Here is a 173,299-nt window from a genome sequence, read left to right as displayed (position 1 = left end):
TATATTCCTTGACTTACCTAATGTTTTTAATATTAATCAATGAAAATTAGAGAAAAACAGCGATATTTTAAGAAAATGAAAGTATATTGAGGGAGGGACGAATTCAGTCTATCACCTCTTGACTTAAAGTGTTTACATATCATAGAATGTTTTTTTATGACTGAATGCAACATATTCGTGTTTGATGTGGAGAAAAATAATGTTACCATCCATTTCGAACAAATTTTTATAGATCTGAACACACGCCATCAATATGTGCATGTGTTCAGAGGTATGGCCCCTCTTTTCATAAAAAAATTTACTCTCCTTCTACCATAACATTAATCTCTATTTTCTAATTATTTCCTAAAGCCTTTTTATCATCATCAAACATCCGTAGACAAATTAAAAACAGAGCTAGTAATTCAATGATCGTATGCACTTAATAAAAAGAGTGTCACCCCCCAACCAAGAAAGGGTTTGGAGCTGTTTTTTACTGGCTGTCATACTGTATTTTCCTACAACAAATGAAACAATTATCATAGCGATAATCAGAGCAAAGGGGGCAAATACTAGCACTCCTAACACGGGAAAGAACTGTGTCTTATTTTTTACTGTGTCCAGAGTCGCTTTTTACTTGTGTGGTCATTTCATCATTTTTAATTTTCACACTTCTCCCTCCAAATCAGGGCTGGTTATTGGTTGATTAATTACTCTTTTGATCGATTAGTAAAACATTATCATAAAAATAGTCAATTATTATTCTATCTATGTGTTATGTTACAAAAATCTTATTCTATGAGTGGTTAAATTCATACAAGCTGTGAATAATAGAATTCTTCTTTACTCTTTACGGAGCTAGACGTTGCTATTCGCTTGCAAATAGGGATCCACAAGCGAATATTTTATAATTTACGCTAGACTACAAAAAAATAAAAGATCCCATTTTAAGCTTTTTCAAAATGGGATCTTTTCTATGTGAAGCATTTTATAATTTTTATAAAAATAACTTGTTGTACTTAAATGGATACATCCAATGATAAAAACTCAGGTAGTTGTTGTTTGTGCTTGTCGAGCATAATCTGTTCTGGCTTAATGCCCTGCTCACGAAGTACTTCAATGTTCTGCACGAGGAACTCATCACTGCCGACAACATAGAAAAGTCCTTCCTTGTCTGCCGCAAGATTTTTCACTTCTTCATAGTAGTCGTTACGGTTATCGACGAACTGTGATGTGAACTTCTTGTCAGCTGCGGATTCAAAAATAGTAGTGAATAAGAAATCTCTTGATGAATCGATGTTCAAGGAATGGATTTGACTAACATGATCAGAACGTTCGAAATAATCCAGTACAAGCGGTCTGAAAGTTGCCAGGCCGACACCTGATGACAGCAGATAAATATTTTTGCCTTCCCTTTTAAGTGGTACATTCGAATGCGTTTTAAAAATTGCCACTTCATTGCCCACTTTAAGATTTCTTAACAACGCTTTAAACTGAGAGCACTGTTCTTTAATACGCGTTGTAATACCAATTGAGTTTTCGTGTGGTAAAGTAGAGATGGACATATGACGAATCAGGCTGCGGTTTGGTTTATCTCCAGCATTAAAACCTTCCAGTGCAAAGTGAGTGTGGGAACCTTCTTCCCATGTAAAGCCTTCCGGACAGTCAAGCATGTATGTTTTAATCTCAGGGGTTTCTTCAATAATCTTATTTATTTTAGTCCAGTATATTTGCATTACACCTTCTCCTTACTCCATGATATTTATCTTTACTATCTATTATACAATAAGTGATAACAATTCTCAATTAAAAAGATTGGTTAAATCTGATAAATTACTGACGATCTTGGCTTCGTTTTTGGGGATGTTTTTGCTAGATGTAGTAACACCGAATTCTATCAAATCTGTTTTTATGTTCACGCTTATTTGAACCACAGCTTGTATTAGTCTAATTTATCTAACTTTTATAAAGTTTGACTATTCAAGCTAATTTTTGTTATATTCGATTATATAATCAAACTTTGCTTTTTTGGTTCAGGAAGGGGCTGGTGAGGCATGCTAAATGAAGTTTCTGTCTTCATTATGGATGTAAGGAATTCATCTAAAGAAAACATCGGGAATGAATTGAGTGAATATCTGCAGCAATTAAAAGACAGGATTGCTGAGTGGACAGAAAATATCGTTGTAACCAAGATTAGTCATCGGGCTGGTGATGAGTTAGCCGTTATCTGCAGCGGATATGCCTCGGCATATACACTTGCTTTCTATATCAGTCAGATTTGGAGGTTCGCAGATCATAAACCTTATTTCGGTCTATCATTTGGCCATATCCAAGAGGATTTAAGCGCAATAAATTTAGAAACTTGGATTCATCCTTTAATGAAACAAGCGAGAAATGCCAATGATTATCTAAAAAGACAACCGAACAACACGCTATTCCGTTTTGAATTACCTAGTCTGTCAACTAAACAAGGCTTCACCGTTTTTAACAAACAATTTGAAACATTAATAAATACGAGTTTAACTCTAAAACAGGAACAGATTAACGAACAAACCGACATACAATCACTCGTCTGTTCTTTGTATTTAATAGTCGGCCAACAAAATAAAGTAAGTCAATATCTTGGCAGAACAACAGCCACTATATCAACTCATATTAAAAAAGGTAAAACACCCGTTATCTTACACGCTTTTTATGATATTGTTAAAACACTGGATTCATTAGAGTCGCAAGAAAAGCCTCCTCTAACTGATAAATTGCAAACAAATATTAGACAACATGTAAGGAACCATCTTAACGATTATTTGCCTAAGGAAGGGAGATTATCATGACTGAATTGTTGCTACTTCTTGCCCATTTAATCGCTGACTTTTGGCTGCAATCTGACCAAATGGTGAAAAATAAAACGAAGTATTTGAAAAAACACTTCCTCCATCATCTGCTGACAACAGGAATCGCCCTTGCGATTATATGGGCTTATCTATACGAGTTTCGAAACATCATCACCTATTTTATTCTACCTTTAGTTTTTATTAGTATCACGCATCTTCTAATTGATGTATTAAAAATAAAATTAATAGACTCCATTCCAAAAGGCTCAGCGGATAATTTGAAAGGTCTCGGCTACTTTCTATTAGACCAAGTATTGCATTTAATGATAATACTGACAGCCTGTATCCTTTTCTTCCATATGACCGTTACAGATATAGCAGCGAGTTTTTTAGACTTGTATGGAATACAAGGTTTAAGCCTATTTCATACATTATTATTTATGATCATCATTTATATTTTGGCAACAAGTGTCAGCGGCCATATTGTAAAGTATATCATCGGTTCATTGCCATCAGAACTGGCAAACTTTGAAGGCGAACTGACATTAAAAAATCAGCTGAACGGTGGAAAAGAAAAAAACCAACCTAAGACAAAGGTTAGTTTTACGGAGGAATATCATTATTTTACCTATTCCACCCCACTTCGTTCACGCGGAAAACTCATCGGATATATTGAGAGATTGCTTGTTATTATATTAACAGTGATTGGCGCCTACCCTTCTATTGCTTTTATTATCGCAGCCAAGTCAATTGCACGCTTTAAACAGTTAGATGATCGAAATTGGGCAGAATATTTTTTACTAGGCACACTGTCATCTATTTTTCTAGGACTAGTACTTGGTCTAGTTGTACAAGGAATAATTAAGTAAAAGAAAGGAGCCATTCACGAAGTTGGCTCCTTATTACTTATAGAGGTTGTTCAAAAAGTCCAATAAAAATGACACGGCGAATTTCTGCGTTGGCTTGCTTTTCCGCTACTCACGTATTAAAAGCATACGCTCCGTTGCTCAAAGGCTGCGCCGCCTTGAACTTCTTGGTCCTTTTGATCGAACTTTTTGAACACGCACTTATAGATTTAAAATCACTTTCTATTTATCCCATTCGTCCTCTGCTTTTTCAGATAATTCCTGTTTAGCCTGTTCTATGGTGGAATGAATGAACTCCATTGCGGAAAACCTCTGTTCACATCCGGTTTTATAATGGTTGGAGGGGTATCAGTAAAGCTTAGTGAAATCGTTGTATGTGTTATTTGTCCTTCCTGACTCATTGTTTCTGAGCGAGAGGCATTATTTGGTATAATGATAGACAGCCATTCAATCCTATCATGCTCATCACACATTACTTCACAGGAAAGTGTTTGTGTAGATAAGCCAGCCATGCTGTTTTCTAACGTTTGTGCTGCTTGATCACGTGCAGAAACGGTTGGTTGTCTGGCCATAAATTGTTGCATATCAATTGATAGTGTAGTGAGAATTCCCCAATGGTGTCACCTGTTCAACACCTTGCAACCAAAACAAAGGTGCTAATATCGTAGCACCACAGCCAGAATCGTCTGATTCAAGTGCTGTCCATTCTTTCTCTCGGCCCATCTACCTCTTGAGAATTCCTTCTGCTTCTGTTTCCACTTGAAAGAGTGGTCCTGGCTGGTTTAATGTTACAGCAATCTATTCATTTAATTTTCATTACATACGAATCAGACATTACCTATTCCTCCTTTTTATTCCAAGGGGTAATTATATTATATCTATACATACAACTACAAACTACTCCGACGAAATTGTTCCTAAAAAAAGAGTGTAGGATAGCTTGTACATAAACAAGTCGTTTCTGGCATTTGTTTATATCCTATCTGAAAAAGAGTTCAGTTACATCATGTAACTTAAACTCTTTTTTCTGTATCGTTTAGCTTTGCTTCTCATCCTTTTCATCATCATCTACAACAACATAAGGGCGCATCATATCATAATCTTCATGCTCTAAAATATGACAGTGCCATACAAACTCACCACTGTATGGGGCAAATTTGGCAATCACTCTGGTAATATTAGCGGCAGGTACTTCAATTGTGTCTTTCCAGCCGCGATGATTTGCTGGCGGTGCCTTAGGTGGTCCTGTATATACGATTTTTCCATCTATATTATATTGTTCAAGATCGAATGGCTGATGATCCAAGACCTGGAATTGTATAAGGTGTATGTGAATTGGATGAGAGAAGTTGGTCGTATTTGTCAAAGCCCAAATCTCTGTTGCTCCAAGCCGTGGATTTTCTGTAACTGGATCATGCCAATGTTTATTGTTGAGAAGTAATAATGGACGGTCAAATTCATCAGCTGTTCCAACTAACTTTAAATAGCGAATCGCAGAAATTTTATTTTGTTTTAAGGAAGGAATAACAGATAAAGCTGAAGGCAAAAGGCTTCGATCTTTATTTTTTAATGGCTTTGTAACACGGAATTGCATCATATTTCCGGTATCTTCATTTGTTCCTATCTCATTTTTTAGTACGATAGATTGACCAGCTGCTTTGGAAAAATCAATAATCAGATCGACTCGTTCTGCTGGTTGCAAACTAATTCTCTCCATTTTGACGGTATTTCTGAGCAGTCCCCCATCAGAACCGATTTGCTGGAATAATAGGTGGGAGTCAAGCTGTAATTGATAGGATCTTGTATTCGAAGCATTCAAAATCCGGAAGCGATATTTTCTCGGCTCAACCTCCAAAAATGGCCATGCCTTCCCATTAACTAAAATTGTATCACCATTGAATGCGGGCAGAACAGAAGGATTGGGCAGATTTGCGGCGGCATCAGCAGGTTGTGATGGATAAAATAATGATCCATCTGCCTGAAAGCTTCGATCTGCGATCATAAGTGGAATCTCATAATCACCAGCTGGCAGATTTAATGATTTCTCCTGCTTATCTCGAAGAATATACATACCTGCAAGCCCTGCATACACATTTAAGCGCGTAATTCCCATCGCATGGTCATGATACCAAAGCAGACTTCCACGCTGATAATTTGGATACGTATACGTTTCTCTTGAGAAAAAAGGTCCCGTTTCTTGAAAGTTTCTTGTGTACCATGCTTCTGGATGACCATCACTTTCAGGTTTCGTTTCTATACCGTGTAAATGTACAACGGTGCGTACAGCAGGAAGCTGTTCGAGCCCATGAATGGATAAATCAACAGGAAGCAGATGCCTATCAGGCAGTTGATTAAGCCATGTCACGTGAACGGGCTCATCACGATTTGCTTCAATTATTGGCCCAGGAAACTGGCCATTATATCCCCATAAAGTGGTAGCTGGTAAATCACGATGTAGTTTACTCCTGAATTGCCTCATCGTGATTTCATAATGAGCTCCGTCCTTTGTCTTTTTGTTAGGCTTTAGAACCTCCATTCTTGGAAGTGGATCAACAAATTTTTCTAGCTTAGGACTCATTTCGTATTCACCCCATTTCTTTCCTTAGAATTAGTAAATGTAACTACTAACAAAAAGGAGCAGGCTAATGTACGGTCTACACTAAATTACTGATGATAAGACCAGTCACGAGTTTTCTCGCTAGAATGCATAATGAATGTCGTCTTATCATTGTAACAGAGTGAATGGATTCTTTTTGGCTAAGATCACAAGCAAGATGTGCTGCTGTCATTTCTCCTCCTATTAACATATCTTTTGTCTCGTTTTTATGCCATGGAATTATATTTTATCGAAGCTTTATCCAGACTTTATCCAAACTTTATTTTACTTTGCTACAATTTCGTTTATCAATACAAAGGAGCTGAGCAAATGACACAAGCTAATAATGAAAAGCCCATTTTAGAAATTAAAAATTTAAACAAAAAAATTGACGGACAAACCGTAATCGATAATATTCATTTTTCGATTCAAAAAGGTGATATCTATGGCTTCGTTGGCTCGAATGGAGCTGGAAAAACAACAACATTACGAATGATTACCCGTTTGATTTTCGCTAACTCTGGCGACATATTCATCGATGGACATTCGATAAAGAATGATTCCATTTTAGCCCTTTCCAGAGTAGGCAGTATTATAGAAAACCCTGCTTTTTATCTTCATCTCACTGCCAAACAGAATTTAATCCTGAGTGCTAAATTAGCTGCGGTCAAAGTGCCAAAACCTAGAATCAATGAAGTTTTATCGATTGTTGACCTGAAGGAGGCAAAGGATAGCAAGGTAAAGACATTTTCGTTGGGGATGAAACAACGTTTAGGAATTGCAAATGCCTTATTGTGCTATCCTAGCTTAATTATATTGGATGAGCCAACGAATGGCGTTGATCCATGCAGGTTAAGGATGAATATCAGACATTTTTACTGATTTTAGTTGTCTGCTTTATAACTATATTACTTGTCCTGACTATTCGGTATTTAAGGAAACGAGTGCTGACACCTATCACCATATTAGTGAATGAGACAAAACGAATCTCCAAAGGGAATTTAGCACAGCCGATTCATTACGACAGAAATGATGAAGTGGGCCAGCTGATTTCTGCATTTGACAATATGAGAAATGAATTATATGTACAGCAACTGGAACACCAACAATTTGAAATAGAGCGTAAACAGTTCATTGACAGTATTTCTCATGATTTAAAAACCCCGATTTCGTCTATTTCTGCTTATATCGAAGCGTTACAAGATGGAATTGCACAAACAAAGTCTGAAGAAAAAGAGTATTTTCGCGTGATCCAAAGTAAAATCGATCTCTTGAATGAAGTGTCCCAACAATTAAGTTTAAGCTATCAATCGACTGATTCCGTTCCTATTCACTTGGAAAAAGTTAATTGTCAGGAATGGTCACAAAGTTTTATTCAGGACGTTGCTATGGACTGCCAGACAAAGGGTATTGAAATAGAAACCACTTGTGACAACTTTTCTACTAATCATATTTATATGAACATTGATAGCCATCAGTTAGAACGCGCTTTACAAAACATGTTAGATAATGCTTATCGCTATACAAAAAAAGTCTTAGCATTGTCTATTACTAGCCGAGACCGTTTTTTGTTTATCACGATTAGAAATGATGGTGCTGAAATAAACGAAAGTTCTTTGGAACAAATCTTTCATCGATTTTATACGAATAATCATTTCAACGCAGAAGGTCACTTAGGTTTGGGTTTATTTATTGCCAAAACATTGATTACTGCAATGAAAGGACAGCTGGAAGTCAGCCTTGAAAAAGATATCATTACGTTTACAGTCTCTATTCCTTTAATACAACATTCGCCACAAATAAAATGTGGCATATGACTCCCACCCCGACCATTTCAAAGCTAAATTTCTAATTTCCTTTTTTGTTGGTTTTCGGTCCATTCCTTTTACATGTTTAATCGCATTGATTAATCCTACATCATCGATAGGAAAAGCGGCTGGATATCGAAGGCAGCGCATCAACACATAGTTGGCTGTCCATGGACCGATCCCACGAATACGGATTAACTCTTGTTCGGCTTGTTTAAAATCAGCCATATGCAGCAACTTTTCTTTTGTTAGATCCCCACTTTTCATTAACTTAGCTACATCGATAATATATTCACTTTTTCTCTTTGTCATTTTAATGTCAGCTAAATCTTCGACAGTTAAGGCTGAAATTTTCTCAAATGAAGGGAAGATCCAATATGTTTGTCCTTTATGCTGGATAAACTCACCGAATTGTTCCACAAATTGACGTTTTAATGTGTAGGCAAATGTTAAATTAATCTGTTGCCCTAAAATTCCCCAGCATAAAGCTTCAAACAAATCAGGTAAGCCAATAATTCTCAACCCATCGCATTTTTCAATTGACTGCTCTAGCAACGGGTCGCGACAGCCTATTTCATAAAAGGGTCTAAGATCTTTGTCCAGATCAAACCATTCCTTAATATAACGGACGACCTCCTCTCTGTCTTCTACTAATTCAGGCCTTGTATTGGCTAAAAACTCGACAGCCAGATCGTTATTATCGACAGCCTTTATCCGTACTAATGTGCGGATGTGATTTATTTCAATGACACGTGTAATCATTTCGTTTTCTACTACATACATGCATTCATTGCTATCTCTCTGTAAATAATCCAAATTCACCTGGAAATCAAATATATCTGGTCCTTCTATTAACAAATGGTGCTTATCTTCTTTCCACGTTCCCATTTTATCTTAACCACCGATCTTTTTTGAGTTTTCAAGTGTGAGCAGCGTTTTTTTCATTTCTAAACCGCCGCGAAATCCTGTTAACTTCCCACTTTTAGAAACGACTCGATGACATGGAACAACAATCATTACCGGATTTGCTCCGTTAGCTGCACCTACGGCTCGTACTGCTTTCGGATGACCGATTTTATCAGCTATATCCGTATAAGAAATAACTTCGCCATAAGGAATATGTTGCAGTTCCCTCCATACCGATTCTTGAAAAGGTGTGCCGTTCAAATCAATAGGAAGATCAAATACTGTTCTCTGTCCATGTAAATACTCTTTCATCTGCTGAACATATTGGCCGGTCTTTTCTTCATTTTTTATAAGTATAGTATCGGGGCGATTTTTATTGAGCCAATTTTTTATTTCGTTAATGCTTTTATTTGGAGAACCAACAAAACATAAGCCTTTGTCAGTAACAGCAATATAAAATGACCAATCTTGCTGATTTACTTTCCCATAGTATACGGATTGATATTGTTCATTTTTCATTCTCTAACACCTTCTTTTGCTTATTTTTTCGAAAATTACTTGGTGTCTGCTTATTTTTGTCTTTGAATACTGTTGCAAAACGGGCAGCATTTGCAATCCCGACTAACTTAGCAATTTCTTGTATAGATAAGTTTGTATGAATTAAATACTCTTTTGCTTTTTTCATCCTTATTTGCTGTACATATTCTAATGGAGTTGTTCCTGTTACACGCTTAAATACACGGTGCAGATGATAAGAACTGCCATGACAATGTTCAGCTATCTGTTTTAAAGTCAACGTTTTGGAGTAATTTTCCATTATATATTGTTCCACGTGTGACACCCATTCTTCATCAGGTAAACGACTGCCACCTGATTTACACCGTTTACAAGGACGATATCCTGCTTCTAGGGCATCTTCTGCTTCTGTAAAAATAGTGACATGATCGAAATGGGGTACCCTTGATTGACAAGAAGGTCTGCAAAATATTTTAGTTGTCTTTACGGCATAAAAGAATTGACCATCATACTTTTTATCGTTTGTTATAATCGCCTTTTGGTGCTCTAGTGTCAGTTTAATCTTCATAATGGCCTCACCTCTACCCTATTGTACACCCATTGCAGCCGATAAAAAATAGATCCCAAGTTAAATAGCAAGATATGCAAACTTTTATGATAAGAATGGTTACCATAAAAAAAGAAACCAACTGCTAAAAGAAGACAGTTGGCTGTGAATATTGGAACATCAATATAGACTAATAAAAGATTCCCTGTCATGCAGCAATGTTCCTATCTAAATGATCCACTACGATTTAGTCAGATGATATGTTGCTAATCATGTCGCTTCATTTGAATGCATAAACAATCCATTACTATTAGATGATATGTTGAAAAATTTTCATACAACAATATTGTCATGTTCAACGGCAAAAGTTCAAAATTCTCCGCAAACCCAAATGTTTGAGAATCGATATGGAACAAAATCAGTAATTTTATCTATCGGCATTTGTGGCTGAATTCATTTTTTCTGTCTATCTGGAGATAGGAGTTTGACAGACGATTCCATGATAGAGTTGCAGCTCCTATTCATGCTTTAAAACTTCTTATCTAATAAATTAGAAGGAAATGTATATTAGTAAAATTTATTGGAAAACCTGTCAATATCACAAACTATTAATTGGAGGTTTACCAATATGAAATACAATATAATCATAGGCATTGTTTTTCTTGTTTGCCTATTTGTTTTTTTACCAACCGTTCAGGCGGAAAGCGGGAAAATGTTCAAAGTAGAATCTGCCGCTACGGAATTACGGGAGGCACCAGCGCAAGAAGCAGCTGTTGTTACTGAATTAACTAAGGATGATAAGATTACTGTTTTCCAAGATTCAGATGGCTGGGGGGCAACATTCTACAATGGTGATAAGGTTTGGGTCGCATTAGACCAACTTGCAGAAGTGAATGATATCAAAGAAGAAAAAAAGGAAGCCGCCGAACAGGACGTTCAACCTGCTGTTTCGGAAATAGATACAGAATCCAGCGCCTTGGCCAAAAATGGACAACTGTATCATGTGAAAGCACCTGTTGTAAATGTACGCAATGCTCCTAATCAGAATGCCGAGATCATAGCACAATTGAATAAGGATGACAAGGTTACTATTTTTCAAGATTCTTATGGTTGGGGAAAAACCTATTATAATGGAAAAGAAGTATGGATCGCTTTATATCTTCTTGATAAAGACAGTGAATCAGCAGATAGCAAGAAATCTGAAGAAATCGAAACAACCGTTGCTGCGCCAGAAACGGTGGAAGAGAATAAACAAGAAGAGACGGAGACAACAGCCGATCCGAAAAATGACGAAAAAACAGAGACAGATGTCGAATCTAAGCATAAAGAAGAAAAACAAACAGCTACAACAAAACAAAACAGTGAAAAACCATTCGCTGGCTATCATTTTGTCATTGACCCTGGTCACGGCGGAAAAGATCCGGGTGCGATCGGTTCAGAGACAAATGAAAAAACATTAACACTCTCTACAGCGAAAAAATTAAGTGAACAGCTGAAAAATAAAGGAGCTTCTGTTACCTTAACTCGTACGGACGATACGTATATTTCATTGGAAAAACGGGCTAATATCAGTAATTCCGCTGATACAGATGCTTTTATCAGCTTGCATTATAACTCGTCGGCACAAAAAGAGGCACGCGGGATCGAAACCTATTACTATGATGGCGGAGAGAGCAAGCAACTTGCTGATTCTGTTCAAGCATCACTGATCGATCACACGGATCTTCATAACCGTGGAGCAAAGCAGGCAGATTTTCATGTATTAAAAGGTAATAAACAGCTGGCTCTATTAGTTGAGCTTGGTTTTATCAGCAATCCAGAGGAACAAAAACTGGTTCAGTCTGAAAGTTATCAAGAAAAAGCAATCACAGGTATTGTTGCTGGGTTGGAGGATTACTTTACTTGATAATTGCCCTTACACGAAGTCAGGTGTTATATTTGTGAACGCGCGGAAATATTAATTGTGCAAAGTATAAGGGGTACTTGCGATCCCTTACTTTGCATAAGTTATTTGGTTTGACGGATAATTTATAGTCGTCAATCTTCTTTATCAATCATTTCTTTTTGTATTATTGTAAGTTCATTAGCTGAGAGACTGGTATTTTCTATGATAATAGAAACATCTAATCCTTGTTTTAGTAATTGCCGAGCTATATTTCTGGCAGTAGCTTGCTTGTTTAACTCTAGTTTTGTATTTTTTAGCTTTTCTTCCTCCTCTATTAATTCTTGTCTATTTTTTTCTAATTCTATTTTTGCTTGTTCTAGTTCTGTTTTTCCTTGCGCTAATTCTGCTTTCCCATTATTACTTATAAAAGTTCTTTGTGTAACATTATGGCACAACAAAATGTTAGCCAACCATTTATACGGGTTTTATGTCGGCAACAAAAGGAAACTAAGCTAGGATTACTCTCAATCCCTATTTACAAAGGACTAATCGAACAACAATAACTATATGTATAAGTTATTTAAACATACCAAGAACTTTACTCAGATAGCCTGGGTAAAGTTCTTGATACGTTAAGTAATTGCTTGTCTGCGAATAGTAGCTTGTGCTGCAGCTAGTCTTGCTAATGGTACACGGAATGGCGAACAGCTTACATAATCAAGTCCAGCATGTAAACAAAATGCAATCGAACTTGCTTCCCCGCCATGTTCCCCGCAAATACCTGTTTTTAGCTCTGGCTTAACAGATCTGCCCTTGTTAACCCCTATTTCAACCAATTGGCCAACCCCTTCCTTGTCCAAAACTCGGAATGGATTTTCAGTTAAGATGTTCTGTTCTAAATACGTTTGCAAGAATTTCCCTTCCGCATCATCACGGCTGTAACCAAAAGTAGTTTGTGTCAAATCATTGGTGCCAAAGGAGAAAAAGTCGGCTTCGGCTGCAATTTGTTCAGCTGTCAGAGCAGCCCGCGGTATTTCGATCATAGTTCCAATGGTGTACTCCATGTTAATGCTGGCTTTTGCCAACACCGCTTCGGCTGTATCGATCACTAATTTCCGCATAATTTTTAATTCATTAGAATGACCAACTAAAGGAATCATTATCTCCGGTTTTACATGAATACCTTTTTGGTGCATCGTTATCGCTGCTAGAAAAATCGCCTCTGCCTGCATCGCATAAATTTCAGGGTGGATCAGTCCTAATCGACAGCCGCGATGACCTAACATCGGATTCATCTCCGATAATTCTTGCACCTTTTTCAGCAGTAATTCTTTTTCTTTTAACAGCGTTGAATCAGGTTCTGTTATTCGCATAGCAGTGACTTCGATAAGTAACTCTTCTTTATCAGGTAAGAATTCATGTAAAGGTGGGTCAAGTAAGCGAATCGTCACAGGTAGATCTTGCATGACTTCAAAAATTTCTTCAAAATCACCTTGTTGAATCGGCAACAATTGAGCTAAACAGATCTTCCGCTCCTGAGTAGAAGAAGATAAAATCATCTCTTTTACTACCTTCTGCCGATCCGCCTGCATAAACATATGTTCTGTGCGGCATAACCCTATCCCTTCGGCTCCTAATTCTAAAGCCTTTAAGGAATCTTCCTTATTATCTGCATTGGCACGTACATCTATCCCTTTCTCTTGATCAGCCCATGCTAACAGTTGATGAAAGTGTGAAGAGTTTTTCGGTTCGATCATTGGCACTTCACCAACTATAATCGAGCCTGTATCACCATCAATGGTAATGATATCAAGATGATTTACTGTCGTTTCCCTTACCACAAACCGCTTGGATTGAGTATCTATTTTTAATGATTCTACTCCGCATATACAAGGCTTTCCCATTCCGCGAGCTACTACAGCGGCATGTGATGTCATACCCCCACGAGATGTTACGACAGCCTCAGCAGCAATAATTCCTTGAATATCATCAGGGGTTGTCTCTGGCCGAACTAGAATGACTTTTTCCCCTTTATCATGATAAGCTTGGGCTTCATCTGAATTAAACACCACTTTGCCAGTTGCTGCGCCTGGAGAGGCAGGTAAGCCTTTTGTTAATATGATCATATCTGCTTTATTGTCAATCCTGCGGTGCAATAATTGATTGAGCTGTTCTGCCTCCACACTTAAAAGCGCTTCCTCTTTTGATATAATGCCCGCCTCTGCCATTTCTACTGCAATTCGAACGGCAGATGCTGCGGTTCTTTTCCCATTTCGAGTTTGTAAGATATATAGTTTCCCTTGTTCGACAGTGAATTCAATATCTTGCATATCACGATAATGCTTCTCTAATAAAAGGGAAGCGTTGACAAATTGCTGATAAACATCTGGCAAGATTTGCTCTAGTTGTGCAATTGGCTGGGGCGTGCGAATCCCTGCTACAACATCTTCCCCTTGTGCATTAAGTAAGAATTCCCCATATAATAAGTTTTCGCCTGTTGAGGGGTTTCTAGTAAAAGCTACTCCAGTGCCTGAGTCATTACCTGTATTACCAAATACCATACTCTGAATATTAACAGCTGTTCCATAGGAGTCTGGTATTCTATTCAGCTGCCTGTAGATGATGGCCCGCTGATTATTCCAGGAATCAAAGACGGCATGGATGGCGAACATCAGCTGTTCAATCGGATCCTGAGGAAAAGGTTGATTCGTATGTTTGACTACAAGATCTTTATAGGATAGAATCAGTTCGATCCAATCTTCCTCTGTCATTTCAGGATCACTTATATAACCTTTGGCTTCTTTAAGTTGATCCAGACGATTTTCAAAAAAATATAAATCAATTCCCAATACGACATTGGAGAACATTTGGATAAAACGACGGTAAGAATCATAAGCAAATCGGCCATTACCCGTTAATTTTTTTTGGGCTTCCACCGTGAGGTCATTCATGCCCAAATTCAGAACGGTATCCATCATGCCTGGCATCGAAACAACTGAGCCAGATCGAACAGATACAAATAATGGTGTCTCTTTATCACCTAGTTTTTTATTTGTAGCAGCCTCTAATTGGTGAAGTGCCTGGATAATTTCGTCTTTTAGTGCTGTGTTTACAAGTTTACCGTCTTGGTAGTAACTATGGCAGGCATCGGTTGTAATTGTGAAGCCATATGGAACAGGTAAGCCGATTTGTGTCATTTCGGCCAGATTAGCTCCTTTTCCTCCTAATTGATTCTTCATGTCTTTATGTCCCTCATCAAACATATACACTTGTTTTGCCATCTTAGATCCCCCGTTCTATATTTAGGACTTTGATAATATAATCTGCTGTTTCTTCCACTGCTTTATTGGAAACATCAATAACCGGACAGCCAATTTTTTTCATAATACCTTCCGCATAGTCCAGCTCCTCAAGAATTCTTTCGAGGTTTACATAAGAACTGTCTGTCGTCATCCCTAACGACTTAAGCCGTTCTTTTCTGATTTCATTTAAAATATCCGGCCTGGTAATTAACCCGACACACTTTCTTTTAGGAATTTTCATCAATTGTTCTGGTACAGGAACTTCAGGAATCAATGGAATATTAGCAACTTTATACCCTTTGTTAGCTAGATACATAGATAGTGGTGTCTTTGATGTTCGAGATACCCCAATTAGTACTAAGTCAGCATATAGTATGCCTTCCACATCCTTTGCATCATCATATTGAACGGCAAACTCAATCGCTTCTATGCGTCTAAAATAACTGCTGTCCAATCTTTGCATGTTCATTGGTTCATGGAGCGGTTTTTTCGTTGTTGTCTCTTCCAGTACCTTCATCAAAGGTCCTAGTAAATCTACAGCAGTCACTTGATACTCCCTTGCAATGGTGTCAATCGAACCTTTTAAGCCGGGAATAACTAATGTGTAAGCCACAATTGCCTTCTGTTCCTTCGCTAATTGAATCGCCTTTTCGATATCTTCGCTTGATTTAATAAATGGAAACCGCTTCATTTCAAAGGGATGTCTGAATTGGGCGATAACTGCCTTTGTTACATATTCTGCTGTTTCTCCAACAGAATCGGACAATAAATAGACCCGAGTTGGGCTGTTCATAGCAAACACCTACTTCACTCAAGATATTCAGGTGATCTTACATAACGAGTTATTTACCTGATAATCATCACTGTCCCTCCTTTGCTTTATTTGGTTGATTTAATATATCATATTAAATATAAAATGTACACTATATTTTTAAATGAGTTGCATTTTATCAAAATTATTCAACATATAAAATTATTTAACACATATTTTAACGGGAATAATACAAACTATATCGTGTTTAAACAGACAATCAGTCATCATGAAAAGATATAAGGGAACTGACTTATATGCAAGTATAAAAAGAGCCTAAACTAATGCTTAACTAGTTTAGACTCTTTTTATAGTTATATAAGCTTTTCTCGTTTTAACACAGAAAGCATGTTTTCTGCCTCTCGACTTAATTCCATTTGGAAACTTGTAATGTGGATGAGTAACTCTATTTCTTCCAGTATTTCCGCTTCTGACTGCTGTTCAGCCTTTGCCATTAGTTTTATAAGTTTTGGTACCTCCCATGCAGATCGAATCGCTAGAGAAGCATAAAATCCGTATTTAGGTAGTGTGATATCCTCATCCCACCCTGCTTCTTTAAGACCTTCTATATAACTTGCAAACAATATTTTCTTATATCTGTTCACTTTTTCAATTGGAATATCTTGTTGACTTAATGCGACACCAAACAGTTTTCCTAAATCCTCGCCAAGTCCAGAAATACTTAAAAACTGCCAGTCAATTAATGTAAACGGTTGATCAGCAGCAGGGTCTAAATTAACGTACATATTCTGTTTACTTAAATCTTGATGAGCTAAGACACGTGGTAACTTACCCATAGCATTAAAATATTTATCCAGATGGTTATGTAAATAAAGGTAATCATGATATATACTACATAGATCGGCTGGATTTTGAATGGTTGGATAATAAACAGCCGGATCAGCTGCATATTTTCTACAACCATCCACCCAGGACCTAAGCCAGCTTCGGCAAATCCACTCCTCTTCTGGTATATCACTTTCTGTCACGTACACCCCATTAAAGATACCAAGTTGTCGAGCAGCAAAAGCAAATTCTTCCTCCGACCATAACTGCCTGTTATCTTCTTCCATTTCTTCCATCCATATCCATATTGTGCCATCCCTTTTTTCTTCCACCTGATAACATTGTGGAACATAAATAGCAGCAGGAAGATCCCTTAATATACCGGATTGGTTTACCAATGCTTCCCTTTTCCAATAGTTATGATGTTGAGGATTATTTTTTTCGTTGTTTTCTGATTGGATAATCTTTAGTATAAGCGACCAAGGAATCTCTCTTTGCTCATTGACAGCCATTCCATCAATGCGGAAAATTCCAGCAGTTGTGAAATTTAGTACAGGACTCGAAATAGATTCTATGCTCCACTTTTTTATGATCATGTTCTCAGTATGTACTATTTTAGAAACACATTCATGTAATGTATTTATCTGTATAGAAGTTTGAATGTTTGATAACATTTATCCACCTCATGGATAATAGATTATTTTCGCTTTGTCATTCTTGTACTACTCCTCCTTGAATAACTCTACAATATGTTCATGTAGTTTCCAAACGTCTGAACCGAAATTACTGACTAAGGTTATTCGTACATCCTGTTGTTTGTCATAAGAACTATAGAAACTTATTCCTGGATCACAACCCTCAATATGATAGCGAAAAGTACCGTCATCCTTTTTATCCAGCCAGATGCCATAACCATAACACTCTTCCTTCACTTGTGGTGCTAACATTTTGCTCAGCATTTCCTCTGATAACAATTGACCATTTATTAGAGCATTCCAGAATTTTACCACATCGATAACGGTTGTAAATACGCCCCCTGCACCTGTCCCTTTTACGTCCACACTGTAAATATTCGTGTAAAACTCTTTTTTGTTATCATCATACAAATACGCATTTGCGCATTGCGCAGGCAATCTGTCCAGTTCGAAATATCCAGTATCCAGCATCCCGCACGGATTAAATATATGTTTATGAAGGTAGTCATCAAATGGAGCATCTGTAATCGCTTCAATAATAAGCCCAAGCACGACAAATCCGGTATTATTATATTGGAATCTTTCCCCTGGAGGATACATCATCGGTTTATCAATAAATAATGGAATAATATCTGAGGAAGTACGGATGTTATAATTAGGGTAATCTTTCCATAAATCCTCATAATTCTCCATCACCGATTCATCAAAATAATCTGGTATCCCTGAAGTATGATTCAACAGCTGGCTAATCGTAATATGTGGATCAATAGCCTTTAAATCAAAACTTAAGATATCCCCGATACAACTATCAAAATCAATCTGATTCTGTTCTATTAGCTGTAAAATGGCTGTGGCTACAAATACTTTTCCAGCTGAAGCCGTTGCAAACTTGGTCTCCGTCGTATTAGCTATTTTATTTGCTAAGTCAGCATAACCAAAAGCTCTTTGATACATCGTTTCTTCATCTCTAGTAATCGATACGACACCGCTAAATTCTTTAAAAATAGACTCTTCTAATTTCATTCTTTCTTCCTCCTTAACTACAGTGAATAGGTATGTACATTATACACTACGAATATAAATCTTGAAATGTTGACAGGATTCGTTTAGAATTAATTTTGGTTCAAATGTAAATAATAAAAATCAATTAACGTGTGGACTTTTCGAGGGGAGACCCTATTTTCGCCACACTGCTGTTCATCAACAGCAGTGTGGTTTTTTACGTAAAAAGGAGGAAATACAATTGAAAAATTGGCATTATGCATTATTAGTATTCCTAGGAGGATGTTGCTATGGGATACTCTCTACTTTTGTAAAACTGGCTTATGCAGCTGGTTTTACCGTAACAGAGGTAACCGGCGGTCAATATTTGTTAGGGGCGTTGATGGCTTGGATACTGGTCATGTTTACGAAAAAGAAAAACATAACCCGTCAGCTAGCTGTTAAATTATTATTGTCAGGACTGCCATTTGGGTTAACAGGAATCTTTTATTACCAAGCACTCCAGACACTGCACGCTTCGTTTGCAATTATTCTGCTTTTCCAATTTGTTTGGATCGGCTCACTGTTTGAATGGATATTCTACAAGAAAAAGCCAACACAGGTTAAGCTTATTTCATTGGTTATCCTAATTACTGGGTCTATTCTAGCGGCGGGTGTGATGACTGAGCATCATCTTCAAGTCACTTGGCAGGGATTAGTATGGGGGATTTTAGCTGCCTTTACATTCTCTACTTTTATTTTTCTAAGCGGCTCTGTAGGGAAAGATACACCACCTTTGTTAAAAAGTGCGCTGTTGTCTACCGGTGGATTGGCTGTGGTGTTTATCGTCTTCCCTCCCCTCTATTTATTTGATTTGCCAGTATTAATGGGTGTTGCACCATATGGCTTACTATTGGGCTTCTTTGGCGTCGTTCTGCCGCCGCTATTATTTGCTATTGGTATGCCGCACGTAGGATCAGGACTTGGCACGATACTAACAGCCTCAGAATTGCCAGTAGCTGTCTCAATGGCAGCACTGGTCTTAGGGGAACAAGTTGGTGTGTTGCGCTGGTTAGGGGTTCTTTTGATATTGGCAGGAATTGCAGTGGGAAATATAAAACAGCCAAGGGTCAAGTTAAATGCAGTCTCTTCACGGGAGAATTCTCCCTCTGCTCATTCTTGATATTATCCCGGCGGCAAACCTTTCGTAAGGAATTATCTTGCGAAGGGTTTTGTTTTATTTGCAGGTAATATCCATTAGAGAAAAGATGAAAATATGACATGGCTGCCCTATATCTCATAATGATTCCTATCATAACAGTGAATGGTATAATAAAGATAACAATACATGATAGAAGGAGGATGAAAAAATGGACTGGATAACAATAAGTAAAGCGAAAGATATTTCTCAAGTCCGTGAATCTTTGAGTAAACTGGATATTCATGAACGTGATGAACGGGGACGCACTCCTTTACATATCTTCCTTACCAATCGAGCACCTATTGAAGCAATCCAACTCTTGTTGGACCATGGGGCAGATTTGGAGGCAGTAGATCGGCTTGGGGATACCCCTTTGAAGAAAGCAGTTAAATTTCAACTGACAGAAGCGGTTCAATTGTTACTTGCGTATGGTGCAAAACTCGATTCAGTCAATGGGATATTGGAATCAGCTTGGAATATTGCCCGTCACAAGAATGTTGTACTGGCGGACCTATTGATGGAAACGACAGGAGCTATACGACTGACATTAACAGAGGATGAAGATCAAACAGTGGATGATCTTCTGAACCAGGACTTAACAGCCATATGTCAAGATATCCCACAACTGGCTTCTGCCGAACTGCTCCATGCCGTTGTCCAGCGATACAACTGGGACAATGGTCCAGAAGCTATGCTGACTGTCTTGGAACATCCTGCCTGTGCAGAAATTACTTTGCTCGATATGTATGAGTTGCTGGAGGGCGATTATTGGCTGGAATTAGAAAAACCAGATAATCCTGTGGCACAAGCCTGTAAGATGCTGGCCGTAAAGCTGAAACCAATTATGGACAACTATGCTGCGCGTTTTGAAGTATAAACCTTTATTCAGCAGGAGGAGTAATCTTGCTCCTGCTGATAACCTACCCCTTCTTTGCAAATAATACTTTATCCAATTTTTTCATTATAATTCTAACCGTACTTGATACATCCGCATCGCCTGCAGTTTCCCTTTATAACTAAATACCCCAGCTTGAATCAATGTTCGAAGTCTATATTCAATCCACGAATCGGATAAAGCCTGATTTGCTTCCCCAAGAACCGCACCAATAAGTCTGGTAGCGCGCATATACCCCGCCTCAGATGTCTCTTGCTGTAATCTAAATAAATCATCTCTTGTTTTGGGTTCATCCACCAGTTGGCCTTCTTCCCAAGAAAAAGCGATCGACCGCATTTGCAGCAGTTTTTTTGCACACTCGATAATCAATACATCATCTCTTGTTTCGGGCTCATCCGTCAGTTGACCTTGTTCCCAAGAACGAACAACACTTGAAGACTGCAGCAGTTCCTCTCCTTCTTGTGCCAGGCTCTCTCTTTTGTCCGACGAAAGTGTATCACGAAAATGATCATAAAAATAGGCTAACTCCTCAGCGCTGCATTCGTCTGTGGAACGAATATATACATCTATTTCTCTATCTTTGTATATTGCCTGTGTGGCAGTATATGTATTGATACATGATAGGTTAATCTCTTTCGCTTGTAATAAATAACAAGCAAACCGCAGCCCCATTTGTTCAGAAGCATTTTCGCAAGTCCAAATCGTCACTTCTGCTCCATCTTGTATTTGCCTAAGCTGTTGTAACGCTTGCTCGTAATCAGATTGATCTGTTTTACAATTATTCCACTCAAAGCGTAAGCGATTTTCTAACCAAGCAAAATAAGCGGCTATGCCATTTGGTTGATCAACATCTTTTATCGGTCCGATCGAAAAATCGACCGGAAAACCAATGACTTGATGACTTTGTTTGTGAAATGCATGTGTTAAATTCCCCTTCGAACTAGCTCCGAAAACTAAATGAATCATCTACTTATCTCCTCTCTTCCCATCCTCTGTCCAAATACTGTTCGGTTACCTGCTGCAGCCATCTTTCTTCTTTTTTCGTTAAAGGTGTCGGCACCAATCGTTCTATTTCCTCGATATACAGCGCAATCTCTTCTTGATTAGAGGACTCATCCAGAGAAATCAGCTCCGATAGTTCTCTGAAAGAATCGATGCCAAATACCTCAAAGGCTGTTTGATAAAAATCATCAACCATTTGTTTCACTTTTGGATCATCTGCTGGCTTGCCATAAAGATTTTTTACTTGTTTAAAAAACGTAAGTAAACCAAGTTCCCACTTTATTTTATCTTGTGGATCAGCTGGAAACAATTGTTGGATGGCCGTATTTTTTATAATATTTTCGGACAATTCTTTTTGTCTTCATTCATTCTGCATATTTGCCATTAAACTGACCAGCAACGCATGGTCGATCTCTTTTTCGTTTTCTAGTATTTGAACCGTAAATTGGATTGTTTCTAAGGCAGTCTCAATCTTATCTTTATCAGTCAAAAGTTTTGCTTCTTGTAATCTTAATGTTTCGATAAAACGAGAGTCAAATGTGGTATCGTCCTTTTCATAGACGCGATGGCCAGTGCTTGCATCTCTTTTCGGCTTTAGTATATTTGTCTCATCATAATAGTGTAATGTCCGTACAGAAACATCTGTATATTTGGCAAATTCACTTACAGAAAAAGTGGTATTTTTCATTGAATTCTCCTTTTAATTTGTTTATACCATCATATCATCTAGCGCTGCGTCAGAGGCAACTAATTTTGCTGTAATTAGACATGATAAAGCGAGGGGCTGTTGCAAAATGTACATGCTGCATTTTGCGGCAGCTTTTTTTGTATGTTGGCTGATTCATTTTAATGATTGCTAATGATGGGAAAGAGCATGCACATAAGAACATTCTTTTTTCAACGTTCTAAGTCGGCTTCACCGGATAGAATCATAGCATGGAAAGGTTAAAATGATCTTGGTATCTGATTAAAAGCCAGCTCTGCAGGGCTTAAACAGATAAGATAACCCCTGTATCCTATCAAATGGCAACTCCCTAGAGCTTAAACAGATAAGATATAATCTCAACACTTGATGAAAAGCCCGCTTCTTGGGACTTGAAGAGATCAAGTAGCCATAGAGGGGACAACAGAAATGGATTTCTTGACGGCATCCCTTTTCAACCATTTGAAAAGAATAAGTCATGCACTTAAAAAGAGGAACTGTCGCACCATGTAGTTTCCATTGTGCAACAGCCCCCTGCTTTATCCTATCCAAAATCCGCTTGAACATTCCCACAAATCTACTTACTGCTTTCTTACTTTTCAAACACAAACACTGTAGGGTGCAGCCCCTTCAAACTTACAGGATAAGATGCCAAACTGCTAAGACCTAATCGTCTGGCTTCCGTAAATAATTGATCAACACTTTCAGACAAAAGAACGGCCCTCCCACTTGGCTTCAATACTCTGTATATTTCCTTCATTATATGATAGTTGAAGCATGCTAAATTCTCAGCAGCAATCTGTCTCCCAAATGGAAGATTAGTTACCACTTTATCCACACTACTATCAGAGAAGGGCAACTCTCGTGCATCCCAGACATGTAGCTGCACCTTCGAGTTATCAAGATTACTTTTAGCAACCTCCGTGACTGCCTCAGATCTATCACCGCCCGCTATCTGATCTGCAGGATAAACAGCCCGTTCTGATAAGATCGTACCTGAACCGCAACAAGGATCTGCAAAAACATCGATTGATGTAGGATCTGACAACCATACCATCGCATGAGCTACTGTTGGCAGCAATGCTGCACGAGAAAATTGGCGTGTCTGGTTACGAAAACGAAAGGAGGCATCCGTTAATCGAAGCGAAAACATCACATGTTGATGTTCCATATCAAGCCTGAATTCTATTTGGTGATGTTGAGATGTACCAAGATTCCAATCAGGGTAATGCTGTTGAATACCTTCCATTGCTTTTTCTGCTAGTTCAAAACGACTATAGGTTTGTTTGCCTTTACGGCTCGCATTTACCCAAAATAAATTTTGGTGATTTACAAAAGCCAAATCCAGCTGGGATATTCGCTCACTTACTTGAGATAAATGTTTTTTATGCGGACCGATTTGAAATTGATCGATGATTTGAAACAAATTATCTGCCGATCGTAACGAACATAAGCAGGTAAATGAGGCGGCTGTGGTGAAGAATACCTTTCCTCTATTTATTTGAATGATTTCCGAATCATTGATCTTTGTACTGATTTCATTTGCTAAAACAGACTCTAATCCAGGCAATACGCTCGCAAAATAAAGAGTCATTTTAACGCCTCCCATTTTTTGAACGCCGTTTTTGGGAACACAAAAAACCGTGCATGAACCACTCCAGTATTCATCACGGCCTTGTGTAAACCATATCGATAAACTGTTTTACACATAAGTGCAGACAGTATATATTACGGCATTATGATGATTTAGTTCATTGACTTCTGATACTTAAAAAGAGCACAGCAAAACGACCCTGCCTATCAGGGCTTTTTTCAAGTATCACTACTATTCGATTAGTGCTTATCGAATAACTGCCAAGAACACTGCCATTTTCATCATAATAATACCTCCAGATATTTCATATTACTACTTTAAAACAACGGATTCTAAAAATCAACTATAATCATTTGTTCTCAAATGCAACCAAAACCTTTTAAAGAAAGATTGTTATTGCTGCAATTATTTACCTATTTCCTTGATACATGTATTCGATGCAACTAAGATTAACATAATTAGTTACCTCAAATTGGTTGTTTAATAACGAGTAACTTGTAGAATAAAGATATAACATACGAAAGGAATGCCGCCACATGAAAAAAATTACTTTATCCAGAAACCTCGCTTTCTTAAGAAGAGAACATCATTACTCGCAAGAAGAAATAGCTGAAAAAATTGGTGTAACTAGACAGTCGATTGCTAAGTGGGAAAATGGTGAATCTTTGCCAGATATCATTAACTGTGATGCCATTGCCAACTTATTTGACGTTTCACTAGATAACCTGATCCATTACGATCAGCAAGAGAATGCACTGCCTATCCCGCCAAAGGGAAAGCATATGTTTGGCACGGTAGCCCTCGGCAAAGATGGCACTGTCCGTTTGCCGGAAAAGGCGATAAATATGGTCAATATGAAGAAAGGTGATATGTTTCTGATTTTAGGGGATGAGAATCCGGAAAGTATTGGGATTGCACTGGTACCGGTTGAGTTTTTTACAGCCATCACACAAAATATTTTAGATGGTGGTAAGGAGTTGAAAAAATGACGGCTCCTGTTCTTGAAACAAGGAAGATCACCAAGACATATCAAGATGTTCATGCATTAGAAGATGTATCGATTTCCTTAGAACGCGGGAAAATTTATGGGCTGATTGGTCAAAATGGTGCTGGAAAAACTACCTTAATGCGCCTTATTGCCGGCCTATCGTTCCCAACATCAGGGGAACTGCTTTTATTTGATGAATCCAGCCAACAAGCACTGCAGAAAAACCGCCAACGGATGGGATGTATGATTGAAAATCCAAGTATTCTGGGAAATATGAATGCAAAAGATAACCTTCATGTCCATAAGCAGATGAAAGGATTGAAGGAAAGAAATCTGGAGCAAAAGGTGTTGGAAATCGTTGGTCTGAGTCATACCGGTAAGAAAAAGGCAAAAGATTTTTCATTAGGGATGCGGCAACGATTAGGAATCGCCATAACCTTATTAGGTAATCCCGAAATACTCTTGCTGGATGAACCAATCAATGGATTAGATCCCAGTGGAATTGCGGAAATCCGCCAATTAATCAGACAATTAGCAGATGAACACCAAATGACGATTCTGCTGTCCAGTCACCATTTGGCAGAACTGCATCAAACAGCAGATCAATTTATTATTGTCAATAAAGGCAAAGTTCTAAAAACGCTTCGTCATTCAGAGTTAGAGGCACAAATAGATAAACATATTATCTTGGATTGTGCCGAACCAGAACGGCTTCAAACGGTATTAAAAGAAGCTTTGCACACGGATAATTTTATTGTACAGCCTGACAAAAGCATTAAATTATATGACTTTATTGATCAGAAAGAGGTCTTATCCAAAGCCTTAATTGACCATGGGATTGTTATCACAACTTTTGCCACACAAGAGGATACACTAGAGAACTATTATCTCCGCTTAATAGGAGGCAGCCAATGATAAATATATGGAAAGCCGATACCTTCAAATTATATAAATCTACATCACCATGGGTGTTTATTATTCTATCCCTTGTCAGTACTGTTATATTTGTTTCCTGTTCTCACTTGGTTGCTGCTGGTGAGTTATCGATTGAGACGGCTACCGGTGCCTTATCACTATTTTCGGAAACACAAATGATGGCCTTATTAGGCAGTATGGCGATTGGGATTTGTATCAGCACTGATTTTGAAAATAAAATTATCGAGAATGCTATTTCTGGTGGACACAGTAGACATATGATTATTATCAACAAAATCATTACTTTTTTACTGTTAATTACCTTGCTGTATCTGCCTTATATCTTGTCCATCCTCATCTTGACCTTTACCGACATAGAGTTCAGCAGCTTTCTGCCAACTCCTGTTTTAACTATTTTGTCGGCATCTACGCAGACTGAAATCAGCGCTGGGTTAATTGGCAAGTTATTGTTGCTCAGTGTGCTATCATTGGTTATCTTTATCAGTCAGCTGATGGTTGGCATTTTCTATATGTTTCTGTTTAAAAAATCTGTTTTAGTCATTGCAGCAACTTACTTGACCATCTTAATCCTAGGGCCTATCTCCAGCTTAAATGATGCTGTGCACTCTGTAATGGCCTACACCCCTTATGGCATTGACTTATCACAATTAACACTGGACATCAGCAGTACATTTGTTGGAGAGAGCTTGTTAATCAGCGGGTGCTTTATCTTGCTGCTTTACCTGCTTACTTATGCGATTTTCCGTAAAGCAGAGGTAAAATAAACTAAGGAGGAAAGGAAACTCCTCTCCTCCTCCCTGCTATTTCTCTTTTGATGTGTCTATTTTTTCAAGCAGAATATTATTCAAGTAATCTACGACCAGCCTCCTGCTTGCTTCTCTATCTATCTTGTCTGGTTCGATATATAAATTAACCGCCAGTCCATTGATAAAGGCATACAGTTTCTCTTGTTCGATCGATTCTTCTATATCTTTCAGCTGACCCTCCTGTTTTAAAAATATGATCGTGTCCTTAATGGCTTTCTGCAATCCTTCATAATCCGTATTAAACCCTGTTTGCGTTTTTCCAAATGTGACAAATGCAAACCACACCTCCGTTTCTATCAGGGTTTGTTGATTCGTTGGAAGGAATTCTAATAAGAATTCAATTGCTTTTTCCACAGGTGGGAGGTTTTTCTCGTCTAATTGCTTTAATCTTGCGATCAGCTTCTGTTTGACCAGATCCATTGCAAACAGTAACAAGTCTTCCTGCTTTGAAAAATAATGTCTTAAGGCCCCCTGTGACAGCCCTGCTTCTTTGGCAATCGTTCGTGATGAGGCCAGATGAATGCCTTGTTTACTAATCACACTCCATGTTGCCTCAGCAATTAATTGTTTTCGTTTCTCATGATCTACTATTTTTGGCATATGCATAGTATATCACTTTTTTTAATTCAAGTGAATGAAAATAGTTGCCCTTTATCGCTCAGTTATGTTATTGTTTATTTAATTCATTTGAGTTAAAAAAGAGGTGGCGTCTTATTAATCACACTATTCTCGATTATCAGTGGGAAATTTTTATTGGTCTGGAAATCTTGGGATTCTCAGCCCTTATCTTGTTCGGTGTGTTCAGGTATCTATTCAAAAAAATAAACCTGTCCAAAGCCTTTATTCTGAGTTTTGTCCTATTCATAGCCATTGAAGCCGTGCTGGCATGGTATGTTTTCAACCAAACTGGCGAAATATCTTCGTTTCAAATCATCGTGTGTATCTTTGTCTTATATGCGATAACATTTGGATGGAATGATTTTAAAAAGTTAGATCGTTGGATGCGAAAGAAAATCGACGCAGATAACTTATTGACAGAGGCAGATTATGAAGCAATTGAAAAACAAAAGGACCCGCGTTATCAAGCAAAATATTACTTGGCAACATGGTTTATTCATGTCCTTGTCTTTTTAGCTGTCCAAGGATTATTTTTCTATTTAAGCGGACTTACCTGGGAACAGGCACAGACCTATCTAACCAATTTTGATTGGATTGAAAGTGAAAGCTATCATACTACCCCCTACAGCAATTCATCCTTTCATTCTATTTCCATGATATGGGGAATTGTACTGGTTGTAGACACTATTGTTGCTGCTACTTACGTATTTCAAAAGAAAGATAAATAGAAACAATCCCAAAAGAACTTGTGCTAAACCTAAGTCAGAACTTTAAATTAAGGATAATAGTGTGTTGTCTAATTTGTTGTCTAATCTCTTTCCATAGAATAGGAGGACATAATGGATATTGATATTTGGATTTGGTCCTTTTTAATGATATTTATGCTCCACAACTTAGAAGAGATCATCACCATTGAAAGATGGTTTACGCATACCTATCCCCGAATTAAAGAACGTATTCCTTTATTTGCACAAAAAGAAATAGGGAATAGGAAGAGTACGACCGCCACCCAATTTGCTGTTGCAGTTATGGCAGTTTCTATTGTTGCTTGTTTGATTATTGTCCTAACTGCGGCTAGCCAGCACTATTTCTTATTTTTAGGATTCAATATGTTCTTTGCCCTTAATATGTTTACGCACCCTTTACAATCTGTTTTGTTAAGATGCTACACACCTGGAGTTTACACCAGTTTGTTTTTGATTATTCCTTATAATCTGTTTCTTTTCCCAAACCTCTATAAATCGGGGATGTTAACAGCCCCGTCTTTGGCAGCTGGCTTTGGCGTGATGCTATTATGTATACCATTATTTTTGCTGGGACATAAATTAGCTGAGAAATGGAAGGATTAGCTGTATTGCATAACCAAACCTGCTTTGACAGACTTACCCAATAAGTAATACTGTGTTATCTTATAAACAAGGCCAGCTATTGAGTAAAAACTTTAGGAGGTCGGAAAATGAAGGTTAAACGCATTGTTGCCAATATTGAAACATCTGATATTTCTAAAGCCAAGGATTTTTACGGGGACATACTTGAAATGGATTTATTAATGGATATGGGGTTTATTGCAACATACGGTTCAGATGAGAAAATGGAAACACAAATCAGCTTTCTTTCACAGGGAGGATCTGAAACTCCTGTACCTGATCTATCTATTGAAGTGGATGATCTTGAAGAAATATTAGCCCGTATCCAAAAAGCCGGAATTGCCATTGAATATGGGCCGGCTGAAGAACCATGGGGAGTTCGGCGCTTCTATGTCAGGGATCCATTTGGCAAGCTTGTCAATATTCTTATGCATCTATAGATGACCTATATTGGATATGTTGGATTATGCACAAAAGGAATCCATTTTGATCATTTTTTTCAAAGTGGATTCTTCTGATTATCTTTTTTTGTTGGGACTGGCATAAATTCCACCACCAACCAAAAAAAGAACTCCCTGAACTGCTATCCCTATTTCTTAAACCAAACCTTTACCTGAAACTCATTTCCTTGCAGAGCGGCAGCTACTTTGCCTCCTTGTCTATCAATCAGTTTCTGCACAATATGCAGCCCTAAACCAAGATGATCTCCTGTTCGACTCCGATCTATTCTAAAGCTTCGATCAAAAATTCGATCCAGATCACCCTGGTCAAATCCGCTAATATCATTTACTGCCTTTAATTGGACATACTCCCCATCCTCTGTTAATTGGATGGAAAAATAGCTTTCAGCATAATGTAAGGCATTTTGAATGATATTATTGATAATACGATCTGCTGCTTTTTTATCGGCCAAAACGGGAGGTACAACTTCCTCTTCCATCTCTATCTTTAACTGACGTTTCTCAAAATCACTGTAGAACATCAGCATCGTATCAACGACAGCTTGATCCAATAATACCTGTTCAATATGTAAAGGCAGATCAGCAGAGTCAATTTGCGACATTTCATAGAATAGATCCACTGTCATGGTCAGATTATCAATCTTCTTCTGAATAATCTCCAAAAATTCCTTCTTCTCTGTTTCTGATAAAGCTGGATCAGTTAATAGTTCAGAGAAACCCTTAATAGAGGTTAATGGTGTTCGCAAATCATGCGAAATATTGGTGATTTCTTGTTTTAGTTCTTTTTCCCTTTTTTGTGCCTGCTGCTGATCTTGCTTAAACATACGAATCAGCTGGTTGATTTTAGAAAGGAAGAGAAGCAGACTTTTACTATGTGTGTTGGTGCGAATCAACTCATTGGTACCAAAATTTTCAATAATATTCTCTAATTGGTTGGTCATTCTTCTCACATTCCAATGAAGAAACAGCAATATTCCAACACTGATCACTAGCAGTGAAGCAAGAATAAGGATAATCAACCAGCTGCTCATTGCTATTCACCCCTTCCTTATCAATCGATGTTTTGTTTAGTGAATTTCCTCGTTCCTATGAGTAAAGCAATGAAAGCAAGCACGATACCGGTAATCCAACAGCGATAATCAACGTATGCGGCTTGATCCATAAAATGATTTAAGTTATTCCTTAACAGAATATCTGGTCCGTACTTGTAAAGTTCATTCAGCCCGTTAATCGACCGGAAGATCATCCAAAACAATTCGCCAGAATAAGTAAATAGAACAAGCAGGAAAATGATGATGTACATCGTAGCAACCTTGAGCATTCTCATCATATGAATGATAGAAAAACCAGCAAATACAAGCGGAATCATATTGGACAGAGCGATCAAGAAATTCGCGATCGAGTTTTCCTCTTGGCTTAAAAGATTTTCTCCTAGACCAATGATTAAGAACAGACTGGCGATACATAGCAATAAAAAATAACTTAGAGTCAACATAAATTTAGTCCAAAAAATCGTCGTTCGTGAGATGCCAAAAGATATGGCTTGTTTAATCAGAGACATATCCTTGCCAGTCAGCATCAAATTAAACAGCATGGCGATGATAACAAGGAGTGTCCCGCTGCTAACCACATTCGAATACAAGAAACGGCTGGTTGCATAAGGAAAATCTGTTTCAAACTGATTAAAAAAATACAAGAGCAGTGCTGCCATTACTTGAAACAAAAGACAAATACCACTTGTCACATAGAGACTTGGTTTACGCAATAATCGATAGTGTTCACTTTTGATATAATTCATCATTGGATATCCTCCCCTACTAACCCTAAGAAAAATTCTTCCAGGTTAAGAGCTTCGAGACGAAACTCCATTACCACCAGTCCATTCTCGATAAAGAGGCGGTTAATATCACCAGCTTCTTCAATATGGTTCTGGATGGTTATGGTTTGATCCGGGAGAGCCTTATATCGAATATCGGCATATTTTCGTTCTAAAATTTGAGCTGCTTTGGCCGTATCATCCACTTTAATCTGAATTTGTTTTCTGCTTTTTTCATCTAATGCTGCTTTACTTAAATCCTCTACAATTTCACCATTTTTAATAAAAACAAATCGCGTTGCTAGTAATTGCAATTCTGTTAAAATATGACTGGAAATTAAAATTGTAATTTGTTTTTCTTGATTTAATTTCAGCAGAAGCCGGCGCATTTCTCTAATGCCTTCTGCATCTAAACCATTTATTGGCTCATCCAGTACTAAACAGTCTGGGCTGCTTAACAGGGAAAGAGCAATACCTAATCGCTGCTTCATACCCATCGAATAGTCTCGAAATCGTTTTTTCTTTTGCTTGGCCAATTCAACTGTTTGCAGTACTTCCTGCACACGCTGCTTTTCAACAACACCTCGCTGGATTCGAAAGTATTCTAAGTTTTGTACAGCTGTAAAATCCGGAAAAAAAGCTGGTGTTTCAATCATAAAGCCCATTCTTTTCTTGGCATCGGTCAAATCATTGCCTGAAATACCAAATAAGTGAATATCACCTGCAGTTGGTATTAGCTGCCCGGCCAGCATTTTAAAGATAGTTGATTTACCAGCCCCATTTTTTCCAATTAAGGCACAGATTTCTCCTTTTTCCACCACGAAATCCAGGGGTTTGATCACTTCCTCCTTTTTAAATGTCTTTGTCAATTGATTGGTTTGAATAACCGTATCCATCTTATGGACTCCTTCACTAAATATTTTTGATATCTTTAGTTTAGCTCAGGGGTCTTTAAAATCCTTTAAGCAAAATATAAAGAAATCGTAAAGAAAAACTTCATTCAATGGGGCTTTTTCAGCACTGAATGTTGGTCAGTTAGATTCCTATACTATGATAAAGAAACGAATTATACCAGCATAAACCCAATTCCCCAAACCGTTTTTATATATTCAGACGGAGTGATTTGGGCTATTTTTCTGCGCAGGTTTGAGATATGTACACTAATGGTATTATCGTCACCTACATACGTCCCCTTCCAAATTTTCTCATAAATCTCTCGTTTGGAAAAAGCTCGTTCTGGATGAGTTACCAATAAGTATAAGATGTCAAACTCGGCATTTGTCAGCTGCAATGCCTTGTTTTCTAGTATTACGGATAACTTATCTGGATTAATGGTCAAACCGCGCCACTGTTTTTCTGCCGTTTGTTTCATCTGTGTCACTGATTTTCGCAATTGCACTTCCACACGGGCTTCTACCTCTTTTTGATGAAAAGGTTTGGTGATATAGTCATCTGCCCCCATTTTCAACACTTGTACCTTATCCTCTATATCGACTTTGGCTGAAATCACTATAATAGGGACACTGCTTTCTTCTCGAACCTGTGTGATAAATTCTTCGCCACTTATACCCGGCAGCATCAAATCCAACAGGATTAAATCAAATGAATGGTTTTGCAGCTGCAGCAAGCCTTCTGTACCTGAATAAGCTGCAATTGGTATCATACCTGCCTTTGTCAAAATGACATGCAGCAGTTTGCTAATTTCTTGATCATCTTCAACGATTAAAATGTTTTTTCCTGCTTCCAATCTTACCGCTCCTCTTTTTAATATGGTATACACCTGCTAGCAGTCTAAAAATAAAGATTTAGTATGACAGCTAGCTTGTTGCGTATGATACGTATACTTATGTATAAAGGACAAAGCCTGTTAACTGATCTGTAAATTTTTTAAAAAGTATAATATCAAGTCATCATCGTTGACACATGGTGCATAAGGATCCAGCGGTTTCCCTTTATACCAAGCTCCCGTCCCATCCGGGATATAGCCGCGTTTAATACATTCTTTGCGCAGAACCATATCCACTATGCAGCCCCACTGCTAAAGAAACAAAATTACTTTGTGCTTGGGCAAGTCCTTCTGTCACATCCATCAATTTACTGCCAATCCCTCTATTTTGATATTTCATTAATACATTGAAATCTACTATTTCAGGAATGTTTTTTCCAGAAAATGGCCCTTCCACTGCCTTATCCAGTAACGTCACATATCCAGCTGGCTGATGATTTACTTCTGCCACAACAACTGTTCGAGTCTTGTTCTTTTGTTCGATATAGTAGCTATGAAATAACTCGTATGGCTTATGCCATTGCTGTTGAGCAAAAGCTTCGACAAATTTTTCTATATCCGTTTCCATCATCGAACGAATCAATAACTGATTATCTCCGCTGAAATAATTCATTTATTACATCCCCTTCTTCTTATCTCAGTGCAAACGTTTCTTATGCCTGGATATATCACTTGATTGATAACATGATACGAACAATAAGCTTAGTCATCATTATTCCAGATTTCCGTCTTTTTCACAATAGCCTACTATAACCTCTACACACTTCCTCTTACACAGCATATTTCTTTGGATCGAATCAAGATTATTTTCTTTTATCTTGAAAAAAACATAAAATACCGCTACAATTAGTACCAAGTATTAATACTAGGTTCCAAAAAGGAGTGAAGTACATGTTGGGTGCAAGAATAACCGCTATCGGGACATATGTACCTGAAAAACGGTTAACCAATTTTGATTTAGAGCAGATGGTGGATACAAGTAACGAGTGGATTATCCAACGAACAGGAATTCAAGAACGTCGAATAACCCGTGAAGATGAATTTACCAGTGATTTGTGCGTAGCAGCAGTAGAAGATTTGATGCGCAGATATAATAAGACAGTAAGTGATGTTGATATGATTATCGTGGCAACAAGTACACCGGATTTTCCATTTCCTTCTGTCTCGAGTATTATACAGAACCGATTAAACATACCTCAAAAAGGTGCAATTGATCTAAGTGCAACATGTGCAGGCTTTGTCTATGCCATACATTCCGCTCATAGTTTCATTGCTTCTGGTCTTCATCACAAGGTACTTGTTATTGGAGCAGAAAGTTTATCAAAAATAACAGATTATACCGACCGAAGCACCTGTGTTTTATTCGGTGATGGTGCAGGAGCAGTGTTAGTGGAACGAGATGATACATCTGACAGCTTTATCGGCTTTCATCTGGGGAGTGATGGCAGCGGAGCACAGCATGTTTATCGTACTGGTTTATCTAAGCAGGTCAATGAAATCGAATTGATAGACACACAGTACCTCGTACAAAATGGCAGGGAGGTTTTCAAATGGGTGGTAAGAAATATTCCTGATAGTATAGAAAATCTCTTAGAAAAAACACAAACAAATTTGGATCAAGTGGATTGGTTTATTCCACACAGTGCAAACCTGCGGTTAATTGAGCCAATTTGCGAAAAAATAGGCTACCCAATTGAGAAAACACTGTATAGTTTGGTTCATTTTGGTAACACCTCTGCCGCCTCCATTCCTTTAGCACTTGACTTGGGAATCCGTGATGGAAAAGTAAAAAATAATGATCGTTTACTGATGTATGGATTTGGCTCAGGCTTGGTACACGCAGGACAGCTCCTGCAATTAAATCTTGACTCGCAAGTTGAAGCACCTACCCCGCTGTAGTGTGCCCACAAATAATAACAAGTGTGAACTGTGTTCGTGGTAATAAGCAACACTGCTCGTAGATTAAGTTATAACCTTAGAGGATCTGGGGATCTATACTAACAATTGTTTATGAAGATCATCCCCATGTCCTCTCTCATTTAGTTTTTCACGCAATAAGAACTTCTTTTTCTAACTTAGAACAAGAATTTAAGATGATTGAATCCATAATAATCTCTACCTTATGTCATTCAAGTTCACTATTCTTCAAACTTTACATAAACAATATCTGCTTCTCCCCTCTAGTGAGGATCACATTTGCTTCTTGATCATTTTTATCCATTCTACAGAAATATCGTGAGGGATTTTTGTTTTTGTAATTGTTTGATTGCCGTAGTTTATTTTCAGAATCGGGGCGGGAATTTCCTCTACCCTAACCACCTCTATTTCATTTTTTCCATAGGGAGAATGGCTGATCATTAACTGCGTTTCTTCTATAGAAGCTAAGGAAAATTTCACTGGATACCAAGCCAATACTACAATAACTAGCAGCCCTAACATAACAACCCAAAGAAAACAGCCAATTTGAGTTTTGTGTTTCGTCCTTTGCTGTTCTTGTTCTGCCCAATGATCCTCGTTTCATTCCATTTTAAGCTCCTTTCTATCCTTACAGTTGTTAGTATGTTGTGATTTCCAGATGCAGTTATATGCAAGCATTCCATGGAAAGCAGTCTGATTTATCGCTTGTTATACTTTTGGTTTATTCGCTTAGAGAAAGTCTCCATCACTTCTTCCATCATTGAAATCATAAATCTCGTATATCATACGGAATTCCTTTCCACTATACAGTAAGGTATTTTCACTTTTTCTTTCGATTTTTTAATCACGAGGTTAAAGGCTTGTTCACCGATTTTCGTTAACTGGTGATCCACTGTTGATAGTCCCAGACCAATTCCGGCTGGTTGATTTTCTTGGCCAATAATGGCTAGATCATCAGGAACTTTTATTTGTTGTGACTTTGCATATACATATATTCCGCCACCCACTTCATCTCCATTAGCATAGATAGCAGTTGGTCTTTCTTGTAATTGTAAAAATAATTTTGCAGCTGCATAACCGTCTTCTAAGGATTGACAATCTGAGATATGATAGCCAGATGGTATTTCACCGAACACTTCCTGATAAGCAAGAATGATTTGCTGTGTGCTGTTGCTTGTCAGTCGAGCTGTTGTGAAAGCTACTGCGCGGTGTCCTCTGCTTTTTAATAATTGCAGTGCCTCTACAAAAGAGGCATACCGGTCGGTATAGGAACAGCCTATTTCCAAGTGTGGTGTATATTCGCAAGATATAATCGGACCAAAATCACTGTACGGAATAATTGTCTCCCAGTCGTTTGCTCTGGAGGTGATAATGATGCCATCAAACTGTCTGCTTTTCAATTTTTGTAAATAGGCTATTTCTCTCTCTTTATGATATTGTGAAGGAAGTACAGTTATCAAATAATCATTTTCTGAAGCCTTCGTTAAAATCCCATTTAATAGCTGATCAAATGCCGTATTGTTATTATAAGGAAGAATCACACCTATGTTTCTGGTTTCACCTCGAATTAAATCAATTGCATGCTTATTAGGCGTATAGTTTAATTCTTCAATAACTCTTAATACTGCTTCTCTTTTGTCACTAGCCACATACTTATAGTTGTTAAGTACTCTGGAAACAGTAGAAACAGATACACCAGCATGCTTAGCAATATCACTTATATTCGTCATAACACCGCTCCTCTATCTGGACATCAGGGAAATCAAGCATTGAATGTTTGAAATTTTTTTATAAAATCAGGCAGATTGCCATTATACGTCCATTTTACCGTAATTTTATGTTCTCCGACAATGAATGTAGATTGATCTACAGCTTGCACTTCTTCTCCAAACCACAGCGATTCTTCCGTATTTATAAATCGATTGCATTTTACATACAATCGTTTATTAGTCAACAATAAATCTCCAAAATAGAACGTTTGCATGCCATCAAAGCTTTCGAATAACCCTGTTAATGTCGACAGTACTTTTTCACCTTGATAAAGATTCATTCTTCCATTCATTTGTTTTCCTCCTTGTATTGGAATGTAGCTTATTTTTACTCTAATGGATGAAATGGATTTCAAGTCAAGGAGAAAATTAAAACGAATATCGCTGCCTCTCAATGGGAGGTTATAGACAATTACAGCGAAAAAAAAATATAAGAGCGGCCCTCACACTAATCAGTGAAGATCGCTCTTGTCTAAAGTATTAAAATGATTACATTATTCCCTTACTGTACCATCTATATCTCGCTAAGCTGTTGATATGCATGGTGTGATATAAGTTTGTTTAAGTAGCTCTCTTACTCGAAAGACTCTCGTTTTAACGGCCGCCTTGCTAATCTGCAGACGTTGCGCAATTTGCTGATCATTGCAACCTAACCTGAATTTCAATTGAAACACCCGCAGCAATTTCGGATATTTGCTCATAGACTGTTCCAGTTCCTCCAACAGCAAGGAGTAATTCAAGCACTCTTCCACAAAATTATTGGCATAAAGTGCCATCTCTTCTATCCAGCTGGCTTCTTGAAACAAATACACATAAGACCGCTTCTCTTTGCGGAGTTGATCAATAGCTGTTCTTGTGGTAATGGTTTTTAGCCATGGGCCAAGCTTTTCCACCTGGGCAATTGCTTCTTCCCCTTGTTTTAAGACCTTGATCCATGTCTCTTGGACAATGTCCTCTGCAATCTGTTTATCCTTCACCATTTGAAACGCAGTAATATACATCATCGTTTGAAATTTATCTACTATTCGTTCAAATTTAGTTCTATCTGCCACAGTTCTTCTCCTCCCTGATATTTTTTCATTTGGATGAGTGCCTTTTCATTTATATCTATAGTCTATCTCTTATGTCTTACATTTATCTTTCCACGACCTTACATTTTTCTTAATTTTTCACACATCCCATTAAAAATCATGTGGCAGCTACAGTAGTTACTTACGTTTAACTTTCAAACGTTGTATTATGGGTTAAAGTTTAAATGCGATTGCAGCAGTGCTTTTTTCTCTTCTACATCTGCTGGATCCAGTTGATAGTAATAAGATTCACCCCAGACATCTGTTCCTTCCAACGTATAAGTTTCGATATTTATATCACCAGTAATACCATATGAAACAAAGCTCTTCATCTCATCAAAAGTCATATTGGTAGTCATATTCTCACCAACAGCTGTCATCAGTCCATCCACTTTTAATACGGTCTGAAAGGAAGCTGCCTTATCCATCATTGCCTTCATTATTTCCTGCTGTCTTTTCCCGCGTTCAATATCATTATCTTGTTTTCTTGTTCTGGCCAGTGCCAGTGCTTCTTCCCCATTTAGGACTTGCTTGCCAGGCATTAAATGAATAGCATCTGCTTTATCACGGGAATCTTGTTCACTGATTTCATAAGGTACTTCCACTTCTATTCCGCCTAAGGTGTCGACGACTCCTACAAAGGCATCAAAGTTGATTTTTACAAAGTAATCAACCGGAATATCCAATAAGTTCTCTACTGTTTCCATCGTGGCCTTTGGTCCACCCCAAGCATGGGCATGGTTAATCTTGGATTCATAACCCACTTCAGGGATAAATACATAGGTATCGCGCGGGATGCTTAATAATTTCACACTTTTTTCATCTTTATTCAATGTAGCAAGGATCAGTGCATCGGAACGTCCGTTTGATTCATTATTTCTCTTCTCACTTTCATCCACTCCAATAAACAAGATCGACACATCATCTATATTGGGATCTACTTTGTCACTTCTTAGTGCAGATTGATCCCGGCCATCATCTTCATAAGAGGAAGATACAATATCTTCTGCCTTATGAACAAGAAAAAATACATAAGAACCTATCCCGCCCACTATGATAAACAACAACAAGAACCATATAGTCCATTTGTTTCTTTTTTTGGTCTTTCGCTTAGCTACTCGTGATTTTGTGTCTGCCATACTGAACTCCCCTTAAACATCTAGATAGTTAGTAGTTAGTATACACATAGTAGCCTATTTCAGCCAGTCATTCTACTTCTATCTGTACTTCGCCGGTCAATTCTGTTCCCTTTATATAAAGATACTCCCAGCCGCCTTTTAGTTCCAGGTTTATCACATGAATAACATCAACAGCTTATTAACGACTTACAGAATTGTATCATTGCATGTAATCACTGCTATGATGCATGCTTAAAAGAAGATGATATACAATAAAGGCAAGTTGCGCCGATCGGACAGGGAGTGTACAGAAATCTGCTCCTATCTAGCACAACCTCTATGCCAAGATACACCTTTTACTTCTGATCTAGCTTCTGTTTGTGCTCTTACATTGCTTAATTTGGGTAAACTCTGTTGCGTTAAACAAAATATATGTAGCCTGGCACCTTTGGAACTACGGTGCCAGGCTATTTTAAGCTGTTGCTGTGAGACTTCCATCAATAGAAATGTTTTTTATATTCTCTATTACAGCAGACTAAATGACCTGCTCTCCATTTTGTTAATCAGATACGTAAACAATACTATGCTGTGATTCGGGATTGTCTAATTGATCCATCGCACATGCAGCCAGATCAGCATGTGATACTCGCCCTTTACTTTTAGGTATTGGCTGATTTATGCCTATTCTGTATTTGTCTGTTTTTACACCTTTTGTTAATCTGGGCGGCCGGATAATGGTCCAATCGACTTCTGATTGATAAACTTTCTGCTCCATACGCTGCATATCATCATATAGGTTGAAAAATATTTTCCATAGTATCGACAGAATGAGTCGGTCTTTAAACGATGCTTCTTGTTTCGATTTAAGGGTTTCTGCAGATAAACAAATAAGTCGGTTAACTCCGCTTGTTTGCATTTCATGAATAATGTTTTCTATTCCTTGCGAATAGACGGTTGTTGGTTCCTGGTGACTGGCACCCAACATAGAAAACACCGCATCTGACTCCGTCATGGTGTTTTGAATGACAGCCGGATTGAGCACATCTCCTTTTCTAATCTCAAGCTGTGTACCAGATAGCTTTAATTTCCCCTTTAATTTTTCCGGGCTGCGTACGACAGCAACTACTTTATGTCCATCAAGGAGCAGCTGTTCTACTAATTGAATTCCTGTATCACCGCTAGCACCAAAAACGGTTAGTTTCATCATCAACACCTCTATTTGTTAGTTATTGATAACTAACATTTATTTCAAGAATTTTTCAAGCGCAGAACTTCAGAGAAGCTATTGAACAATTAGGGTGGCTGTCATATCGTTATGACCTTCCCCACAAGGGATAGAACATCTAATCACATACTCACCAGCTTCTAGTGTAGTAATCATGGAACCATCTCCATCTATTGAGATATCTGTACCTTCCACCTCAATACCATGATAGCCTTCTTCATTAGAGAGATGAACGGCTATTTCTCCAGCTGAGACAGTATATGCTTCTTGGTCAAATTCCCAATTAGAAGCTTGAATATTTACGATTTCTGTCTCTTCATTTATTTCCTCTTCGGCTGCATTATTCCCGCTTCCACAGGAGGCTATTAGCATCAATGCAAGCAATAATAGCGTAACCAGTATCTTATGCATCTTCATTCCCTCCCTCCATTTTTTTATGATGACTTTGCAAACCTGCTATACATTCTTGTTTAACCTGCTCACTTTTTGTATGATGATCACTATCAACCAAAAGAGAACCAACGCAATAACCGGGTGTATAGCACCTATACCTGGAACATGAACACTGACATACTGAAGTGGAACAATAAGGAGAAATAACCCTGTAACCTGCCATTGTATACGCTTGGACAACTGTCCCATAAAGGCCAGCACTAACATGAGGATAGGGATAAACTGAAACCAAATAGCGAATGTGGTGTGATATGCCCAATAGGAATGGTTTGTAAAAATAGCCAAACCAGCAAGAAAGGTTTGCACTGTGATACATACTGCAAATATCCATGCTAAAATAAGAAAAAAACGTCTGGAATACTGAATTTTGTCAGCTTGATTTGACAATTTCTCACCTCCTTTCACTGTTTTTTAATTCCATGGCAAAATGTTCTCACACTATTTGCTATAAACTCTTCCTTGGCCATATTGATAAACCTCTTTTCCCATAAAGCGGTGGACATAAAAAAACTAAACAGCATCGCTAAGAACATGGAAGCTTGCGTATAGGAATCTAACGTCATCATTTTTCCCTTGGCCTGCATTTGATCAAAATATTCTGTAATGGCTACTTTTAATTGTTCTGTGTGATCAGAAATTAAATCCGCTAATTCCGGCAGTGTAAAACGTTCTTGAATGGCAATTAAACAAATAGACTCATTTCCTTCCATTACATCCAGATAGGCATGAGCGATCAGTGACAAATCCTGTTCCAGTTCCCATGTGATATGTTTCGTAAAGGTATGTTTAAAGCTAGGAACCACTTTATTTTTTTCAATCGCTGCTTCTAGCACCCCTTTTTTTGTTTCAAAGTGACGAAATACGGTCATTTCACTTACATTGGCTGCATCAGCTATTTCCTTTATAGTAACTAAATTAAAGCCCTTATCCTTCATCAACTGAAGAGCTGCTTGAAGAATCCGGTCGGCTGTGCTTATTTTCTGTTCATGCATTACATCTGCCCCCTAAATGATTGTTAGTGGTAACTAACATTTGTTATATGTTATTTTATCTGTTTACCACTCCTATGTCAATCAAATCTAATTTCCTCGAAAAATAAGCACCATACCAAGTAAGTGGCATAGAGATTATTTAGTCTCGAATTGTAAAATCCCTGATAGAATACGGAATGAATTAGAGTTATATCAACACCATATCTTGGTCCGGTCAACTTTCGGGAAGTGATCTTTTTCTTAAATGGCTTTCCCCTATTTCATGGACTATACCTCTCCATTTGCTGATGAAAATATTCTTGGGTTCATTCCCCTTGTTTGTAATTTCTCTATTTCCTCTTATTCTGACTTATTTCTTTTCTACTAAAAGAGATATCGGTGGAGCTATTTTCATGGGTCAGGCCGGTCCAGCAGAAGCTGCCCCTGCATTTAAAAATCCATTTGCCTTAGCTTGGAAAACCCATCGAGGCATGCTTATCGGATGGGCTGTCACTGTCATTCTTTACATTGGAGCATTTGCAGCTGTATCTCCCAGCATATCTGGAGAAATCAGTTCACTGCTTGCAGAAATCACGGGAGATAATTGGATGGTTGAGATACCGTTAGGCTTACTTTTTGTCAGCATTGGCATTTACATCATGTCTCTTTTTATTGGTCTATATTCATTAATTGCTTTAAATGGCTTGAAGAAAGAGGAAATGGATGGCCGTAACGAAATTATTCTAGATAAACAAGTGAATAGAAAATCTTATATGATGAGCTTTACCCTTGTTGGATTGTGTGGTTCAGCCCTTTTGCTTACTCTGATGGGAGTCATCGGAGGCCTTATTTATAGTGCTGTATCTTGGAACTGGGGAAGTGAATTTTGGCAGATTTTGATCATGGGTGTTATTAAAATTTCAGCTGTATGGACCCGTATTGGAGTATTCAGCCTGCTATATGGTTTCATACCAAAAATATCAGCCCTGTCCTGGGGGCTGTGAGGATTGTTTAGTTTGTTAGAGGTGGTATGGGAAAGCGGTCTTATCGATTGGTCGATCATGCAATTCTCTCCTTTTGCATTTTCACATTATACGATACCAGTCGAGAATCTGTCTGTAGCAGCATTCGTTATTATTGATTATTTTTATTTCTTTCCAAAAGATAGATAGACTGATTCCCTGACATCTGCAACCTTTTCCCTTTTTTCGCTATCTTTTGGAATAGAACATACACTTCCTTATGGCTAGCGGAAGAAATAGGCGGAGACTCTCCTAGATGATCGCAGACTAAAAACCTCGACGTTCTGTCGCAACGCCTGCACTTGCACGTCCTGAGCATCGAAGCGCAGTGGGAAGACCCCGCAAGAAAAGGGCTCTTCTTTTCTGAGGAGGCTGAGCGCAAGCCCATGGAACGCGGAGCCTATTTCTGGAGCGATTACACGCCCATTTTTTATGCTTTCTTATATATTTAAAAACTCAACTTATCGCCAATGTTGGCGATAAGTCGGTATAGGCCACTAATATAAATGCTGATACTACGAAAATATGTGCTGAGTTTTCTTACGTTTAGACTATTTATATTTAGGTTTCCTTTTTTAACTTATGATTCATTCAACACAGAAGATTCTGCTGAAGGAAGTCTTGTTGTCTTTTTTGATTACTCCGCCATATTTCCTGCCGCAATAGAAAGTCGATTCCAGCTGTTAATTTGATTAATCAGTACAATTAAATCCAGATACTCTTTCTCGGTATAATATTGACGCACATGTTGGTATAAATGATCAGAGACATGGCTTTCTGAGATAAGCGTAATTTGTTCGGCTAATTCCAAAGCAGCCTTTTCTTTGTCAGAATAAAACATACAATCTCTCCACGCACTAATACAATAAAGACGTTGTTCGGTTACGCCGATCTGTCTTGCCTCTGCCGTGTGCATATTGATGCAAAATGCACAGCCATTTATTTGTGAGGCACGGATTTTCACTAATTCTTGAACTGTTCTGTCGATACTGCTTTTTCTCGTATACTTTTCTATCTCCCTCATCATTCTCACTGCTTCAGGTGCAAGTTCAAAATAATTCATTCGCTGTGTCATATACGTTTCTTCCTCCTTTATTTAGATCAACTTTTTGTTTTCAAAAAAGCTGGCAGATTTCACTCCGCACATTAAAGATCGAATTAATCATGGATTAATTTAATCGACGATTAATATTATCTATAATATAGACTTATTTTTAGCTTTTGTCAAATTAATTTTGCTTACTTTTTTCAGAAATATGTTACTATACAGGTATATGCAACACGCTTAAGCAATCTCTCAGTTTTAGAAGTAGGTGAAATGATGAAATATAGTGTTATGGTGGAGTATGCACTGCATAGTCTTGTTTATCTTATAGATGTGCCTGAAGAGGACAGTATTGGCATAAAAAAGCTAGCTGAGTTTCAAGGACTGTCCGAAACATATCTATCGAAAGTATTTGGCAAATTGGCGAAAGCAGGAATTGTCAGTTCGGTACCTGGGGTAAAAGGGGGATATCGGCTTCAAAAAAATCCAAAAGATATTTCCTTTTGGGATGTGATCCAAGCGATTGAGGGACACAAGCCAATATTTCAATGTAAGAATATCAGAGAGAATTTTGCCTACCGGCGTGATAAGACATGTGATTCCTGTGATGTACATTCGATCTGTACAATTAATAAGGTCATGCTTGAGGCAGAACAGCAGATGCGTGATTATTTAAGCAGTAAAACGCTGGCTTGGTTAAATGAAGATTTGAAAGATCACTTGCCAAGCGAACGAATAGAAGCAGCAAAGGCCTTCTTTACGTAAAATTATTTAAAGAAGGCCTAGACACGGTTTATATCTATGCTTCCTTTTTCAACTTATGATTCATTGCGGTCTGTACCTTGCTGCGTTTATCAGTTATACCGTACCAGTAGGCAGCTCCAATAAAGACAGCACCTCCTACAATATTACCAAGTGATACAGGTATTAAATTAGCGAATAAACCAGCAAAGGTCACTGTTTCTGGATGAGGGACCATTAAAGCAAGAGATAACAAAGTCATATTGGCAACACTGTGTTCAAAACCAGTTGTAATAAAGGCAAATAAACACCAGAAGATCATGATTAGTTTCGCCGTCTCATCTTTCAGCTTAAAGGAACACCATACGGCTAAACAGACTAGAATATTACAAAGAATACCTCGAACAAACAATTCCATAAATGGGGCATTCATCTTAGTACTTGCTGCAGAAGTGATGTAATTAGCTGTTTCACCTGCAGCCAGACCAGAATAAAAGAATAGTGCAGCTACCAAAACAGAACCGGCAAAATTACCAAGATAACTATACATCCAAATGTTCCCCGCGTCTAAAGCAGTCGTCTTTTTCGTTAAAAAACCGATGGTCATCGTCATATTATTACCTGTAAAAAGATCAGCACCAGCCATGATCACCAGACTCAAGGCGATACCGAAGGAAATTCCCATAATAATTTTAGTTCCAGGAAAATTATATGGCTCTAACAAACCGCCGATGGTAAAGATTAATACAATACCAAGCCCGACAAATAAACCGGCAAGCATTGCCAAGATAAAATATTTGCTTTTACTAGTCTTTAGTTGATTTACTTTGGAAACGGCAGTGTTGCTTAATGTTGTTATTGTTTCCATCACTGTGAATTCCTCCTATACTCGATGTGTCAGGCATTCCACATCTTCCCCTTGTTGATGTTGCATCACTTACACCGTTATATATACATAGCCATTGTCAACTTCTGCTGTATAGGTTGGTACAGCACCATCATCCGGCTTTTGCACCTCGCCAGTGTTTAAAGAAATTTTCCAGTTTTGCAAAGGGCAAAAGACAAATTCTCCAGAGACAATCCCTTCGGCTAATGGCCCATTTGTATGCGGACACCTGCTGCCAATTGCTCGAACTTCTCCGTTACTTAGCTGAAAAAGAGCGATAGATTTGCCATTCACATGCACTTCTTTGCCAATTTGCTTTGGCAGATCTTCTAATTTCATAATCTTCACTTTTTCTTTGGTAGCTCCCATATGATAACCTCCTACCTTAAATGAACCAAAGCACAGTGTCAGATAAAGAGCTTGTTGTGCTTATTTTTTAATAATTTCAAACAGCTCTTTTTGTTTTTGATCTTGAAGAGCACTTGCCCAAGCTTCTTCATATGTGGCTTTTGCTTGATTAAAACGCTCTACCAGTTCAGCATGTTGTACTTTATCCAATAACGCAATCTTAATGTTGTCTAAGCCGATTCTCTCTACCCATGGTGCTGTTCTTTCGTTATAAATACCTGTTTCACGATAATATTGTGTAAAGGCTTTTGCCATCATTATCACTTCCTCTTCCGTTGCCACAGTGATAAACGTGTCACCTTCACGAACTTCTGTCCCGCCATTTCCTCCTAGATACAGCTGATAACCATTTTCCACACATACTACTCCAAAGTCTTTCGTTAACACTTCTGCACAATTACGCGGACAACCAGATACACCCATCTTCATCTTATGCGGCGTATCGACCATTTCGATTTCCTGTTCCAGTCTAATACCTAATCCTAGGGAATCTTGCGTACCAAAGCGGCAAAAACGGGAGCCGACACAAGATTTAACATTACGGAGTGATTTAGAGTAAGCATAGCCAGAGCGCATGCCAAGATCCTCCCACACACGTGGTACATCTTCCTTCTTCACTCCATATAAACCAACACGACTGGCACCTGTGATTTTAACTAATGGCACATTGTATTTGTTGGCTACTTCGCCTAATCGAATAAGGTCATCACCTGTAGTAGTACCGCCATACATCCGTGGAACAACCGAGAAGGTACCATTATTCTGGATATTTCCATTCATCCGCTCATTGACAAAACGAGAGGCTTTATCATCCTCATATTGCTCTGGCATAAGCATTCTCATATAGTAGTTAAGAGCAGGACGACAAGTTGGACACCCTTCTTCATTCTTAAATTTGAGCACATGGCGCACCTCTTTTGGAGATTGCAGCCCTTTTTCTTTGATTTCAGCCACTACTTCATCACGTGTTAACGGTGTACATGGGCACATACCTGGTTTCTCCGCTTCTGGATCAAAGCCATCACCTAATGTATGGGCAAGGATGGCTTCCACAACTCCCCGGCATTTCCCGCAAGAAGAACCAGCTTTAGTACAGGTCTTTACTTCTTCGTATGTCTTTAAATCTTGTTCTAAAATGCTCTGTACAATCGCACCTTTGGTAACACCATTACAGCCACAGACTGTTTCTTCTGCGCTCATATCGGTAATCATTTCATCCAATGTATCTTCTCCAGCCTTTTGAAGAACTGCGGCACTAGTAAATCCGCTTATATCTGTACCTTTTTTCAACATACTAAACAATCTGGTTCCGTCAGACGCATCGCCGTACAGTACGACACCAACCACCTTGTTATCAGTGACAAGTATCTTTTTATAAACACCTGCAAACTGATCGTGAACAATAATAGCTTCCGTCTGGTCATCTTCCGCAATTTTGCCTCCTGAGAACAAATCACAGCCTGCTACTTTTAATTGTGTAGACAGGATACTTCCTTGATATCCATTTGTCTCGCTATTGGTTATATGTTCAGCAAGGGTAATTCCTTGTTCATATAACGGAGCAACTAAACCGTAAGTAATGCCATTGTGTTCCGCACATTCACCTACTGCATAAATAGCAGGGGCAGATGTTTGCATATACTCATTAACGACAATACCTCGATTGACTTGCAGTCCGGCGTGTTTTGCCAATTGGATATTAGGTTTAATTCCAACAGCCATCACAACTAGGTCACACTCGACAGAAGTTCCGTCAGAAAAATGAATTCCTTCTACTCGCTCGTTACCATAAATCTCGGTTGTTTGCTTTTCCATTAAAAACTGCATCCCCTGAGCTTCTAGATCCTTTTTTAACATCTTGGCTGCAGAAGGATCTAATTGCTGTTCCATTAAACTGGATAGTAAGTGGACTACTTGCACATCCATTCCCTGATCCATTAAACCTCGAGCAGCTTCTAATCCAAGTAAACCACCACCAATGACTATAGCCTTTTTATATTGTCTGGCAGCTTCCAGCATCAATTCCGTATCTTCGATATTTCGAAAACCAATAACACCTTCCAAACCGCTTCCAGGCACCGGGAGAATAAAGGCACTAGAACCGGTAGCAATAATTAATTCATCGTAAGAAACGTGTTTTCCCTGATCGGTGATTACTTCTTTTTCTGTCGGATTAATTTCGGTAACTCTCTCCCCGGTAAATAGTGTAATATTATGATCGTCATACCATTGCCAATCATTAATATGGATATCAGAAATCTCTGTCTTTCCTTGTAAAACATGTGAGAGCATGATTCTGTTATAGTTTGGATAATGTTCATCACCTATAATTGTTATCTTAAACATTTCACTATTTCTCTTCAAAATTTCTTCGATGCACCTAACTCCAGCCATCCCATTACCAATCATTACCAAATTCCGTTTCATGTTATCTCCCTCCATTTAATGTGATCTATTTCACAAATATATGTGAAATTATTCACAATATAAGATAAAAAAATAAGGTCTTCTTTATATAGTTATATAATAGCATATCACCTTTGTGCATGTTGTGGAAATTTATAAACATTTTGTGTCAAAATTAACAGCTTCTTTATCATGGTGTTGTCGCCCGTAAGACCTCATTTCCAGACTTAGAGAGGTTGCTAAGCAGAAGTATAACGGACGCAAACACCCTGACAAGGCTCATCCATTATTATGGGATGAAGATAACAGTCTTGCTTTTTCTATTTTGTTCTCTACTTGTCTAACCAAGGTTTCCATTAGTTTCCCTGCAGGTTGTTGTTTACATAAACGCGGATTTTGGCCGCACCATAATGACATCCATTCTGGCCGGTGTTGCTTAGCTGCTTCACTTCGGATACCTTGAGTCAGCGTATGCTGAATCGGATAAGGCGGCAGGTCCTTTTGATATTTTTCCATTTGTTGAATAAATTCGTTCCGGATGCCTCTTGCTGGTTTTCCACTAAAGACAGAAGTAACCGTCAATTCATCTTCTTTACTGTGTAAAACCATTTCTTTGTGCTGCTTATTTACCCCACTTTCTATGCTGGTCAGGAATGCTGTACCGATTTGAACTCCTTGCGCTCCCAAAACTAATGCTGCGAGGACACCTCTTCCATCCGAAATACCTCCTGCTGCGATCACGGGAATATTCACTTGATCAACAGTTTGCGGAATAAGTGCCATCGTTCCAATCATGGCCTCTTCAAACGCACCCGTGAATGTACCGCGATGTCCTCCTGCTTCACTTCCTTGCATAACTACCATATCCATGCCATTTTCTTGGTTGATTTTTGCCTCTTCCACTGTTGTGGCCGTTCCGATCATCACGATATTTTTCTCCTTCAATTGTTGGATAAACTTTTTGGGCAGGATTCCAAATGTAAAACTACAGCTGGGAACATGCTCTTCCACCAGAACGTTGATTTGCTTTTCAAAAACTGCTGTACTTATTTTTTCTACAGTTGGGATTTCCGATATAGCTAAAGCTTCTCGAAAAGAACGAAGCCTGTCATTTGCTCTGTCTACTTCTGTATCAACTATATCCGGTGTTTCTGGTATGAAAAGATTTACCCCAAACGGTTTATCTGTTAGTTGTCTGATCTGTCGGATTGCCTCGCGAATTTGTGACGGGCTCATATATCCAGCACCAAGCGTTCCAAGCCCCCCTGCCTCGGAAACAGCTGCCACTAATTCAGGTGTTGTGACTCCTCCGGCCATTCCAGCTTGAATAATTGGATAGGTAATACCCAATTTTTGTGTTAGTTCATTTTCATTCCACATTATGATTCCTCCAATTTTCCCTTGATATATTATCGCTCTCCTCTATGGTATCACATTTGTACAAACTGGAATTGTTATTAACTATAATCATAATGTGAGACTGACATGAGCGCAGCCTTGTGAAGGGGCACACCGGGATAAAAGCTAAAATAATTATCAAATGTTAATGACAACTTTTCTTGCTTCTATTTATACTAAGGACGGGAGGGATGTTAATGGGCAAGTCAACAAGGTTAGCTTTAGAAAAGTTATTTACCACCTATATTCATGATTTACCAGCAGAAGAATTAACCAAGATAGAGGGATCGGTCACCTATAAATACATAGGCAAGCATGAAAATATCCATCTTTTAGGTGATGCGATCGACCATATTTATGCTATTGCTTCCGGCTTAGTCCGCTGTTTTTATTTGGATCACGACGGCAATGATATTACTCATATGTTTTTACGAGAACAACAATTTTGCTATGGAGAGGAGCTTATTGGCAATCTGCCTGTTTATCTCTGTTATGAAACTTTAACAGATTGCATACAGCTTTTTAGTCCAGAATGCCGCCGAACGATATTTCGCTTTCCAACAAATGTACAGTGATTTAGAAGGACAGATTCAACAGTCTTATATCGCTTCTTATTTAGGCATAACCCCAGTCTCCCTCAGCCGGATTCGCAAAATAATAAAGGAGAGGATTTAGCATGTACGATGAAACGAACAAACCACAACTGCCGCTCGTTGCACTTGGAACATGGGCATGGGGCACGGGAATCAGCGGCAGTAAGCTTATATTTGGGAAAAATACATCGGAGAACAATTGTATCAAGTCTATCAAGAAGCAGTACAGCAGGGATTCACCTTATGGGACACGGCCCCTGTTTACGGAAATGGAAGCAGTGAAGCACTGCTTGGAGAGTTAGCAGCAGATGATGAAACTATTATGTTATCTACTAAATTCTTACCTACCATCCTTCATACACGCAACGCCTTAGCTAAATCATTTCAAAAAAGCTGTCATCGGTTAAAAAGAAAACAGATTGATATTTTTTGGATTCATACTGCTAACAATGTTGAAAAATGGACAAATGAATTAATTCCAATTCTGGAAAAGAAACAGATACATATGGTAGGTGTTTCTAATCATAATTTAGACCAAATTAAAGCAGCTAAAGATATTTTAGACCAAGCTGGATTTCGGTTGGGAGAGGTTCAAAATCATTTTAGTTTGATTTATAAGCAGGATGAACAAAATGGGGTATTGGATTATTGCCTTACAGAAGGAATTGCCTATTTTTTCCTATATGATTTTGGAGCAGGGTGCTTTAACTGGGGTTTACACAGAACAACAGCCTTTCGCTAAGATTTCACGCCGCGGCAAGGCATACCCGCCATCGGTCTTAAGGAGCTTATCTCCCATCCATGCCGTTGTTCAGCAGTTAGCAGCAACTTATCAAGTGTCGAATACGGCGATTCTGATAGCTTGGGCCATTGCCAAAAGGACCATTCCCATTATTGGTATTACTAAATTACATCACATAAAAAGCCTAAAAGAAGCCGTTGGTTTACGTTTAACTGCAAATGACATGCATAGATTAGCAAACAATGCCGACCTAACCGCAATTTCGATTCCAGGCGAATGGGAATAAGATTAACCTGCTTAAAACGATTGGATATCAATTTGTCCCCACTACTGAAGACTTTTAATAAAACGAGAGTTACTTCGGTGTCATCCTCCATTTATTCCCCGCTTCCACTTCTTAGGAACCTCGCTAATCTGGAAGAGGGGATATGTGATCAGTCTTTGGAGAAGATGATTACGTCGTTGTATGCACTTTCAGATAGGAACATCGTTCGATGGGGTTGCTGAAAATGGAAGTACAATCCTTACCGCCAATCCGCCATATTCACTTGCTTCAATAACTATGTCTCCCCCATGTGAAGCAGCAATTTGCTTGACTATCAGCAGGCCCAAACCATGTCTGATCTCACCTTTATGATCATTGTCCAACATATAATGAGGCGTATTATTGAGAACATCCATTTGTTCTGCCGTCATACCTACTCCATTATCCGCTACAGAAACAGTACATGCCTCTTGCTGAATGATGATGGATATATAGATTTTACAGCCATTTTCATTATGATTAATGCTATTTTGAATCAAATTACCAATCGCTCGTTTCCATAAAGATTTGTCTATTGGCAAGATACAAGCTGAAACTTGCTCATCCACGATCCATTCTATTGGATATTTGCCGGCTAAATCAATATTTATAAATTCTACTGCTACTTCGCGTACAACAGCAATTATATTTTCATCCTTTAAATGAAGGGGCTGCATATTGTATTCTAACTTAGAGGCTAAATTCAGATCATCGATAAGCTGCTTGATTTTTTCACTTTGTTTTCTGATTACCGTCATTTTTTGTCTCGATTCTTGATCCAGGTTTTCCTCCTCTTCCAACTGGCCAATATACCCCATCACCATTGATAAAGGTGTCCGTATATCATGCGAAACACCAGCAATCCAATTCGATCGTGCTTCCTCCTTCTTTTGAAGCATCCGCTGTTGTGATTGTAATATTTCAGATGTTTGATTAATATTTACGGCAAGTTCTGATAAAGGACCTTTTTCTTTTACATTAACGTTTTCATTTTTTGGTAAATATTGAATTCCTTCCACAATGGGGCCGACTGATTTTAATAGTTTGTAGTTGGCAGCCATATAAATTAGAAAAATGACGACAAGATTAGACACAATGAGAATAAGTGTATTTTGTGGCAAATTTTCAATAAATTGATAATCCCAGCTAGGCGATATATGCTTCCAGAAGGACTCTTTCGGATAGCCGACAACCATTAACCCCTCTTCCGCCTCACCTGTAAATGTAGGATAGTCATTCACATAGCCTCTGGTTAAAGAAGCAATATCAGATAATGTATAATCTTTAGGAATATCATCAGGTAGATTATCAGAATGCCAGACTACCTCTTTGGTCCTATCATCAATAAAAATAGCCCAAGCTTGCTCTTTGATCAGTTCTTGCACTATTTCCTCCTGCAGGATATATTCACCATTCTCTTGTTTGATTGCTTCTGCTGCACCTTGTGCACTCTTCCACGGAGAGCCGTTCGGACTTTGATTGTTCACATAAATAGAGAGAAAGGCTGAATTGAGAACAACTAATAAGACTATGCTTAACATAAGCAGACCAAGAAAACGCAGACTCCATTTAGAAATATTTTTTAGCCCACTTTTCATTCTAAGCCTCCTCTACAATTAACTTATATCCTAATCCCTTCACTGTTAAGAGAGATACAGGTTGAGATGGATTAGCTTCTATTTTTTCACGAATTCGCCGTATATGTGCCATCAAAGAATTTTCATAACCAAATGGATTTTCTCCCCAGGCTGCTTCACACAACGCGTCTATTGTCACAATACGGCCGGCTTGACGATATAAAGCAGACAACAGAGCAAATTCTTTAGCTGTTAACGGCAAATCCTCACCTTTTTTTACGATTACGGCACGTTCAAAATCAATTTTACAGTGTCTCAAAGGGACTTGGGGATTTTCTCCTTTATAGCTTCGTTTAAGAATCGCTGTTATCCGAAAAATTAATTCCTTTGGTAAAAATGGCTTAACTAGATAATCGTCTGCTCCCATATCAAATCCAGTCAGCTTATCCTCATCCTCCCCACGTGCAGTTAGGAAAAGAACTGGATAATCTGCCTTTTCTCTTAATTGTTCTAATAAATCGAATCCACTGCCATCAGGTAACATCACATCTAAGATGGCGAATTCTGGTTTGAAGTCATCTGCCACCCGAATCGCTTCTTTCATCGTTTGAGCGGTTTGTATATATTGGAATCCATTATCCGTTAAAAAGGAAGTAACCATTTCCAATAATGCAAGTTCATCATCTACGATTAAAATTCGTTTTTGTTTTAAATATTCCATCACGTCTCATCCTTTCTATACCATTATTATAGAACAATCCAACTAGTCTCTGGCTCTTTTTTTGAAATTATAAGGTAATTGTAAGGTAACGAGAAGGGAGATGTCAGGTTGGAAAGATATGATTGGATTAATTAATGGAAAGGAGAACATGTACATGAATATTATTGAAACAAACAATTTAACAAAAAGTTATGGTGATTTTCAAGCTGTTTCAGAAATGAATCTTCATATAAAGAAAGGCACCGTCTATGGCTTCCTTGGTCCAAACGGCGCCGGTAAATCAACAGCAATGAAAATGCTTCTAGGATTAACGAGACCAACAAGTGGAAGTTTTACAATCAACGGGAAAAAGTACCCTGAAAACCGGATTGCTATTTTAAAAAATATCGGTTCCTTTATTGAAGGACCTGCCTTTTACGGTAATCTTACCGGAGAAGAAAACTTAGAAATTGTCCAAAACATTTTAGGCCTTCCACATACTTCTGTTTTAGAAGCGCTGGAAATGGTCGGACTTACTAAGACGAAAAAACAATTAGCTAAGAAATATTCACTTGGTATGAAGCAACGGCTTGGGTTAGCCAGTGCCTTGATCGGCAAGCCTTCTATTCTTATCCTTGATGAGCCGACAAATGGACTGGATCCAGTCGGTATTCATGAAATTCGCAGCCTGATTCGTTCCTTACCGGAAAAATTTGATTGTACTGTGCTCGTTTCTTCACATTTACTATCAGAAATCGAACTGATGGCTGATGATATCGGAATTCTCAATCAAGGCAGACTCCTTTTTGAAGGAACATTAGATGAATTAGAAATGAAAGCTGTTGAGATGGGGTATCCAACAGACAATTTAGAAGACACCTTCCTAGCTATTGTGGATGCAGATAATAAAAAGCGAGGGAGTCTCCGGTGATGCTTACTATGGAATGGAAAAAAAGTAAACGAACAGGATTCATTCCGAGCTTTTTAGGAGGAGCTTTATTAACAGGTTTGATTCCGATTTTATATATGGCGTTTATTTCAGAGATAGATACGAATTTGGATATTAATCCGCTTCATGTCCTTTTAGATGCAAATTGGCAAATGATGGCGATGTTAAAGGTGTCACTTATTGTTGTAGGAGCCTGCTTATTATATTATGTAGAATCTTCAGATAATGCCCTGCAAAAGATGCAATCATTACCTATAAAAGATGAAAACTTATTTTTCGCCAAGTTTCTTCTTATAAGCTTGATCTACTTAGGTGTCCTTGTGATGGAAGCTATTGGACTTGGTTTTAGCTCTGTATTCTGGTTTTTAGAATATCCAGATTTACCTATGGAGTTGGTGAAAAATATCGGCTATATGTTTATGTTGAGTCTTCCAGCAATCGTACTAGCCTTATTGATCGCTTCCTTTTTCACAAATATATGGATTGCACTTGGGCTTGGTATGATTGGTATTTTTTTAGCAACCCAACTCTCTAATCAAAATGTTATTTTAGCATCCTTTCCTTTTAATCTGCCTTTTCAAACGATGCATGGTACAGATGCAGCTGCACCAGATACATTGATTTGGGTTGCGTTGATTGAAACGGTTGTACTGCTGGTTATTCAAAAGGTAAGTGTGTCTATGAGGAGGTATTTTAGATGAGTTTCTTTCATTTAATTCAAGTGGAACATAAAAAAATCCGGCGTTCCAGGATTTTATTGCTTTTACTTATCGCAGCTATCGTTCTTTGGCTGCCTGCAATATTTAATATAGATTTGAGTTTTGATACACGAGCAACCGGTATTGCACCCGAAGATAATTTCTTTATCCAGGGGTTTCTTGGATTTTCCTGGTTTTTATTTCCTGCTGGTATGGTGGTTGCCACCGTATTGATTCGTCAGTTAGAGCGAGGAAATAAAGGAATATTAAAAATGCTTGCTTTACCGATCAATCCAGCTTTATTAAGCTTAGCTAAATTTGCGGTATTGCTGTTTATTGCAGCGATATTTATCTTATTTGCTGTGATTATCTACTATGTTGCTGCTGGCTATGGAACGATGGTGAATGACTATCATTTGCTGCTGTCTCCAACATTTGTGTTCAAAGTAGCAGCTGTCTTTTTTTTAGTTTCTATTCCTATGCTTTCCTTCTTTTGGCTGCTTTCCGTTTGCATGCAGACGATGATTTTTTCTGCAGGTATTTCATTAGTATCTGTTATTCCGTCTATTCTAATAATGAATTCAGATTACTGGTTTATCTATCCGATGTGCTATCCCTTTTTCGTCGTAACTGCTAAATACGGACAATTAGCAGCTCATCTTTCGACAACTCCCATAAGTTACCTTCCATGGATACCTGTTGCCGTCGGATTTGCAGTCATTTGTTTAGCCTTTTCCTGTCTATTCTTCGGGAAAGCGGAAAGGAGGTAGGGTTGCTAATGCATAAAATGTTAACCGGTAGCTGTACAATAATGATATTCATTTCTTGGACCATTTTGATTCTTCGGATGAACGATTGGGCGCTGCAATCGCCAATAGCTGAACGTATGATCTTATCTTATGCCATTGTGATGATTTTTAGTGGGATTTTCACTGTCTTTACTTATATAAAAGCAGACAGGAACATACTTATGAAAGTGTGTCTGCTGATCAATGGTTTATATGCCATCGTGGGGACAGCAGCAGTGTTTTTGATTGTTGCTACATAATGATCCACTGCTTCTAATCTTAATAAGCCCAACGAGTTATGGTTCGTTGGGCTTGCTTCATATATAAGGACCTTATATGCCTAACTGACTTAAGAGATCGATACCATCAGAAGAAACCCAGTATTCATGCAGTTGACCATCCTTTACCAAAAAGATATCCATACCTGAAAACTGTACTTTTTTGCCTATCTCTGCTGTCGCACCATCCATCCCGCCTTTATAGCTGCCGGTAAATGTCCAGCGCGCTGATACATAAGGAGTCTCTACAATAGGGCCTACATCTACAGTCATCTCCACATCAGAGAAGTAATACTTCCCCTCTGTAATCATCTTTTTTAATGCTTCAGGTCCTTGTTGCTGGTGAGAAGATTCGCCGTCTATTCGTGCTTGTTGTACCAGGCAGGCCGGAGATACGATTTGATCCAATATGGAAACATCTTCATTCCAAGCTTTTACCCAAGCTAGATACAATTCTTTTGCCTTCATATTTTTCCTCCATTCTATTACTCTTTACCCTAATCACAACTATATTAACTAAACAAATCTGACAACTAACAAGTAGATCACTATCTATTTTTCACCATTTCTACTTACCTTTCCTGCTGCTGCCATAGCAGCCAACACTTTTAAATCATTACTGTTATTCTCGGAAAACTGTGTATATTCTGGTGTCTCGATACCGTAAAGGGCAATTTTTCCTTCTTCATTAAAATGAATCCCCCAGCCTAACTTCTTCGGTAAAGCAGATGCATGTAAGCAGGCATGCGATTTTGCAAAAAAAGCCGTTTTTGCTGCTTCTAAATCTGCTGGTGAAATTTCTTTGTGACGTACATGCACCTCAAAAAGCAACTCGCTTTGTGTATGAGTATACGGGTTCATGGATAATAGTCATATTTGCGCCTTTGTTGGCTTTTTACCACGGGCTGCTGGAGGCTGTCCTGTTGCTGCCGTGCTGTCAGGTGTAACAGTAATAAATGTTTGATAATAATTTAAGTCATTCTTTTTCATCTGCACACCTCCTTGTTTAGTTGTTTTCTTTATCATATAACGCCTAATAACAAAAGTAAAACGCTTACTTTCAAAACTACTCGATGTAAGACAGTTTTTGAACTACCCCCACTTAGGAGATCTTATCTAACATATCCTTTCTTGCATTCGCTATTTTTTCGTGAAACCGGGCCACTTTTCTTTTTTGTTTATGCCAATTAGCAGAACCATTTGTCGCCTGGAGAGAATCACCTGGGCTTTTGCCAGCTTCTCTTCTATTGTCCGAAGAAATCTTGGGTTCTCATACACAGTTCCATCTGAAAGGGTGGCAAAATCAGTTAAGTCTTATGGATAAGCGTTAGTTGGCTTGTGTTCGGATAGATCCGGAAACAACATGCTTTTTTTATTTTCATGGCTTCTCGCCTGTTTCTGATAAACTAGAAATCTGCACCTATTATAATAGTGAACTTTTTGGATACATCCTTTAAAATCCATTGCTGTTTCTGCTACAATAGGTTTATTATCGTATAATTGAAAAATCATAAATGGTAGCGATTAATAATTATAAACTGGGGGGATTAACAGATGGAAATGACCAAGACTAATCCTAATATAAATGACTATCTAAAACGGATAGGCTATGATGGGCCATTGGATGGCAGTGTAGAAACGCTTGCCAAACTGCAGGAAAAGCACTTGCATGCTGTCCCTTATGAAAATCTTGATATTTTAAATCAGATTCCACTCTCTTTGGAAATTTCTGATTTATTTGATAAAATTGTCATTCGCGGCAGAGGAGGTTATTGTTTTGAATTAAATATGTTATTTGGCTGGCTGCTGCGCGAGCTTGGATATACTGTAACTGATTATTTCGCTCGCTTTTGGCGCGATGAGCCGAATCCACCGCCCAAGCGCCGTCATCAAGTATTAAGAGTGGATGTGAAGGGAACGTCCTATTTGTGTGATGTAGGTGTCGGCTTAGTAATTCCCAGAAGGCCTATAGAAATGAAGGAAGGCTTGAAACAGCGGCAAGGTGACGAAATCTATCGACTGGATAAGGATCCGCAATTTGGCTGGATGCTGATGGATTGGAAGCATGGACAATGGGAACGATTGTACTCTTTTTCTGAAGAGCCGCAGCTGCCCCGTGATTTCCTGATGGCATCTTATTGGTGTGAGAACAGCCCTGACTCAATTTTCACTCAGATGACTATGATTTCCATTTTCACAAAGGAAGGGCGAAACACCGTTGCAGGCAAAGAATTCCGTCTGTTTAGAGATCAAGACGTTGAAGTATTTACACCAGCCAGTGACAAAGAATATGCCCAAGCTTTAAAGAAATATTTTGGCATTGTTTTATCAAGCTAAGCCTATGCAGTAATCTTGAAAATAGGATACAGACGTTATTTTTTCTTATGTTTTCGGTTGTATCCTATTTTTAATTTAAATTTCTCCCGTCTCCCGTTCGATCTGAAGCAAAGTCTCCTTCATAATTGCTTTGTTGCTGTCAAGATAATTATAAAAATACGCCAGAGTCACTTTTTCATTGTCAATATAAAGACCGACTTTCGCTCCATTCTGTATTAAGCTAGAGACAAATTCCGAAATGACATCACATCTATTGATCTGGTTCATTTCCTCTGCAATATCAAACTGATAGATATCATATTCCATGATATAATTTTGATTGAAGATATTTTTTTTCAACTCTTTAATAGAAAGTCTGTTATCGAATCTCCGAATAATAGAAATCACTTTTGCAAGCTGATCATAATCGATTATTTTTAGGGCTATCAAGTCTATTCCCTCTTTCAATATTAACTTTTTGTGAATTTTCTCATTTAATCATATACAGAACTGACAAAGCCGTCAATTTCCACATACAATCTGTTTCCTATCACACTCATGATACAACACATATATGGTAAATCTATGTTATGATTAATTTATCAAAAATGAACTCATCTATTGATTTTAAAATGCGCAAGGGGGTGAAGTGTATTGTCATTACCTTGATCATCAGTTTGCAATACAGGACCCTTTAATCAAGTATAAATATAAAATCAGAGGTGATCTACATGAAATATGTTCAAGTACACGTTCGCGGCAGAGTACAAGGAGTAGGTTTTCGTTTTTTCACCCAATCAACCGCTATGCAGCATGATATATCTGGCTGGGTGATGAATCAAGAAGATGGCAGTGTGTTAATCGAAGCTATAGGCAAAGAAGAGGATATGTCCACTTTCTTAACAAAAATGAAGCAAGGTCCCTCACGTTTTGCCAAAGTGCAAGAAATAGATATTACCAACCTAAAAGGAAATCCCGGCTTTCAATCATTTGAAATCAGAGGGTATTAGTAAAGGAGAAGCCTTTTTTATGGCTTCTCCTTTACTATGCCGGTGTTACAAAAAATCCGACAATCTGATTATCCTGATCTACAGCTACTTCCAAATTAACTTCCTCCCCTGAAAATAAGCCTTGATAGGTTAGTGAATAAAATTCATCTACTTGCTGGGTTTGCTGGTATTCATAATCGATAAAGTCACCTAGCTGTTCATTCAGCTGATTCCATAGATCCTCCATTTCCTCTGCATCTAGTTCCGTATTCATCATTTCACTAAAATTTTCTGTTGATTGCTCAAACTCTCCGGCTGCCAATGCTGATAGAAAAGCATCCGCTGTTTCGATAACCTCGCTCGGTACATCTGCGTCATCTATTACCTCTGCCTCAGTTTCCTCCTGATTGGTTTCCTCTGCCGGACTGTCTTCTGCTTGCTCTGAACTATCTGATTCTGTATCATCGCTGCACGCTACAAGTGTAAACACTCCAATCAACATAATCAAAACTAGTTTTTTCATTCCGTATCCTCCTCCATATTTTCAGATTGCTCATGAATCCACGCCGCTATATCTAATATAACTTGTTCGTCTACATGGCCGGGAGTCATATATTCTGTCACTGTTCCTTGATGTTCTCCTTGCGATTCGATAAAGAAATGGTTAAGGTTTGGATAACTTTTTAATGCAGCATTCGGTTGATCACCCAATTTGGTTTGCCATTGTGAAAAGTCAGCTTCCATTGTCACCTGAAAATCGGCTTCCCCTTGCAAGATGAATATTGGTTTATTCGAATCTAATGCCATTTGACCAGCATCGTAAGAAGCCATTTCTTTCAAATAATAACCACTTACCCCATACACATTATGCTTGATAGCCTCGGTGTCCGTCAAATCTTGCATACTGGCTGCCAGTTCCTTTGTTTCCTCTATTTCTTGCATATAAGCTTGTTTTTCCTCTTCCGCTAGGTTTTCTGGAATCACTGCCATTTGCTGATCATAAATAATCTCCCACAAAAAGCGTGGTGAACCAGCCAAGATAACCATTCCGTCTGTATCTGCCTGTTGATCAATACGTGGTGCCAGCATACCGCCAAGTGAATGGCCGATAATATATACTTGACCGATGCGCGGATCTGCCTGTAATAGATGAATGGCAGCGACTGCATCGTCAATTGTTTCTTCCTTAACGGTTAATTCATTTCCAAATTCCGCAACAAGTTCTTCCGCATATTCATAAGTTCGTTTCGGATAACGAAGTACAGCAATCTCTTGTTCTGCTAAGCTATACGCAAAATCTTGGAATGGTTTATAAGCGAATACAGCTTCATTCATATCAGATGGTCCAGAACCATGAACTAAAACAACCGCAGGAATCGGTTGTTCCGTTTTTTCTGGCAAAGTTAATTTCCCCGCTAATTCATAACTGCCACCTGTATTTATCAGGATATCTTCCTCGATTACTTGATCAGGAAGTGGTCTTTCTTCTGCTAGATTCTGTTCAGCTTGTATATGTAATCCCTGCAATTTGTCTTGTTGGTCCCAAGTCATGCGAATATGTACCACTTTCTCTTCGAAACTTGCTTCAGCTTCCATGATAGTATAATCTTGCCGTGTATCGGATTCCAATGCGCTAAATGATACAAGCGTCTGCCCTCGCACTGCCTCCCAATTCTCTTGTAATTCTTCTGGAGATAACCGCTCCTGCAGAGAATTGGAAAAATAAGTTTCCGTCAATTCTTGATAGGATTCACTTTCCAGTAATTTTAAGATATCTTCTGATTTGGTCCCGACGTTCTCCGTATCATTGGAACAACCTGCCACTATCAACAAGATAGTAATTATAAGTAACCCTCTGATCATTCGTTCGACCTCCTCCATATCATATACGAATGGAATAAAAAAATGTTTCAAAAAACAGAAAATGCTGCCAAAGTGAAAATCACCCCTTTTCGAAAGAGGCGATACCTCATGCCCAAAAGAAGTGATTGAATGTTTTGAAAATTTCCCTGTCTATCATCTGCTCAGTTCTAACCACTTTTAAATAAAGACAAAAATAGCTAAAGCAATAACAGATCCCAAGATCGCGATCACATAGATCAGGGTGAGATTTGTTACATTTCTGCCTGTTGATTCACTGTAATCTGCATCTCCTCTGCCACCAAGCATCAACGTGGAAATTAGTGCAATAATGCCTACAATAATTATTAGTGCAACATATACTTTCATCCATAATCACCTACTATTCCGTTTTTATCATGGTGCTATCCATCCAGAAGTTCCGCCTTACACGGCTATTATCTCCAGTGTACTGTATGATGCCATCTCAATTATAGGATAGATTCTGGATCGCCGAGATATGTTTATATTAGTAATGAAGGCTGGTAATATTTTCTCTCAGGCTAGTACTTCCTTGAGGATGATCATAGCGAGGTATCCATCAAACGGCAGCTCTTTAAAAATACGATCACATCGATTTTTTCGAGAAACGGAGCAGAGAACTTGCAGATGATGTGGGAAATTTCAGCAGAAGTTTCTCTATCACCAGCTCCGTCATTCGCCGTGTCATTTTATTGAACTTTTTGAACAACCTATATATATAGTAAAATAAATTTATCTATATACTAAGATTATCACATTATTCATCACTTGGAAATGATCTGCACATCTATTAAAAAATGATGAGGCAGTTCACGATGTGAATGCAACATTTTGTAACAGCTTTTTTGTATGATGGATGTTCCTTTTGATGGTTGCTAGTGATGGGAAAGAGCATTCACATAAGGCATCTTTTTTCATCTTTCCAAGTCGGCTTCAAAGGATAGAACCATAGCATGAAAAAGATGGAATAACCTTGGCAACAGATTAAGGGTTTGAAAGATAAGATAAATCTGGCATCTTATCAAAAGGTAACTCCTTGGAGCTTAAACCACTAAGTAAACTCCAGCATCTTTACAAAAAATAACTCCTTAAAGCTTAAACCACTAGGCAAACCCCGGTATCTTTGCTAATGACAACTCCTTAACGCTAAAAAAGAGGGACTGTTCCTCTGAGATTGTTTCTAATGCTTCAAGAGACTGTGTGATTTCCTCTTGATATTGTTGCTGCTGAACCTCTTCTTGTGCAATAACATCTTCATCTAATTCCACACTTTCCCCGGTAATATTGGTATACTCTTGCTGCAATTCCTCTACTCCCGTTGAAGCCGCCGCAATTTCAGTCTCCCATTTACTGGCTGATGTTGTTTCCGCTATGCTTGTAGTATTGGATACAACTAAACCACCTGCAATTACTGCCAGTAACGCAGAGTTCTTTAATTCCTTCATCTTCCTTCCCCCTTAGTTAACTTAATTTTCAGATATCAATTCATAGATTAAACGATTGATGCTCCTCCTCCCATTTAGGTCTTTGTACACCTCCTGATTTCTCTGCATAATATATAACAAGTGATATTCGCAATGTTTATAAGCAGCATCCACCTTTAATTATAATTGATTTTCTTTGTTCGGAATATTGAGGAATGTTAATAATATTATGTTTTTTTGCATGAAAAGTAGTCCATTATAATTAAAAATAAACCATTTTATGGATGTAATGAAATTAAGATTATTTACAGGTCATATTCTGATATGCCCTAAGTAAAACTGTTCAAATTCAGCCAACAAAAATAAGCCCGACTACGAATGAATCATCTTCATTCGTAGCAGGACTTATTTTTGTACAAATCATTGTTCTTCTGTTAATTCTCTTCAAAGAACTTACGGTTTAATGCGATATATTCATGTTCATTGTCTGGTACTTCATCTTCCATATAAATTGCTTCCACTGGGCAAACCGCTTCACATGCGCCACAATCAATGCAGATGTCCGGGTCAATGTAAAACATGTCTTTCCCTTCCTCTATACAATCAACAGGACAAACCTCAACACATTCGCCTGCTTTTTCTTCTTTACAAGGTGAAGTAATAATAAATGCCACTATTGTCCCTCCTTTGTTCAAAGTCACTATGTATCTCTATACTTACCTATCATACCATAATTTCGGTACACCGAATACCATTATAGCTCAAAATAAGGAGAATACAAGTGAATTTAGTCATAATTTATCGTTTCATCCCAAATTCTTTCGGAGATAAACTCTCCCCCAATTTTCTGAATCAGAAAGATATCTGGATTTGTAAGCATTTTCCATCCTTGAAAACCAAAATCAATTTGGAACCTTCTTAACATTAAAGCTAATAAATTCCCATGAGTTACGATCACAATATTCTCATTCTCTTGATCATCCATACATTCTGATAACACTTGTTCACCACGGGTATAGGCTTCCATTGAAGATTCGCCGCCTGGTAATTTAAAGTTTAAATTTTGAAAAGATTCTTCCAATATCTCCATCCAATCATCCACTGGTTCTTCGCTCAATATCCGTTCCTCTAACCGCTTGTCTATTTCAATCGTAAGCTGATGACTTTCAGCAAACGGCTTAATGCTCTCTTGTGCACGTAAATACGGGCTTGACATAATGCGATTTATCTTAAAAGGAAGCTCCTCCAATTTATGTGCTAATGCCTGAGACTGTTTGATTCCCACCTTAGACAGTGGGGAGTCAATATGCTGCTCTGGTGCATGACAATGTCGGATTAATAGAATTCTTTTCATGTTATCAGCTCCTATGGTAGATCTACCAGCTAAACAGGTGTATATTCTAATCTTCCCTATTATTATTTCTGATAAACGTTAGATGCCTTCAAAATATTCTTTTTTAAAACCGGCAATACGATTCGTATTATCTATCACAAAATAAAACTCATCTGTTTCATTCTTCACATCATAGATCCTGCCTTCTGATAAAACAGAATTTACTTTATATTTTTTTGCATTGGTGTGTACACACTTGACTTGCTTGATGGTGTTATTGTTTTCCCAATCTTGATGAATCATTTCAACGCCCTCCTCTCCCTAATCATAAACATTTATTGTATCGATTACAAGAGCTTTTTCATTTAGTTTACATAATATAATTTCAGTTAACTATCGGTGCGAATCATTCGTCGTAAAATAAATGGCAGCAACAAACTGATAATCAGCATCCGAATCAGCTGTAAAGATCCCACAATCGCAGGATCTGCATCGACCTCATGAGCGGTAATCGCCATTTCTACCAGACCACCTGGTGCTAAGCTTAACATAGCCGTTGCAAAGGTTAGATTAGACCAATGTGACAGAATATAGCCAAAAACAACCGCTAATAAGATAATACCAGCAGAAAATAAGAAGAAGACAAAGGAAAGCCTGCCGACCTTCTTCAAATCAGCGACCGTAATGGATAACCCCAAATGGATACCAATCGATAACTGTGCAAAATGATATAATCCAATTGGTATGTCACTGACAGGTACCGAGGCAATCCTCAGTACGGCAATCACCAGCATAGGTATCAGGACAAACGGTGCAGGCATCTTAAACCGGAATAGATAAGCGATACCAAATAAAACAAACAGCAGGACAATCGACCAGCCATTCAATGAGGTGGTTGTTTCTTCTATGATAAAAGTCTCATTAGAAAATGAAAATAAGAACGTAGCTAATAAAGGAACTAAGAGCAGAACCCCCATTAAGCGGATGGTATGAAAGATCGCTACCATGCCAGTATTGGCTTTCATGGAATCGCTCATTTCAAGCATCACCGATAAACCGCCAGGCACGCTGCCCAGAACGCCGGTAGCATGTCCAATATTTCCATGGACAGCCAGCCATTTACCGCTTTGTATGCAAACAAAAATGATAATAATAGTCATGATTAAAAAAGGAAAAAAATAAGGAAGAACTTTTCCTAATGTTTCATCTGTAAAAGTTGTCCCAATTTGAGCTCCAGTTAATAAAAAACTGATCCGGAGAATCCACTTGGACTGCTGCAGTGGTACTTTCCACCATGAATTCAATAAAAAAATCGCGGTTAGAGGCCCTAAAATCCACGGAAGTGGAATATGTATCAAGTAAAATAATCCCGCCATAAGCAGAGAAACGGCATACATCAATGCAAGGTAAGCAATCTGCATAAACATCCTCTTTCCTTACTAAAAGTTAAAAGCGAATCCAAAGGGGACTCCCCTTTGGATTATTACTCAAACAAAGACAAATAGGCTTCTAGTCCATTCTCTTTTAATTTATCTTTTGGAATAAAGCGTAAGGCAGCCGAATTGATACAGTAACGCATGCCACCCTTGTCTTGAGGACCGTCATCAAAGACATGCCCTAAATGAGAGTCAGCTTCTTCACTTCTAACCTCTATTCGCCGCATACCATGAGAGGTATCCATCTGCTCCGTTAATGAATTTCGATTTAACGGTTTAGTAAAGCTCGGCCACCCACAACCAGCGTCATATTGATCTGTTGTTGAGAATAATGGCACACCGCTTACTATATCGACATAGATCCCTTCTTGTTGATTATTCCAGTACTCATTACTAAAAGGGCGTTCTGTGCCATTTTCTTGTGTGACATGGTATTGAATCGGGTTTAATGTTTGTTTCAACTCGTCCTTGCTGTATGCTTTAGACCAATTATTTTTGATAAACTCCGCCCTACCCGATCCTTTCTTATATAGATTATAGTGAAATCTCTGTTTTTTATAATAATCTTGATGCTTCTCTTCTGCTGGATAGAAAGGTTTAGCCGGCAGGATATCAGTTACAATCGGCTTGGTAAATTTACCGCTGTCTGCCAATACTTGCTTCGATTCTTCCGCTAATTGCTTTTGCTTCCCCGTTGTATAAAAGACAGCCGTCTTATAAGACTCTCCCCGATCATGGAACTGCCCTCCTGCATCGGTTGGATCAATTTGCCGCCAGAAAATCGATAACAATTTCTCATAAGGGAAAATTGACGAATCAAAGGTAATTTCTACTGCCTCTCGGTGTCCTGTCGTGTTGGTGCACACCTCTTCATAGGTTGGGTTTGGTTGGTCACCGCCAGTATAACCTGAAACTACTCGTTCAATCCCAGGCTGTTGGTCAAACGGTTCCACCATACACCAAAAACAACCACCTGCAAATATTGCCTTCTCTAGCTTCTTATCTGTCATGTATAAACAGCCTCCTAAATAGAAACATGGTTACTATTTATTATTGCTCTTCATGCACATAAAATGCAAGTGGTCTGTTTTATTATCGTCCACCCTTGCTAAAGTACGTATTCAAAAAGTCCGCTGCGCTATTTTTATTGGATTTTTGAACAATCCCTTACAGGTGAATATTTCTGTAAAGCAAAAACATGTGTAGCTAGAAGAAAAGTTTAGGCTGTGATTCTCGACTGCGGCGTGGCGGTACATCTTCGATATCATCTATTTCTGCCTCATCACTATCTTCATCTGTTATCATTATTTTGTCCACTTCAGCCTCTGTTTCTTCCAATTCCGCTTCTTCCTCATCTTCATCATTGATTTCACCTAGAGCCTTCATCATATTAATGAGTCTGGGGGCGTTCTTGACCATCGGACCATATTCCTTGATAAGAGGGGTCGCTTGTTGGGCCACTTTCAATACTTGTTGTACATTAGAAAGTGTATTGGTAAGACCTGATCCACTAGAAGCTGTACTTGCTGCCATATTAGGTAATTGGGCAGCATTCGCTGCGTTTGCCGCTTTAGAAGGCAAAAATCGCTGTAATAGAGCTTGAATTCCAGTGGGGTTAGATGCCTGATTAGGCGGTAAAGGAACCCTGTTTGGAAATGGTGGCATAAACGACGATCGCGGCATCGGCGGCTGTGAGAAGAAAGGCGGCTGATTAGGTGGTGGTCGGAACATAGACATTCTCCTTTCATACCTGGAGTTAGTACAGTGTATGTTCCCTAAGAAAAAATGTTATAGGCATACGAGGAAGAGTTAGTTTAAATAGAGGAACAGGGAAGTACACGGCTATTTTAACATCATAATATTTCCGCTATTGCCTGAAATATTTCCTGGGCAAGCGCATATTCTGACAAAGCCCTGTTGAAAGTTGTGGAAGTATAGCTTTTTTTCGTATATGCAAAAGAACGACAGGAAGAGGTTCTGGCTAAAATGTTGTAACCTCTCCCCTCCTGTTGTCCACTCAATCAAAAGAAAATGCCGCCCTTGACCCGGTCGGTGAAGTCTCAATAATTAATTTGGCCTTAATTTCTTCTTTCAGCTGGGCCACATGGGAAATCACGCCAATTGTTCGGTGATCTTGCTGTAAATCCTTCAAACATTTGATGGCTTGCTCTAGTGATACCTCATCTAAAGTGCCAAATCCTTCATCAATAAACAACGTATCTAATTGTACTCCTCCGGCATGGGTCTGGACAATATCGGACATTCCTAATGCAAGGCTTAGTGCCGTTTTGAACCCCTCTCCTCCTGATAGTGTCTTGACAGAACGCTGTTTTCCGGTGTAATGATCCAGCACTTCCAGATCTAAGCCGCTTTGTGCTCCACGCTTGGCCAGTGCCTCACTGCGCAATAGTTGAAAGCGGTGATCTGTCATTTGACTCAGTCGAATGTTAGCCTGCAAAAGGATCTCATCTAGGAAAGTAGATAAAACGAAACGCTCAAACGATAACCGTGCTGAATTATCACCACGCGCTAAATCGGCTAACTCCCCGACATGGAGATATTCCTTCTCTAATAATGCCCGATCAGCTGCTAACTGTTTTGTTTGTGTAATAGTTGTCTGCAGTTGTTCCAGTTGGATATCGATAAACTGAAGTGTTTTATTCAAGCCGTCTTTCTTCTCCGACAATGCTTGAATCCTAACATCTAATATTGATAAATCGGGTTTCTCTTTGCCTTCTACTTGTAATTGAACAGCTTCCAAGCGATTATGCACAAAGTTTTGATCTTGTTGATAGGTTTGGATATCTGCTTCAAGTGTTTGTTGCTGCTTAGTATCCATCAGAGCTTTTTGATAATCTTCGATCGATGAGAAATCAGACTGTTTAAGCAGGTCTGCCAATTGCGCCTCTGCCTCTTCCCATTTTCCCTTTAATTGATCATGATATTTGACAGCTTCATTATGGGCAGTATCTATTTTGTTCTTATCAGCAGTAGCTTGTTCTAGCTGTTCCTGAAGCTTGTCCCAGGCAGCTATTTCTTGATGGACTTGAGCTTCTAATTGTTCAACTTGCTGTTGAAACTCCTCTACAGAGATTGCCTCGTCTGGAAGCTGCTGTTTCATTTGCTGATATCTAGCATGATATTGGAGCCGTTGATCGTTTAAGACCTTACTTGCTTGTTCTGTTTCTTTTAACTGCTGTTTGATATCATCCATAACAGCTAGCTGCTGTTGATTAGCCTGTAGTCGCTGTTCTACATGTTGCTGTTGTGCTTCTAATTGCTGGTATGTTTGCTGACGTTGTTTCCAATGGCCTTCGATCTGTTGCTTTCGCTGTTTGATAGCTGATTGATCATTGGTTAAAACCTGTTCCTGCAATCGTTCCATCTGTTCTTGGCCGGCTTGGATCTGCTGCTTAGATTCAATCACAGCAAGTTCTGCTTTCCTTAATTTCTCCTGCAGTTTGCGGAGCAATTGTTGCTGCTCTTCTTGTTGTCGATTAGTCTGCAAAAACGCTTCTGACTGAGCTGGATGGGGATGTTCCAGTGAACCGCATACTGGACATTCCTGACCTGACTCTAATTGGGAGGCGAGAAAACTTGCCAGATGGGCTTTCTGCTGCTGTTCCAGTTCTTTAGCGATCTTCTCTTGTTTCTTCCACTCTGATTGTACTTCAGACAGCTGCTGTTGATGCAGCCCCCGCTGTTCTGTTAATTGCTGCTGTGACTGGAAGACAGTCTCTAATTCTTCGATCTGCTTTTGGTCTTGTTTCAGTTGCTCTAGATGTTGACGCAGTTCAAACAGTTGTTCTTTAAGAGTTTGAAGTGTCTCCCTGTCCTGATACACTTGCTCCTTGCATTGATCGAGTTTCTCCAGTTGTGTTTCCTTTGCTTGTATTACCTCTTGCTTCTTAGCAAGGTCTTCCTCTATTTTAATCATTTCTTGATATATGGCTTGAAATTGATCCATTTGAGCAAGTAATTCTTGTTGCTTTTTAAGCTTAAATTGCAGATCGGTCCGTTCTTGGTCTCGCTTCTTTTCGTGATCATAACTTTCCTTTACTTGCTGATAATGTTGATCTTTCTTCAGCTGTTGACCTTTCAATTGCTTTAGTTTCTGAACCTGCTCATACCATTCTTGTTCTCTTGTTTTTGCCGATTGTTCTGCTGGTCTGATCCTCTCTGCCTTTTTCGCCCATTCTAATTGCTGTTGCTGTCGATTTACCATGTCTTGCCTTGCTGCAAGTTCTTCCTGTTGCTTTAACAGCTGTTGATGCTCCTCAAAATAATCCAACAATTGCTGTTCTTGGATATATGTCTCTTGTAATTGTTTGATTTGTTTGGTCAGTTCCTGCTCTTGTTGCTGTCCCTGTTGTCTTTGTAATGTTAACTGCTGGACATATATTTGAAGCTGGTTCTCCGCTGTTTGATCAGATTCATCATTCAGCCATTCATCAGGCAGTTTATCGAGCAGTTGTTGGTATTGCCAATCTAATTTCTCGATTTCTTCACGCAGATCTCTTGCCTTATCTTTTAATTTTTCTGTCATCTGTCTATAGAAGTAAGTGCGAAAGATCTTCTGCAGTACTTCCTCACGTTCTCGACTATTCTCAGAGATAAGCTTGCGAAATTCACCTTGGGGGATCATAATCATCTTTTTAAATTGCTCATAATCCAATCCGATCATCGTTTCAATCAACTTATTGACGTCATTGATCTTTGAACTGATTAACTCCCAGTCTTGATCACTTGTCTGCCTATACAAACTTGCTGCAGCCACTTCCTCTGTAAATCCTTCCCCACGAGCCTTACGTTTAAGTTGTTTAGGATTTCTCATCACTCGATAGACGGTACTTTGTAATTGAAAAGTAAACGTAACCCCTGTCGCCTCATCCATTTCTGCAAAATGACTGCGAAAGGCCTCTTGATCACGCTCAGTTCCACTGGCCTTGCCGTACAAACTATAACAGATCGCATCAAAAATCGTTGTCTTCCCTGCCCCTGTTGGACCTGTAATCAAAAAAATCGGTTCTGCTCCTAATACGGTAAAATCAATTACCTGTCGTTCACGATAAGGACCAAATGCAGATAATTCAAGTTTCAGCGCCTGCATATTATTTCTCCCTCTCTTCTGTCATCACTTGCTGAATAACCTCTTTGACATATGGAGCTCGCTCTTCCGGCAGCTCCTCCTTTTTCATCTCCTTATAAAAGGCAGCAAACAATTGTTCATGACTCATTTCTTGCCTTTCCTTAATCGTTTGAATGTCTTTCAAGGACTGATGGACAAAAAGCTGCTTCCTCTCGAGACGCAGAATATTAGGGAATAAACGGCGCAGCTTACTCACAGGATCCATAATGGCTCCGTCATCCAACAAGCGGATCAATAGATAATCTTCTGAGGCAGGTTCTACTTTCCCTGCCAATAAATCGGCAAAATAACCTTCTATCACCCGCAAATCCCTACGCGGCTGTAAAGCTATTTTCTTCAGTTGGATCTCTTCCCCAATATCTGCCAATGTCACTGATTTATGATGATTGGCCTCTGAGAAGGAATATTTCATCAGTGAGCCGCTGTAGCGTACGGTTTCACGTTTTATTTTCTGCGGCTGGTGAAGATGGCCTAACGCCACATAATCAAATGGTTCCAGTACAGCCACGTCAATATAAGGAGCTCCTCCCACCATCGTTAACCTTTCTTCTGATTCTGATTCCATCCCTCCAGCAATAAATGCGTGGCCAACCAGTACATGCTTACTGTCTGATGATAAAACCGGTTCCAGCTCTTGTACAATCCGCTCCATTGCCTGTTGATGTGTTTGAATAGCGGGCTCTTGAAAATAATGCTTTACCTGCTCAGGTTCTAAATAAGGTACTAAATGAAAGGTTACCTTTTGCCCTCTGCATTCCAATATGACCGGTTCAAATACATCTTCTATTGTTGTTGCCAGATATAACTGGTTTGCCTGAAATAGATTTGCCCCGAAGCCTAATCGATCGGGGCTATCGTGGTTTCCAGAAATGGCTACAATCGGAATATGCCATTCCGTTGTTACTACTGTCAAGAAATCATTTAAGAGTTCAACTGCTTCACGAGGTGGAATCGCCCGGTCATACAAATCACCTGCTATCACTACGACATCAGGCTGTTCTGCTTTGATAATTCCAAGCAACTTGTCGATTGCTTCTTTCTGATCAGACGTCATATGCAAACCATGGACAATCTTCCCCAGATGCCAATCTGCAGTATGTAATATTTTCATGTCAAACCCTCTTTCTCCTCCATCACTTTTTTACCATTATACACGAACAAATGATCGCTGTCATCTAACAAATGGAAGATTATTGTCCTTTCGAAAGTAAAAAAACCATGAGCCGTTAGTTCATGGTTTTTCTACTTCTTCGTATTCACTCCACAATTGATCAAAAGTCGCAATAGCAGACGGAAACGGCGTATGCCATTCTAAATAACTGCTAATTTCTTCGTAATCCGTGGAATGCTTGGGAAAACTGAGATCCTCAAACATCCATTCAGCTAATTTCCGCGTATCATCCAGTTGTTTATTGCCTCGATAGCGCATCATAAAATGATAAAAAGACTTCATACTTATTCCCCATTCTCCATAAATTCACGATGTTTTGCTTCCTTTTTACGGTACACGATCCGTGATAGTGTAATACTGATTTCATAAAGTATAATCAGCGGTATTGCAACAACAATCTGCAAAATAAAATCCGGCGGTGTAATCATCGTGCCAATAATGATTAAAATAAAGTAGGCATACTTCCTTGTCTTGCTTAAGAAGGCAGGTGTAACAATCCCTAAAGACGTTAAGAACATCGTAATCACCGGTACCTCAAAAAAGAACGCAAATGGCAAAATAACATTAAACATAAATCGGAAATAACGCTCTACCGTAAAGATCGTATCAAACATATCACCATTTAGTGACAAGACAAACGGCAGGATTAAGCTGGAAAAGATATAATAACCAAAGCCCAAGCCTATCAGAAATAAAATAAAAATCACTGGTATATAGGCAAGCGCTGCCTTTCGTTCTTTTTGAGTTAAGGCAGGCTTGATAAACAGCCATATCTGCACACAAAGGAAAGGCAAGGTGGCGATAAGCGCAACAATAAAGGCAATGGTAATAATAATCCAGAGAATTTCCTCTGGTGCTATCAGGTGTAATGTCAAATCAATTTGATCTAATAAAAAGGCTCGTATATGTTTCTCAAAATAAAAGCCGACAATAAAAAAGATAACAAATACGACAGCTGTCCATATGAGACGCTTTCGCAATTCTGCAAAATGGTCTAAGTACCCCATTTCTGTTTCGGTTGTTGTTGATTTATCTTGCTCCATAGCCAACGTCCCTTCTTGCTTCAAAATCTGCTCAAGAAAAAGAGCTGTCAGTTATTGATTGGTTGACAGCACTTTTTCGACTCGTATGTTTAACGCTTTTCTTTATTATTGTAATCATCGTTTTCATTCATGATATCATTGGTTGCTTTCTTAAATTCACGTAATGAACTGCCAACTGCTTTACCAATTTCAGGTAATTTCGATGGACCAAAGACAATGAGCGCGACAACCAAAATAAGTATAAGACCTGGAAATCCAATGTTTGACAACACACTGTTCACCTCTGTTTATGGTTTATCACGATGCAATCGCCCGTAAGACACTCACTTACAGTCTATCTTAGACGTCAGCACCCAGCTAAATCTCGTTGTCCCTCCATATGATTTTCTTCATTGAGGGGCGCCTCGCTTCATTCATTTATTATCTTCTTTTTCTTTGTCATCATCATTAGTTAATTCTCGTGCTGATTTTTTGAATTCACGCAGAGTTTCACCTGTGGCTTTACCAATCTCTGGTAACTTCTTCGGACCAAAGATGATTAAGGCAATGATGGCAATTAAAATTAATCCTGGGATTCCAATCTGTGCCATATAGCCGCTCCCTTTCTTTATAGAATTTCATTATCTTTTATCATATCACGAATTCTCAGGCTTGTCTTTTATAAAGTTGAATTTATTATGACTTTTTTCGATCATATTGAATAAAGTAATAATCATAAGGATTCTTCTCATCTCGCTCGCCTTTTACACGCGATGTGATTTCCCATTTGGATTCATCAAATTCCGGGAAGAAGGTATCCCCTTCAAAGGTTTTATCAATGTATGTCATATAGATACGGTCTGCAAAGGTTAAAGCCTCACGGAATACACCTTCTCCGCCAATGACAAACCATTCGGTATCAGGGTCACCTGCTTCCATTGCTTGAATATCTTTCATCGAGTGAATGACTTGATACCCCTCTGGGTTTTCGATCTCCTTAGATGTTAGTAAGACATTATGCCGATTTGGCAAAGGGGCATTCATAGATTCGAATGTTTTTCTCCCCATAATAATCGTCTGTCCTGTTGTCTTTTCTTTAAAAAATTTTAAATCCTTAGGCAGATGCCATGGTAATTGTTGATCCTTGCCAATCACTCGATTGGCACTCATTGCAAATAATAATGAAATCATCTCTATCCTCCTAGACGGCTATTGGTGCTTTTATTGTTGGATGTGGGTCGTACCCTTCTAATAGTATGTCTTCTATTTCCATGTCAAATACTGATTTGTTATCTTTGATCGTTACGGTTGGCAATGCTCGGGGTTCTCGGTCTAATTGGAGCTTGACTTGTTTTATGTGGTTAGCATAAATATGAGCATCTCCTAATGTATGAACAAATTCGCCTGGTTTTAACCCACATTCCTTGGCAATCATCATTGTTAACAAAGCATAACTAGCAATATTAAATGGTACACCTAAAAAGATATCCGCACTGCGCTGGTACAACTGACAGCTTAGTTTCCCATCAGCTACATAGAACTGAAACATGGTATGGCACGGTGGCAAGGCCATTGTCGGCACATCTTCCGGGTTCCAGGCAGATATGATATGTCTTCTGGAATAAGGATTATGCTTAATCGATTCAATTACTTCCTGCAGTTGATCAATCATTTCGCCTTGGGCTGTTTTCCATGCACGCCATTGTTTGCCATAGACTGAGCCTAAATCGCCGTAGCGTTTGGCAAACGGTTCATCTGTCAAGATCTTTTGTTTAAATAGTTCCATTTGTTCGTCATATACTTGTTTGAATACATTGTCTGTTAACGAACGATTCCCAAAGTCCGTCATGTTAGGACCTTTATATTCCTCACTTTCTACCCAATTCTTAAACGCCCATTCATTCCAGATATTATTATTATGCTGCAATAAATAACGGATATTGGTATCCCCATTAATAAACCAAAGTAATTCGCTGACAACCAAGCGAAAAGGTACCTTTTTCGTTGTTAACAGAGGAAAGCCTGCCGCTAAATCAAAACGCATTTGATGACCAAAAATCGATAAGGTACCTGTATTGGTTCGGTCATCTCGTTTAGATCCTTCTGCTAGTACCTTCTTACAAAGTTCTAAATATTCTTGTTCACTAGTAATCATTTTTTCCCTTCCTTCCATGCGTATAGAGGCTGTTCAAAAAGTCCAATAAAAAAGACGCCTCGAACTTCTTGGTCCTTTTTAAACACATATTTATATTACAAAATCATAACAATTAAAACCTCTGACTCATATTCTATTTATTTTAACATACATTTTTGCGTAGGAGAGAATAATTTGATAGGGGTGATTTGTATTGTTGCAAGATCAGCTATCACTCGTTGTTAAACATTCATTTGTATATAGCTTCGCCTTTAGTCAACCTTTTTCTTTCTATATAGACATCCATCCCATGATGCAAAATGATATGCTATTAGAAACTGAGGAATTAGAGTATGGAACCCATCAGCCAGCTGTTCATGTCTTACAGCACAAACTAAAAAAACTGGAATATTATCCAGAGCAAGTCGATGCAGAATTCGGAATTTTAACGGAATACGCACTGAAAAAGTTCCAAGAAGACCAGGAACTAGAACCACATGGTAAAGTGGATGAGGAAACGATTCACGCCATTATCGATAAAGAGGAAAAATATTATCACGAGATATTGGACGATTCATTTGAGTTTTATTATGGAGAACAGAGTGATCAAATCGAAGAAGTACAGGAAGCGCTTTTTTATTTTGGTTATTATCAATCCACTATTGACGGCATCTATGGACCACTTTCCGAACAGGCATTACAAGCCTACAAACAAGATATGGGTATAGAAATTCTTCATATTGAACAAGAACCGCCGGTCGAGAAGATTCCAACAGAGGAACAAAATCAACCTGCAGAAGAAGAAAACGGATCAGATGCTTCAATTGAATCGGAACAATCAGCAGTGGAAACAGAACAAGAACTGTCTGAAACAGAAGAAGAGCCGGTAGAAGAAACGAACGGGGAAGAAATCACTGAAGTCGAAGCAGCCACAGAACAACCTGAGGAAGAAGCAACACCACAAGCAGACGAGAGTTCCGAGCCAGAACAAATTACTGTGGAAAGTGCGCCTCCGTCAGAAGCTGTCGCTGTCGCTAAACAACACATAGGAACACCTTATGTTTGGGGTGGTACCACTACATCAGGATTTGATTGCAGCGGCTATATTCAATATGTTTTCCAGCAATTGGACATCAGCTTGCCGCGAACGGTAAGTGAGATGTGGAGTGCCTCAAGCTCAGTAGAACAGCCATCCGTTGGCGATTTGGTTTTCTTCGAAACATATAAGGCTGGTCCGTCACATGCTGGTATATATATTGGCAACGGTCAATTTATCCACGCCGGTTCTTCAAGAGGAGTGGAAGTCACCGAGCTAAGCAACCCATACTGGTCACCAAAATACTTAGGCGCCAAAAGAGTAAGCTCACATTAAATCAAATAAATCTATTTGTTTCGGGTGAAGACCTCCGTATCGTATGCCTAACATATCAATTAATTGTTTGGCATTATCTGCGGCGTCTCCACCCGAATTATTATTAAATAGGACTGTAATATGTTTTACCTGTTGCTCTAATTGTTTCAAACGGTCGACCCATTCCGCTAATTCTCGCTGGTTATAGCGGTAAAGAAAACGGACTTCGCGCCAGTTGTCCTGTCCGTGGTTATTCCAACCATGTACATTCCTGCCATGGAAGCGGACAAGGGCATGGTCATTGGTCGCTTCAAGCACAGTTGGTACCGAACCTTCCCCTGCTTGTGGTTCATCACAAATCACATAACTAACACCTAATTGTTTTAAAAAGTCAATAGTTTGTTGTTCGTTATCATCGGTAAACCAGGAACGATTCCGAAATTCAATAGCCATTGGCGTTGTGCCCATCCATTCCCTTAACTTTTGTATTTTTTGAATATTTCGTGTGCGTAAATCAAACCAAGGCGGGAACTGAAACAGTGTTGTTGTTAGTTTATTAGCGTCGATAACCGGCTGAATAGATTGTTTAAAATCAGCAATTAATTGTTTCACTTCTTTATTCGTCCGTGCATTACGGTCATGACCGGTTAAATACTGAGTCGCCTTAATCACAAATCGAAAACTAGCAGGGGTTGCTTCCACCCATTTCTGATAATTGGCTATTGGCTGCACCGCGTAAAAAGAACTGTCCACTTCCACTACTGGGAAATAGGTACTGTATGTTTGCAATTTTTGTTGTCTTTGTTGTTGGTTTTGATATAAGGTGGCATGGTCTCCCCACCCTGTTACCCCAATCGATATGGTCATCCCCATCTCCCCTTTCTAACCCATTCAGAACATAAAAGCTTCAATTAGGATATGCGATCTTATCTCATTAGAATATCATATGCCGTAAAGATTGGGGAAGAAAAAACAGGAATTTTTTATCTAAAGTCGACGTGAAGGCCGCACCAAAAATATCCTCCCCTTTCAGTAAGGTTATGCTATGCAGTATAGCAGACACCGCAAAAAATGCGTTGAGTATCTAAGTATGGATATTCCGTATGGTCAAACGGCAAATGACCAAGTCCGCTTTTCGTTTGGTTAACCGATCCTATCTATTGTTAGTTACTTTTCAAATCAGGCAAATGATCAGTAAAAAAGGACATGCCTCGCTTAAAGGCCGTTAGTCCATATAACATAGAACTCCAATCAATCAAGGTAACCTTTGGTGGATACCATCTGTTTTCCTCTTGCAAGTGCCACCAGGAATAACGATGTAATCCATAGCGGTAAGCAGATTGCAGCTGACTGTCTTTCGAATGGTTATATGGCAGGTGCAACTGATATAAGGCATATAAATCATATATCCCAGCTGGGAACACAGGTAAAAAACCAGCTACAATATAAGCAGATGCAATATGGCCGGGTGAATTATCAATTTGATCGGCATGGTAACCACCATGTAACCCATCATTTGGACCTGCCCCATATCCCCACACATAAGAAGGAACATCAGCTAATTCCTTCCATTTCAGCCGATCTGCTAAACATGCATTTGCAAAATAATCCCTGTATACCTCACTCTTTGCATACTCTGATACTAAGTAGAAAGGAAATTGATGAACAAATGAAGATAAGAAAGATTCACCTCCATTTGTATCTGTTAACACAGGGATATCACGGTAAGAAATGCGCGGCAGTGCTTCTATTCTATCTTTACTAAAGTTTTGCTCCCATAAAGCCTGAATCTCTTGATGATCAGGCTTTGCCAATAATGCTAAAGAAGCTACAAGTACATACTCATTAAAAGCAGGCAATGGCAGCTTCCCTTCTCCATTTTCTGATACCATGTGAATGGAACCTGTTGGAATATCGGCTACAATAATGCTCCAATCTATCTCATTAAGCAATTGTTGCGCTAAAACTGCTATTTCCGGCTCTTTGTCTTGAAAATAACGACCGGCAAATAAAGCACCTGTCACTAATAAAGAGGTATCAATCGTCGAAAATTCTGACAGTAGGTTTTCACCTGTCTCCATATCTACAAAATGGGCGAAGAAACCTGTTTGCGGATCGCGCGCAACATGGCAGCCTGATATTTTTCCTGAAACAGCCTGCATGGTCATAAGTGCTTTAGCAGCGGCTTTTGAATCCCAATCTTCTTGATCGGCTATACATAAACTAATTAAACCTACACCTGTTGCAGCAATCGAACACCGATAGTCAGGATTGTAATCAAAAGTCATATAATTATCTGCATATAATCCAGTTCGCGGATGACGGGAAGCTTCAAATAGTTGAAAAGCATCATAATATTGTGTATCAAAAAACATCTGTACTTCTTTTGATAATTGGCGATAATAGGTTGTGGTTTGTTCCATGGTTGATTACTCCTTTTGTTTTTGATAAATTTTCTCGAATATTTTGTGTCTGCTTATGAAACGATCTGCCACCTCATGACGGCCTTCTTTTATTAATTTATTTAGTTGTTGCTGATATTGTCCTCTAGTATGATAAGGACCTCCTTCTTGGATTACACTCCACATAGGGTCTATTGGAGAATCCGATGTTGCCATTTGTTCTGTAACCCATTCATCTAACAGCTGTAACCCTTTTGCCACAACTTCTGGCTTTTGGTCGACTAAATTAACCGTTTCATGCGGATCCTCTTCCACATTGAATAACATCAATGCAGGAAAATCCTTTAATCCATCATGATAGGTACGAATCAAAATCCATTGGTCAAATCGCACACTCCGTTGACAGCTCCATGCGGCTTGACTAACAACCAAATAAGGACGATCAGCTGATTCTCCTTTCGTAATAGCTGGCAAAAAGCTTTTTCCGTCTCTGTATTCCCTAGGTTCCAATCCGACTAACTCTGTTAAAGTTGGCCCTAAGTCAATTTGATAATGAAAACCTTCGTCTACATGTCCTTGTTGAAAGGAAGGTCCGCTTATAATGCAAGGAATACGACTGGTAATGTGATCGGCTGTCTGGTGATCACCATAAACATTTAATTCCCCTTGATTTTCTCCATGATCTGCTGAAATAATGATGATTGTTTCATCTAAAATTCCCATTTCGTCCAGGGTATCTAACAAGAATCCGATATGATCATCCACATATTTAATAGCCGTATCATATCCGTCAATCCAGCGTTTAAAATCTTCCGTATCATGTATTTCACTAGGCAGGTTTGGCCATTGATCTCCTTTAGGTAATTCCCTCGCACTCATTGGTCCAAAGCTGTTCCGCTGTGCTTGTATTATTTCTTCTGTCAGCCAATCTGCTGCTGGTTCATCTTGAAATGGATTACCGTACGCTTCTGGTGTTCGGTATGGTGTATGCGGATCCCAAAAATTAAGATACAAAAACCAATCCTCTTTTTCTGTTCCTGTACTGCGAAGCCATTTGATTGCTTGTTCTGATACATCTCCCGCTGTTTCACCAGCATGTTTACCAGTATCATGCATTTCCAGAAAGCCTTCTAACACATTCCATTTAGCATGACGACCAGGAAAAGGGCTGATCATTGCCGTATGGTGACCCTTAAACCGTAAATCTTCTACCCAGGATTGATAGATAGTGTGATGATGATTAAATGGTCGATCGCTACCTATTGGCCGTGCATCTGCATTTAATCCCCCGTGGTTAACAGATCCTGAATGAATACCAAATCTTGAACTGAATAAAGCATTTCGCGATGGCGCACATGGAGCGTCAGAAGCATAATAATTGGTGAATCTTACTCCTTTTTCAGCAATACGATCGATATTTGGTGACGTATTCCGATGATACCCATATACTCCTAAGTGATCTGGTCGTAAAGAATCGATATCAATATATAAGATTTTCATTCTCCCTCACCTTTCTTTGGATAAATATGTTATATCTTAATGGTCGGCAAACCGGACAATCAGGCAATCATCTAACTTAGCATGTTGCTTTGAGATAAGTTGGTACGTATTGCCTTTTGTATCTATATCGAATGCCTCACTGGGCAGAATATGGCGATCCGTCTCTAACACTATTATGTCTTGTGGCTGTGTTAAACGAAACGTCATATGTTGTTCACTTCTGTCTATTATTTCGGCCGTTGCATATTTAACTTTGATCTCCCCATAATCTATATTAATCGGGAACATCATTCCCTCTCTCGCCGTTATATGCAATCGGCGTCCATCAAATAATTTTTCTCCGTCGTAATAAATATGAGTTTCTTTCTCAAAGCCATCTAAATTTAGCAAATGAATAAAAGTCTCGTTCGTTTCAGTTGTCGTCGATGTCATAAAAATACCATGTGTTTTGCAATCATGTGTCAGTCTCGCTTTTGATCCTAAACGTCCTAAAGCCTGTGTAAATAAGGCAATGTCACATACGTAGGGTGTACCGATAACAATCGCCTTTCCATTACCTGCCTGACACTCAAATCCACAAATATCATCCTTCCCATACACACGTAAAAGTGGCTCTACTTGATGAGTGAAGTCAAATACTTGTGCCTTATGCACCCGAATTTCTGCTCGATCCCGCGCCCAGCCTGCTGCATAGACGGATAAGGCATAATCTTGTGAAGCGTAATGGATTGTTTTAGGCCTTGCACCGAGTGTATTCGCTAACAACTCACAGCTGTTTCCTTCCATATCATAGCTAGGAACTTCCCCATACAATAATATCGATCCGCCTTGTTCTAAGAAAGCAACCAATTTTTCTTGAATAGATCTAGCCATATAACGAGCAGATGGTAAGGCCAGTACTTTTGTTGTCTTTGTATCTATTGGGTTATTTTGAATATCTGCTGCACCAAAACGATAACCACCCAGCAACATAGCCCTTGCCATGTTCTCCCAGACAGCATGACTTCGATTTTCTGTTATATTTTGCTGAATTTGCTTTGTCCGCTCACTAGCAGGATAGCAAGATTCTGTCATATAGTAATCCGGAATAAAGGCGAAGCTGACATCATCTTTTTGCTCTTTCATCACAGCTAGCTTATCGGCGACTGCCCTGATCGTTTGAATCGACCGCGCCATTCTTGGAAACGTATAATTCAGCTCCCCTTCCGGGCTAATTGGAGCAGCAAAGCCGTGACGCTCCCCTGTATGAGCAATTCGATCATTTCCATCGTTGCTTTTTTGTGACAAACGGTAATTTCTCCCGCCTGCCATCAAATAATAATTAACCAGCCGAGCACCTTGGGCGATGCACATGCGTGCTTTGAAGTCAGCGGCTGATGGATCCTTTCTTCCACTGTAGTTATTGCCAAAATTGCCATCTCCACAATTAAATTCTACAGATGTCAATGGCTGCTCAGGCCGATGTACCGCATCCATCATTCCATTTATAAGATACAAATCTTGAAAACAATCCATATTCAAATCACCAAAATAAATATCAGAGCCCGATAAATAGCCTTCTGCTTGTGTATAGCTTTCATATAATTGACTAATACCGATTGGAAAAGTGAAACCTCTGCCAGCACCCATACCATGGATATTAACAATAAACGGGATATCTTTTACGTGATTGGCCTCCGCGAACCCTCTTAATCTAGCAACATAGGTCGCAAACCGGTGTCTCATATAATATCCTAAATCGAGATGCAGGCTGGCTGCATATGTCTCTTCTGGTGAGCGAATCGTTTGAAAAACATTTGATAGTTCACCTTGAAGAAATGGATAACGAGCGACAAGTTCTGACTCTTGATAATGATCATAAAGCCATTGGACAAACTCTGTCAGACTGTGGTCGGTTAAGTCCGGACAATTACTAACCCAAGACAGCATACCAATTTCATTATCAAGCTGCACGGCAATAATGTTTCCACCATTTGGCTGCAGCCGTGGAGCAGCAATTGCCATCACTTCTGCATACCATTGTTCCACATGTTTCAGGAAAGCTGGAGCCGTATAATCTAACGTTTTTGCCTTCGTCTTCTCTCCGTCCCATGTAATCGGAAGAAGCTCCGGATATTTGTTGATCAGCCAACCTGGGATTCCTTCATTTTTCATTTCGGCCATAATAAAAGGGCCTGGCCGCAAGAAAAAATATAGATCGTTTGCTGCGCATAGATCAATAAAGCCGGGTAAATCTAGTTCTGATCGAGTGACTCCTGTCAAATCTACCTGCCCTTCGATTTCTTCATGACAAATCCAAGGAACATAGCTTGCCACCGCATTACAACCTGCTTGTTTCAGCTTATCTATTCGATCCTGCCAATCCGATCGATCCAAGCGAAAATAATGAATTTCGCCGCACATAATAATTTCTGGTTTTCCATCGATTAAGATTTGTTTTTCTTTCACTTCTATCATGGTTGTACACCTTCTCTCTTTGCTTGATTATCTTATTTACTGCTGTTCGCCCAGCCTGTTTAGTCTGTCTTTTTCAACCCAATCCTTTCGATCCCCTGTTGTACATAGTCGTTTTGCATAAAATATTTCCAAACAAATTCGCTGCGGTAATTTTCAATCATTAATAGTGTAATACCCTTATTAATACCAATTACATCATCGGCAAACCATGCTGGTGAAACATCTAGGTTATAAGCATCAACAAACCCATATTCTCCTGATAATTCAGGAATAGTCGCATAATGTTCCAAAGCTTCCAATGCCGCTTCCGGGGTGAAGACGATCGAACCTGCCGCACCAGCAGGAGGAATCGTACCATCCGTGAAATGTGCCTGATCATTTGCTCCTGATGGGCTAGATCCATATTCTCCTTTGTAGCCATCTGGACCGTCACTAGCAGTTAATCCCCATGAACCTGAACCAAATGTTTGATATTGATCAGCATAATAGATGGAGAAAGCCTGACTTGCCTCTGAAGCCTTGATTGAGTTAGCAAACCAGTCTACTCCTTCACGATCTCGATAGCCTCTGAAATCGATCCATGCATGTGAGAATTGATGGGTAAAAATCGACCCAAACCAGGAATAAATAAAAGGGTCACCATCTCGAAAAGCACGTTCTTCCCTAGTGAAATCATAGAACATATCTGGCTTAGTTGGGTAGGTAGGTGAACCTGCTCCTAGAACATACATTAGCAACTGTTCTGCATAAAAATCCCAAGCACCAGAAAAGCCACTCTCCGGTGAATAAGACATATAGAATTGATTAGTAGCTGAATTACGATACCAATCCCAGTTTACGCGCCGATACAATTCTTCTGCCTTTTGCTGAATGTCACCACCAAAATACTCCCCAGCTGTTAATGCCCCGCTCACCAACAAAGCGGTATCAATAATAGATACTTCACTGCCAGGTGCACGACTGGCATCGCTCATTTCTAAAAAGTGATAAAACACACCATTTTCATGTGCTGCACGTGTCAGCAAGGTATCTAATGTACCAGCAAGTCTTTGTTCTGCTGCTGCTTCTGTGATCCAGCCTCGTTCTGTCGCAATTGCTATTGCTGTCAAGCCAAATCCTATCGAGGCCGTACTCGATAATTCAGGATTGCCTGGTGCCCGATCCCTGATTAGGCCGAAACCAGGGCTATCCGGATCATCATTTACCTCTTCCCAGAAGAAGGAAAAACTCAACTCACTTTCCTTTTCAGCTATATCTGGTAAATCCCGCTCTGTCAGGCTTTGTTTTATTTGATAAAGACTGATGGAGACACCCGCAAATAACAAACCAATAATGACAAATATAGGTATAACATTGATTTGTTTAAAAAATCCCTTATCATTCATTATAGAAACACTTCAATACAATTATTTTCCTTTGTTAAAAACTCCTTCAGAAGCTGGTTCGGTAAGACGAAGCCTCCCTCTCGATAACGGTTGGCTGTTCTGGTAAACTCGGTAAATGGCTGATTATTGATCATTATTTTCTGCTCTCCTTTTCCAATATGATAAACAAAAGCGATTCTCTTTCCGTCCCATTTATATTGAAAAACAAGGCCATCCAATCGTTCCTCTAATACAGGATCAATAACCAAGTCATTGCGTTCAGTTCTAATGCCCAGCGCATGAGAAATGAGTTGATTCATATAGATGCCGGGACCGCTCGAGTAAATTCTCCATCCACCTTTAACAGGTACTGTCCCTTCTCTTAACCGGTCAAACTGCTCCTGTGCCTGATAGCGATCATTAAATTTACCGTCAGAACTGCTAAAATAGGCATTGCTCTGCCTTCGTTCTGCATTAGCAACATAAGACTGAATTTGGATCGGGTTAATCACCTGTAATCCTTGCCATACTTCCGCTTCCTTCCCTAACTTTGCCATAGCCTCTACATAGCGGATATGGGCATGCACATACTGTAACCCAATCTCACGGCCAAAATTAGCTGCTTGCTCGGCCCGTTTAAATTGCTTGCTTATTCCTCCTTTATATGAAGCAGGTCGATTCATCAGACGTACACCATCAGGATGTGACAAGTGCTGCTTAATTATTTGGTAATGGAAGTTTGCCTCCTCGAGGCTAAAAAGCTCGCTAATGATACTGCGCTGCATTGGCAGTAACCGATAGTCAATTCCCGTCTTTTGATCAGTTGGGTGTAACATATATTCTGCTTGGCCAGCTTGTTCCATATAAATAAAACCAGGAATAACAGCATCTGACATAATATATTTTCGATAATCCTTTTCTACACCATTGGCCAGCTGTTGGATTTGTTTTGCTTTGTCTTTATCTGTTACTGCTAAGATAACAGCAAGTCTATCCAAGGTCTGGTAAGTTAAAGCAACCGTCCAGCTGCTGGACATAAATTTCTTCAAATTGGCATTAGCCGGCTGCAGCGTATCATCCCAATCACCATCGCCATAGCTGGATAAATAACTTTGATGAAGAAAATGCTGCTTTATATAGGCCATTTGTTTCTCTATATGTTCCCATAAAGTGACATGCTCTTCGGTTAACGAAAATTCTTGTTCACGTACAGTATAAGGTATCTGTTCTTCCAAGATGGAGAAGTCTTCAGTAATAAACAAATAATCAGCGACTACTTTTAATGGCCATATAATAATATCTCCATGACTTTCCTCTGCTTGAATCGAGAAATATTGATCAAACATAAACCACTGCGGCCAATTACCATCTTCCAAAAACTGATGCTGGTACACTGTTTTGATGATATCTTTAACTGTCGTGTATTGTTGCGTAGCCAGGAAATACTCTGTCGGGCCTTGACAAACATCTCTTGTTCCCCATGCGGCACCACTGTACTGTTCCAAGCCATGAGGAGAAGAGAAATGAACTAGCATATTATGTGTATACCACCAAGCGATGGCATTCATTTTCTGAAGCTCTTCTGTCGGACCTTGATCAGTCGTTACATAAAAATGGTTCATTACCTCCTGATAATACTTGCGATAATTCTCTGTTTCTGTCTGCCAATCTGCAGCTTGTAATGCCTGTTCCTCTCCGTCTAGAGAGCCTTGTATCGTTAATTTCCATTGAGACGTTTCGGTTAATTGATGAATGTTGATATACTCATTTTCGCCTGATTCATCGTCTACAAACAGGCTCTGATCTGCCAGCTGATAATCGGCCCCTACTAGCTGCAAACGATAAGTCAGCTGTGGATAGACATCTGCATTTTGTGCCAATCTATCTGCGGTAACCGTTAATTGACGGCCATTATGGATGGTATGGTAAGGTACTTCATACTCATTTCCATGCATGACAAACTGGTGTGTGATTAAATAACGGTAACTGGACTGGCTGACAGTTTCTGCTGTTAAGGTAATCTCTGCCTGTTCCACAGAGGAATAGTTCGTAATAATAAACATGTCATCCGCTGTTTTGTAATACCAGCGTGCATAGTTGATTCCCATCTCAAATGCGGAAGGTAAGGTTAATAATCGATATTCGCCATTGATTTCGACATAAATCCGCTGACCGGAAGTCTTTTGTATATTAAGAGCGTTTCGAGTGTTAGACAGTAATTTATTAAAACTGGTATTACCAATTACCAACTGTGCATTAAATACGCCATACATCCAGGAAGTAGTGCTCATCGTATCTTTTTTTAATTGATGATTATTACCGGACATCAAAATATGCCCATGCGGCCGCTCTATCAATAATTCCTTTTCTTTTAAAACGACATGTTCATACGTATCTGTAAAAAAGGACAATAATTCACCTTTGTCTCGCTCCTCTTGATGACGTTTTGGGAAGCGCTGACGTACCTCATCTTCTGTTAGACTTATTGTTTCAAGCGGCTGCCCAATATTTGGCTGTTTACTTATTTTTTTCATCTGATATGGAACATCTATCGGCTGATGCTTCACTTGCTGCCAAGCAGCCTGTAGACGGCCATGAAACTCGACTTCTGTGACTGCCGCTTCGTGATTCTCTTCAAATAGTCCATAAAAAACAGATTGTGCTTGCCCGTCTAATTGGATCTTTTCTGTTTGCAGTGCTGCATAAGCAAATTCATATTGGTATACTTGATTTGCTAAAGCTGGCTGCTCAAGAATAATCGGCTGATTAGACGCTTTATACTCTTTGCCAAAAAACTGAAACCCATCTGTAGAATAACCAACAGCTTTTGTAAGTGCTCCTTGCTGCAAATAAGGAAAACCTGAGGCTTGCGGCTGATTTTGCCGTGTGCAAATCACGTAACCATATTGCTCGTCTTCGATTACACAATGATCCAAATATTGTGATACGTATGCTTCATTATTACGGATAGCCGATTTATCTGCTAAACCAATATCTTGACCATAGATCACATCTACTATTTGATGATTACCTTCAAGCTGCACATCCCAGAACCAAACCTTTTTATCTGTTAGTATAAAGGTCACCTGATAAGAAATGTCTTGTACGGTTCCTGTCCATCGCATAGCATGTGAACCATACTGAATCGTATGGTTTGGCTCTATACCTAATAAGGGGAAGGCGTCTATTTTATCCTGATGATGAATGCGCAAATAGAGATTATTTAGCGATCCATCAATTGGGTTGGTGAGCAATTGGTTTAACATCAGATGACCTGCTCCAATTTCATAAAGATCCCCGCTATTCAAAAACGAAAACGATAGTTCTTCTGTTCCCAGTTTCACTAGGTCTGTTTTTTCCTTTATCATGTTAACCCTCCTGAGATATTTTATGTTTTGAAACGTTTCAAAACATTCATAAAGGAATAGCATGTAATAGACTATTCCTTATTATTTTTTATTCACCAGTAATTCCTGATCGATCGACCCCTTCGACAAACCACTTCTGTGTAAATAGGTAGACCACAAGCAGCGGCAGGATAGACAGCATCGTCCCTGCTAAACTAATGCCTTCATTAATATTTTGTGCAGCAGTCTCCGTGCTGCTCATTTCGCTAAATGTCTCGCTGAATTTCTGTAGCTCTACAGGTAATGTAGTTAAACTGTTACCAAAATATAAGCTGGCCAAGGTTGTTTCATTCCAATACCAGACAAATGAAAACAGAAAAGAAATAATAATCGCCGGAACTGCCATAGGAATAGCAATTGTCAGGAACACTCGAAAATTACCAGCACCATCTAAATATGCTGCTTCTTCTAATGCCTGTGGCATCATACGAAAGAACTGATAAAAAATCAGAATAAAAATCGTACTATTTAAACCCTGTCCTGCTGCTGCCGGCAATAAAAAGGCAAAAATACTGCCGATTAAATCTAACTCATTAAAGAAAACATACCTTGGTATCATCAAAACTTGGGGTGGAATGATAAATGTAATTAATACCAGCACAAACAGGATCTTTTTCAATGGGAATTGATATCGCGCAAAGCCATAACCAATAATCGCGGCAATAACGGTTTGGGCAACTGCCGGAATTACGGTCACATATAAGGTTTGCAATAATGTCGTCCAAAAGTTTAATACTTGAAAGGCAGTTACATAATTGTCTAAATATAAGGCCGTCGGTATCCAGCTGATTAACGGATTTAATAAATTTTCCAATGATTTTAGACTATAGGATCCCATATAAATAAGCGGATATAAATAGACAAACCCAATACCGATTAACAGCAAATAGACAAATAGTTTCAGCAGAAAGCCTTGATTCCCTTGCACACCGAACAAAAAGCTTTTTGCTTTCATCCATATTCCCACATTGATGAACTTCCTGCCTGTATGTTCGTGCTTGACCTTTACCATCTACACCCCTCCTCTAGCGGCTGTTTTTCTTCCTTGTATCATCATCAAGCCTGCACCAATTAACAGTACCAAGGTGATAACGACGAAGTAAATCCATGATAATGCCGAGGCATAACCAAAGCCTGTAGACACTTCAAACATATGGTTTTGAATATGTTCCACCACAGGATTCAAAGCAAAGATTGAATACGTAACAATTGTATAAATCAAATTGACAACGATCATGGGAACTAAAGCCGGCAAGGTAACCTTCCAGAAACATTCCCAATTGGACGCACCATCAATTTTAGCTGCTTCATATACTTGCTGATCCATTTTTTGCAGCCCTGCCAGGAAAATAAGGATCTGCACACCTGAGTACCATAAGATAATGACTAAATTATCCATCAAATAGGTCAGGACACTCTGAAGCCCTCCTTCTGTGTTTGTAATTACCGCAGAAAAGAGTGCATACTCTTCAATAGCAGGGATCGATGTTACTCCTTGATCCATCAAATCCATAATGACCGGCCCGCTTGCAATGATAACTGGCAGAAAGAACACCATCCGAAAAATGGTACGTAAGCGAATCGGCTGATTGAGCAGCAAAGCAATAATTAAAGCAAAGACAATGATAATCGGTGTAGAAATCACTAATTCACGTAAGAATTTCAGCAATACTTGCATAAATTCCAAGTCTGTTCGAAAAGCGTAGATATAATTCTCCCATTTCACATTAGTGGTCACAATTCCACTAGGCGTAATTTTTACTTGTTGAAAGCTTAAAAACAATGAATAAACAAATGGGATCAGCGTAAAGAGAAGAAAACCAATGATCCAAGGGAAAATAAATGAATAGCCAATGATACTCCGCTTTCTTTTTAATGAAAGCTGCTTCATGAAGCATTCCCCCCATCCACTGCCTGATAGCTTTTCTCAGCTATAGAGACACCATTCATTGTTTTAGGATGATTGGTGTAATTAACAATTATAGAAACGCCATTCGTATACTGTACTTCCACTAGTCCCACCTCATGAACAATATGTGCTCTAATCGCTTCACCTTTAACCTTATCCAGTGTTTGTTTAATGGCCTGATATTGGTCAACAATTTTGCCTTCCCAATCAGAGAATTCGGATGTATACAGGTCGCTTGATGGCGTCTGCATCAATTCATGTGAAGGCTGTGATGTTAAATAGAAAGATGGATAAGCACCATATTCAATCATTCTTAACAGCTCATCTTCCGGGTTGTAATGAAAGTTGGAAAATGGCGCGTAATACGGTACATCGCCCTTTAATACGATTTGTAAAAATGGCACTGTATCTGTCACGAATTGATAATTGGAAGAGTACATCGGAATATCGAGATACCGATCCATAACCGGAAACAGGTAATCATTTGGCTGATAAAGTGACAATGATTCGATCGAGTCTGTAAGTTGTGACAGCATATCTTGATAGACTGTGACTGCTTCCTGACGCAGCATACTTGCGTTAAAATCAGAAAACAATATATTTCCTGTTGTATCTATTGCCACATGATTTATCTGATGAGCTTGGTACTCGGAAATATCTGCCTCTAACAGCCGTGCCGATGTAACAGGGCTTACATAATAATAATCCATCTGTACATTGCCAAAGATAGGTTCCCGGTTCATCTTCCGCCCGATATCGGTTCTTCCCGAGAAATTACCTGCCCCTTCAAATGCTTTTGTATAATCCGTATAATAATAGAATGGTATATCACGTTCTTCGAATAACTGATTCACATCTTGGAAATCATCGCTGCTTCCCAATTTACTTTCTAATGGAAATTTCTTAGGCAATGTTCCGGTCAAGCCACCTTCTGACCAACCGCGGTAAACCAAATGTATATCTGTTACATCCTTTGCTTCTAATTGATCGACAAACTGCGGCAATTCTGTTATTTCTGTCATCGTTAACACTGAATCCCAGATTAACCCGCTTTTTACTTCTCCTCCTAAGAACTCCAAACGTAAATCGGCAGGGTCATTTACCGTCGGTAACAACTGACGATCCTTCAAATACGTTTTATAGTATTGAGCCATACCAGTGTAGTTGGCCTCCTCATTGCTTAAGAAGGTGATTTTTTCTTTCACATCAAACTCATTCATTTCTTGTTGATAGACATTATAGCCATTCATACTCTGACTTGTAGGCTGGTAATATTGATAACGGTAGTTATACTCCGCCGTAATCCAATGAAAGTCTGTGGAGATACCAGAAGGATAGGCTACTATATCAGCAAAACTTTGTCCAGATTCTATGATAGAGATATAGGCGTCTTGATTAGCAGCTTGTGTCACGCCATATACGGGCAAGCTAACTTTCTGCGGTTCTCTTGTGCGACTTTCTTCTTGACTGGTAGGTGTCCTTGTGAAGCCTAGATCCCTTCCATATATCGGTGCTCGATAAGGCGAAGCAGACGCCAATTGCTCCTCAGAGAAACGCATTAAAGCCCCGCTTCCATCTGGAATAAATAAATAGCCTGCGTCATTGTCTGTTCCTTCTTCTGCTCCCAGGAACGGATACAGACGTAATGTAGCTAAACGATTTTCACCTTCGACAATGCCTTCCTGCGGTACACTAATTTCCAGCGAATCATCTACTAAGCGAACTTCTAATCTCAGAGAAATATCAGCTTCCTCCAATCGAATCTCCGCATCAAAACCATCATCTAAAGGATTCACTACGACTTCGGATTCATTGGTGAGGATACTCTCTGCTGCATCGCCCCCACCTTCATCAATATAATTTATCGTTACGGCAGAATGAGCCATATTTGTCCATGTTTCATTTAAGTTGTATTCCTTTGTTCTATCTAACCCGCTGTTCCAAATATATCCCGTCTCTTTATTTTCTATTTGTAATGCCAAAGAGGATTCTTCTACATACAACGCTAATTGTTCATTTTCGGCAATCAGCTCAAACGAATCTAGTATACTTGTTTTCACACGGTTGTGCTCGGTTTGAACTGGCTGTGTGTACTGATTAGATTGGTATCGCAACATATCTTCGGAACGTTTCTCTTCTATGTCTTCCACTTCTGACATTGCATCACTACTATCAGATAAACTGTTGGCCACTATTTGAATGGGGAAGAGAAGCAGCAATAGCAGACACAAGCCCTTCCATTTTTTAAACACGTAGAATCACCTCCTGGATGATAGAACGAACAAAGTCATATAATTGGTCAAACAAAACGTAGAGTACAAAGAAAACCAATACCATCATAAACATGCCAAATAGGGTAAGAAATAAATTGCGCACCGTACCCCAAAATGTGTAATCATGAATTTCTTTAATGGTGATAAACAATAAGACACCACACCACATCACCATGACTTCAAAGGATAGCGTATACACAAATGCCTCATTATACGTCAAAATATTGGACAACAGTGTGATTGGCAGGACAAATAACAAAAACGGTGCCAATGCATAAATCGTGCCATTATACACATCTCTAAATCTGCCTTCACCATCTGTAATCGTACTTACTAAATAATTAACAATGATAAACAATAGAAGCGGCAGAACTAATTTGCCTACTTCAAAGAAGATATTAATCTCTTCTAAGATTTGATAGGAGAACAGAAAACCGGTCCAATAGATCATGAATACATATTCTATAATTAAGACAACATACAGAATAGTCGACGAGACAATGGATATTCTTTCATATTCCTTTAAGTAATATAGGCTGTCTAAAGGATGTTTAATGAAATTCTTTACATAAACCACTTCATTCAGCAATGTCCAATTTTGTCCTTTTGCCCGCAGATCCCGTAATGGTTGTAAAATACTCCGTTTCTTGTCTAGCCGCTTGATGACAAAGCGAATGGTAACAAGTGCAATTAATACCAGAAATACGGTAGCCAGATTGTCCTCCATCCATTGATAGCGAACCTCCCAGAATGCCGTAGAATAACCTTCTTTATCATTAGCTAGACTAAATTCAGTTAATGCCTGATCAAATAACTGTTGTTTATACAAAGCTTCTCCCTTTGCAGAATGTGCCAGCCAAAATGAGGAATTCAATGTGAGTATTTCATCCCAATATGCCTCACTCTCCACATAGTAACCTTCTTCAAACAAAGCTAAGCCTTGGTGCAGGATGGATGTAAATTCTGTGGGCTCAAAAACTTGAATAACACCTAGTTCTAAGTCTGTCACATATATTCTCCCTGCACTGTCAACATCCAAGCTGGTGGGCTGAACCATTAATCCCAGGCGATTCGTTTCCTCGGTACTTCCTCCGAATGAAAAAAGAAAATTTCCTGAGCTGTCATACTCATAAATGACACCATCAGTCCCGATTGCATAAATATTACCAATTTTCCCATTTGCAACATCTACCAAATTTGTTTCTTCACTAATTTCAGACGGTAAAATATTATCCCCTGCAATATTTAGTTTTCGAATTGCTTCCCAAGTTGTTCCAGAGGTAACCGTGTAAGTGAGCCCTTGGTCATCAATAGATAAATTCTGTGCCGCCGGAGGCTCTCTCAAAAACAAATTAGCACGCTGTCGTTGTGCTGTAATAAAATTCTGCAGTGCAACGCCGAATGCTGGTTCTAATGTATTAGAGCCATAATAACCTAAGAAAGTCCCGTCCTGACTTAATTGAATGATTCCATTTGTTGCACTTTCACCGACAATATAAATGTTTCCCCGTTGATCAATAGCCACCTTCTGAGGTTTATAGGGCGCACTTTGTCCAAATAATGGTGAATCAGGACGTTGATATTCTTCTAATAATGCTCCATCTTCACGAAATTTAAAAACGGTTTCTTTTCCGTAATCAGCAACATAGATATTGGCCTCTTCGTCCATCGCCACACCCATCGGCTGCTGCAGTATATCCACACCATACTCTTGTAGTAGTTCCCCTGATCCGTTAAATTTCTTAACGGTTTGTGTACCGGAGTCTGCAATGATGACCTCATCCTTGCCATTAATGAAGATATCTTCAGGATTTATTATCTCTGTTCCTTTGGCAAATAAACCTATTGGTACATATGCCGTTTGTGTCTCTATGATATTTCCATCGGCTGTGAATGTTTCTGTTTTATAAGGAACAGAAACGGACGCAGAGGAATATGCGGGAAACATGAACAGGAACCAAACAAAAGTAAACAGAATTGCTACATACTTTTTCATTCCCCTTCCTCCTCTAATTACTTAATACCTGAATGTGCCATCGTATTCATTACTTTGCTTTGCATAAAAATAAAAATAACGAGATTTGGTACAAACATAATCAATGCCGCTGCTGCTGCCATCCCTTGACCGGCCACTGTATTTCCCCCTGTATCCACTGCTAAGGTAGACATGTAAAAAGCAAATGTCTTTAAGTTCTCATCATCAACAAATAAGGTCGATGTTTCGGCATTATTCCAGACCGCTTGGAATGATAAAATTGCGATCGTCGCTATTGCTGGTTTCACAAGCGGAACAATGATTTTCCTGAATATTTGAAAATCATTGGCGCCATCTATCTTGGCCGCTTCAATTAATTCATCAGGGATTTGGTCAATAAATTGTTTAACCAAAAATAACCCAACAGGCATTGCTAATAGTGGGAAAATGTGTGCCACAAAGGTATTCAACAGACCAATCTCATCCATTAACAAGTATCGCGGAATCGTAACAGCAGCCGGAACAAACATTAATGCCAATGTGTTGATTTCAAACAATGTTTTCTTTAATTTGAACTGCTTTTTGGATAAGGCAAAACCGGCCATAGTACTGATAATGATGGTAAATAACACGACAATACTGGTGACTACAATACTATTAAACAAGTACCTGGACATTGGCACACCTGTATCATTTGAGTTTTGTACTAAATCCTGAAAGTTTTGCACAGTAGGTTTTTGGACAAAAAATCTGGGCGGATAAGCAAACAGCTCATCAATTGGTTTTAATGCGTGCGAGAATATATATACAATCGGCAGCAACATTAATATGCTAATTGGTATTAAGATCGCATAGAATTTGAGCTGACTCTTATGAAAACGATCTGGGTTAATTTTTGAGCCATGAAATGAGGCCATTTCTAATTCCTCCTCTTCTTAGTTGTCCTTTTCTCCAAATAATTTCATCGCTATTTTTGAGAATCCGTAAATAAAGAGTAATAATAAAACAGACAAAGCAGCCGCATAACCCATTTCATAACGGATAAATCCAAAATCCTCCAAATGGTTAACAATTAGTTGACCGGCATATTGTGGTGTTGGATTCTGACCTGATAATTCCACACCAATTGCTCCTGCCTGAAAGGTGGTAACAACCGCCATTACGGCACCAAACAGCATTTGCGGCTTCATGGATGGAATCGTAATATAGACAATTTCCTGGAAGCGATTCTTAATACCATCAATATAGGCCGCCTCATAGATTTCTTGATCAATGTTTAATACACCTGATAACATTGCCAAAAAGCCTACCCCCATGCTCCCCCACAGCGTGACGACAATCATAATAATCATCAAATATTCAGGAGACTGAAGAAACTGTATTGGTTGATTAATAAATCCCATCGAAATCAATAAACTATTGAGATAACCAGCCTCATCACCACTAAAAATAATTTTCCAAACAACTGCCATCGCAATACCCGCTGTCATAGATGGCGAATATAAAATCAATGCCATAATGGTCCTCGGCACCTTGGAAATCTGTGCCAACATCCAGGCCAATAAGAAAGCCAAAATATATCCGCCAGGTCCAACAATTACTGCAAAAATTAACGTATTTGGTAATACAAATTGCATAAAGGTATTATCTTGTGTCAGAATATTCACATAATTATCCAGGCCAATAAAACTCGGTCGTTCAATCGCATTGAAGTAACTGAAAGACAAGCCGATTGCAATCGTAACCGGAATAATAATAAAGGTGGTAAACAATATGACATAAGGAGCCAGAAAGATTGTCGTACTTACTTGATTATTCTTCATCTTCTCCCAGCCACCTTTCCACTTCCTCTATCGTTGGTACAGGATAAGGTTTGGTTATTTCTCCATTCGCTATATAACCAAACTCCTCCATCTTTCTTCTCATTTCACGATTTATTAAAATAACACTGTCATCGACAGACGCCCTGATATTGTCTCCATCAAATACTGCTCGATTCCAGGCATTACTAATCTCACGTTCTACCATATAGGCGTATGGGGTTTTCGGAACTTCATGTAAATACTCCCATTGTTCTAAGATGACTTCCTTATGTTCCTCTGGTAATGGTGATTGTTTAAAGGCCTCCAAATTAGCAGTATTCCACATATATTCCGGCCCATACAACGTTTGCAGTGTAGTGCCATATTCCACCTGTGTCTCTTCGTCCATCCACCATTTTAATAACTTCCATGCCTCATCCTGTTGATCACTGCCTTCAAAAATCATTGCTGCTTGCCCTGAACCGGCAGCCCAGCGTTCTACTTCCCCCTCCTCATTCTCTACTCCCGGATGTGGAGTAACGTCCCACCAGCCGGATATTTCAGGGGCAGCTGTAGTCAGCTCGACATAGGTCCCAAATGGAGCTATACCAATCGGCAGTGTTGCATAACGAAAATGATTATAAAATCTAGGTACCTGTAGTGGCATACTATAAATGGTGCTTAAGTTAGACATAAATTGAATACCTTCTAAAGCTTTATCTTCATCAATCACTGTTCCAAATCCATCCTCTTGGAAAATATCCCCGCCAAATTGATAAATAAAAGGAGAAGTCGTTTGGAACGCCTTAAATGCGGATTCTTCTGCTAAAGGCGTATAGTAATTTAATCCATATCTCTGCAATTCCGGCAAAATTTCGATTACCTCTTCCCATGTATTAGGGATGGGAAGATTCAATTCGTCCATAATATCTTTTCGATAGAATTGTACGAAAAAGTCTTGTGTTTCAGGAAGTGCATAAACACTATCTTCTACAATCATCGGTAGGAATGCACCTGGTGAAAATTGCTGGCCAACTGCCGCAAAATCATCAAATTGTCTTAAATCAACCGCAGCACCACGGATAGCCAGTTCATAAGGGATCCAATTACTTACACCAACAGCTAAGTCAGGCTGCGTATCAGCTGCACTTGCTAAGACTAATTTTGACTCATCAGGCATTAACGAGAATTTCACATCAATACCTGTCTCCGGTGTAAAACTTTGATCTGCCATTTGCTGCATCAATTCCACATATTGACGAGGTCTGTTAACCCAAACTTCCAAGGTGTCGTCCGCTACATCAGATGCTGCCAAATTTTCTTCTGTAAAAGATTGAAAGAAACTATAGAGAGCATCCTGGATCCTTACCCATAAACTCGCTTCCACTGCTGGCAGTTGTACATCTCCATGGAGATAAAATTGATCTAGTAATAACGGCTGATCCAGCAAATTGGAACGAATATCTCCTAAAAATTGCGAAACAGAATTCGATCCAGTCGACAATTCCGTTAAGCGATTCGGGATTTGATCAGGTTTATTAGCTAAAGTGGTTAATTTATCGATCGCTATTTTCAAAGATGAGATTTCCGTTGAATCTTCCCCTGTACTTAAGGAAGATAAATAATCCATCTCTGCTTCCAATTGTTCTGCCCAATTTATCAGATCTTGATCAATACCAGGTAAGTATTCCTCTATATCCCAATCTCTTGTCCCTTGCTGGTTGCCTGTTAATTTTCGAATCGAAAGAGATAATTCTTCAATTTCCCGCATTACTTCATCAATCGTAAATAATGCCGGGGCATGAGGATAGGCGTTAGCCTGTAAAGTAATCGTATTGGTTCCTGCTTCCAAATAAAATAGGTAAGGTTCATCTTGTTCATCACTTAATGTTTCCCGATACCAATTTTTGCTGTATGGGAAAGAATAGGCCTCTGCTTCCTCGAAAGGTACTTCTCCATTAATAAGAACCGTTCGATATACAGGTGAACTTGTTTCTTTGTCTTGCATGGCCTTAAACGATAATTGATAAAGGCCGGTTTTTTCTACTTCTACTTCCCAGCTGACTGCTTGACCCGGTGTGTCCCATGAGTCTCCCCCTAGGGTATTCAAATGTTGCATATCACTGTCATACGGATGAACAGAAGGGTTAGAAGTTGCTACCGGCCGAATATAGGAACTATTCTTATCTGACAACCGTTCAGCCTCTTGGATAAGCAGTTCATCTTGTATTTCCTCGTCTGCATATTGCTGTTGATACTCTTCATAAGTGCTAACCGGTTGAGGCGAATGAATATACATTTTACCAACCAGCATCTCGCCACGCAGATTATTTAAAGTAATCGTATTTTTGCCCTCTTTCAAGTGAAACATTAGCGGTTTATTATATAAAAATTGAGAATCTTCTACTTTGATATGCTGCCAAGTGGACACTTTTTGCTGCTCAGGAATAATTTCATTCCCTGCCCGATCCATTGCAAAGGTGTCTGTTGCATTCTCCCAAAAACTCGGAAAAACAATCCGCCGGCTTTCTTCATATTGATATTCTCCATTGATTTGGATGGCACCTTCTATTGGAATAATCGTATCCCCTTGTGGTAAATAATCAAAAGCGATCTCATATAAGCCTTCTTCGTCTACTTCGACTTCTGCTGTTAAGGCTTCTTGATTATGCCAATAGAACACACTATCCCCATAATCTTGACTCTCTGCAGCGGATAATAGTGATTCCTCATTCCCAATGAAGTTGGCAGGAGGGGCGGATTGCTCAAATGGAGCAATCCGATCCAGCTCTGTTTCCTGCCATTCGTTGAGTTTGGAGTAATAATGCTCATCTACTGGAACCTCTTCCTCATCATCAGCCTTCACTATGAAAGTTGGCATAATCAATAAAATGATGATAGATACAAACATTATTTTTGCTCTCATGCTGTTACCCTCCCCAACTTCCTTGTCACCTTTAATTCTCCAATGCTTCTAGAGCTTCTTGGTATTTACTATTGGCTAAGTCGTTTACTTGTTGTGCGTAATTTTCATAGTTAATGTCACCAGTTACGGCATTTTCTAATAAAGTACCAATTGAAGCATTGGCTTCATCACCAATCTCTACTCCTGTCGCTGCTTCCCAACGGGATTGCCCATATCCTGGTGTTGTTTTAAACGGCTCTACTACAGCGTTATCTATATTCTCAAAGGCCTTCTCTAGCCCAGGTAAATCCACATCTGCAAAATATGCATCGATAACTTCTTGATCGGTTGTTAATGGTAAACGATCGATAGTGATCGTCTCTGATTCTTCTGCAATGGCAAGACGTTTCAGATAGCCATCCTTGCCGAAGCCCATCCATTTAGCTAATAGATAAGCTTCTTCTGGATGTTCAGTGGAACTGGATATACCATAGTAGTCATGGGTGATCAGGTTTCGTTCACCCGGAATACCAATGAAATCCCACTCAAAGTCGGATTGCTCGCCTAAGCCGCTAATGGCCCATGTACCATCCCATCTGATCCCAATCCCTTGGTTAAACCAAACTTCATTCGAATCTTCTCCATTAAAGTTAGCTTTCTGATCGTCTGTTAACGCTTCATAGGCATAACCATTACTGTTAATACCTAGGGAAAAGTCAATTCCATTGATAAATTCATTGCTATCTAAGTGATAACCCTCTTCATTGAATGTGTACCAGCCTAATTCCTCATTTGCTGCAGCAGGGTACCAGTCAATAATAGAAAATGTTTGATTTAAACCGATAATACCTTGATTGATGTTCGTTACATTGCGAACCGCTTCATTAAATGCATCTAAATCCATTCCTAATTCAGGTACATCTAAGTTAGCGTTTTCAAATAAATCTTTATTGACATAGTAACCCAGCATATGCTGTGAAGCAGGTATAGCATAGATTTGGTCACCCATTGTAATTGCTTCTACTACAGAGTCTGGTAAACTAGCAAATTCTTCATCTTCTTCTAGATACGGTTTGACATCCAGCATCCAATCATTTGCTACTCCTGTCGGAACATTGGTAATGGAAAATACATCCGGCATATTGCTTGCACTAGCTGCAGCTGCTAATGATTCTTCCCATGGATCACCAATTGATTCATCAATTTCCACTTTAATATCTGGATATTCTTCCATAAAAGCTTCTAGCATGAGACGATTGATGTTCTCATCTCCTTCTGTTCCAAAAGACCAACTCGCCATCTTTAAAACTACTTGATCTCCACTTGCTTCTGTGTCACTATTTTCTTCTGTTGGCTCTGTGTTCTCATTGTTACAAGCAGCTAGAAGCATGACCAGCAAACCAAAAACAATGAATGATACCCATTTTTTCATGTTGATACACTCCTTTGTTATTTTTAAACTAACTTTTATCTTTATTGAAACGTTTCAATAAACTACCAAATAAAATGGTGATTTTTATCACTGATTCACCACCAATATGTGCTGTCCATCGCCTCTCAAGAATCCGCTTACATAAAGTTGCCCATTCACCCTTAAATCGATGCAGATCTAAGGATGAAGCATGAATGTTATGAAGATTCCCTCTCAATAAATTCAATTGGAATCGATGTTTGTTTATTAAAATCTGTCTTATTTATCTTGTCAAATAACATTTTGGCGGCTACAGCCCCCCATTCTTTTTGGTTGACCTGTACGGTTGATAACGCTGGTTGGAAATATTTAGCTATCTCAATATTATCAAACCCTACAAATGCTATATCATTTGGTACTTGCATACCTTTTTGTTGTACGGCTTTAATCGCACCCATTGCCATCTCATCATTGGCAGAAATAAAGGCTGTCGGATAGTCTGCTTCTTGCTTTAAATATTCCTTCATCGTCAACAAACCACTTACTTCAGTAAAGTCTGCTCGAATAATATCTTTTGGAGAAACCACTAAACCGCGTTGCTCCATCGACTCTTGAAAACCTTCCAAACGTTTTTCTCCATCGAAAGATTGCTGTCCGCCAGCTATAAAACCAATTCGTCGATGTCCTCGTTGAATCAAATGATCCACTGACTGCTCAATTCCTTGCTTATTTGGCAAAAGGATCTGCTCGATATGAGGATTATCAATTTCACGGTCCAGCACAACAAATGGATACTTCTCACTTGCTAAGACATGCAATAAATCATTATCAATATGATAATTTAAAATAATGGCACCGCCAACATAACGTTCCTTCAACAGACGGTGCATATCTGCAGAAGCGCAAACCACCATCTCATAGCCATTTTTCTCCACTTCATTTTGAATACCTTCCAACATCTCGTTAAAGAACGGCCCTTTAAATCCACTTAGGAATAATCCAATAATTTCACTCTTGTTCTTTTTCAAATTCTTGGCATTACCATTTGGATGATAACCAAGATCACGGGCGGCTTGTAACACTTTCTCTCTTGTCCCTTTGGAAATAAGCTTACTTCCGTTGATGACATAAGAGACTGTTGAAATACTTACATTAGCTTTCTTAGCAACATCTTTTAATGTAGGCATATTTTTTCCCCTTTTGATACTCTCTTTAAAGTTTATTGAAACGTTTGAATTAACTATAAAACATTCCGTAAGCGATTTCAAGTCTTTTCTATAATTTTTGTGGTTTTTTCCAATTATAAATCAAATTATTATCTAAAGATAAGCGTTTTCTTACTTATAAATAAAGGATTTTTTTGCCGATGATACTCTTGACGCCACTGGAAAAATAAGCTATAGTGTATTCAAGCAAAGAAGAATTTGGGTTCATTATTATTAGGTGGCTTCTAGAAGAAGGAGTGGAATAGTGATCCTACACTTCTCTAGCAGCTGCCTTTTTCATTTTTTGCCCAATCTTGTTTGTATTACCACGTTATTTGCGTGAAAAGCTTTAGGAGGAAGATTACATGGAAAATGGTACAGTAAAATGGTTTAACGCAGAAAAAGGTTACGGTTTCATCCAATTGGAGGAAGGAAACGATGTGTTTGTACATTATTCCGCTATCCAACAAGAAGGTTTTAAAACATTAGAAGAAGGTCAGGAAGTAACTTTCGAAATTGTCGAAGGTGAACGCGGCCCTCAAGCTGCCAACGTTGAAAAAAAATAATCGATGATACAAAGGCGATGTGAAAACATCGCCTTTTCTTGTACATATAATCCCCAGATACCATAAAATATCCTCATGAAAAAACCGCTAGATAACTGACCTTTAACCCCCTTCAATCAGTCATAAGCAAAAAGCCAGTCACTTTACATATTCTGCATTATCTATAGGGTGATTTTGAATGTTGGTATGTGCTGGGCAACGCTTCGGAAATAAGCTGCGCTTTCCGCAGGCTTGAATTCCTGTGGGGTCTTCGCACTGCGTTATCCCTGCAGGAGTCTCCGCCTATTTCCTATGCTAGGGAACAGTGATACAATGATTAAAACTGCTAGCACATGGGGTTTATCCATCATGAGCCTACTTCTTGCATAAAGTGTAAAACTAGACGATAGCGCAGGCCAACTGCGCAGACTCCTATGGGAACAGGACGAGCTAAAGATCCACTAAAAAAGCGGTTTTCTTTTTTAGTTAGCTGAGGCCGTCCCCATGGAAAGCGAAGCGGTTGGCCGGAGCGAGGCTTGCACTCCTTTTAGGTCAACATTTAGACATAGCTAATTTACATATTCTGCATATGCAGCTTACATTTATGCATGGAGAGAAGCATGCATGTGGTTTCTAACGATATACTTCACCTCTCTCCTGACACTTACTTAGTCTTCCCTCTCAAAAGCAATCAAATTTGCACCATTTATCGCAATATGGTAATTTAATTAAATGATCAAGTACAACTTTCAACAGCAGAGAATTCTTTTCCCTCTGATTGTAAGCTTAACTTATCAGTACGAATAATGGAAAGGTTGGAGTCAATATTGCCTAATGAATTAATTTGGATATGCTTTGCTATTATACATTACATCTTCTTGTTGATTGCCTATCGCTTCTTTGGCAAAGCAGGATTATTTGTGTGGATTGGGATGGCAACGGTGATTGCCAACATCCAAGTATTAAAAACCGTAGAATTGGTTGGAGTAGTAGCCACCCTTGGCAATATCACCTTTGGGAGTATTTTCCTGGCTACAGATATCCTAAATGAGAATTATGGAAAGAAAACGGCCAAAAAAGCGGTATGGATGGGGTTCTTCTCTTTATTAGTGATGATGGTTTTGATGCAGGTTGTATTAAGGTTTGAACCACATGCAGAAGACTTTGCACAAGGCTCGCTTGAAACCATTTTTGAACTGATTCCTAATATCGCGATAGGCAGTATGGTTGCCTATTTATGCAGTCAATACCTAAATGTGTGGATTTATCGACGGATCAAAGGTCTCCTTCCTGATACCAAATATATTTGGGTGCGAAGTAATGGCAGTACGATGATTAGTCAGCTGCTCGACACCTTTATTTTCTGTTCGATCGCTTTTTATAACGTACACAGTTTCGAAATTTGGATCAGTATCTTTATTTCAACCTATGTAATTAAATTTATTGTGGCGGCTATGAATACACCATTTATTTATATAGCTAAACGAATGCAGACAAAAGCAGATAAGATGTGAGGTATAACAAATGATTGAAGTATACACAGATGCAGCTACCAAAGGAAATCCCGGACCAAGCGGTATCGGGATTTATCTAAAGCAGGACAGCCATCAGATAGAAGAATCGCATTATATTGGGGAATACACCAATCATGAAGCAGAATTTATTGCGGTGCTGCAAGCATTACAACTATGTCAGCAGCAATTTCCTGGTGAAATTATCTCCTGTCGAACAGATTCTAAGGTAGTCGTGGAAACGATGGAGAAAAACCACACCAAAAATAAGTTCTTTTTACCGTATTTAGAACAAATCAATGAAATAAGTGCTTCTTTTCCTTATGTATTTTTTAAATGGATTTCAGACAAACAAAACAAGCATGCAGACATGCTGGCTCGTGCTGGACTAGCCAAACGAACTTAGAGTTATTCGATCAAGCCTTTTTGCCGGAGTAATGAAAGAGCTTGCTCTTCATGAACAACTTCATGCTGATAAAACAGTTCTAATAAGCTGATATAAAAACTTCTATTAAAAGATAATTGCAATTGTAGCGTAAACATAACTGCTAGCTTCACATGGTCTACTGTGGCATTCGTATATTTATGACCAAAATAAATGAACTGTACCTCGTCATCTGTCAGCTTAAAACCCTTGGACCATAAATGTTCTAAAAAATAGGCTAACCTCTCACTGTCTTTCAAGATAATCCCTCTTTTTCTTGATTGGTTTTATTACAAACCTGCCATCCATAGAGAATCAGCATCCTCAATCGGTGGCAGGCCTTGATTATGTTACTTAGCGCTGCTTCCTCAACAGAAATAAAAGATGAATGAACGCCTTTTGTTTATAACGTTTCATTATTTATCATGGTACAATCCTCATCTGTAGTAAGGTAGATATCATTCCTAGCGAAAAATTAATCCCCATTGCTGAAAATATCGGTTTATTTTTTCTACACAGCTATTTTCTTTGACCAAAATATTGATAATAATCTGTTCTGATAAAGGCATTGAACAGCTTGCGTTTTTTCGAGGCCTTTCTGCCAAATAATTGCTCAAATTGTTCATTGGCCGTTAAGATATAGATATTCCAAGTTGGGTAGTCTTTTAATACCTTGCCAAGTTCAGTATACATTGCCTCTACTTGCTGCTTATCCCCTATTCGTTCACCATATGGAGGGTTACTTACAATATAACCACCTTCCAGCTTGGAATGAAAATCAGTTGCCTGCATTTGCTTCCACTCTATTAAATCGGCTAAGCCTGCTTCTAAGGCATTCTCTCGTGATATCTCTGTCATTTTCGGATTTAAATCCGAACCAAAAATGGTTAGTTGCTTATCATACTCAGCCAGATCCTCTGCCTCTTCTAGAGACTGATCCCAAAGACTAGACGGAATAAATCCCCATTCTTCAGCAGCAAAGGAACGATTAAAGCCAGGCGCAATATTTTGGCCAATAAGGGCTGCTTCAATTGGAATCGTACCTGATCCACAGAATAGGTCATAAAATGGCTCATCATAGCGCCAATTTGTTAGCTTTACCAAGGCTGCGGCAAGTGTTTCTTTCAGTGGTGCCTCCCCCTGATTCACACGATAACCACGTTTATGTAAACCAGCACCAGATGTATCGATTGTTAAGGAGACTTTATCTTTCAGTAAAGCCACCTCAATCTTATAAGTGGCCCCTGTTTCTTGTAGCCAGCTAGCAATGCCATGTTTTTGTTTTAATTTCTCAACAATGGCCTTCTTTACAATCGATTGACAATCCGGTACACTGTATAATTTTGACTTGTGGGACTTCCCCGTTACTGGAAAACTGCCATCCTCCGGAATAAATTGTTCCCATGGTAAAGCCTTGGTCTGCTCAAATAATTCGTCATAACTATAAGCATGAAATTCACCTACCTGCAATTTCAAACGATCTGCCGTGCGTAACCACAGGTTACAACGCGGAATAGCACGAATATCTGCTTCAAATATCACTTTTCCGTTTTCTACAGTTACTTCTCCATAGCCGAGCTCACGAATTTCTTTGGCAACGATCGCCTCTAATCCCATTGCAGCTGTTGCAATTAATGTTACTTTATTTGTCATCTTATCCTGTCCTTCCTGGCTGGTCAGTTTGTACCTCGGTGCAAGCTTCCTTAAGCCTTCTATTTTCAGACTTGATTACAGTTCCAAAAGAGAATTACGGTCGCTAACACTTAGATTAGTCTACTTTATGCCAACTCTTATATGACTTGTAAAAATTTAGGGTGCCACTCTATAACAAAACCCCTTTTCGCATATAGAAAAAGGGGTTTTTATGGATATACAAAGACCGAATGAATGTTTCGTAAGCCATGTTCTGTCCTTTTATGTACTGCAAACGGTGGTCAGCCTCGTACAAAAGGTGTAATCATCTGTCTACGAACAGAAACTGCTCGTCCCTCGTTCGGTTGAATTCCCTACTAAAGGATGCCCCTACCAATATTTGGGTTGCTCACTCGAGGGGTTTACCTCGTTCCACCTAAATCGTTTCCTATTTAGCTACGTCACTGTGGCACTTTCAAGGTATTCACACCATATCTAAACAGACGTAGGTGTTTTCCCTGCCGTTAACCATCATTTGATAGTTACCTTGACTTATGATTTCGTCAAGCACGAACACTACAGACATCTCAGCCTGTGTGAGCATGGACTTTCCTCTGCACATCCAATGAAGGCTGCACAGCGATTACATCGACATTCATTCATGATTTAAAGCCTCTATCATTTTATCATGAATACGCCAATAGTCAATGGAAAACAAAGTTAATCATTTATTCTTCTTCAAACTTCTTGCCAAACACGGCCTTCTCTAAATTAGATAGACGTTTTAATACATCATAGTTTACTTGATGGTTCGATGCAGTTGGACGCACTCTTGTATTTTCTGTACTTCTCTTTAAGCGGTCATTTTCCTGTTGTAACCTGGTTAGTTCATCTTGGAAATATTCGTAATCTTGTATAATCTGATCAAGAAACTCGTCCACCTCTTCTTGATTATAACCTCTCATAGAAGTTTTAAATGTTTTCTCTAAAATATCTTTACCATTTAATTGATTTGTCATTCATTCCACCTCATTTTATCCATCTATTTCTTTTGGGTTCATTTAGATAGCGTAAGGAAACAATCTCTTATGCATCAAGTTGCTGTTCTCGAACGATGTCTTCTAAGTCTTCTGGAGTAATAAACATTAACTGGTACTGCTCCTGTTCCACCGCTTCTTTCATTTTTTCCAGCAAATATTGTACGGTTCCAGGAAAATCTTCATCCACTAGCAATACACCGCCTTCTGATTTATCAATTAACCAATAATCTTTGTTCATTAATTGATAAGGTGCCTGATATGTTTCATTATATAACGGCTGGAAATGATCTGCCTGCTCTGTGATCTCCAAATATTTCTGCTGATAAATCTCCGGCCATCTAGATTCATATTCCAAAAAAGGCGGAAATATTCCTAATTTAATGGGATACTCTTGCTTCAAATCAACAATAACCTCTGCCGCCCAAAGCTCTACTCCCATTTGACCTGTGGTAATCACCCATTCCAGTCCTTCTTCTGCTAAACTTACCAGCCTTTGCTTAATGGCTGCCTTGATAAATGGAATGCGTGGGTCTTTCTCATTTCTAATGTTCAACTCATATGGCTTGTTACCTGAAATGGTTATTATCTTCAATGTATAACCCTGCCTTCATTCCACTTTCTCTTAGTATAAAACAAATAGCAAATATATTCTAGTACTGGCTAGTAAGGATTAGCAAAGTAAGCCCTCTGTCTTATATAAATACAGCCTTCCCTAACAAAACTGTCTTTTTTACCACAAAAATAATAGGGCGAAAGTATGATATGGTGCTGTATCAGGACTTGTTGGATATGTATAATGAGTGCAGTGCTGATTTTGTAAAGACTTATCCTTTTAGTGCAGCGAACTGGAAAATATATCAGATTGTTCTGTTTCCACGTAAAAAGGCAAGCTAAGGCTTGCCTGCTCCATCATCATAACATTTTCTTATCTTGCTAGATAAATACTTCCTTTGGGACAGATGTTGAAGAATGACCATTTGTTGTGAGACTAACCCATTTCATTTTGTTTCACTATTATGTGTTGCTGGCTTCTTGACAACATTCAAAACTCAGAAAAATCATTCCATACTGTTTTAGCATCTTCGGCAGCCATTCATGTGTGGCGCCATCGGACCACCGTTCATATTTACCTGATTAGCCGATGTAGAACGTGGGAAATAATGCTGATTCGGCAAATGGTGATTGACCACTGTAGTGTGTGTCGGATGAATATGGTTTACTACGTTCTCACTACATGTATGCACAACATTACATTTAGTGGGATGTACTACTGTTTGTTCCGGTATTCTGCACCCCATCCTTGGCCGATAATGTCTCATTCGATCACCTCATTTATTCATCTTTCCCTTCTAGCATATGTCATGAGTGGAGGAATGTCTGAGGCAGTGACCTATTTCTTTGACATTTTATTCTACTTCTTTCTTTATCAATGAAAAAACGTAAAGCACTGATTGGTACAGTTCCATATATCTTGACTTCGGTGTATCAATGTAAAAACTATGAAGCAGCAATAATTTGATATTCTCCTCTGTCGAAGCAATTTGTTGTGGGTGTATACGGACATCTCGATTCTTGACAAAGTTTGTCGCCTCTATATACCATTTATCCACTAGTTCAAATAGGGGATCTGTCTCTTTTTTAACCAATTCAAAAAATTGTGGGTCACGCCGATTATCTGGGCGTTTATGTGTCAAATATTGCTGTTTTAATTGAGCCAATGCTTTTTCTATAGTATTTGTATAGGTTACAAGCTTCAATGATCTGCCGCCTTTCTAAGCTGAGTCATCATGTAAGACGTACTTGGCGTTTCTCGTTAGATACCAATACCCTTTTGCTGTTGAAACGGTATTAAGAAAAACCAAGAAGAGCATTTGATCCTTTACCTTTTAGCCAAGATGGATGTCCGCTGCGAGAAGTCACTTTCACTCAAGAGTACAAGTGCAACATCTGTTCAAGCAAAAGACACTTTCACAGTGTTTTCTATGCCGCCTGGCATGGCTTCAGCTATTCCCTTCTCTGGCTACAAGCGTCAACAACTAGACAGAGATTTGCATGATCTGAAGATCAACTTTTGCCAAGCGCTCTTCTTGGCAAAAGTTAGCTGAAGAGCATGCCCCTCGGAAAGCGAAACGGTTGGCCGCAGCGATTGCCTTGCTCTCCATATTTTCTACGGAGCTTATTTCTGAAATAGCTTAATAATAGCCGGTATTGGATTTCTTATTTTTGAAAAAAGCAGTAACATGATGATAATATAACAGTAACATGTTACACGGTAGAATGCTATTACGCCCCTTCTTTTTTTGTTAAGTCTTCCTTTACATACTCCATCTCCTGTTTTCTGGCCTCCCATTCATGTTCAATCCGTTCAAACATTTGGATAAGTTGATCCAGCTTCTGCTGACAAACCTCTTTATGATACATAAAATGATGGTTCATATCCATTCCTCCTTTATATATAGTGCGTGTTCAAAAAGTTGCCACATAAGAAGCAAGAAGGTCAAGGTGGCGAGTAGCGGAACGTATGCATTTAGATACGTGAGCAGATGTTCCTGCACGCAGAAAAAGAGTTCTTCTTTTTCAAGAAACGGAGAAACATGCCAACGAAGAGATTCGCCACTTATCATGTGGTGACTTTTTGAACAACCTCATATATTAAGATACTTCAACAAACAGCGGATAAATCCTCTGGCTTTGACAAAACTAGAAGCTAGATGACAGAAATAGATGTAATCATGTATGTTTCGGTTATAATTCGGCAAACTAATCTATAAAGAGATTGTTTAAAAAGGGGGGTAAGTACATGAAAAAGAAAAAGAATCAGCCTGCCAAAAAACAAGACAAAGAAATCCCGACTCAAAATGACAAAAAGTTGAATGGTCCTAATCGACCTTCCACTTAAGCGATGCCCTAGCCGACAGCATTTGATTGTATGTCGGCTCCTTTATTTTCCTTTTATCCCCTTTATAACAAGCCGATTTACCCCTAATAAATGTTACATTTTTTCGAATTTATAGGTGATATGGCTCCCTTTACTGCAGGCTGTTTAAATACATTTTCGTTGAAGAATTTTGCTACTTAGCGTATGATAAATTTAGCTGTCTCTTAACCAAAAAACGGCTTGTGTTGATGATATGTAGGAGGGAAGAAAATGCAATATCCAAATGGAAGGAGATCATCAGCCAACTCAAATAAGTTTACAAGTAAGCTTACCACATACAGTAATCGAGGTATGACACTAGAAGAAGATATCAATGAAACGAATCAATATTATTTAGCACATAATAAAGCAATTGTTCATAAGAAACCCATACCGATACAGATTGTCCATGTGGATTATCCAAAAAGGAGTGCTGCCGTCATCAAGGAAGCATACTTTAAACAAGCTTCCACTACGGACTACAATGGAATATTTAAGGGAAGACATATCGACTTTGAAGCAAAAGAAACGAAAAACAAACATTCTTTTCCATTAAACAATATCCATCAACATCAAATTGATCATATGACACAAATATTAGAGCATGATGGAATTTGCTTTTTGATTATTCGTTTCCAAGCAAGACAAGAAACTTTTTTTTTCCCGGCTGAGAAATTATTGATTTACTGGAAAGATCAATTTTCAGATGGAAGAAAATCAATTCGTTATGAAACTGTGAAAAAGGAAGGCTATATAATACCCGTCAAATATCAAGCAAAGGTAGATTACCTGGATGTTATTGACAAGTATTATATGAAGAACGGGGGAAGATCTAATGGCAGATAACAGCCAAAGTAGAACAGAAAGAAGAAAACAACAACAAAAACAGCAAAAAAGTAAGCCATTGTGGAAAAGATTATTCAAATATGCACTAATCGCCGTATTGTTATTTGGATTAGGTGTTGGTGTACTATTCTCATACTATGTTATTACAGCGCCTAAATTAGATGCTGCATTATTATCAGACCCAACAACAACTAACTTGTATGATATAAATGAAGAGGTATTTGCAAAGCTCGGTGCAGAGAAACGAACGAAAATAACCTATGATGACCTGCCTCCGGTTTTGATCGATGCCATTTTGGCAACGGAAGATGTACGTTTTAATGAACATATTGGGATAGACTTTAGGAGAATTGGCGGGGCAATTCTTGCCAATATACGGGATGGCTTCGGGGCGCAAGGTGCCAGTACCATCACCCAGCAAGTAGTAAAGAGTTCCTTTCTAACCAATGATAAGCAGTTAAAGCGGAAAGTACAAGAGCAATGGCTAGCCTTAAGGCTGGATGCTCGCTATTCGAAAGAGGAAATTTTTGAGATGTATGTCAACAAGATTTATTACGGCGCCGGCGCTTATGGTGTTGCAATGGCAGCGGAAATTTATTTTGGCAAGACAGATTTAAACGATTTAACCTTGACAGAGGCCGCTATTTTGGCCGGTTTACCGCAACGACCTTCTGCTTATGATCCATTCGTTAATCCGGATTTGACGGAACAAAGAATGAATACCGTGCTTAACTATATGGTACAGCATAACAAGATTTCGGAAGAAGAAGCCGACGAAGCGCGGGATGTAAATATTGAAGACTTACTTGCTGATAAACGACCTGACTTTGTTAAGTATGAATCATTTATCCAACAAGTTCGTGATGAAGTAATGGAAAAGACAGGTGCCGATATTTATGAAGACGGCTTAGAAGTATATACAACCTTAGATCCAAATGCACAAGAGCATGTTGAACTATTACTAAGCGACAGTGAAAATAACCCTGTATCCTATGGCGGTGATGATGAACTGCAAGCTGGTTTAGTTGTCATGGATACACAGATGGGTGCGATTCGGGCAATCGGCGGCGGCCGGAATCGTGAAAACGACGGCTGGAACTATGCAATTGATGGTGATGGCCGTCAAGGCGGATCAGCGATGAAACCAATTATTGCATATGGTCCAGCTATCGAATACTTGAAATGGTCTACCTATGAGCAAATTAATGATGATAAACCGTATGAAGTTGCTGGTTCTTCCGCACCAATTAGGAACTGGAATCGGCAGTATCAAGGTTGGATGAGTGCACGCTATGCTCTGCAATGGTCCCTAAATGTGCCAGCAGCTAAAGCCTTTGAAGAAGTCGGTACAAATAATGTGAAAGAATTCTCGGATAACCTTGGCTTTGATTTTGAAAACGTCTCTGTCCGTGATGCGATTGGCGGTACTGATAATGGAGTTACTCCGCTGCAAATGGCCGGTGCTTACAGTGCATTCGGTAATGAGGGGATCTATCATGAACCATATTCTGTTATCAGTATTACCTACCCGGATGAACGTACAGAAGAATTAGAGCCAGAGTCAGAGATTGCCATGTCTGATTATACAGCTTACATGGTCACCGATATGTTGAAAACCGTAGTACAAAGCGGAACTGGTACAGATGCCGCTGTTCCAGGGGTACCTATAGCTGGTAAGACGGGTACCACAAACCTTGAAGATGAACCAGGCAGTCCGGATTCATGGTTTGTCGGCTACTCAACCAATTATACGGTATCTGTTTGGACCGGATATGATAAACGAAAAGCGATTAGTGATACTAATATTGCCAAACATTTATTTAGGGAAACAATGACTTATCTGTCTCAGAATATCGAAACTCAAGATTTCACCATGCCTGATTCTGTCGTGGAAATGGATATTGAACGAGGATCCAATCCAGCTCAACGCCCAAGCAGTTTCACGCCAAGTTCACAGATTGTGACTGAATTATTTGTAAAAGGTACGGAGCCTGGTTCTGGTGCAGTTTCCGAAAGGTTTGAGGAATTAGAGGCCGTTTCTGGCCTGTCCGCAGAATACAATGAAGACGAAGATAAGATTGTGGCTAGTTGGGATCACGATAAAAGTGGTGTCGAATTTAGAATTTCTGCCGGAACAGATGGTTCATTAGAAGAACTGACTACTACTAAGAAAAAACAAATCGAAATCTCTAATGTGGAAAAAGGTCAGTCCTACACGATTGAAGTGGTTGCCTTTAATGATGAAATGGAGAGTGATCCTGCCTCTGTTACAGTGGATACGGCCTCTGAAGAGTCAGAAGATCTCCCAGCTGTGAGTGGTCTCCAGCAATCATTTGACGCAGAGAATCGTTCGGCTCTAATCAGCTGGCAATATAGTCATGATGGACCGATTGAATTTGACATAAGTGTACAGCAAAGCGGAGAAACGATCGATAATTTTAATACAAGTCAACAATCGGTGAATATCACACAATTAGAGTTAGGTACTACCTATACAATTCATGTGACACCTGTATTAACAAGTGATGGTACACGAGGTCCTTCAGCCAGTGTTCAAGTCTCTACAGAAGGTATGGAGGAAGACGAGCCGGATGAAGACGAAACGGAAGAACCTGTTCCACCTGATGAATCAGAAGAAGAACAGCCAGAAGATAATACAGAAGAAGAGCCAGAGCAGCCAGCAAATGAAACAGAACAAGAAGAACCGCAGCAAGAAGAGGACAATGAAGACACTAGTGATCAGGAAACAACAGAAGATCAAGAACAACAGACAGAGGATCAACCTAGTCAAACAGAACAACCGTCTAATGATGGAGCAGATGAAACAGAATAAAGCAATGAATAATAAAAACAAGGAAACTGTTGGACAATAATAGTGCAACAGTTTCCTTGTTTTCTTTGCTATAATTAGCTAGCTGGATTGTTTCATTCGCTTTTTCCCTTCACGGCAGAGTTCTAAAAGCGGACATACATCACATTGGGGATTTTTGGCCTTGCAGTGATAGCGTCCGAAAAAGATCATTCGATGATGTGTATTACTCCACTCTTCTTTGGGAACTTTCTTCATTAATGTCTTCTCTACCTCAAGCACACTGTCTTTCCAGCGACAAATACCTAGGCGTTTGGATACTCTTTCTACATGGGTATCTACAGCAATTGCAGGTTCTCCAAAAGCTACTGAAGCAACCACATTCGCTGTCTTCCGCCCCACTCCTGCCAACTTCTCCAATTCTGCTTGCGTATTTGGCACTATCCCATCATGCTCATCAATTAAAGTTTGACATAACTTACGGATATTCTTAGACTTATTTCGATACAAACCAATCGAACGAATATCTTGTTGTAACTCTTCCAATGAAACAGCAAGATAATCTTCTGGTGTCTTATATTTCTTAAACAAGTCTCTGGTTACCTTATTAACCAATGCATCGGTACACTGTGCCGATAACACAACTGCAATTAATAATTCAAAGGGATTCTCATGAATCAGTTCGCATTCTGCATCAGGATACATTGCTTCCATTCGGTCTAAGACAATTTCTATTTCTTTTTTCGTCAACATGGATAAGTCTCCCCTCCTTATTCTTCTAACCAATTATAATAAAGTGATTTATCATAGCGATTATCTTCTTGTCTGTTCACTCTGCCAGCTGGTTGGTGCTGACGAAAAGCTTTACTGGACTCTTGAGCCTGTTGAACCGATTTAATCCCCTTTTTCTTCCACTCAATTAGAATGCGGTCAATATACTTAAAGTTAAGTTTCCCCATTAATACGGCTTCACGTAAAGCGGCATAAATCAGTTCTAAATCATAACGGTCTTCATCTAACCAATTATTAATCATATCAATCTCAAACGGTGACAGAATCCTTCCAAATTCTTGCTCGAATTTTTTAAAAACCTCGCCAATTTTTTGAGCAGAAGCATCGGTTTTTTCTTCTTTTTTTCGATAAAGTTGTTCCCACAATGGATCTAGTGAATAAGATTCCGTAATCATATGATTATCCTGCTGTTCCTCAATACGCAGTAAATTTCGTTGAATCAGCTGTCGGAGTAATTCTGAACATTCATGACTAGATATAGTTAACTGCTTCGCTATTTCTTCAGGAGTTGGAAGCAAGTCTCCATTTCGTTGTGCAATAAATATTTGTAGAATGATGGACAATTGCGTCTCATTTATAGAGAGCGAAGTATAATTTCTAATAAGTTCGGCAGGAAGGCTGATTTGATCCAGTAAAATTCGTTGCAGATTATCTTTCATATTCATTCCCCCCTTGTGTTTTGTGAAAATAGTATAATCCTTTGCACAAAAGCAAAGGATTATACTTAGTTAAGGATATAATCTATTCAGTAATCGAGGAAATGGAATTGTTTCTCTGACATGCTCTGCACCACTAATCCAGGCTACAGTACGTTCTAGTCCTAAGCCGAAGCCGGCATGTGGTACACTGCCAAATTTCCGCAACTCCAAATACCATTGGTAGGCAGCGCCGGATAAGTCATGCTCTTGATAACGCTGTTCCATTAACTCTAAATCATCAATTCTTGCTGAACCGCCAATAATTTCTCCATATCCCTCAGGTGCAATCAAATCAGCACAGAGAACAACATCGTCTCGCTCTGGATCAGGTTTCATGTAGAAGGCCTTAATATCCTTTGGATAATGGGTAATAAATACAGGCTGATCATAACTTTCAGCAATAGCCGTTTCATGTGGGGCGCCAAAGTCCTCTCCCCATTCAATATCAGCAAAGCCTTTTTCTTTTAGGATGTCAATCGCTTGGTCATACGTAATCCTCGGGAAAGGTGCCTTCACCTTTTTCAAAGCGTCAATATTTCTTTCTAAGGTATGAAGTTCTAATGCACAATTTGTTAAGACAGACTCGACAATGTACTGCACATACTGTTCTTGCACTGCCAAGCTTTCCTCATGGGTCACAAAAGCCATTTCTGGTTCAATCATCCAGAACTCAATCAGATGCCGGCGTGTTTTTGACTTTTCGGCACGAAATGTCGGTCCAAACGAAAACACGCGATTGAAAGCCATTGCCGCTGCTTCCATATAAAGCTGACCACTCTGTGATAAGTAAGCTTCTTCATCAAAGTATTGCGTATGAAATAATTCTGTCGTTCCTTCTGCCGCAGCACCAGTTAAGATAGGGGGATCTATCTTGGTAAAGCCCTCTTTATCAAAAAACTGATAAGTAGCTTGGATGATTTGATCCCTTATTTTCATAATGGCATGCTGCTTCTTGGAACGCAGCCATAAATGACGATGATCCATTAAAAATTCTGTGCCATGTTCTTTTGGCGTAATTGGATAGTCTACTGCGGAAGCAATCAATTCGATCTTCGTTACCTGCATCTCATAACCAAAAGGTGATCTGCTGTCTTCCACAATTGTTCCCGTAACAAAAAGAGAAGACTCCTGTGTAACGGTTTTTGCCAGTTGAAATACTTCCTCTGTCACTGCCGCTTTTACAACCACTCCCTGCATAAAACCTGTACCATCTCGCAGCTGCAAGAAGGCAATCTTACCGCTTGAGCGCTTGTTAGCGAGCCAAGCGCCAATCGTCACTTCTTGACCAAGAAACTCCGATACACGATTAATCGTTGTTTTCATCTTATCTCTCACTACCTTCTACTGATGGTTCTCTACAAAGCGTTTGATACGTACAGCTGCTTCTTCTAATTGATCTAATGAAATCGCATAAGAGAGGCGTACATTGTCCGGTGCACCAAATCCTGAACCAGGCACTAACGCTACTTTCTCTTCTTCCAGCAATGCTGTTACCCAATCATCCACTGTAGCAAAACCATTTAGTTCCACTGCCTTTTTTACATTCGGGAATAAGTAAAAGGCCCCTTGAGGTTTTACACACTCAATCCCTGGAATAGCTACTATCCAATCATATAATTTCTCCAAACGCTCATTAAATGCTTCTCTCATTTCTGCAACAGGCTCTTGTGGACCTGTATAAGCTGCTTCCGCCGCTACTTGGGAAATCGACGTTGGATTCGATGTAGAATGGGAAGCCAGGTTGGTCATCGCCTTGATAATCTTTTGATTCCCAACGGCATAGCCAATACGCCATCCCGTCATCGAATGTGACTTAGACACACCATTGATAATAACCGTTTGTTCTTTTAGTTCTGGTGATAATTCTGCGATCGAAATATGTTTTGTTGCCGTATAAGTTAGCTTTTCATAAATCTCGTCCGATACAATGAGGATATCATGCTCTAAGCATACTTTCCCTAAAGCCTCTAACTCCTCTCTCTCGTACATCACACCAGTTGGATTACTTGGTGAATTAATGATAACTGCCTTGGTTTTCTCTGAGATCGACTCTTCCAGTTGTTCAGGTGTTAATTTAAATGCATTACGCTCATCTGTCTCAACAAATACAGGTGTTCCTTCTGCCAGCTTGATTTGTTCCGGGTAACTGACCCAGTACGGTGCTGGTACAATCACTTCATCCTCTTTATCCAACAATACTTGAAACAGTGTGTATAAGGCATGTTTAGCACCAATAGTAACAATGATTTGATCCAGTCCATAATCCAAGTGCTGATCTTGTTTTAGCTTGTTTTGGATCGCTTGTTTTAATTCAAGTGTTCCTCCAGCTGGTGTATATTTAGTAAAACCTTCATCCATTGCCAGTTTGGCTGCTTCTAGGATATGACTTGGTGTATTAAAGTCTGGTTCACCGGCCCCTAAGCCAATGACATCATATCCCGCCTTTTTTAATTCCTTTGCCTTTGCGGAAATCGCCAAAGTAGATGACGGAGTTAATGTTTGTACTCTGCTTGCTAAATGCATAATCTTCATTCACCTTTCTTATATTATAATGTAGGATCCAACGTAAGACGATAATAGCTCTTGTCTTCTAAGACAACATTCTCATAAACTAATTGCTGATTGGGATTAAAAAACTTAATCTCTAATATCGGAACAGCTTGATTCATACCAATAGCGGCATCTAAAAATTCACAGCCATCACACCGGTCAGACCATTCTGTCAGAATTTCTTCTGTTGAGTAGAAAACTTCCTTATCAAAGGCTTGATACTGCCACTCTGTTTCTTCCTCGTCTTCTGCTTCAGGTTTATATATAAATAAATATTGACTTACACCGTCACTTGTTTCACCATCTGCTACATAGTAGACGACATCCCCATGATAGCGTTCAATTGTCTCAATCGTCTCCAAGTCTGAATTGTCCAGCGCTAATTCTTCTACATTGGCCGGATCACCCTCTGCCTTATTCTCCATGATATCTTGGTATAGAAAATAAAAATAGACAAACAATCCAATCATGATAATGAGCAGTGCAATCATACTCAGCCAGAATTTATTTAACTCGATAGATAGTAAAAATTGCTTTTTCATGATTTTCCTCACTTAAAGTTATTCCAAATGTCAGATTCTCTTGTTTTAATGTTCGATTTAACGAATCTACTATCTTATATAAGTCATCACCGTAACTTATTTCTACAGTAGATAATACAGTCATATTGGATCGGTTAATAATCCTCCACCTCCAACCCCATCTCACAACCTATGTTCCAGTAAAAACGCTATATATCACGGAACATAACAGGCAATCCCCTTTATGTCCAAACTACTTGTCAAATAAATAATATCGTTCAAGGGATGGCAGATTGGCTGATGACATTTCCTGAAGTCCAATCAAAAAATGTCTCTTTTCTTATTTTGATAGACTTTTATGAATTTTTCAACTAATAACAACAGCTAATTTGAAAATATTCTCGTTTTTGTTTATTCCTTATGCAGCAAGCACCTTTTTAGTATGGACTAGCTTAGCAAAAATGGATGCTGTTACCGTTACATCTATTCATAAAACTCTAGTCATTCCTCTTATTTGGTTCATTCGCGTGTATTATATATTCACACGCCTTTCAGCTCTGCTGAAAGGTAGCACAGTTTTGGATATTGCTAACGAAGAAATTCGATGTGGCATTTTGTTGGTCTTTTTTGAACATTATCTTCACGCGTTCATCGCACTGTTACCTGTTAAAATTTCATAGTCGTTCTTATCAAGACGCAAAAATACAGTACCTGATTGTTTTAAAAAATAAACGTCAATCCATGTCGCACTTAAACGTTCAATCAAGGAATCATTGACTTCATGTGTACGGCTGGGAAAGACAATACAAATATATGGATCCAGTTGGGTCAGTAATTCTTCAGAAGGAGAATTACCACTGCCAAAGGAAGCAATTTTAATAATAGGGATATGTTTATCCAGCTGAAATAACTTATTTTCAATAGCATTACCATGTTGATTCAAAAACAAAATGGTCTCTTGTCCGTATGTCAGCAGAAAACTCAAATTACCATCACTAGACTGATCAAGAGCATGGACAGATAAATGGTCCCAGATCAGATAATCTTTATTCAAGGGCCAGAATTCAACATCAGCCTCTATATCTTGTTGAACAGAAGGAACATCGGGTATCAGAACCTTTTTCACTTGATAATGTTCTGTCAAATAGGCTAAGTTCCCGCTATATTCCTCTGCAATGCCTGTTAACATCACCATATCGATCTTGTCAACATTTAATTGTGTCAGTATTTCATGTAGCTGCTTTTGACTCCGTGAAGATGCGGTATTAATCAGAATATGTTCTCCCGCTGCATTAGTCAGTAAACTCGCTTCTCCATGAGGTAGTTCTAAAAAAACGACGTCTATCTGTTCTGATTGCAACTCAGGAATTTCTATATGTGCACCCGCACTTGTCACTGCCATTATTAATGTAATCAGCATACACGGTAAAATCCGATGTTTCATAACAGAACCTACTCTCTTCAATTAAATCAGTCTAAAGAGTAGGTTCTCACAAATCAAGACAATTTATCCTTCTGTTATTCCATTCGTTCAATCAGCTGGTTTATCGTCTCATAATAAACAGGAATCTCTGGCACAGAATCAATAAATGTTTTCCCATAACGTTTCGTTATCAATCGATCATCAAAGACAAACACACTTCCTTTGTCTGTGTTTTTGCGAATCAGCCTGCCAAATCCTTGCTTAAATTGTAAGACAGCCTGTGGTAAAGATAATTCCATAAATGGGTTTAAACCTAGTGACTTCACATAGTCTGACTTACGTTTAAAAACAGGATCCTGAGGAGATTGGAAAGGCAGTTTAACAATTACTAAACAGGATAAATCATCTCCTGGTATATCAATTCCCTGCCAGTAAGCATTAGTGCCCAGCAGAATAGACTGGTCAAAACCTTGGAATTGCTTGATCAGCCGATTCCTGCTTCCAGTCGAAATTCCCTGTCCAATTATCATATAGTGACTAAGCTCATCCACTTCTTTTAATATATCATAACTTTTCTTCAGCATGTCATACGATGTGAATAATACCAGCATTTTCCCTTTTGTTTTCTCAGCTATTGAGATGATCGCCTCATTAATCGCGTAGAGAAAGGGCTCACTGTTCGGATATTGAAAAGGTGGTAAATCATTCGGGATAAATAATTGTACATTTCGTTTATAATCAAAATAGTGATCAATGACATACTCCCTTGTTCGATCATCTGTCAAACCTAATTTATTCCTCATATAATGGAACGATTTATTCATGGTTAAGGTTGCACTAATCAAGATGACAGTTTCTTTGACTTGAAATAAATATTCTTGAAGTTCCTGCTGCACAGAGAAGGGTTCTTGATGGATGTATACAGCATTTTCTGCTCCTTGTTGGTCTATTTCCAGCCAAGTAATCGCATCCGGATCTGGTTGTACCAGCAATTGTTCTAGTAAATCATCATATCTATTTAGTTGTTGACGTTCTTCTTGATCCAACCTAATGGAAAGTTGTCGAAAAGCCAGTGACACTCGCCTTACTGCATCCACAAATTTTCTCTGAGCCTGTTCGCTCCATATCGCTTGTAAACGTCCAATATCTGAAACGGTACGATACACCTTATTAGTGTCCCGTACAAATTGAAAAAGCTGCCGAAATAAGCTGTCTGCTTCATATTTGATATATTCCAATTGGTCTGCTGTCTTTACTTGATCAGCAATAATATGTTTCTCCAATTGATGAAATAAGGCAGTTAGCTCCACATAATTTAACGAAGCCCCTAGGAAGTCCGAGGCGGTTTCTGCTAACTGATGGGCCTCATCAACAATCAATTTTTGATAGGCTGGTATCATTTTGTGCTCAGACAACATATCAATAGCTAATAAGGCATGATTCGTAATAATAACGGAGGCTTGTTTTGCTTGAGTTAAAGTCCGCTGATAAAAGCAATACTCCTCCCATACCGGCATGCATTTTCCTTGATGCACAACAATCTGATATAAAGTTGGGTGTTTATGAACAGATATTTGCAGTTCATCAATATCACCGGTCGTTGTTTCGGTTAGCCAAACTAAGATCATTGCTTTAAACAGCCGATCCTGATAGGAAGCATAACTGGTATCATGATAAAATTGCTCGAAATTTTCTAAACTTATATAATGATTTTTTCCTTTTATCATAGCTGTACGCACGGTGATATTCAGCTTTGCCAGATCTTTCTCTAATAATTGTGACTGCAGATTAGTATTATTCGTACTAATTACCACTGGCTGCCGTTCATGTAATGCCTCATACAATACAGGAATTAAATAGCCAATCGTTTTACCAAGTCCTGTCTCTGCTTCAATCAGCGCATGTTGCTGCGTACGAAAATGATCATAAATAATCGTACTGATCTGCTCTTGTCCGTTTCTTTTCTCATACCCCGCAATATTTCGAGCCAAATCAGCATAACAGGATTCCATAAATTGGGCGTAATCTTCCTCGACTTGACGTTCAGACTGGTGTATGACAGGTCTTTCCTTGAGAGAGAAACCCCGATATTCCTCAATGTCCGTCCTAATTACAAACTGCTCTATCTCATGATAGAGTACCTGCCAATCCGAACGAAAAACAGGAGCTAATGTGAGTAATTGTTCGATAACATTCTGTGGTAAATGTTGAAATTTATTTTTTAAGATAAACAATAAGTCCGCAGTAACCAAGGCGTCAGAAATAGCACGATGCGGATTATCGTGGGTAATATGTAAATACTCTGCTAATTCCGTTAATTTATAGCCGGGTGCTTGCGGAAGCAGTATTCTTGCTAATTCTACCGTGTCCAAGATCTTTGGCGTTAGCTCTTTTTCACCCGCACGCACTAATTCACCATTTAAGAATGATAAGTCAAAAGGTGCGTTATGTGCAACCAAAATAGCATTTTCCAACAGTGGTTTGATTTCTTCAACAATATCATGAAAGGCAGGCTGGTCAGCTACATCTTGATTATCAATAGACGTTAATTGGGTAATAAAGCTTGGTATCGATTTTTCTGGATTAATAAATTGGTTATATTGATTCGTGATCTGATTATCCTCTATGACGACTAGGGCTATTTCGATCATTCGATCTCCTTTTTGGACAGATTGCCCTGTCGTTTCTACATCTATCACCACATATTTCTGCACAGGATCATCCCCGATTCTTCTTTATAAATCATACGTGCCTATCTACACGTAAACGAACATTATGTATGAAACAAAACTCCCCGTGATCGTTTTCTATGTAACTCAAGCCTCACACACATAAACGAACACGTATACCTTGCTACCATTGTGTAAACCTGATCTCTCTTATTACTCTTTCTTTATCATTATTTTGACTGAATAAGCGTGCGAAAATTCGCTCCGGCCAATCCCTTGCTCTCGATACCTGCTATACGTCGAAGCAGCTAACTTAATCTTTTGCTATTTATATATGTGAAATAAGTAAGTACACAGTAAAAAGAATCGCAAGCAGATCCATAAATGGGTCGGCCTCCGATTCCTTTACTACAAATAAGCTCCATTTATGCATTTATGAAAGACTTTCTGTTTCTCCTGCCTTCCAAAATCCAAATCAAACGAAGATAATGCTAATTGTCATTCGAATCTTTAGCCGTTAATTATACGTTTATACCTGCCCTTTCTAAAGGTTTGTTAAAGGCGGCTCTTGTCGAAGCATTTGTTTAATATTATTGGCTTCATCCATGACGGCTACTTTTGGTTGAAAATCAATTAGTTCTTCCTCTGAAACCATTGCATAAGCAACTACAATAATGACATCATTCGGCTGAACAAGCCGAGCCGCTGCCCCATTGAGACAGAATACCTTACTGCCTCTCTCACCTGCAATGACATATGTTTCAAAGCGTTTTCCATTATTATTATTAACGATCTGCACTTTTTCGTGTGGCAAAATATCGACTTTTTCCATAATATCCTGATCAATGGTAATACTTCCAACATAATCTAAGTTGGCTTCTGTCACTCGTGCACGATGAATTTTTGATTTCATCATAGTACGTAACATATATATTTCCCCCTAGTAAATACCTTCTGGTGTCTGCCCATGCTCATCAATAATGATATTGTCGATTAGCCTTGCCTTGCTAAATTGGACCGCTACTGCAATAATAACATTTCCCTCTATTGATGAAACAGGAGTTAAATACGGATAAGACAGCAATTCCACATAATCAACCCTACCACCATGTATCTGTTGTTCTATATCTCTTTTTACGTTCTCTACTATCATATCAGGATTTTTTTGATCGTCAACTATTAATTGCCTTGCCGTTTGCAGTGCTTGATATATATATTTGGCTTCTTTTCTTTCCTGTTCGTTTAAATATACATTCCGGCTGCTCTTAGCTAAACCATCGGCTTCCCTAACTGTTGGCACTGCTATAATCTCTGTAGGAAAATTAAAATCAGTAATTAACGCATGAACCACAGCCACTTGCTGGGCATCTTTTAAACCAAAATAGGTCACATCAGCACATGTTATATGAAAAAGCTTGGTTAATACCGTAACTACGCCATCAAAATGTCCAGGTCTTGATTTTCCACAAAGTGCGTCTGTTCTTTTCTCCACATGAAGGGAGATATTCGGATCTGTTGGATACATTTCCTCCACAGTCGGCATAAATAAATAGTCTACCTGGTGTTGTTTGGCTAATTCCTGATCACGTACTTCATCTCTCGGATAGCGTTCAAAATCTTCATTAGGACCAAACTGCAATGGATTGACAAAGATACTCGTAATAACAATATCTGCCTCTTGACGAGCACGGTCGATTAATGTCGTATGACCTTGATGCAAATAACCCATTGTTGGAACAAAACCAATCTTTTTGCCCGCTGCTTTACATTGTGAAGCTATTTGATTCATTTCTGAAACTTTTTTGATTACTTGCATAATGGTTAATCCTCCAGCATTAATTCATCGATTACTTGTTGATCCATTTGGAAGGACTGTGATTGGTCTGGAAAAGCCCCAGACTTCACCTCTTGGTGATAAGCATGTAATGCCTGTAGTATATCCTCGCCTGTCTCGTGAAACACTTTGACAAATGAAGGTTTAAAGGTTGTGCCGTATTGCAGAATATCATGGTAGACTAATACTTGACCGTCACAACTATTTCCAGCGCCGATCCCAATCGTTGGAATTGTCAGCTGTTTGGAAAGATAGCTTGCTAATGGTTCTGGCACACATTCCAGCACAACCGAAAACGCTCCATATTCTTCCACCTTTAGGGTATCTTCCATAAGCTGTTTGGCTGTTTTGATGTCCTTCCCTTGTACACGGTACCCGCCCAGGGTGTTAACGGATTGCGGCGTTAAACCTAAATGACTGACAACCGGGATTCCAGCTTCCGTCAATTTACGAATCAAGCGTAATGTTTCTTCTGTTGCGCCTTCCATTTTGACTGCGTGAGCATGTGTTTGCTGTATAAGCCGCTGTGCATTCTCCATTGCCTTTTCGATCGATACATGATAAGACATAAAAGGCATATCGATAGCAATAAATGTATCCTTTGCTCCGCGCGCGACAGCCTTGCCATGATGGATCATGTCTTCCATCGTTACCTCTACAGTAGAGGAATAACCGAGCATAACCATCCCTAATGAATCACCTACAAGCAGCATATCGATCCCTGCTTGCTCGGCTAGTTTAGCACTTGGATAATCATAGGCAGTTACCATCGAAATCTTTTCACCATTCGTCTTCATCTGTTGTAGCTGAATTGTGTTTTTCACTTTTAAAAACCCCTTACCAATTTATTTCTGCACTGTAAATTACGCGCTGATCACCTGCTTCGGTTCTAACAATCAGAGCACCGTCATCATTAATTCCTTCCATAACCGCTCGGAATGTATCGTTATGTTGACGAATCTCCAATTTTTCCTGTATCCGATAGGCATGGTCAAGCCATTTCTGTTTGACAAAGTCAAAACCGTGCTCCAAATAGTATGCATAAGATTGTTCAAAATCTTGCAAAATTGCCTGCACTAATTCCGTTCGATTCCATTGCTGTCCCGTTTCCATTTGTAAAGATGTAGATTTGTTCTGTAGTCCTTGCGGAAAATCTGTCTGCTTCTGATTAACATTCACACCGAAGCCAATCACTAAATATTGAATCACTTCTAGTTCTGCCTGCATTTCGGTGAGGATTCCACAAAGTTTCTTATTGCCAATAAACAAATCATTCGGCCATTTAATCTTTAATGGCACACCTGTCAGTCTCTCTATCGTCTCAACCAGTGTCACGGCCACAAATAACGTCATTTGTGAGGCTTGATGCGGCGGAATATCAGGCCGCAGTATCATACTTAGCCAAATGCCGCCGTCATGATTCGATTCCCAGCTTCGTGCTCTCCTTCCTCTTCCTGCTAATTGCCGATTAGTAATGACAACGGTGCCGTGCGGATAATTTTTTCGCGCAAATTGATGGGCCAAGTCTTGTGTAGAATCCAATTTGTCGCGAAACTCAATCGTTTTTCCTAGCCATTCTGTATCTAACCCCCATTTAATCGTATTATCGTCTAATTGTAAAGGTTTTGATACGAGACGATAGCCTTTCCGCGGAACCGATTCGAATTGATAACCATTTTTCTTCAGCTCATTCATATGTTTCCAGACAGCTGTCCTTGAAATATTTAATTGCTCAGACAGGCTTTGCCCGGAAACATATTGATCTCCTTGATCAGCCAGGATAACAATTAGCTGATGTCGCTTATTTTTTGTCATAGAATAACCACTCTCTTATTCGATCATAATCATTTTCTATTTCTTTTAAAACAACTGCTTTTTCTACTTGCTGCAGTAATTCCTGAATCCAAGCACCAGCTTTTCGTGCGGCGAAAAAGTTTTGAATATCCTTGCCATTGACTGCCAAATCGCGCTTGCTTTGAATCGGAAACTGTTCTTGATACTCGGCAATTACAGATGCAGTAAGGTTATGCGGGTGTAATTCTGTTAACAATATTAAAAAATCAGTGTGCAAATGATCAGGGAGCAGATAGACAATCCATTCAATCGGTTCCTTGTCATACATTTGCACGAATTGGACTAAGGATGTACTATCCTTTTTTATTTTATTGGACAGCTTCCAATCTCGTATCCAATCAGTAATCGCTATTTCTGAATGGGCGATATACATATAACCGATAAAACATGCCCAGCCTGGAAGTGGTTGACGAAGTTGTCGAAAGGCGTCCTGTAATGGTTGCTCCTGGTAAAATAACGGCAGATAAGCTAACAAATCAGATTCGGTCAGACTGGCCTGTGCTTGGTGAAAATAAGTACTGCTGATAGTTTTCTCCCACTCTACAGCTATTCTTTCTATGGCAATATTAACAATTAAGCGGCTGTTTACTTGCAAGGCCGTCTTTGTTAAAGGATCAATAGAAAAACCTAATTGACTCTGAAAACGAATCGCCCGCATCATCCGCAGCGGGTCTTCATGGAAACGATCTTCTGCTCTTCCAACCGTACGAATGATTCCCTGCTCGATGTCTTGCTGTCCTGCAAAAGGGTCAATAATATTCAATTGGGCATCCATTGCCAGCGCATTGATGGTAAAATCACGTCTGCTTAAATCCAACTTTAAATCAGATACAAATTCAACTTGATCCGGCCGGCGGTAATCACTATAATCCGACTCCACACGAAAGGTCGTCACCTCAAAAGATATTCCTTGATGTCTGACGGTGACTGTTCCGTGCTGAATGCCAGTCGGGATCACCTTTGGAAAAATGGACTGAACTTCTTCTGGGTAAGCATTTGTCGCAATATCCATATCCCCTATCGTTCTGTGCAATAATGTATCCCGTACAGCTCCCCCGACAATATAAGCTTCAAAGCCTGCTTGTTCAAGCTTATTTATCACTTCTAACGCACCTTGAAATAATGGCTCATTCATCTGTTTCACCTAATACACGCTGATAAATCGCTTCATACTCCTGACATACTTTAGCAGATGAAAAACAGTTCCTCACCCTTGCCAGCGCATTTTCTGAAAAGGTTTGCCACTTCTGCTCATCCTCTAACAATTCTACAGCGCTAGCAGCGATCGCTTCAATATCTCCTAATTCTTCGATATATCCATTAATACCATCTTGAATTACTTCTGGGATGCCGCCAACATTTGTTGCGATACAAGGGACACCACAAGCCATTGCTTCTAACAGCACTAAACCAAAGCTTTCTTTTTCAGAAAGTAATAACATTACATCAGCCATCGATAATAGTTCAGGGATATTCTTTTGTTTACCTAGAAAATGCACTGTCTTATCCAGATCCAGTTCATTAACTAATTCATGTATTCGGACATATTCTGGGCCATCGCCAATTAATAATAATCGAGATGGTACTTGCTGTTGAATACGCGCAAATGACTTGATCACATCTTCCAACCGCTTTACTTTCCTAAAGTTTGAAATATGGACAATCACTTTCTCTTCAGCTGGAATTTGATATTTGTCTTTAAGCAGGCCATCACGAGGATAATACTCGTCTTCATTGATAAAATTATATACAACGTCAATAGGGCATTCGATGGACAACATTTCTTTTGTTTGATCGACCAAGCTTTTCGAAACAGCAGTTACTGCATCCGACTGCTCAATGCCAAATTGAATCATTTTCTTTAAACTAAGATCAATACCTAATACCGTAATATCTGTTCCATGTAAAGTGGTAACAATCTTCACAGGGTGCTTTGCCATTTGTTTAGCCAAAATCGCACAAATGGCATGAGGTACCGCATAATGGGCATGAATAATATCCAGTTTCTCGGCATCAATTAATTCTGCCACTTTTGTTGCTAAAGCCAAGTCATATGGCGGATATTGAAATACAGGGTAATGACTCATTTCTACCTCATGAAAATATATATTTTGATAAAAAGAATCCAAACGATAAGGAACACTTGAGGTAATAAAATGTATTTCATTCCCTTTTTTGGCTAGCATCTTGCCTAATTCTGTGGCTATAATTCCAGACCCGCCGACAGAAGGGTAGCATATTATCCCTATCTTCAACATATTATCCCCCACTTATGATCTTATTTTCCCTCCAACAGATTACGCCAGTCAAAAAAACCAGCATCAAGGGCTCTGATCAAGACTTCTGCACCGCCGGTATTGGTTACTAGTGGAATCTGATAGACATCGCATAGACGCATCAATGCACTGATATCTGGCTCATGCGGTTGTGCTGTCAACGGATCTCGGAAAAAGATAACCAAGTCCATCTCATTGGCAGCTATTTTAGCGCCAATCTGTTGATCTCCTCCTAATGGACCGGATTGAAAACGATGTACAGGCAGTCCAGTGGCTTCACTGATCTTCTTTCCCGTTGTACCTGTCGCAAACAAATCATGTTTCTCTAGGATATGGCTATAAGCAATTGTAAAATTAACCATATCTGCTTTCTTCTTATCGTGTGCGATCAATGCGATCTTCATTCTCACCACTCCTACTCCAGAATATTCTCTAATCCGTACACTAATGTATCTAATTTCACAGCTTGTTCTACAGCTAATTTAACACCAGTCATAAAAGATTGCCGGTGGAAAGAGTCATGTTTAATGGTAAGATTTTCTCCTACTGAGCCGAAGACTACTTCTTGATGTGCCACTAATCCTGGCAAACGCATACTGTGAATTCGCATACCGTCAAAATCGGCACCTCGAGCACCTGGAATCGTTTCTTTTTCATTAGGATGCCCTTGCTGCTTCACTTGACGTTCCTCCTGAATTAATTGGGCTGTCTTGATTGCTGTTCCAGAAGGTGCATCCAGTTTATTGTCATGGTGTTTCTCGATAATTTCAACATCCGCAAAATATTTTGCTGCCCATTTAGAAAATTGCATCATCAAAACGGCGCCCAGCGCAAAGTTAGGGGCGATAATAACCCCAATTTCTTTTTCTTCTGCCAAATCGGTTAACTCCTGTAGTTGGTCATCTGTGAATCCTGTTGTTCCCACTACCGGTCGAATACCATACTGTATTGCTGTTTTTGTATGTAAATAACCAAATTCAGGTGTTGTTAAATCAATGAGTACATCGGCATCAACATCCTGAAAACATACTTCTATATCTGTATATATCCGTGCGTCCAAATTAGGCAGTTCGTCTAATTCACGAATAGACACTCCTTCATATTTATGGTCAAGACATGCCACTAATTCCAGGTTGTCTGTTTTCTCAATCATGCGTAAGGCTTCGCTGCCCATTTTTCCGCGTGGACCTGCCACAATTACTTTAATTGTCTCCATCGTTATCCTCCTGTTTGTCAATCTTTGTCCAACGATCTTTATCTCGTGTTTCTATTTTTTCCATTGTTTTTTGAAAGGCTTCGTCTAAACGAATGTTCTGTGAATTAGCAAAACAGATCATGACAAACAACAAATCTCCTAATTCAGCTTCTATCGAATTCTCTTCTTCATTGCTTTTCTTCGGTTTCTCTCCGTAGTGATGGTTAACCTCACGAGCTAATTCTCCAATTTCCTCGGTGAAGCGCGCTAACATACTCAGTGGTGAGAAGTAACCTTCTTTGAATTGGGATATATAATCGTCGACTCGCTGCTGCATGGCCTCCATGCTTTCTTTATTATACATTCTATCTCCTCCAATGACAAAATAAAAAAAACAGATGTAGGATTACACCTGTCTTTCATCATATGGAATACACGCCCCATTTGGCAAGTAAAAAACGTTATGTTTTTGCCCGGTACTTGGCGATGGCTACATAAGTAAAGCTTGCGATAAAAAAGCTAATAATCACCATCACCAGCCATTTCGTATAAGAAGCATTGGCTTGCTGTAATGTCGCTGTGTGTATATCTGAAATATGCTGATATGTGGTTTCCAGCTCATCATGAGCCATTGTATCTCGCTTCTGCTGAACCAAAGCAATCGCTTCTTGATAGCTTTGGAATTGTTCCTCCTCTAAATGGAGTTCTACAACAGGTGCTAATACTTCCATTTGATAGACTATATGCGTCATATCATCCGGTGCTATCTGTTCTTGATCTAACATCTCCAATACCTTCTTATCTAATTCTTGCTGCCAAGTCGTCCATAATGGTGCATATTCGCGAACCAAGCTGTCAGCTAATATAACTAACTGCTGTGTTGCCAGCTCCTTCTCTTCATGACTAGCCTCTTCATCTTCAAGCACAGCAAGACAATGATCGACATATTCCTGCCAGATCAGATCAGGCTGATAATCTGTTACCCCACTTTGCAATAATTTTATCGCTGGTTGATATTTTCCTTCCTGCACATACCGTTCGACCTGCTGTATATTTAAAGTACTGGCCCATACTACATTTGAAAATAATAAAAGGGAGAGTATTATGAATAACATTGTTGCTGTATACTTCATCATTCATCCTTCTCTCTAATAGAACGTGCACAAAATGACCAATAAAAATAACACATCAAATTTCTGTGTTAGTTTGAATTCTAGATGCATACGATGTGCCAGTGCCGGCATTGCCACATGATGGTGCGACTTTTTTGAACACGCACTAATATTCTTTTATAGAGTGTATGAGAGAGCAGCAAAGGATATACCTAATTCAGCTGGCTTTGTTTCTGATTCTTCACCACCATTTGATAAGCTAGTAACAGGACTGCTATGGACAGCCAGAAGGTGAAATAACCAATATGTTCTTGATAATCTGCCAAACTGCGATAAACAGGCATCATTCCATAAACATAGTCGATAATTTCATTATGTAACAGCCATATACCTGCAATCGTTAAGTGTTTCAAACGAAAGCTGTATAATGAGCGGTAGAGAACAGCTTGCAGTGCCATAGCTCCGTGTGAAGCAATCAGCATATACCCTTGCCAATTAAGTTCTCCCTCGACAATAAGAGTCAACACGTTCATCACTACCGCCCAAACTCCATATTTAATCAATGTTGTAAACGCTAGTGCCTCAATCGTTGGTACTGTTTTTCTAAGCAGCAGACAAAACAAAAACAAAGTAAAGAATAAACTTGCCGTCGGACTATCTGGTACAAACGGCAAAAAGATGAGCGGTGTTTGTTTTAATTGATAGCCGTACCAATAATACCCATAAATTGTACCAGCTAAATTAACGATAAATAACAAAGCAATGGCATAAGGATGAAATAGAATACGCTGAATCATTTCTTGACCCCTTCCTTCCAATATTTCAAATATTTCACTTTACATATAACGCAATGTCAGACGCCTATATAACCCTATCCTACGCCTTTAAATAATCTTTAATGGAATATAACCCTAATAAGCTTCACAGCACATCAGCAGGAATTATAAGCACTACTGATGAAAATTTCACTTTATCAATAAAAACCCTCGCCCAGTATTTGGTGAGCGAGGGTTATGTTTATTCTTCTTCCGCTGCTTGCTCGTTTACCGAAGCAATAAATTCAGCTAATTGTTGCAGTTCTTCATCCGAACCTTCGAATTGACCGGCTGGCATTGTACCAATACCATTTACCGCAATATCCTTAATTTCTTCCACATCATGATCCATTCCAAATAGTGGCGGTGCAGCTGCTCCGCCAGCTAAGTCTCCGCCGTGACAGTCAATACAACTGTTAGCTTCATAGACCGCAAAGCCCGGATCTGCCTCATCAATTTCAATGGACGGCTGATCATCCGGCCATACTGGTTGATTTGCTTCTGCTTTCTCTTCCCAATCAACATGTGCAGAAGCCTCATAGGTTAACCAGAATACTGCTGCAAAGGCCAGTAACATTAAGCCTGTTGTGATTGGCCGTTTATGTGGACGGCGTTCTTTTCCTCTATCAAGGAATGGCGCCAGAAATAGTCCGCCAAAAGCTAAACCAGGTATGACAATAGCACCAAGCACAAAGAATTCGGCACTAGCAAATTTATACTTTAGTAATTGGTATAAAAATAGGAAGTACCAGTCTGGCAATGGCAGATAAGATGTATCTGTCGGATCAGCCATTTTTTCCAGGGGTGCCGGGTGGGCGATGGTTAAACATAAGAAACCTACTAAGAACACTGCACCTACTAACCATTCTTTCAAAAGAAAGTTTGGCCAGAAAGCCTCTGTTCGACCAGGGTATTCTGAGTAATCTTTTGGAATAAACTTCTGTTTGTCAGCTGTAATCCGAGAGTCCCCGACAAACTTCATCCCTTTACCTCGTTTCAAAGCTATCCCTCCTTTATCTGTAGCTGTTACATCCTATAGTGGACCTGAAATACCTTGTTTACGAATCATAATAAAGTGGATTGCCATTAACACAAACAATGCTGCCGGCAAGAAAAATACGTGAATTGCAAAGAATCTCGCTAATGTTTGGGCACCTACAATGGAAGGGTCACCATTCAATAGTGTCTTTGCCATTTCTCCAATAAAAGGCACACCTTCTGCAATTTCAAGTGTTACTACAGTTGCAAAGTATGCTTTATTATCCCATGGTAATAAGTAACCTGTTAAACCCAATGCAAGCATAACGAAGAAGATCAGTACGCCAACCATCCAATTAAGCTCACGCGGTTTCTTATACGCACCTTGGAAAAATACACGCAGAGTATGTAAGAATAACATTACAATGACTACACTAGCTCCCCAGTGGTGCATCCCTCGAACAATTTGTCCATGTGCTACTTCTGTTTGTAAGTAATAAACAGAACGCCATGCATTTTCGATATCTGGAACATAGTACATCGTTAAGAACATTCCTGATAAGATTTGAATCACAGTGACAAAAAAAGTTAAACCACCGAAGCAATAAACAAATGCTGAGAAATGATAGGCTGGGTTAACATGTTCAGGCACCTCGTGATCAGCAATGTCACGCCATAAAGGAGTTATATCCACTCGGTCATCGATCCAGTCATAAATCTTCTGTAGCATCTATTAAGCTCCTCCTTCCTCCTCCGGACTGGTCACCGGATTTTCTTTCACATCTCCGAGGTATAATGTTCCCTCTTCTACCTGCATTTCAAATAAGTCCAGTGCAGCACCAGGCGGTGTATTCGGGACGTTTAAACCGTTCTTATAATAACGGCCATCGTGACAAGGGCAGAAGAACTGATCAGGGTAATCGGAATTACCTGCCCAGTTAACCGCACATCCCAAGTGTTTACAAGTAGGTGATAATGCAACAATCTCATCATTCGCATTTTTATAAACCCATGCACTTCTAGTAGTATCTGATGTATACCAAGCATCTACTTGTTCAAATGTCCAGTCGACTTTTTGTGGTTCGTCTGTTATTTCAGATACATCAATTACTGGCTGCATATCGCTTGCACCTGTAGCTTGTAAGACTGGGTCAATTGCAAATCTTACCATTGGTGCCAGCATCCCTGCTGCCATAAAGCCTCCAACACCAGTTAATGTATAATTCAAAAATTGGCGGCGGGAAACTTGTTGCTTTTTCTCAGACATTATTTACCCCCCTCTACTACTTATTCCGACTTCACGGATTTAAATTATAATCTCTTATATTACTAGGACATTACTATGATAGCGCAAACTGAGGCTATGGTCAATAAAATCTATCTTTTTGTTGCAGAATAAGATAATTTTCACTTGTTCGACAAAAAAGACACTTCATTCTTTAATTATTCAACTGCTTACACGAAATTATTGTATAAGTGCGTGTTCAAAACCATCCTGTCCTGACATACCCCACTTATCCATGAAAACGGTGGTTGCTCTCCTTAGTTGGTTCATTCGTGTGAATCTTTAGATTCACACGCCTTTCAGCAGAGCTGAAAGGTTGCACGTTTTTGTGTCAAGAAGTTTCGATAGAAAGGAGTTAGCTTCTTACGCTTTCCAATAGCTGCTAATCAGTTCGCTGACTTGATTGACTTGATCTCCTACCCACTGTTTGGCATAATCTGATTGAAAATCATCTATCGTTGTAGTCGGAAGCCAGATTAGCTGGCCATTTAATTGACTTTCATGCTTTTTCCAATTGACATCATGTGTCAAGAAAAATATATGGTTGAAATGTTCATTGGATAATGTGCTTGTCCATTGATTGAGTAATTCTATCCCTTGCTGATAATCCTGGTTATAAATATACGAATAGTTAGGACTAAGGAACAGTCTTCCCATAAATTGCCGTTCTAATTCATCTGAAATGATTTGTATACTTCTCTTTTGATCGGCAAGCTTGGCTGCACTAGCTTCTGACGCCAATTCTATTGGTATGACAGGAATAATTAAGGTATCGATATATGATTTTGATTGAAAAAATAATTGCAAGTCTTTCTTTTTCCATTGCATGTCTAGTCCCTCCAAGTATTTTTCTTAAAGAGGTTGTTCAAAAAGTCCAATAAAAATGACACGTTGAATTTCTGCGTTAGCTTGCTTTTCCGGCGTGCAAGACCATCTGCTCAAAGACTGCGCCGCCTTGAACTTTCGACGCACAAGATGTGCTAGTATTGGTGTTGCAACAAATGGTTTCGGTGGGGCGAGTAACCGCAGTCCCAGGACGTTGCGAACTTAACCGATGATGGTCCTTTTTATCGAACTTTTTGAACACGCACTTAAAAACAAAAAACAAGGGCTTCCGCCAGGCATGAAGACGAAAAGCCGTTTTCATTTATTTATGTTTTTGATAAATTGCTTCTAGTTCTTTCAGCTGTTCGGTCCAATGCTGAAAGGATTGCTGATCCTTCACATCCAAGGCATGATTAATCTTTTGTAATAAATCAGACTTTTTGTATTCATAGATAGAATAATCCAGCCAGCGCTCTACCAATTTCTTATCATTACCAGTTAAGAAATAATCATCTGGAATAAATGGGTTATCTTCCAATACCTTCATATACGGAATACACTGCTTTACATTCTTAAAATTCAACTGAATATACATTGGTTCTTTTGAGTGTAACCGAATATCGTGAAAAGATTTATCCGCATCGGTAGTGACGATATGCTTCTTGTAAAAGCGAAAGGCTATCTCGTTGGAACAGTGTGTCGAGATGATCATGGCTCTTGGACAAAAACGAGCTTCCAGAACAAAATGGACTTGTTTTAAAAGTTCTTCATGATTCAGTAAGTAGTTCAAAATCCAGACACTCTCACGTTTCTTCAGTTGATAATTGCTTAAAAACCATTCAATAAACACCTTTTTATCTTCTATTTGAACAGAAGTTTCCAATTTTTTAATCCCCTCCATTTTTAAAAGAGAGTATCACCGTGTTGTTCTTTAAGTCGTTCTAAATTTTGGGCAATATCGAAGTCTGAAGGTTCTACCTGTAAATACTCTTCAAAGATTTGAATGGCGTCCTGTGTCCTACCTTCTTCCATCAAAAAATATCCGTAGTCTTTTAAGAAATCAGCGTCTTTACTTAATTTATTGTATGCATTTTGGTAGGCATTTAATGCCTCTTTAAATGCTTCTTCTTCATTATATGCTTGAGCAAGTTCCCAAACGAAAATACCGTCCAATGGTTCCATATCTACATCTTCCGTTAACAGACTGATAATTTCCTCATTCTCACCCTGTTCTTTATAAGCTTCCACCAAAAATAATAAGGCATCTTGATACTCACTATCTAAAGCAATCGCTTGTTTGACATAGGCAACAGCCTCTTGATAATGTCCGCGCTTTAACGCGATCTGCCCTGCTGTCAGCCACATTTCCTTATGGAGTGAGTCCATTTCTGTCCCTGTCTGAATGGTCTGGTATGCTTCTTCCATTAACCCTGCTTGTTCATAAGCCTTGGCCAAGTATAGATATACCGAAGGATATTCCAACTCATTATTTATCAGTGTTTCCCATGCCTTAATTGCTATCTCATATCGTTCCGACTTATAAGCCAAGAAACCATATCGGAATAGCGTTTCCGGGTCTTCTGTATCCAATTCCTGATAAAATTCCAGAGAAGTCTCGAATTCACCATTTAATGCATAGGCCTCTGCCAATCGACTAGTAATATTTACATTCGCAAACTCTTCTGTAAACTTTCGAATATTCTCATAGTAAACAATCGATTTGTGATATTCTCCCGCCGAGAACAACAGCTCCCCTAGGGCAAAGTCAATAATTGGTTCATCAGGTGCTATGTTTTTGGCTACAAGCAGTTTTCTTTCTGCTACTTCAAACAGCCCCTGAGCTTGATAAAGATCGGCTAGTTGCACTAAGGCTTGGAGATAATTCGCATCATTCTCATCAATCTCATTTAACAGTTCGATTGCTTTTTCATCAGCTTCTTTGTCTGTCATAATATCAGCCAGCATGATTTTGGCGTCCCCATTCCCAGGCTCAATCGCAAGAATCGTCTCTAATACGTCCTCTGCCAGATCATGGTTACCTAATTCAATAAAAATTTGCGAAATTTCCAGTTTACTATCCATATCAGCCGTCTTTGCTGTATTAGTAAGTAATAATAGTGCCTGCTCCACTTCACCGCTGTGAATCATTTCGATGGCTTGCTCTATTGTGTCCAATTACTTCAACCTCTCTATTCAACGTTTCTTTTCTTCGTTATTTATAATTTTATCGAATAAGAGGCAAACGAGCAACCCGAAGGCATTATAAAATCTTTGGCACAAGGTTGAACTTGTGATAGATCAGTCATTCCATCACATGACTGATAGTAGGAAAAGGTCAGGGGGCTGATCCAATGATGGATCAGCCCCCTGATTCTTTTTTGAATTGAGCCTTGTCCATCTTTAACAGCTAAGACAGCCCATTTTGTGTTTTTGGCAACCTTATGTCAACATTATATTTTTGCTTCTACTTTATTACCGAGTTATAAGAGTATGAAGATGTTCAAAAAAGTTCGGGTAAGAAACAGCGATACACGCTGCATCATGCAACTCTATTTTTTCATCTATTAATAAAGAAGCAATTGCGATCATCATGCCAATACGGTGATCACCAAACGAGTCTGTTACTCCGCCATGAAGGGCTGTTTTGCCATGTACGATCATTCCATCTTCTGTTCCAGTTATCCTTGCACCAAGTTTCGTCAAAGTCGTTACTACCGATTCAATTCGATCCGTTTCTTTGAATCGCAACTCCTCCGCATCTTTAATGACTGTCTCACCTTCTGCTTGGGTGGCAAGTAAAGCGATGATTGGGATTTCATCAATAATCCGCGGGATAATCTCTCCTTCAATGGTAGCAGGCCGCAGTTCAGAAGCTGTTACTCGAATATTGCCTATTAGCTCCCCGCCAATCACCTTCGTTTCGGTCACTTCAATAGCTGCTCCCATCATTTGGAGTACATCAATAATCCCAGTTCGTGTCGGATTTAACCCAACATTTTCGATCATAACCTCACTTCCTGGTATAATAGCTGCTGCAACTAAAAAGAAGGCAGCCGATGAAATATCGCCAGGTACCTCTATATCACAGCTATGCAATGGAGTCTTTCCTTTGATTCGAACCGTTGTCCCATCCACTTTGATATCGGCACCAAATGCCTTTAACATATTTTCTGTGTGGTCACGTGTTTTTGTTTTTTCTTGAACGGTAGTTTCTCCTTCTGCAAGCAATCCAGCTAGCAGCACACCTGATTTGATTTGTGCACTTTTTACAGGCGGTTTGAAATCGATCGATTTTAGCTTGCCCCCTCTTACAGACATAGGTAAAAGACGGCCATTATCACGGCCATCAATAACCGCACCCATCTCACGTAACGGATTCGCAATACGATCCATTGGACGTTTTGATAAAGAACCGTCTCCATACAAGGTGAAATGATAAGGCAGCCCTGCTAAAATTCCTAATAACAGCCGTGCAGTTGTCCCTGAATTCCCTAGATTAATAGGCTCTATTGGTTCAACCAGCTCTTCTACACCATTCGATTCAATCACGACACGATCTTCTTCTCGTTCAATAGCTACTCCCATTGCTTGAAAGGCAGCAATCGTCGATAAACAATCTTCCCCCGCTAAAAAGTTGGTAATCGTAGTTTTTCCTTTGGCGAGTGAACCGAACATCACAGCACGGTGCGAGATCGACTTATCTCCTGGTACAGAAATGGTACCCTTTAATTGTGGTTGGCCAAAAGACAGTATTTGATGTGACAAAGTGTATTCCTCCTATTCTTCGATCACGGTATCATAGTTATGTTTCTTTAAAATGGCATGACCTAACTCTTGGTCGTTCTTATTTTGGAAGCTGATGCGTAACATACCTGTGATACCTTCTCTAATCTCTAAAATTTCAATATTGCTAATACTAATATCATGATCTGCAAGCAGTTCGATTACTTTTAGTATGGCACCAGGCTGGTCAAGGATACCTACATAGACATCATAATAGGAGAGAATGGCACCTCGTGTTTTGCTGTCTAAGCCATCTCGGTATTCCTTGGCTTGTTCTAAATATTCTTGTATCTGCGATTCCTCGCCAGAATCAATTAATGTCTTTAATCCTTCCATTTCATTAATCCAATCTCCAAGTAAGCGGCTCATTTTGGAGCGGTTCTGAAAGAAAATATCCCGCCACATTAATGGATTGCTGGAGGCAATTCTCGTAATATCGCGAAAACCGCCAGCCGCAAGTTTTGGGATATATGGGTGTGTTTTTTGCCAGCTTCGTGCCTGATGCACTAAGGAGGAAGCAATTAAATGAGGAAAATGAGAAATAACACTTGTCATTTCATCATGCTCATCCGGTTCTAGAACAATAAATTTCGATTTTGCAGGACTTAGCACCTTCTTTAAGGTTAACAAATCCTCTTCAGTACTTGTATTAGTTGGTGATAGTACATAAATAGCATTTTCGAATAAATATTTCTTGGCTGCCTGTACACCTTTTTTATGGGAACCTGCCATCGGATGGCCTCCAATAAAGGCTACATTCTCGTTGGTTAGTTGATTAGCCGCCTCCATAATTGGCCCTTTTACAGAACCTACATCAGATACAATCACACGATGAGGTAACTCGATATTATTTAATTGCGTAATCCATTCGACTGTAATCGATACAGGAGCTGCCAAAATACAAATATCTGCCTGTTTGACTGCCTCGCTAAAATCATGGTAGCTCTCGTCAATCATGTGATTCATGATGGCATATTGTAAAGTGGTCCGATTGGAATCATAGCCAATCAGCCTAACTCCTTCTGATTCCCTTATACTTAAAGCAAGCGAGCCTCCAATAAGACCGAGACCCGCTATTAAAACCGTTTGTTTCACGCTTTATTCTCCTTTTGCCTCTTAAATAATTAACTATCAAGCTGTTTGCCTGATTCGATGTATTTCCACCTGCAGATACTTCCTTTGAGGATCCCTTCCTCAGAGAGGCGCCCCTCGAATTAGGTATCTGCTATTCATTCTAATGTTGCTTAAGAGAGAAATGCCTTCATATGAGAAGCCAGTTCATTCATCTGTTCTTCGGATCCGATGGTGATTCGCACACCGTTCGGGTGACCTAAAGCCTCTCCAGAACGTACAATAAAGCCTTGTTTTAATAAATATTCAGTTAGCGCATCACCTGAAGTTGGCAGTTTTACAAATAAGAAATTGGCTTCTGAATCATAGTAGCTTAAGCCCATTTCTTCACACTCTTTCATAAATGCCTTTTTATTAGTCAAGTTTTCTTGATAAGTCTTTTCCAAAAAATCTGCGTCATCTAATGAAATGGCGGCAGAACGCTGAGAAATAGTCGTTGTATTAAATGGTCCGCGTGCAATATTCAATAAGGTGGCAACTTTTTGTGAAGCGACACCATATCCTACCCGTAGATTTGCCAGGCCATAGGCTTTAGAGAAGGTATGCAATACAACTAGATTGGTGTATTGCTCTATTAATCCAATACTATTCGGATTACTGGACTTCTCAATGTATTCAAAATACGCTTCATCTAACACGACCATTACCTCTGATGGACATCTTTCCAAAAAGTCGATCAATTTGTCACGGCTAATTAATGATCCCGTCGGGTTGTTAGGTGAACAAAGCCACACCACTCTTGTTTGTTCATCTATTTGCTGCAGCATTGCTTCTAAATTATGATAACCATCAATCAAAGGTATTTCTTTGACGTCTGCACCCTGGATGACTGCATTGTGCCGATACTGTGGAAAAGTAGGTGTCGCCGTTACTGTATTGGTACCTGGCTCTAAATACGTACGACAAATAATATCAATTATTTCGTCTGAACCGCAACCAAAGATCAGTTGTTCTTGCGCTATATCTAATCGGCTAGCTAACTTTTCACGCAAAACAGAGGCGTTGCCATCTGGATACTTTTCCAGATCATCTAACATCGTCGGAATGGCTTGTTTCACCTTATCTGAATAACCAAACGGATTTTCATTAGAAGCCAACTTGACGATTTTTGTTAACCCATAAGCTTTCTTCACTTCTTCTATTTGTTTACCTGGTGTATATGGTGCCATCGATTGAAACACTTTCTTTGCTTGCACACCGCCACTCCTTTCCACTATTTAAACTCACTTATCTTGTAAGTCCGGTCTTAATTTGACTGCCTCATGTAAATATATGTGCTCTACCTGTTCTTGTGATTGGGAAGTATTCACTGTCATCATCACTCTGATACATTTCGGCAGACTGCCCGGTACATCGATTTCAGGCATACACATAACCGGAACAAATTTCCACCCGTCGATCAGCCTCAATGCTTTCGCAGGAAAGGCAGCATTCAAATCAGGTGTAACAGAGATAAGAACAGAGGCAATGTCTTCTGGCTTCACATTATTTTTACTAGCCATTGCTTCCAGCATCTGCTTCGTTTCTTGAACCATTTCTTCTTCCTGATTATGCTTAACTGTTGTGGCTCCTCTAATTCCTCGTATCATCATGAATCCAACTCTCTTATGAATTTTTCCAATAAAGGTATTAATTGCTCATCTGCTATATTTTTTACAATAGGTTTCCCTATTGCTTCTAATAAAACCATTTGCACAGTAGCGTTTTCTGATTTTTTATCTTTTTTCATCCTTTGCAGCAAACGGTCAACAGATAAAGAGGCCAGCTGCTGCGGATAGTGATTTTTCTTCATCCACTGATCAAATGCCTCGTCAGGTAGCTTCACCCCTAATTGGTTCTCGCTAACATTCAGAGCAAACTGCATGCCGATTGCTACCGCTTCACCATGTGTGATTTTCCCATATCCCAATTCGGCCTCGATAGCATGACCCAGCGTATGACCGAAATTAAGATATTTACGCACATTTGATTCTCGTTCATCTGCCTCTACGACTTGTGCCTTAACGGCAATCCCTTTTTGAAGATGATCGGCCAGACGATCAGGAGATAAACGTTGCGTCAAATCCGTTTGCAGTACATCTTGTAAAAATGTTTCATCACTAATAAAACCATGCTTGATTACTTCTGCATAACCGGAACGGATTTCTTTGGCTGATAAAGAAGTCAATGTATCTGTATCATAGAGTACTGCTCGTGGAGGATAGAAATTCCCAATTAAATTCTTACCTTCCGGGTGGTTAATCGCCACTTTGCCGCCTACACTGCTGTCATGAGCAAGGATGGTTGTTGGGACTTGGATAAAATCAATCCCCCTCATATAAGTTGCCGCTACAAATCCAGCTAAATCACCGATCATACCGCCTCCTAATGCCACAATCAGTGATTTGCGATCAAGCTGATGCTCAATCGCATCTGTTAACAGCTGATAGTATTGTTCAATCGACTTAGAAGCCTCTCCAGCTGGTACTGCACTTACAAACACTTCCGCATGCTGGGCAAGCTTCTCTTTGATTTCATCAGCATATAGGTCAGCCACTACAGAATCAGTAATCAACAGTATCCGCCGGTATCTATTTGGCAAATATTCATTAATATCTTGAAGAATACCTTTACCGACGATCACATCATATTGGTTAGAGCTCGTGCGAATGGTTTGTTTATGCATTAGAAGTTGCGAACCTCCTCACGATACTGATCAACCGCCTCTTTTAATTTAGGAAATTGATCATGCGGGAATTGTTCCAAAATCGCCTTTGCTACTTCAAAAGCTACGACATGCTCCATCACTACGGCAGCTGCTGGCACCGCACAGGAATCTGATCGTTCAATACTTGCATTAAATGGTTCTTTTGTTTCGATATCAACACTTTGAAGTGGTTTATACAAGGTTGGAATAGGCTTCATTACACCTTTTACAACGATTGGCATACCAGAAGTCATCCCGCCTTCAAAACCGCCTAGGCGATTGGTTCTTCTATAATACCCTCGTTCCTCTGACCAAAGAATCTCATCATGTACTTCACTGCCATTCTTGCGGGCAGCTTCAAACCCAATGCCAAATTCTACCCCTTTAAATGCATTAATACTTTGAACAGCTCCAGCAATGCGTCCATCTAATTTACGGTCATAGTGTACATAAGAACCAATACCGGCCGGCATGCCTTCCACCACTACTTCACAAACTCCGCCAATAGAGTCTCCGTCTTTTTTGGCTTTGTCGATTGCATCCATCATTTGTTGTCCGGCAACCTCATCTAAACACCTTACAGGTGACTCTTCTGAAATACGAGCCTTCTCTGCGATAGACAAATCCTTTTCTTCCGCTTTTATTCCGGCTATTTCCTTTACATATCCTACAATTTCAATATCTAATTGTTTTAATAAGGTCTTTGCTACAGCACCAGCAGCTACTCTTGCTGTTGTCTCTCTTGCTGATGAGCGTTCTAAGATATTCCGCATATCACGATGACCATACTTAATTGCACCATTTAAATCGGCATGTCCCGGACGAGGTCGAGTAACCACACGTCGAATATCTTGATCCTCCGCAATAGGATCTTCCCCCATTACATCGATCCAATGCTTAAAGTCATCATTATGTACAACCAGTGCAATCGGCGAGCCTAGTGTATAGCCATGGCGGACGCCGCCCACTATATCTACTAAATCCTTCTCGATCTGCATCCTCTTTCCTCTGCCATGTCCCTTTTGGCGACGTAATAAAGATTCGTTAATATCATCTTGAGTTATTGGCATTCTTGCAGGTATGCCCTCAATGATGGTTGTTTGTTGTTTACCATGTGATTCACCTGCTGTTAAATAACGCACAATTATCCCCCCTGGAGTTGTTTTTTTGTATTACTATACCACAAAAATTATGTTTCGTGTGTTACTTTATCGAAGCTTTTCCATAAAAGAAGGTATCTAACACCGAAAAATCATATTGTTCCGGCGAGAAAATCTGTTCTGTACTGCCAACAAAAAAGACTCCATCTTTCGCCAATGCCTTGCTAAAATTATGGTAGATCGTATGTTTCGCTTCTTCCGTGAAATAAATCAATACATTTCGACAAACAATCAAGTCCATATTGCTTGGATATTTGTCTGCTAATAAATTATGTTTTTGAAACGTAATAGTTTGTTTCAGCTTATCATCGACCTTAAATGTTTGTCCTTCTTGATGAAAATACTTCTTTTTGATACTGTCCGGTACCTCTTGTAATGCTCTGTCTTTATAGATTCCTTGTTTAGCTCGGGCTAATACATTCGGATCAATATCCGTTGCAGTGATTTCAATCTGAGCAAGCGGCCAGAGCTGATTAGCAATAATAGCCAATGTATACGGTTCTTCCCCGGTTGAACAGGCAGCACTCCAAATCCTAATCTTGGAACGCTTCTTTTTTAATTCTGGCAAGATCTTCTTTTCCAGCACATTCCACCGAGACGGATTCCGGTAAAATTCCGATACATTGATGGTAACTTTATCTAGAAACTCTTGCAATAACTGTTGGTCTTTATTAATTGCTTGAAAATAGGGCCCAAAAGAAGCGAAACCCCTTTTGTTACACAAAGAGGTTAGTCGGCGCTTCATTTGTGCCTCCTTATAAAGAGACAAATCTAATCCAGTTTTTTTATAAATACTTTCAATAAATAATTGATAATCTGACATCGTCACTCTCCCCACTCAACCGCTTAGGACAACCATGTATCAATTGTTCTAGTGTAGTCTTGTATCTCTTCTGCTGAAAAAAACAGATTGATTTCCCGCTCTGCACTTGCAGGTGAATCAGAACCATGAATTATATTACGATGTGTAACAACACCATAATCCCCTCTGATAGTTCCTGACAGCGCTTCTTGAGGATTCGTTTTTCCCATCATCTGTCTTGCAGTGGCAATAATATTGTCACCCTGCCAAACCATTGCAAAAACCGGACCTGACGTGATGAAGTCCACTAAACTTGGGAAGAATGGCTTACCATCATGCTCAGCATAGTGCTGTTTCGCTAAGTCTTCCGAAATCGTCATAAACTTAGCCGCCACCAATTTGTATCCCTTATGTTCAAATCTAGAAACTACTTCTCCTATTAAGCCCCGCTGTACAGCATCTGGTTTCATCATTAAGAATGTTTTTTCCATATTGGTCACCTCATTAAATTTTTCTATTTCCTATGTAATTAGCGATATTTTCTAAGGCTTCTTTGGCTTCGTTATTTGGTAAACTGCTCAGTGAATTATGCGCTTTCTGTAAATAAGCATCACTCAGTTGTCTCGCTCTTGCTATGGCATCTGATTTCGCAATTTGGGATGTTATTGGCTCCAGCAGCGACATATCCAAATTCTCACTGTCAAAAAAAGCAGTCTGCAAGTCCTGTCGAATGCACTGGTCGTCCATGGCATATAGAGCAGGCAAGGTAATATTCCCCTGGAACAAATCACTGCCAGCCGGTTTGCCCAGCTGTTTTTCTGATGAGGTAAAATCGAGAATATCATCAATAATTTGGTACGACATGCCCATGTAGTATCCATAGTTGTGTAAGGCCTGCTCCGTTGCTTTATCTGCACCTGCCACAATGGCACCTATTTGGCAGCTGGAAGAAATCAACAAAGCTGTTTTTCGCTTAATTCTTCGCAAATAGGTGCGCAGGTTCTGATGCAGATTATATTTATCCTTAATCTGCTCAATTTCACCAACGGTTAATTCGATCATTGTTTTTGATAACACACGATGCGCCTTCGGGTTATCGATCTCTGTAAATTGCTGTAATGCCGTTGCAAAAATAAAATCACCTGTCAGCATAGCTACTTGGTTATCCCATTTCGCTTTCACTGTCGGCTTTCCGCGCCGAACATCTGAATCATCAATCACATCGTCATGAACTAAGGAGGCCATATGAATTAATTCTAATGAGCATGCCGCTTTTTTCACTTGATCTAATCGATAACTTCCGAATTGTGAGGCAAGCAATAAAAAAATAGGACGCAGTCTTTTTCCGCCAGCTTTCAACAACTGTGTTGCCGCCTCTTGTAAAAGCGGCTGATTGGCATAGACCGTTTTTTCTAAAGTTTCCTCAATCACGGATAGATCTTTTTTTATAAAAGCATAAGTTCTTGCAAGCTTCATCTATTGCCCCACCTCTAATTCTTTACTTGTTTTTCACCCATATGCATAGCAACCGTTCCGCCTGTATACCCCTTGTAATGTACATTCGAAAGGCCTGCCTGTTCAAATAATTGCTTTAATTCTTCTCTGCCAGGAAATTCTCGGGCTGACTCATGCAGCCATACATATTCCTTATAACTCTTGACAAATATCCGTCCAAAGAATGGCATAATATGTTCAAAATAAAAGTAATAGCCACGACGAAAGAGCCCGTTTTTCGGCTGTGAAGTTTCTAAACAAACAACATGCCCTCCTGGTTTCACAACGCGATACATTTCCTTTAATGCCAGCAAATAATCTGGCAGGTTGCGTAACCCAAAGCCGATCGTCACATAATCAAACGAATCATCTTCAAAGGGTAAGTCCATTGCATTCCCATGGATGAATGTCAAGTTTTTCTTTGTACTCTCTTTCAGCCTTTGTTCCGCTACAGATAACATGTTTTTGCTGAAATCCAGACCGGTCACTTCTCCAGTCGGTCCCACTGCCTCTGCTAAGGCAAACGACCAGTCACCTGTACCACAACAAAGATCTAAAGCCTTGGTTCCCTTCTCAACTTCCATACGCTTCATCACATCTTGTCGCCATTTCTTGTGCCGACTCAGGGATATGATGGTATTCATCGAGTCGTAATTACCGTATATCTTCTCAAATACCTGATGTACTTTCTCTTCTTTCGATTGTTTTGTCATCATATGCAATCCTCTACTCTATTGATTCATTAATTTACTTACTTCGCCATGTACTAACTCATTGTCTTTAAGCTGCTTCCATCCATATAAATCTATATTTTGCGGCAGCAGAGCATGGTAACTGCCAGTTTGAAGCTTATCCTGTATTTGCTGCTGCTGCAGATTGTATTGATGGATCAAGCCATGTTTCAAGTCGTCAAAGGAAAGGGTATCACGTGTCTGCTGTAAAATTAACTGCTGTAAAAAAGTAGTTGTACCTTGCATTAACCGTACCAGTTCATACTCTAAACGCTTCAACATCGCCCAATCCGTTAAATACTCTAAATCAGCTGTCTTTTTTACATACTCAGCCATTTTATCGATTAGCTTCATTTCTATCTTCTGATAATCCGACAAAAGCTCCGCCACCGTACCATATTCTGTATAAAACACGTCCATTTTCAATTGGGTCATCTCACTGATGGCAACCGCAAGCTGCCGAATAACCGTTATATCGCTCTGATTCGAGAGTAAGTGATAGTAAATACCCGAATAATAATCACCAGCCAGCACTGTGAGTTGCTGTTCTTTCAAAGTAGACTCATCAAAATTCTTTGTAACGTTATCATGTGTGTTCAGAGCAATCTGTACTAACATTGTTGCATGAACTAATGCTGTATAATCTTCTCTTTCTTTGAGAAGTTCATGCAGCACCAGGATTTTATGTATGTCCAATTCTGGATCAGATAATCTCTCATTTAAAAAATTCTGATCAATAGAATCTTTTATTAAATTCGTGTAAAAATCGATTGTTTTCATCCATGTCATCAAGCTCACCGCAATTCTTCAAAATCCTTTTCTTTATTAACATAGTATAACATAAATTCACAGATTACAGGAGAGATAAGTTAAGGGGAAATCATGGGAGGAAATAAGAATAGACAGGAAATTGAGAGAGAATATAAAAAGGGTGCCAGAAGCACCCTTTGTCGCCCATATGTAATACCATATTATTTAACGATATCTTTAAGGGCTTTACCTGGTTTAAATGCTGGTACTTTGCTTGCAGGGATTTCGATTTCATCTCCTGTTTGAGGGTTACGCCCTTTACGAGCAGCACGCTCACGTACTTCAAAGTTACCAAAACCGATTAATTGCACTTTTTCGCCATCTTTAAGTGAATCCATGATAGATTCAAAAACCGCATCTACGGCCTTTGTAGCGTCTTTTTTAGAAAGTTCGCTTTTTTCAGCTACTGCATTAATTAGATCTGTTTTGTTCATGATATTCACCTCCTCCCGAAATAAAGCTATAAACTCCTCTTTGAAGAAAGTATTTCTATAGCTAATCGTCACCAATCATTTGATGACAAGGCTTATAATAACTGAGAATGAAAGATAATTCAACAAATATCCGTTTAAAATTTAAAATTTTCTTCCATTTCTCTATAAGCTAACTTGAATATTAACACATGTTTTCTAGCTATGCAAGTGTTTACAAACATTGATAATTCAATATTTTTAATTTTAAAAAACACTTGTCGGATTGTTGGTCTTTTTCTGAGAAACATTAAAAAAATTTCTTGGATGTCTCTCCAAATTGGATTTAACTCCAGTATAACCTGGTTATGGAAAGAATATACAAGCACAAACTGAAAAAATGAAATTCTGCGATTCTGATTCCAGTCTGTATCTTTACAAAGATTCAATTTGTTAGATCAATGGTTTGTGAATGATCCAAGTTGCTCTATCATAAAAACAAGAAGCTCGCTTGGTACAGATTAGTTAAGCAGGCTGTTACACTTTTTTAAAAAATAGCTATAAATAAACTCATTTCCTAGCATACACCTAATTCCTGCCTGCTCTTTTTCAATTTAGAAAGACAATCATTTGTTTCTCCTTTTAGCAGATTTTTCACCCAGTACATACAGATCTTTCTATGACAAAAGCATTAGCTTCACTCGAATAAATCAACTACAAAATAAGTCAGTTTATCCGTAATAAAAAACGAACAATTAATTTTTTCAGATTGATAAACAACTTCCTCGACTCATCAGGTTTAGACCATGTATAAGATAATAATAATCAGACAGTGGAACAATAGTTAAACACTTGGTTAGCTTTTATCATACCAAAAATCAGAGGCAGACCTAGTTATGGATCTGCCTCTGATTCTTTTGTATGATCAGTTTCTATTCCTATACTATAACCTTGCTGCATAGAGATAAACAGCTCTGATTTGTCCAATTTACGCTGTTCATATTTCTTAAACACTTCCTTTAACTGTGCTCTCTTCCCCTTTGCTGTAAAGATCTTACTATTCTTTTTCAGCCCTAAAAATCCGAATTTAACAGAAGTCATCCTGTTTATCATTCGGATTTTTATTCGGCACTCATACTTTTATCCCATTTTTTTTTGACTTGGTCTGGCACATGTTGACTTCTGGGACCGCCACACAAGGTGAATGGATTTAGTAAAAGCTCTCCTAATGTGATCACTGCAATTCGCCGGATCATGTTTGAACACTCTTTTATAAAATGATCGCAATCAAACCGCCAGACCCTTCGTTAATAATCCGCTCCAACGTCTCTTTCAGTTTAAAACGAGCATGTTCTGGCATAAGTGACAGTTTTCCTTGAATACCTTCGCGGACAATAGAACTTAATGACCTGCCAAAGATATCTGACTGCCAAATGGATAATGGATCCTCTTCAAAATCCTGCATTAAATAACGGACTAGTTCCTCGCTTTGTTTCTCAGTTCCAATAATTGGTGCAAATTCTGATTCAACATCCACTTTAATCATATGGATGGAAGGCGCAACTGCTTTTAATCTAACCCCAAAGCGGGAGCCTTGTCGAATAATTTCTGGTTCTTCCAGAGCCATATCATGTAAAGCAGGGGCTGCCACACCATATCCTGTCTGTCTAACCATATGCAGGGCATCCGAGACTTGATCATACTGCCGCTTAGCATTAGTCAACTCTTGCATGAGCTGAAGCAAATGATCCTTACCTCTGATTTCTTCTCCAACAATTTCTTTGAGTACTTGATCATATAATTCATTTGGCGCATGTAAATCGATGTCTGCAATCCCTTCTCCCATTTCAATTCCAACAAGAGAAGCTTGTTGGATATGTTCATACTGATCAAAATGTCCGATAACCTGATCAACATCTCGCAATCGGCGAATATCCTTAATCGTATCTTCAATCGCTGTTTGATAATTTTGTCTTAACCAATGTGACTCGTCCAGTACCAGTACCCAGCTTGGCATGTTGACATTGACTTCAAGTACTGGGAATTCATAAAGAACTTCTCGTAAAACATTATGGACATCGTGCTCGGTCATACTTTCAACACTCATAGCAAGCACGGGAATATCATGTTTCTCCACTAATTCTTGTCTTAATAATTCTGTTTCCTGATTATGAGGCTGTACCGAATTAATAATCATTACAAAAGGCTTACCGACTTCCTTTAATTCACTTACGATGCGATCTTCTGCCTCTAAATAATCCGACCTTGGAATTTCTCCAATAGTCCCATCTGTAGTTACAACTATTCCCATAGTGGAATGTTCCTGAATCACTTTACGTGTCCCAATTTCAGCTGCATCATGAAACGGGATAGGCTCCTCATACCATGGTGTATGAATCATTCTCGGGCCATTCTCGTCTTCAAAGCCTTGGGCACCTTTCACTGTATAACCGACACAGTCTACCAGCCTTACATTTACCTCTAAACCTTCTTCTACTTTCAATGCTACAGCTTGATTAGGTACAAATTTTGGTTCTGTTGTCATAATTGTTTTTCCAGCTGCACTCTGCGGTAATTCATCTTGCGCTCTCAGGCGATCACTTTCATCTGGAATATTTGGCAAGACCATTTTTTCCATGAATTTTTTTATGAAGGTTGATTTTCCCGTCCGAACAGCGCCTACAATTCCTAAATAGATGTCACCATTAGTCCTTTTCGAAATATCTTTGAAGATATCTACTCTTTCCAAATGATCCCCTCCCGATCAATTCAACCTCATCATACCTTGACGATATCAGTATATGACGTTGTCCTACTAATTTATGCTAATCTGTAACGCAAATTAAATTAGCCTTAGCTATAGACAACTTATGAGAAGGAAACGTCTATTATGACTAGAAAAAGAATTTTACCTTAGAAAAGCCTATCTCCTTATTGTGAGAGGGTCTACATGAGCCTTATACCAGATTTGTATCATTTTATCCGAAACAGCCGTCCATAAGACCCTTCCTATCAAGTTCTGAAAAAATTTCAAATAAAGAACCTTTGCTAATGGCAGGATCGCTTTAGATTTGTCTTTTAAGAGCGAGGTTCGAACTAATATGCCTTGACAGACACTACCTATGTTGATCGTCTTTTTTGTATTCTCTTTCAGACTGTTTTTCTCGACTTCTAACATCATATATATACCTTGAGGAAATTAGACCTTAAAAAGGTTGAGCAAAAAGAGCAATAAAGCGAGACTGTCATCAATAGGGGCTTACGGGGGATTGCGTTAAGATAAAAATACATCCTGATATTATAAAAAAACCAAGAAGAGCATTTGGTCCTTTACCTTTTAGCCAAGATAGATGTCCGCTTCGTTTTTACCTGGCGATTTCCGCCTTTCCTGCAGGATTCGACTTCTCTCCACTCCCATCCTCTGTTCCCGATTATGTTTATATCTTTCCAAAAGACAGATAGACTGATTCCCTGACATCCGCAACCTTTTCCATCTTTTTGCTATTTTTTGCAATAGAAGAAACACTTCCCTATGGCTAGCTGAAAAAATAGGCAGAGACTTCTAAATGTTCACAGGCTAGAATCGCAACGCCCCTGCACTTCCTGAGCATCGAAGCACATGGAAAGCCCCCGGCTGAGCGCCAGCCCATGGAACGCGGAGCCTATTTCTGAGTGATTACACGCCCATTTTTTATACTAGTGCAAAAAAACTGTTGTACAATCATCAGTCAACTGATTGTACAACAGCTTCTTATTTCTCCAGTATATTGGGTTGTCACTTATAGTTTGTGCTTTTATTGTTTATCCTTACCAACTTTCTTCTATCTCGGGGGCAAATACAGGCTCTCCTTGTTCATCTACTGTAAAAGGGATGCTGTATGCTGGGGCTATGGGGTGATCTTCCATTAGAATCGGCCGGATATCATCTCCAGGCTCATAGTTATGATCATGCTCCTGCAATGCTTGATACAGCTCCATGCGATAATCAACCAATAATTGGCCATTTGAACTAATATAAACAGGCAGCATATTACCTGAGTAGGGACTAGTAACCTGTGGATCTGCACCTAGATTCAATTCGTCCGTATTTAGTTCATAAATATTTTGTGCCACTTGACTTCCAAAAGGTGGGTAAGTATGTTCATCTCGATAAATTCTTAAGCGCTGTTCAAATTCTCTCATTTCACTAGCTAGGCGTAAATCAATAACTTTAACAGTCGGGTTCTCCTCTACATCCACTAATATATATTGATAATTCCCACCATTTTCAAAGGCTGTTGCAGGGATTGTTTCGATTAACCCTTGCTGTCTGATTAAAGGAAAATCAATGAGATATTTTTGATACAGCGGTGTATCGCTTTCTTTCGTAATAATCGGCAGCATCCCCCCACTGTCCGTCTGGTATTGATCAACCGCCTGCTGGACGATTTGTAATTGGGTATCATTCGATATTTGATTCTGAGTCAAATTCTCTGACGGGTACATACACCCTGCCAAGAATAACAAACTTAGACTAAATATCAGTTTATACAGCATACTTTTTCTCTCCTTCTCTGTCATGCGGAAGGTCCACTCATAACTACCAATATAATAATTAAACCACCGACAATTAAACATATGTAAGCAATCAAGGCAACAATAAACTTGAAGAAGCCTTTCAATTTATATCTACTCCATAAGATTAACAACATGGCTACGATTAGGGCACCCATACCTCCGAATGATATCCACATTTTCATTAACGGATCTCCCAATTAAGACTCCCCCTTTCTTTCTATACACAGTTATGGTCATTATAACATAGAATATTTCCTGATGACGAAGCCTGTCCATTTATTATTCTATGAATTCTGGGTCTATTCATCATTTTGTCAAAAAATCGACACTTATATAGTGCAAAAAACCGAAGCAGTTAGGGGCAACAGCTGCTTCGGCCTTGACTAAATAATACCCAAAAACGCCCTACAAGTATATAGTTATACCATTTATCGTATTCGAAGCAATAATCACTTGCATCATCAAATGCCTAGCCTGTTAGTTTTTGAACAATTTATTTAATGATTTAATATCTCCAGGCATGTTATTATTGGTTATCGCTTTGACAATTTTATCTTCTTTTTGCTTAGAAACGTTTTTGCCGGCTACTTGCGCTAATTGTTTTACCAGCCTGCGAACCGTCTGTTCATCTGAAAAATCAGCATTTTGTACAGATTGTGCCACTTTCATGATCTGATCAGGCTGTATATTGGACTTCTTTTGAATTTGATCAAACATGTTCTTTTTTAAATCGCTCAAATTAACTCCTCCAATCCTCATAGTCTTCTCTATTCTATGCAGATAGGAGTTAAACAGTTAATCGAAAAAGCGCTTCATGATACTATCTATTTCATTTGTGCGGTCACGTGCCATCAAACCGTCTACGACCTCTTTCGCTGGTCGATTCTGATAAACCACTTCATATATGGCTTTAGTGATCGGCATTTCTACATGTTCTTCTCGCGCAAGCTGCTCGACAGCCTCCGTTGTTCTGATCCCTTCAACAACCATTCCCATTCGATCCAATACTTCTGCCAAAGGTTTTCCTTGCCCTAATAAATGGCCTGCCCGCCAATTCCGGCTATGTTGGCTTGTACAGGTAACAATTAAGTCTCCCATACCAGATAATCCAATAAAGGTTAACGGGTTGGCTCCTTTCATTGTCGCTAACCGCGTAATTTCAGCAAGCCCCCTTGTAATAAGAGCTGCCTTTGCATTATCACCATAACCAAGGCCATCAGAAATACCCGCACCTAATGCGATAATATTCTTCAATGCCCCGCCATATTCTACACCTACAAGGTCATTACTTGTGTAGACACGGAAATAATTATTCATAAACAAATCTTGTGTAAAACTTGCCAGTTCTTGATTGCCAGATGCTGCTGTAACCGTTGTTGGATGTTTTACACTAACCTCTTCGGCATGACTGGGACCAGATAAAGCAACAACTGCATCGAAATACTCCTGATTTAATTCTTCGGCAATCATTTCTGAGATACGGAAGTGAGTATCAGGTTCTATTCCTTTACTGCCATGGATAACGACAACTTTTTTTGTTAATGCCTCATTTAGCTTTCGACAAGTTTCACGAATAGCCTTTGTTGGTACCACAAATACTACCGCATCTACATTATCCACCGCTTGTCTCAACTCATCATAAATAGACAAAGTAGCAGGCAAAGGTATATCAGGTAAATATTTTTGATTGACACCTGATTGTTCCATTGCTTGTTTTTGTTCGGTACTATGTGTCCATAATCTTACATCATGCTGGTTATCACTCAGTACCATCGCTAATGATGTCCCCCAGCTACCCGCTCCCAGAACAGCTACCTTCTTCATCATCATTCACCTCTAATTTCTTCTACGTGCATAAATTTTGATTGGTGTTCCTTCAAAACCAAATGCTTCTCGGATTTGATTCTCGAGAAACCGTTGATAGGAGAAGTGCATAAGCTCCGGATCATTTACAAACACCACAAACGTTGGCGGTTTAACTGCTACTTGTGTGGCATATAACACCTTTAATTTCTTTCCGTGTTTTGTCGGTGCTGGATTGATAGCCAAAGCATCCATGATGACATCATTTAAGACATTGGTTTCCACACGTTTGGCATGATTCTCACTTGCCTCAATGACTTTTGGCAGCAGTGTATGGATCCGTTTCTTTGTTTTTGCCGATAAGTATACAATCGGGGCATAATCCAAGAATTGAAAATGGGCCCGTACTTCTTCCTCAAATTCTTTCATCGCTTGATCATGCTGCTGGATCGTATCCCATTTATTTACAACAATAATGACGGCCTTACCTGCATCATGGGCATACCCGGCAATTTTTTTATCTTGTTCAATAATACCAGTTTCGGCATCGATTAAAGTCAAAACGACATCTGACCTTTCAATAGCCTTTAATGCGCGAAGGATACTATATTTTTCTGTAGATTCATAGATTTTCCCTCGTTTTCGCATACCTGCTGTATCAATAATGACAAAGTCATGTCCTTCTCTAGTCAAGCTAGTATCGATCGCATCCCTTGTTGTTCCTGCAATATCACTTACAATGACACGTTCTTCATTTAAGATAGCATTCACTAAAGAAGATTTCCCTACATTTGGACGTCCAATCAGACTAAAATGAATGACATCTTCATCAACTGGTACATTCTCCCGTTCAGGAAATAAACTAACAACCTGGTCTAACAAGTCCCCTAAACCTAAACCATGTGTACCAGAGATAGGATACGGTTCTCCAAAGCCAAGTGCATAAAATTCGTAGATCTGCTCCCTCATCTCTGGATTATCTACTTTATTAACTGCTAATACCACAGGCTTGTTGGATTTAAAGAGGATCTTCGTTACCTCTTCATCTGCCGCAGTAATTCCTTCACGACCATTTACCATAAATATAATGACATCTGCTTCTCTAATAGCAACCTCTGCTTGTTCGCGCATCTGTACTAATAAAGGCTCATCACCTAATTCAATTCCACCCGTATCGATTAAACGAAATGTTGTATTTAACCATTCGGCCTCTGCATAAATACGATCTCGTGTAACACCTGGAACATCTTCAACTATAGAAATTCTTTCTCCAACTAATCGGTTGAAAATAGTTGATTTTCCTACGTTTGGCCTTCCAACAATCGCGACTATTGAACTTCTCATGAAGGCACTTCCTTCCTTAATAACCTATTTTTTACTATTATATCATCATAAGACCCACAAGGATTGCTTGCTCTCCCTTGAAGGATCTCACTTAATTAAATTACCATAATACTACGGGACAAACAAGTTTTTCTAATAGTTTACATAATTATATTATAGTAACTTAACCGTGTTTTACAATAATATATACTTCATCACTTAAGGCATGACTAATACCATCTAATATAGCCTCCAAGTTCGCAGCAACCTTGTCCATTTCTTCTTTCGTCTCACAAATAAAAATCGAGGCGCCCGCAGTTACCTTCGTGGAATTCGTTGTAATTGTAGCTAATATATATTTTTCAATCTCCATTATCTTTTCCCTTCTTTCCTGAATTTCTTGTTCGGCATCCGGATAGCATTCTCCAGCACAGGAACGGCTCGTATCACTTGAATAGCCTTATCAACGTCTTGTGCTTGCGGTAAGATAAACACACCAATCCTGCCATCATCCAAATCACGTTTAATTAACGGTACTAATGCTGGTGTACCTGAATCTCGAAAGACACCTAGAGATATGGATACATCATGCAGAATGGCCTGCCGCTGTCCCAAATTGGCAATGGTTGTGCGAGCATTGAAATTCTTAGGTGTAATAATAAAACCCATTCCATATTTTAAAATTTCTTTCTGTCTCTCAGGCAGACCGATGTTCATAATATATATATTATCTACATATAAACCCGCGCCTTCAAAAGAGATTGTGCTTTGCTCTACGGAGACAATCTCACCTAACGTCGATCCTGACATATACTTTTTCGTGATAATAAAGCATACAATCGCAACCAATACTGCAAGATAGAAATTCCAAATTAAAAAAGCTAAAGTCGTTGCTAGCGAAGTAAAAATAACCAAGTAATTTCTGCTTTCAAAGGCAATGGCTATTCCTTCAATATACGTATTTCCCCTCGGTACTAGTTCATAGCCGTCTAATTCAGTCAGTGTATTCCTTTCCATATTCCGAACTTCACGAAATTGAGAGGCAGCAATCGTTAAGAATGTAACGGCGGTATATTCCATCTCCATTATCGCAGGAACAGCAACCGCTCCAAGGCTGGCAGCAATAAAGCCCAGAGCCAAGTGAATAATCTTACCATGTAAGTAGGTAGGGTACTGGCGGTAATCAGATCGAAGCATCACCATTCTTGCAACAACACCAATTAAAATACCGAATAAAATTGGATAGGTATATTCATTCATACATGCCACCTCTTCTTCATTTTTATTACTTGAAGCTGCTGTTCCATCTTCTCTGCATAGTATTTCCAGACCTGCTGTACAGCCAACAATAACAATATAGTTAACAGAATTTGAAAACTATATAATGGTTCGATCGTATATTGCAGATGGTAGCTATGGCAAATCAGGCTGTATAATAATTGACCAAAACAAACGCCACTGATTGCCAGCGATATACGTTGATCCAATGTTCGAACACAAATAGATATGATTAAAAAACCTAAGATAACAGCAGTCGCAATAAAAAATCGATCAGTAAAAATAGGGTTTGTAAGACGCCAAATAAAGTAGATCGAATATAAATACCCGATCATAATAATCAGGCCGTACTGTTTCCATGTCAGTTTCAATCGAATAATCAATGCCCAACTAAAACAAAGTAAAAATAAGAAAGCCAACCGGATCGGAAATTGATAAATAATCACTTCATACGGAAGTAAAATGATAAACATCAATAAACCAACCGCATAACGATACTGTAAAGTACTTCTCTTCATAAAAAAAGTCACCAGACACCATAATACCCATGCTATGTAAATCGTATAATATAACTGCATTTTCATCACCAATACCAGTATCGCCAAATTAAAGGGATTCTAGACTCCTATGTTTTACAAGAAATTCTTATTATGCTGCCAATAGACTACGGGGAGGGGTAGCCCTGTATAGACACCGCCACGATTTGTTTTCAACATTTGGATATTAATAGAATAAGGATTAAGGTGGAAAGGGGGATAGTTGAACATAAAGTTTCTTCACCGATTGTAGGCTTAAGGATGATAAGAAAAGGTTAATAATGGAAATCTAGTTTACGCAATGGTAGCAAGATGGACGTGTTTGGTTATGCATGCTAAAGTTGAGTTGTTATGCTAAAAAAGACATGCTGTTCTTTTATCGAACAACATGTCTTGTGTTTGGTTATTTATATTTATCTAGTTTGTCTCCGATCATATCCCCTAGCTGGAAGCCTGATTGATCGTCATCACTTTCGTATTGTTTAATCTCTTGCTGGCTTTGTTCTTCTTCAATTTCTCTAATGCTTAAGGAAATCCGTTTTGCCGCCTCATCTACTTCTAATACCTTCACAGATACTTGCTGGTCTACCTCTAATACTTCTCCAGGTGTACCAATATGTTCGGTGGAAATTTGTGAAATATGGACAAGTCCTTCTACTCCTGGTAAAACCTCGACAAATGCCCCAAAGCTTACAAGACGTTTAACTGTACCCTCTACCACATCATTGACATGGATCTTGTTTTCGACACCTTCCCATGGACCAGGTTGAGTTGCCTTATGGGATAAAGAAATTCGTTCTTTTTCTTTATCGACAGAAAGCACCTTCACTCGCAGTGTGTCCCCTTCTGAAACAACATCTGTTGCCTTATCCACATGTGTGTGTGCCAGTTGTGAAATATGTACTAGACCATCTATCCCACCAATATCGACAAATACACCAAAATCTGTAATACGTTGAACCGTACCATCGATTTCTTGGCCTTCTTCCAAGTGCTCTAGTACATCATGTTTCTTTTGATCTTCTTCTGCTTCCACCACAGCACGGTGTGAAAGGATAATTCGATTTTGTTCTGGATCAAGCTCTACAATTTTTAGGGTCAGTTCTTTATCTTGATATTCGGCGAAATCCTCTACATAATAAGTTTCCACAAGAGAAGCCGGAATAAATCCGCGAACACCGACATCTACAACTAGCCCGCCTTTAACAATATCTTGAACTGTTGCTGTGATTATTTCATCATTTTCAAACGTTTTTTGTAAATCTTCCCAAGCCTTATCCGCAGTCACTGCTTTTTTGGATAACACAATTTCTTCATCTTCTACTTTCTTTACTTTTAATTCTAATTCATCGCCTTCTTTGACAGCGTCACCAGCCGTTTCGATACGCAGTGCAGATAATTCACTAATAGGAATGATACCCTCTACTTTATATCCTATATCTACAAGCACGTGTTTATCTTCTACTTTTACGACCTTCCCTGTTACGATGTCACCTACCGAAAGTTCCTTAATTTCAGAAATTTCGTTATTCATTTCTTCCATGACAAAGACCTCCTTCGATTTACAACACAAAACATAAAATGTGCTTTTTTCTAACTTCTAACATTTAGTGCGATTTGTCAAGCTATATCTATAAAAATCAGCTATTTTCTTTTAAATTTTTGATATCTGCCATAATTGCATCGGTGACTTCTTGGGCCGATGCTTTTTGTTCTTTCAATGTTTGTATATCCACGGGTGGACCGTAGCGAACAATTAATGGTTCCTTCCCTTCATAACTGCCTACAATGGCACAAGGGATAACTGTAGCCTTTGATCTCATTGCAAAAAAACCAGCTCCTGCCAATCCGCGTTGAATTTCTCCATCCTTACTTCTTGTACCTTCTGGGAATAGTCCTAATACATGTCCTTCTTTCAACACATCCAAACCTCTCCTTAATGCATTTCGGTCTGTCATACCACGTTTGACCGGAAAGGCATGTACATGACGTAAGATGAAACCAAAGATCTTATTTTTGTATAATTCTTCTTTTGCCATAAAATGAATCTGCCTCGGACAAGTAATTCCGACAATTGGCGGATCATAATTAGAAATATGATTAGCACAAATAATGACAGGACCTTCACTAGGAATATGTTCTAGTCCTTCTTTCTTTACTTTATATTTAGGCTGAAGCACCATTTTAACAATAAATCTGGCAAAGTTATAAAAGCTCATCTCTCTCACTTACTCCCTATCTTTTGATTAACAATAGTTAATATCTTCGCTGCTACTTCGTCAATAGATAATGACGTTGTATCAATTTCAATGGCATCCTTGGCTTTTCGTAATGGCGATACCTCTCGTTCCGAATCTAACTTGTCTCTTCTGGCGATATCCGACTTTATTTGTTCCAAATCAGAAGCGAAGCCCTTTTGTTTATTTTCGGCATGTCTTCTTTGGGCACGTTCATCCACGCTTGCGATAAGAAAAATCTTCACCTCTGCGTCTGGAATAACATGGGTGCCAATATCCCTGCCATCCATGACGACAGCTCTTTGCTTCGCGAGCTGCTGCTGTCTCTTTACCATTTCTACCCTTACCTCAGGAATAGAGGCTATCTCAGATACATGCTGACTCACTTGATCTGTTCTAATGGCTTCTGTCACATCTTGATTTTGTACAAACACATTCTGATTCGTATCAATATAAATCTCTATTTCGTGTAAATGCTCTATCACTGCTTCAGCATCTTTAATGTTGATATCGTTAATTAACACAGAATAGGTGAGTGATCGGTACATAGCTCCTGTGTCTATATATATGTATGATAGTTGTTTAGCAACTATCTTAGCCACCGTACTCTTGCCGGCAGCAGCCGGACCATCAATCGCGATCGCCAAATTCTTCTTATTCATTCTGTACATCCTCTCACTTTCATAAACATCCCCTGCTAGAATTTGTTTCAAACAGTGCGTCAAAATTGGCACGGTAAATTATAGGTTGACTTGAACTTTCAACGTATAGAATCTGTTAGTATCGGTATTGCTTCACAATGTTGCGAACTTAACCGATGATGGCCTTTTATCAACCTTTTTAAATACACATTATTAACGCTTTGCCAATTGACGCAAATAACAATATCTTACAATTAATTGTTGGTGTTTGGGGATAATATCGACAAATTCAATAGATAATATTCGAATCTCCTCTCTTACATATATCCTTAATGCCTTACCGGTTACCGGAATATATTCCGTTGTATCATTGATCGGTAATACTAGCATCATATCTAATAATTCACCTTCTGTCACCTGGTGTTCATTTTGCAGCACTATTGCCGCTCCGCCACCGCTTAAATCAGCAGTAACTGTAGCGAACGAAGTTGCTGACGTTCTGACAGAGATATCCAGCATCGTTTCCACCCGTAAAAAATTACGCCGTTGAATTCTCCGCAATTTCGTTTTGTCAAAAGATAGGACAAGAGCGGGAATATCTTTGATTTTCTGTTTACTGATAAGTTTTGAAACAAAGCTGTACACCACACTGTCCTGATGAAAATGAACATGAAAAGTGGTTCCAATCGGGAAAATTTCGGTACGGTTTGTTTTCTCATTAGCAGGATAGTCAATAAATAGTTTATCTTCCCCGCTGTCCATTACTTTACATCTATATGTTTCTTTCTCTATATTCGCAACTTCCAACTGAAAAACAGTTCCTACTTTTATCAATGGCCTGCCTCTTTCCCTTTATTCTTACCTGAGCCATGCGGAAATAATCATTATCACGCTGTTAACTAATCTAAGATCCCTTGACTCAAAGCAACAAAGGTTGCAGTCACTACTTAACAAGCATGATAATCCTCACGAAAGTCTCACTCTATCTATTTTATCATAAAATAAAATAATTAGGGGAAAAGGTTGCCAACAAAATCAGAATCATAACAGATATTTAGAAGCAGGATAGAAATAACCTCTTAGAAAAACCAAGAAGAGCATTTGCTCCTTTAGCTTTTAGCCAAGATAGATGTCCGCTGCGAGAAGTCGCTTTCACTCCAGAATACAAGTGCAACATCTGTTCAAGCAAAAGACACTTTCACAGTGTTTTTTTCTATGCCTCTCGGCAGACTAACGTCGCGACGACAATCGCCACGTTTGCACTAGTACTTCCTGTACGTCGAAAAGCGAAACGGGCAGCCGCAGCGATTGCCTTGCTCTCCATATCTTACTAATAATAGCTGGGATTGGATATACTTTCTTACCTTTCATAGAAAAAACCTGTCAATCGGGACATGCTGTTCCCTGTTGACAGGTTCCTTCTTAACCTATTTCGAGACACATTGTCCATTATTGGTCATGGACAAATTCATCGGTATATTTCTCAGATATTACTCTTCTTCCTTACCCAAGCATAATTAGTATTTCATTTCCGCTTGTTTTAATTTATCGACTTTTACTTCATCTCCATTGTCGGCATCGATAAAAATTTTGTACGTGTCATCATTCAAGGTTCCTAAAAACACATAGGCCAGTACTTCTCCACCAAGATCATCTTCTACTATCGCCAGATGGTGATCTTCAACGGTAAGATTTGGATTAACGGCTTCTTCCGCCTCAGCCTCAGAAATAGTTACCTCTGGGATTGTTCGTTCATGGTAATTTTCTAGATAGTCTTTTGCTACCAAGCCAATTACTTCATTCGTATCTAATGCTACTTTTATTTGAATCGCATCCGGATAGATCCAGACATCGTCCTCTTTTGGAACAAATTGAAAGACTCCGACATGATCATACTGGTTGCTCTCCACTAAGGCAAAATCGGATGAAAATAAACTGTTTTCTAAATATTCTTCTGCAGTTTTCATCGCATCATTTAAACTTACCTTAGCTTCTGAAATATCTCGTTGAATCATAAAGGACATAGGGTAACCACCCTGCTGTGTCAAGTCGATATAACCAGTTCGGTCTTGTTCCTTAAATGAGCCGCTGAACAACGGCACTTTTGCGCCATCCCCACTGGTAGTAACATCCAAAGTTGTACCTTGATTTATTCCAAGGATGGAACGCATGGTTTCTTCCGCTTCCTGTTCTGTTATCGTTTCTTCTCCTAAGAGCTCATAAGCGCCTTGTTTGTTAGAGGTACCGACTAGATTCGTATTCAATTCACCCTCGGCATATTCTTCAACTGACTTTTCAACGGTTTGAAAACCATCAATAATGGTATTATCTGCTTGCTGATCATTGTTGACTAATGCCAATTGAACATCCATCCATCGCAAATTCTCATTTAACACCATATTCTGAACCTTTCTTAATTCTTGCTCGATATCACCTGCCATGCCATACAGTGATTCCAATGTACTTAGTTCATCCTCTGTTAAAGGTTCCTGATCTAAGTCTCTGACGGCAGTACGATAACTGAAATCACCCATTTGCGACAGAAATTCCTCTGTTTTATTAAATGGTAACAACGTGAGAGGTAATTGACCAACATTACTGTGTGCCATCGAGGTCAAACGCCAAATCTCCGCCAACTGCGGCGAAAGTTGTTTTCTCGTGTTCATTGCCAAAGTAGAACCAATTTTGTCATGGAGCAAGTCAAGATTATAGGTTAAATCATGAAACGATCGTTGATAACTGTTCTCTGCTTGAATCAAAATCGCATTCTTCTCTTGATGTTCCTTATATCCCCAGACACTAACACCAATAATACCTATACTTAATATAGTAATTACTATCCAACGTAACATATCATCACCTCCATTACATACAGAATATATGTTTACCTATTCGCTTTATTTGCGGTCGAGTCCAAATCCAGCCTGATGTTGCAGTATCTGGATTAAAATAATATAAAGCGTCTCCGGTCGGATCCCAGCCATTAATAGCATCTAACACCGCCCGTTTAGCAGACTCGTTAGGTGTCAGCCAGATTTGACCATCAGCTACAGCCGTAAAAGCCCTCGGTTCAAAGATAACCCCTGAAACAGTATTAGGAAAAGAAGCACTTTCTACACGATTAAGGATAACGGCTGCCACAGCAACCTGTCCTTCATACGGCTCTCCGCGGGCCTCACCATATACGGCATTCGCCATAATTTGAATATCGTTTTGTGAAAAACCTTGCGGGACATTGACCGCTGTTGGTTCTAAGTCTTCTGTTTCCTGATTATTGGATTGACCAGAATTATCCCCTTCACCGTAATGGGTAAAGTTTGCCCCTTTTTGAATCTGTTCATGAACATAGGCCTTATCAAACTCACTTGCTTGTTCTAACTTTTGTTTGGTAGTCTGTCCAGCTAAACCATCAATTTCCATTCCAAATTCATATTGAAAATTTCGTAATGCCCAGTAAGTACCCCAGCCAAACACACCATCGATTTTGCCATTATAAAATCCTAAATGCTGTAATCTTGCCTGAAGTTCAATCACATCATCACCTGTGGCCCCATGCTGAATGACCTGATCGGAGAAACCAGAGACTTCCCTTTCGGTAAGATCTGCGGTTATATAGGCAAAAAACAAGAATAGAAGTGAGCCGAGTATGACTTTATTTTTCATATTCTGTAACCTCCACATACAAATCTTTATAAAACATTAGTAAGCTTAGGTTTTAAAAAAACTGAAAAAATATACATAGTAATTCGCTTGAGGTGTACTATTCTTTGTGAACAAAGATTATCGATTGTATACAGTGGTGGACTTCGTTTGCAGAAAAAGCGGAGGCGACCCATTGTTGGATCTACCCCCGCTTCTTTTCCGGCAAATTATCATTGCACAACCCTATTTTAATTAGGTAAAAGATTTGCTTTGATTCGTATATACATTGTTGTTATGTTCCTTTATTTCGTGTTGCCTCTTCATTCAGCCTGCTATATTTCATACACATTGTCATTGTCTGCATGATGTTGTTTTTTGCTTATTTCATTTGCTACTTTCACTTTACGAAGACTTAAAAACCACAAAAACACCATAAACGGAATAATACCATAAAGCCATTGTGACTGGATCACTTCCAAAATAAAATCATATGTACCATGGAAAAAGGTCGGCAGCAATAAAGCAAGTATTAAAAAAGGGAATGTACGTTTAGACGTAAACTTGGCTTTTCCCATATAATAGCCCATCGTCACACCAAATAAAGCATGGGACGATACTGGAAAAATAGCACGGCTTAAACCGAATTCAATTCCATTTGCTAATAAATACAGGACATTTTCTACGGTGGCGAAACCTAAGCTGATTGATACACCATAAACAATACCATCGTAAACATTATTGAACTGAGAATATTTATAAGTCGTAAACAAAAAGATAAACCATTTAAAAAATTCCTCAAATAAGCCGTATAATATATATGACTGGACAAAAGGACTTTGGGCCAAACCTTCTTCCAAAAAAGCGTATTGAATAAACATAATGGGAAACACCATTAATGCACCATAAATAAAAGTACGAAAAATCGCCATAATAGGTTCCAGATCATATTCATCCTTTAAATAAAAAAAGGATAATAATGCAAATCCTGGGGCTATGGCAATAGATATCAGTGCAAACAAGCCAGTCACCTACTTTCTTTCTAAACCTTATTATGGCATATTCTGAAAGTAGTTGCAGTAAAAAAGAAATATTTTTATCAAAAGACTAATTACTTGAAACAGATTTGGTCAGTAGTATACTATCCGAAGTTGGAACAGCGAATTTCCCTTAGAGCAAGCTAATTATGAACAATTACCTTATTAATCTGCGAAAACAAAATGATCAGAAAGTGAGCTGACAGTCCATGCAAAAAATATTAATTATCCATACAGGCGGGACGATTTCTATGGAAGAAGCAGCTGACGGTCGGATAATAGAAACGAATGAACATCCATTAACTGAGATAGAACAGCTGAAACAATTCTCCATTGAAGAAAAACAATTATTTCATTTACCCTCTCCTCATATGACGCTGGATCATATGCTAGTTTTAACGCAATATATAGAAAAACAAATGGCCACAGCTAAGTATAACGGGATCGTCATTACTCATGGAACCGACACATTAGAAGAAACAGCTTTTTTTGTTGATTTGACCGTAAATGCCTCTATTCCAATTATTTTTACTGGTGCCATGAGGCCTAGTAACAAAATTGGTTCTGATGCCTTATATAACCTATTTTGCGCCCTACGAGTTGCCTCTGATCCGAAATCTGCATATCGTGGAGTACTTGTTGTAATGAATGATGAAATTCATACGGCACAGCACGTTACCAAAACGTCGACAAGCAATGTAGCTACCTTTCAAAGTCCGGTATTCGGACCGGTAGGTTTTGTAACGAAATTAGCTATCCATTTTCACCAAAAGATGGACCAAACTACACATTATCCTGTAACAACATGGACAAAAAATGTCGTGCTGTTAAAGACCTATGCAGGTATGTCAGATGAATTATTACAAACTATTTCTTCTCAACATGTCCATGGAATTATAGTGGAAGCTTTAGGACAAGGAAATGTACCGCCTGCCATTGTTCCTGCTCTTCAGAGATTTATATCGGAAGGGATTACTGTTGTCATTGTATCACGCTGCTTTAAGGGAGTCGTCCAGCCAGTTTATGATTATGCTGGTGGGGGACGAGCTTTAGTAAAAGATGGTGTTATCTTTGCCAACTATTTAAACGGACCTAAAGCCCGCTTAAAATTATTATTGTTGTTGGAAAATAACTATGATCACGAGGCCATTGTTGAAGCATTTCATGATTAACTGGCAAAAGCGCTATCATGTTTCGTATTTAAAAAAACATCAACATAATCTTAGTAGACATCACTATTCATGAAAACTTTAGTCATCCTACTAATTTGATTCACAGATCATCTAGTGCAGTCACTGGTTCAGAATTTTCGTATAAAAAGTAGCAACATTCTAGAAAGAAAGAGGGCGACCCTACTTCGGGAAAGGCCCTCTTCGCTTGATTTTACAGCTATACTTTTGCACCTGTTTCCTTCTTAGCAATACAATCGGCAAGCAAGCCACCATGAAAACGGCCATTTTCAATAAAGATTTCATTGTTATCGTAACCAGCTGCGATTACACCTGCAATGAAAATATTCTCCACATTGGTTTCCATTGTTTCCGGATCAAAACTAGGTCGGCCGGTATCTCTCTCAATCGAAACCCCTGCAGATGTTAAAAATTGTTGATTCGGCTGATAGCCTGTCATCGCAAAAACAAAGTCATTGGCAATCGTCTTGGATTCCCCACGGACACAATAAGTAAGGTTGTGGTTGGTTATCTTTTCAACTGTCGCCTGAAACTCCAATGTTATTTTCCCATGTTTCACTAAGGAAACAAATTCAGGTAATATCCATGGTTTGACACTGCTGGAATAATCATTGCCGCGATATAGTACGGTCACATTCGCCCCAGCTTTTTGCAATTCAATTGCCGCATCTACTGCTGAATTTTTGCCCCCAATAATAGCAACATCTTGCTGATAGAACGGGTGAGCCTCTTTAAAATAGTGTGATACCTTTGGAAGGTCTTCTCCTTCAATTCCCATGTAATTGGGCTGACCATAATAACCAGTTGCAATCACGCAATAGTCTGCCTTATATTCGTGCTTCTCTTGAAATTGATTCCTCGTTTCAAAATGAAAACCATCTAGATGTTTTGTTAAACTCACAACCTCTTCAAAGCTATGGATACGCAGTTTTTTTCGGATCGCAACATTACGGTAGTAAGCAAGCGCCTGATTTCGTACTGGTTTATTCTTCTCTGTTACAAATGCCACATCACCGATCTCCAATTTGTCACTCGAACTAAAAAAGGTCTGATGTGTTGGATATTGGTAAATAGCGTCCACAATGTTTCCCTTTTCGATAATCAAAGGATCTATCCCTTGATTCTGTAATTCAATAGCTGCGGACATCCCACATGGTCCCGCACCAATAATAATTATTTTCTCTTCTTGCATAAATGATACACTCCTTCAATCATTAACATCATAACTAACCTGCCATGATGTTTCGTGCTGTGATAACTTCATCACGGTGCTCACAACCATCCACTATCCCAAAAATCCAAGAAAACCAAAGGAATCAGGTAGGGACAATCGGCATAAACACCCTGATTAGTTTCACTAACCATCAGCGAATAACGAAAAACTTCCCACAGGAAGTTCGTTCTGCCCTATATGTTTTATAGCCATTAATCATACTAACATGTTTTTTTAGATAAACATAGCAATCGAACTTTTGAAAATCTTATCACTACCTGGCTTGGCACCTAGATGAAAAATGTTCTATTACCCGTAGGATTGGAACGATCTATTATGGCTTTGGCAAATATAACTTAGACTATTTCACAGATGCTGCAATTATCGAGCTGCTGTATCTTCTTTCTATCACACAAATTTACGAAGAATGCCGTACATATAGTATTAGGAAAAGCATTTACAATATCCGTTCAAGATAAGGCAATATAATCCAATGCTTGGCAAACAGGCAAAACATTATCTGCAGCCAGACACTATTCTAAACCGGAACAGCTGCCCTTTTATACTGCGTACTTGATTAGATACAGGCCTTATCCCCTTTACTTACCATATAATCCAACCAATCAAAAGCAGTACAACGACAAAGATAAATATAATCCGCAGTAAAGCAGGCGAAACTTTCCATCTCATTTTCCCTTTGACCGTACTATGTTTCTCACTTCTTGGGGGCAAATGCTGTTGTTTTGTTTTGGAAGCTACTTTATTTCTTAAGGATGCTGCTTGATCATTTTTATTATGTTCTTTCATCTAGGAAACCAACCTCCCTGATCTAATCATACATGCTTGAATTACATTCACGATAAAATGCAGCACAATAACGACAAGTAAATTATCAGTCCACCAATAAATAAAACCGATCCACAAACTTAAACCAAGCACCCTGATAAATAAAGCGATTTTGCTTAAGTAACGGATATGAACCAAGGCAAAGATTACGCTAGCTGCTGCAAGACCAAAGTGGGTTTGCAGTACTCCTCTGAATAACCATTCTTCTATCACAGCAACAAACATACATAACACAACAATTTCAAAATAAGAACCTTCGCGAAAAAGTTTCTCATTTATCCCGCCATCATCCCCCCAGCTTTTAGGCATTGTGTATGTAACCAGAATTTCCAATAGTACAATCACAAGTGCCGATCCTATTCCCCATGCAAGCAGTTGAAAAGTGGACCAATAAAATAATGCCCCCATCTCATCGATGTGATCAAATAATAACCAGCTAAGAGCAAGTGCAATCACACCTATAAATAGTTGAGAAAGCCAAGCTTGTTGTTTCAATTGTTTACTAGTCAACAACTTGGCTATTTCCGCTTGTTTATTTCTCATTGGTGTCCCCCTGATATAAAATACGCATTAGCGTTTGCAGCCAGTCTTGTTCTTGAGCGGTTTGCTCATGCGGCGAAGGCTGCCAGTCTGTCCAGCTGAAATCACAATGATCACAACACATATAAGCAGATGGCTGCAGCGTTTCTTGAAACGGCTTAAATAACTGCTGTCTTCTGCAGCTGTTTGTATATAACCATTCCAGCATTTCCTCTAATTTTGCTGTTTTATATTGCAATCGTTTCGCAATCAGCTGTTCTATTTGCTGCTGTACTTTATTCTGCGGCATCTGCTGTACATAGAATGTATTTTCTTGTAAAACTCCTAATCTTTCTAGCTGAAATTGCAGGAACCGCCAATAGACTTCATTGCCATCTGCTGTCAGGAGGCATATTTCTTTTAGCTGCTCATAAGAATAATCTTCTTGATATAAGCAATTTAAGGCAAATTGTACCCATTCACCAGTTGGCAGTTCAGATTCCAACAAACGCTGTGGTATGATACGGTCACTTTCATGAAAAAACACCAGACTGACAGATTCTTGACCGTTACGTCCTGATCTGCCGATTTCTTGAATAAAGGCCTCAATCTGAGACGGGGCATGGTAATGAATGACAAATTGAATGTCCTTCTTGTTAATTCCCATTCCAAAGGCATTGGTGCAACATACTACCTCTAGCTGGTTCTGCATAAATTGTTGCTGTATCAATAACCTGTCTTGATGGTCTAATCCTCCATGATAAAAGGCAATCCGCCGGTTTGGTATTTGTTCCTGCAGGAGCGCAGCCATTCTTGATGTTTCCTTGCGGCTGGAGAAATAGATTAACGTCGGTATGTGGTATTGTTCCATTAAACGGATTAATCGTTCTTCCTTTTCTCGGATCGTGTCTACTTGCTCCACTACCAACGCAATATTGGGTTTATCCATAGGATACACAAATTTCCGTAATTTTTCCAGAGCCAATGCCTCGATAATATCATCTTGAACTTCCGGTGTTGCCGTAGCAGTCAAAGCTAGTAATGGCGGAGAGTCAAGCAGTTGGTGAATTTGTTTCAGCCTTAAGTAATCTGGCCGGAATTCATGCCCCCATTGTGAAATACAGTGCGCTTCATCAATAACAAACAAGCTGATAGTTAGTTGCTGAAGGCGTCTGATCATTCGTTTGCTTTGCAGCATTTCCGGTGACATATAAATCAGCTTATAATGATGTAAATTTGCCAGGTGGCTGTCTCGTTCTCTTGGGGTTAACATACTATTTAAGGCTACTACCCGTTTAATACCTTGTGATTTCAGTTGCTTCACTTGATCAGTCATCAGCGATAGCAGCGGTGAAATCACTACAACTGCCCCTGGCAGCATCATAGCCGGCAGCTGATAACAAATAGATTTACCTGTACCTGTGGGCAATACGGCAAACACATGTTGCTTAGACAGCACGGATTCGATAATCTCTTTTTGACCTTGTCGGAAACGGCTAAAGCCAAAATATTGCTTTAAATAGGCTTCCAAATTTATTTCTGACACTGCTCATTACCCCTTTATTCACATTCCATCCTAGATTATTCGCTTATTTTTCTAATGCCATTACCAGTTGAATTTGAAAGTAGCTGATTTCTTCCGGCAATCGTTCTTTAATATTTTTCAGCTTACGCGAGGTTAATTGCTGTAATACCTGCTTAATTTGCTGATACTGGATATCAGACACATAGGGCTGCCAATGGAAATTATTTGTTATGTAGGCAATTTCTATAATATGATCCATAACCGTGTTTATCTTTAATTTACGCATTGCTGCAATTTCAGCCATTGATAAGTTTTTGGACAACAGCCTTTGTGTCTGCTTAGCCGATTCACTTATCATTACAGATGGCTGCCGATGTGGGTATAGACTGGACAGTAGCGACATATTGTCTGTATCTAGAATATGCCGGCAGATATCATGAATTATATTAGTATAACTGACTGAAACATCAAGCAATGACAACTTGTACTTTTCTGCTATCTGATACGTGCTTAACCCTACCCTTTCCCTTGTGGTAAGATGATCAACAAACAACCCTGCCATATCAGCAGGGTATTTGTTTAACAGCTGATACAACTCACGATAAAGAGTTTTTAGCAAAATAGTACTAGCTTGCTGGCGGTAGTGATACCATACCTGTTTAACATACTGCTGTGTTGCTGCATCTTCAATAATCGGAATAAAATGTGTTTGCTTTTGGTGCATATAAGTCAGCGTCTGCACAAACAGCAACAAATGGTTTGCAAACTGTTGACCGCTCTGATGAAACCTTGTACCATCAAAACAAATAATCGCTTGAAATTCACCTTCTAATTTTTGTAAATATGACTCACCTTTCTGCAGCAATATGGCTGTCTGATCCTGGTGTAATTGGATGTATCCTTGTTCTGCCAGCGATTGAATCACCAGGTCATAATCTTCTCTTCTTAATGATTTATCAATCCCATAATAACCAGTTAACTCAAATAAATTACTGTCTTGAATGGTTTGGGTAGCCTTTTTTGCTGTCAATAAATGATAAATATTATATACGGTCCGCTCTCCGCTTATTTTTTGTATACAATCTAACACAATATAAGTGAACATAGAAACACCTCAGGTAGCTGTTCATTCTATTCTATCAAACTACTTATTGTTTTGAATACTATTTTATTGTAACTTGAATCAAAGTTTGTTACGCTAGTCCCAGTTAGGTTTGAAAATCAGCAAAGGAAGTGGCTTCAGTGCCTTATTATACAAAAATCTGCAAAGAAACTTGTATTGCCTGTGGAGTGTGCGGTGCAACAGCTCCGAAACTGTTTGATTATGATGAGGAGGGTGTTGCTTACGGGAGAAGAGATAATAATAGCGGCACATTGGTAGTGCCGGAGCCATTAGAAGAAGACCTGTTAGATGCAGAAGAAGCCTGCCCCACACAATCCGTAATGGTAAGCTTCAAATAGAAAAAACAGTTGAAGTCACACTAGCGAGTTTCTTGCAAGTGCAAGATTAGACTTCAGCCTCATCTAACCTCCCAGCGATCGCTTCCATATAACCAACTGTTTTCTTTTATTTTAATCGCTATACCATTGTTTGATACGAAATACACGAGTAATCACCGGATAGAGGATTATCATAAAGACAACATTCCCAATTGCATGCCACGTATCAAAGGGGAGGCCTGCTACATAATAGCTAAGAAAATTCCCTCCCACTGTAAAGGTTCCAATTGAGAGAATAAATCCAAACAAATAGGCGGCAAAGCATGAAAAGATAGTTAGGTAAAGCTGTTGATGTCTAGCAGTCCATTTCCCCAGCAATCCTGCTAAGCAGCCAATCAATCCCCAAGCAATCATTTGCCAAATTGTCCAAATGCCCATCCCAAGGAATAAACTAGTAACATATGCAGTAATCAATGCGATACAAATCGCAGGCACAACCCCTAACAAAGCACCACTGATGATAATGATCGCTGTTACAGGCTGTACATTAGGTATAAAAAACTGAAACACCAGCCTGCCCACCACACACAAGGCAGCAATCAAAGAAATCAGGGTTAATTTGTACGTACTCAAGCGAATCACTCAAGAGACTGCAGGTTGATGGAAATTTTATCCTGCTCCCTTGCTTCATATTCCGCCATACCTACTGTCCCGTCCTCTCCATTGACTTGATACAACCAGTAGATATTGTTATCTACATCCTGCTGGTGCCCTTCAATACTAGTCAGAAAGCCATCATCGGTAACTTCCACTTGATCATAATTCTCTTCAATTACCGTTAAGAGATCGGTACCTTCTTCTACTGTATACTCCTCATCACCAATAACCGTATCTGTTGTCTGATCGGTAATGGTCAAGGAGATCGTCACTTCCTCTACAGCCTCATTTGCGGAGTCTGAATTCTCCGATTGATTCGTTGTATCTGGGTTACCACATGCCGCTAAACCTAATAATAAAACAGTAATGACCGATAATCGTTTTAACCAATCCATGTACTTCTCCTCAATTCTTTTTGAAAAATAGTTGAGGATTCAAGCAATGTACAAGTATGTATCATAGTGCAAATACTTCTTTACATGCTCAACCCTCGAAGCATGATACCATGTTTAATGGCAGGTCTCCTGACTAGATGTGTCTCTTGCAAAGAATCCCTTCCCATACCATTTTACTAGTACAGTGGCTCTCATTCTTGCCTTTCTACACATATACAGTTGCGAGGACAGTTCTGGATTCTCACCAGATTCCCTATTAATGCTGCGCACACCATTAAACATATACTTATTTAATCATGATTAATTTCAAATTTGTAGCCGACACCCCATACCGTCACGATCATCTTGGCTGCTTCGCTCGAAACCTTATTCAGTTTCTCTCTTAAGCGCTTCACATGTGTATCCACCGTTCTTAAATCACCAAAGAATTCATATTTCCATACTTCTTTTAATAAGGCTTCTCGCTCAAATACCTTGTCTGGTGATTTTGCCAAGAACAATAATAACTCATATTCTTTTGGAGTCAAACTGACCTCATTATTATCTGCCAGTACACGGTGGGCATCATTATCAATGACAAGATGAGGAAATTCAATAATATCTTTAGACTCATGGGATGTATTAACATTTTTAGAAGTGGAAGCTCTTCTTAACAAAGCCTTGACTCTCAGCACCACTTCTCGAGGACTGAAGGGCTTCACGATATAATCATCAGCTCCTGCTTCAAAGCCGTGAATTCGGTTCAATTCTTCTCCCTTGGCAGTCAGCATAATAACAGGGGTACTTCTTTTCGTGCGTAGCTCCTTACATACTTCCAAACCGTCCCTACCTGGCATCATAACATCAAGTAAAATGATCTCATAATCCCCTGTCAATGCCATCTTCAAACCTTCTTCCCCATCACCGGCTTCCTCTATCGTATAACCTTCTCTCTCTAGATACATCTTTAGTAATCGACGAATACGTTCCTCATCATCCACCACTAAAATCTTATGTTGTTCGTTTGTTTCCATGTTTCAGTTACCCTCCTTCCCTCTCCTAGTATATAATTAAAAAGCACAAGAGACAAAAAATATATCCCTTGTACCTTTATCTTTTTTGGCTGCCTGCTTATTGTGCGTAAGAATGCAATCCTGCAAATACCAAATTGACCACAATAAGGTTAAACATAATAATTGCAAAACCTATAACAGCAAGCCATGCCGAACGCTCTCCATGCCAGCCGCGTGTTAAACGCAAATGCAGGAAGATCGCATAAAAGAACCAGGTGATTAAGGCCCATACTTCTTTCGGGTCCCAGCCCCAATAACGCTGCCATGCCTCTTGTGCCCAAATCGAGGCAAAGATCAGCCCGCCTAGCGTAAAGACCGGAAAACCAATAGCGATCGAACGATAACAAATCTCATCCAATAATTCTGGGTTTGTTCGGCGCAAGCTTGGTTGAATTAATGCGGCGACTCTTTTTCTAGCGAACAGTCTTATTAGCAGATAAAGAATTAAACCGACAGCTAAAGACCATACTAACGTATTAAGCTTTTTCGCTGCATCTTCACCATGCAGCCAATCTGGTGCTGGAAGCAAGGCATCCATGCGACCATCTGTCACTAATTCTGCATCACTCTTCCCAAATATAGCTGGCAGATGATAGATTAAGGACGCTTGGGTTTCTTCTCTATCTTCTGTTGCTTCTACTGTGTAAACAAACTCTGCCTCATAGCCTGTCAATGAAAAGGTAGTTGTCACCACAATAAAAGCAATCGTTGAAATAATCGAATACATCACAATTTCCAGCCATTTAGTGCGGTAGGTTGATTTCTGCTGATCAATCTGCCGAATCAAATAAATGACTCCAGCGACAAAACTAATGGCCAAAATGGCTTCACCTAAGGCTACTGTTGTCACATGTATCCACAGCCAATGACTTTGTAACGATGGAACTAGTGGTGTAATTTCTCTAGGAAAGACACTGGCATACCCAATAATGATTAATACTAATGGTAAGGTAAACAAAGGTAATAAAGCTACTTTATAAATGGCATACAAAATAATTAATGCCAACACTAACATCATACTAAAAAACGTAACAAACTCAAACATATTACTTACAGGTGCATGACCAGCCGCTATCCACCTGGTAATAAAGTAACCAAGCTGGGATAGAAAACCGACTGATGTCACCGTAATCGCAAATTTATTTACAAAGGTAAACTGTTTTTCCTGACGTTTATCTCTTACGGTTGCCGCAAAGAAGATCACCGCAACCAGATAAAGGATAAATGCAGTATACAGCAACGTACCACTAAGACTTAAATAATCCATATTCCCACCCCTTTCATTACCATACATGGT

183 protein-coding genes, 1 other RNA gene, 1 pseudogene and 1 riboswitch are annotated in these 173,299 nt (G+C 39.1%); of the genes and pseudogenes, 37 read left to right on the top strand and 148 right to left on the bottom strand.

The annotated features are described in order from the left end of the window. Positions 1-998 precede the first annotated feature (998 nt). Complete coding sequence (locus JOD18_RS01845) at positions 999-1,715, bottom strand: dihydropteridine reductase (protein WP_204667167.1); 717 nt, start codon at positions 1,713-1,715, stop codon at positions 999-1,001. Between the two features lie 318 nt (positions 1,716-2,033). Between JOD18_RS01845 and JOD18_RS01840 the strand changes: the two genes are divergently transcribed. Then, positions 2,034-2,810 carry a hypothetical protein gene (locus JOD18_RS01840; RefSeq protein WP_204667166.1) on the top strand — a complete coding sequence of 259 codons (777 nt, stop codon included), beginning with the start codon at positions 2,034-2,036 and terminating at the stop codon, positions 2,808-2,810. Next, positions 2,807-3,679 carry a DUF3307 domain-containing protein gene (locus tag JOD18_RS01835; RefSeq protein ID WP_204667165.1) on the top strand — a complete coding sequence of 291 codons (873 nt, stop codon included), beginning with the start codon at positions 2,807-2,809 and terminating at the stop codon, positions 3,677-3,679. Before JOD18_RS01840 ends, JOD18_RS01835 begins: the two co-directional genes overlap by 4 nt. Positions 3,680-3,951: 272 nt before the next feature. Here the strand turns inward: JOD18_RS01835 and JOD18_RS01830 are convergent, their stop codons facing one another. The 3 genes from JOD18_RS01830 to JOD18_RS01820 all read right to left on the bottom strand — a co-directional run bounded on the left by JOD18_RS01830 (position 3,952) and on the right by JOD18_RS01820 (position 6,254). Continuing rightward, positions 3,952-4,248, bottom strand: coding sequence for a hypothetical protein (locus JOD18_RS01830; protein WP_204667164.1), 297 nt, complete (start codon positions 4,246-4,248; stop codon positions 3,952-3,954). Between the two features lie 13 nt (positions 4,249-4,261). Beyond that, entirely contained in the window at positions 4,262-4,399 is a 138-nt protein-coding gene (locus JOD18_RS01825; protein WP_204667163.1) for a hypothetical protein, read from the bottom strand. Between the two features lie 313 nt (positions 4,400-4,712). After that, positions 4,713-6,254: a multicopper oxidase family protein gene (locus JOD18_RS01820; RefSeq protein ID WP_204667162.1), complete on the bottom strand. Its 1,542-nt coding sequence runs from the start codon at positions 6,252-6,254 to the stop codon at positions 4,713-4,715. A 348-nt stretch (positions 6,255-6,602) separates the two neighbouring features. Here JOD18_RS01820 and JOD18_RS01815 point away from each other — a divergent pair, with 348 nt between their 5' ends. Both JOD18_RS01815 and JOD18_RS01810 read left to right on the top strand, forming a co-directional pair. Next, complete coding sequence (locus JOD18_RS01815; RefSeq protein WP_204667161.1) at positions 6,603-7,154, top strand: ABC transporter ATP-binding protein; 552 nt, start codon at positions 6,603-6,605, stop codon at positions 7,152-7,154. Further along, positions 7,118-8,089 (top strand): HAMP domain-containing sensor histidine kinase, encoded by a 972-nt coding sequence (locus tag JOD18_RS01810; protein WP_204667160.1) that lies wholly within the window; start codon positions 7,118-7,120, stop codon positions 8,087-8,089. The genes JOD18_RS01815 and JOD18_RS01810 overlap by 37 nt, the downstream gene beginning before the upstream one ends. Here the strand turns inward: JOD18_RS01810 and JOD18_RS01805 are convergent. The 3 genes from JOD18_RS01805 to JOD18_RS01795 are packed head-to-tail and all read right to left on the bottom strand — an operon-like array spanning position 8,051 to position 10,070. Continuing rightward, positions 8,051-8,968: a DNA-3-methyladenine glycosylase family protein gene (locus tag JOD18_RS01805; protein ID WP_204667159.1), complete on the bottom strand. Its 918-nt coding sequence runs from the start codon at positions 8,966-8,968 to the stop codon at positions 8,051-8,053. The genes JOD18_RS01810 and JOD18_RS01805 overlap by 39 nt on opposite strands. A gap of 6 nt (positions 8,969-8,974) precedes the next feature. Continuing rightward, complete coding sequence (locus tag JOD18_RS01800) at positions 8,975-9,505, bottom strand: methylated-DNA--[protein]-cysteine S-methyltransferase (RefSeq protein ID WP_204667158.1); 531 nt, start codon at positions 9,503-9,505, stop codon at positions 8,975-8,977. After that, positions 9,495-10,070: a bifunctional transcriptional activator/DNA repair enzyme AdaA gene (locus JOD18_RS01795; protein WP_204667157.1), complete on the bottom strand. Its 576-nt coding sequence runs from the start codon at positions 10,068-10,070 to the stop codon at positions 9,495-9,497. Before JOD18_RS01795 ends, JOD18_RS01800 begins: the two co-directional genes overlap by 11 nt. A 607-nt stretch (positions 10,071-10,677) precedes the next feature. Between JOD18_RS01795 and JOD18_RS01790 the strand changes: the two genes are divergently transcribed. Then, positions 10,678-11,955, top strand: a complete 1,278-nt coding sequence (locus tag JOD18_RS01790; RefSeq protein ID WP_204667156.1) for an N-acetylmuramoyl-L-alanine amidase — start codon at positions 10,678-10,680, stop codon at positions 11,953-11,955. Between the two features lie 131 nt (positions 11,956-12,086). On the opposite strand, the gene JOD18_RS01785 is transcribed toward JOD18_RS01790, so the two are convergent. The 5 genes from JOD18_RS01785 to JOD18_RS01765 form a co-directional block, all read right to left on the bottom strand. Next, the gene (locus JOD18_RS01785) at positions 12,087-12,392 is read right to left on the bottom strand and encodes a hypothetical protein (protein ID WP_204667155.1); all 306 of its coding nucleotides are present in this window, start codon (positions 12,390-12,392) and stop codon (positions 12,087-12,089) included. Positions 12,393-12,566: 174 nt separating this feature from the next. Further along, positions 12,567-15,215: a pyruvate, phosphate dikinase gene (ppdK, locus tag JOD18_RS01780; protein WP_204667154.1), complete on the bottom strand. Its 2,649-nt coding sequence runs from the start codon at positions 15,213-15,215 to the stop codon at positions 12,567-12,569. Position 15,216: 1 nt separating this feature from the next. Next, positions 15,217-16,029, bottom strand: coding sequence for a pyruvate, water dikinase regulatory protein (locus tag JOD18_RS01775; RefSeq protein WP_204667153.1), 813 nt, complete (start codon positions 16,027-16,029; stop codon positions 15,217-15,219). Positions 16,030-16,361: 332 nt separating this feature from the next. Continuing rightward, on the bottom strand, positions 16,362-17,507 hold the full coding sequence (locus JOD18_RS01770; RefSeq protein ID WP_204667152.1) for an oxidoreductase family protein: 1,146 nt from the start codon (positions 17,505-17,507) through the stop codon (positions 16,362-16,364). A gap of 48 nt (positions 17,508-17,555) precedes the next feature. Then, on the bottom strand, positions 17,556-18,551 hold the full coding sequence (locus tag JOD18_RS01765) for a serine hydrolase domain-containing protein (RefSeq protein ID WP_204667151.1): 996 nt from the start codon (positions 18,549-18,551) through the stop codon (positions 17,556-17,558). A 220-nt stretch (positions 18,552-18,771) separates the two neighbouring features. Between JOD18_RS01765 and JOD18_RS01760 the strand changes: the two genes are divergently transcribed. Together JOD18_RS01760 and JOD18_RS01755 are read left to right on the top strand one after the other, a co-directional pair. Further along, complete coding sequence (locus tag JOD18_RS01760; protein WP_204667150.1) at positions 18,772-19,692, top strand: EamA family transporter; 921 nt, start codon at positions 18,772-18,774, stop codon at positions 19,690-19,692. 187 nt (positions 19,693-19,879) lie between these two features. After that, positions 19,880-20,587, top strand: a complete 708-nt coding sequence (locus tag JOD18_RS01755; RefSeq protein ID WP_204667149.1) for a DUF4274 domain-containing protein — start codon at positions 19,880-19,882, stop codon at positions 20,585-20,587. Positions 20,588-20,671: 84 nt separating this feature from the next. Here JOD18_RS01755 and JOD18_RS01750 read toward each other — a convergent pair whose 3' ends face one another. The 4 genes from JOD18_RS01750 to JOD18_RS01735 form a co-directional block, all read right to left on the bottom strand. Next, positions 20,672-21,571, bottom strand: a complete 900-nt coding sequence (locus tag JOD18_RS01750) for a DUF1835 domain-containing protein (protein ID WP_204667148.1) — start codon at positions 21,569-21,571, stop codon at positions 20,672-20,674. Positions 21,572-21,575: 4 nt separating this feature from the next. Continuing rightward, positions 21,576-21,956: a hypothetical protein gene (locus JOD18_RS01745; protein ID WP_204667147.1), complete on the bottom strand. Its 381-nt coding sequence runs from the start codon at positions 21,954-21,956 to the stop codon at positions 21,576-21,578. A gap of 12 nt (positions 21,957-21,968) precedes the next feature. Further along, positions 21,969-22,295, bottom strand: a complete 327-nt coding sequence (locus JOD18_RS01740) for a MerR family DNA-binding transcriptional regulator (protein ID WP_204667146.1) — start codon at positions 22,293-22,295, stop codon at positions 21,969-21,971. Positions 22,296-22,902: 607 nt separating this feature from the next. Then, a complete protein-coding gene (locus JOD18_RS01735) occupies positions 22,903-23,904 on the bottom strand; it encodes a methyltransferase domain-containing protein (RefSeq protein WP_204667145.1) in 1,002 nt (333 codons plus the stop codon). A gap of 536 nt (positions 23,905-24,440) precedes the next feature. Here JOD18_RS01735 and JOD18_RS01730 point away from each other — a divergent pair. The 3 genes from JOD18_RS01730 to JOD18_RS01720 are packed head-to-tail and all read left to right on the top strand — an operon-like array spanning position 24,441 to position 26,592. Continuing rightward, on the top strand, positions 24,441-24,893 hold the full coding sequence (locus JOD18_RS01730; protein WP_204667144.1) for a helix-turn-helix transcriptional regulator: 453 nt from the start codon (positions 24,441-24,443) through the stop codon (positions 24,891-24,893). After that, positions 24,890-25,807, top strand: coding sequence for an ATP-binding cassette domain-containing protein (locus JOD18_RS01725; protein ID WP_204667143.1), 918 nt, complete (start codon positions 24,890-24,892; stop codon positions 25,805-25,807). The genes JOD18_RS01730 and JOD18_RS01725 overlap by 4 nt, the downstream gene beginning before the upstream one ends. Continuing rightward, the gene (locus tag JOD18_RS01720; RefSeq protein ID WP_204667142.1) at positions 25,804-26,592 is read left to right on the top strand and encodes a hypothetical protein; all 789 of its coding nucleotides are present in this window, start codon (positions 25,804-25,806) and stop codon (positions 26,590-26,592) included. The genes JOD18_RS01725 and JOD18_RS01720 overlap by 4 nt, the downstream gene beginning before the upstream one ends. A 36-nt stretch (positions 26,593-26,628) precedes the next feature. Here the strand turns inward: JOD18_RS01720 and JOD18_RS01715 are convergent, their stop codons facing one another. Continuing rightward, entirely contained in the window at positions 26,629-27,240 is a 612-nt protein-coding gene (locus tag JOD18_RS01715; RefSeq protein ID WP_204667141.1) for a TetR/AcrR family transcriptional regulator, read from the bottom strand. Positions 27,241-27,278: 38 nt separating this feature from the next. Between JOD18_RS01715 and JOD18_RS01710 the strand changes: the two genes are divergently transcribed. The 3 genes from JOD18_RS01710 (at position 27,279) to JOD18_RS01700 (ending at position 29,059) form a co-directional block, all read left to right on the top strand. Beyond that, the gene (locus JOD18_RS01710; RefSeq protein WP_204667140.1) at positions 27,279-27,980 is read left to right on the top strand and encodes a hypothetical protein; all 702 of its coding nucleotides are present in this window, start codon (positions 27,279-27,281) and stop codon (positions 27,978-27,980) included. 111 nt (positions 27,981-28,091) lie between these two features. Then, positions 28,092-28,601: an HXXEE domain-containing protein gene (locus JOD18_RS01705; RefSeq protein WP_204667139.1), complete on the top strand. Its 510-nt coding sequence runs from the start codon at positions 28,092-28,094 to the stop codon at positions 28,599-28,601. 107 nt (positions 28,602-28,708) lie between these two features. Beyond that, positions 28,709-29,059: a VOC family protein gene (locus tag JOD18_RS01700; RefSeq protein WP_204667138.1), complete on the top strand. Its 351-nt coding sequence runs from the start codon at positions 28,709-28,711 to the stop codon at positions 29,057-29,059. Positions 29,060-29,208: 149 nt separating this feature from the next. Here the strand turns inward: JOD18_RS01700 and JOD18_RS01695 are convergent, their stop codons facing one another. From JOD18_RS01695 to JOD18_RS01675, 5 genes are all read right to left on the bottom strand, one after another. Continuing rightward, positions 29,209-30,111 (bottom strand): sensor histidine kinase, encoded by a 903-nt coding sequence (locus JOD18_RS01695; RefSeq protein WP_204667137.1) that lies wholly within the window; start codon positions 30,109-30,111, stop codon positions 29,209-29,211. Positions 30,112-30,131: 20 nt separating this feature from the next. Further along, complete coding sequence (locus JOD18_RS01690; RefSeq protein WP_204667136.1) at positions 30,132-30,881, bottom strand: ABC transporter permease; 750 nt, start codon at positions 30,879-30,881, stop codon at positions 30,132-30,134. Beyond that, a complete protein-coding gene (locus tag JOD18_RS01685; protein WP_204667135.1) occupies positions 30,878-31,792 on the bottom strand; it encodes an ATP-binding cassette domain-containing protein in 915 nt (304 codons plus the stop codon). The genes JOD18_RS01690 and JOD18_RS01685 overlap by 4 nt, the downstream gene beginning before the upstream one ends. A 170-nt stretch (positions 31,793-31,962) precedes the next feature. After that, positions 31,963-32,643 carry a response regulator transcription factor gene (locus JOD18_RS01680; protein ID WP_239587845.1) on the bottom strand — a complete coding sequence of 227 codons (681 nt, stop codon included), beginning with the start codon at positions 32,641-32,643 and terminating at the stop codon, positions 31,963-31,965. Between the two features lie 244 nt (positions 32,644-32,887). After that, the gene (locus tag JOD18_RS01675) at positions 32,888-33,295 is read right to left on the bottom strand and encodes a GNAT family N-acetyltransferase (RefSeq protein WP_204667134.1); all 408 of its coding nucleotides are present in this window, start codon (positions 33,293-33,295) and stop codon (positions 32,888-32,890) included. 278 nt (positions 33,296-33,573) lie between these two features. Here JOD18_RS01675 and JOD18_RS01670 point away from each other — a divergent pair, with 278 nt between their 5' ends. Then, on the top strand, positions 33,574-34,581 hold the full coding sequence (locus JOD18_RS01670; protein ID WP_204667133.1) for a ketoacyl-ACP synthase III: 1,008 nt from the start codon (positions 33,574-33,576) through the stop codon (positions 34,579-34,581). A gap of 291 nt (positions 34,582-34,872) precedes the next feature. On the opposite strand, the gene JOD18_RS01665 is transcribed toward JOD18_RS01670, so the two are convergent. The 5 genes from JOD18_RS01665 to JOD18_RS01645 form a co-directional block, all read right to left on the bottom strand. Continuing rightward, entirely contained in the window at positions 34,873-35,121 is a 249-nt protein-coding gene (locus JOD18_RS01665; protein ID WP_239587844.1) for a hypothetical protein, read from the bottom strand. Between the two features lie 260 nt (positions 35,122-35,381). Continuing rightward, positions 35,382-36,329 (bottom strand): LacI family DNA-binding transcriptional regulator, encoded by a 948-nt coding sequence (locus JOD18_RS01660; protein WP_204667132.1) that lies wholly within the window; start codon positions 36,327-36,329, stop codon positions 35,382-35,384. Positions 36,330-36,361: 32 nt separating this feature from the next. Beyond that, entirely contained in the window at positions 36,362-36,661 is a 300-nt protein-coding gene (locus tag JOD18_RS01655) for a hypothetical protein (protein ID WP_204667131.1), read from the bottom strand. A 231-nt stretch (positions 36,662-36,892) separates the two neighbouring features. Beyond that, on the bottom strand, positions 36,893-37,420 hold the full coding sequence (locus JOD18_RS01650) for an RNA polymerase sigma factor (protein ID WP_338029473.1): 528 nt from the start codon (positions 37,418-37,420) through the stop codon (positions 36,893-36,895). A gap of 185 nt (positions 37,421-37,605) precedes the next feature. Continuing rightward, complete coding sequence (locus tag JOD18_RS01645; protein WP_204667130.1) at positions 37,606-38,577, bottom strand: LCP family protein; 972 nt, start codon at positions 38,575-38,577, stop codon at positions 37,606-37,608. A 177-nt stretch (positions 38,578-38,754) separates the two neighbouring features. Between JOD18_RS01645 and JOD18_RS25105 the strand changes: the two genes are divergently transcribed. Continuing rightward, on the top strand, positions 38,755-38,832 hold the full coding sequence (locus tag JOD18_RS25105) for a four-helix bundle copper-binding protein (protein ID WP_476702395.1): 78 nt from the start codon (positions 38,755-38,757) through the stop codon (positions 38,830-38,832). A gap of 283 nt (positions 38,833-39,115) precedes the next feature. Here the strand turns inward: JOD18_RS25105 and JOD18_RS01640 are convergent, their stop codons facing one another. The 4 genes from JOD18_RS01640 to JOD18_RS01625 form a co-directional block, all read right to left on the bottom strand. Continuing rightward, the gene (locus JOD18_RS01640) at positions 39,116-39,763 is read right to left on the bottom strand and encodes an NAD(P)-dependent oxidoreductase (RefSeq protein WP_204667129.1); all 648 of its coding nucleotides are present in this window, start codon (positions 39,761-39,763) and stop codon (positions 39,116-39,118) included. Positions 39,764-39,838: 75 nt separating this feature from the next. After that, positions 39,839-40,192: a cupredoxin domain-containing protein gene (locus tag JOD18_RS01635; RefSeq protein ID WP_204667128.1), complete on the bottom strand. Its 354-nt coding sequence runs from the start codon at positions 40,190-40,192 to the stop codon at positions 39,839-39,841. 45 nt (positions 40,193-40,237) lie between these two features. Continuing rightward, positions 40,238-40,621, bottom strand: coding sequence for a DUF6220 domain-containing protein (locus JOD18_RS01630; RefSeq protein ID WP_204667127.1), 384 nt, complete (start codon positions 40,619-40,621; stop codon positions 40,238-40,240). Positions 40,622-40,635: 14 nt separating this feature from the next. Next, the gene (locus JOD18_RS01625) at positions 40,636-41,226 is read right to left on the bottom strand and encodes a TetR/AcrR family transcriptional regulator (RefSeq protein WP_204667126.1); all 591 of its coding nucleotides are present in this window, start codon (positions 41,224-41,226) and stop codon (positions 40,636-40,638) included. Positions 41,227-41,618: 392 nt separating this feature from the next. Here JOD18_RS01625 and JOD18_RS01620 point away from each other — a divergent pair, with 392 nt between their 5' ends. Then, the gene (locus tag JOD18_RS01620) at positions 41,619-42,209 is read left to right on the top strand and encodes a hypothetical protein (RefSeq protein ID WP_204667125.1); all 591 of its coding nucleotides are present in this window, start codon (positions 41,619-41,621) and stop codon (positions 42,207-42,209) included. Positions 42,210-42,212: 3 nt separating this feature from the next. Then, the gene (locus JOD18_RS01615; protein ID WP_204667124.1) at positions 42,213-42,377 is read left to right on the top strand and encodes a hypothetical protein; all 165 of its coding nucleotides are present in this window, start codon (positions 42,213-42,215) and stop codon (positions 42,375-42,377) included. A gap of 487 nt (positions 42,378-42,864) precedes the next feature. Here the strand turns inward: JOD18_RS01615 and JOD18_RS01610 are convergent, their stop codons facing one another. Beyond that, a complete protein-coding gene (locus JOD18_RS01610; protein WP_204667123.1) occupies positions 42,865-43,302 on the bottom strand; it encodes a carboxymuconolactone decarboxylase family protein in 438 nt (145 codons plus the stop codon). Positions 43,303-43,548: 246 nt separating this feature from the next. On the opposite strand from JOD18_RS01610, the gene JOD18_RS01605 reads away from it, so the two are divergent. Next, positions 43,549-44,037 carry an RrF2 family transcriptional regulator gene (locus JOD18_RS01605; protein ID WP_204667203.1) on the top strand — a complete coding sequence of 163 codons (489 nt, stop codon included), beginning with the start codon at positions 43,549-43,551 and terminating at the stop codon, positions 44,035-44,037. A gap of 34 nt (positions 44,038-44,071) precedes the next feature. Here the strand turns inward: JOD18_RS01605 and JOD18_RS01600 are convergent, their stop codons facing one another. The 4 genes from JOD18_RS01600 to JOD18_RS01585 all read right to left on the bottom strand — a co-directional run bounded on the left by JOD18_RS01600 (position 44,072) and on the right by JOD18_RS01585 (position 49,093). After that, on the bottom strand, positions 44,072-44,881 hold the full coding sequence (locus tag JOD18_RS01600; protein ID WP_204667122.1) for a formate/nitrite transporter family protein: 810 nt from the start codon (positions 44,879-44,881) through the stop codon (positions 44,072-44,074). 69 nt (positions 44,882-44,950) lie between these two features. Then, a complete protein-coding gene (gene nirD / locus JOD18_RS01595; protein ID WP_204667121.1) occupies positions 44,951-45,268 on the bottom strand; it encodes a nitrite reductase small subunit NirD in 318 nt (105 codons plus the stop codon). 60 nt (positions 45,269-45,328) lie between these two features. Then, positions 45,329-47,734 (bottom strand): nitrite reductase large subunit NirB, encoded by a 2,406-nt coding sequence (gene nirB, locus JOD18_RS01590; RefSeq protein ID WP_204667120.1) that lies wholly within the window; start codon positions 47,732-47,734, stop codon positions 45,329-45,331. A 258-nt stretch (positions 47,735-47,992) separates the two neighbouring features. Beyond that, positions 47,993-49,093, bottom strand: coding sequence for an NAD(P)H-dependent flavin oxidoreductase (locus JOD18_RS01585; RefSeq protein WP_204667119.1), 1,101 nt, complete (start codon positions 49,091-49,093; stop codon positions 47,993-47,995). A gap of 215 nt (positions 49,094-49,308) precedes the next feature. Here JOD18_RS01585 and JOD18_RS01580 point away from each other — a divergent pair, with 215 nt between their 5' ends. The 4 genes from JOD18_RS01580 to JOD18_RS01565 all read left to right on the top strand — a co-directional run bounded on the left by JOD18_RS01580 (position 49,309) and on the right by JOD18_RS01565 (position 50,732). Beyond that, positions 49,309-49,686 carry a Crp/Fnr family transcriptional regulator gene (locus tag JOD18_RS01580; protein ID WP_204667118.1) on the top strand — a complete coding sequence of 126 codons (378 nt, stop codon included), beginning with the start codon at positions 49,309-49,311 and terminating at the stop codon, positions 49,684-49,686. 101 nt (positions 49,687-49,787) lie between these two features. Beyond that, complete coding sequence (locus JOD18_RS01575) at positions 49,788-50,006, top strand: hypothetical protein (protein ID WP_204667206.1); 219 nt, start codon at positions 49,788-49,790, stop codon at positions 50,004-50,006. Beyond that, positions 49,904-50,446, top strand: a complete 543-nt coding sequence (locus JOD18_RS24925) for an aldo/keto reductase (protein ID WP_204667117.1) — start codon at positions 49,904-49,906, stop codon at positions 50,444-50,446. The genes JOD18_RS01575 and JOD18_RS24925 overlap by 103 nt, the downstream gene beginning before the upstream one ends. Next, a complete protein-coding gene (locus JOD18_RS01565; protein WP_204667116.1) occupies positions 50,337-50,732 on the top strand; it encodes an aldo/keto reductase in 396 nt (131 codons plus the stop codon). Before JOD18_RS24925 ends, JOD18_RS01565 begins: the two co-directional genes overlap by 110 nt. 188 nt (positions 50,733-50,920) lie before the next feature. Here the strand turns inward: JOD18_RS01565 and JOD18_RS01560 are convergent, their stop codons facing one another. Both JOD18_RS01560 and JOD18_RS01555 read right to left on the bottom strand, forming a co-directional pair. Next, a complete protein-coding gene (locus JOD18_RS01560) occupies positions 50,921-52,348 on the bottom strand; it encodes a sensor histidine kinase (protein WP_204667115.1) in 1,428 nt (475 codons plus the stop codon). Position 52,349: 1 nt separating this feature from the next. Then, positions 52,350-53,048: a response regulator transcription factor gene (locus JOD18_RS01555; RefSeq protein ID WP_204667114.1), complete on the bottom strand. Its 699-nt coding sequence runs from the start codon at positions 53,046-53,048 to the stop codon at positions 52,350-52,352. A gap of 154 nt (positions 53,049-53,202) precedes the next feature. On the opposite strand from JOD18_RS01555, the gene JOD18_RS01550 reads away from it, so the two are divergent. From JOD18_RS01550 to JOD18_RS01535, 4 genes are read left to right on the top strand one after another with little or no spacing between them, the layout of a single operon-like run. Continuing rightward, positions 53,203-53,958, top strand: coding sequence for an ABC transporter ATP-binding protein (locus JOD18_RS01550; RefSeq protein ID WP_204667113.1), 756 nt, complete (start codon positions 53,203-53,205; stop codon positions 53,956-53,958). Continuing rightward, a complete protein-coding gene (locus JOD18_RS01545; protein ID WP_204667112.1) occupies positions 53,958-54,677 on the top strand; it encodes an ABC transporter permease in 720 nt (239 codons plus the stop codon). The genes JOD18_RS01550 and JOD18_RS01545 overlap by 1 nt, the downstream gene beginning before the upstream one ends. Continuing rightward, complete coding sequence (locus tag JOD18_RS01540; RefSeq protein WP_204667111.1) at positions 54,674-55,444, top strand: ABC transporter permease; 771 nt, start codon at positions 54,674-54,676, stop codon at positions 55,442-55,444. The genes JOD18_RS01545 and JOD18_RS01540 overlap by 4 nt, the downstream gene beginning before the upstream one ends. A gap of 8 nt (positions 55,445-55,452) precedes the next feature. Then, the gene (locus tag JOD18_RS01535; RefSeq protein ID WP_204667110.1) at positions 55,453-55,722 is read left to right on the top strand and encodes a hypothetical protein; all 270 of its coding nucleotides are present in this window, start codon (positions 55,453-55,455) and stop codon (positions 55,720-55,722) included. A 72-nt stretch (positions 55,723-55,794) separates the two neighbouring features. Here the strand turns inward: JOD18_RS01535 and JOD18_RS01530 are convergent, their stop codons facing one another. The 4 genes and pseudogenes from JOD18_RS01530 to JOD18_RS24920 form a co-directional block, all read right to left on the bottom strand. After that, positions 55,795-56,208, bottom strand: a complete 414-nt coding sequence (locus tag JOD18_RS01530) for an ester cyclase (RefSeq protein ID WP_204667109.1) — start codon at positions 56,206-56,208, stop codon at positions 55,795-55,797. 84 nt (positions 56,209-56,292) lie between these two features. Beyond that, positions 56,293-56,601: a DUF6157 family protein gene (locus JOD18_RS01525; RefSeq protein ID WP_239587843.1), complete on the bottom strand. Its 309-nt coding sequence runs from the start codon at positions 56,599-56,601 to the stop codon at positions 56,293-56,295. A gap of 244 nt (positions 56,602-56,845) precedes the next feature. Next, positions 56,846-57,051: pseudogene (locus JOD18_RS24110) on the bottom strand (transposase); the annotation flags it as partial. Continuing rightward, positions 57,048-57,122: a helix-turn-helix domain-containing protein gene (locus JOD18_RS24920; RefSeq protein WP_204667201.1), complete on the bottom strand. Its 75-nt coding sequence runs from the start codon at positions 57,120-57,122 to the stop codon at positions 57,048-57,050. The pseudogene JOD18_RS24110 and the gene JOD18_RS24920, both read right to left, overlap by 4 nt. Positions 57,123-57,294: 172 nt before the next feature. Here JOD18_RS24920 and JOD18_RS01515 point away from each other — a divergent pair, with 172 nt between their 5' ends. Further along, the gene (locus JOD18_RS01515) at positions 57,295-58,077 is read left to right on the top strand and encodes an arylamine N-acetyltransferase family protein (protein WP_204667108.1); all 783 of its coding nucleotides are present in this window, start codon (positions 57,295-57,297) and stop codon (positions 58,075-58,077) included. 75 nt (positions 58,078-58,152) lie between these two features. Here the strand turns inward: JOD18_RS01515 and JOD18_RS01510 are convergent, their stop codons facing one another. Beyond that, entirely contained in the window at positions 58,153-58,506 is a 354-nt protein-coding gene (locus JOD18_RS01510) for a hypothetical protein (protein ID WP_204667107.1), read from the bottom strand. A gap of 281 nt (positions 58,507-58,787) precedes the next feature. Here JOD18_RS01510 and JOD18_RS01505 point away from each other — a divergent pair, with 281 nt between their 5' ends. Further along, a complete protein-coding gene (locus JOD18_RS01505) occupies positions 58,788-59,066 on the top strand; it encodes an acylphosphatase (protein ID WP_204667106.1) in 279 nt (92 codons plus the stop codon). 34 nt (positions 59,067-59,100) lie between these two features. Here JOD18_RS01505 and JOD18_RS01500 read toward each other — a convergent pair whose 3' ends face one another. The 18 genes from JOD18_RS01500 to JOD18_RS01415 all read right to left on the bottom strand — a co-directional run bounded on the left by JOD18_RS01500 (position 59,101) and on the right by JOD18_RS01415 (position 74,616). After that, positions 59,101-59,568, bottom strand: coding sequence for a DUF3887 domain-containing protein (locus JOD18_RS01500; protein WP_204667105.1), 468 nt, complete (start codon positions 59,566-59,568; stop codon positions 59,101-59,103). Further along, on the bottom strand, positions 59,565-60,908 hold the full coding sequence (locus JOD18_RS01495; protein WP_204667104.1) for an alpha/beta fold hydrolase: 1,344 nt from the start codon (positions 60,906-60,908) through the stop codon (positions 59,565-59,567). Before JOD18_RS01495 ends, JOD18_RS01500 begins: the two co-directional genes overlap by 4 nt. A gap of 177 nt (positions 60,909-61,085) precedes the next feature. Further along, the gene (locus JOD18_RS01490) at positions 61,086-61,274 is read right to left on the bottom strand and encodes a hypothetical protein (RefSeq protein WP_204667103.1); all 189 of its coding nucleotides are present in this window, start codon (positions 61,272-61,274) and stop codon (positions 61,086-61,088) included. 755 nt (positions 61,275-62,029) lie between these two features. Continuing rightward, positions 62,030-62,371: a hypothetical protein gene (locus JOD18_RS01485; RefSeq protein ID WP_204667102.1), complete on the bottom strand. Its 342-nt coding sequence runs from the start codon at positions 62,369-62,371 to the stop codon at positions 62,030-62,032. 413 nt (positions 62,372-62,784) lie between these two features. Further along, entirely contained in the window at positions 62,785-63,024 is a 240-nt protein-coding gene (locus tag JOD18_RS01480; RefSeq protein ID WP_204667101.1) for a 4Fe-4S binding protein, read from the bottom strand. 113 nt (positions 63,025-63,137) lie between these two features. Beyond that, positions 63,138-63,704: a histidine phosphatase family protein gene (locus JOD18_RS01475; protein WP_204667100.1), complete on the bottom strand. Its 567-nt coding sequence runs from the start codon at positions 63,702-63,704 to the stop codon at positions 63,138-63,140. 78 nt (positions 63,705-63,782) lie between these two features. Continuing rightward, complete coding sequence (locus JOD18_RS01470) at positions 63,783-63,986, bottom strand: DUF6501 family protein (RefSeq protein ID WP_204667099.1); 204 nt, start codon at positions 63,984-63,986, stop codon at positions 63,783-63,785. An 86-nt stretch (positions 63,987-64,072) separates the two neighbouring features. Further along, a complete protein-coding gene (locus tag JOD18_RS01465; protein WP_239587842.1) occupies positions 64,073-65,104 on the bottom strand; it encodes an AbrB family transcriptional regulator in 1,032 nt (343 codons plus the stop codon). Positions 65,105-65,166: 62 nt separating this feature from the next. After that, positions 65,167-66,129 carry a peptide-methionine (R)-S-oxide reductase MsrB gene (msrB, locus tag JOD18_RS01460; protein ID WP_204667097.1) on the bottom strand — a complete coding sequence of 321 codons (963 nt, stop codon included), beginning with the start codon at positions 66,127-66,129 and terminating at the stop codon, positions 65,167-65,169. 196 nt (positions 66,130-66,325) lie between these two features. After that, the gene (gene vrrA, locus JOD18_RS01455; protein WP_204667096.1) at positions 66,326-66,850 is read right to left on the bottom strand and encodes a VrrA/YqfQ family protein; all 525 of its coding nucleotides are present in this window, start codon (positions 66,848-66,850) and stop codon (positions 66,326-66,328) included. 286 nt (positions 66,851-67,136) lie between these two features. Next, positions 67,137-70,229: an AAA family ATPase gene (locus tag JOD18_RS01450; protein WP_204667095.1), complete on the bottom strand. Its 3,093-nt coding sequence runs from the start codon at positions 70,227-70,229 to the stop codon at positions 67,137-67,139. A gap of 1 nt (position 70,230) precedes the next feature. Further along, complete coding sequence (locus tag JOD18_RS01445; protein ID WP_204667094.1) at positions 70,231-71,379, bottom strand: exonuclease SbcCD subunit D; 1,149 nt, start codon at positions 71,377-71,379, stop codon at positions 70,231-70,233. A gap of 120 nt (positions 71,380-71,499) precedes the next feature. After that, a complete protein-coding gene (locus JOD18_RS01440; RefSeq protein WP_204667093.1) occupies positions 71,500-71,721 on the bottom strand; it encodes a YozE family protein in 222 nt (73 codons plus the stop codon). 2 nt (positions 71,722-71,723) lie between these two features. Beyond that, entirely contained in the window at positions 71,724-72,482 is a 759-nt protein-coding gene (tatC, locus tag JOD18_RS01435) for a twin-arginine translocase subunit TatC (protein WP_204667092.1), read from the bottom strand. Between the two features lie 89 nt (positions 72,483-72,571). Further along, positions 72,572-72,754 (bottom strand): twin-arginine translocase TatA/TatE family subunit, encoded by a 183-nt coding sequence (locus JOD18_RS01430; protein ID WP_204667091.1) that lies wholly within the window; start codon positions 72,752-72,754, stop codon positions 72,572-72,574. Between the two features lie 141 nt (positions 72,755-72,895). Beyond that, entirely contained in the window at positions 72,896-73,072 is a 177-nt protein-coding gene (gene tatA / locus JOD18_RS01425) for a twin-arginine translocase TatA/TatE family subunit (RefSeq protein WP_204667090.1), read from the bottom strand. Between the two features lie 85 nt (positions 73,073-73,157). After that, positions 73,158-73,652 carry a dihydrofolate reductase gene (locus JOD18_RS01420; protein ID WP_204667089.1) on the bottom strand — a complete coding sequence of 165 codons (495 nt, stop codon included), beginning with the start codon at positions 73,650-73,652 and terminating at the stop codon, positions 73,158-73,160. Positions 73,653-73,662: 10 nt separating this feature from the next. Beyond that, positions 73,663-74,616 (bottom strand): thymidylate synthase, encoded by a 954-nt coding sequence (locus JOD18_RS01415; RefSeq protein WP_204667088.1) that lies wholly within the window; start codon positions 74,614-74,616, stop codon positions 73,663-73,665. Between the two features lie 193 nt (positions 74,617-74,809). On the opposite strand from JOD18_RS01415, the gene JOD18_RS24530 reads away from it, so the two are divergent. Then, on the top strand, positions 74,810-75,967 hold the full coding sequence (locus JOD18_RS24530) for a C40 family peptidase (RefSeq protein ID WP_275582954.1): 1,158 nt from the start codon (positions 74,810-74,812) through the stop codon (positions 75,965-75,967). Here the strand turns inward: JOD18_RS24530 and JOD18_RS01405 are convergent. The 15 genes from JOD18_RS01405 to JOD18_RS01335 all read right to left on the bottom strand — a co-directional run bounded on the left by JOD18_RS01405 (position 75,959) and on the right by JOD18_RS01335 (position 100,538). Continuing rightward, positions 75,959-76,813, bottom strand: a complete 855-nt coding sequence (locus JOD18_RS01405; protein ID WP_204667087.1) for a DUF72 domain-containing protein — start codon at positions 76,811-76,813, stop codon at positions 75,959-75,961. The two genes, JOD18_RS24530 and JOD18_RS01405, sit on opposite strands and share 9 nt — an antisense overlap. A 296-nt stretch (positions 76,814-77,109) precedes the next feature. Then, positions 77,110-78,369: a hypothetical protein gene (locus tag JOD18_RS01400; RefSeq protein ID WP_204667086.1), complete on the bottom strand. Its 1,260-nt coding sequence runs from the start codon at positions 78,367-78,369 to the stop codon at positions 77,110-77,112. Between the two features lie 6 nt (positions 78,370-78,375). After that, positions 78,376-79,848: a sulfatase family protein gene (locus JOD18_RS01395; RefSeq protein WP_204667085.1), complete on the bottom strand. Its 1,473-nt coding sequence runs from the start codon at positions 79,846-79,848 to the stop codon at positions 78,376-78,378. Positions 79,849-79,884: 36 nt separating this feature from the next. Beyond that, the gene (locus tag JOD18_RS01390; protein ID WP_204667084.1) at positions 79,885-82,305 is read right to left on the bottom strand and encodes a beta-galactosidase; all 2,421 of its coding nucleotides are present in this window, start codon (positions 82,303-82,305) and stop codon (positions 79,885-79,887) included. A 59-nt stretch (positions 82,306-82,364) separates the two neighbouring features. After that, entirely contained in the window at positions 82,365-83,690 is a 1,326-nt protein-coding gene (locus JOD18_RS01385) for a glucoamylase family protein (protein ID WP_204667083.1), read from the bottom strand. Beyond that, positions 83,690-87,037, bottom strand: a complete 3,348-nt coding sequence (locus JOD18_RS01380) for a cellobiose phosphorylase (RefSeq protein ID WP_204667082.1) — start codon at positions 87,035-87,037, stop codon at positions 83,690-83,692. The genes JOD18_RS01385 and JOD18_RS01380 overlap by 1 nt, the downstream gene beginning before the upstream one ends. A gap of 88 nt (positions 87,038-87,125) precedes the next feature. Next, on the bottom strand, positions 87,126-88,088 hold the full coding sequence (locus tag JOD18_RS01375) for a carbohydrate ABC transporter permease (RefSeq protein WP_239587840.1): 963 nt from the start codon (positions 88,086-88,088) through the stop codon (positions 87,126-87,128). Then, positions 88,089-88,967, bottom strand: coding sequence for a carbohydrate ABC transporter permease (locus JOD18_RS01370; protein WP_204667081.1), 879 nt, complete (start codon positions 88,965-88,967; stop codon positions 88,089-88,091). Further along, positions 88,964-91,237, bottom strand: coding sequence for a DUF5696 domain-containing protein (locus tag JOD18_RS01365; protein ID WP_204667080.1), 2,274 nt, complete (start codon positions 91,235-91,237; stop codon positions 88,964-88,966). Before JOD18_RS01365 ends, JOD18_RS01370 begins: the two co-directional genes overlap by 4 nt. Further along, positions 91,230-93,254 carry an NHL repeat-containing protein gene (locus JOD18_RS01360; protein ID WP_204667079.1) on the bottom strand — a complete coding sequence of 675 codons (2,025 nt, stop codon included), beginning with the start codon at positions 93,252-93,254 and terminating at the stop codon, positions 91,230-91,232. The genes JOD18_RS01365 and JOD18_RS01360 overlap by 8 nt, the downstream gene beginning before the upstream one ends. Positions 93,255-93,271: 17 nt before the next feature. Then, positions 93,272-94,150 (bottom strand): carbohydrate ABC transporter permease, encoded by an 879-nt coding sequence (locus tag JOD18_RS01355; RefSeq protein WP_204667078.1) that lies wholly within the window; start codon positions 94,148-94,150, stop codon positions 93,272-93,274. A gap of 18 nt (positions 94,151-94,168) precedes the next feature. Continuing rightward, positions 94,169-95,056, bottom strand: coding sequence for a carbohydrate ABC transporter permease (locus tag JOD18_RS01350; RefSeq protein ID WP_204667077.1), 888 nt, complete (start codon positions 95,054-95,056; stop codon positions 94,169-94,171). Continuing rightward, a complete protein-coding gene (locus tag JOD18_RS01345) occupies positions 95,046-97,961 on the bottom strand; it encodes an extracellular solute-binding protein (RefSeq protein WP_239587839.1) in 2,916 nt (971 codons plus the stop codon). Before JOD18_RS01345 ends, JOD18_RS01350 begins: the two co-directional genes overlap by 11 nt. Positions 97,962-97,992: 31 nt before the next feature. Further along, complete coding sequence (locus JOD18_RS01340; protein ID WP_204667076.1) at positions 97,993-99,372, bottom strand: ABC transporter substrate-binding protein; 1,380 nt, start codon at positions 99,370-99,372, stop codon at positions 97,993-97,995. A gap of 197 nt (positions 99,373-99,569) precedes the next feature. Continuing rightward, positions 99,570-100,538 carry a LacI family DNA-binding transcriptional regulator gene (locus JOD18_RS01335; protein ID WP_204667075.1) on the bottom strand — a complete coding sequence of 323 codons (969 nt, stop codon included), beginning with the start codon at positions 100,536-100,538 and terminating at the stop codon, positions 99,570-99,572. A 383-nt stretch (positions 100,539-100,921) separates the two neighbouring features. Between JOD18_RS01335 and JOD18_RS01330 the strand changes: the two genes are divergently transcribed. From JOD18_RS01330 to JOD18_RS01320, 3 genes are all read left to right on the top strand, one after another. After that, the gene (locus JOD18_RS01330) at positions 100,922-101,122 is read left to right on the top strand and encodes a cold-shock protein (protein ID WP_204667074.1); all 201 of its coding nucleotides are present in this window, start codon (positions 100,922-100,924) and stop codon (positions 101,120-101,122) included. 806 nt (positions 101,123-101,928) lie between these two features. After that, a complete protein-coding gene (locus tag JOD18_RS01325) occupies positions 101,929-102,615 on the top strand; it encodes a queuosine precursor transporter (protein ID WP_204667073.1) in 687 nt (228 codons plus the stop codon). Positions 102,616-102,625: 10 nt separating this feature from the next. Beyond that, complete coding sequence (locus JOD18_RS01320; RefSeq protein ID WP_204667072.1) at positions 102,626-103,018, top strand: ribonuclease HI family protein; 393 nt, start codon at positions 102,626-102,628, stop codon at positions 103,016-103,018. Between the two features lie 2 nt (positions 103,019-103,020). Here the strand turns inward: JOD18_RS01320 and JOD18_RS01315 are convergent, their stop codons facing one another. From JOD18_RS01315 to JOD18_RS01280, 8 genes are all read right to left on the bottom strand, one after another. Further along, complete coding sequence (locus JOD18_RS01315) at positions 103,021-103,296, bottom strand: DUF6123 family protein (protein ID WP_204667071.1); 276 nt, start codon at positions 103,294-103,296, stop codon at positions 103,021-103,023. Positions 103,297-103,555: 259 nt separating this feature from the next. After that, a complete protein-coding gene (locus JOD18_RS01310; RefSeq protein ID WP_204667070.1) occupies positions 103,556-104,689 on the bottom strand; it encodes a THUMP domain-containing class I SAM-dependent RNA methyltransferase in 1,134 nt (377 codons plus the stop codon). 239 nt (positions 104,690-104,928) lie between these two features. Then, positions 104,929-105,323, bottom strand: an RNA gene (rnpB, locus tag JOD18_RS01305) — RNase P RNA component class B. 73 nt (positions 105,324-105,396) lie between these two features. Beyond that, complete coding sequence (gpsB, locus tag JOD18_RS01300; protein WP_204667069.1) at positions 105,397-105,687, bottom strand: cell division regulator GpsB; 291 nt, start codon at positions 105,685-105,687, stop codon at positions 105,397-105,399. 67 nt (positions 105,688-105,754) lie between these two features. Beyond that, positions 105,755-106,300 carry an SLOG family protein gene (locus tag JOD18_RS01295; protein ID WP_204667068.1) on the bottom strand — a complete coding sequence of 182 codons (546 nt, stop codon included), beginning with the start codon at positions 106,298-106,300 and terminating at the stop codon, positions 105,755-105,757. Positions 106,301-106,781: 481 nt separating this feature from the next. Continuing rightward, the gene (locus tag JOD18_RS01290; RefSeq protein ID WP_204667067.1) at positions 106,782-107,027 is read right to left on the bottom strand and encodes a CotD family spore coat protein; all 246 of its coding nucleotides are present in this window, start codon (positions 107,025-107,027) and stop codon (positions 106,782-106,784) included. Positions 107,028-107,114: 87 nt separating this feature from the next. Beyond that, complete coding sequence (locus JOD18_RS01285) at positions 107,115-107,465, bottom strand: DUF1798 family protein (RefSeq protein ID WP_204667066.1); 351 nt, start codon at positions 107,463-107,465, stop codon at positions 107,115-107,117. A 526-nt stretch (positions 107,466-107,991) separates the two neighbouring features. Further along, complete coding sequence (locus JOD18_RS01280; RefSeq protein ID WP_204667065.1) at positions 107,992-108,144, bottom strand: hypothetical protein; 153 nt, start codon at positions 108,142-108,144, stop codon at positions 107,992-107,994. Between the two features lie 364 nt (positions 108,145-108,508). Here JOD18_RS01280 and JOD18_RS01275 point away from each other — a divergent pair, with 364 nt between their 5' ends. From JOD18_RS01275 to JOD18_RS01265, 3 genes are all read left to right on the top strand, one after another. After that, positions 108,509-108,607, top strand: coding sequence for a spore protein (locus tag JOD18_RS01275; RefSeq protein WP_204667064.1), 99 nt, complete (start codon positions 108,509-108,511; stop codon positions 108,605-108,607). Between the two features lie 249 nt (positions 108,608-108,856). Further along, complete coding sequence (gene recU / locus JOD18_RS01270) at positions 108,857-109,471, top strand: Holliday junction resolvase RecU (RefSeq protein ID WP_204667063.1); 615 nt, start codon at positions 108,857-108,859, stop codon at positions 109,469-109,471. Further along, positions 109,461-112,304, top strand: a complete 2,844-nt coding sequence (locus tag JOD18_RS01265) for a PBP1A family penicillin-binding protein (RefSeq protein ID WP_204667062.1) — start codon at positions 109,461-109,463, stop codon at positions 112,302-112,304. Before recU ends, JOD18_RS01265 begins: the two co-directional genes overlap by 11 nt. A 78-nt stretch (positions 112,305-112,382) precedes the next feature. Here the strand turns inward: JOD18_RS01265 and nth are convergent, their stop codons facing one another. From nth to prsW, 55 genes are all read right to left on the bottom strand, one after another. Continuing rightward, positions 112,383-113,033: an endonuclease III gene (gene nth / locus JOD18_RS01260; RefSeq protein ID WP_204667061.1), complete on the bottom strand. Its 651-nt coding sequence runs from the start codon at positions 113,031-113,033 to the stop codon at positions 112,383-112,385. Positions 113,034-113,050: 17 nt separating this feature from the next. Continuing rightward, a complete protein-coding gene (locus tag JOD18_RS01255; RefSeq protein WP_204667060.1) occupies positions 113,051-113,731 on the bottom strand; it encodes a DnaD domain-containing protein in 681 nt (226 codons plus the stop codon). A 69-nt stretch (positions 113,732-113,800) separates the two neighbouring features. Continuing rightward, positions 113,801-115,093 (bottom strand): asparagine--tRNA ligase, encoded by a 1,293-nt coding sequence (gene asnS, locus JOD18_RS01250; RefSeq protein ID WP_204667059.1) that lies wholly within the window; start codon positions 115,091-115,093, stop codon positions 113,801-113,803. A gap of 18 nt (positions 115,094-115,111) precedes the next feature. Beyond that, a complete protein-coding gene (locus JOD18_RS01245) occupies positions 115,112-116,293 on the bottom strand; it encodes a pyridoxal phosphate-dependent aminotransferase (protein ID WP_204667058.1) in 1,182 nt (393 codons plus the stop codon). A 23-nt stretch (positions 116,294-116,316) separates the two neighbouring features. Then, positions 116,317-116,862 (bottom strand): hypothetical protein, encoded by a 546-nt coding sequence (locus JOD18_RS01240; protein WP_204667057.1) that lies wholly within the window; start codon positions 116,860-116,862, stop codon positions 116,317-116,319. Continuing rightward, on the bottom strand, positions 116,825-116,986 hold the full coding sequence (locus JOD18_RS01235; protein ID WP_204667194.1) for a YpmA family protein: 162 nt from the start codon (positions 116,984-116,986) through the stop codon (positions 116,825-116,827). The genes JOD18_RS01240 and JOD18_RS01235 overlap by 38 nt, the downstream gene beginning before the upstream one ends. Before the next feature lie 495 nt (positions 116,987-117,481). Then, a complete protein-coding gene (locus tag JOD18_RS01230; RefSeq protein WP_204667056.1) occupies positions 117,482-118,285 on the bottom strand; it encodes a ComEC/Rec2 family competence protein in 804 nt (267 codons plus the stop codon). 74 nt (positions 118,286-118,359) lie between these two features. Further along, positions 118,360-120,978, bottom strand: coding sequence for an ATP-dependent DNA helicase DinG (dinG, locus tag JOD18_RS01225; protein WP_204667055.1), 2,619 nt, complete (start codon positions 120,976-120,978; stop codon positions 118,360-118,362). Between the two features lie 499 nt (positions 120,979-121,477). Next, a complete protein-coding gene (gene panD / locus JOD18_RS01220; RefSeq protein ID WP_204667054.1) occupies positions 121,478-121,861 on the bottom strand; it encodes an aspartate 1-decarboxylase in 384 nt (127 codons plus the stop codon). Between the two features lie 12 nt (positions 121,862-121,873). Next, positions 121,874-122,749 (bottom strand): pantoate--beta-alanine ligase, encoded by an 876-nt coding sequence (panC, locus tag JOD18_RS01215; RefSeq protein ID WP_204667053.1) that lies wholly within the window; start codon positions 122,747-122,749, stop codon positions 121,874-121,876. 5 nt (positions 122,750-122,754) lie between these two features. Further along, the gene (panB, locus tag JOD18_RS01210; protein WP_204667052.1) at positions 122,755-123,591 is read right to left on the bottom strand and encodes a 3-methyl-2-oxobutanoate hydroxymethyltransferase; all 837 of its coding nucleotides are present in this window, start codon (positions 123,589-123,591) and stop codon (positions 122,755-122,757) included. A 13-nt stretch (positions 123,592-123,604) separates the two neighbouring features. Then, positions 123,605-124,582, bottom strand: coding sequence for a biotin--[acetyl-CoA-carboxylase] ligase (locus JOD18_RS01205; protein ID WP_204667051.1), 978 nt, complete (start codon positions 124,580-124,582; stop codon positions 123,605-123,607). After that, entirely contained in the window at positions 124,569-125,756 is a 1,188-nt protein-coding gene (locus JOD18_RS01200) for a CCA tRNA nucleotidyltransferase (RefSeq protein WP_204667050.1), read from the bottom strand. Before JOD18_RS01200 ends, JOD18_RS01205 begins: the two co-directional genes overlap by 14 nt. Further along, on the bottom strand, positions 125,749-126,879 hold the full coding sequence (gene bshA / locus JOD18_RS01195; RefSeq protein ID WP_204667049.1) for an N-acetyl-alpha-D-glucosaminyl L-malate synthase BshA: 1,131 nt from the start codon (positions 126,877-126,879) through the stop codon (positions 125,749-125,751). The genes JOD18_RS01200 and bshA overlap by 8 nt, the downstream gene beginning before the upstream one ends. Before the next feature lie 20 nt (positions 126,880-126,899). After that, on the bottom strand, positions 126,900-127,301 hold the full coding sequence (mgsA, locus tag JOD18_RS01190; RefSeq protein WP_204667048.1) for a methylglyoxal synthase: 402 nt from the start codon (positions 127,299-127,301) through the stop codon (positions 126,900-126,902). 11 nt (positions 127,302-127,312) lie between these two features. Beyond that, the gene (dapB, locus tag JOD18_RS01185; RefSeq protein WP_204667047.1) at positions 127,313-128,113 is read right to left on the bottom strand and encodes a 4-hydroxy-tetrahydrodipicolinate reductase; all 801 of its coding nucleotides are present in this window, start codon (positions 128,111-128,113) and stop codon (positions 127,313-127,315) included. Then, positions 128,100-128,456 carry a nucleotide pyrophosphohydrolase gene (locus JOD18_RS01180; protein ID WP_204667046.1) on the bottom strand — a complete coding sequence of 119 codons (357 nt, stop codon included), beginning with the start codon at positions 128,454-128,456 and terminating at the stop codon, positions 128,100-128,102. The genes dapB and JOD18_RS01180 overlap by 14 nt, the downstream gene beginning before the upstream one ends. A gap of 97 nt (positions 128,457-128,553) precedes the next feature. Then, positions 128,554-129,228: a sporulation protein YpjB gene (locus JOD18_RS01175; protein ID WP_204667045.1), complete on the bottom strand. Its 675-nt coding sequence runs from the start codon at positions 129,226-129,228 to the stop codon at positions 128,554-128,556. A gap of 188 nt (positions 129,229-129,416) precedes the next feature. After that, positions 129,417-130,001 (bottom strand): lipoprotein heptaprenylglyceryl N-acetyltransferase LhaT, encoded by a 585-nt coding sequence (lhaT, locus tag JOD18_RS01170; RefSeq protein ID WP_204667044.1) that lies wholly within the window; start codon positions 129,999-130,001, stop codon positions 129,417-129,419. 220 nt (positions 130,002-130,221) lie between these two features. After that, positions 130,222-131,019: a menaquinol-cytochrome c reductase cytochrome b/c subunit gene (locus JOD18_RS01165; protein WP_204667043.1), complete on the bottom strand. Its 798-nt coding sequence runs from the start codon at positions 131,017-131,019 to the stop codon at positions 130,222-130,224. A 33-nt stretch (positions 131,020-131,052) separates the two neighbouring features. Continuing rightward, the gene (gene qcrB / locus JOD18_RS01160) at positions 131,053-131,727 is read right to left on the bottom strand and encodes a menaquinol-cytochrome c reductase cytochrome b subunit (protein WP_204667042.1); all 675 of its coding nucleotides are present in this window, start codon (positions 131,725-131,727) and stop codon (positions 131,053-131,055) included. Between the two features lie 3 nt (positions 131,728-131,730). Next, positions 131,731-132,264, bottom strand: coding sequence for a QcrA and Rieske domain-containing protein (locus tag JOD18_RS01155; protein ID WP_204667041.1), 534 nt, complete (start codon positions 132,262-132,264; stop codon positions 131,731-131,733). A gap of 381 nt (positions 132,265-132,645) precedes the next feature. After that, complete coding sequence (locus JOD18_RS01150; RefSeq protein ID WP_204667040.1) at positions 132,646-133,110, bottom strand: DUF2487 family protein; 465 nt, start codon at positions 133,108-133,110, stop codon at positions 132,646-132,648. 319 nt (positions 133,111-133,429) lie between these two features. After that, positions 133,430-133,990 (bottom strand): ReoY family proteolytic degradation factor, encoded by a 561-nt coding sequence (locus JOD18_RS01145; protein ID WP_204667039.1) that lies wholly within the window; start codon positions 133,988-133,990, stop codon positions 133,430-133,432. A gap of 20 nt (positions 133,991-134,010) precedes the next feature. After that, entirely contained in the window at positions 134,011-135,282 is a 1,272-nt protein-coding gene (locus JOD18_RS01140; RefSeq protein ID WP_204667038.1) for a tetratricopeptide repeat protein, read from the bottom strand. Positions 135,283-135,579: 297 nt separating this feature from the next. Then, on the bottom strand, positions 135,580-136,872 hold the full coding sequence (gene aroA, locus JOD18_RS01135; RefSeq protein WP_204667037.1) for a 3-phosphoshikimate 1-carboxyvinyltransferase: 1,293 nt from the start codon (positions 136,870-136,872) through the stop codon (positions 135,580-135,582). A 12-nt stretch (positions 136,873-136,884) separates the two neighbouring features. Further along, the gene (locus JOD18_RS01130) at positions 136,885-137,985 is read right to left on the bottom strand and encodes a prephenate dehydrogenase (RefSeq protein ID WP_204667036.1); all 1,101 of its coding nucleotides are present in this window, start codon (positions 137,983-137,985) and stop codon (positions 136,885-136,887) included. Between the two features lie 149 nt (positions 137,986-138,134). After that, positions 138,135-139,217 (bottom strand): histidinol-phosphate transaminase, encoded by a 1,083-nt coding sequence (gene hisC, locus JOD18_RS01125; protein WP_204667035.1) that lies wholly within the window; start codon positions 139,215-139,217, stop codon positions 138,135-138,137. A gap of 27 nt (positions 139,218-139,244) precedes the next feature. Further along, the gene (gene aroH, locus JOD18_RS01120) at positions 139,245-139,610 is read right to left on the bottom strand and encodes a chorismate mutase (RefSeq protein WP_204667193.1); all 366 of its coding nucleotides are present in this window, start codon (positions 139,608-139,610) and stop codon (positions 139,245-139,247) included. Next, a complete protein-coding gene (gene aroB / locus JOD18_RS01115; protein WP_204667034.1) occupies positions 139,610-140,686 on the bottom strand; it encodes a 3-dehydroquinate synthase in 1,077 nt (358 codons plus the stop codon). The genes aroH and aroB overlap by 1 nt, the downstream gene beginning before the upstream one ends. Next, positions 140,686-141,849, bottom strand: a complete 1,164-nt coding sequence (gene aroC / locus JOD18_RS01110; protein WP_204667033.1) for a chorismate synthase — start codon at positions 141,847-141,849, stop codon at positions 140,686-140,688. The genes aroB and aroC overlap by 1 nt, the downstream gene beginning before the upstream one ends. A gap of 61 nt (positions 141,850-141,910) precedes the next feature. Next, positions 141,911-142,690, bottom strand: a complete 780-nt coding sequence (locus JOD18_RS01105) for a CheR family methyltransferase (protein ID WP_204667032.1) — start codon at positions 142,688-142,690, stop codon at positions 141,911-141,913. Between the two features lie 23 nt (positions 142,691-142,713). Continuing rightward, positions 142,714-143,160 carry a nucleoside-diphosphate kinase gene (ndk, locus tag JOD18_RS01100; protein WP_204667031.1) on the bottom strand — a complete coding sequence of 149 codons (447 nt, stop codon included), beginning with the start codon at positions 143,158-143,160 and terminating at the stop codon, positions 142,714-142,716. Positions 143,161-143,173: 13 nt separating this feature from the next. Beyond that, positions 143,174-144,145, bottom strand: coding sequence for a heptaprenyl diphosphate synthase component II (gene hepT / locus JOD18_RS01095; RefSeq protein WP_204667030.1), 972 nt, complete (start codon positions 144,143-144,145; stop codon positions 143,174-143,176). 14 nt (positions 144,146-144,159) lie between these two features. Then, a complete protein-coding gene (locus tag JOD18_RS01090; RefSeq protein ID WP_204667191.1) occupies positions 144,160-144,876 on the bottom strand; it encodes a demethylmenaquinone methyltransferase in 717 nt (238 codons plus the stop codon). 18 nt (positions 144,877-144,894) lie between these two features. Continuing rightward, a complete protein-coding gene (locus JOD18_RS01085) occupies positions 144,895-145,683 on the bottom strand; it encodes a heptaprenyl diphosphate synthase component 1 (protein WP_204667029.1) in 789 nt (262 codons plus the stop codon). Positions 145,684-145,865: 182 nt separating this feature from the next. Continuing rightward, complete coding sequence (locus JOD18_RS01080) at positions 145,866-146,138, bottom strand: HU family DNA-binding protein (protein WP_035721086.1); 273 nt, start codon at positions 146,136-146,138, stop codon at positions 145,866-145,868. Positions 146,139-147,008: 870 nt separating this feature from the next. Then, on the bottom strand, positions 147,009-147,215 hold the full coding sequence (locus JOD18_RS01075; RefSeq protein WP_204667028.1) for a hypothetical protein: 207 nt from the start codon (positions 147,213-147,215) through the stop codon (positions 147,009-147,011). A gap of 20 nt (positions 147,216-147,235) precedes the next feature. Further along, positions 147,236-147,370 (bottom strand): hypothetical protein, encoded by a 135-nt coding sequence (locus JOD18_RS24525; protein ID WP_275582953.1) that lies wholly within the window; start codon positions 147,368-147,370, stop codon positions 147,236-147,238. Between the two features lie 14 nt (positions 147,371-147,384). After that, the gene (gene spoIVA, locus JOD18_RS01070) at positions 147,385-148,863 is read right to left on the bottom strand and encodes a stage IV sporulation protein A (protein ID WP_204667027.1); all 1,479 of its coding nucleotides are present in this window, start codon (positions 148,861-148,863) and stop codon (positions 147,385-147,387) included. Positions 148,864-149,921: 1,058 nt separating this feature from the next. Next, complete coding sequence (locus JOD18_RS01065) at positions 149,922-150,650, bottom strand: hypothetical protein (RefSeq protein WP_204667026.1); 729 nt, start codon at positions 150,648-150,650, stop codon at positions 149,922-149,924. 20 nt (positions 150,651-150,670) lie between these two features. Beyond that, positions 150,671-150,853, bottom strand: coding sequence for a DUF2768 domain-containing protein (locus JOD18_RS01060; protein ID WP_338029472.1), 183 nt, complete (start codon positions 150,851-150,853; stop codon positions 150,671-150,673). 295 nt (positions 150,854-151,148) lie between these two features. Beyond that, on the bottom strand, positions 151,149-151,409 hold the full coding sequence (locus JOD18_RS01055; protein ID WP_204667024.1) for a stage VI sporulation protein F: 261 nt from the start codon (positions 151,407-151,409) through the stop codon (positions 151,149-151,151). Positions 151,410-151,466: 57 nt separating this feature from the next. Continuing rightward, entirely contained in the window at positions 151,467-152,495 is a 1,029-nt protein-coding gene (locus tag JOD18_RS01050; RefSeq protein WP_204667023.1) for an NAD(P)H-dependent glycerol-3-phosphate dehydrogenase, read from the bottom strand. Positions 152,496-152,507: 12 nt separating this feature from the next. Beyond that, on the bottom strand, positions 152,508-153,818 hold the full coding sequence (gene der, locus JOD18_RS01045; RefSeq protein ID WP_204667022.1) for a ribosome biogenesis GTPase Der: 1,311 nt from the start codon (positions 153,816-153,818) through the stop codon (positions 152,508-152,510). Between the two features lie 163 nt (positions 153,819-153,981). Then, positions 153,982-154,170, bottom strand: coding sequence for a capping complex subunit for YIEGIA (locus tag JOD18_RS01040; RefSeq protein WP_204667021.1), 189 nt, complete (start codon positions 154,168-154,170; stop codon positions 153,982-153,984). Then, positions 154,170-155,057, bottom strand: a complete 888-nt coding sequence (locus tag JOD18_RS01035) for a YIEGIA family protein (RefSeq protein ID WP_204667020.1) — start codon at positions 155,055-155,057, stop codon at positions 154,170-154,172. The genes JOD18_RS01040 and JOD18_RS01035 overlap by 1 nt, the downstream gene beginning before the upstream one ends. Then, positions 155,054-155,653, bottom strand: a complete 600-nt coding sequence (locus tag JOD18_RS01030) for a YphA family membrane protein (RefSeq protein WP_420827774.1) — start codon at positions 155,651-155,653, stop codon at positions 155,054-155,056. Before JOD18_RS01030 ends, JOD18_RS01035 begins: the two co-directional genes overlap by 4 nt. A 361-nt stretch (positions 155,654-156,014) precedes the next feature. Continuing rightward, positions 156,015-157,154 carry a 30S ribosomal protein S1 gene (gene rpsA, locus JOD18_RS01025; protein WP_204667018.1) on the bottom strand — a complete coding sequence of 380 codons (1,140 nt, stop codon included), beginning with the start codon at positions 157,152-157,154 and terminating at the stop codon, positions 156,015-156,017. Positions 157,155-157,251: 97 nt separating this feature from the next. Further along, a complete protein-coding gene (locus JOD18_RS01020) occupies positions 157,252-157,830 on the bottom strand; it encodes a lysophospholipid acyltransferase family protein (protein ID WP_204667017.1) in 579 nt (192 codons plus the stop codon). A 5-nt stretch (positions 157,831-157,835) separates the two neighbouring features. Further along, entirely contained in the window at positions 157,836-158,510 is a 675-nt protein-coding gene (gene cmk, locus JOD18_RS01015) for a (d)CMP kinase (RefSeq protein WP_204667016.1), read from the bottom strand. A gap of 192 nt (positions 158,511-158,702) precedes the next feature. Then, on the bottom strand, positions 158,703-159,323 hold the full coding sequence (locus JOD18_RS01010; RefSeq protein ID WP_204667015.1) for a flagellar brake protein: 621 nt from the start codon (positions 159,321-159,323) through the stop codon (positions 158,703-158,705). A 683-nt stretch (positions 159,324-160,006) separates the two neighbouring features. Continuing rightward, on the bottom strand, positions 160,007-161,341 hold the full coding sequence (gene ypeB / locus JOD18_RS01005) for a germination protein YpeB (protein WP_204667014.1): 1,335 nt from the start codon (positions 161,339-161,341) through the stop codon (positions 160,007-160,009). A 13-nt stretch (positions 161,342-161,354) separates the two neighbouring features. After that, the gene (gene sleB / locus JOD18_RS01000; RefSeq protein ID WP_204667013.1) at positions 161,355-162,152 is read right to left on the bottom strand and encodes a spore cortex-lytic enzyme; all 798 of its coding nucleotides are present in this window, start codon (positions 162,150-162,152) and stop codon (positions 161,355-161,357) included. Positions 162,153-162,463: 311 nt separating this feature from the next. After that, positions 162,464-163,150 (bottom strand): glutamic-type intramembrane protease PrsW, encoded by a 687-nt coding sequence (prsW, locus tag JOD18_RS00995; protein ID WP_204667012.1) that lies wholly within the window; start codon positions 163,148-163,150, stop codon positions 162,464-162,466. A gap of 224 nt (positions 163,151-163,374) precedes the next feature. On the opposite strand from prsW, the gene JOD18_RS00990 reads away from it, so the two are divergent. Then, positions 163,375-164,337, top strand: coding sequence for an asparaginase (locus JOD18_RS00990; RefSeq protein ID WP_204667011.1), 963 nt, complete (start codon positions 163,375-163,377; stop codon positions 164,335-164,337). A gap of 217 nt (positions 164,338-164,554) precedes the next feature. On the opposite strand, the gene JOD18_RS00985 is transcribed toward JOD18_RS00990, so the two are convergent. The 5 genes from JOD18_RS00985 to JOD18_RS00965 all read right to left on the bottom strand — a co-directional run bounded on the left by JOD18_RS00985 (position 164,555) and on the right by JOD18_RS00965 (position 169,563). Then, entirely contained in the window at positions 164,555-165,547 is a 993-nt protein-coding gene (locus tag JOD18_RS00985; protein ID WP_204667010.1) for a YpdA family putative bacillithiol disulfide reductase, read from the bottom strand. A gap of 624 nt (positions 165,548-166,171) precedes the next feature. Further along, complete coding sequence (locus JOD18_RS00980) at positions 166,172-166,375, bottom strand: hypothetical protein (protein WP_204667009.1); 204 nt, start codon at positions 166,373-166,375, stop codon at positions 166,172-166,174. Next, complete coding sequence (locus tag JOD18_RS00975; RefSeq protein WP_204667008.1) at positions 166,376-166,957, bottom strand: CPBP family intramembrane glutamic endopeptidase; 582 nt, start codon at positions 166,955-166,957, stop codon at positions 166,376-166,378. Next, the gene (locus tag JOD18_RS00970; RefSeq protein ID WP_204667007.1) at positions 166,947-168,479 is read right to left on the bottom strand and encodes a RecQ family ATP-dependent DNA helicase; all 1,533 of its coding nucleotides are present in this window, start codon (positions 168,477-168,479) and stop codon (positions 166,947-166,949) included. Before JOD18_RS00970 ends, JOD18_RS00975 begins: the two co-directional genes overlap by 11 nt. A gap of 43 nt (positions 168,480-168,522) precedes the next feature. Further along, positions 168,523-169,563 (bottom strand): YpbB family protein, encoded by a 1,041-nt coding sequence (locus JOD18_RS00965; RefSeq protein ID WP_204667006.1) that lies wholly within the window; start codon positions 169,561-169,563, stop codon positions 168,523-168,525. Between the two features lie 137 nt (positions 169,564-169,700). On the opposite strand from JOD18_RS00965, the gene JOD18_RS00960 reads away from it, so the two are divergent. After that, on the top strand, positions 169,701-169,919 hold the full coding sequence (locus JOD18_RS00960; protein WP_204667005.1) for a 4Fe-4S domain-containing protein: 219 nt from the start codon (positions 169,701-169,703) through the stop codon (positions 169,917-169,919). A 111-nt stretch (positions 169,920-170,030) separates the two neighbouring features. Here the strand turns inward: JOD18_RS00960 and JOD18_RS00955 are convergent, their stop codons facing one another. The 4 genes from JOD18_RS00955 to ccsB form a co-directional block, all read right to left on the bottom strand. After that, a complete protein-coding gene (locus JOD18_RS00955) occupies positions 170,031-170,531 on the bottom strand; it encodes an ECF transporter S component (RefSeq protein ID WP_204667004.1) in 501 nt (166 codons plus the stop codon). A 5-nt stretch (positions 170,532-170,536) separates the two neighbouring features. Beyond that, positions 170,537-170,950: a DUF4430 domain-containing protein gene (locus JOD18_RS00950; protein WP_204667003.1), complete on the bottom strand. Its 414-nt coding sequence runs from the start codon at positions 170,948-170,950 to the stop codon at positions 170,537-170,539. 102 nt (positions 170,951-171,052) lie between these two features. Further along, positions 171,053-171,241, bottom strand: a riboswitch (cobalamin riboswitch). Then, positions 171,241-171,963: a response regulator transcription factor gene (locus tag JOD18_RS00945; RefSeq protein ID WP_204667002.1), complete on the bottom strand. Its 723-nt coding sequence runs from the start codon at positions 171,961-171,963 to the stop codon at positions 171,241-171,243. It overlaps the preceding riboswitch by 1 nt. Before the next feature lie 97 nt (positions 171,964-172,060). Beyond that, positions 172,061-173,269, bottom strand: a complete 1,209-nt coding sequence (gene ccsB, locus JOD18_RS00940) for a c-type cytochrome biogenesis protein CcsB (protein ID WP_204667001.1) — start codon at positions 173,267-173,269, stop codon at positions 172,061-172,063. Positions 173,270-173,299 lie beyond the last annotated feature (30 nt).

It is taken from the genome of Gracilibacillus alcaliphilus, assembly GCF_016909015.1.
Classification (GTDB): domain Bacteria; phylum Bacillota; class Bacilli; order Bacillales; family Amphibacillaceae; genus Gracilibacillus; species Gracilibacillus alcaliphilus.
Note: the sequence above shows the minus strand (reverse complement) of the source record. Positions and strands in the feature narration are given on the sequence as shown.

What these genes read in the sequence shown, in the direction of transcription:
- JOD18_RS01845 (WP_204667167.1), bottom strand. Translation starts at nt 1,715, where the DNA reads ATGCAAATATACTGGACTAAAATAAATAAGATTATTGAAGAAACCCCT.
- JOD18_RS01840 (WP_204667166.1), top strand. Translation starts at nt 2,034, where the DNA reads ATGCTAAATGAAGTTTCTGTCTTCATTATGGATGTAAGGAATTCATCT.
- JOD18_RS01835 (WP_204667165.1), top strand. Translation starts at nt 2,807, where the DNA reads ATGACTGAATTGTTGCTACTTCTTGCCCATTTAATCGCTGACTTTTGG.
- JOD18_RS01830 (WP_204667164.1), bottom strand. Translation starts at nt 4,248, where the DNA reads ATGGCCAGACAACCAACCGTTTCTGCACGTGATCAAGCAGCACAAACG.
- JOD18_RS01825 (WP_204667163.1), bottom strand. Translation starts at nt 4,399, where the DNA reads ATGGGCCGAGAGAAAGAATGGACAGCACTTGAATCAGACGATTCTGGC.
- JOD18_RS01820 (WP_204667162.1), bottom strand. Translation starts at nt 6,254, where the DNA reads ATGAGTCCTAAGCTAGAAAAATTTGTTGATCCACTTCCAAGAATGGAG.
- JOD18_RS01815 (WP_204667161.1), top strand. Translation starts at nt 6,603, where the DNA reads ATGACACAAGCTAATAATGAAAAGCCCATTTTAGAAATTAAAAATTTA.
- JOD18_RS01810 (WP_204667160.1), top strand. Translation starts at nt 7,118, where the DNA reads ATGCAGGTTAAGGATGAATATCAGACATTTTTACTGATTTTAGTTGTC.
- JOD18_RS01805 (WP_204667159.1), bottom strand. Translation starts at nt 8,968, where the DNA reads ATGGGAACGTGGAAAGAAGATAAGCACCATTTGTTAATAGAAGGACCA.
- JOD18_RS01800 (WP_204667158.1), bottom strand. Translation starts at nt 9,505, where the DNA reads ATGAAAAATGAACAATATCAATCCGTATACTATGGGAAAGTAAATCAG.
- JOD18_RS01795 (WP_204667157.1), bottom strand. Translation starts at nt 10,070, where the DNA reads ATGAAGATTAAACTGACACTAGAGCACCAAAAGGCGATTATAACAAAC.
- JOD18_RS01790 (WP_204667156.1), top strand. Translation starts at nt 10,678, where the DNA reads ATGAAATACAATATAATCATAGGCATTGTTTTTCTTGTTTGCCTATTT.
- ppdK (WP_204667154.1), bottom strand. Translation starts at nt 15,215, where the DNA reads ATGGCAAAACAAGTGTATATGTTTGATGAGGGACATAAAGACATGAAG.
- JOD18_RS01775 (WP_204667153.1), bottom strand. Translation starts at nt 16,029, where the DNA reads ATGAACAGCCCAACTCGGGTCTATTTATTGTCCGATTCTGTTGGAGAA.
- JOD18_RS01770 (WP_204667152.1), bottom strand. Translation starts at nt 17,507, where the DNA reads ATGTTATCAAACATTCAAACTTCTATACAGATAAATACATTACATGAA.
- JOD18_RS01765 (WP_204667151.1), bottom strand. Translation starts at nt 18,551, where the DNA reads ATGAAATTAGAAGAGTCTATTTTTAAAGAATTTAGCGGTGTCGTATCG.
- JOD18_RS01755 (WP_204667149.1), top strand. Translation starts at nt 19,880, where the DNA reads ATGGACTGGATAACAATAAGTAAAGCGAAAGATATTTCTCAAGTCCGT.
- JOD18_RS01750 (WP_204667148.1), bottom strand. Translation starts at nt 21,571, where the DNA reads ATGATTCATTTAGTTTTCGGAGCTAGTTCGAAGGGGAATTTAACACAT.
- JOD18_RS01740 (WP_204667146.1), bottom strand. Translation starts at nt 22,295, where the DNA reads ATGAAAAATACCACTTTTTCTGTAAGTGAATTTGCCAAATATACAGAT.
- JOD18_RS01735 (WP_204667145.1), bottom strand. Translation starts at nt 23,904, where the DNA reads ATGACTCTTTATTTTGCGAGCGTATTGCCTGGATTAGAGTCTGTTTTA.
- JOD18_RS01730 (WP_204667144.1), top strand. Translation starts at nt 24,441, where the DNA reads ATGAAAAAAATTACTTTATCCAGAAACCTCGCTTTCTTAAGAAGAGAA.
- JOD18_RS01725 (WP_204667143.1), top strand. Translation starts at nt 24,890, where the DNA reads ATGACGGCTCCTGTTCTTGAAACAAGGAAGATCACCAAGACATATCAA.
- JOD18_RS01720 (WP_204667142.1), top strand. Translation starts at nt 25,804, where the DNA reads ATGATAAATATATGGAAAGCCGATACCTTCAAATTATATAAATCTACA.
- JOD18_RS01715 (WP_204667141.1), bottom strand. Translation starts at nt 27,240, where the DNA reads ATGCATATGCCAAAAATAGTAGATCATGAGAAACGAAAACAATTAATT.
- JOD18_RS01705 (WP_204667139.1), top strand. Translation starts at nt 28,092, where the DNA reads ATGGATATTGATATTTGGATTTGGTCCTTTTTAATGATATTTATGCTC.
- JOD18_RS01700 (WP_204667138.1), top strand. Translation starts at nt 28,709, where the DNA reads ATGAAGGTTAAACGCATTGTTGCCAATATTGAAACATCTGATATTTCT.
- JOD18_RS01695 (WP_204667137.1), bottom strand. Translation starts at nt 30,111, where the DNA reads ATGAGCAGCTGGTTGATTATCCTTATTCTTGCTTCACTGCTAGTGATC.
- JOD18_RS01690 (WP_204667136.1), bottom strand. Translation starts at nt 30,881, where the DNA reads ATGATGAATTATATCAAAAGTGAACACTATCGATTATTGCGTAAACCA.
- JOD18_RS01685 (WP_204667135.1), bottom strand. Translation starts at nt 31,792, where the DNA reads ATGGATACGGTTATTCAAACCAATCAATTGACAAAGACATTTAAAAAG.
- JOD18_RS01675 (WP_204667134.1), bottom strand. Translation starts at nt 33,295, where the DNA reads ATGAATTATTTCAGCGGAGATAATCAGTTATTGATTCGTTCGATGATG.
- JOD18_RS01670 (WP_204667133.1), top strand. Translation starts at nt 33,574, where the DNA reads ATGTTGGGTGCAAGAATAACCGCTATCGGGACATATGTACCTGAAAAA.
- JOD18_RS01665 (WP_239587844.1), bottom strand. Translation starts at nt 35,121, where the DNA reads ATGTTAGGGCTGCTAGTTATTGTAGTATTGGCTTGGTATCCAGTGAAA.
- JOD18_RS01660 (WP_204667132.1), bottom strand. Translation starts at nt 36,329, where the DNA reads ATGACGAATATAAGTGATATTGCTAAGCATGCTGGTGTATCTGTTTCT.
- JOD18_RS01655 (WP_204667131.1), bottom strand. Translation starts at nt 36,661, where the DNA reads ATGAATGGAAGAATGAATCTTTATCAAGGTGAAAAAGTACTGTCGACA.
- JOD18_RS01645 (WP_204667130.1), bottom strand. Translation starts at nt 38,577, where the DNA reads ATGGCAGACACAAAATCACGAGTAGCTAAGCGAAAGACCAAAAAAAGA.
- JOD18_RS01640 (WP_204667129.1), bottom strand. Translation starts at nt 39,763, where the DNA reads ATGATGAAACTAACCGTTTTTGGTGCTAGCGGTGATACAGGAATTCAA.
- JOD18_RS01635 (WP_204667128.1), bottom strand. Translation starts at nt 40,192, where the DNA reads ATGCATAAGATACTGGTTACGCTATTATTGCTTGCATTGATGCTAATA.
- JOD18_RS01625 (WP_204667126.1), bottom strand. Translation starts at nt 41,226, where the DNA reads ATGCATGAACAGAAAATAAGCACAGCCGACCGGATTCTTCAAGCAGCT.
- JOD18_RS01620 (WP_204667125.1), top strand. Translation starts at nt 41,619, where the DNA reads ATGGGTCAGGCCGGTCCAGCAGAAGCTGCCCCTGCATTTAAAAATCCA.
- JOD18_RS01610 (WP_204667123.1), bottom strand. Translation starts at nt 43,302, where the DNA reads ATGACACAGCGAATGAATTATTTTGAACTTGCACCTGAAGCAGTGAGA.
- JOD18_RS01605 (WP_204667203.1), top strand. Translation starts at nt 43,549, where the DNA reads ATGAAATATAGTGTTATGGTGGAGTATGCACTGCATAGTCTTGTTTAT.
- JOD18_RS01600 (WP_204667122.1), bottom strand. Translation starts at nt 44,881, where the DNA reads ATGGAAACAATAACAACATTAAGCAACACTGCCGTTTCCAAAGTAAAT.
- nirD (WP_204667121.1), bottom strand. Translation starts at nt 45,268, where the DNA reads ATGGGAGCTACCAAAGAAAAAGTGAAGATTATGAAATTAGAAGATCTG.
- nirB (WP_204667120.1), bottom strand. Translation starts at nt 47,734, where the DNA reads ATGAAACGGAATTTGGTAATGATTGGTAATGGGATGGCTGGAGTTAGG.
- JOD18_RS01585 (WP_204667119.1), bottom strand. Translation starts at nt 49,093, where the DNA reads ATGTGGAATGAAAATGAACTAACACAAAAATTGGGTATTACCTATCCA.
- JOD18_RS01580 (WP_204667118.1), top strand. Translation starts at nt 49,309, where the DNA reads ATGGGCAAGTCAACAAGGTTAGCTTTAGAAAAGTTATTTACCACCTAT.
- JOD18_RS01575 (WP_204667206.1), top strand. Translation starts at nt 49,788, where the DNA reads ATGTACGATGAAACGAACAAACCACAACTGCCGCTCGTTGCACTTGGA.
- JOD18_RS01565 (WP_204667116.1), top strand. Translation starts at nt 50,337, where the DNA reads ATGGGGTATTGGATTATTGCCTTACAGAAGGAATTGCCTATTTTTTCC.
- JOD18_RS01560 (WP_204667115.1), bottom strand. Translation starts at nt 52,348, where the DNA reads ATGAAAAGTGGGCTAAAAAATATTTCTAAATGGAGTCTGCGTTTTCTT.
- JOD18_RS01555 (WP_204667114.1), bottom strand. Translation starts at nt 53,048, where the DNA reads ATGGAATATTTAAAACAAAAACGAATTTTAATCGTAGATGATGAACTT.
- JOD18_RS01550 (WP_204667113.1), top strand. Translation starts at nt 53,203, where the DNA reads ATGAATATTATTGAAACAAACAATTTAACAAAAAGTTATGGTGATTTT.
- JOD18_RS01545 (WP_204667112.1), top strand. Translation starts at nt 53,958, where the DNA reads ATGCTTACTATGGAATGGAAAAAAAGTAAACGAACAGGATTCATTCCG.
- JOD18_RS01540 (WP_204667111.1), top strand. Translation starts at nt 54,674, where the DNA reads ATGAGTTTCTTTCATTTAATTCAAGTGGAACATAAAAAAATCCGGCGT.
- JOD18_RS01535 (WP_204667110.1), top strand. Translation starts at nt 55,453, where the DNA reads ATGCATAAAATGTTAACCGGTAGCTGTACAATAATGATATTCATTTCT.
- JOD18_RS01530 (WP_204667109.1), bottom strand. Translation starts at nt 56,208, where the DNA reads ATGAAGGCAAAAGAATTGTATCTAGCTTGGGTAAAAGCTTGGAATGAA.
- JOD18_RS01525 (WP_239587843.1), bottom strand. Translation starts at nt 56,601, where the DNA reads ATGAACCCGTATACTCATACACAAAGCGAGTTGCTTTTTGAGGTGCAT.
- JOD18_RS01515 (WP_204667108.1), top strand. Translation starts at nt 57,295, where the DNA reads ATGGAAATGACCAAGACTAATCCTAATATAAATGACTATCTAAAACGG.
- JOD18_RS01505 (WP_204667106.1), top strand. Translation starts at nt 58,788, where the DNA reads ATGAAATATGTTCAAGTACACGTTCGCGGCAGAGTACAAGGAGTAGGT.
- JOD18_RS01500 (WP_204667105.1), bottom strand. Translation starts at nt 59,568, where the DNA reads ATGAAAAAACTAGTTTTGATTATGTTGATTGGAGTGTTTACACTTGTA.
- JOD18_RS01495 (WP_204667104.1), bottom strand. Translation starts at nt 60,908, where the DNA reads ATGATCAGAGGGTTACTTATAATTACTATCTTGTTGATAGTGGCAGGT.
- JOD18_RS01490 (WP_204667103.1), bottom strand. Translation starts at nt 61,274, where the DNA reads ATGAAAGTATATGTTGCACTAATAATTATTGTAGGCATTATTGCACTA.
- JOD18_RS01485 (WP_204667102.1), bottom strand. Translation starts at nt 62,371, where the DNA reads ATGAAGGAATTAAAGAACTCTGCGTTACTGGCAGTAATTGCAGGTGGT.
- JOD18_RS01475 (WP_204667100.1), bottom strand. Translation starts at nt 63,704, where the DNA reads ATGAAAAGAATTCTATTAATCCGACATTGTCATGCACCAGAGCAGCAT.
- JOD18_RS01470 (WP_204667099.1), bottom strand. Translation starts at nt 63,986, where the DNA reads ATGATTCATCAAGATTGGGAAAACAATAACACCATCAAGCAAGTCAAG.
- JOD18_RS01465 (WP_239587842.1), bottom strand. Translation starts at nt 65,104, where the DNA reads ATGCAGATTGCTTACCTTGCATTGATGTATGCCGTTTCTCTGCTTATG.
- msrB (WP_204667097.1), bottom strand. Translation starts at nt 66,129, where the DNA reads ATGACAGATAAGAAGCTAGAGAAGGCAATATTTGCAGGTGGTTGTTTT.
- vrrA (WP_204667096.1), bottom strand. Translation starts at nt 66,850, where the DNA reads ATGTTCCGACCACCACCTAATCAGCCGCCTTTCTTCTCACAGCCGCCG.
- JOD18_RS01450 (WP_204667095.1), bottom strand. Translation starts at nt 70,229, where the DNA reads ATGCAGGCGCTGAAACTTGAATTATCTGCATTTGGTCCTTATCGTGAA.
- JOD18_RS01445 (WP_204667094.1), bottom strand. Translation starts at nt 71,379, where the DNA reads ATGAAAATATTACATACTGCAGATTGGCATCTGGGGAAGATTGTCCAT.
- JOD18_RS01440 (WP_204667093.1), bottom strand. Translation starts at nt 71,721, where the DNA reads ATGAAGTCTTTTTATCATTTTATGATGCGCTATCGAGGCAATAAACAA.
- tatC (WP_204667092.1), bottom strand. Translation starts at nt 72,482, where the DNA reads ATGGAGCAAGATAAATCAACAACAACCGAAACAGAAATGGGGTACTTA.
- tatA (WP_204667090.1), bottom strand. Translation starts at nt 73,072, where the DNA reads ATGGCACAGATTGGAATCCCAGGATTAATTTTAATTGCCATCATTGCC.
- JOD18_RS01420 (WP_204667089.1), bottom strand. Translation starts at nt 73,652, where the DNA reads ATGATTTCATTATTATTTGCAATGAGTGCCAATCGAGTGATTGGCAAG.
- JOD18_RS01415 (WP_204667088.1), bottom strand. Translation starts at nt 74,616, where the DNA reads ATGATTACTAGTGAACAAGAATATTTAGAACTTTGTAAGAAGGTACTA.
- JOD18_RS01405 (WP_204667087.1), bottom strand. Translation starts at nt 76,813, where the DNA reads ATGACCATATCGATTGGGGTAACAGGGTGGGGAGACCATGCCACCTTA.
- JOD18_RS01400 (WP_204667086.1), bottom strand. Translation starts at nt 78,369, where the DNA reads ATGGAACAAACCACAACCTATTATCGCCAATTATCAAAAGAAGTACAG.
- JOD18_RS01395 (WP_204667085.1), bottom strand. Translation starts at nt 79,848, where the DNA reads ATGAAAATCTTATATATTGATATCGATTCTTTACGACCAGATCACTTA.
- JOD18_RS01390 (WP_204667084.1), bottom strand. Translation starts at nt 82,305, where the DNA reads ATGATAGAAGTGAAAGAAAAACAAATCTTAATCGATGGAAAACCAGAA.
- JOD18_RS01385 (WP_204667083.1), bottom strand. Translation starts at nt 83,690, where the DNA reads ATGAATGATAAGGGATTTTTTAAACAAATCAATGTTATACCTATATTT.
- JOD18_RS01380 (WP_204667082.1), bottom strand. Translation starts at nt 87,037, where the DNA reads ATGATAAAGGAAAAAACAGACCTAGTGAAACTGGGAACAGAAGAACTA.
- JOD18_RS01375 (WP_239587840.1), bottom strand. Translation starts at nt 88,088, where the DNA reads ATGGTAAAGGTCAAGCACGAACATACAGGCAGGAAGTTCATCAATGTG.
- JOD18_RS01370 (WP_204667081.1), bottom strand. Translation starts at nt 88,967, where the DNA reads ATGAAGCAGCTTTCATTAAAAAGAAAGCGGAGTATCATTGGCTATTCA.
- JOD18_RS01360 (WP_204667079.1), bottom strand. Translation starts at nt 93,254, where the DNA reads ATGAAAAAGTATGTAGCAATTCTGTTTACTTTTGTTTGGTTCCTGTTC.
- JOD18_RS01355 (WP_204667078.1), bottom strand. Translation starts at nt 94,150, where the DNA reads ATGGCCTCATTTCATGGCTCAAAAATTAACCCAGATCGTTTTCATAAG.
- JOD18_RS01350 (WP_204667077.1), bottom strand. Translation starts at nt 95,056, where the DNA reads ATGAAGAATAATCAAGTAAGTACGACAATCTTTCTGGCTCCTTATGTC.
- JOD18_RS01345 (WP_239587839.1), bottom strand. Translation starts at nt 97,961, where the DNA reads ATGAGAGCAAAAATAATGTTTGTATCTATCATCATTTTATTGATTATG.
- JOD18_RS01340 (WP_204667076.1), bottom strand. Translation starts at nt 99,372, where the DNA reads ATGAAAAAATGGGTATCATTCATTGTTTTTGGTTTGCTGGTCATGCTT.
- JOD18_RS01335 (WP_204667075.1), bottom strand. Translation starts at nt 100,538, where the DNA reads ATGCCTACATTAAAAGATGTTGCTAAGAAAGCTAATGTAAGTATTTCA.
- JOD18_RS01330 (WP_204667074.1), top strand. Translation starts at nt 100,922, where the DNA reads ATGGAAAATGGTACAGTAAAATGGTTTAACGCAGAAAAAGGTTACGGT.
- JOD18_RS01320 (WP_204667072.1), top strand. Translation starts at nt 102,626, where the DNA reads ATGATTGAAGTATACACAGATGCAGCTACCAAAGGAAATCCCGGACCA.
- JOD18_RS01310 (WP_204667070.1), bottom strand. Translation starts at nt 104,689, where the DNA reads ATGACAAATAAAGTAACATTAATTGCAACAGCTGCAATGGGATTAGAG.
- gpsB (WP_204667069.1), bottom strand. Translation starts at nt 105,687, where the DNA reads ATGACAAATCAATTAAATGGTAAAGATATTTTAGAGAAAACATTTAAA.
- JOD18_RS01290 (WP_204667067.1), bottom strand. Translation starts at nt 107,027, where the DNA reads ATGAGACATTATCGGCCAAGGATGGGGTGCAGAATACCGGAACAAACA.
- JOD18_RS01280 (WP_204667065.1), bottom strand. Translation starts at nt 108,144, where the DNA reads ATGAACCATCATTTTATGTATCATAAAGAGGTTTGTCAGCAGAAGCTG.
- JOD18_RS01275 (WP_204667064.1), top strand. Translation starts at nt 108,509, where the DNA reads ATGAAAAAGAAAAAGAATCAGCCTGCCAAAAAACAAGACAAAGAAATC.
- recU (WP_204667063.1), top strand. Translation starts at nt 108,857, where the DNA reads ATGCAATATCCAAATGGAAGGAGATCATCAGCCAACTCAAATAAGTTT.
- JOD18_RS01265 (WP_204667062.1), top strand. Translation starts at nt 109,461, where the DNA reads ATGGCAGATAACAGCCAAAGTAGAACAGAAAGAAGAAAACAACAACAA.
- nth (WP_204667061.1), bottom strand. Translation starts at nt 113,033, where the DNA reads ATGTTGACGAAAAAAGAAATAGAAATTGTCTTAGACCGAATGGAAGCA.
- JOD18_RS01255 (WP_204667060.1), bottom strand. Translation starts at nt 113,731, where the DNA reads ATGAAAGATAATCTGCAACGAATTTTACTGGATCAAATCAGCCTTCCT.
- asnS (WP_204667059.1), bottom strand. Translation starts at nt 115,093, where the DNA reads ATGAAAACAACGATTAATCGTGTATCGGAGTTTCTTGGTCAAGAAGTG.
- JOD18_RS01245 (WP_204667058.1), bottom strand. Translation starts at nt 116,293, where the DNA reads ATGCATTTAGCAAGCAGAGTACAAACATTAACTCCGTCATCTACTTTG.
- JOD18_RS01240 (WP_204667057.1), bottom strand. Translation starts at nt 116,862, where the DNA reads ATGAAAAAGCAATTTTTACTATCTATCGAGTTAAATAAATTCTGGCTG.
- JOD18_RS01235 (WP_204667194.1), bottom strand. Translation starts at nt 116,986, where the DNA reads ATGACTGTATTATCTACTGTAGAAATAAGTTACGGTGATGACTTATAT.
- JOD18_RS01230 (WP_204667056.1), bottom strand. Translation starts at nt 118,285, where the DNA reads ATGAAACATCGGATTTTACCGTGTATGCTGATTACATTAATAATGGCA.
- panD (WP_204667054.1), bottom strand. Translation starts at nt 121,861, where the DNA reads ATGTTACGTACTATGATGAAATCAAAAATTCATCGTGCACGAGTGACA.
- panC (WP_204667053.1), bottom strand. Translation starts at nt 122,749, where the DNA reads ATGCAAGTAATCAAAAAAGTTTCAGAAATGAATCAAATAGCTTCACAA.
- JOD18_RS01205 (WP_204667051.1), bottom strand. Translation starts at nt 124,582, where the DNA reads ATGACAAAAAATAAGCGACATCAGCTAATTGTTATCCTGGCTGATCAA.
- JOD18_RS01200 (WP_204667050.1), bottom strand. Translation starts at nt 125,756, where the DNA reads ATGAATGAGCCATTATTTCAAGGTGCGTTAGAAGTGATAAATAAGCTT.
- bshA (WP_204667049.1), bottom strand. Translation starts at nt 126,879, where the DNA reads ATGTTGAAGATAGGGATAATATGCTACCCTTCTGTCGGCGGGTCTGGA.
- mgsA (WP_204667048.1), bottom strand. Translation starts at nt 127,301, where the DNA reads ATGAAGATCGCATTGATCGCACACGATAAGAAGAAAGCAGATATGGTT.
- dapB (WP_204667047.1), bottom strand. Translation starts at nt 128,113, where the DNA reads ATGGAGACAATTAAAGTAATTGTGGCAGGTCCACGCGGAAAAATGGGC.
- JOD18_RS01180 (WP_204667046.1), bottom strand. Translation starts at nt 128,456, where the DNA reads ATGTATAATAAAGAAAGCATGGAGGCCATGCAGCAGCGAGTCGACGAT.
- JOD18_RS01175 (WP_204667045.1), bottom strand. Translation starts at nt 129,228, where the DNA reads ATGATGAAGTATACAGCAACAATGTTATTCATAATACTCTCCCTTTTA.
- lhaT (WP_204667044.1), bottom strand. Translation starts at nt 130,001, where the DNA reads ATGATTCAGCGTATTCTATTTCATCCTTATGCCATTGCTTTGTTATTT.
- qcrB (WP_204667042.1), bottom strand. Translation starts at nt 131,727, where the DNA reads ATGCTACAGAAGATTTATGACTGGATCGATGACCGAGTGGATATAACT.
- JOD18_RS01155 (WP_204667041.1), bottom strand. Translation starts at nt 132,264, where the DNA reads ATGTCTGAGAAAAAGCAACAAGTTTCCCGCCGCCAATTTTTGAATTAT.
- JOD18_RS01150 (WP_204667040.1), bottom strand. Translation starts at nt 133,110, where the DNA reads ATGCAATGGAAAAAGAAAGACTTGCAATTATTTTTTCAATCAAAATCA.
- aroH (WP_204667193.1), bottom strand. Translation starts at nt 139,610, where the DNA reads ATGATACGAGGAATTAGAGGAGCCACAACAGTTAAGCATAATCAGGAA.
- aroB (WP_204667034.1), bottom strand. Translation starts at nt 140,686, where the DNA reads ATGCATAAACAAACCATTCGCACGAGCTCTAACCAATATGATGTGATC.
- JOD18_RS01105 (WP_204667032.1), bottom strand. Translation starts at nt 142,690, where the DNA reads ATGTCAGATTATCAATTATTTATTGAAAGTATTTATAAAAAAACTGGA.
- ndk (WP_204667031.1), bottom strand. Translation starts at nt 143,160, where the DNA reads ATGGAAAAAACATTCTTAATGATGAAACCAGATGCTGTACAGCGGGGC.
- hepT (WP_204667030.1), bottom strand. Translation starts at nt 144,145, where the DNA reads ATGAAGCTTGCAAGAACTTATGCTTTTATAAAAAAAGATCTATCCGTG.
- JOD18_RS01090 (WP_204667191.1), bottom strand. Translation starts at nt 144,876, where the DNA reads ATGACAAAACAATCGAAAGAAGAGAAAGTACATCAGGTATTTGAGAAG.
- JOD18_RS01085 (WP_204667029.1), bottom strand. Translation starts at nt 145,683, where the DNA reads ATGACATGGATGAAAACAATCGATTTTTACACGAATTTAATAAAAGAT.
- JOD18_RS01080 (WP_035721086.1), bottom strand. Translation starts at nt 146,138, where the DNA reads ATGAACAAAACAGATCTAATTAATGCAGTAGCTGAAAAAAGCGAACTT.
- JOD18_RS01075 (WP_204667028.1), bottom strand. Translation starts at nt 147,215, where the DNA reads ATGACTTCTGTTAAATTCGGATTTTTAGGGCTGAAAAAGAATAGTAAG.
- JOD18_RS24525 (WP_275582953.1), bottom strand. Translation starts at nt 147,370, where the DNA reads ATGATCCGGCGAATTGCAGTGATCACATTAGGAGAGCTTTTACTAAAT.
- JOD18_RS01065 (WP_204667026.1), bottom strand. Translation starts at nt 150,650, where the DNA reads ATGCTGTATAAACTGATATTTAGTCTAAGTTTGTTATTCTTGGCAGGG.
- JOD18_RS01060 (WP_338029472.1), bottom strand. Translation starts at nt 150,853, where the DNA reads ATGAAAATGTGGATATCATTCGGAGGTATGGGTGCCCTAATCGTAGCC.
- JOD18_RS01050 (WP_204667023.1), bottom strand. Translation starts at nt 152,495, where the DNA reads ATGAAGAAGGTAGCTGTTCTGGGAGCGGGTAGCTGGGGGACATCATTA.
- der (WP_204667022.1), bottom strand. Translation starts at nt 153,818, where the DNA reads ATGAGAAGTTCAATAGTCGCGATTGTTGGAAGGCCAAACGTAGGAAAA.
- JOD18_RS01040 (WP_204667021.1), bottom strand. Translation starts at nt 154,170, where the DNA reads ATGGAGATTGAAAAATATATATTAGCTACAATTACAACGAATTCCACG.
- JOD18_RS01035 (WP_204667020.1), bottom strand. Translation starts at nt 155,057, where the DNA reads ATGAATGAATATACCTATCCAATTTTATTCGGTATTTTAATTGGTGTT.
- JOD18_RS01030 (WP_420827774.1), bottom strand. Translation starts at nt 155,653, where the DNA reads ATGCAGTTATATTATACGATTTACATAGCATGGGTATTATGGTGTCTG.
- rpsA (WP_204667018.1), bottom strand. Translation starts at nt 157,154, where the DNA reads ATGGAAGAAATGAATAACGAAATTTCTGAAATTAAGGAACTTTCGGTA.
- JOD18_RS01020 (WP_204667017.1), bottom strand. Translation starts at nt 157,830, where the DNA reads ATGAGCTTTTATAACTTTGCCAGATTTATTGTTAAAATGGTGCTTCAG.
- cmk (WP_204667016.1), bottom strand. Translation starts at nt 158,510, where the DNA reads ATGAATAAGAAGAATTTGGCGATCGCGATTGATGGTCCGGCTGCTGCC.
- ypeB (WP_204667014.1), bottom strand. Translation starts at nt 161,341, where the DNA reads ATGTTACGTTGGATAGTAATTACTATATTAAGTATAGGTATTATTGGT.
- sleB (WP_204667013.1), bottom strand. Translation starts at nt 162,152, where the DNA reads ATGAAAAATAAAGTCATACTCGGCTCACTTCTATTCTTGTTTTTTGCC.
- JOD18_RS00990 (WP_204667011.1), top strand. Translation starts at nt 163,375, where the DNA reads ATGCAAAAAATATTAATTATCCATACAGGCGGGACGATTTCTATGGAA.
- JOD18_RS00985 (WP_204667010.1), bottom strand. Translation starts at nt 165,547, where the DNA reads ATGCAAGAAGAGAAAATAATTATTATTGGTGCGGGACCATGTGGGATG.
- JOD18_RS00980 (WP_204667009.1), bottom strand. Translation starts at nt 166,375, where the DNA reads ATGAAAGAACATAATAAAAATGATCAAGCAGCATCCTTAAGAAATAAA.
- JOD18_RS00975 (WP_204667008.1), bottom strand. Translation starts at nt 166,957, where the DNA reads ATGAGAAATAAACAAGCGGAAATAGCCAAGTTGTTGACTAGTAAACAA.
- JOD18_RS00965 (WP_204667006.1), bottom strand. Translation starts at nt 169,563, where the DNA reads ATGTTCACTTATATTGTGTTAGATTGTATACAAAAAATAAGCGGAGAG.
- JOD18_RS00950 (WP_204667003.1), bottom strand. Translation starts at nt 170,950, where the DNA reads ATGGATTGGTTAAAACGATTATCGGTCATTACTGTTTTATTATTAGGT.
- JOD18_RS00945 (WP_204667002.1), bottom strand. Translation starts at nt 171,963, where the DNA reads ATGGAAACAAACGAACAACATAAGATTTTAGTGGTGGATGATGAGGAA.
- ccsB (WP_204667001.1), bottom strand. Translation starts at nt 173,269, where the DNA reads ATGGATTATTTAAGTCTTAGTGGTACGTTGCTGTATACTGCATTTATC.